This window comes from Mesorhizobium sp. M1004, assembly GCF_040318795.1.
GTDB lineage: Bacteria > Pseudomonadota > Alphaproteobacteria > Rhizobiales > Rhizobiaceae > Mesorhizobium.
Genome location: NZ_JAMYNB010000008.1, coordinates 1 through 226,156 on the forward strand (window position 1 = coordinate 1; position 226,156 = coordinate 226,156).

The window sequence follows — 226,156 nt, forward strand, 5'->3', positions numbered from 1 at the left end:
GCGGCCCTGCGCCAAAATCTCCATGCCTTGCGATATCGCTGGCGCGAACCACCACGAAAGCGCAAGTTTCAGTCCATGCCAAAGCTATCTTAGCGCCTATGCCGATAAGGCAGGGATCCCCCCTGAGGACGGCATGACATCGGCCCCGCCACCCGCGACCGGCGCCGAAAGTCCGCCGGAGGCGCAGGCGCCACCGAAACCAGCGCCGCCGCCCATCGACCAGGCGCAAAGCCCTCCTTCCGGCGGCGCCCTTCCACAACCCGAGACGGGCGCTGTCGAGGTGGTGCGCCATCCAACCATCGATGCGCCGGATGAGATTGTCGCCGGCGAGACGGTGACCGTTTCGATCGCCCTTACCGAAGAGCAATTCACGCCCGAAGTGAAGGTGAAGGCAGCGCCGGGCTCGTCGGTGACGGAAGATGGCGCCCTGGCCATGGCGATGCCGGCGGGAACCGAGCAATGGCCGATCGATATCGATCTGTTCGCCTCCGGCTTCGATCTCGCTGACGGCGGCAAATGGAGCCGACGGACGACGCTCTACCGCCAGGGCGACAGCGACTTCGTCCGCTTCGACGTCAAGGCGCGGCCGATCGCCAAGGACAGCAAGCCGGCCCAGTTCATCGCGCGCATCTACAGCGCCGGGAGGTTCCTGGGATCGGCATCGCGGTCGGTTATCATTCGCCGCACCGCGCCTGTCGAGGCAGCCGCTCTGAGCGCCACAGCCGAACGCTCCGCAGCACCTGCCATGCTGATGCTGGCCGCAGCGGCGCCGCAGCCGGCGGTAACTGGCAATGTGACGCTCGGCGGCGCAGCCGGCGATGACGTCCCCGATCTCGACGTGACCATCCTCTATGACGATCCGAGCGGGCTGGGTTCGGGGCAGATCATCATCCATTCGCCGCATCTGGCCGGTCCGGTGACCGATACGTTCTCGACGCCACCTGAGATGGCGGCATGGCTGGACTCCGAATACCGCCGCCTGCTGCAGCTCGGATTGAGCCTGCGCGGCGCCGTTTCGCTGCAGCAGCCTGCCGCAAGCAGCGATACGGGGGCGCAAAAGCGCTTTGTCACGCTCGCCGCCGAAGGTTTTGGCGATGCGCTCTACCGCGACTATGTGCCGAAACCGTTCAAGGACGTGTTCTGGTCGCTGCGCGGCAAAGGCGAACTCCATTCGATCCAGATCACCTCGAACAGCCCGACGCTGCCCTGGGAATTGATCCGCCCGCGCAGCGCCGACGGCGCCATCGCCGACGGTTTTCTCGGCATGGGCTACCGGCTGGCGCGCTGGGCTCCGCGCAGCAGTGCCTCACAAGTCGACAACCCGCTCGACCGCATGACCTTCACCGGCGTCGCGGCTGTCGCGCCCTCCTATGTCGACAAACGCTCGCTGCGCTTCCAACAGGACGAGATCGCGGCGCTGAGCAAGCTTTACGGCTACCGCCGCTTCGATGGCGATTTCACCTCTTTCGAGAAACTGGTCGGTGAAGTCTCGACCGGTTTCATTCATTTCTCCGGTCATGGCGAGGTCAACCAGCCGAGCAGTGGCCGGCCGGTCTTTGCCATCGATCTCGTCGACCAGTCGCTCGACCCGGATACATGGGCTGCGCTGGTCGCCACCGCGCATGGCAAGGGCAATCCGTTCTACTTCTTCAACGCCTGCGACACAGGCCGTTCCCAGATGCTCGGCGGCTTCGTGCAGGGCTGGGGTCCGGCGGTGCTGGCGGGCGGCGCTTCCGGCTTCATCGGCGGCATGTGGCCACTGACCGACCGCGCGGCAGCGGCCTTCTCGACCGATTTCTATGGCGGCATCAGCACGCGGATCAAGGACGGGCCGGTCTATCTGGCCGAGATCCTGCAGGATGTCCGCAGAGAATTCTACCGGACCGGCGATCCGACCTATCTCGCCTACACATTCTACGGCAACGCCAATCTGAGGATTGTCGGGCAGTAGGCGACGGATCGTCGTTGGCGGATTGGCTTCGCCTACAATGCGTTTTGCGGGCATGGCACGCCGGCGCCGCCGCAGCGTGAGGCCATCGGCCTGGAGCTCATGTCTTCGGACTGCCGCACAAGCTCCGCAAAGAGAAGGGCGAAACTTCCCATCACAAGGAAGACGATAATCAGGCGTGTCACCGGCAATAGACAGGTCTCGACTGGCTAGCCCCCCAGCCACCCATCCTCTGTCGGCTAACATGATCGATCAGGCTTTACGAGTGCTTAAGCTCGCACTTAACCATCACATTCGCCGTTCCGGCGACATGAAGCGCGAGCCGCCGATTTCGTTTCGCCGCGGCCGCAACTGCGCCGACGATGCCTCCCTTTGCAGATGCGCTTGCCCATGCTACCCCACGCAACCGCCGCCGACCGCCATCGGCCGACCGCCATCGGAATGTCATGAGCAAAGCCAATTTCGCCTTCGTCTCCTCCGACACTGCCGATGCCAAGGCGGCGATGGAGAGCCTGTCGGCCCGCTATGGCCAGGCATCCTTCGACGACGCCCAGGTGGTGGTGGCGCTGGGTGGCGACGGCTTCCTGCTGCAGACCTTGCGCGACACGATGAGCACGGGAAAGAAGGTCTACGGCATGAACCGTGGCACCATCGGCTTCCTGATGAACGAGTACCGCGTCGGCGGCCTCACCGAGCGCATTGCTGCCGCGGTCGCCGAAACGATCCGCCCGCTGGAAATGCTGGCGGTGACGCATGAGGGTGAGACGGTTTCGGCACTCGCCATCAACGAGGTGGCGCTGTGGCGTCAGTCCTACCAGACGGCAAAGATCCGCATCACCGTCGATGAGCAGGTCCGCATCGAGGAACTGAACTGCGACGGCGTGATGATCGCGACGCCGGCCGGCTCGACCGCCTACAATCTGTCGGCGCACGGTCCGATCCTGCCGCTGGATGCGCCGCTGCTCGCGCTGACCCCGGTAAGCCCGTTCCGGCCGCGCCGTTGGCGGGGTGCCCTGTTGTCCAACAAGGCGACCGTACGCTTCGATATTCTGGAGTCGGAAAAGCGCCCGGTGAACACCGCTGCCGACCATACCGAGGTCAAGGCGGTGGCTTCCGTGACGGTCCGGGAATCGCCGACTGCGACGGCGACGCTGCTGTTTGATCCCAACCATTCGTGGAACGAACGCATTCTCGCCGAGCAATTTCGCTATTGAGCCGGCGCAAAGAGTGACTACCTAATTAAGCATCGCGATTAAGCTTACGTTTTCACAATCGTGCCAATCCCGCCCGTTTCTGTTGACAAATCGCGGGCTTGCGCCTAATCGCAATACCAATCTTGCAGGCACGCTGTGCTTGCCGCGACGGATGCCGTTGCGCTTCCCCGAACCAGCCAAAGACAGCAACTCTTGTCCTCAGACACCACGACCGCTCCAGAAGCGTTGACCTTTTCAGACCTCGGCCTGTCGCCCAAGGTCCTTTCCGCAGTCACCGATGCGGGCTACACCGTGCCGACGCCGATCCAGGCTGGCGCCATCCCGCATGCCTTGCTCGGCAAGGATATTCTGGGCATAGCACAGACCGGCACCGGCAAGACGGCTTCCTTCGTGCTGCCGATGCTGACCCGCCTCGAAAAAGGCAGGGCCCGTGCCCGCATGCCGCGCACGCTGATCCTCGAGCCGACGCGCGAGCTCGCCGCGCAGGTCGAAGAGAATTTCATCAGATACGGCAAGAACCACAAGCTCAACATCGCGCTGCTGATCGGCGGCGTCTCCTTCGACGAGCAGGACAAGAAGCTGGAGCGCGGCGCCGACGTGCTGATCGCCACGCCCGGCCGTCTGCTCGATCACCGCGAGCGCGGCAAGCTGTTGCTCAACGGCGTCGAGATCCTCGTCATCGACGAGGCCGACCGCATGCTGGACATGGGCTTCATCCCCGACATCGAGCGCATCTGCGAGATGATCCCGTTCACCAGGCAGACGCTGTTCTTCTCAGCGACCATGCCGCCGGAGATCACCAAGCTCACCGAGAAATTCCTGCATGCGCCGGTGCGCGTCGAGGTGTCCAAGGCGGCATCCGCTGCCACCAACATCATCCAGCGCCTGGTCAAGTCCGGCTCCAAGCCGTGGGACAAGCGCGAGACGCTACGCAATCTGATAAAGGCCGAAGACGCCGAGCTGAAGAACGCTATCATTTTCTGCAACCGCAAGGTCGAGGTCGCGGAGCTGTTCCGCTCGCTGTTGAAGTATGACTTCGACGCCGGCGCCCTGCATGGCGACATGGACCAGCGCGCCCGCATGCAGATGCTGGCCAATTTCCGCGATGGCAAATTGCGCTATCTCGTGGCGTCCGACGTCGCCGCGCGGGGCCTCGACATTCCCGACGTCAGCCACGTCTTCAACTACGACGTGCCGATCCACGCCGAAGACTATGTCCACCGCATCGGCCGCACCGGCCGCGCCGGACGCTCGGGCAAATCCTTCACCATCGCCACCAAGTCCGACACCAAATACATCGACGCCATCGAGCGGCTGATCGGCAACAAGATCGAGTGGCATGACGGCGACCTGTCGACCGTGGTCGCCAGCGAAGGCGGCGAGGACGAAGCGCCCCGCCGTGGCCGTGGCGCTCCGCGCCGCGCCGGCCGCAAGGACGAGGACCGCAAGCCCCATGATCGCAAGGACGGTGGCGAGCGCAAGCCGCGCGAACGCCATGCCAAGCGCAGCGACGACGCGCCGGCGGCAGATGCCGCGCGCGAGGAACAGCCGGTGGTAGCCGAGGCCGCGGTCGCCGACATCGGCGAACGGCATCAGCGCAAGGAAGCGATCCGCTCCGAAAACAGCGACCGCAAGGTCTCCGATCGCAACAACGAGAACCGCGCCCCGGAACGCGGCGACACAAGGCCGCAGCGCGCCAGCAACAGCCGCCCTGCCCGCGGCAACAACCGCGGTGAAGACAATGACGGCACCGTCGGCTTCGGCGACGACATGCCGGCCTTCATGAAGATCGTCGCCAAGGTCTGATCCCATAAGCCGCGGCGTCCCGAGGACGCGCGGCTTGCCTGGACGCGACGGGGATGTGAGATCTGGAGCCCGCTCCAGGATCAGTCGGCGCCATGCGCGGTAATCGCAAGACAGGCTCGATCTACCCGATCGCTTCCGGCCTGGAGGGCTTAAATAGCCCGTCGATGCTACAGGCTTTTCAGTTCCAGGCGGGATGCCAATAAATCCAAAAATGCCCGAACCTTGGCCGAAGATGACCGGCCTTCCTGCCACAAGGCATGGATCGGCACCGGTGCCGGCTCGAATTCCGTCAAAACCAGTTCGACGAGACCGTCGTCGACCAAATGTCTTATCTGCCACAGAGGCGAGAAGCCCAAACCCAGTCCGTGGATTGCGGCGGCATAGACCGAGGTCATCAGATTGGAGCGAAAAGCGCCTGCGACCTTCACGGTCCGGGGTTTCCCGTCGATCTGAAACGTCCATTCACCTGGACGCTCGTTAGCGGTTCTGATGATGCAACTGTGCTCACTCAGCTGGAAGGGATGGGCCGGCCGGTCGCACCGCGCGAAATAGGAAGGCGCGCCGAACACAACGCGCCGCAACGCTCCCAGGCGTTTGGCTTTCAAGTTGGAATCCGGCAAATCGCCGATGCGTATTGCCAGGTCGAGACCTTCGGCGCCAAGATCGGCAAATCCATCGGAAAGTTGAAGATCGACCTCGACCCGGGGAAATGTCCGCATGTATTCCGCGATGACAGGCATCAGGACGTTCGGGCCAAACAGAACCGGCGCCCCGATGCGCAGGACGCCTGCCGGCTCCGATCGTTGATTGATCGCCTGAAGTCTTGCGTCGTTTATGTCGTCGACCGCGGGTTTGATCCGGTTGAAAAAGGCTGCTCCGACTTCACTCGGTGTCGAGCGACGCGTTGTCCTGTGGATCAGCTCGACGCCGACTGATTGCTCCAGTGCCGCCAGGGACCGGCTGACCGACTGCAGCGAGCGGTTCAGCCGATGTGCGGCAGTCGTCAGACTTCCATGCTCGACGATCGCGATGAAAGCCTCGAAATCGTCCATCCGGCTCATGCATTCTCCCGACATTCGACATAATATATCGCAAAAACGGGTAATTGTAACGACAATTGCGACGTCGTACCTCTCTGCAAGTTGTCCCGCGAGGACAGGCTTGATGGAAGGAAATCGTCATGCAAGTAGCCAATCCAACTGTTCTGGTTGTTGGTGCCACAGGCCGAGTTGCGGGACTTGTCGTGCCTGAACTTGTCCGCCGCAGTGCCAATGTTCGAGCGCTCGTTCGCGACCCTGCGAATGCCGAAAAGGCCCGGAAGCTGGGCATCCGAGGTTGCGACAGGAGATTTGCGAAATCGTCAGAGCCTCGAAAGGGCGGTCGCGGGCGTCGACGGCGTCTTTCACATTGGGCCGGCTTTTGCTCCCGATGAAGCAGCCATGGGCGTTGCCATGGTTGAGGCCGCCACGCGAGCAGGAGTTCGAAAGTTCGTCTTCTCGTCGGTGATCCAGCCTACCAATACGCGACTGAAGAACCATGCCAGCAAGGTGCCTGTCGAGGCTGCTCTCTACTCGACGACGATGGAATATACGATTCTGCACCCTGCCAATTTCATGCAGAACCTCGCAGCGGCCTGGCCGTCCGTCGTTGAACATGGTGTTTTCTCGGAACCGTTTCCAAAGACGGCGAAGCTGGCCCGCGTCGACTACCGCGATGTCGCTGAGGTGGCGGCGATCGCCCTAACCGAAGCGCGATTGTCCTACGCGACCCTCGATCTGTGCGCTGACGGCATGCACAGCCGGGAAGACATCGTTGCGATGATGAGTGAGGAACTTGGCCGACCCATCTCTTCTGGTGAGCCGACATTTGGCGAGTGGGCGGCCGAGGCACGCCTTCCCTACAATGACCGCCAAATGCAGGTGCTGGCCAAAATATACGCCCACTACGCCCGCTATGGCCTTGGTGGGAACAGTCTGACATTGCGCGCCGCCCTGGGCCGCGAACCGCGTTCGTTGCGCGGCTTTATTCGAAACCTGGCCCTGCAAATGGCGCAGGCCGCCTGACTGCGCCCAGCCGCGCATACTTCCACTTTTTGAGAAGGAGATATTTGATGCGACCGTCATCCCACAAGGTTTTGAAATCGAGGAAGCTACCGGCCTCTTACAATGTGCTGGTAATGCCATTCGTACTTTCCATCCTGATGTCGTGCATTGTTTCCGCGGTAGCGACGCTGATCAATGCGGGCTGGACAACCGGTTTCGTGGCGACCTGGCCGTATGCATGGGGAGCATCATGGCTAGTGGGCTTTCCAAGTCTGCTGCTGGTCTTGCCGATCATGCGCCGTATCGTGGCGGCAATTGTCGATCAGCCGACCTCGTAGGCCTTGATTACAGGGTCCGACATGCCAAACAAAACGGCCCTTGCGGGCCGCTTTTACCTTCGACTCACGGCTCGCAGCGCCATTGTCGGCTTCTGCGACCAGATACCTGTCTTCATGCGGGCAGCCTTCATGCGCGCCGGCCCTCATGCCGATCGTCGTCCGAGCCTGATCCCGAGCGCTCTCAAATGCAGCCGGCCAGCTTGCACTCTTGGCACGCTCCTATCCTGGCCCGTCCGTCACATCGGGCCGGGCATCATCTTGGTCGGTTTTTCCAGCATCGGAAACTCTGCCTTGCTGCATTTCACGTTCGGGTTGGTCGGACTGAACATGCCGTTCGGATTGTCTCTGAACAGCCAGGCATGAAGGTCGTAGTGGACGAACTCCCTCGGAATGAGCGGATAGTGCCCTTCCATCGGTCCCATGAAGGTCTGGCCAAATAGTTTTGGAGGTTCCTTGGTGTCTGGCGTCAGGGGCACCAGCCATTCCACGCCAACCAATTTCAAGCCTTTCTTGGTCGGCTCGTAGATCAGCACATTGGGGCGCATCGGATCGAGTTTCTGACCGACACTCGGGACGTTGACGAAATGGATGCCCATAGCGCCCTTCGGATAGTCCATTGCGCCCTCGATCCTGTCCCCGCTGTAATAGACGCACCCGACAGTCGACAGATAAAGGTCGCGGACGGCGACCGTGTAGTCTTCATATTTGGCGAGCGATTTCTTCAACGCTTCGATGTCGGCTTTGTTGGCGTCCTCGGCTCGAGCCGTGGCCGCTGCGCACCAAGCAGAGACCAGACCTGTCAAAATGAGGACGCCGCAACGCCCAAGACGAGCTGTTCTTGTCATGCATTCCTCCCAGATTTCCTATCTGGCCGTGCAGGACCGGGGCCGACTAAGTGACTGCGCGGCCGTTTGTATCGCCCCATCCCCTCTGGAACCGCACCAATGCTAATCCCTTCCAAGGCCTCCGGAAAGGAATTATTAGAAATCTCTAATGCGTTAGACCTTTTGACGGACCACAGGAGCCCAAAAAGAAAGCGGCCCCTTGCGGGGGCCGCCTTCGCATTTCGATGCCGAACAATTCAGGTCAGCGGCGAAAGCTGGATCTCGACGCGCCGGTTCTGCGCACGGCCGGCCGCCGTTCCGTTGGACGCGATCGGACGGGTCTTGCCGAATCCGGTGACGGCGAAGCGGCGCGAATCGACACCTTGGCCTGAGAGATAGTTGGCGACCGCCAATGCGCGGCGCTGCGACAGATCGAAATTGTGTTCGTCGCCACCGGTCGAATCGGTATGGCCGAACACGTCGACCGTGGTCTGCTTGAACTTCTTCAGCACCAGCGCAACCGAGTTCAGCACCTGGTAGAAGCCGGGCTTCACCGCATCCTGGTCGACGTTGAAAGTAATGTCGGACGGCATGTTGAGGATGATCTGGTCGCCGGTGCGGGTGACGCTGACGCCGGTGCCTTCGAGCTGGCGGCGCAGTTCAGCCTCGTTCTGGTCCATGGTCGCGCCGATGGCGCCGCCGGCCAGCGCGCCGATACCGGCGCCGATCAGCGCGTTGCGGCGGTCATTGCCGCCGGCAAGCAGGCCGAGGCCCGCACCCGCCAGGGCGCCAAGGCCGGCGCCGGCTGCGGTGTTCGAAACCTTCTGTTCGCCGGTGTACGGATCGGTCGTGGTGCAGGCGCTCACCAGCACAGCCGTCGCAACGGCGACGAGCACAGTCTTTTTCATAGAATCGTCCCTCTCCAAAGCGCGGCCTTTGCGGCTCGCGCATATAAGCCCTTCTCCGGTCTTGTAACATGAAATGCGGCGAAAAACCGAGCGGCGAAAGCGGCTTTTCCCCGCTCGCGCCACTCTTCCGCTTCGGTGGCTGGTGCTGGCCTACCAGAGGTTCTTGCCGTCAATGACGACCACCTCGACCTTGTCGAGGTCGAAATCGTCGAACAGCCGCGAATTGACTGATATCTTGGGATTGTCGAAGTCCGGTTTGCCGGTTGACCAGTCCGGCGTTTCGGTGAAGGTGCCGCAGCCGCAAATGGCGCAAAACCCGTGTTTGACGGTCTTCGATCCCCATTGATAGAAGGAAACGTTTTCCGGCGAGCTGGTGAGCTTGAATTGCGACGGAACGTAGTAAGCCCACAGCGAACCGCGCTTGGAGCAGAACGAGCAGGTGCATTGTGTTACCGTCTCGGGCGCCTGCGAAACCTCGAACGTCGTCGCCTTGCAATGACAGCTGGCCTTGATGGTCATGAAAAGCTTTCCTCTCCGTTGCCGCCACCCATGCGGCAAGGCACCATAAAGGAAGGCTCCTGACAACTGTCTGTCAGCAGGCTCCGATCGATCGAGCCGAGCGGCGCTCTGGCCGAAGCGGACCCGTCGTCACCTCCCAATCGTCGTCACCTGCCGATATAGGCGGCCAGTTCGTCCGGCGTCCCGTTTGGGAAAGCCTGTTTCAGAAAATCCAGGAACGCCGACACGCGCGCGCTGAGCAGCCGCCGCGACGGGTAGAGCGTCCATAGAGAAATTTCGGGGCCGTCAATATCCCCCCAATTCACCAGTGTGCCGTCAGCCAGGTCGTGGGCCACCAACGAAATGGGAAGCCGTCCTGCGCCTACGCCGGCTCGCACCGCATCGCGGACCATGATGAGTGTCGACAAGGCGAGGATCGGCTCGATTCTAAGTGTTGCCCAGCCACCTGGTGTCTTCACCTGCCATGTTTGCCGCTCGCCTGTCCCGCGCGCAACGCCAGGAGCGGCGAGCCCATCGGTCGGGCGAGGAAGGTCCGGGCTCGCCACAACGACCAGGCGGTCGCGGAGAAACGCCCGTCCGACCAGGCTTTCATCGGGATCCGGATTGACCCGGATTACCAGATCGTAGCCTTCCTCGATCATGTCGACATGCCGGTCTTCGGTGGTCACTTCAAGCCTCACCTCAGGATACCTCAGGGCAAATCCCGCAGCGATCCTCCCCATTGCAGTCTGCGAAAAATGCAAAGGCGCGCTGATCCGCAATCTGCCCTTGGGTCTCTGACCGCCCGAGGCAATCGCCGATGCCGTCTCGTCCAGCTCGGCAAGCAACGCCCCCGTCCGCTCGAAGAGCGCCCGTCCTTCTTCGGTCAGCTTCAGGTTACGCGCACCCCGTTCGAACAGACGCAGATCGAGACTGCTTTCCAATTCGCCAACGCGCCGGGACAACGTTGCCTTGGGCCGGCCGGTGGACCTTGCCGCTTTGCCGAAGCCGCCATGGCGAGCCACCAGGTTAAAATCGGCAAGGGCTAAAAGATCCATGACTGTCCCACCAGTGAGACGACGTGTCTAAAATTGCCGTCTACTGGGCTCTTTGTGAGCCACACATATTGGGGCTGTCAAGCAACCCAACAGGAGAAATTCCATGACCATTCTCGTTACCGGCGCCACCGGCAATATCGGCCGCCAAGTCGTCGAACAGCTCGCCAAGCGCGGCGCCGATGTGCGTGCTCTCGTGCGCGATCCGTCGAAAGCCAGTTTTCCGGCAGGCGTATCAGTCGTGCAAGGCGACTTTCTCGATGTCGATTCGCTGCGCAAAGCCATGTCTGGCGTTTCCACGCTGTTTCTCTTGAACGCCGTGGTGCCGGACGAATTCACCCAGGCTTTGATCGCCTTGAACGTCGCCCGATCGGCCGGCATCGAGCGGATCGTCTATCTCTCGGTGATCCACGCTGACGTCTATGTGAACGTGCCGCATTTCGCGGGTAAGTTCGGCGTCGAGCGAATGATCGAGCAGATGGACTTCAAAGCTACGATCTTGCGCCCGGCCTACTTCATCCAGAACGATCTGACGGTCGAAGACGTCATCACCGGCTACGGCACCTACCCAATGCCGATCGGCCCCAAGGGCCTCGCCATGATCGACGCCCGCGATATCGCCGAGATCGCCGCCCTTGAGCTGCTGCGTCGCGAACTGTCGAAGGAGCCGCTTGCGTTCGAGCGGATCAACCTCGTCGGTCCGCAGACACTGACCGGGACGGACATTGCCGCAATCTGGTCAGACGTACTCGCCCGCCCGATCAGCTACAGCGGCGACAATACGGAGGGTTTTGAGCAAAATCTCAAGCAGTTCCTGCCCGCCTGGATGGCCTACGACATGCGCCTGATGGGCGAGCGTTTCTTCACCGACGGGATGCTGCCCGAGGCCGGCGACGTCGAGCGCCTGACGGCACTTCTGGGTCGCCCACTGCGCCCGTATCGCGACTTCGCCTCGGCACTCGCTGCTTCCGTCTGACGCAAGCGCCTTCAGCACCACCAAGGCCGGCCTTCCGATGAGAACTGCCAACAGAACTCAGTAGGAACGCGGTGGCACGAACAGGCAGATCGTCTTGCCTGCGTCGAGGCCGGCCTGATGCGCGCACCAGTGGAAATCGCCGTCGGGTGAGTCCTTGACCCGCTTGTCGCTCATCGGAACGACCTCCCCCGTTCCGGCGATCACATAGCCCTCCGGCTTTTCCAGCACCTCGCCGGTATGGGTGGTGCGGCAGTCGTAGTTTGCGCAGCAGGCGAAGGGATAACTCCAGCCTTGCGGCTTCGCCGCCGTAGGCTTGGCGTCATGGGCGAAGGCGGGTCCGGTCAGCACCGCCGCAAGCATCGCGATTGCAAAGATCGGGGTGACGAACAAGGAAAACAGGAGTCGGCCAGCCGGTTGAACGGCTCTGGCCGATCGGAGAGTGGCAGCAGACATGGAAGCGTTCCTTTCAAACGAGCATCAAGCGTTTCGCTTGCCCGTTCCCGGAACGTGTCTTCCCAGTGGCCGGATCGTCAGGTCGCAGATATGCCGCGTCCGGCCATAAATGCTTTTTCTCTTCCAGCCCTCGGATGCTGGGCTGATTCCTTGGCTGGCGCAAGAAGTTGCTGCGCGAGGCCGCACATCTACGCCGCTATCTGCAACCGCTGACGAGATCCAAGGCCAGGCTCAACTCCCGGCAGACGGGCATCGAAACAACGGGATTGGCCGAATGTGGTTCCAGCCTATACTTCGCCTGGACCGGCGATCACATGCCCTTCATATTGCGGCAAGTCGTCGGCGATGGTGAACCATGGCGCTTTGGAGCCGACGAAGATGTGCGCGGTCGGCCGGATCGTCGGATCGTCGACCAGCGTGCCCATGGCGACATGGACATAGGCGCCGTCGCGGACCAGCGAATACAGCAACGAGCCGCAGCGGCTGCAATGCGCATCGTGGCCGCTGTCATCGCCGAAATGGATGAGCCCGTGATGCCCTTCGGCAAGGGCAAGTTTCTCGCGCTCGATGCCGGCGAAGGGCTTGAAGGCGGAACCTGTGGTGCGCCGGCAGTTCGAACAATGGCAGATCGCGGCATAGACGAACTCGTCCGCCACTTCATACTGAACCGTGCCGCAAAAGCATTTGCCGGTGAGCCTGCGAGTCATGGTTCCTCCTTCGCTCCCCCGCCAAGGGATGTTCTTATTCAAGTCAGCCGAGTCGAAAGTGGCGGAAGCGCAGGTATCATCCATTCGCAGGCCGGCCTCAGCTGAATATGAACATATCCTAGTCGAGGTCGGCCACGGCTTCACCGGCACCGCCCTCGATGCGCTGCGACAACGAGGCTTCCATGAAGTCGTCGAGGTCGCCGTCGAGCACGCTCGACGGGCTGGTGCTCTCGACGCCGGTGCGCAGGTCCTTCACCAACTGGTAGGGCTGCAGCACATAGGAACGAATCTGGTGACCCCAACCGATGTCGCTCTTCGACGCTTCTGTGGCATTGGCCACCGCTTCGCGCTTCTTCAGCTCTTCCTCGTAAAGGCGCGAGCGCAGCATTTCCCAGGCCTTCGCCTTGTTCTTGTGCTGCGAGCGTTCGGCCTGGCAGGCAACCGCGATGCCGGTGGCGATATGGGTGATGCGAACCGCCGAGTCCGTGGTGTTGACGTGCTGGCCGCCCGAACCGGATGAGCGGTAGGTGTCGATGCGTACATCGGATTCCGAGACGTCGATCTCGATCCTGTCATCGACGACCGGGTAGACCCAGACGCTGGAGAAGGACGTGTGGCGGCGCGCATTGCTGTCATAGGGTGAAATGCGGACCAGGCGATGAACGCCCGACTCGGTCTTCAGCCAGCCATAGGCATTGTGGCCCTTGATCAGGAGCGTGGCGGACTTGATGCCGGCCTCTTCGCCGTCATGGACTTCCAGCACTTCGACCTTGAAACGGCGACGCTCGGCCCAGCGCGTGTACATGCGCAGAAGCATCGAGGCCCAGTCCTGGCTCTCGGTGCCGCCGGCGCCGGCATGGACTTCGAGATAGGTGTCGTTGGCGTCGGCCTCGCCCGACAGCAGCGTCTCGACCTGGCGGGCCTTGGCCTCGCCCTGCATCGAGCGGAGGGCTGCTTCCGCCTCGGCGATCACGCTCTGGTCGCCCTCTTCCTCACCCAGTTCGATCAGGCCAATATTGTCTTCCAGCGCCTGCGTCAGGCTTTTGACGCCGGCGATCCCGTCTTCGAGGCCCTGGCGCTCTCGCATCAGCTTTTGCGCTTCCAGCGGATCATTCCAGAGGCTGGAATCCTCGGCGCGCACGTTCAGGTATTCAAGCCGCTTTATGGCCTGATCCCAGTCAAAGATGCCTCCTCAGCAGGGTGATCGCCTGCCTGATCTCGTCGACAATGTTCTGCGTTTCCGCGCGCATGGCTGGTTGTTCTGTCCTGTTTTTAAAGTGGCGCTTGGGTCGGCGCGATACATAGGCACGGCATTGCTGCCTGTAAAGCGAAATGGGCCGGCTCAACAAGCCAGCCCATTCGACGTAAAAATCAGGTCGTCAGTAGAGTCCGCCGCCGGGTGCCTGGATAGCTTCCGTAGCCTGCGGCGATAGCGGTCCGCCGGCGCCGTTGGACCCGTCGGCGCCCATGCCGATCACCCAATAGCTGTCGGCGGGGCCGGTGCCGGGCTTGAAGGCTTCGATTATGGTGCCGGGATCGCCCGACGCGGCACGCATGCCGGTCTTGCGGTTGATGGCGACCAGGTTCATGCCTTCCGGCACCTTGAAGTCGACATTGGGCGTGCCGTCCAGCGCAACGCGCATGAAGTCCTTGAAGATAGGCGCCGCCAGACCGCCGCCGGTGGCGCCATGGCCGAGACCGCGCGGCGTGTCGTAACCCATGTAAAGGCCGACGACGAGGTTCGGCGTATAGCCGATGAACCAGGCGTCCTTCTCGTCATTGGTCGTTCCGGTCTTGCCGGCGATGTGGCGGCCAAGCTCGGCGATGGTGGCGCCGGTGCCGCGCTGGACCACGCCTTCCATCATCGAGGTGATCTGGTAGGCGGTCATCGGATCGAGCACCTGCTCGGAATTGTCGACCAGTTCCGGTTCGGGCTGGTTGTTCCATTCGGGCGCATTGCAGCCTTCGCAGCCGCGCTCGTCCTGCTTGAACACGGTCTTGCCGTAGCGGTCCTGGATGCGGTCGATGAGCGAGGGTTTGATCGACTTGCCGCCATTGGCCATGATCGAATAGGCCGACACCATGCGCATCACCGTCGTCTCGCCGGAGCCCAGCGCCATAGGCAGATACGGCGCCAGATGGTCGTAGACGCCGAACCTCTCGGCATATTCCACCACCAGCTTCATGCCCATGTCGTTGGCGAGCCGCACCGTCATCAAATTGCGCGACTTTTCGATACCGGAGCGCAAGGTCGCGGGGCCGGCCACCGTGCCGTCATAGTTCTTCGGCGTCCAGGTCGTGGTGCCGCTCTGGATGGTGATCGGTCCGTCCATGATCACCGAGGCCGGCGTATAGCCATTGTCGAGCGCGGCCGAATAGACGATCGGCTTGAAGGACGATCCCGGCTGGCGCATCGCCTGCGTGGCACGGTTGAACTCCGACTGCGCATAGGAGAAGCCGCCGACCATGGCCAGCACGCGCCCGGTATGTGGATCCATGGCGATCAGGCCGCCCTCCACTTCCGGCACCTGGCGCAACGTGTAGGCGCCTTCCGACCCTTCGTTCTTCTGCACGAAGATGACGTCGCCGGGCTGCAGTACATCGGCCGGAGACTTGGCCTTGACCGTCTTGCCATCGACCACATGGCGCATGGCGAAGCTCATGTCTTCCTTGCTGACGGCGCCTTCGATGCGTTCCTTGACGATATCGCCCGAAATCTGCCGCGTCGGCTGCAGGCCGATGGAAAGGCCGGTCGCCGAGCTGTCGAGCACGACGGCAAGCGACCATTCCGGCACGTCTTCCAGCCCCTTGACGTTGCCCAGCGCCACGCCCCAGTCGCCGGAAGCATCGATATGCGTCACCGGTCCGCGATAGCCGCGCAGCGTGTCGTATTTGAGCAAGCCGTTCTGCATCGACTTGCGGGCGATGAGCTGGATCTTCGGATCGAGCGTCGTGCGCACCGAAAGGCCGCCCTCATAGAGCGCGTTCTCGCCATAGCGCGAGATGATCTGGCGGCGCACTTCCTCGGTGAAATATTCACCCGCAAACAGATAGGAGCCGTTACGACGCGGCGTCACGCCGAGCGGCTCGGCCTTGGCCTTGTCGCCTTCCTCGCGCGTCACGTAGCCGTTCTCGACCATCTGGTCGATGACCCAGTTGCGGCGCTCGATGGCGCGGTCGGCATGCTTGAAGGGATGGTAGTTGTTGGGCCCCTTCGGCAGCGACGCCAGATAGGCGGCTTCCGCGACCGTGAGTTCGTTGACCGACTTGTCGAAATAGGTCAGTGCCGCGCCCGCAACGCCATAGGCGCCGAAGCCGAAGAAGATTTCGTTGAGATAGAGCTCAAGGATGCGGTCCTTCGAATAAGCCTGCTCGATGCGGAAGGCCAGGATCATCTCCTTGATCTTGCGCTCGTAGGTCTGGTCCGAGGACAAGAGGAAGTTCTTCGCCACCTGCTGGGTGATGGTCGAGGCGCCGACCTGGCGCCTGCCCGAACCCAGATTCTGCAGGTTGACGTAGATGGCGCGGCCAAGCCCGGTGATGTCGATGCCGGGATGGTTGTAGAAATTCTTGTCCTCGGCCGACAGGAACGCCGCCTTGACCCGGTCCGGAACCGCCTGGATCGGCAGATAGAGCCGCCGTTCGCGCGCATATTCGGCCATCAGCGAGCCGTCGGAAGCATGGATGCGGGTCGTCACTGGCGGCTCGTACTTGGCCAGGACCTCGTAGTCGGGCAGGTCTTTCGAGAGATGGCTGATGTATATCGCCACGCCCGCGGCGACCATAAGCGCCAGCGTCGTGCCGATACCAAAGAAATAGCCGATAAGACGAATCATGCCCGCTCCAGTCCGAGGTTCGGGAATTTCCTAGACGAAGCCGCCTTTCGCGCAAGCCTTCGCAACTGTCCCGATCCGTGATGGAAAACCCATGTCGCCACCATGTGGGCAAAATACGGCAGTGCCCGGTTTAGGCATCCCCCACCTGAAATAAAAGCGCCTGGTGTTGTCGTCGTGCAACGCTGCCTCCGGTCGTGGGCGGCGGCGACCATCTCAGCCTCCGGTTCCCGTTCCCATCTTGGCGGAGGCAAACAGGGCGACGGCGTTGGTGATGCTCTGCGCCGCCTTGCCGCGCCAGTCGGCGTCGAGCAGTTGCGCTTCATCCTTGGCGTTGGAGAGATAGCCAAGTTCCACCAGCACCGACGGCACATCGGGCGCTTTCAGCACTTTGAAGCCGGCCGAACGCTGCGGATTATTGATCAGGCCGACGCTGGTGGACAACTGGCCGACCAGAGTGTGGGCAAAGCTCATCGAGAAATTATGCGTCTCGCGGCGGATCAGGTCGATCAGTATGTCGGTGACTTCCTTGTTGTCGTCCTTGATCACCATGCCGGCGAACTGGTCGGAGAGGTTTTCACGGTCGGCAAGCGCCTGCGCTTGCGGATCGGACGCCTTGTCGGAGACGGTATAGACGGTGGCGCCTCTGATACCCTTGACGCTGATCGTGTCGGCATGGATCGAGATCAAAAGGTCGGCCTCGTGCTGCCGGGCGATGCGCACGCGGTCATCGAGCCGCAGGAACTCGTCGGTATCGCGCGTCATGAACACGTCGTAGTTGGCGACGGCGGCGAGCTTGTCGCGCAATTCGGTGGCGAAGGCCAGCGTCACGTTCTTCTCGATGGTGCCGTTGAGGCCTTCGGCGCCACCGTCGATGCCGCCATGGCCGGGATCGATGACGATGGTGAAGCGATGCCCGGGATTGGAGATCGGCCCCGTGCCGACCCTGGAGCCCTTGTCAGTGGAGACGGTCGAGCCAGTGGTCAGCGCCTGGTTGGCAAGGGCTTCGTCGAACTCGCGGTCGGAGGCTGCCGACATGTCGATGGCGATGCGATAGCCTGCGCCGTCCTCGTTCTTGAGCACCTCGAGCTTGTCGACCGAGAACGGCCCCTTGCCGGTCAGGATCAGCCGCGATCCCTCGCCCTGATCGCCATAACGCACCGCTTTGACCAGGCCGCGGGCCTTGGCGTCCTTCGCGCCAATGGCGAATCGGGTGCGCGGCAGGTCCACGACCAGCCGGTTGGGGCCGCGCAGCAGGAACCATTTGATGTCGGGCTCGCGGTCGAAATCGATGACGATGCGCATCTTGGTTGCGTCGCCGGCCATCTTGTAGGCGGTGGCGCCGAGTGGCGCATCGGCGGCGCGTGAAACCGGCGCAAAAGCAAGGCAAAGCGCCAGCAGCAACAGCACACCGGCAGCGCGCAGGAAACGGCCTGCACGGCCATGGCCCTTGTCTGTGATGCCCGCCAGTCCCATTTCTTTGCAGTCGCTCCCGGTTTGGCGCTTGCGCCCGCGTGGTTGGTCGAAATGCCGGTCAGGCCGCAGACTCGATTAACGATTGGTATCCAGAGAAGGTTAACCAAGCCTTTTCATTGAGGATTAAGGCCTGTGCTTCCGTTACGGCACTGCTTTTTGCCGGCATCCGAAATCGGGGTTGCCTTCCACCCCGTCAAATCATAAAAGCGATGGTGGATCACTGCAATCCTGGAACCGCTTCTCCCGCAGCTTCCTGCTACAGGTCAGATGAAAGGCGGCTCCTTTCGCTCCAGCGAAAAGGCTTCAGGTGATCGCGACGAATTTCGCAGGTGTGCGCCCGTGGCGGGGGAATCGCCTGCGTGAGGAAAACGGCCGGGTTTGTTCCCGTGCCGGCTCTGTATGAGCAAACAAGCTGGTCCGGTTCGTCCGGGCTTTGGTTCAAAAGGTTCTGCTGGTGACGATGGCTTCAAGCGCAATCATGGAAAGGTCCGCATCAAACCGCGCCATTGTGGCTGCGGGCGGCACCGCCATGGCGCTCAAGCGGCGTCCGGCGGACATTCAGACATCCGGCACCCACATCCCAGACACGCAGCAGCGGGCTTTGCCTCGCAAGCTGCGGCTGACGGCTGCCGGGAGGAAACGAAATAATGCCCAACAAAATGCTGATAGACGCCTCCCACCCGGAGGAAACACGCGTTGTCGTTATCCGCGGTAACCGTATTGAAGAATTCGACTTTGAATCTCAGGACAAGAAGCAGCTCAAAGGAAACATCTATCTCGCCCGCGTAACGCGTGTCGAACCTTCCCTTCAGGCAGCCTTTGTCGAATATGGCGGCAACCGTCACGGTTTCCTCGCCTTCAGTGAAATTCACCCCGACTATTACCAGATCCCGGTCGCCGATCGTCAGGCTTTGCTGCGCGCTGAAGCGCAGGAAGCCGAGGACGAGGAGAACGAGGACAATGACGGCGACGACCGCCAGAGTCGCGATCGCGGCCGGCGCGGCCGCCGGCGCGGCGGCAAGGGTCGTGAGCGCGGCGAACACAAGCGCGACGCCGGCGCCGATGATGAGAACGGCGAACATGGCGATGCCGGCAGCGATGCCGTCTCCGAAGCGCCTGCTTCCGAGCATGCCGCGGCCAATACCGCCGGGCATGACGATCATGCCGGGCATGGCGACAGCGAAGCCTCCGACGCCGAGACATCCGGGACCGAACCGTCGGAAGGCGGCCCGACATCGATCGCGGCAAGCGTCGAAGCGGATGTGATCTCCGAAGCTGTCCCTGCGGCGGAGCCGGCTGACGAAAGGTCGTCCAGCGAGGCAAGTGGCGAAGCCACCTCCGAGGACAATGATCGCGGCATGCTGGAAGAGGTGCAGTCCTCGCATCCGGACGACCACGAGATCGAATCCGTAGGCGCCGAGGATGCGCTGGAAGAGGTGCGCAGCCGCCGCAAGCCGGTGCGCCGCCAGTACAAGATTCAGGAAGTCATCAAGCGCCGGCAGATCCTGCTGGTGCAGGTGGTCAAGGAAGAGCGCGGCAACAAGGGCGCTGCGCTCACCACCTATCTGTCGCTTGCCGGCCGCTATTCCGTGCTGATGCCCAACACCGCACGCGGCGGCGGCATTTCGCGCAAGATCACCAGTGCCGTCGACCGCAAGCGCCTCAAGGAGGTCGTTGCCGATCTCGAAGTGCCGCAGGGCATGGGCGTCATCCTGCGCACCGCCGGCGAAAGCCGCACCAAGGCGGAAATCAAGCGCGACTACGAATATCTGATGCGGCTTTGGGAAAACGTCCGCAATCTGACGCTGCAATCCACCGCCCCTGCCCTCGTCTATGAGGAAGGCAGCCTGATCAAGCGCTCGGTGCGCGACCTCTACAACAAGGATATTGACGAGATTCTTGTCTCCGGCGAGGAAGGCTACCGCGAGGCCAAGGATTTCATGCGCATGCTGATGCCGAGCCACGCCAAGGTGGTTCAGCCGTTCCGCGACACGACGCCGATCTTCGTGCGCAACGGGATCGAGGCGCAGCTCGACCGCATGCTGCAGCCCCAGGTGACGCTGAAGAGCGGCGGCTATATCATCATCAACCAGACCGAGGCGCTGGTCGCCATCGACGTCAATTCGGGCCGCTCCACCAAGGAGCACTCGATCGAGGACACCGCTCTCCACACCAACCTTGAAGCGGCGGAAGAAGTCGCCAGGCAATTAAGGCTGCGCGATCTCGCCGGCCTGATCGTCATCGACTTCATCGACATGGAGGAGAACCGCAACAACCGCTCCGTCGAGAAGCGGCTGAAGGATCACCTCAAGAACGACCGAGCCCGCATCCAAGTCGGCCGCATCTCGCATTTCGGTCTGATGGAGATGTCGCGCCAGCGCATCCGCGCCAGCGTGCTGGAATCAACCATGAAGCCCTGCCCGCATTGCGGCGGCACCGGCCATGTGCGCTCCGATTCGTCGGTGGCGCTTATGGTGGTGCGGGCGATCGAGGAATTCCTGCTCAAGGATTCGCGCAGCCACATCACGGTGCGGACCCCGGCGGCGACCGCTCTCTATGTGCTCAACCACAAGCGCGGCACGCTGGTGGAACTCGAAAGCCGCTTTGGCCTGACCATCACCGTCGAGGCCGATGATACGGTCGGTGTGCAGCACTACGCGATCTTCCGCGGCGCCATTGCCGAAAAGCCGGAAGGCTTTGTCGAAGCGCGAACCTTCCCGGCCTATGTCGAGCCGGAAGAGCCCGAGGACGAGATCGTCATCGAGGAGGAAGACGACGAGGTTGTGGTACAGGCCGAGCAGCCGCGCCAGGCGCAGCCGCAATCGCAGCAGCAGCAGCCGAGATCGGCTGAGGACGGCGAAGGCCGCGACCGCAAGCGTCGCAAGCGCCGCAGGCGGCGCGGCGGCAAGGATCGCGAACGCGAACATGGCGATCGCGAGCATGGCGCCGAAGGTGCTTCGGTTTCGGCGGCAAGCGACGACTTTGCCGCTGAACCAGGCGATGACGATGCAACACAGCAAGACGAAGCCCAGGTTGGCGCCGTCGAAACGGTGGAAGCATCAGATGACGCCCAGGGCAAGAAGCGCCGTCGCGGCAAGCGCGGCGGCAAGCGCAATCGTCGCGAAGACGGCACGGAGACCGAAGCCGGCGAAACCGCCTCGGTGGCCGAGGCCGCTGAAGTCGGAACGGCCGCAAGCGAGCCCGTAGCAGCCGTAGCGGTTGAAGAAGCAGCGGCTCCCGCCGCGGCGAACGACGACGCTCCAGCCGAAAAGCCGAAGAAGAAGCGCGCTTCAAGGGCAAAGAAGGCTGTGGTGGAAGTCGCCGATGAGACGGCGGCCGAGGCTGCACCGGAAGCTGCCGTCGAAGCTGCCGCCCCCGCTGCGGCCGATGCCGCCACGGAAACGACCGTCGACGACGAGCCCGCCAAGGCTCGCCCGTCACGGCGCAAAGCCGTGGCCGCGGATACCTCCGCGGTGCCGGTGGTTTCCTCCAGCGTTGCCGACGAGGCAAAGGCCGAGGAAAAGCCGAAGCGCGCCGGCTGGTGGCAGCGGAAGGGCTTTTTCTAAGCTATTCAGCCGATTAAGATAGGTTCCTGACAAAAATCCCGCGCCGTTCAAACCACGGCGCGGGATTTTTTCATGCGCGAATGATGGAAGGCGTCAGGGGGCGAAAATCGACCAGTTCATCATCCTGGCCAGTTTTTCCAAGGCGATCGACCCCAGCTTGGAATTGCCGTTGGCGTTCAAGCCCGGCGACCATACGGCGAGCGAAGCAACACCCGGCACGATCCCCAATATGCCACCGCCGACGCCGCTTTTGCCGGGAATGCCGACACGGAAGGCGAAATCGCCGGAACCGTCATAGTGGCCGCAGGTCAGCATCATGGCGCCGATGCGCCGCGCCCGCTCGGCAGACACCACGGAGTGCCCGGTTGCCGGGTTTCTGCCGCCATTGGCGAGGAAGCGGCCGGCCAGCGCCAATTGCCGGCAGCTCATGGCGATCGCGCAATGGTGGAAGTACACGCCCAGCGACAGCTCGGGTGCATGGTTGAGATTGCCGAAGGATTTCATGTAGTTGGCAAGCGCGAAGTTGCGATAGCCGGTGGCGCGTTCGGAAGCCGCGACCTCGCGGTCGATGATGATGGTTTCGTCATCGGCAAGGAACTGGATGAAGCGCAGGATTTCGCCGATCGCCTCGCGCGGCTGGTGGCCGGCAAGCAGTATGTCGGAGACGACGATGGCGCCGGCATTGATGAACGGATTGCGCGGAATGCCGTTCTCATGCTCGAGTTGCACGATCGAGTTGAACGGATTGCCCGACGGCTCGCGTCCGACACGCTGCCACAGCGCGTCGCCGACATTGCCGAGCGCCAACGTAAGCGTAAACACCTTGGAGATGGACTGGATCGAAAACGCCTGGTCGGCGTCGCCGGCGATCTAGCACGCGGCCGTCATTGGTTACGGCGGCAATGCCGAATTTGTTCGGATCGACCTTGCCGAGCTGCGGAATGTAGGTGGCGACCTCACCGCGATCGGTGCGCTCGGCCATCTCGCCGGCGACATCGGCCAGCGCTTGTTCAAGATCCGGCATGCTCGTCCCCGCTATTTCAGCCAGCGCTCGATGCGCGCCATCGCCTCGACCATGTCGTCATGGCTGCCGGCATAGGAAAAGCGCATCGTGCGGTGGCCCTGAAGTGGATCGAAATCGCGGCCGGGCGTCGCCGCCACATGCGCCTCGGCCAGCATCTTGCGCGCAAAGGCCATGCTGTCATTGGTATGCCGGGTAACATCGCAGAAAGCGTAGAAGGCGCCGTCCATCGGCGCCGCCAAGGGAAATCCGAGTTCCGGCAGGCACCGCATCAACAGCTCGCGGTTCCAGGCGTAGCGCGCCTTTACCGCTTCCAGCTCTTGCGTCGCCTTGAAGGCTTCGATCGCCGCGATCTGCGACAGTTCCGGCGGCGAGATGTAGAGGCTCTGGGCGATGCGCTCGATCGGCCTCACCAGAGCTTCCGGCAGCACCATCCAGCCAATGCGCCAGCCGGTCATGCAATAATATTTCGAGAAGGAATTGATCACCGTCACGCCTGAGCCATGGGCCAGCGCAGTGGTGTCGGGCGCGGCATAGGCCAGCCGATGATAGATTTCGTCCGATATCACCGCGATGCCGAGTTCTTCGGCTGTCCTCACCAGTGCGGACAACTCGTCGACGGGAATGACCGCACCTGTCGGATTGGCCGGGCTGGCGAACAACACGCCCTTCAGCGGTTTTTCCTGGTGCGCCGATTTCAAATGCTCGGCGTGCAGGTAGGCGTCCGTGCCGAGCTCGATCTCGACGATCTCGATGCCGAGCGCGGCCATGATGTTGCGGTAGGCCGGATAGCCGGGTGCTGCGATGGCGACGCGGTCGCCGGGATCGAACATCGCCAGGAATGCCAGATTGAAGGCGGCCGACGATCCCGTGGTCACGGCGATCCGGTTCGGCGCGACATCGATCCCGTAATGGTCGCCATAATGCGTGGCGATCGCCTTGCGCAGATCCGCCAGACCGAGCGTGTCGGTATAGCCGATGCGTCCGATCCTCAGCGCATTTGCGGCTGCTTCCCTCACGCCCACGGGCGCCGGATCGGATGGCTGGCCGACGGCCATGGAGACGACAGGCACGCCCGTCGCCTTCAGCCGGTTGGCTTCGGCCAGAATGTCCATGGCGTGAAACGGCTCGACTTCACCGCGGCGCGACAGCGAAACTACCAATTGACCTCCGTCCGGCCCGCCGCTCGAAGCCATGAACCGGCGGCAGCGCCGCACAAATGCCCGATTGATGTGAGGATCACAAGTTCGCCTAGTTTCGGTGCCGTGACTTTTCATCGTTCGCCCGCTCGTTTACCAGTGTACCTCATGCTGAGCCGACCCAAATCGACGATGTCCAAATCTTCCATCGGGAAGACAGCGCGCGGCTTCGCGACGCTTTTGCTTGCGGCCGCCATCGCTGTCACCGTCTCGGTGACGGCCTTCGCCCAGGCGGTGCCGGTCGTGCGCGATGCCGAGATCGAGGCGCTGGTGCGCGACTATGCGCGGCCGATCTTCAAGGCGGCCGGTCTTGCCAATGACGGTGTCGATATCGTTCTGGTCAACGATCAGAGCTTCAACGCCTTCGTTACCGGGCGCCGGCTGTTCATCAACACCGGCGCGCTGATGCAGGCCGAAACGCCCAACGAGATCATCGGCGTCATCGCCCATGAGGCCGGCCACATCGCAGGCGGCCATCAGCAGAAATTGCGCGACCAGCTCGAGCGCGCCAAGACCATGGCCATCATCGCCACGCTGCTTGGCGCCGGCGCCATCGTTGCCGGCGCCACCACCAACAGCCGCGGCCTTGCCGGCGCCGGCATGGGTGTCGCCGCGGGCGGCGGCGAGATGGCGCAGCGCAGCATTCTTGCCTACCAGCGCACCGAAGAGTCGACCGCCGACCGCTCTGCCATCACCTATCTCAATGCCACCGGCCAGTCCGGCATGGGCATGCTGAAGACCTTCGCCCGCTTCCAGAGCGCGCTGTCGCTTTCCGGCACGCAGGTCGATCCCTACCGCATCAGCCACCCGATGCCGCAGGAGCGCATCGCCAATCTCGAAGTGCTGGTCAAGCAGAGCCCTAACGTCGACAAGGTCGATCCGCCGGCACTGCAGCAGCGGCACGACATGATGCGCATCAAGATCGCCGCCTATATGGGCGGCCAGGCCGCGGCCACGCGGCTGATCCGCAAGGCCCCGGGCAGCCTCGCCTCGCGCTATGGCGAAGCGCAGATGGCCTATCTCTACGGCAATCTGGGTGCGGCGCTGACCAAGGCCAATGCACTGATCAAGGAACAGCCGAAGAACCCCTACTTCCAGGAAATGCGCGGCGACATACTGATGAAGGCCAACAAGCCCAAGGACGCCGCGGACGCCTATGCCAAGGCGGTCAGCCTCGATCCGGTGAGGTCGGGCCTGTTGCCCGTTTCTCTCGGCCAGGCGCTGATGGCCATCGGCACGCCCGATTCGCTGAAGAAGGCGGTGGTGCAGATCAACAACGGCCTCGGGCGCGACAAGGAAAACACGGTCGGATACCGCTATCTCGCCCAGGCCTATGGCGAGCTTGGCAACATTCCGGCGGCGGAACTCGCCACCGCCGAGGGCCATTTCTATTCCGGCGATTACAAGAATGCGAAAATTTTCGCCATGCGCGCGCAAAAGGACTTGAAGCGTGGCGAACCCGGCTGGATTCGGGCGCAGGACATCATAAACTACAACCCTTCAGGCAAACTCAAGAAATGAACCTTCCGGTCGCCCGCGGCGACTAGGATAGACCGGAACCGGTAAAGAGGATGAGACGATGAACAAGGCAATATTGCTCGGCACGACGGGAGTGGCGGCTGCTCTTGCCATGCTCGCTTTCGGGTTCGTCGCCGGCAGTCCGCAGGTGGCCAAGGCCGGCGCGGCGCAGACCGTGCAAACCGCCTCTGCCGACACCAAGATCGATCGCACTGAGGTCGAGGGCATTATCCGCGACTATCTCCTGAAGAACCCCGAAGTGCTGCTCGAAGTGCAGGAGGCGCTCGAGGCCAAGCAGAAGGAAGAGCAGCGCATAGCCAGCCTCGGCGTCATCGAGAAGGCCAAGTCCGAGATTTTCAACTCGACCTTCGACGGCGTCGTCGGCAATCCGAAGGGCAAGGTCACCATCGTCGAATTCTACGACTACAATTGCGGCTTCTGCAAACGCGCCATCGACGACATGCAGGCTCTGACAAAGGCCGATCCGGAGCTGCGCTTCGTGCTCAAGGAATTCCCGATCCTCGGGCCGGATTCGCAAAAGGCCAGCGTCGTCTCGATGGCTTTCCACCTGATGCATCCGGAGAAATACGGCGAGTTCCACAACGCCCTGCTCGGCGGCCAGGGCCGCGCCACCGAGGCGGCGGCCATCAAGGTTGCGCTGTCGCTAGGCGCCGATGAGGCGAAATTGCGCGAGAAGATGAAGGATCCGACCATCACCGAGGCTTTCTCCAAGACCTTCGACCTCGCCAACAAGCTGGCCATCACCGGAACGCCTTCCTACGTGGTCGGCAATGAGGTGGTGTTCGGGGCGCTCGGCCAGGAAGTGCTGGCTGAAAAGATCGAGGCGGCGAAAGCCGCGCTCTGATCTTGCACGCGAGCCTATTTCTCACGGGCACATTTCCGCCTGTTGTGGACAGTGAAAGATGGCACTTGTGCTCTTTCCGCGGGCGGCTATGCCCATTATAGAAGGCCCTGCGCGCCGGCTTGAGGCCGGCGTCGGAAAAGGTCGGCATTTTTGAAAACGATTTTCGTCCTGAACGGCCCCAACCTGAACGCGCTCGGCAAGCGCGAGCCGGGCATCTATGGCGGCAAGACGCTTGCCGCGATCGCCGACGACTGCAAGCAGGCGGGCGCCGCGCTTGGCCTCGAGATTGATTTTCGCCAGTCGAACCATGAGGGCGACCTCGTCGACTGGATCCAGGAAGCCGGCGACAAGGCAGCCGGCATCGTCATCAATCCGGGTGCCTACAGCCACACCTCGATTGCCATTCACGACGCCATCCGCGCTGTCGCGCCGCTGCCGGTCGCCGAAGTTCACCTCTCCAACATCCACGCGCGGGAACCATTCCGCCACGTCTCCATGGTCGCGCCGGTCGCTGTCGGCATGATCTGCGGGTTCGGGCCGCTTGGCTACTCGCTGGCGCTGCAGGCGCTGGCGGCACGCTTATGACCGGCCCACAAACAGAAGGCTCGAAAATGTCGATAAAGAAGACCGGTGTTGACCAGCAACTGATCCGCGATCTCGCGGGCATACTGAACGACACCAATCTCACCGAGATCGAAGTCGAGCTCGGCGACCTGAAGGTGCGCGTGTCGCGCCAGGCGCCGGCCGTCCACGCCATCGCCGCCCCGCAGGCCGGTTATGCTCCGGCAGCGCAGCAGCCCGCGGCGGGCGCGGCTGCCGCACCAGCAGTGGCCGACCCGTCCAAGAACGCGGTCCCCTCGCCGATGGTCGGCACCGCCTATCTCGCGCCCTCGCCCGACGCCAAGGCCTTCATCGAAGTCGGCCAGAAGGTCAAGGAAGGCCAGACGCTGCTGATCATCGAGGCGATGAAGACGATGAACCAGATCCCTTCGCCGCGCGCCGGCACGGTGACGGCGATCCTGTTCGAGGACGGCCAGCCGGTCGAGTACGGCATGCCGCTCGTCGTGATCGAGTAGAGCGGGCCGGATGTTCCAGAAGATCCTCATCGCCAACCGCGGCGAAATCGCGCTTCGGGTGCTGCGCGCCTGCAAGGAACTCGGCATCCAGACCGTGGTCGTGCATTCGACCGCCGACGCTGACGCCATGCATGTCAGGCTCGCCGACGAAAGCGTGTGCATCGGTCCGCCGCCGTCGCGCGACAGCTATCTCAACATCCACCAGATCGTCGCAGCCTGCGAGATCACAGGCGCCGATGCCGTGCATCCGGGCTATGGCTTCCTGTCGGAAAACGCCAAGTTCGCCGACATTCTCGCCGCCCACAACATCACCTTCATCGGCCCGTCGGGCGACCACATCCGCATCATGGGCGACAAGATCGAGGCCAAGCGCACCGCAAAGCGGCTCGGCATTCCGGTTGTGCCGGGCTCCGACGGCGCCGTCACCGATCAAAAGGAAGCCAGGCGCATTGCCGCCGAGATCGGCTACCCCGTGATCATCAAGGCATCGGCAGGCGGTGGCGGGCGCGGTATGAAGGTCGCCCTTACCGAGGCTGACCTTGAGATCGCCTTGCATACAGCGAGCACGGAAGCGGGAGCCGCCTTCGGCGACGATGCCGTCTACATCGAGAAATACTTGGAAAAGCCGCGCCACATCGAGGTGCAGGTATTCGGCGACGGCGCCGGCCGCGGCGTGCATTTCGGCGAGCGCGACTGTTCGCTGCAACGCCGCCACCAGAAAGTCTGGGAAGAGGCGCCCTCGCCGGCCCTCAACGCCGAGGAGCGCGCCCGCATCGGCAATATCTGTGCCAAGGCCATCGCCGACCTCGGCTACTCCGGCGCAGGCACCATCGAATTCCTGTACGAGAATGGCGAGTTCTACTTCATCGAGATGAACACGCGGCTGCAGGTCGAGCATCCGGTGACGGAGGCGATCACCGGCATCGATCTCGTCCACGAACAGATCCGCGTTGCCTCCGGCGGCGGGCTTTCGGTGCGCCAGGAGGACATCAAGTTCAACGGCCACGCCATAGAATGCCGCATCAATGCCGAGGACCCGCGCACCTTCACGCCTTCGCCCGGCACGATTACGCATTTCCACACGCCTGGCGGTCTGGGCATCCGCGTCGATTCCGGTGTCTATTCCGGCTACAAAATCCCGCCCTATTATGACAGCCTGATCGGCAAGCTGATCGTGCACGGCCGCAACCGCGTCGAATGCATGATGCGGCTGCGCCGGGCGCTCGACGAGTTCGTCGTCGATGGCATCAAGACGACGCTGCCGCTGTTTCGCGACCTGGTCGGCAATGCCGATATCGCCAATGGCGACTACGACATCCACTGGCTGGAAAAGTATCTGGCCAAAGAGGAATAGCGCCCGACTTGCCGCTATGATGCCGCGATGACCCGTCCTTACGCTCCCGGCTATCGCATTCCGACCGACCTGTTGCTCAAGGCCTATGCCTCGGGCGTCTTCCCGATGGCCGAGAGCGCTTCCGACCCGGAAGTGTTCTGGGTGCGGCCGGAGACGCGCGGCATCATACCGCTCGATGGCTTCCACACGCCGAAGAGCTTGCGGAAGACAATTCGCAAGCACCCGTTCGACATCCGCTTCGATTTCGATTTCGAGGCGACGATCGACGGCTGCGCCGAAAAGCGCGAGGAGCGCCGCTCGACCTGGATCAACGCGCCGATCCGCGAAGCCTATATCGAGCTGCACCGTCTGGGGCACTGCCATTCGGTCGAGGCATGGCGCGAGGAACGGCTGGTCGGCGGCCTCTATGGCGTCTCGCTCGGTCGCGTGTTCTTCGGCGAAAGCATGTTCGCCCGGGAAACCGACGCGTCCAAGACCTGCCTGTATCATCTGGTCGAGCGGCTGAAGGCGCGCGGCTTTGCCCTGCTCGACACGCAATTCACCACTGAGCATCTCAAACGCTTCGGCGCGGTCGACGTGCCGCGCGTCAAATACGAGAAGATGTTGGCCGAGGCGCTGAAGGGCGAAGCCGTTTTTTATCCCTGATCGGAGACCGAGCGGCCGAGCCGGCTCGACCGGTGAAAGGGGTCAGCCCTTCGCGGTTTCCATCGGCGTCTGCGAATGGAACATCATCTTCCAGCCGTTGACACGGTGGACATAGCCAGTGCTGACCAGCGCCGCGTAGGGCTCGCCGTTTTCCCGTGTCGCATGAGCCTCATAGGTCAGCATGATAATGTCGCTGCCGGGCTCGATGATACCCTTGAGGTCAATCTGAAGGTCGCGCCAGCGGTTGGGCTTGGTCGCGGTCTTGGCCAGATCGGCATTGTCCATTGCCTGTGCCATCTCAGGAAATGCCACCAGGCATTCTGTGTCGACATTGGCGGCGTAGTAAGCTTCGTCGCCCGTCCAGAACCCCTTTTCGAGTTCGAGCAGGTCGTCTTTGCTGGCCGTGATCCGTTTGCTGTCCGACATCAGAATATCCTCCAAGCGCGCAAATGCGCGGTCGTCCATGGCCCAACGCATGGTGGCCATGACGGTTCCGGAGGATCAGTTGGTGTTGGTCGCGTCAGGCTCCGTGGGGTCCGGCTGTTCGGCGGCCGGAGCAGCGGCGGGCTTTGGCTTGGACGTGTCGACCTTGGGCGTCTCGGCATTGGCCGCGTCGGGCGGCGGCACATCCGACTTCTGCTTGCAGCCCTTTAGCCAGACGTCATAGACGGCGTGCTCGACGGCGTTTAGGCCGGGGCTCTCGGCGAACATCCAGCCGGTGAAGATGCGGCGGATCTTGCGGTCGAGCGTGATTTCGTCGACTTCGACGAAGGAATCGGTCTTCGGCTCTTCATTCTCCGGCCGCGAATAGCAGATGCGCGGCGTCACCTGCAAAGCGCCGAACTGCACGGTTTCGTCGATGTAGACATCGAAGGTGATGATACGGCCGGTGATCTTGTCGATGCCGGCAAATTCGGCGACCGGATTGGTGATGCGATCGGAGATTGCGGGTGCTGCCGCAGGCGCCTGCGCCGCGGCAAACGCTGTCGGGAACATGGCGATAGCGCCAATTGCCGCCAGTCCGGCCATCGATGTCAGGCTGAAAATGTTCATGCGGAGATACCGGTGGTTTGGGCCCGGGTGATTCTGTCACGCCCAAGGCTATTCGCCGTTGTCATATCAGCAAGCAGCTAAACGCCAATTGTGGCGACAAAGGACCGGCCGGCGGTCAAGAACCAGGCGTCCACGCATCGTAGTCGCCCGTCACCTGCGGACGGTGCTGATTGGTGAGCACGGAACCCTTCGGGCGATAAGCCGCCGGTGTTCCCGTGAGGTTCGGCTCATGCGCCTTTTCCCATTCGCGCGGCCGATAGTCGTCGCTTGGCGGCGCCACATCGACGCGGTGATGCATCCAGCCGTGCCAGCCCGGAGGGATCGCCGACGCCTCCGAATAATTGGCGTAGATGACCCAGCGGCGGGTGCGGCCTTCCGAATCGACGCCGCCTTCGTAGTAGACGTTGCCGGCAGCGTCCTGGCCGACCTTGTTGCCGTGGCGCCAGGTGTGGAAACGGGTTCCCAGCGTCTGGCGGTTCCACCAGGTGAAAAACTGCAGAAGGAAAGTTTTCATTCAGATCCTCGCGGGGCGCACGGCGGTGCCTGCTTCCTGCTTATGGCGTCAGGACTCCGCGAAGGCAAGGGTTTTGCGGCGCCTGCGGCACTGACGGCATGCCGAAACGCTCGGTCATTGGCCGATCCATTTCGCACCTGCGAACCGACGCTTGCCAAGCCGGCTGCGTCTTCCTGAAGCTCTCATCGCCCGGCGCTGCCGCATGACCCCGAAAATCGAAATCGATTTTCGGGGTCATGCGCAACCAAAGTGATACAGCCTCCTTTGCGCGTCCACGGGACGCGCGGCGCTGTAGTCAACGCCGGCTGCGGGAGGTGAGGAATGGCCTTAGCTGTCGCCAGGATCAGTGCGGAGATAATACGCGCCCGCAAGGGCGGCGTGCCGGTCGTATGCCTTACCGCTTACACCTATCCCGTCGCCCGCCTGCTCGACGATCATGTCGACCTTCTCCTGGTCGGCGACAGCGTTGCCATGGTGCTGCATGGCCACAAGACCACGCTTGGCGCGTCACTGGAAATGATGATCGTCCATGGCCAGGCCGTGATGCGCGGCTCGGCAAAGGCCTGCGTGGTGGTCGACATGCCGGCCGGCAGCTACGAGACTTCGGCCGCGCAAGCCCTTGCCTCGGCGCGCCGCATCTCTGAGGAAACCGGCTGCCAGGCGGTGAAGCTGGAAGGCGGCGTCGAAGTCGCCCTCCAGATCGCGGCAATCGTCGCGGCCGGCATTCCTGTGATGGGCCATATCGGCTTGCAGCCGCAATCGGTGGAAAAGGACGGTGGCTACAAGATCAAGGGCCGCACCCCGGAGAATGTGGCCGCGCTCATGCGCGACGCCGACGCGGTCGCAAAGGCCGGCGCGTTTTCGCTGGTCATCGAAGGCACGGTCGAGGCCGTTGCCACCGACCTCACCCGGCGGATTGCCATTCCCACCATCGGCATCGGCGCCAGCCGCGATTGCGACGGCCAGATCCTGGTCATCGACGACATGGTCGGCCTGACGGTCGACCGGGTGCCGAAATTCGTCAAGGAATACGCCGATTTGCGCAGCGTGGTCGCCAATGCCGCCGCGCGCTACGCGGCGGAGGTGCGCAGCCGCACCTTCCCCGGGCCGGGCCACGTCTTTTCAGCCGCGAGCGACAAGGACAAGGCATGAACCGGCCCCCCATCAGCCAGCCGCTCGTCGTCGACACCGTGCCCGGCCTTCGCGCGCAGATCCGCGAATGGCGGCGCGAAGGCCTGAGCGTCGCCATGGTGCCGACCATGGGCGCTTTGCATGACGGCCATATCTCGCTGGTCGGGGCCGCGCTCGCAACGGCCGATCGCTGCGTCGTCTCCATCTTCGTCAACCCGGCCCAGTTCGCCCCCACTGAAGATCTCGACAAGTATCCGCGGCAGCTGGCCCGCGATCTCGACCGGCTGACCGAGGCCGGCGCACAGCTTGCCTTCACGCCTACGGTTTCCGAAATGTACCCGTCAGGCTTTGCCACAAAAATTTCGGTGGGCGGCCCGTCTTCTGGCCTGGAATCGGATTTCAGGCCGACCTTCTTCGAGGGCGTCGCCACGGTCGTGGCCAAGCTCTTTCTGCAAGCCCTGCCCGACTACGCCATCTTCGGCGAAAAAGACTACCAGCAGCTTTGCGTCGTCCGAAAGCTCTGCCGCGATCTCGACCTTCCGGTGAACATCGTCGGCGCGCCTACCGTGCGCGATGCGCACGGCCTCGCAATGTCGTCGCGCAACGCCTATCTCGACGCCGCCGAACTCGACGTCGCGCGACAGCTCAATGTCATCTTGCGCCAGACGGCGGCAGCGCTCGCGGCCGGTGCCGATGAAAACGGCGTGACCGGTAAAGCCACTGCCGCGCTTCTCGAGGCAGGCTTCGACAGCGTCGACTATGTCGCCGCGCGCGAGAGCCTGACGCTCACCTCGTGGCGGCGTGACGGCGATGGCCGCCTGCTTGCCGCGGCGTGGCTTGGCAGAACCAGGTTGATCGACAATGTGGAAGTTTCCTCATTTATTCCCTGAAAAATTCCAATTCGGTTCACTTTGATTTGTATCGCAGCCCGGCCCGAGCGCTCTTAGACAACGGCTCATTAGGCACGTTCTGGCAGCCCGTAAGCGCTCACAATACACCGAACGCCGCTGTGAGACGTTTCACAGACGTAACCAGGCCGACTATGTTGTGTGCGACCTAAGGCGGAGACAGTGTGTGACCTGCCACTATGCTGCAATCCTTACGAGGCTCTACGTGTCTGTCCAGGCCAACATATTCGGTCGCGCCCTGCCGCAGATCGTCGAAGCGATTTACGATTCGATTGCCGATGTCGGCCGTTGGCCATCGACGCTTGAATCAATCTGCAAATTGGCGCTCGGCCGGCTTGCCATGCTGGCGGTCGTCGATACGGCGAGAAACTCGGCCCGGTTTTCGACTTCCTGCGGCGATCCGGTCCTGCTTGAGCCGCTGCAGCGCGACTACGCCTGCGAGGTGCCCTTCTTCAAGGCGGTGCCGAAGATGGAAATCGACATGCCGTTCACCGTCGATAGCGTCTACGCCCTGCAAGGCCCTGACGCCCGCCAGAACTGGCTCGAAAGCCGCATCGTGCGCGAGTGGGTGGAACCCAACCGTCTCGACGATTTCTTCTGGGTGGCGCTGATGAAGCAGCCGGCGCGCACCGGCACGCTGATGGTGGTTACCGACAAGGACAGGCCCCAGATTTCAGCCAGGGATATCGACCTGATGTCCAGGCTCGCCCCCCATGTCCGGCGTGCGGTGACCATCGGCGACCTGTTCGAGGCCGAGCGGCGCAAGGCCGACATCTTTCGCTCGATCCTTGAGAGCCTCGACCATCCAGTGCTGATCGTCGCCGACGATATGCAGATCATTTTCGCCAATCCGGCAGCCGAAGCCCTGCTCACCGAAACCGCCTCAGTGTCCTCGGTGCGCGGCCAGCTGTCCTTCGCTTATGCCAACGCCAACACCGCCATCGGCCGCGCCGTCCAGCTCGGCACGCGCGACGAATTCGCGCTCGGACCGTCCGGCATCAACATTCCGCTGGTGAAGGCCATGTCTCCGGCGGTGGCGCATGTCATGCCTCTGGCGCGACGCGACATTTCGGCCCGCATATCGCCGCGCGCCGCCGCGGCCATCTTCATTGCCGCCGCCGGCGCCGCCTCAGTGCCGGCGCTGGAAGCGATCGCTGCGCTGTTCGGACTGACCGCAGCGGAAAAGCGTGTCGCCGGCCATGTCGCCGCCGGGCTGACACGGCGTGAAATCGCGGCTGCCAGCGGCGTCTCGGACGGCACCGTCAAATCACAGCTGGCGACGATCTTCGACAAGACCGCCACCGGCGATCAGCGAGAGCTGGAACTCCTGATGCGCGAATTGACGCCGCCGCTGCGCTCGGCCTGAAGCCATACTCGGAGCCAATCGTCAAATTTTTCAACTATTTGCCGGTACGCAGGCGTAATCCACAATACCAAGCCGGCATCGTTGCAATTCGGCCAAAATCATGGTGCGGTTCTGCTCCGGTCCGGAGACGGTGCATCGTGCACGACCGGACGTGGAAACCATTTCCTGGGCGGTCCCCGAACTTGATACCGACACGAATTGAACGGCTGCTGCCTTACCTCTTCCTGCTGGCCCTGCTTTGCATCGCGCTCGCTTTCCGTCCGCTACTGCCGGTCGATGAGACGCGCTATCTCAGCGTCGCCTGGGAGATGTATCTCGGTGGACATGTCTTCGTACCGACGATGAACTTTGCGCCCTATCTGCAGAAGCCGCCGCTGTTGTTCTGGCTCATCGATCTCTCTTGGAACATCTTCGGTGTGAGCCGCGCGGCGGCGATGCTCGTCATCTTCGCCGCCTCGTCGCTGGTCATCTGGCTGACGACGCTTCTGGCCAAAACCCTGTTTCCCGAGCGCCCGGACATCGCCAGTCGCATCCCCTGGCTGGTGGCCGGCAGCACCGTCTTTGTCATCTATTCGACCCTGATCCTGTTCGACATGCTTTTGACGGCCTGCGTGGTCGCCGCACTGCTGTCGTTGCTGGGCTTCGCCAGGACCGGCAACCGGTGGCAGGCGGTGCTGGCGGGTCTGTTCATCGGGCTCGGCGTGCTGGCCAAAGGCCCGGTCGTGCTCATTCACATCGGCGCGCCCGTCCTACTCTATCCCCTCTGGCGTGACCGGCGAGCCGGCCTTGCCCCTTTGCAGTTCTTTGCCGGAGCCGGCCTGGCAATTCTCGCCGCCCTTGTCCCGGTCGCCATATGGCTGGCGCCCGCGACCATCCTGACCAAGGGCAGTTTCGTCTACGACCTCGTCTGGAACCAGTCGGCGGGTCGGGTTACCGGAAGCCTGCACAATTCGCATAGCCGGCCGTTTTACTTTTACCTGATGCTGTTGCCGCTCATGTTCGTGCCCTGGGCCTTTATCCCCCCGGTGTGGCGGCTGAGGCCGGTTGCCCGGATACGCAGCCTGATCGACACCAAATCCCCGGATCTGCGTGCCCTGCGCCTGCTGTCGTTCTCGTTCATTGCGGTGCTGCTGGTCTTCAGCGCCATATCCGGCAAGCAGCCGCACTATGTCGTGCCGGCACTACCCTTCGCGACCATTCTGCTGGGCTACTTCATGGCTGAGATTTCAGTCGCCAGGCTGAGGGCGACGGCCTTTGTCATGCTTGCCCTTTTCGCCATCGGCCACGCCGCCGCCTCGGCGACCGTGTTCAAACGCTACGATCTCACGCCGCTGGCGAGCTTCATCGACGAACGAAAGGACGCCGACTGGGCCGTCGCTTACGACTATCAGGGCGAGGTCGGTTTCCTTGGGCGAATAGAGAAGCCATTCGAGAACGCCGACAAGCCTGAGGAATGGCTCAAGTCTCATCCCGGCGGCTACGTCATCGAAAAGCAATCGAAAGATCCGGGCACATCCGAACAGATCGCCTTCCGGCAGCCGGTGGAACGCGGCTATCTGGTCGTCCTGAAAGGACAGCACTGAACGTTTCGTCGGACGCCTATCCCAGCGGTTTCTCGAAGATCAGCGCCGGCAACCCCGAACCGCCGCCGCAATCGGCGGTGCTGCCGGCCGGCAAAAATCCCTTCGAACGGTAGAAGGCGATGGCCGGCACGTTGGCCTGTTCCACCTCGACCCGCAAAGTGTTTGCCTCGGGAAAGCTGGCTTCGACCTCGTCCAGCAAGGCCTGGCCGATGCCTTGCCGCTGGCAGGCCGGCAGTACATAGAGCTGGTTCAGCAACACGATCTTCGCATCCGCCGTTGCGGCGGCAAAAGCCATGCCGCCGATACGCTTGCCGTCATCGGCGACCAGGAATTCCGAGTTCGGCCTTGTCAGCCGCGCCTTGAGCGAGGCGATCGAATGCCAGTCGTCGGTAATTTCGATCACCCGCTGGGCGCCATAGATCGCGTCGTAGGTTGCGTGCCAGGTTTCGACCAGCAGCGCGCGGACGGCGGCAAGGTCACGTTCGCTGGCGGTGCGGACGAACATTGTTCTATTCGATACCGAGCTTGGCCTTGACCAGATCGTTGACCGCCTGCGGGTTGGCCTTGCCGCCGGTGGCTTTCATCACCTGGCCGACGAACCAGCCGGCCATGGTCGGCTTGGCGCGAGCCTGCTCGACCTTGTCGGGGTTGGCGGCTATGACTTCGTCGACCGCCTTCTCGATGGCGCCGGTGTCCGTGACCTGCTTCATGCCGCGGCTTTCGACCAGCTGGCGCGGATCGCCGCCCTCGTTCCAAACGATCTCGAACAGATCCTTGGCGATCTTGCCGGAGATGGTGCCTTCCTTGATCAGGTCGATCACGGCACCGAGCTGCTCCGGTGTTACAGGAGCATTTTCAATGTCCTTGCCGGCCTTGTTAAGCTGGCCGAGCAGGTCATTGATGACCCAGTTGGCGGCAAGCTTGCCGTCGCGGCCCGAGGCCACCTGCTCGAAATAGTCGGCGATCGGCTTTTCCGACACCAGGATCGAGGCGTCGTAGGTCGACAGGCCAAGTGAGGAGATCAGGCGCGCCTTCTTGTCGTCGGGCAGTTCCGGCAACTCCTTGGCCAGCGCGTCGACATAGGCCTGGTCGAATTCCAGCGGCAAAAGGTCGGGATCGGGGAAGTAGCGGTAGTCATGCGCCTCTTCCTTGCTGCGCATCGAGCGCGTCTCGCCTTTGACGGCGTCGAACAGCCTGGTTTCCTGGTCGATCTTGCCGCCATCCTCGAGGATGGCGATCTGGCGGCGCGCCTCGAACTCGATGGCCTGGCCGATGAAGCGGATCGAGTTGACGTTCTTGATCTCACAGCGCGTACCGAATTCGCCGCCGGGCCTGCGAACGGAGACGTTGACGTCGGCGCGCATCGAACCTTCGTCCATGTTGCCGTCGCAAGTGCCGAGATAGCGCACGATGGTGCGCAGCTTGGTGACATACGCCTTGGCCTCGTCGGCGGAGCGCATGTCGGGCTTGGAGACAATCTCCATCAGCGCCACGCCGGAGCGGTTGAGATCGACATAGGACATGGTGGGATGCTGATCGTGCATCGACTTGCCGGCGTCCTGCTCCAGGTGCAGGCGCTCGATGCCGATCTCGATGTCCTCGAACTCGCCCTGCCGGTCGGGACCGACCGAAATGACGATCGTGCCTTCGCCGACGATCGGCTGCTTGAACTGCGATATCTGGTAACCCTGCGGCAGGTCGGGATAGAAATAGTTTTTCCGGTCGAACACCGACTTGTGGTTGATCTGCGCCTTCAATCCGAGGCCGGTGCGGATCGCCTGCTTGACGCATTCCTCATTGATGACCGGCAGCATGCCGGGCATGGCCGCGTCGACGAGGCTGACATTGGCGTTGGGCGCCGCGCCGAAAGTCGTCGACGCCCCGGAAAACAGCTTTGCTTCCGAGGTCACCTGCGCATGAACCTCGAGGCCGATGATGATCTCCCAATCGCCGGTAGCGCCGGGAATAAAACGTTTGGCATCGGGCGTGCGGGTATCGATAAGGGTCATGGTGGCCTGCGCTTTTGGCTCGCGAAAACTGCGATTTTCGCGAATTTGGGTATCGGTCTTCGCTAGTGCAAACCGCTTCGCGAGACAAGCGCCCAAAGCAGCGCAGAGCAGCGGGCTGGTCTTTTCAGCCCCTTTCGGCCGCTCGGCAACCGATAGAATGAACGCCGCCGGCCGGTATTCGGTCGGCGGTTTCTTCGTCAGGTCAGGCCGTTGCGATATAGGCCCTGATTTCGTCGGCCTCGCGCTCGACATCCTCGATGCGGCGCTTGACCACGTCGCCGATCGACACGATGCCGTCGAGCAGCCCATCCTTTTCCACCGGCAGATGGCGGAAACGGCCTTTGGTCATGATCTCCATCACCTCGTTGACCGTGTGGTTCTCGTTGCAGATCTTCACTTTCGGCGTCATCGCCGAGCGTACCGTTATATCAAGTGCGGCAGCGCCTTCCCTGGCGACGACCCGCACGATGTCACGCTCGGAAAGGATGCCGACGATCTTGCGATCGCCATTGGTGATGACCAGTGCACCGATCTTGTGGTCGGCCAGGATTCGAATGGCTTCGCTGAGCTTTACATTCGGCCCGAGCGTGAACACGTCATGGCCTTTTCTCTCGAGAATTGCCTTAACCGTCATGGCGTCCTCCTCCTCCTGCTTGGCTAGCCAGCTCCCGCCCTGACCGGCTTCACATAAGAGTGAACATCGTGCGCCGTGATCGGTTGCTTTTCAAGTGTGCCAGTGGGGTGTGCCAGTGGGGTGTGCCAGTGGGCTGCCAATAGAGTGCGCTAGTCGGGGGTGCGCTGGTCGTCGGGGATCTCCCATTCAGGCGCCCGCCAGCGCCGGTCGAACCAGCGCAACCCGAAGAAGCCTGCGACGAGGCCGCCAATGTGCGCTTCCCAGGCGATCTGGCCGGGCTCTCCGAGCCCGAGACCGTAAAGGCCGGTGGCGAGATTGATGACCATCCAGGCGCCGAGAAAATTGACGACGCCGCGCATGCGCAAAACGATTGCGATCGGCAGCACGGGACCGGCAAAGGCCGCCCTGCCGGAGGAGCGGTCGGTACGGAACCCGAAGCGAGCCGCCGCACCCATCATGCCCGATATCGCCCCGGAAGCGCCGACCAGCGGTGCTTCGCCGTATGGATGGACCGCCCAGAACAGCACCACCGCGGCCAGCCCGGTGGCGGCGAAAAACAAGGCGAACCAGAACCAGCCGAGACGGTTGGCCAGCGGCGACCCGAAGGCGGCCAGCGCAACCATGTTGATGGCAATGTGGGCAACGCCGCCATGCATGAAGGCATAGGTGAAAGGACGGGTGAAGAGGAACCAGTCGAAACCGTATTGGCCGGTATAGAGGAACGGAATGAAGGCGCCGTCGGTGAGCAATGTTATCTGCTGCTCTTCGGTCAGCACATATTGCTGCAGCAGGAAGATGGCAACGCAGATGCCGATCACCGCCAGCACCACCGGTGGCAGGTTGAACACCGGCTCGCGGCGCGGCGGCGGCGCCTCCGCGGTCTGTTCGGTCTCCAAGGGGCCGGCCGGTTCGCTCATATGCTCTGATCCAGGGATTTGCGTGTCGTCGCGAGCATCTAGGCCATGCCCGGACAAATCACAAACTACGAATCACAACCGCGAATCACCAGGGGCGCGAATCAAAAAGAAGCCGTCCAAGGTTTCCCTTGAACGGCTGGTCGAGCCCCCTGCTCCCCTAAAACTATTGACCGAAGTGCTGTTGGTCGTCGCGAAACGACCGCTTCTGGAGTGGTTTTGGTGTGCCATGGCGAGCCTGTGCGCGCAACGTAAACCGTTTGTTAACCTTAACGTCCCCGACCCGTGAACAAGTCTTAACGACGCTGGCACGCATCCTGCTCCGGAACGCATGTAGGTCATCGGAGGGCGCCCTTTCTGTTCACCGATGGGACCATCAGACGGCAGAATGCGCGGAGTTTCATAGCATGAACCAGAACGGATCAATCGCGCTGTTCCATTATTGGAATCGCCTGCGTGGTGGACGTCCTGCCCCAAAGCGTTCGGAGGTCGAACCGGCCGACATCAAGGCGCTTTTGGCCGACACCTTCATCCTGGAAAGGGATACGCGCGGCGAAGCGGTGTTCCGGCTTGCCGGCACCAGGCTTTGCGCCGGCTACGGCCGCGAGCTCAAGGGGTTTTCGTTCCCCTCGCTATGGCGTGAGAAGGACCAGCGGCTGGTGTCGCGCCTTATTCACGGCGTTTTCGAGCAGAAATCCGTGGTGTCGATCACTTATGAGGGATTCAGCCGCAACGGCCGTTCCAACCACTTCGAACTGCTTGCGCTGCCGCTCGATGGCGGCGTCGAGAACCCGCGCTGCCTCGGCGTCATCAGCGCCGTGGAAAAGCCGTTCTGGCTGGGCGCCGACCCGATCACCGACGCGCTGATCGACGCCATCCGGGTCATCGATCCCGACAAGGAACCGATGTTCCTGAAAAACCGGCCGGAAATATCCGTTCCGTCGTTGGCTCCCGAACTCGAAGCGCCGGAGACCATCTCGGCGCTCGGTCGGTCGCGCCGTATCCGCCACCTCGTCGTGTTCGACGGCGGGCGCGAGCAATAGTCTCCAAGCCGGCGCTAATCTTAACTATCGGCGACCCACTTTTCTCCTTTGTTAACCTGCTTGGCTGTAGTTTTGGCCGAGATTCCACGCACGACGCGGGAATGCCAACGGGGTGTAGGCAGTCATGAGGTCAGCGGCGGTCGAATACGCACCGTCCCGCGCCGAAAGGCGTAACTTTCAGCGCGTCCGGGTCAAGATCTACGGGCGCTTCATGCTGGAGGACCGCACCGAACACCCTTGCCAGGTCGTCGATATGTCACCGGGCAATGTCGCGTTGCGCACCGAGCGCGTCGGCATGCCGGGCGAAAAAATCATTGCCTATATCGATCATATCGGCCGCATCGAGGGCGTGGTGACGCGCACTTCGCAGGACGGCTTTGCCATGACCGTCATTGCCTCGGATCGCAAGAAGGACAAACTGGCCGCGCAGTTGACCTGGCTCGCCAACAAGCATGAACTCGACCTGCCGGAAGACCGCCGCCACGAACGCGTGGCGCCGCGCAACCCGACAAGCGTGCTGCAGCTCACCGATGGGCGCCAGTATCAGTGCCGCATCATCGACCTGTCGCTGTCGGGCGCGGCGGTCGAGATCGACGTCAAGCCGGCGCTCGGCATCCAGGTCATGCTGGGCACCATGCGTGGCCAGGTGGTGCGTCATTTCGAGGATGGCGTTGCCATCGAATTCGCCGTCATCCAACGCCCGGAAACGCTCGATTCCGAGTTCAACGCCCCGCGCGCCTGAACGATCGGCAACAGGCAGCAAAAACGAACCGGCCCTGCGCGGCCGGTTTTTTGTTGCCGGCGTTCCGCCTGCCTCTCCAGCTTGTAGCGGCACGCAGCAAATCCACGGCTCCACCCGGAAATCCGCGCCCCGACACCGCGGGTTTACGCCGAGACCTGAACGATTTTATATTAAAATAGGTCAAATTTTACGCGTATTCTATTGAGCTTTTACTCAATGTCTACTTCGGGTTTTTGCGTCAAATAAATCCAACGCTGTCATTGTCTCCTCAAACGGGGAGACTGACGAATGGCAAAGACGTGGGGCAAGCTGTTGCTCTTCGCAATGGCGATGCAGCTTTCCGCTTGGGGAACGGCGCAAGCAGCAGGACCGGCCTACATGCACACTGGCGGCCGCACGACACAGCCGGTCGGTCACTACGAATTCTGCCAGAAGCTGCCGCAGGAGTGCGCTCAGCGCACGCCGAAGCAGGCACCGGTCGAACTGACCCGCAAGCTGTGGGCGGCGATCGTCGACGTCAACAATTCGGTCAACACCCGGATCGTGCCGCGCACCGATATGGAAATGTGGGGTAAGGAAGAGGTCTGGTCCTATCCCGACAGCGGCTTCGGCGACTGCGAGGACTATGCGCTGGAGAAGCGCCGCGAATTGATGGCGCTCGGCGTTCCCGCCGGCAATCTCTTGATGACCGTGGCGCGCCAACAAAATGGCGACGGCCACGCGGTGCTGACCGTGCGCACCAGCCTCGGCGAGTTCATCCTCGACAATCTGGACTCCAAGGTCCTGTCCTGGACCGACACCGACTACACCTACCTGAAGCGCCAGTCCGACCAGAATTCCGGCGTGTGGGTGACGATCAATGACGGTCGCGCCGACGCGGTTGCCAGCGTCCGCTAGGACGCCATCACAGAGGTCAAGCACATCGAATAATGCGACGTGCCTAACGAGAAAGCCCGGTCGAGTCCCCACCCTCCCCGTCCCCAACGACCGGGTTTTAAGGAGCCGGCCCCGTCCCCGGGCCGGCTCCACCATTTCTGGAGGATGGCTAGAAGATCAGCCAAGCTCCCGAAGCTGGCATAGGCCAGCTATTGAGCTGCTAGGGGCTTGTCCACGAGTTTCTCAACCAGCCGCTTGAGTTCGGAAGGTGTAGTGTGGCCACCGACGATCTCGTGATAACTGATACCCGCTATTCGCAAGGCTTCCTTCTTAACCGCATCACGCGCCGCAGCCGAACCCAGATGATGCGCGTGACCTTGGTATTCCAAGGCATGTCGAGGCAAACAATTCTCGTCCACGAGGAGGAGGTCAACGCGTTTCGAGTTGATGCAGCTGTAGGCGTCCGCGTCCTTGCTGCGCAGGATCTCCCCCAAAGACACTTGTGCCATAACCTGCCATGCTGGATTACAGCCAATAACCATACGGTCGAGTTCCTTGAAGACGCGCGCTTCACTCTTGTTGAGAAGCGGTTGAACGGTGAAGTTCGCATCCATGACAATTCGCAACTGGTCAGCTGGATCAATTGGTTTCGTTGGCGCGGAAACAGGCTTCGTGGCGGTCCACAGGCCGCTAAGGATGTCACCACCACTGCGCTCTCTCGCCCACCGCCAGCGGTTTCTCTTCCTCCATGCCTGCTTTCGAATTCTTGACACGAAACGCTCTAGGGCCATGCCAGCGAAAACGCCCACGAGGAAAATAGCGGTTGGCAGAAGAGGTTTCGCGATTAGCTCAACGTACTCCGGTGGCATGCAAGTAAGCTACCTCCACGACTAGATTATTCATTGACGGCCTAGTTCCAGTTGCAACAATAAGCGGCCAAGGGGCCAGCGATGTCAATTTTGGGTAGTGGGGTCAGTTTGAACTTGTCGCTGCGCTTTTTGCCGGGCACGGTTCTTTTGTAGGCCGCGATGTTGATTGCAATGGAAGCAAGCGGCTGCAAGGTTGCTCAGATCGTCAGAGCCGCCGTCCATTCGAGCTTTCTTGTGTTCAATGGTGAAACGGGTCGAGCCGCTCTTCGTGAACTGGCGCTTGCAATAGCAACATTTCCCGCCTTGGCTCTTAGCTAAATGTCGGCGCACCCAGGCACGATACTGAAGGTTTCTTAGATCCGTCATATCCCCCCGCAACAGGGAACTATGGCAGCGGCCAAACGTCAATCCGTCTCTTGTAAGGGACCGTGCACAGTCGACACCTCCCTATCGCCCCCGCCAAGCGCATCTAACGACCGCCTTTCCACGGGCAGGAGATCGAGGCACTATAGGCCGTTAGTTTCGCCTTCTGGATCGCGGCGATGTTGGAAATCCCCGAAGATCACTGCGAGCGCCATCGCCTGTTCGAGGCGATCGACGGTGCCTTCAAGACCGGCGATTTCGCGGGGCTCGGCGTGGCATTGCGGCACGCCCCGCTGGTTCGACGAGCACATGCCGTTCGAGATCGGCCTCGGGCACCCGCTGGAGTATGCGGTCTATTGAAGCCCCGTCGGGTTCATCTTGACCTTGCTCGATGCCGGCTCGAATCCGAATTATCCGGATCATGGCGGGTTTCCGGCAATCATTGCTGCTCTGTCCACCGACCGAACCGACAGACTGGAATCGCCCAGGTGCTGGTCAACGGTGGCGCCGACCCCGACATGCGGGGCGTGAACGACTGGACGCCGCTTCCCTATGCTGTGGCCATCCGCAGTGTCGATGCGATCCGCCTGCTTTTGGCGGTGGGCGCCGACCCGGCACTCGAAACCCGCATTGATGACTATACGACAGCCCTCAAGGAAGCCGACAATGCCGGCTTCGAGGACGGCGCTTCATTGCTGCGCGATGCGATGGCCGGGCGCAGCTCCGACGGACAGTGAGTTGGGCGCAATGAACCGTCGGGACAAGATTGGCCGGCTGGCCTTACGTCTCTTTCAGCCCCACCTTGAAGCGCTTGCCGTTGGCGACATAGTGCGCGGCCGAGGCGCGCAGCCTGGCGACCGCGGCGTCGTCCAGCGTCCTGATCACCCGCGCGGGCGAGCCGACGATCAGGCAATTGTCGGGGAACTCCTTGCCTTCGGTGACCAGCGCGCCGGCGCCGACCAGGCAATTCTTGCCGATCCTGGCGCCGTTGAGGACTATGACGCCCAGGCCGATCAGGCTGTTGTCGCCGATCGTGCAGCCATGCAGCAAGGCGCGGTGGCCGATCGTGCAGCCCTGCCCGATCGTCAGGGAAAAACCGGGATCGGTGTGCATCACCGTGTGTTCCTGGACATTGCTGTCGGCGCCGATGACGATCGCCTCGTTGTCGCCGCGGATGACCACGCCAAACCAGAAGCCGGCATTGCGGCCGACGCTGATGTCGCCGATCAACGTAGCGTCCGGCGCGATCCAGTTGCTGTCGGCATCCTCGAAACGGGGCGCTTTTCCGTCGATTGCGTAGGTCGGCATTTGCAGTCTCCGATTCGTCGCAGGCCAGGACAAACCCTAGAACAATCCGAGGAAAACCGCGTGCCGGTTTTCTCCCGCAATTGCCTCAAGGCAAATACCGCGCCAGCGATTCCACCAAAAGCTGAAGCGCACCAGGAGAGCTGATGCCCCAGGAGGCAATGGCGATCAGCACGATGCCCAGCACCAGCGCCCAGGCGATCACCGTGCAGCCGCAGGACATCAGCATGAGCGTGGAAATGCGGCCTTCGCGCCGTGCATCGAGCGCATCGTTGGCGAGCATGAACGGCCCGGCGCAAGCGGTCGTGGCCAGCGAGCGCAGGATGTACTCCGGCGACACATAAGGCTCGGCAAAGGCAAGCCGGCGGCCCGCCGCCAGTTCCATCACGGACCCGGTAAGCCCGCAGGCGGTGAGCCCGACGGCAAAAGCGAAGAGAACGGGTAGCAGCAGGCTCATCTTTACCTTCCGTTTACCATGGAATCGCACAGTCGCGTCCAGCGCAGCAAGAGCCATGCCGCGGCATGTGTGCCGCCCAGGGACAGAGGGCGGCGACTATGGGGATTGCGATGAAGCAGGCAGCGACCGCAGAAGAGTTCAACGTCGTCGATTCCGTGCTGATGAAGCGGGTGTTCTATGCTTTTGCCGCACTGGCGCTGCTGTCGCTGGCGATCAGCCTTGGCGGAAAATGGTTCGGCCGCTCGATCGCCATGGCCGGCTACACCGACGACATCACGGTCCACAGGGTAGTGATCGGCAACAATGTCATTGCCGTGCCGGCCAACGCCATCCGCTTCCTGCAGGCGCGCCGCGACGGCATCGCTTCGCGCCTCGACCTCTATCTGCGCTATCCCCAGATGGACGGTTACAGCGAAGCCGCCCGCGACGATTTCAACCACACGGGGGCCGCCAAAAACATCATCTTCCTGTCGTTTGAACCGCAGATGATGTCGCGCGACATGAGCGGCCGTTTCGCGCCGATCTATAGCGCGCTCATCAGCCAGCCCGGCGGGCCCGGCCCCGGCGGCACGACGATTTACGGTTTTACGGAAAAATCAGGCTATCTCAACGAGGTGCTTGCGGTCGCCGGCCGGCCCGGCAAGGACCCGTTCGTCGCCCGCTGCCTGAGCGGACCGAGCGCTGAGGAATCGCTGGCGCCCTGCGAGCGCGACATCCAGGTCGGCGACAGCCTCAGCCTGACCTACCGCTTTCCCCGGGAGTTGCTGGGCAACTGGCCGGCGCTTGACGCCGCTATCGTCGCCGAGGCCACGCGCGTCTTAAAGACCGCACGGTAGCGGCCCTCCGCTTTTGTCATACACGGGCGCGAAGCCGCGCGGACCCGAGGATCCGTTCCATGCCCTTAAGGCAGCGAAGCGGTGCAGAATTACTGTTGGGAAGCAGCAGAGGCAGTTCTGGACCGCCACATTCCTGAGCCGAGGCCCGGAATGTATCCCAGGGTCTCAGCGACGCCGCTGTGCGGCTGCTTCTCCCCGGGATGACGATGGCGCAGGTGGCTGCCGCCAATCGCCGAAGTCCGTAGCCCTCTGGGCTCAGGCCAGATCGATGTCGAGGATCGCCATCGAGAAATTATAGTCGCCGTCGTCCTCGTCCTTGAAGACGATGCCGAGGAACTCGTCGCCGACATAGACCTCGGCCGAATCTTCCTTGCGCGGCCGCGCCTTCACCTCGAGTTTGGGATTCTGGAAGACGCGCTTGAAATAGGCGTCCAGCTTTCTGATTTCGTCCGGCTTCAAAAGTCTTCTCCGATCGTCGGGCTTGCTCGTTGGAACGCGCTTCTGGCACGTCGACAATGGCGATGTAAAGGCAAGCCGGTTGGATAGAACGCGAACCCTGGAGCCGGATGATTTCAGGTCGAATCCAAATCCGCCTCTAAATCAAGGAGGTAGAGCATGATGTCGTCCGAAAACCGCTTCACACTTTTCGGCATCATGCTCCAGAGGCAACGGCGCCGGCAACCGGACTCAGTCCGGCACGCCGGGTGTTGCAAATCAGATGTCGAAGCTGACGACCTGGTCCATCGACTGCGACGGCAAAAGCTGGTCCATCTGTCGCGAAGGCTGGTCGCAGCCGGTCTCGCCGACGACGCGGGCCGGTACGCCGGCAACCGTCTTGTTGTGCGGCACCGGCGACAGCACGACCGAGCCTGCCGCGATCTTCGAGCAATGGCCGATCTCGATATTGCCGAGAATCTTGGCGCCGGCGCCGATCAGCACGCCGTAACGGATCTTGGGGTGACGGTCGCCGCCGGCTTTGCCGGTGCCGCCCAGCGTCACGCCGTGCAGGATCGACACATCGTCCTCGATCACCGCCGTCTCGCCGACGACGAGGCCGGTGGCGTGGTCGATGAAGATGCCCTTGCCGATGCGGGCGGCCGGGTTGATGTCGGTCTGGAACACCGAGGACGAGCGGCTCTGCAGATAGAGCGCGAAATCCTTGCGGCCCTGATTCCACAGCCAATGGGCCAGCCTGTGCGTCTGGATGGCATGGAAACCCTTGAAATAGAGCACTGGCATGATGAAGCGGTCGCAGGCCGGATCGCGGTCGTAATAGGCCTGGATGTCGACACGAACGATCGACGACCATTCCTTGTCGTCGGCCAGCATCGACTTGAACGTCTGGCGGATGAGGTCGGAGCCGATGTCCTGATGCGCGAGCCGCTCGGCGAGCCGATGGATGACAGCTTCCTCCAGGCTCTCCTGGTTGAGGATGGTCGAATAGAGGAACGCCGCCAGAAGCGGGTCGCGGTTGACCGCTTCCATCGCCTCGTCGCGGACCGAACGCCAGATCGGATCGACCGGCTGCACCTTTGTGGGGCGGGAAATGCTGATGCTGTTCATCGACGTCTTGTCCTGCGTCCTGGCCGCTTGCCTATTCTCCGGCGGCACATATAAGCCAGATCATAGCACGATTGAACTCAATTTTCCTTAGTGCTCGGTGAAATGGATTTGGTTCACGGAAATTCAAGCCGCCATGGAAAACGAACCCTTGATCGACGCCCCGCTGAAACGCGCGCTTTGCCGGCTCTATCAAGCTCCGGATCGCCACTATCACAACCTCGCCCATATAGAGGCGTTGCTGGCGCTGGCGGACGAATATCGAGCATCGCTGCATGATTCCGGCGCCGTCGAAGCCGCAATCTGGTTCCATGACGCCATCTATGACAGCCGCGCCAAGGACAACGAGGCCAGGAGTGCGGCACTTGCTCAGGACAAACTTGGCGCCCGCACCGATCCGGAGCGCCTCGGCCGCATAGCGGCGATGATCGTCGCCACCGCCACGCATGAGCTGCCCAGCCTTCAACCACGGGGCCTTGCCGATGAGAACGCCCTCCGCGACGCAGCGCTTTTCCTCGACATGGACCTGGCGATCCTGGGTGCGTCACCCGACGCTTTCGACGCCTACGAACAAGCGGTCCGCCGCGAATATGGCTGGGTCGAGGAGCCGATGTGGCGCGCCGGCCGCGGCGTGATTCTCAAGACTTTCCTCGCGCGCCAGCATATTTTTCACTCGCAGGAATTCCGCCAGAGGTTCGAGCCCCAAGCCAGGCAAAACATGGCGCGGTCGCTCGAAACGCTCAAACCCTAATCCGGAAAGGTCTCCATGCGCTGCGCATAGGCTTTGAAACCGGCGCGCCGGTAAACCGCTTGCGCGCCAGGGTGATCGAAGGTGTCGGTGTGAAGCCAGACCCTTTGCGGCGCATGCAACCAGACGGCGCGAAGCGGCTGGTCGAGCAGGAATGGCCCAAACCTGCGGCGGTGGAAGACGGGGATCAGCCCGAAATGAACCAGCTCGACCTCAGGCTGGCCGACGCCGTTGAATTCGCACAGGCCAGCGGCCACGCCCTCGACGCGCAGCACGTGGATATGTGTCGAGGGCAGCGCCAGCAGGCGCTCGAGGTCTTCCGCCGGCATGCGCAGCCGCTGGTCCCATTGCACGGGCTCGCCGACCGCGTGGTAGAGGCTGATATAGTCGGCCACATCAAGTGTTTCACGCGCCACCGTGGCGCCCGATAGCGGGCAGTCGAAAGCCGGCGCCGAATTCGGTTCGCGCATGTCCATATAGGTGACAAAAGCGGCACCGCCTCCGGCTGCAAGCCAGACGAAGATCGATCACCTGAAGGCGCCAACGGACTTGGTGGCCGCCCAAACAAAGAACAGGCCGATCACCAACGACAGCCCGTTGAGGATGATACCAACGATGCCGAGGACACGATTGTCGTTTGAACGTCCCAGTGCCATCAAGCCAAAAACCACGCCGGTGATGTGCGCCAGCGGCGCCGCAACGAGAAACACCACCAGAAAAACCCCGCCGAGGACGTTTTGAGCGGCCAGCGACGCCTCGCCTGGCATCAACGCCAGCGTGACCACCGCCGCAAAATCCATTGCGAACGCCAGCAGGGCCAGGATCACCGAGCGTTTGCCCAAGCTGCTCCGCCCCGCCACGCCGGGCATTGCTATCGTGCTTCTTCCCCATCCGGCCATTACTCGTCCCCGATCAGGTGAAAGCGCCGATCGTCGATGCCATTGCCACAAGCAGCAGGAAGCCAACCGCCAGGGAGCCGCCGTTGAGCAGGATGCCGACGACCCCAAGCACGCGGCTATCGTTCGAACGCACCAGCGCCATCAGCCCGAAAATCAATCCGGCAATATGCGCCAACGGCCCTGCCAGCAGGAAAACCGCCATGAAGAAAGCCGTGGCGATGTTCTGGGCACGCTCGGATGCGTGGGCCGGCAGCGCCACCATTGTGGTCAGCGCTATCACACCGGCACCGAAGGCGAGCAGCGCCAGGATGACGGAACGCTTGCCGAACATGCTTGTCACGACGGCGCCCGGCAGAGCGTCGGCGCTTCTTCCCCATTGAGCCATTGTTTGCCACCCCTCGCCGGCCGCCCAATCCATATCGCCCGAAAAATCGCTTACCGGTTAAAGCGGATTTTCGGCATAAAACTCCAAAACCCGCTGCTTGAAGGTCTTGTCGCCCACAGCCAGCATATGGTCGCGGCCGTCTATGTGAAACACCTTGGCGTTCGGCATCAGCGCGGCGAGCTCGTCGGGCGAGCCGCAGATATCGTCTGTCGTCCCGACCGCAATCAGCGTCGGTTGGGCGATGCGCGTCATGTCGTGTTCGCTGAGCAGTTCGCGCGACGTGGCGATGCAGGCGGCCAGCGCGCGGCGGTCGCTGCGCGTCTGATCGGCAAAGGCGCGAAACGAGCGGCCGCGCGGATGGCTGGTGGCGGCCGGATCGTCGGCCAACAGCGCCTCGGCGATCGGGTCCCAGTCGCCGACGCCGTCGACCATGCCGATGCCGAGCCCGCCGAAGACCAGAGTCGCCACCTTGCCGGGATCCGACAGCGCCAGGAACGCCGCGATGCGCGCGCCCATCGAATAGCCCATGACATGCGCGCGGCCGATGCCGAGATGGTCGAGCAGGGCCGCCGCGTCCGAAGCCATTTTGGCCGGGGTGTAGTCGGCCTCGTCATAGCTTTTCGACGACGAGCCGTGGCCGCGATTGTCGAAGGCGATGGCGCGATAGCCGGCATCGTTCAGCGTCTTGAACCAGCCGGGCGATACCCAGTTGACATAGTGGCTGGAGGCAAAGCCGTGGATCATCAGCACCGGATCGCCCGCCCCCGACGCGGGCTGGCGGTCGAGGAAGGCGAAGTCGAACCCGTCATGGGAGAAGAATTGCATCGGGAGCGGCTCAGCCGGCGCCGGGCGTGGGCGCGTTGCCCTTGTCCGATGGCGGCATGCCGGGGCCGGACACCGTGCCGACGGCCGGATGGCGCAGCAGATCGCCATAGTCGATGCCGTTTTTGGCGGCGGTGCCGGCCTTGAGCTCCAGCACGAAGCGCACTGGCACACCCGGCGAGATGACTGCATCGGACAATGGAGTGCCGTGCTTGACGGCCCGGACCTTGCCGTCCTGTCCAACAAAGATCAGGTCGAGCGGCATCGGCGTGTTGTGCATCCAGAAGCCGACCTGCTTCTGCATCTCGAAGACGAACAGCATGCCATGATTGTCGGCCATATCCTGGCGATACATCAGGCCGGCCTCGCGTTCCGAGTCGGTGTCGGCGACTTCGATCGAAAAGGATTTATCGCCGCCTTTCGTCGCCACGACCAAGGGTGTCGGATCGACGGGAAGGATCATCGCCTGACCGCCGGCGATCGTCTGCTGGGATGCGGTCGGCTGCCCGGAATAGAAGTATGCGCCTGCGGCTACCGCAACGATGACGCAGAGCGCGCCCGCTGTCAGCCAGTTCCTGTACGCCATTGGAAATCCTCGACCAAAGACCATGATCCCTAAAAGTGGTCTCAGGTATTCGGATAAGATCGTGGTGAAACCAAGAAAAAGAGCCGTCCTGAATTGGTCGGCTGGAGTTCATCGTAAGGGCTCGCGTCCTAATGCGCGACCGGCAAGGTGCCCATATCGGGGTGAATCTCGGCAGCCATGAGGCCCTTGTCACCGCGTCCGAAACGCACCAGCACGACCTGTCCGGGCCTGAGCTCGGTGATGCCATAGCGGCGCAGCGTCTCCATATGGACGAAGATATCCTCGGTGCCCTCGCCGCGCGTCAGAAAGCCGAAACCCTTGGTGCGGTTGAACCACTTAACCAGCGCCCGCTCGAGCCCGCTTTCCGGCGTCACCGCCACATGGGTGCGCTGTTCCTGCATCTCAGCCGGATGGACCGCGGTGGTGGTGTCCATGGATAGCACCTGGAAAGCCTGCAAACCACGGTCGCCATGCTTGACAAGGCACACGACACGCGCGCCCTCCAATGCCGTCTGAAAACCGTCCTTTCGAAGGCAGGTGACATGGAGGAGGATGTCGCCCGAAGAACCGTCATCGGGTAGTATGAAACCGTAGCCCTTGGCCACGTCGAACCATTTGATGGCGCCGGCGATTTCGACAAGGTCGGCGCTATCGCCGCCACTGTCGCGCTTCAGGGCGCCGTCAAGGTTCTCATCCCGCCTCGTGAAAGAGGCCTTATCCCCCATAAGAACGCCCCCTTTTTTCAAGAAAACCGCAAGTGATTCTTGACATTAGATTAACACCGCCGCTTCCGGGGTGTGCAAGACCTGCCGTGCCTTTTTTCACGGTTGAATACAGGAATAGCTGACTTGTTGTTTGCCGGCGTCGCTGCCGGCAGCAATGACGATCCATCAAGGCGGTCAACCGGTCGGCAATTTGCAAGGGATTTTGCCGAAATCGGCAACCACTTGTGTTCGATGCTTTTGTCAGAGCAATCTGATTTTTCCAAAACCGGTGACCACTTTCAGTCCGATGCTCGTTGCCCTTCGGCGGGGTGGACCTTATGTTGCCTCGCAACCCAAACATCCCCGAGGAAATCCCATGCGCTACCTCCACACAATGGTCCGTGTCGCCGACGTCGATGTCTCGCTCGATTTCTACTGCAACAAGCTCGGCCTTAAGGAAGTGCGCCGCTACGAAAATGAGCAGGGCCGCTTCACGCTGATCTTCCTCGCCGCCTCCGAGGATGTAGAAAGCGGCATCACTGAGAAGGCGCCGCTGGTCGAACTGACCTACAATTGGGATCCGGAGGAGTACAAGGGCGGCCGCAATTTCGGCCATCTCGCCTATGAGGTCGACGACATCTACGCCACATGTCAGCATCTGATGGACAATGGCGTCGTCATCAACCGGCCGCCGCGCGACGGCAACATGGCCTTCGTCAAGTCGCCGGACGGCATCTCCTTCGAACTGCTGCAGAAGGGCCCGGCCAAACCCAAGGCCGAGCCGTGGGCATCGATGCCGAACACCGGCACCTGGTAGCGATCACGCCATCTTGAGCGAGGCGGCCGCGCCGACAAGCCGGCCGCCTTTGCCATTTCGACCAACGGCACCTATTTACCTGCCTGTCGCGCCAGCCAAGCAAAGCCAGTGCCTCATCCAGGAGAATTCGTTCATGCCGACCAGCCGTGCCGATGTCACCACCGCATATGCCAGCCGCTATTTGCAGCAGCTGTGCAAGCACTGGGCGCACAAATTTCCCGTCGAGTTCGATCCGAACCACGGCACCATCGATCTGTCGCTCGGCCGCACGGTTCTCGATGCCGATGCGGCAGCGCTGCATATCACGGTGTCGACGGATGAAAGCGGATCGCTGGAGCGCATGGAGAGCGTCGTTGCCGATCACATCAAGCGCTTTGCCTTCCGCGAGGAACTGACTTTCGAGTGGAAGCAGGCTCCGGCGACCTGACCTCAGATCAGGCGCGACGGCGAACACCGGAAGCTAGCAGCCCCCAGATCCAAATAAAGCTATGGCGTCGCATGGTAGCGACGCCATCTGAACTTTCGGCGCGGCCGATCGATCAGAACTTGTAATTTAGGCCGATCTTGATCGTATGGGCGTCGATCTTCACTTTCGCCTTGTCGCCATCGTTGTCGGTCAGACCAACCTTGCCGAAATCGAAGTACTGATATTCCAGCTTGGTGGTCCATTTATCGGAAAAGGCCCATTCGACACCGCCGCCGATCGTGTACCCGACACGACCGCCGCTTTTCGATGCATTGCTGTCTGGGTCAATATCACCGCCGTCGAGGTCGCCGTAGCTCAATTTGTAGTGGGTCGCCGCGACACCGCCTTTGGCATAGATCAGCAGGCTGTCGGTCGCAAAGCCCAGGCGTGCGGTCAGATCGCCGTAGACGCCCAGTTTCGTCGATCCGAAGTTATCGGGGTCCTCAACGACAAAGTTGTCACCTTTGACCCCGAGATAGCCCAAATCCGCTTCAACGCCATAGACGAATGCACCGGACTGCCAGTTGTAACCAGCCTGGACGCCACCCAGAAACCCGTCAGTATCGACGTCCAACGTCTGGCCGGCATCTTCTTCGAAGAAATCGCCGGTCGGGTCGACGGCGTTCCCGCGTCCCCAGCCGTAGCCGGCGTTGATGCCGACATAGCCGCCGGACCAGACAAATCCCGCTGGTGCTGTCTCGATCACGTCGGCGGCGAAAGTCCCGCCGCAGGCTGCCGCCAGAAAAGTCGATGCAAGAAGCAGTCGTTTCATGAAATTTCCCCGAAATGCCCGTACCTGTCTTGAGCTACCAACGGGGCGAGAGATAGATCAATAGAAAATGTTGAAACCACCACAACCGGGCAGCCAAAAATCAGATCGTTGTTGCAAAACGGCGACATCCACCAGCACGGGGGATTAAAGATTAAGGGTTCTGCATCATCTCCAGCAACGCAAGCACCGAGCGCCAGTTGCGCGCGGTGCCGGGCACTTTCAGCACGCGCGGGATGAGATTGGCGAACACCGATTTGCCGATCCCGTCCGGCGCCTTGAGGTAGAGCACGTCGTCCCTGACCTCGAAGCTTTCCGGGCCGGTGCATTTTTCGGCAAGCCTGGCGATCTCGTCCGCCGTCGGCTGGCGCTCCAGCGTGTAGGCGTGAAGCTTGGTCGGATCGCCGGCGACTTCCGGATAAGGATTCTCCTTCACCAACCGTTCGAACCAGGAGAGATCGCGCACCATGATGCGCGAGTGAAAGCCCCATTTGTTCTCGAACGCCATTTCGATCTGTTTCGCCAGCGTGGCGGCGTCGCCCTTCTTGGTCCGGAACACGACATTGCCGCTCTGCACATAACTGGCGACATCGGTGAAGCCTAGCGCCTCGAATAACGCCCGCAACTCCGCCATCTGGACGATGCAGTTGCCGCCGACATTGATGCCGGAAAACAGTGCGACGAAGAAGACAGTGCCGATCATATGATGAACCCGGCCAGGGTCTCGTGGAGGATCAACAAGGGGCCGAATCATGGGGTTCTTCACTGAAATGTTTGCCCGTCCGCGTCCGCAGGAGCATCAGCGTTACCGCTCGGCACTGGCCTTGCTTCACTCGATGAGCAACGCCGACCGCGCCGACATCGGCATCAAACCGGCCGACTTCCCGCGCATCGCGCGCGAAATGTCACTGCGTTGATCAAGGCCTTGGCGCTGAACCAGCGTCATACGAGGTTTCCCGGCAGCGGCCGGGAAACCTCGCAACGCGCAATTCGTCAACGATTACCGAGATAGGCGCCCTTGGTCAGCGGCACGCCATTGTGGCGCAGGATGTCGTAGGCGGTGGTCACGTGGAAATAGAAGTTGGGCATGGCGACATGCAGCAGATACTGCATGCCTGGCATCGAGGCTTCGCGCTGGCCAAACTTCAGTTCGACCACCCTTTCATCCGAACCCTCGAATTCGGCGGCTGAGAATGACGCCAGCAGATCGAGCGTCTTGGTCAGGCGCGCCTGAAGCTCGGCGAAGGTCGCTTCATTGTCTTCGTATTTCGGCACCTCGCGGCGGGCCAGCCGTGATGGCGCGCCCTTGGCGTGGTCGGTGGCGACCTGCACCTGCCTGACCAGCGCGTACATGTCGGGCGCCAACCTCGCGGTCAAAAACACCTGCGGGTCGATCTTGCGCTCGGTTGCATTCTGTTCGGCCGCCGACAGCACGCCGGACAGCGCCTTCAGCCTGGCCGAAAACACCGGCACCGAGGCTTCATACATCGATAGTGTCACGTTCAAATCTCCATTGCGGCTGAAGCGCCGACGGCGGGACGTAGCGCCTTCCCGGAGGATTTTTCAAGCGTCACCACGTCGCCGCAATCGATGTGATAGAATCCTGTCGTGGTGGAGATCCCCGATGAGACTTGTCTTTCTGGCAGCGACCGCTTTTTTCTCCCTTGCTGTATCCAGCCAAGCTTTGTTGGCCGATGATGACCCGGCGACCGATGACCAGGCACCTTATGTCGACGACAGGTCGGATGCCGCAGCGGTGGTCCGTTCGCTCTACAGTGCCATCAACCGGCACGAATTCGCCCGCGCCTGGGCTTACTACGGCGATACCAAGCCGGCAAAGGATTTCGACACTTTCGTCAAGGGCTATGACGGCACCGACAAGGTCGACGTGGAAACCGGCGCCATTTCCGATGAAGGTGCCGCCGGCAGCATCTATTACAGCGTTCCGGTCGCCATCCGCGCCACCGACAAGAACGGCAATGAAGCGGTCTTCGCCGGCTGCTACACGCTGCGCCAGGTCAGCGCTCAGATCCAGGCCCCGCCATTCCGCCCGATCTTTATCGACAAGGGCGCGCTGAAGCCGTCCAAGGCCGATTTCGAGGAGGCGCTGCCGCCAAGCTGTGGTGACGGGCCGCCGCCGCCGAAGAAGGACACCGCACTCGAGCAGGTGAAGAAACTGTTCGCCGCCGATTATGGCGATCAGTGTGACAAGCAATTTCTCGGCGAGGAGCCGAACATCTTTTCGATCAAATACAAGGCAAAGGACGCGGCTGCCAGCGATCCCGACAAGGAAACGCGGCTTTTCGAGTTCTACTGCCAAGCGGCAGCCTATAACGCAAGTTCGGTCTACTACATGACCGACGAAGTATCGGGCGTGCGGCAGTTGCAGTTCACCGAGCCCGAAATGGATATCCGTTACGAGAACAATGACAGCGACGGCAAACTGCTGGGCATGGATATCATCGGCTTCCGCACATCCGGCTGGGCGGCCAATTCCGAATATGACGAAGACGCCAAGACGCTGACCACGTTCAACAAATGGCGCGGCATCGGCGACGCCTCGGACAAGGGGATATACCTGTTCCGTAACGGCGATTTTTCCCTCGTCCAATATGATGTGGACGCGTCTTACGATGGCGAGGAGAACCCGCAGACGGTGGTCGACTACAACACCGCGCCGTAGGGATCTTACCAGGAACCGCCGCGCTCAAGCAGTCCTTCACATTCGCCTTCTCGTTTCAGGCCGGGAACGCATCGGCCGGAAGAAGGCGCGAATGTCCTCGACCAGAAGACTCGGTTCCTCCAGCGCAGCGAAATGGCCGCCTCGCGGCATCGATGTCCATCGCTGAACGTCAAAGACCCGCGCCACCCAGGATCGAGGCGGCATCGGCAACTCGCGAGGGAAAAGCGCTACCCCAAATGGCGGCGAAACGCGTTCCAGCGTCTCGAACGCAAGAGGGAACAGTCGATTCTCCTTGTAGAGCCGCAAGGACGAGGTGAGCGCGTTGCTGAACCAATAGAGCGAAACATCCGTAAGGAGCGTGTCCATGCCGAAGGTGCGCTCCACGTCACCGTCGCAATCGCTCCAGCTACGGAACTTCTCGATCATCCAGGCTGCGAGACCGATCGGCGAGTCTGTCAGCGCATAAGCAAGCGTCTGAGGCTTCGTGCCCTGCAGATGGGCATAGGCGCCCTCCGTTGCCGTCCAGGCCGCGGCCTTGTCCAGGAAGGCCTGCTCCTCAACGGTGACAGGTGGCAGACCTGCACCCAAAGGTGGCCGATAGCTCCCGGGAATGTAATTGACGTGGACGCCAAGCACGCTTTCGGAATGGAGCCGTGCCATCCAGGCGGAAACGCCCGCGCCGATGTCGCCTCCTTGGGAAGCGAAGCGGTCGTAGCCGAGCCCGCGCATCAACTGTACCCATAACTCCGCGATGCGGCCGGAATGGAAGCCTGGTTCCGTCGGCGCCTGCGAAAAGCCGTATCCGGGCAAAGAGGGAACTACCACGTGGAAAGCGTCGGCCGGGTCACCACCATGGGCAGCTGGGTCTGCCAGCAATGGAATGACGTGTTCCATTTCGATGAAGGAGCCGGGCCAGCCATGCGTTATGATCAGCGGCAGCGGCGCCGGTCCGTTGCCTGGCTGGTGGACAAAGTGGACATCTAGGTTGTTCAGCCTCGTCAGATATTGCGGCAGCCGGTTCAGCCGCGCCTCTTGCACTCTCCAGTCGAAGCGGTCTCGCCAGTAATCCGCAAGACGCTTGATGAACGGCAGGTCGGCCCCATCGCTCCAGCCCGCTTCGCTTAGCGGAATTGGCCATCGTGTTGCGCTAAGCCGGCGCTGGAGATCTTCAAGTTGTTCGTTCGGAATTTGGATCTTGAAGGGGTGAGCGTCCATCGCTGTGCTTCCGATCTGTTGGATCATATCAGCCTACACCAGCAAGGATATCGGCCGAACCATGATCGCCAAAACCAACGGGCACCTCTGGGCGATATGCGTCAGGGCGCTTTCGACAGCATCCAGTTCAGCGTTTGGCGCCAGTCGACCATGCGGATCGGCGTGCCATGGGTGCCGGTCTCGAACCGGACGAACCGGGTCGGATAGGCTTTCGAGTTCGCAATGATGGAGCGGAAGAAGGCTTCCTGCTTCTCCACGGGAAAGACCGGGTCCTTGCTGCCCTGGCCGAAGAACACCGGCACATGGCGCCTGTAGGCGGGGCTCGACAGGAAACTGTCATCCCATAGCGAGCCGAGCAGCAGCAGCCCGTTTATGCGCCGTCCCGTATCGTTGCGGCCGGCCAGCTTCCAGCACAGCATGCCGCCCATCGAGCCGCAGGCGACGAAGATTTTCGCGTCCGGCGAAGCCTCGGCATAGTGGCCGATCAGCGCCGCGACCTGGGCCGCGCCCTTGTCGCCGAAATCGGTGAAATCCGGTGAGAGGTAGAGGCCGCCATTGCCGGCCATCAGGTTCTTGATGCGGTTGAAATTGCCGCCGAAGGTGAAGTCGTCGACGCCCTGCTTGCGGCTGCCGCCCTGCCCGTGCAGGTAAAGCACGATGATGCCGGCGCCTTCGGTCTTGCCGACGGCGACATGCCTGACATCGCCGGCATCGGTTTTCAGCATCAAATCCCGCTGCACCTTGCGCACGCCGGTGTCGGTATACTTAGCCTGCACGCGCTTTTCCGGCACCTCGTCGCGGTCGTTGATGTCGCGCATCTCGCGATAGTCGATGGCGGTGTAGGCGCCTTTGTCCGTGGACGAGAGCGTCGCCGGATAGGCGAAGAGGTCATCCTTGTAGGGTTTTAGTTCGAGCGCGTCCGCGTGGGCGGCGGAGAACAAGAAAAGAAGTGAAACCAGAAGGGTATGGAACGCGGCTACCCCCCTCTGGCCTGCCGGCCTGGCCGGCAGGCCAGAGGGGGGTAGAAGCGCTGAGGCAAGTAAAGAGAGAGCCATGCTAAAGGCATGCGTTTTTCGGCTTCGCTTTGTCAATCCTGCAGCACGCCGCCGGCGTCTTCGAGCGCCTCGCGGGTGTCGACGTCGACCGACGCGCCGTCGCCGATCTCGACGTCGATGACATCCAGTCCCTCGGCCTCGACCAGATGGCGGGCGCCGGTGTCGCCCTCGAGGTGAGCGATGCCTCCAAACAGCGCGCGTGGCAGCAGCACCGGATTGCCGCGGCGGCCGTCATGGGCGGCACGCACCACTGAGCGGCCGCCGTCCCTACGGAAGGCCTCGATCAACCGGTCGAGATCGGCCGATGAGATACCCGGCATGTCGCCGAGGACGATCATGGCGCCGGCCGCCTCGGCTCCAACGCGGGCAATGCCGGCTTTTAGAGACGAGGACAGGCCGTCGGCAAAATCCGAATTGTCGGCGAAGATCACGTCGAGGCCCGAGAGCGCGGCGTGCACCCGCTCGCGCTGATGGCCGGTGACGACAACGGTGGCAGAAGCCTTGGAATCGAGCGCCCGTTCAGCGGTGCGGCGCACCAGCGGCTTGCCGTCGAACAGCGCCAGAAGCTTGTTCGGCCCGCCCATGCGGCTGGAGCGACCGGCGGCCAGAAGCACGATCTCGACCTTCAGCCCGGCTCTCGCCGGCAGCGGCTCGCGCGGCTGCGGCCTGGTCGGGATTTCCATCAAGAGGCCGCCAACGCCCATGCCGGCGATGTCCTTGGCGGTGACGTCGAGACCGGCGATCAGCCTGTCGAGCACCCAATCGAAACCGTTCTCCTTGGGGCTGCGGGCGCAACCGGGCGCGCCGATGACGCGCTTGCCGTCCAGCGTGCCCAGCACCAGCAGATTGCCGGGATCGACCGGCATGCCCGCGCGGATCACCGTGCCACCTGCTGCCTCGATCGCCGCCGGAACGACATCGTTGAAATCGCTCATCGCCGAGGCGCCGAAGATCACCACCATGTCGTTGTCGCGCGCCAGCGCGGCCGCTGCCTCGGCTACAGGCGCGATCTCGTGCGGCGTGCGGCGCTCCGTCGTCAGCCGACCGCCGGAGCGTGCCAGCCGGGCCTCGGTGACGCGCAGCGTTTTGTCGAGCACGCTGGGCTTGATGCCGGGCAGCATCGTCTGAATGACGCCGATGCGCACCGGATGGTAGGCGTTGACGGCGAAGATCTCGCCGCCGGCGCAGATCTTTGTCACCGCATCGACAAGGGCCGAGGCAACGGCGAACGGGATGATCTTGACCGTCGCCACCATCTGGCCCTGCTCAACCGGCGCGTGCTGCGCCAGCGTGGCGATGGTGATGGTCGGGTCGACCGCATTGATGGCGTCGATCATGGCGGCATCGACGGTGAAGAGACCGGCGGCCTTGGCATGGAGGTTGACGCGGCCGGTCGCGGCCGGTTTTGCCTCGATGTTGCGGTGGGCCATGCTGGCAGCAATCTTTTCGGCCGCCGCATCCTCGCTGAGGTCATCGGCGGCAAGCACCGCCACGACGATCTCGGTAATGCCGGCCGCCTTCAGCACCGCCACGTCCTGCGTGCTCAGCCTGTGCGCCTTGCGGAAACGCCGCTCGCCCGCCGTCGTGGCATGCGCCAGCACCGCGCCTTGCGCCTGATCGATCGGGATCGGCCCGAACTTCACGCCGCCGCGCCTTTGGCTTCGAGACCGCGCGAGCGAAAGGCGTGGATCGTCTGCGCCAGGATGGCGACGGCGATCTCGGCCGGGCTCGCCGCGCCAATGTCGATACCGATCGGTGCGTGGATGCGGGCGATCTGGTCGGCGCTGGCGCCGAGCGCCAGCAGGCGCTCGACGCGCCTGGCGTGTGTTTTGCGGCTGCCGAGTGCGCCGACATAGAAACAGTTGGCGTCGAGCGCGGCCTTCAGTGCGAAATCGTCGATCTTCGGATCATGGGTGACGGCGGCCAGCGCCGTATAGCTGTCGAGCGGCTGGCGTTTTAGCACATCCTCCGGCCATTCGGCATGGAGTGCTACATCGGGAAAACGGTCCGGGGTGGCGAAGGCGGTGCGCGGATCGACGATCTCCAGGGGATAGCCGGCGATCCTGGCCATCGGCGCCAGCGCCTGACTGATATGGACGGCGCCGACTACCACCAGGCGCGGCTGCGGCAAATGCGCGTTGAGGAAGAAGGTGCGCCCTTCAGCCTCGACCGAACCCGAATTGCCGGTGCGGAAAGCCTTGGCGATCGCTTGGCCGAGATCGCCGGCAACCTGGTCGCCTTCTCGCACGATGCGGTCGCGGCCGTCGCCGAGATCGGTCACCAGGATCGCCGCACGGCGGGCACGGCGTTCGGCATTGAGGGCTTTGAGAGCGTAGGGATCCATGCCTAACCGAGCCGCTCCACATAGACCTTGATGCGGCCGCCGCAGGATAGGCCGACCTGCCAGGCGGTTTCGTCGGCAACGCCGAATTCCAGCATCTTGGCTTTCCCCGAGTCGATGACGTCGATCGCCTCGCTCACCACCGCGCCCTCGACGCAACCGCCCGAGACCGAGCCGTGGAAATTGCCTTCGGCGTCGATGATCAGATGGCTACCGACCGGCCTCGGCGCCGAACCCCAGGTCTCGACCACAGTGGCGATGGCGACATCCTTGCCGTCCTTCATCCAGCCTTCCGCGATGATCAAGGGCTCGCGGGCCTCATCGAGATAGATGCTGTTGTCCATGATCGCTTGCCTCAAAGTCTGTTTTCTCTGGGAGCCTGTTTTCGGAATCCAATATGGCTATGCGGCGCGCCTGACACCAGCGTCCTGCCAGCGACGCGGATCGACCGAAGCGGCGGATTTCTTGTCCAGCGAGGCGCAGAGGTCGGCCAGCGCATCGAGATTGTGTACCGAGCGGAACTCGTCGACATGAGGCAGCATCGCCTTGACGCCGCGGGCGCGGGCCTCGAAACCGTCAAAGCGCAGCAACGGGTTGAGCCAGATCAGCCGCCGGCAGGATTTGTGCAGGCGATCCATCTCCTCCGACAGGCCGGAAACATCGTCGCGCTCCAAACCGTCGGTGATCAAAAGCACCACCGCGCCCTGCCCGAGCACGCGGCGTGACCAGTGCTTGTTGAACTCCGCCAGCGTATCGCCGATGCGGGTGCCGCCCGACCAGTCCTTCACCGCCGCCGAGCAGTCGGCAAGGGCGGCATCGGGGTCGCGATGGCGCATCTGCCGCGTGAGATTGGTCAGTCGCGTGCCGAAGACGAAGGTGTGCACGCGCCGCCGTTTTTCGGTCAGCGCATGCAGAAAGTGCAGGAAGATGCGCGTGTACTGGCTCATCGAACCGGAGATATCGGCGAGAACCACCAGCGGCGGATGCACTTCGCGGGCTGAGCGGAATTTCGGCAGGATCAGTTCGCCGCCGGTGCGCGCGGCCGAGCGCATCATGGCGCGTGGATCGATACGGCGGCCATGCAGGTCTGCCTTGAAGCGTCGGGTACGGACCATGTCGAACGGCAGCCGCAGCCGGGCAATCGCCTTCTTGGCGTCTGCCATCTCGTCGGCATTCATCTGGGCAAAGTCCTTGCCGCGCAGCACTTCATTCCCGGAGAAGGTTAGCCGGGCGTCGACTTCGATCTCCGGGATTTCCCTGACCGGCCGATTCTTCTCGTGGCCTTCGAACATGGCCTGGCTGACGCGATTTTCTGCCGCGCGCGGCTTTTGCTTCCCCTTGGTGTCGGGCGCCACAGGCGAGAACATCGCCAGAAGTTTCTCGATCAGCTCGCGCGATTTCCAGAACAGCCGGAAGGCTTCGTCGAAAACAGGGTGATCCTCGTGCCGCGACACCAGCACGGCATGCAGCGTCCAGTAGAAATCGTCGCGCGAACCGATGCCGGCTGCCAGCACCGCCTCGATCCCATCCTTGACCGAAGCCGGCCCGACCCGCATGCCGGATTTGCGCAAGGTGCGGGCGAAATAGACGATGTTGTCGGCGATGCGCCCGTCTTCCGTCGCCTCTCTGGGGTCGGTCTCTTTGGGGTAAGCACCCGGCGCCTTCACTGCCCTACTCCGCAGCCGCCAGTTCGGCCTTGACCTCATCGAGGATGCGCCGGCCCTCGCCCGCGCCGATGCGGGCAATGTCGTCCTGGTATTTCAACAAAACGCCGATCGTGTCGGAGACGGTTTCGGGATCGAGCGCCACCTTGTCGAGTTCGGTCAGCGCGCCGGCCCAGTCGATGGTTTCGGCGACACCCGGCGCCTTGAACAGCTCGACCCGGCGCAGCTTCTGGATGAACGACACCACTTCCGCGGAAAGTCGGCTGTTGGCCTGCGGCACCTTGCGGCGCACGATCTCCAGCTCGCGCTCGGCATTGGGATAGTCGACCCAGTGATAGAGGCAGCGCCGCTTCAGCGCGTCGTGGATTTCGCGGGTGCGGTTGGTGGTGATGATGACGATCGGCGGCTCCTCCGCCTTGATGGTGCCGAGCTCAGGCACCGTCACCTGGAAGTCGGACAGGATTTCGAGCAGGAATGCTTCGAAAGCCTCGTCGGTGCGGTCGAGCTCATCGATCAGGAACACCGGGGCCGCACCCGCCATGCCGGTCAGCGCATCGAGCACCGGGCGGCGGATCAGGTATTTTTCGGAAAAGACATTGCGCTCCATGTCGGAGCGGTCGACCGAGCCTGCCGCCTCCTCCATGCGGATCTCTATCATCTGCGCGGCGTAATTCCACTCATAGACAGCGGACGAGACGTCGAGCCCTTCATAGCATTGCAGGCGGATCAGCCGGCGGCCGAGTGCCTGCGCCAGCACCTTGGCGATCTCGGTCTTGCCGACGCCGGCCTCCCCTTCAAGGAACAGCGGCCGCTGCATGCGCAGGGACAGGAACAGCACCGTTGCCAGCGAGCGGTCCGCGACGTAGTCCGCGCTGGTCAGGAGATCGAGCGTTTCGTCGATCGTCCGCGGCTCGGGGCGCGGTTTCAGCTCGGTCATTCTTTCTCCGTTGCCGCCTCTGCTCCGCTCTGCAGCACGTGGTAGTCGCGGGCGTGGTAGATCAGCGGCCGCAAATTATCGCCCATGCGCAGGCCTGTCACCTTGCCAAAAAGCACACGATGGGTGGCGAGATCCTTGGTGTCGATCAATTCGCAGTCGAAAACCGCAAGAGCGCCCTTCAGGGTAGGCGCGCCCGTCGATATGACATCCCACTCGCCAAGCGCGAAACGCTCATCGGCCGACAGCCCGGTCAGGCCTGAAAACGCCACCGATAGGGGCTGCTGGTGCGAAGCCAGCGTGTTCAGCGCAAACCGGCCGTTTTGCACGAACAGCTCGTTCTTGGCATTCTCGCGGTTGAGACAGACGAGAACCGTCGGCGGCGTGTCCGACACCGAACAGGCGGCAATCACCGTCGTGCCGCGTTTGCCGGCGGGCCCGTCGGTGGTAACCACATGGACGTGGCCGGCAAAATGCGCCATCGCGTCGCGATAGGCCTGAGGCCCTATGTCGTTCAACTTCAACACCGATGATTTTCCATAAGCGGGAATCCAAGCGTTATATATGGCGGCACACAATAGGCCACAAGCGAAGTGGTTGACGCCAATCCGCAAATTCCCGTGTTGCGCCTGGGGCGGGCAGCCTTTAGGTCTTGGCGGAAGAGACGCTGGAAGCATGCGACCGGCACGGAGGAATTCGTCGTCAGAATGCGACCCCCAACAGCTGTAATAGCGGCACTGCTCTGGCTGCTGCCGGCAAGCGCCGGCGCGCAGACTTTGCTTGTCGGCGTCGCCGCACCCCTGTCCGGTCCGTCGGCGATCCTGGGCAAGCAGATTGAGGCGGGTGCTGCCCTGGCAGCAGAAGCCAACGGCGCCGAGATCAGGACGGTCGACGATGCCTGCACAGCCGATGGCGGCGCCGCCGCCGCGAGGGAGTTCGCGGCGGCGAAGGTCAAGGTCGTCGTCGGCTTCCTCTGCACCGAGGCGATCCATGCGGCGCTGCCGATCCTCAAGGACGCTGACATACCGGTCATCACCGTTGGCGTGCGCACCGAAAGCCTGACCGATCGCCGCGCCAAAACCGGCTGGCCGGTCTATCGGCTGGGGCCGCGCGGCGATGACGAGCGCAATGCGGTGGCCGCCATCCTGACCCGGCTGTGGCAGAGCGAATTGTTCGCCATCGTCGATGACGGCACCATCTATGGCCGCGAAATCGCCGAGACGCTGCGCGCCGCAGCGGAGCAGGCAGCGCTGAAGCCGGTCTTCACAGACACGTTCCGGCCGCAGCTCGACAACCAGATCGGGCTGATCGGGCGGCTGAAGAAGGCGGGCGCCACGCATGTCTTTGCCGGTGGCGACGGCGACGACATCGCCATTATGGGCCGCGACGCCGGCCAGCTCGAGGCCGGCATTGTCTTTGCCGGCGGCGAGAATTTGCGCACGCCACCCGGCGATGTGCCTTACGCCGTCGGCACGCTGATGATCGCGCCGCCGGAATGGGCCGATGTCGCCGATCCCAAGGTGCTGGCGGCGTTTACGGCCAAAAACATCGCGCCGGATGGCTATGCCTTGCCGGCCTATGCGGCGGTGGAGATTGCCAAGGCGGCCTCGGCCGCGCCCGAGACCTCGGGCAAGGGGCTGGCCGACGCGCTAACCGGGAACGATTTCACCACCGCGATCGGCCCGCTGCGGTTCGACGACAAAGGCGATCTGAGCCAAAACCTCTATCGCGCCTTCCGCTTCGACGGGACGCGTTTCGTGCCGGCGGAGACGAACTGATGTTTCGCACCGGGCCGCGCAATCTGATCACCGATGTCGCCGGCCTGCGCGTCGGCAACGCGTCGGACGCCAGGCTGAAATCGGGCGTCACCACCGTATTGTGCGACGAACCGGCGGTCGGTGGCGTGCAGATCCTCGGCGGCGCGCCGGGCACGCGCGAGACCGACCTGCTCGAACCGCACAATTCCATCGAGGCGGTTCATGCCGTCGTGCTGTCGGGCGGCTCGGCCTTCGGCCTCGACGCCGCCTCCGGCGTTCAGGCAGCGCTGCGCGAAAAAGGCATTGGCGTCGATGTTGGCGGCTTTCGCGTGCCGATCGTGCCGGCGGCGATCCTGTTCGACCTGCGCAATGGCGGCGACAAGGATTGGGGCCGTTATCCTCCCTACCGCGACCTCGGCTACGAAGCCGCCCAGGCGGCAACAGTCGACTTTCCGCTCGGCACAATCGGCGCCGGCACCGGGGCGCTGAGTTCCGGGCTGAAGGGCGGCCTTGGCTCTGCCTCGACTGTGCTCGACAGCGGCGTCACCATCGGCGCACTCGCCGCCGCCAACCCGACCGGCTCGGTAACGATCGCGCGGACCCGCTATTTCTGGGCGGCGCCCTTCGAGATCGGCGATGAGTTCGGCGGGCTTGGCTATCCCTCGCCAATGCCGGACGATGCCAGGCGGATCCTGTTGAAATACCGCGACAAGCGTGTCGGTGGACAAGCCGAGGCCGGTGGCAACACCACCATCGCCGTCATCGCCACCGACGCCGTGCTGACCAAGGCGGCAGCCAAGCGGCTGGCCATTTCAGCGCATGACGGCTTCGTGCGCGCCATCTGGCCCGTGCACACGCCGGCTGACGGCGATCTGGTGTTCGCGCTGGCGACGGGGAAGAGCGGCATAGAACTCAGCGCCGACGATGCCGTCGATTTCTTTGCCGCCGCCGGCGCCACCATGGCGCGCGCCATCAGCCGCGGCATCCATGCCGCGACGCCGGCCGATGGCGATCTGTTTCCGGTGTGGTCGTCGCGCTGACTTTCAGTCAGGTCGGGTCGGACTCCTCTTCCTCGAAGCTGACCGCGACATCCGAATTCGCCGACAGCCAGACTTTCTGGCCCTCGACCTCGGCAAGCAGGCTCAAGGGAATGTAGTGGTGATGCCCCTGATGGGTGCCCTCGCCGCTGTCGGCCTTGGTCAACTTGATCCGCTCGCCATCGACCCTGTCGACGGTGCCGATGTGAACGCCGTCGGCGCCGACCACTTCCATATGCTCGCGAATCTTGCTGGCCTCAGTCATGGGGTGTTCTCCTTTTGAAAACGATCGACGATAACAAACAGAGGCGAAATTGGATGCATCGCCTTTCGAATAGCACGATGTTTTGACTGTCTCGTGATAGGGAACGATCGAACCACGGCAGGCGGAGCGGAACCCCGATGCGAAATCTCGTCCTGATTGGCGTTTGCCTGCTGGTCCATCTCGCATCCGCCATGGCCGCCCGAGCGGGCGATGTCGCCGAGCTTGAAATCCTCGGCTTCAGCAAGGATGGCAGCGTCTTCACCTTCGAGGAATATGGTGTGGCAGACGGTTCGGGCTTTCCCTATGCCAATCGCTACTACATCAACACCGCCGACGACACGTTCCTGAAGGGCACGCCAATCCGGGTCCGGCTGGAGGATGAGACCGCCTCGCTCGAGACGGCCCGTCAGCAAGCCAGGCAAAAAGGCGAAGCAATCATTGCCCAGGCCGAGCTTACCGCCAACCGCGGCATCACCGCCGGCTTCAACCCGGTGACCGAATTGTCGGCCGACCCGTTCCGCATGGTGGTCAACCCACGGCCGATCTTTTCGCCGGTCGACCCGCCGCTGGAATTCCGGCTGGACGAGATCGGCATGAATGACACCGAAAGCTGCCAGAGCCAGGGCGAGGTCAACGGTTTTCGCCTGCTGCGGATCGAGGCCAGGGATGGCGGCCGGACCCATCTGCTGCATGAGGATAAATCGATCCCGAAAAGCCGTGGCTGCCCCAACGGCTACAGGATCGGCGCGGTGCAGACGTTCTCGATGGACAGCATCAGCGCCTATGCGGTGCTGATCGCGGTGCGCCAATACGGCTTCGAAGGGCCGGATTTTCGCTGGATCGCCGTGACCGGACGCCTGTGACATCGCTCGATCAATCCAGTTGGCGCAAGCGCGCCGGAAATCGCGTCAGCCGCGCCGTACCATCGACGGGCACGGCGCTTGTCGGCGCCTTGCTGTGGGCGATGGCCATGGGCGCCAGCGCGCTGACCGGTCTTTGGCTCGACAATTGGGAGACCCCGGAAAAGATCCGCTTCGTCGCCCTGCTGTTTGCGACCGGCGCGGCATTGGCCTTTCCCGTCGGGTTGTTCGCGGCGCGGCTGGTCTCGCTCGACCGGCATTGGGAGGTGGCGTTCGCCGCCGCCTTCGTCTGCCTGCTTGCCACGACGCTCGCCTTCACCGGCGGGTTGTTTGCGCTGCAATACCGCTCCTACTATGCCGAATGGCACGCGGAGGCCTTCACCGCCCGGTGGGCGTTCGAACTGGTCTTCACCTCGCTGACGGCGCTCTACCAATTCGTGGTGCTGGGTATCAGGCTCTATTTTCCGCTCGGATTCATCGCGCTTGCCGCCGCCAGCGTGTGGTTTGCGCGCCAGCAGCGTTGAGCATTCGGTCCGCCTCTGTTAGGACGCGCACTTAACCACGGACACATCAGGACTGACGGATGATCCCTCGCTATTCCCGGCCGGAAATGGTCGCCATCTGGTCGCCGGAAACCCGCTTCCGCATCTGGTTCGAGATCGAGGCCCATGCCTGCGATGCGCTGGCCGAGCTCGGCGTCATTCCCAGGGAAGCCGCCAAAACCATCTGGGAAAAAGGCGGCGCCGCCCAATTCGACGTCGGCAAGATCGACGAGATCGAGGCCGTGACCAAGCACGACGTCATCGCCTTCCTCACCCATCTGGCCGAATTCGTCGGGCCGGATGCGCGTTTCATCCACCAGGGCATGACCTCATCGGATGTTCTCGACACCTGCCTTGCGGTGCAGCTCAGCCGCGCCAGCGATATCCTGCTGGCCGACCTCGACGGCCTGCTCGCCGCGCTGAAACGCCGGGCCTTCGAGCACAAGGACACCATCACCATCGGCCGCAGCCACGGCATTCATGCCGAGCCGACCACGTTCGGCGTCAAGCTGGCGCAGGCCTATGCCGAGTTCTCACGCTGCCGCGAGCGGCTGGTGCACGCGCGGGAGGATATTGCCACCTGCGCCATATCGGGCGCGATCGGCACCTTCGCCAACATCGATCCCTATGTCGAAGAACATGTGGCGAAAAAGCTTGGGCTGAAGCCGGAGCCGGTGTCGACGCAGGTCATCCCTCGCGACCGCCATGCCATGTTCTTTGCCACGCTCGGCGTCATCGCCTCGTCGGTCGAGCGGCTGGCGACTGAGATCCGCCATCTGCAGCGCACCGAGGTGCTGGAAGCGGAAGAGTATTTTTCGCCGGGCCAGAAGGGCTCGTCGGCAATGCCGCACAAGCGCAACCCGGTGCTGACCGAAAACCTCACCGGCCTTGCCCGCATGGTGCGCTCCATGGCGCTGCCGGCGATGGAGAATGTGGCGCTCTGGCACGAGCGCGACATTTCGCATTCCTCGGTCGAGCGCATGGTCGGCCCGGACGCCACGATAACACTCGATTTCGCGCTGTCGCGGTTGACCGGCGTCATCGACAAATTGCTGGTCTATCCCGACAACATGCTGAAGAACATGAACAAGTTCCGTGGCCTTGTGCATTCGCAGCGCGTGCTTTTGGCGCTGACGCAAGCCGGCGTCAGCCGCGAGGACGCCTACCGCCTGGTGCAGCGCAACGCCATGAAGGTATGGGAACATGGCGCTGATTTCCTTGAGGAATTGTTGGCCGACAAGGAAGTCACCGCAGCGCTGCCCGAAGCCGAGATCCGCGAGAAATTCGACCTGGGCTATCACACCAAGCATGTCGACACGATCTTCAAGCGGGTTTTCGGATAGGATCTTCCATGCGGCTGGCTGTCCTTTCCGACATCCATGGGAACCTGCGCGCGCTTGAGGCGGTTCATGCGCAGATCAAAGACGCTTCTCCCGACATAATCGTCAATCTGGGCGATTGTCTCTCCGGGCCGCTATGGCCTGAAGAAACCGCGCAATATCTGATTGCACAGAATTGGCCGACCGTGCGCGGCAATCACGACCGTGTGCTGGTCGAGCCGCCTGCTTCCGGGTTGGAAGACGTCGATGCTTTCACCCACCAATGCCTGTCCCAGGCGTCATTGACCTGGCTCTCGGCATTGCCGGTCACCCTGTCGCCTGCCCAGGACATCCTGCTTTGCCATGGCAGCCCCAGTGACGACGACGTGTTCCTGCTCGAGGAAGACGGAGGCAGCCACTTCCACCCGTCCAATGAAAAGCAGATCAGGCACAAGCTGGGCAGCGCCGGCGCCGGGCTGACCTTGTGCGGCCATACACATACGCCGCGCGTTGTGCGCTTGTCGGACAACCGGACAATCCTCAATCCCGGCAGCGTCGGCGTCCAGACATTCCCCGGCCTGACCGTGACCGGCAGTCCGCATGCCCGCTACGCCCTCGCTACGCGCAAGGACGGACAATGGTCGTTCAGCCATCACGTGGTCAATTATGACTGGACCGAAGCATCCGGCCGCGCCACGGCGACCGGATTCGACAACTGGGCGCACGGGCTGCTGACGGGCTACGCCGCCGGCTCGGTGTAGGACCCGAACCGCCGCTCAGCCGGCGGCGCCCGGCACGGTGCGGATAACCGTGCCCCACGGATCTTCCCGCGTGGTTTCAGCGGTTGTCTTGTCCGAGCGCATCTCGACCCAGGCCAGCCCTGAGCGGGACGGATCGCGGCGCCCGGCGCCGGCGCTGTGCCACGAATTGCCACCGATATGATGGTGGTAGCCTCCCGACGACAGGAACACCGCCTGCCCTCCATACTTAGCGACCGTGTCGAAGCCAAATTCGTCGTGCCACCAGGCCTCGGCATCTTCCGGCCGGCCGACGCGCAGATGGACATGGCCGATAATGCTGTTTTGCGGCGCGCCCTGCCAGCCGGCGTCACCGGCCGGCACGCTGCCAACCACGGCGGCCAGGTTCAGCCGCTCGGTCGCCATGGCGATCTTGTCGCCGTTCCACTTCCACTCCTGCGGCAGACGGTCCCTATAGATTTCAATGCCGTTGCCTTCGGGGTCGGTCAGGTAGAGAGCCTCGCTGACCAGATGGTCGGAGGCGCCCTCGATGCGGATTTTGTTGGCGGCGGCATGGTTTATCCAACGGCCGAGATCGGCGCGGCTGGGCAGAAGGAAAGCGGTGTGGAAAAGGCCGGCGCTGCGCGGATCGTCGGGCTTGGCCGCTGCGTCAGGCTCGATCACCAGCAGCGGGCGCTCGGCAGCGCCCAGCGTGATGGCGCCATCGGCGCGGCTCAATTCCTGCAGGCCGACAACAGCCCGGTAGTAATCGGCAAGTCCTTCGGCGTCGCGCGCCTTCAGGCCCACGCGTGACACGCTGACGGGGGTCGTCGCGGCAAAAGGCAGTTCGCTCATAAAACTCTCCGTTCAGCGCGTTATCCCTAGGGCGCGCACCAGCCTATTCTGTTGTCCATCTCTCCCCGCCTCAAATCGTCGATCCCGATCGTTCACACAAGATGGAAAGAATCGAACAGGTTGTTCACGATTGTGATGCACCGCATGCGTCAGCGCGGGTTGCACGAGACACGGTCGCTCGCTATCTCAGCGCCATGAAAGTCAAAGACGCAGATATTCTGATCGTGCCGGGCTACACCAATTCCGGCCCCGAACACTGGCAGACACGCTGGCAATCGAAACTGTCGACGGCGCGTCGGGTCGAACAGGCGGAGTGGTCGAAGCCGGTGCGCGAGGACTGGACGACGAGCGTGGCGAACGCTGTCAACGAGGCCGAGCGGCCGGTGGTGATCGTTGCCCATTCGCTCGGTGTGGCGGCCGCGGTGCAGGCCATTCCGCAGTTCAGGAAGCCGGTCGCCGGCGCGTTTTTTGTCGCACCGCCCGACGTCGCCAACCCGGAGATAAGGCCGCGTCACCTGATGACCTTTGGCCCCTATGCGCGCAAACCGCTGCCCTTCCCGTCCATCGTCATCGCCAGCCGCAACGATCCGTTCTGCGCCTTCGAGGTTGCCGAGGGCATTGCCGCTGCCTGGGGTTCGCTGTTCATCGATGCCGGCGAAACCGGTCACCTCAATGAGGATGCCGGCTTCGGCCCGTGGCCGGAAGGGTCGATGACCTTCGCCAAGTTCCTGACCGACCTCAAGGCCTGACCGGGCAAGGCACCACGCCTCAGCCCTTGATCGAATCGTTCATGCTTTTGATGAGTGTCTTTGCGCCGAGCGAAATCAGCGCATGGTCCGAGCCCATCGCCAGCAGCCGGTAGCCCATCGCCACGACGCGGCCGGCAATCGCCGGCTCAACGACGTAGATTGCCGCATGCTTGCCCGCCTTGCGCGTCCGCTCGGCGATGGAGGTGACGGTTTCCATCATGCTTTCCAGCGTCGAATTGACGGTGGCGCCATTCGACCAGGCGATGGAGAAATCCGATGGGCCGAGGAAGATGCCGTCAATGCCCGGCGTGTCGAGGATGCCGTCCAGCGCATCGAGTGCGGCGCGCGTTTCGACCATGGCAAAGGCCATGGTGCGTTGATTGGTGTCGCGCAGCCATTCGGCGTGGTCGCCTTTGCCATGGCGCGGAAAAGCATAGGTCGGGCCCCAGGAGCGCTCGCCCATCGGCGGATATTTCATCGCAGCGGCAAAGAGTTTTGCATCGGCCACCGAATTCACCATCGGTGCAATCACCGCCTCGGCACCGAAATCGAGGGCGCGGCTGGCCATGTCGAAGCGGCCGACCGGAATGCGCACCAGCGCCGGCTTGTTGGCGGCCAGCACCGGCACCAGGCCGCGCAAGACCGAGTCTTCGTGGTGTCCGCCATGCTGCATATCGAGGGTGACGGCGTCAAAACCCTGCTTGGCGATGATTTCGACCGTCAAAGCGTCCGGAACGCCGGACCAGGCGGTGAACAGCGTTTCATCCGCCGCCAAGCGTGACTTCAGGGACATGGGTACTTTCCTCGTTGGGTAGAGCCTTGTAACAGGCCTACGCACAGTTTCAGCCGGAAAAGGCTGAAAAGGCAAAGAAAAACCGCCCGGCTGAGCCGAGCGGTCGATTGGTCCAGTCATTCCAGGTTTGTCGCAGGTTCTGTCACAAACGCAGAACGCTTTTGCGGAACCTGTTTCGGTCCGATCAGGTGTTCTTGATCTGCTCGATCGCCTGCGCCATCAGTTCGTCCATGGTGCGGCGGATCTGGTGATCCGACTGGTCGACGCCGGCGGCGTCGAAATCCTTGCGGATCTTGCGGAATACGTCGTGATCGCCGGCTTCCTCGATGTCGGAAACCACAACTTCCTTGGCATAGGCGTCGGCGTCAGTGCCGGACTTGCCCAGCTTTTCGGCTGCCCACAGGCCAAGCGCCTTGTTGCGGCGTGCCGAAGCCTTGAAGCGAAGTTCTTCGTCGAAGGCGAATTTGCGCTCAAAACCCTCTTCGCGGTCTTTCATGCTGCTCATGGCTTCCCTCCGATGAAATCGATTCGCGTTGGTGATGGATATGTGTGCTGCCGCAGCACAAACCAAAAGGGCGCGGGCCGGTCAATATGCTACATCGCTTGCTGCGCTGCGGCATTTCATTCCTGAAAGCGGTCGATGGAAAGGATTTGCCGATTGAGCAAACGCTGTGATTGGGATAGACCCGGCATTGAACCCCAACCCGTCGCCGCACCAATTTAGGCAGACGGACAGGAACTGGTCGCTTGCCGCCTGCCCGCAAATCCAGAGAAAAATCAGATGAAAAATCGCCGCCGCATTTATGAAGGCAAGGCCAAGATCCTCTATGAGGGACCGGAACCGGGCACACTTATCCAGTTCTTCAAGGATGATGCGACCGCATTCAACAAGAAGAAACATGAGGTCATCGACGGCAAGGGTGTGCTCAACAACCGCATTTCCGAGTACATCTTCAACCATCTGAACCGCATGGGCATTCCGACCCACTTCATCCGCCGGCTCAACATGCGCGAGCAGTTGATCAAGGAAGTCGAGATCATTCCGCTCGAAGTGGTGGTGCGCAATGTCGCCGCCGGCTCGCTGTCCAAGCGCCTCGGCATCGAGGAAGGCACCGTTCTGCCGCGCTCGATCATCGAATTCTATTATAAGGCCGATGCGCTCGACGATCCGATGGTGTCGGAAGAGCACATCACCGCTTTCGGCTGGGCAAGCCCGCAGGAGATCGACGACGTCATGGCGCTGGCCATCCGCGTCAACGACTTCCTCTCCGGCCTGTTCATGGGTGTCGGCATCCAACTCGTGGATTTCAAGATCGAATGCGGCCGCCTGTTCGAGGGCGACATGATGCGCATCGTCGTTGCCGACGAGATCTCGCCGGATTCGTGCCGGCTGTGGGACGTGGCAACGCAGGACAAGCTCGACAAGGACCGTTTCCGCCGCGATATGGGCGGCCTCGTCGAAGCCTATCAGGAAGTTGCCCGCCGCCTTGGCATCATGAACGAGAACGAGCCGCCGCGCCCGACCGGCCCGGTGCTCGTCGCCTCGACCGATGGCCTCAAAGGCAAGCCGCACTAAGTCTTCATTTCTTGACCCAATTCCGGACGGAAAACCGCTTCACACTTTTCCTGGAATTGCTAAGTCTTCGAACAGGAACCTGTCCAGCATGATCAAGGCCCGCATCACCGTCACCCTCAAGAACGGCGTGCTCGACCCGCAGGGAAAAGCCATAGAGCACGCTCTGTCCGGACTGGGGTTCGGCGGCGTCGGCCAGGTGCGGCAGGGCAAGGTCTTCGACCTCGAGCTCTCAGAGACCGACAAGGCCAAGGCTGAAGCCGATCTGAAAGCCATGTGCGACAAGCTGCTGGCGAATACGGTGATCGAGAATTACGCGGTGGAGATCGCTTGATATGAAATCAGCTGTCGTTCTTCTCCCCGGCCTCAACCGCGACCGCGACATGATTGCGGCGCTGACCAAGATTTCCGGGCAGGCGCCGGCGACCGTCTGGCAGACCGACACCGAAATCCCCGATGTCGACCTGATCGCCATTCCCGGCGGCTTCTCCTTCGGCGATTATCTGCGCTGCGGCGCGATTGCCGCGCGGATGCCGGTGATGCGGGCAGTCGCTGAAAAGGCCGCCAAGGGCGTCATGGTCATTGGCGTCTGCAACGGGTTCCAGATTCTGGTCGAGGCCGGCCTGCTGCCCGGCGCGCTGATGCGCAATGCTTCGCTGAAATTCGTTTGCCGTGAGGTGAAGCTGCAGATCGCCAACGCCAACACCATGTTCACCCGCCGCTATCAGCCGGGCCAAATCATCCGCACGCCGGTTGCGCATCATGACGGCAATTATTTCGCCGATGCCGACACGCTTGCGCGCCTCGAGGGCGAAGGACAGGTTGTGTTCCGCTATGCCGAAGGCACCAATCCCAATGGCTCGATCAACGACATTGCCGGCATCATCAGCGAGAAGGGCAATGTGCTCGGCCTGATGCCGCATCCGGAAAACCTGATCGAGGCCGCGCATGGCGGCAGTGACGGCCGGGCGCTGTTCGAAGGCGCACTCGGCATCGCCGCCTGATATCTCTTCGAATTCCTTTCAAAACGCGGGGGCGGTTGACCATGAGACTGACGATTGTTCGCCTAGGTCCCCTGGCTGCTGCCGGCTTGGCGTTGGCGTCCTGCCAGTCCAGCTCGAAGAGCGCGCCGGTCCCCACGGGCAAGAGCGCTTCGCTGCTGGCCATGGAACAGGTAGCGATATCGGCCCACAAATGCTGGATCGCCAGCAACGATCCCGCCTTCAAATCCTATCAGATGGCCAATGAGCTGAATTCGTTCAGCGGCACGCCCCGCTTCCTGCTGGTGCCGGCCAAGCATTATGGCGGCAAGCCGCTGCTGGTCGTCCAGGCGCAAGGCAATTCCAGCCGCGTCGACGTGTTCGGTCCGCTGATGGACGATCCGCTCGGCGCGCGCATCGGATCCGACATTGCGCGCTGGCAAACGGGCAATCCGTCGTGTAACGCGGCCGCCTGACGCCAGTGGGCCGCTTCCTGCAGATTGCGGGATTGATCATCGGTCTGGCCGGGCTTGTCCTGCAAGCGTGCATCACCATCCCGACATCGATGGAAGCCGGCCGCAGTTTTCTCGGCTCCATCGTCTTTCTGTTCAGCTTCTTCACCATCCTGACCAACATCGGTGCAGTGCTGGTCCATGTCTCGCTGCTGTCGCCTTCGGGCTACGCCTGGCTGCCCGCCTTTGCCGGACCGCGGATGCGGGCCGGCGTCGCCGTGTCCATCGCGCTTGTCTTCATCGTCTATGCGACGGTTCTGGCGCAGCTCTGGCAGCCGCAGGGGCTGTTCCTGCTCTGCGACGTGCTGCTGCACTATGTGACGCCGGTTCTGTTCGTGCTGTGGTGGCTGATAGCAGGTGCCGACGGCAGAGCGAGATGGAGCGACATTTCCTGGTGGATGGCCTATCCGATCGCCTATCTGGCCTATGCGCTTGTACGCGCACCAATCGCAGGCGAAGTGCCCTACCCGTTCCTCGACGTTGCGAAAAACGGCACGACCAACGTCGCGCTTGCGGCGCTGGCCGTCACCGGGGTTTTCCTGGTGCTGTGCATCCTCGCTGTGCTTGCCGACAAGGGCGTCTCACGCATAAGAACATCCGGCACACGCCGCTGACCAGACTACAAGTTAGTCCCAGAATCGCCTGATGCCTTCGCGGTGAGCGTCGTCACGCGACACACCGATGTCCCTGAGCTGCTCGTCGGTCATTTCGAGCAAAGCCAGGCGGCCGCGACGGCGCTCGATCAGCACGTCGATCCATCGCGCCAGCGATCTGACCACGTGCACGATCCGGCCGACAAAGCCTCGCCGGCTGGCCGGCCCGACCAATTCAATGCCCGCGCAGCGGATTGTCTCGATTGTATCCATTGTCTTTCTGCCAACCTTGCAAATTGTACCCATCTTGGTACGGTTCTGATATGCATTGACACCCGATCTGGTGCAATATACAGAATTGTCACCATGACAAATTGGCTCCCTGACCTCACCATCGGTTCCGGTCCGCTTTACCAGCGCCTTGCCGACAGCATCGAGTCGGACATCGACAAGGGCGTCATCGATGCCGGGGCAAAATTGCCGCCGCAGCGCGATCTCGCCTATGATATCGGCACGACGGTCGGCACGATCGGCCGAGCCTATCAGCTGCTGCGCGAGCGCGGCCTGGTGAGCGGCGAAGTCGGTCGCGGGACCTATGTGCTGGCGCAGCAATCGGAAGCGTCACCCGAATTCGCCGAGCCTGCCGTGCAAGGCACGCGCTATGTCGATGCGCCGCCCGGCAAGCTGCGCTTCGACAGCACTGCCGCGCCCGACATCGGCCAGGGCGCCATTGTCGCTGACATGCTCTCGCGCACGGTGCAGGATCACCCGCACGAGATTTCGAGCTACACCAGGGATTTTCCGGAGCGCTGGTTCGAGGCTGGCGCCCGCTGGCTGTCGCGCAATTCGTTCCGTCCGGCGGCCGACACCATCGTTCCCACGCTTGGCACCCATGCCGCGGTGATGGCGGCGATTGCGGCACTGACCACACCGGGCGACTATGTCGCCTTTGAGCACCTCACCTATTCGCAGATCGCCCGCAGCGCCGGGCTGATCGGGCGGCGCATTGCACTTGTCGCATCGGACGAGGAAGGTCTCGATCCCGAGGATTTCGAACGCGTCTGCGCGCAAAAGCATCCGAAGATGATTTTCCTGATGCCGACGGTGCAGAACCCGACGCTGGCGGTCCTGTCGGTTTCGCGCCGCGAGGCGATCGCCCGCGTCGCGCGCGCGTACAATGTCATCGTCATCGAGGACGATCTCTATGGCGGCCTGACCGAAGATCCGACGCCGCTCATTGCCGAATATGCGCCCGAGCGCACCATTGTCGCCGGCGGTCTGTCGAAATCGGTCGCGGCAGGTGTTCGCGGCGGCTGGCTCTCCTGCCCGCCCGCCTATCGCCATCGCATCCGCGTCGCCCACAAGATGATGACCGGCGGGATGCCGTTCCTGCTAGCGGAGGTGAATGCGCGGCTGGTGCTGTCTGGGCAGGCTGGCGATATCCGCAAACGCAGCATTGCCGAAATTGCCGCCCGCATCGCCATCGTGCGCGAGACACTGGCGGGTTTCGCCTTCAAGTCACACGGCAGCGTGCCCTTCGTCTGGCTGACGCTGCCCGATCCCTGGCTGTCCGGCACGTTCAGGAGCGCATGCCTCGAAAATGGCGTGCTCCTCGACGACGAGGACGAGTTCAAGGCGGGGCGTTCCGAGCAGGTATTCCACGGCGTGCGTTTCGGCGTCTCGCAGCCAAGGCGGCGCGAGGACATCACCGGCGGCGTCGCGGTGATCCGGCGGCTGCTGGAGGAAGGCCGCGCCGGCTACGACAGTTCGTCCTGACTCGGTCCTCCTGTATCCCGATCTTCAGGTTCAGCCCTCTGCCTTGAAGTTTTTGGCTTCCTTCGCGCCCTTGTCCTTGCCGTGCTTCTCGGCCAGGTCCTTGGCCTGCTTGGGCGAAACGTCGGTGGTCTCGGCAATATGCATGGCCTCCTTGTCGGAGAGGCGATTGTCTTTCTTGCCTTGCTTGGTGGCCATGTTGAAATCTCCTGATTGGTTTGAGGCCTAACGGCCGGGATGCCATAGCGTTCCCCAGCGGCTCACCGCTACCATCGTCGCCCTGTGGTTTTCCGGCGTTTTTCGTCATCCAATGGGGTGTATCACGCCAAAGCTTGCGATATGAGGGGACTCAAATTCCCCTCTCCCATGGACATCAATCGCCGCCCATGACCATTTCCAATTCCGTGCCGATCACCCCGGAACTCATCGCCGCGCATGGGCTGAAGCCCGACGAATATCAGCGCATCCTCGACCTGGTCGGGCGCGAACCGAGCTTTACCGAACTCGGCATCTTCTCGGCGATGTGGAATGAGCACTGCTCCTACAAATCCTCGAAGAAATGGCTGCGCACGCTGCCGACCACCGGGCCTCAGGTCATCCAGGGTCCGGGCGAGAATGCCGGCGTGGTCGATATCGGCGATGGCGACTGCGTCGTCTTCAAGATGGAGAGCCACAACCATCCCTCCTACATTGAGCCCTACCAGGGTGCGGCGACCGGCGTCGGCGGCATATTGCGCGATGTCTTCACCATGGGCGCGCGGCCGATTGCGGCGATGAATGCGCTGCGCTTTGGCGCACCCGACCATCCCAAGACCAGGCACCTGGTCAGCGGCGTGGTTTCCGGCGTCGGCGGCTACGGCAATGCGTTCGGCGTGCCGACGGTCGGCGGCGAGGTCAATTTCGACGCCCGCTACAACGGCAATATCCTGGTCAACGCCTTTGCCGCCGGCCTCGCCAAGACCGATGCGATCTTCCTGTCGGAAGCCAAGGGCGTCGGCCTGCCGGTCGTCTATCTCGGCGCCAAGACCGGCCGCGACGGCGTCGGCGGCGCCACCATGGCCTCGGCGGAGTTCGACGACAAGATCGACGAGAAGCGCCCGACCGTGCAGGTCGGCGATCCCTTCACCGAAAAATGCCTGCTCGAAGCCTGCCTTGAGCTGATGGCGTCCGGCGCCGTCATCGCCATCCAGGACATGGGTGCGGCCGGCCTCACCTGTTCGGCGGTCGAGATGGGCGCCAAGGGCGACCTCGGCATCGAGCTTCACCTCGACCATGTGCCGGTGCGCGAAGAGCGCATGAGCGCCTATGAGATGATGCTGTCGGAAAGCCAGGAGCGCATGCTGATGGTGCTGCGCCCGGAGAAGGAAAAGGAAGCCGAGGCGATCTTCCACAAATGGGGCCTCGACTTCGCCATAGTCGGCAAGACCACCGACGATCTGCGCTTCCGCGTCATTCACCAGGGCGACGAGGTCGCCAACCTGCCGATCAAGGACCTTGGCGACAAGGCGCCGGAATATGACCGCCCCTGGGTCGAGCCGAAGAAACCTGCGGCGCTTGCCGCCGGCGATGCGCCGAAGGCCGATGTCGCCGACGCGCTGCTGAAACTGCTCGGCGGGCCGGACCTGTCGTCGCGGCGATGGGTATGGGAGCAATACGACACGCTGATCCAGGGCAATTCGCTGCAGCTTCCGGGCGGCGACGCCGGCGTGGTGCGCGTCGAAGGCCATCCGACCAAGGCGCTCGCCTTCTCCTCCGACGTGACGCCGCGCTATTGCGAGGCCGACCCGTATGAAGGCGGCAAGCAGGCGGTGGCCGAATGCTGGCGCAACCTTACCGCCACCGGCGCGCTGCCGCTGGCGGCGACGGACAACCTCAATTTCGGCAATCCGGAACGGCCCGAGATCATGGGCCAACTGGTCGGCGCGGTGAAAGGCATTGGCGATGCCTGCCGCGCGCTCGGCTTCCCGATCGTGTCGGGCAATGTCTCGCTCTACAATGAAACCAACGGCCAGGGCATCCTGCCGACGCCGACCATCGGCGGCGTCGGGCTGATCGCCGACTGGTCGAAGATGACCCGTATCGGCTTCGCCGCCGAGGGCCAGATGATCCTGCTGGTCGGCGCACCCGCAAGCTGGGGCAGCCATCTCGGCCAGTCCGCCTATTTCAGGGACATCCATGGCCGTACCGACGGGCCGCCGCCATCCGTCGACCTCGCGCACGAAAAGCGCGTCGGCGACCATGTCCGCGCGCTGATCGCGTCGGGCGTCGTGACCGCGGCCCATGACCTTTCCGATGGCGGCTTGGCGATAGCCCTGGCCGAAATGGCGATGGCGTCCGGCATCGGCGCCACAATTCCGGGGCTCGCCGGCACCGACCCGATCCCGGTCTGGTTCGGCGAAGACCAGGGCCGCTACCTGCTGACGCTGTCCGTCGATCCGCAGAGCAAGGAATGGGACGCCATCCGCGAGGAACAGAGCAAGCTCGGCATCTTTGCGCCATGGATCGGCTCGACCGGTGGAAACGAACTGAAGCTCGGCGATGCCAGGGCGATCCCGGTCAGCGAATTGACCGCCGCCCACGAAGGCTGGTTCCCGAACTTCATGGACAAGTCCAGTTGACCAGCCTGGCAGCCCGGACGCTGATCGCAGTCGTCTTCTGGCCGTCGCTGTTCTTCTTCTGGTTCCTCGGGCCGTTCGTCTTTTTCCTGCTGTCGACGACCTCGAGCGAGGTCTGTCCGCTGCTGGAAAGGCGTGACCAGTTCCTTGAGGCGGCCAATGGCACACTGCCGATGCTGGCCTTTCAAAGCCTGATCTATGCGATCCCCATCCTCTGCCTGGTGCTGTGGAGCCGCCTTTTGCCGAACCCGGCGCGCGCAAGGCATGTCGCCACCTGCATCAAGCTCTTTGCCGTTGCGGTCATTACCGGCGCGCTGTGGGAATACGGCTCATCGCTGATCTGCGACGGCTATGGCCAACCATTCTTTTCGCCCTTGTGGCAGATGACCAGCTATCTCCCGATCATCAACCTGGCGCTCAACATCCCGCTCTATGTCCTGGTGTTCAGCCTTGGCCGGGGGTTCTCGACCCGCGACGACATTACCGAAGATGGTGTGGTTCACCCGCGGCAGGATGGCCCTTAGACACTGCGTCGCCGACAGAACGGCTTCAACCCGGACCAGAAAGGCTTTAGGCTGCCGTCCGAGTCACTCGTGCCTAGCCGCCCAGAACAGGATTTTGCCATGGCAATGGATGCCCACGACATCGAAAAACTGATCAAGGACGGCATTCCGGACGCCAAGGTGACGATCCGCGACCTCGCCGGTGACGGCGATCACTATGCAGCCGAAGTGGTGGCCGAGAGCTTCCGCGGAAAGAGCCGCGTCCAGCAGCACCAGATGGTCTATGATGCGCTGAAGGGCAATATGGGCGGCGTGCTGCACGCGCTGGCCCTGCAGACCAGCGTGCCGGACTGATGCCAGACTGGCCTACTGTTTCTGCGGCTGCTTCGCCGACACTGACGTGATCGGCTTCGCCGGCACTGAGATGATCGGCCCTGCCGGATATCTTCCGCCGACAATCATCCTGTCGCCATCCGACAGCGCGGAGACCGCGCCGTCGAGGAACAGCGCGTTGCGGCATTGTAGCGCGTCGCGAAACAGCCGCGCAAAGCTGCCGAAACTGACCTCAGACCGCGAGATCGCCAGCAAAACGGTGTTTTCATCGCGCACGCCGACGCCGTTGCGGATGTAGCGCGAGGTTCCGTTCGGCTCGAAGCGTGGGTGAATCTTGCCATCGATCACCAGCATCGGGCCGGACTGCGTGGCGAAGGCAACATCGCGTTTAGTAACCGCATAGGCGTTGCTTTCCATGACAGCCGCCTTGCCGTCATTGCCCACCAGAAAGACGCCGTTCGGTTTCAGGAAGAAATTGCCTTCGCCGTCGGCAAGGTTGAGCGGCGACTTCTCGCTGCCGTTCTCGACCAGCAGGCCGACCGGCGACAAATCCTCGTGATACATGCCGCCATTCATGGCGAGCAGCACCGGCCTCCCCTCGCCCGCAACCGCCTTGCCGAAGGCCTCCAGCGAGCCGAAGGGCTTGCCGTCGGCACCGACGTGAAAGACAGCGAGGTTGTAGGTCCGCAGGTCGACCGTGCAGACGACATAGGTCACCGCCTCGAAGGCGACAATCCGGCAAGGCGCGGGCAGGTCACCGCCAATGACCAGCCGCGGCGGCTCCGGGCGTCTCGGCCACCAGACAACGGCAATCGCGGCCAGCAGGATGGCGATCAGAAGGGCGGCGCCATATCGTCTTTTCATCATGTCCCGGAGGCTGCAATCGGCAGGGATGCTTGGCCCAAGACAGGCGATCCTTTGCGCCATTTCCGCGACGGCGGCGCAAACATCTTGTTTCGGCCCATCTATGGGTTTATTTGATGGCTATGCTTCGAGCCTGACTCCCACAGGCGTGAAAGGATATCTCATGAGCGGCATCAACGACTACATCGACAGCGAAGTGAAGGGCAACGACGTCGTCCTTTTCATGAAGGGCACGCCCGGTTTTCCGCAGTGCGGCTTTTCCGGCCAGGTCGTCCAGATCCTCGATTACATCGGCGCCGACTACAAGGGCGTCGACGTGCTGACCTCGGCCGAACTGCGCCAAGGCATCAAGGAATATTCGAACTGGCCGACGATCCCGCAGCTTTACGTCAAGGGCGAATTCGTCGGCGGCTGCGACATCATCCGCGAAATGTTCCAGGCGGGCGAGCTGCAGACGTTGCTCGTCGACAAGGGCGTCAGCGTCAAAGCGACAGCCTGATTCTGAGTTGAGACGGGGCAGCCCCGCCCCGGCAAAATGTTACCTCCCCCTATCGGAGTGAGGACGAACTTATGCGCCGGCATGCCGGCGCATATTCGTTTTGAAGATCGGACCCGCCGTGGACCAGCCAGCAAAAGCGCCGCAACAGGCACGCAAATTGCCTATTCCGCGCTGGGAATTCATCGCGCTGTGCGCGGCACTGATGGCGTTGAACTCGCTGGCCATCGACATCATGCTGCCAGCACTGCAGCAAATCGGCGCCACGCTTGGCGTTGAGAATGAAAACCACCGCCAGTATGTGATCACCGCCTATATATTGGGCTTCGGTGGCGGACAGCTTTTCTTCGGACCGATCTCGGACCGGTTCGGGCGCCGCGCGCCGCTCGTTGCCGGGCTGGCGATCTATGTCGTGGCGGCGGCAGCTGCCGCCATCGCCCCGTCATTCGCCGTCCTGCTGCTGTGCCGGCTGGTGCAAGGCATCGGTGCGGCGGCGACCCGCGTCATCGCCGTCTCGATCGTGCGCGACACGTTCGACGGTCGGCGCATGGCCGAGGTGATGTCTCTGATCTTCATGGTGTTCATGGCCATCCCGGTGATCGCGCCTGGGATCGGCCAGGTCATCATGCTGTTCGCAACATGGCACTGGATCTTCGTCACCATGGCCGTCGGGGCGCTGATCGTGTCGGCGTGGTCGCTGCTGCGGCTGCCGGAGACGCTGCATCCGGAGTACCGCCGGCCGCTGACGGTCTCATCCGTCGTCGGTGGTTTCCGCATCGTGCTCACCAACCGCATGGCGCTTTGCTACGCCTTTGCCAGCACCTTCATTTTCGCCGCCATGTTCGGCTTCATCGCCTCCGCACAGCAGATCTATGTCGACATTTTTCATGTCGGCGAATTGTTTCCTGTCATCTTCGCGGGTGTCGCCGGCGTTCTCGCTTTTTCGAACTACCTCAACTCGCGGCTGGTCGGCCGCATCGGCATGCGCCGCCTGTCGCAGAGCGCACTGCTGTTGTTCCTGGTGATCAGCCTTGCCTGGCTCACCGTTTCGCTTCAAATGAAGATGCCACTCTGGCTGTTCATCACCTTCTTCGCCAGTGCGATGCTCCCGTTCGGCGCGCTCGGCGCCAATTTCAACGCGCTCGCGATGGAGCCGCTCGGCCAACTGGCGGGCACCGCGTCGTCCATCCTGGGCTTCATGCAGACTTTTCTCGGCGGCATCCTCGGCACGCTGATCGGCCAGGCCTTCAACGGCACGGTGACGCCGCTTGCCGCCGGCTTCTGCAGCGTCTCGGTCGCGGCCCTCCTGATGATCCTGATCGCCGAGCGCGGCAAGATGTTCCAGCCGCACAACCCACCCATTTCAGGGCACGTCACCGACCTGCATTGAGCGACGCGCCTTGAGATTGTTGGTCTCAAAACCGCATCCACCTTTATGCGACGCGTTTCAGGATGCGCCGCCAATCACTGCCGTGAAACGAGGGAACAGCGGGCGCCCTGCGATGGCGCCACCCATGCTGTCCGACAGCGGCATCGGCAGAGCCCTGTCGAGCGCTTCGAGCACGGATGACACAAAGACCCGGTTGAGCGAGGCATCATCTCCCATATGGGAGAAAGTGGCGCGCGGTTTGCCCATCAGCGTGCCGTTTTTGCGAATTGAGAAACTCAGCGTCAGGGTCATGCCAGCACTTCCAGGCGGCGGCTGCCAACAGGCAAAGATCGCGGAAAACATCTCGTCTATGGTATCGACGGGATCGCGACTGCCGCACGCGCGTTCCTGCGATCTTGCCTCAGTGGCGCCAGCGGCGGCCAAGGCAAGTGCAAGCGCCGTTGCAACAATTGCGGACCGATGTTTCATTTCGCAGCTTCCGACTTCGCGAGAGATTGGACACTATAACAGAGCCAATATACTTGACGAAAGCCTCTACCAGCAGTGGGGACCGATTATTGCGCCCAGAGTTCCCTGCGCAACTCCTGCCAGCTTTCCTTGTCCGGGGCGACAAGAATGCCGCCGTCGATATGCGAGGGCAGATAGGCGCTACCGTCGATCCGCGCGGTGTAGCCGCCGGCCTCGGCGTGGATCAGCACACCGACCAGATGGTCCCACGGCATCAGTTTGTTGTAGACGACGAAATGGGCATGGCCGCTGGCCAGAAGACGGTATTCATGTGCCGCGCAGCGATAGCCGAACTGCGACAGGGTCTTGGTCTGGTTGCGCGCCAGGAGCGAGCGTTGCGGTTCCGCCAGATATTGCCAGGAGACGGAGCCGGTCATCTGTGAGATCGGCACGGCATCGGCGACGTGCACCGTCTCCAGCGCGCCATGCGCATGGCGGATATGGCTGCCGGCGCCCTTGGCGCCGATCAGCCAGTCCCGGCCTACGGGGTCATGGATGATACCGGCGACGGTTTCGCCCTTGACGACGACGCTCAGCATGACGCCGAAGAGCGGCACGCCGGAGGCGAAGTTGAAGGTGCCGTCGACCGGGTCGACGACGAAGGCGAGGTCGGCATCACCGAGCCCCTGAAGCAGCGCCGGATTGTCGGAACAGGCTTCCTCGCCGACGATCATCGCCGTCGGATAGCGCTCGCGCAGCCTGGCCGTGATCAGCCGCTCGGCGTTGATGTCGGCCTCGGTCACCAGGTCGGCGGCCGAGGTCTTCTGCCTGATGTCGCCCTCACCCAGCCGGCGGAAGCGCGGCATGATTTCGGCCCTGGCTGCATCGGCGAGAAGCTCGGCCAGCCAGTCGATCGCTTGGTCGTCAAATATCATCGGAAATGTCTTGTCCTGTGCTGAGGCTGCCATTGAGGGCGGCAAAGTCGAACAGCTTTCTGTCGAGCAGATGCGAGGGCCTGGTGTTGGACAGCGCGCGCAGCATCGTATCCTTGCGGCCCGGTATGCGCTTTTCCATATCGTCCAGCATCGCCTTCATGGCGTTGCGCTGCAGGCCTTCCTGGCTGCCGCAGAGATCGCAGGGAATGATCGGGAATTTCATCGCGGCGGCGAATTTCTCCAGATCGACCTCGGCGCAGTAGCTCAGCGGCCGCAGCACCATGACGTCACCGTCGTCATTGAGCAGCTTTGGCGGCATGGCGGCAAGGCGGCCGCCATGGATTAGATTCATGAAGAAGGTTTCGAGAATGTCCTCGCGGTGGTGGCCGAGCACCAGCGCCGAACAGCCCTCCTCGCGCGCGATGCGATAGAGATGGCCGCGCCGCAGCCGCGAGCACAGCGAACAATAGGTGCTGCCCTGAGGCAGCTTGTCGGTGACCACCGAATAGGTGTCCTGATACTCGATGCGATGGGCGATGCCATGCGCATTGAGGTAATCGGGCAAAATGTGCTTCGGAAAGTTCGGCTGGCCCTGGTCGAGATTGCAGGCGAGCAGCTCGACCGGCAAAAGGCCGCGCCATTTGAGATCGAGCAGCACGGCGAGCAGGCCGTAGGAATCTTTGCCGCCGGACAAGGCCACCAGCCAGCGGTCGCCGGGCCTTGCCATGGCGAAATCCTCGACCGCCTGACGGGTTAACCGCAACAGCCGCTTACGCAGTTTGTTGAACTCGACCGATGACGGCACGTCGGCAAACAGCGGATGGAAGCCGCCTTCAGCAATCGGTTCAACTTTTTCGATGTCTGCCAGCATATTCATGGCTTGTCGCTTTCCATAGCCGAGAGTGCCGGATTAGCGGACATGGCCGACAAAGAAAAGGCCGCCTCGACGGGCGGCCCTTTCCGGTATCGCAGAAAAGCGATCGATCAGCGCGAATAGAATTCGACGACCAGGTTCGGCTCCATCTGCACGGCGAACGGAACGTCGGCCAGGCCGGGGATGCGCGAGAAGGTCGCGACCATCTTGTTGTGATCGACTTCGATATAGTCCGGCACGTCGCGCTCGGCGAGGCCGACCGCTTCCAGCACGATGACCAGCTGCTTCGACTTTTCGCGCACTTCGACGACGTCGCCCGGCTTGCAACGGTACGAGCCGATGTTGACGCGCTTGCCGTTGACGTTGACGTGGCCGTGGTTGACGAACTGGCGAGCCGCGAAAATGGTCGGCACGAACTTGGAGCGGTAGACGACCGCGTCGAGACGCGACTCGAGCAGGCCGATCAGGTTCTCGGAGGTGTCGCCCTTGCGGCGATCAGCCTCTTCATAGACTTTGCGGAACTGCTTTTCGGAGACATCACCATAGTGACCCTTCAGCTTCTGCTTGGCGCGCAGCTGCAGGCCGAAATCGGAAAGCTTGCCCTTGCGGCGCTGGCCGTGCTGGCCGGGGCCGTATTCACGCTTGTTGACCGGGGACTTCGGGCGGCCCCAGATGTTTTCGCCGAGACGGCGGTCGATCTTGTACTTCGCGGATTCGCGCTTGCTCATCGCATTCCCTTTCAAAACAAACCACCCGGAGCCTCATGGTCCGGGTGAAGGAAACGCGCCCTCCTCTGGCCTCCGTTTTCGAGGCCTGACAGGGTTTTCCCACGCAACGCGGCGGAAAACCCACGGGACACGTCAGTCTAGACAAAACCCAGGAAACGATAAACCTGCTTTCCCGGGCTTGCCATGCAAAAGAAACAACCGGGCATTGCGGCCCGGTGTTGGTGGGCTCGTTAAACGGAGATTTGAGCAGAGTCAAGCGCGTCGCTGGCGCTGGGCCCGGCAACCATATCACGTCTTTGGCGTTGAGTGCCGTGCCGGATGCGGCGGGAGGTTGTTGCGCCGACGGCATTTAGGAAGGGACTGGAGCCAAAGGAGCCCGAAGTCGCATGAAGAAGTTTTTCCTCTCGTTGGTCGGTGCAGCCGTCCTGGCCGGGACGATGTCGATCGCCGTGCCCGAGCCAGCGATGGCCAAGCATTGGCAGGGCCACAAGCATCGTCAGACCTGCCATGTCGTGGTGAAGAAGAAGGTCATCTGGCGGCATGGCCACAAGAAGGTCATCCGCTACAAGGTGAAGCGCTGCTGGTGACGTCAGGAGTTTCGGGCTTGGCCTGAATCGAAGAAGCCCGTGGTTTCGGCCACGGGCTTTGTTTATCAACTCGGTTCAAGGTTTCAGTCTGCCGATTTCTTCTCCGGCAGGCCTTTGCGCTTGGTCTCGGCGAATTCCTCGAGCTGTTTTTCGCTCATCGAATTGTACATCGACTTCGACGCGCCTTGAAGCTCGCTCTTCCTGGTCTCGCCGCGCTTGGCCGACAGGGCTGCTCCAGCGGCCTTTTGCTGTGCTTTTGAGGTTGCAGGCATATCGGCTCCTCCTTTGCTGCCAGAGGAAGAAACGTTGCGCTCCGGCGACGGTTCCAGCGCTGGCGGTCAACTTCCGTTCCGCGCTTATGCCTGCCCATGGTCGGCCGGCACTGCCGGCAAAACCACCTTCCCGTGCCCGCAACGCCGGTGTAGGACGGCGCCATGAAATCGTTGAACGATCCCTCGCAGGCACTCGCTACCGGCCTCGCGAAAATCCGCACCGAGTTCCATGTGCCGGAGGGATTTCCCCCTGATGTAATGGCCATGGCACAGACGGCGGCCAGGCGCGTGCCCGACCAGCATGCCGACCGCACGGCGATGCCCTTCGTGACGCTCGATCCCGCGGCTTCCACCGATCTTGACCAAGCGTTTTCGATCGAAGCGAGCGGTAGCGACCTTCTGTTGCACTATGCGATTGCCGACGTAGCCTGGTTCGTCGCGGACGGCGACGCGGTGGATCGCGAAGCCTGGGCGCGGGGCGAAACCCTGTATTTGCCGGACGGCAAGGCCGGGCTCTATCCCCGGGTCATTGCCGAGGGCGCCGCGAGCTTGCTGCCCGGCGGTCCGCGTCCGGCTGTCATCTTCACGGTCCGGATCGCCGACGACGGAGCGGTAAGGCTGGATGGCGCGGAGCGGGCAATCATTCAAAGCCGCGCCAAGCTCGCCTATGACAGCGTGCAGGCCGCCGACGTCCCAGTCGGCTTCGCCGAAATCGCGCGGCGCATGGCGGCGGCCGAAGACCGTCGCGGCGCTTCGCGCGTCGACCCGCCCGAGCAGGAGGTGGAACAGCTTGCCGATGGCACATTCCAGCTTGCGTTCAGACCGCTGCTGCAATCCGAGCAAGACAACGCAGCACTTTCGCTGGCCGCCAACATGGCGATTGCCGACGCCATGCTGGCACACCGGACCGGCTTGTTCCGGGTGATGGCGCCGCCCGATGCTTCCAAAGTACAAAGACTGCGCAGCGCGGCACGGGCCTTAGGCCTGTCCTGGCCTCCTTCGACCAGCCTGTCCGACTATCAGCGAACCCTCGATCCGACCAACATGCACCAGGCAGCGCTGATGCTGGAAATCCGCCGCGCCGGCTCCGGTGCGTCCTACCAACCCTATGAAGAAGGCGTTGTCCCCTGGCACGAGGCGATGGCCGCGACCTATGCCCACGCCACAGCGCCCCTGAGGCGGCTGGCCGATCGCTATGTCGTGCGCTGCGTGCTGGCCATCGCCAACGGCCAGCCGGTGCCGCAAGCCGTTACCGAGGCGTTTTCCAGACTGCCGAAGGTGATGGGCCGCGCAGGCGCCCGCGCCTCGCAGATCAACCACGCGGCCATCGACCTTGCCGAGGCGGTGATGCTGAGGGGGCGCATGGGTGAAACATTCAAGGCCGTCGTCACCGACGTCGGTGATCAGCGTGTGCGCGTTCAGCTCTCGGACATGCCTGTCGTTGCGAATGTGAAGGCCTCAGGGTTCAGGCAGGGCGATGGCCTGACGCTAAGGCTTGTTTCGGCCGATCCGGATCGACGCGTCATTGTCTTCGAACCTGTCTAAAGCGCGTCGGCGACGCGCCTTAGTTTTTTGTTTTTATGGATGTCGTTGTCCCAAAACCGCTGCGCACTTTTGGGCGACATGCATTAGCGCGCGCTCAATCCAAAACCCTGCATCAGCCGGCTGATGGCGAAATCCGCGTTTCCGGAGGTAAAGACGGCGATGTCGGGCTCGCTTTGCGGCAGTGGCCCGTCGACAGCCGGAAGCAGCGACAGAGCGCGCCGCGCAATCGCCTCGGCCGGGTCGATCCAGTCGACCGGCCAGGGCGCGGTCTTGCGCATGCGATTAGCCAGGAACGGATAGTGCGTGCAGGCGAGCACGACGATGTCCGTGCGCAAATCGTCATGCTGCACGAAACACGGTGCGATCTCGGCACGCACGGCCTCCTCGTCGACAAAGCCCTCGCGCATGTAGGCCTCGGCCAGTCCGGCCAGATTGTTGCTGCCGACCAGCCGGACATGGCATTTCTGCGCCCATTTGCCGATCAGGTCGCGCGTGTACTGGCGCTTCACCGTGCCCGGCGTCGCCAGCACCGAGACCAGCCCGGACCGGGTGCGCTCGGCAGCCGGCTTGATTGCCGGCACCGTGCCGACAAAGGGATGGCCAGGGAATTTTTCCCGCAACGCATCGATCGCCAGCGTCGAAGCGGTATTGCAGGCGACGACCGAAATTTCCGGATCAAAACGGTCGAGCAGCTTGGCGAAGAGCTCGACTATATGGGCCTGCAGCGCCGGCTCTTCCCAGGCGCCGTAGGGAAAGGCCTTGTCATCGGCGACGTAGACGAAGCGCCGGTCGGGCATCAGCACGCGCGCTTCGCGCAGCACGGTCAAACCGCCAACGCCGGAATCGAACATCAGTATCGGACGGTGGCTCATTGATATCGGACCATGAAAGAGGCTGGATCAGAAGGCTTGGCGGTCATTGGCCAATGCCGTTCTATCTGCAACCATCATGGCCTTGAAGTGGCGAATGTTAGCAACTTCCACGCAAAGCCGGCGAAGACGACCTTGCCTCGGTTGCTCTAGAGCCCGCGCTTGCCGAAGCCGGCGGGCCGCGGACGGCCCAGAGGCTGGGCGGACGGCACCGAGCGCGTGGCCGGTGTGGCGTTGCGCATGGAAGACTGTGTCGTGCTGCTGGCCGTCCGGCCGGATGCCGCAGGCATGGGCGTATCGCCATCGAAATCGAAAACCGATGTCAGTTCGTCGATATTGATGCCCGCCACCGGCTTAGCCACCAGAATCGTGCACCAAAGGCCAAAGATCGACAGCGCAAGCAGGTTCAAACCGCTGGACGTGCTTTCCGGATTGTTGAAATCGATGACCAGCAGCGTGCCTGCCTGCAGAAAGGCGTAGATGGCGCAGAACACGATGTAGGACCACAGGATCCAGGCTTTGCCGTTGGCGTCGCGGCTGCGTCGCCAGGCGATGTTGGCACGCATGACCACAGCCAGGAGGGAAACGATCAGAACCGCGCCTGCCATGCCTTGCCGCGATGGACCGGGCGCCGAGTTGACCAGCCCCTCAAAGCCGATCGTGCCAACGATGCACAGCACAGCAAGAACGGCCTCGAGCAGGGCTACGCCGAGCGAATAGAACAAGAAGCGCATACGGCCGATTTTGGACGTGAACATTTGCCACCCCACCGTTTTGACAACAATGGACGAGAGGCAAATAAAATTCGGTTACTTCAGCCGTTCGAAGCTTAGCGATTTCTAATCTTCTTTGTCTGCGTGGCGTTTTCGCGCAGCGGCCGGCAAACGCCTTGGATCGTCTCCCGGCGAGCCGTCACCGCGCGGCATGGCCGGCGAAAACCGGTCGAGCGACGAGATGATGCCACGCAGCACTTTCAGTTCCGGCTCGGCGAAACCGGCGCGCGTCAAGACGGCGCGCAGATTGTCGACCATCTTGGGTTTCTTGGGCGCCGGGCGGAAATAACCGCGCGCTTCGAGCGCGCCTTCGAGATAGGCAAACAGGCCGTGCAACTCTTCCTTGCTCGCCGGCTTCATTTCAGGACTGGAGAAATTAGTCGCCGTCTCGTCCTCCAGGCCGGATTTCATCCATTCATAGGACATCAACAGCACGGCCTGGGCGATGTTGAGCGACGAAAAGCCGGGATCGACCGGAAAGGTGACGATCTCGTCGGCCAGCCCGACCTCGTCATTGTAGAGCCCAAAACGCTCGCGGCCGAACAAGATGCCGGTGCGCAGGCCGGCCATCTGACGCGCCCTCAGCGCCCTGCCCGCCTCGACCGGACCACGCACGGGTTTGAAGCCGTCGCGCTCCCGCGCCGTGGTGGCGAAGACGAAGTTGAGGTCGGCGACGGCGGACGCCAGATCGCCGAACACTGTTACGGAATCGATGACATGGTCGGCGCGGCTGGCGGCGGCGCGCGCCTTCTCGCTCGGCCAGCCGTCACGCGGGTTGACCAGTCTCAGTTCGGCAAGGCCGAAATTGGCCATGGCGCGCGCAACCATGCCGATATTCTCGCCGAGCTGCGGCTCGACCAGGATGATCGCCGGCCCGGCGGCGGATGCGTTTTCAGGATGACCGACGGCGGACATGATCTCAATGAACTGCTGTTTGCGGCATTTCAGCGTTCCCTGCCACATCCGCTCGGCAAAATGAAGCTTTTGCAAAACACCGGTCGCGGCACAGACGACCCATTCTGCACGGATCGGCGTTTGCGCGGCCAAATAGGCTTTGATATACGCTCCGCATCCCCGGCCGAAGCCATGCGGGCAAGGCCGTTTAGTTCCCCAAAAGCGAGGCATTCTTTTCATGGCGAAGATCAAGGTGGCGAACCCGGTCGTCGAGCTCGACGGCGACGAGATGACCCGCATCATCTGGCAGTTCATCAAGGACAAGCTGATCCACCCTTATCTCGACCTGAAGCTCGAATATTACGACCTCGGCGTCGAGCACCGCGACGCCACCAACGACCAGGTGACCATCGATTCGGCCAATGCCATCAAGAAATGGGGCGTTGGCGTGAAATGCGCGACGATCACGCCCGACGAGCAGCGCGTCGAGGAATTCAAGCTGAAGAAGATGTGGAAGTCGCCGAACGGCACCATCCGTAACATTCTCGGCGGCACCATTTTCCGCGAACCGATCATCATGAAGAACGTGCCGCGTCTGGTGCCGGGATGGACCAAGCCCATCATCGTCGGCCGTCATGCTTTCGGCGACCAGTATCGCGCCACCGACTTCCGCTTCCCCGGCAAGGGCAAGCTGACCATCAAGTTCGTCGGCGAGGACGGCAAGGTGATCGAGCATGACGTGTACGACGCACCCGGCGCCGGCGTTGCCATGGCGATGTACAATCTCGACGACTCCATCCGGGAATTCGCCCGCGCCTCGCTGAATTACGGCCTGCTGCGCAACTATCCGGTTTATCTCTCGACCAAGAACACCATCCTCAAAGCCTATGATGGCCGCTTCAAGGACATTTTCCAGGAGGTCTACGAGGCTGAATTCGAGGCCGAGTTCAAGGCGAAGAAGCTGTGGTACGAGCACCGGCTGATCGACGACATGGTGGCCTCCGCCCTGAAATGGTCTGGCGGCTACGTCTGGGCCTGCAAGAATTATGACGGCGACGTCCAGTCCGACACGGTGGCGCAAGGTTTTGGCTCGCTTGGCCTGATGACCTCCGTGCTGATGACGCCGGACGGCAAGACGGTGGAAGCGGAGGCCGCGCACGGCACCGTGACGCGCCACTATCGCCAGCACCAGAAGGGCGAGGAAACCTCGACCAATTCGATCGCCTCGATCTTCGCCTGGACGCGCGGCCTCGCCCACCGCGCCAAGCTCGACGATAATGCCGAGTTGAAGCGATTTGCCGACACGCTGGAGAAGGTCTGCATCCAGACGGTTGAGAGCGGCTTCATGACCAAGGACCTGTCGCTCTTGATCGGTCCCGACCAACCATGGCTGTCGACCACCGGCTTCCTCGACAAGATCGACGAGAATTTGCAGAAGGCGATGGCGTAAGCCGGCAGCCATGGCCAAGCCGGTCGTCTACGGGGCGGACTACAGCGTCTATGTGCGCATCGTCCGCCTCGTGCTGGCGGAAAAAGGCATCGACTACGACCTTGTGCCGGTCGATGTCTTTGCCGCCGAGGGCACTCCCGCCTGGTACTTCGAGCATCACCCTTTCGGCCGCATTCCGGCCTTCGAGCACGGCGGGTTTCGCCTGTTCGAAACCAGCGCAATCGCCCGCTATGTCGACGAGGCGTTCGACGGCCCGGCACTGCAGCCAAAAGACGCCCGCACCCGCGCAACGATGAACCAGATCATCGGCATGCTCGACGCCTATGCCTACAGATCGATGGTCTGGGACGTCGCCGTCGAGCGGCTTGAGAAGGAAGCGCCAGACGAGGCACTGGTCGCTAACGGGCTGCGCCAGGCGGAAACGGTGCTGCGGGTGCTCACCGCACTCAAGCCTCCCGGGCCGTGGCTGCTCGGGGACCATCTGACGCTGGCCGACCTGCATGCGGCATCCATCATCGCCTATTTCGTCAAGGTCGCCGACGGGCAAAAGCTGCTTGCGGCGTTCGCCGACATCCAGGCCTGGTGGGAGGGCATCGCAAAACGTCCGAGCCTGGCGGCGGGCTGATATGGGTTCGGGCCATGGCTGACCCATCTCGCCAGGACGCGCTCACCGTCGCCAGAATTGTCAGGGTCAACCACGCCGGTGAGTTTGGTGCGATCAGGATATATTCGGCGCAGATTCTTGTCGCCAGGCGCTTATGGCCGGATTGCGTGCCATCCTTGTCGGAGATGCTTGGGCACGAGCGCACGCATTGCGCTGCGTTCCGCGCCGCCATGCCGGCGCGGCGGTCGCGACCGTGCCGGGTGATGCAGTTCTGGAGCTGGGGTGGCTGGGTGCTGGGTTTTGTCACCGCCCTGCTCGGTCCGCAAGGCACCTGGGCCTGCACGGCGGCGGTTGAAGCGGCGGTGCATCGCCATCTGGACGATCAGCTGTTTTTCCTCGCCAATCGCGACCACGACTTGCACGGCATCATCCTGGCGATCCGCGAGGAAGAGCTCGCCCATCTCCATCACGCCGAAGAGCAGCTGAAATCGCCCGGCCCGGCGCTGAACTTTTTACGGTCGCTGATTTCGATCGCCACGGACGTGCTGATCTGGCTGTCCACCTGGGGCGATTCCAGCAGAATGACGCGCGCCCTGAAGGCGGCGAAAAGAACTAGCTAGACGGACCGTCTAAGAGCTGATTGCCGGCTTGCCACTATCAGCCACAGAATGGCAAGCACGGCGGCGAAGGCCGGAAAGCCGCACACAAACCAGATACGACATAGGGTGGCTTTCAGGCTGCCTCCAGCGCCGCCCTCACCGCGGCGATCGCATCATTGGCCTTCGAGGCGTCCGGGCCGCCGGCTTGCGCCATGTCGGGCCGTCCGCCACCGCCCTGCCCGCCCAATGCGGCCGAGGCAACGCGCACAAGATCGACAGCGCTGAAGCGGCCGACGAGATCGTCCGTCACTGCGACCACGACGCTTGCCTTGTTGTCTTCGCCCGCACCGACGAAGACGACGACGCCTGAGCCGAGGGAAGTCTTGCCGGCATCGGCCAGCGGCTTCAAATCCTTCGGCGACACGCCGGAAACCGCTTTGCCGAGGAAGCCGATACCGGCGACGGTTTCGGTGGTGGCCGGAACATCGGCCGCGGCACCACCGCCCAGCGCGAGTTTCTTGCGGGCTTCGCTCAGTTCCTTCTCGAGCTTCTTGCGTTCCTCGAGCAGCGCCTCGACACGCGCCGGCACGTCGGCCGGCGAAATCTTCAACACAGCCGCCGTCGCCTTCAGGCGCCTGTCCTGCTCGTCGAGATATTTTCGTGCGGCTTCGCCGGTCAGCGCCTCGATGCGGCGCACGCCGGCGGCGACCGCGCTGTCGGAGACGACACGGACCAGACCAATATCGCCGGTCGCCCGGACATGGGTGCCACCGCAGAGCTCGACCGAATAGGGCCGGTTGGCCTTGGCGCCATGCACGCCGGTGCCCATCGAAACGACACGCACCTCGTCACCATATTTCTCGCCGAACAGCGCCATGGCGCCCTCGGCAATGGCGTCATCGACCGACATCAGCCGCGTCGTCACCGGGCTGTTCTGGACGACGATTTCGTTGGCCATGCGCTCGACCTCTTCGAGATCTTCGGCCGAGATCGGCTTGTTATGCGAGATGTCGAAGCGCAGGCGCTCGGGCGCGACCAGCGAGCCCTTCTGCGCGACATGGGTGCCCAGCACCTCGCGCAGCGCCTCGTGGATCAGATGCGTTGCCGAATGATTGGCACGCAGCCGGGTGCGGCGCGCATGGTCAACCTTCAGCTCGACGGCTGCACCTGGCTTGACCGTGCCGTTCGTCACCTTGCCCAGATGCACGAACAGGCCGTCGGCCTTTTTCTGCGTGTCGGAAACCTCGATCGAGAAACCTTCGCCGGAGATGATACCGGTGTCGCCCATCTGGCCGCCGGACTCGCCATAGAACGGCGTCTGGTTGACGACCACCGCCACCACGTCGCCCTTGCCGGCGCTATCGACGGTCTTGCCGTCCTTGACCAGTGCCTGGATGAGGCCTTCCGCCTGTTCGGTCTCGTAGCCGAGGAATTCGGTGGCGCCGGCCTTCTCGCGTACAGAAAACCAGATGGTCTCGGTGGCCGCGTCGCCGGAGCCAGCCCAATGCTTGCGCGCTTCGGCCTTCTGCTGCTCCATCGCATGGGTGAAGCCGGCAAGGTCGACTGAGATGCTGCGCTGGCGCAGCGCGTCCTGCGTCAGATCAAGCGGGAAGCCATAAGTGTCGTAGAGCTTGAAGGCGGTCTCGCCGTCCAGCATGTCACCGGCATGAAGCGTCTCCGTGGCCTCCGAGAGCAGGCCGAGGCCACGCAGCAGCGTCTTGCGGAAGCGTGTCTCCTCGAGCTTCAGCGTCTCGGTAATCAGCTGTTCGCCGCGCAGCAGTTCGGGATAGGCCTGGCCCATCTCACGCACCAGCGCCGGCACCAGCTTCCACATCAACGGCTCCTTGGCGCCGAGCAACTGCGCATGGCGCATGGCGCGGCGCATGATGCGGCGCAGCACATAGCCGCGGCCTTCGTTCGACGGCAGCACGCCATCGGCAACCAGGAAGGAGGACGAGCGCAGATGGTCGGCAATGACGCGGAAGGAGGCGACCGTCTCCTTGTCCGGGCGCTGCCCGAGCGCCGATGACGCCGCATCGATCAGGTGGCGGAACAGGTCGGTCTCGAAGACGCTCTCCACCCCTTGCAGGATGGACGCCATGCGCTCCAGGCCCATGCCGGTGTCGATCGACGGCCGCGGCAGGTCGATGCGCTCTTCCTTGGTGACCTGCTCATATTGCATGAACACCAGGTTCCAGAATTCAAGGAAGCGGTCGCCGTCCTCCTCCGGGCTGCCGGGAGGGCCGCCCCAGATGTGCTCGCCACGGTCGATGAAGATTTCCGAGCACGGCCCGCACGGTCCGGTGTCGCCCATCGCCCAGAAATTGTCGGAGGTCGGGATGCGGATGATGCGGTCGTCGGAGAAACCGGCGATCTTCTTCCAGAAGCCGGCCGCCTCGTCATCGGTGTGATAGACGGTGACCAGCAGCTTGTCCTTGTTCAGCCCGAACTCCTTGGTGATCAGGTTCCAGGCCAGCTCGATGGCGCGCTCCTTGAAATAGTCGCCGAAGGAGAAATTGCCGAGCATTTCGAAGAAGGTCAGATGGCGCGCGGTGTAGCCGACATTGTCGAGGTCGTTGTGCTTGCCGCCGGCGCGCACGCTTTTCTGCGCAGTGGTGGCGCGCGAATAGGACCGCTTCTCCAGGCCGGTGAAGACGTTCTTGAACTGCACCATGCCGGCATTGGTGAACATCAGCGTCGGGTCGTTGCGCGGCACCAGCGGGCTCGAGGCCACGACCTCGTGGCCCTCCTTGCGGAAATAGTCGAGGAATGTCGACCGGATCTCGTTCACGCCACTCATGACTGCTGCCTTTTCGCGAAAACCGCCGGCACGGCCGGCGGACACTGGTCTCTGCTTTTTAGAAGATTGACTTGGCCTTTTAGCGGGCACGCCCCACCCTGTCCAGAAACACGGAATTGGGCCATCCCGGCAACTGCCAAGCCGGCTTCACGCTGCCCAAAAACGAAAACCGCCGGCGCGAAGGCCGGCGGTTTGAAACGCAATACTAAAGAACTCGGTTACTTAAGCATCGGATAATAGACCGGATTTATGGCCGAACTCTGGCCGTACCCTACATGGCGCCGGATTCTTCCTCGAAGCCGTCGTCGCTTTCACCGCGCTCGGGGCCGCCATTTTCGAGAAACTTCTCGGCGATCAGCCCGGCATTCTGCCTGAGTGCCAGTTCGATCTCACGCGCCGTGTCGGGATTGTCGCGCAGGAACAGTTTGGCGTTTTCGCGACCTTGGCCGAGACGCTGCGAATTGTAGGAGAACCAGGCGCCCGACTTCTCGACCACGCCGGCCTTGACGCCGAGGTCGACCAGTTCGCCGGTCTTGGAGACGCCCTCGCCATACATGATGTCGAACTCGACCACCTTGAAGGGCGGCGCCAGCTTGTTCTTGACCACCTTGACCCGGGTCTGGTTGCCGACGACCTCGTCGCGGTCCTTGACCGAGCCGATGCGGCGGATGTCGAGGCGCACCGAAGCGTAGAATTTCAGCGCGTTGCCGCCGGTCGTGGTTTCGGGCGAACCGAACATGACGCCGATCTTCATGCGGATCTGGTTGATGAAGATGACCATGGTGTTGGAGCGCGAGATCGAGGCGGTCAGCTTGCGCAGCGCCTGGCTCATCAGACGCGCCTGGAGACCGGGCAGAGAATCGCCCATCTCGCCTTCGATTTCGGCGCGCGGCGTCAGCGCCGCCACCGAATCGACGACCAGCACGTCGATGGCGCCTGAACGCACCAGCGTGTCGCATATTTCCAGCGCCTGCTCGCCGGTGTCCGGCTGCGAGATCAAGAGGTTTTCCAGATCGACGCCGAGCTTGCGGGCATAGACCGGATCGAGTGCGTGCTCGGCATCGACGAAGGCGCAGATACCGCCTTTCTTCTGGGCTTCGGCAACTGTGTGCAGCGCCAGTGTCGTCTTGCCCGAGCTTTCCGGCCCGTAGATCTCGACGATGCGGCCGCGCGGCAGGCCGCCGACGCCAAGCGCGATGTCGAGGCCCAGCGATCCGGTCGGCACGGTTTCGATCTCGACGACCTGCTCGTTGGCGCCAAGCCGCATGATCGAGCCCTTGCCGAAGGCGCGCTCGATTTGCGACAGCGCCGCGTCCAGAGCCTTTGATTTGTCCACCGCTTTGTCCTCTACAAGCCGCAAAGAATTCTGAGCCATGATACATCACCCCTTGGTCGTCAATGAAGGCCGGACAATCCGTAATCCCTGCCCATTTTGTACTACTTTTGTTCTCGTTTGGCAAGAGGGGTCAAATATCTGAAAAGCAATCTTTATCCGGATTTGTTCTTTTTTTGTCTCATGGTTTCGTTTCCGGATGTATCCACCATTGGGCCAGACGCGCCGGCTGTTTCGATCGGCCGAATCGCCGGCTTGCCTGCGAAGCTCCGCCGCACAGCGTAGCGCTTGTGTGGCTCGAATAACAAAGGTCATATCGCCGGCATGGTGAAATCAGCAAAGATACTGGCGGTGGGCGGCGCCCATATCGATCGCCGCGGCCAGGTGTCGGGCACGTACGTGCCCGCGGCGTCCAACCCCGGCACGATGCGCGAGGATGTCGGCGGCGGCGTCTTCAACGCGCTGCGCAGCCTGGTGCGGCGCGGCGTCTCGGCCTCGCTTTTGTCGGTGCGCGGCGGCGATGCCTCGGCCGAGACGGTTGCGCGCGCCATCGCCGACTCCGGCATTGCCGACCTGTCGGCGGTTTTCCTCGACCGCACGACGCCGAGCTACACCGCGCTGATCGACAGGGATGGCGAGCTGATCACCGGCTTTGCCGACATGGCGCTCTACGATTTGGCGTTCCCCAAGCAGATCCGCCGCTCCAAGGTGCGCGAGGTGGTCGCCGAGGCGGATGCGGTGCTCTGCGACGCCAATCTGCCATCAACGGCGCTGGAGCGGCTGGTGGGGGTCGCCGCCGGCAAGCCGGTGTTCGCCATTGCCATTTCGCCGGCCAAGGTGGTGCGGCTGATACCGGTGCTGAAGGAACTCGCGCAGGTCTTCATGAACCGGCGCGAGGCCATGGTGCTGGCCGGCGTCGATGCCAATGCCACCGAGCGCGAGACCGTCGACGGACTGCGCTGCAGCGGCCTCACCAGTGGCGTGGTGACGGCGGGCGACGGGCCGGTGCTGGGATTCGACGAAGCCGGCGCCTTCTCTATCCTGCCGCCGGCGCCGAGAAAAGTCGCCGACGTCACCGGCGCCGGCGACGCGCTGGCCGGCGCCACCATCGCTGCCCTGCTGCGCGGCCTGGCATTGCGCCAGGCCCTCCGCGAAGGCGTTGCCGCGGCGACGCTCGCCATCGAAAGTTCGGATGCCGTGCCGGCCTTCACCGCCGCGACCTTCACCGAGGCACTGGCTCTTGTGCCCGACGCGCAGGAAATGGCATGAGGGCGGCCAATTGCCATTGCCGGAGCGCGACGTCCAAGCGGACGCGCGGATCTCCGGATCGGAGACCATCATGACACCGCAAAGCGCCCGCCCCTTGATCGACCTCCACGCGCCCGTGGCCGAGGCGCTCGCCGCTGGCCGCCCGGTCGTGGCGCTGGAGAGCACCATCATCACCCATGGCATGCCTTACCCCCACAATGGCGCCATGGCCGCCAATGTCGAAAAGATAATCCTGGACAATGGCGCGGTGCCGGCGACGATCGCCGTGGTCGCCGGCCGCATCAAGATCGGACTGTCCGACGGCGAGCGCGAGTCGCTGGCCATGACCGGCGATGCCATGAAGCTGTCGCGCGCCGATCTCGGCTTTGCGGTGGCGCAAGGCCGCACCGGCGGCACCACGGTCGCCGCCACCATGATCGCCGCTGACATGGTCGGGATAAAGGTTTTCGCCACCGGCGGCATTGGCGGCGTCCACAAGGGCGCGGAAAAGAGCTTCGACATCTCGGCCGATCTCGACGAGTTGGCGCGCACGCCGGTCATCGTCGTCTCGGCCGGCGCCAAGGCGATTCTCGACATCGAAAAGACGCTGGAAGTGCTGGAGACGCGCGGCGTGCCGGTGATTGGCCATGGCTGCGAGACGATGCCGGCCTTCTGGTCGCGGCATTCGCCGTTCCGCGCGCCGCTGACCCTGCACAGACCGGAAGAGATCGCGCATTTCTACAAGACCAGGGCGGCACTTGGCCTGGTCGGCGGCATGCTGATCGCCAACCCGGTGCCGCAGGACGATGAAATCCCGGCCGACGAGATGGCCGGCTATATCGAGGCCGCGCAGAAGGCGGCGGAAGTGCAGAATGTGACCGGTAAGGCGGTGACGCCGTTCCTGCTGGGCAAAATCCTCGAACTGACCGGCGGCCGGAGCTTGAAGACCAACATCGCGCTGGTCGAGAACAATGCGCGGCTGGCGGCGAGGATTGCGACGGCGCTGTAGGATCGCCTACGTCGGCGGGACAGCACCCCCCTCTGGCCTGCCGGCCATCTCCCCCGCAAGGAGGGAGATTAACAGCTTAGCCGCAGGCTCCCATTTTCAACGTTGGTGATTAGCGAAGGCCAATGTGACAACTGATCTCCCCCCTTGCGGGGGAGATGTCCGGCAGGACAGAGGGGGGTGGGAAGAAACGCGGCGGTCCCGGTTCACTTCCCCGCCCTTCGTCCCGCCTCATACGCCCGGCGCGCCCACACCCTCATCTCGTCAGGATCATCAAACGCGTCGTCGGGAATGCTCCAGTACGGCATCGCGACCAGCTTGCCGTGGCGGGTGCCGGTATAGGTCCATTGCTTGCAGCCGGCGGCTTCGAAGTCGGGCGCGCTTTGCTCGTCAGCCTTGAGCAGCAATTCGCCGCGCAGCACGATGGCGACGATGACGCCGTCGAAATAGATACCCTTGCCGCCGAACAGTTTTCGGATACTGACCGGGCCGAGGCCTTCGAACAGTTCTTCGATGCGTTCATTGTCCATGCCGCAATCATGTCACCGGGCTTGCCATGGCTGCAACCAAAAACCATGCTGGCAAGTTGAGAGCCATCCGTCGGAGTTCTGTCATGCCGCTGCTGCTCAAGGGATCCTGCCGCTGCGATGCCGTCCATTTCGAGGTGGAGAGCAACACGCCGGTGCCGTTCATGCTGTGCTACTGCTCGATCTGCCGCAAGCAGCAGGGCGGCGGCGGCTTCGCCATCAATCTCGGCGCCGATTACAAGACGCTGAAAATCAAGGGCAAGCGCAATCTCGGCGTCTACCAGGCCGAGATCGCGGACGACGAGCATCCAAAGTGCGAGATTTCGACGGGCGAGCGCAATTTCTGCAAGAAGTGCGGTTCGGCGCTCTGGCTCTACGATCCGACATGGCCGGACCTGGTCCACCCCTTCGCCTCGGCAATCGACAGCGAGTTGCCGAAACCGCCGGAGAAGGTGCATCTGATGTTGAAATACAAGGCGAGTTGGGTCGAGCCGGTGATCGGCAAAAAGGACAAGGTCTTCGACGTCTATCCCGAGGAATCGATCGCCGACTGGCACAAGCGGACGAAGATGTGGGTGAAGTAAGCAGGGAGGCGCGGAGCGCGACTTCCGATGGTCAGCGCTGCCCCTCATCCGGCCCTTCGGGCCGTTCGTCATTCGAAAAGCCAAGCAATTGGCTTTTCGCCCGCTGCGCGGACCATTCCTCACCTCCCCGTGAACGGGGAGAAGGAAGATCAGGCCGAAGCGCGCGCCTCAGCCAGCGCCTTCAGGTCGGCGGGCTTCAGTTCGACGGATTCGCCGCAGCCGCAGGCCGAACTCTGGTTCGGGTTGTGGAAGGTGAAGCCGGTGCGCAGCGTGGTCTGCTCGAAATCCATCTCGGTGCCGAACAGGAAAAGGGCAGCCTCGGGCGCGACATAGACATGCGCGCCGTCGCGTTCGATATGGTCGTCCTTGGTATTGGGCTCGGTCACCAGGTCGACCGTGTATTCCATGCCGGCGCAGCCGCCCTTCTTGATGCCGAGGCGAATGCCATGCGCATTGTCGCGCGTGGCGACGATCTCGCGCACCCGGTCGGCGGCCTTTTCGGTCATCGTGATGACGGCGAAGCGTCCCATTCTTTTTCCTCTTCCATTCCATGCAGGTTCAAGGCCTGCCGAATGATTCCTCACCTAAAATGGTGAAGTTTTACCACTGGTGCAAGTGCACCAACCTCAGTCAACCTAGTACCAGCCCACCGCCACCTGCGCCTCTTCCGACATGCGGTCGGGCGACCAGGGCGGGTCGAAGGTCATGTTGACCTCGACGCCGGAGACGCCTTCAACGGCGCCGACGGCGTTTTCCACCCAGCCGGGCATTTCGCCGGCCACCGGACAGCCGGGCGCGGTCAGCGTCATGTCGATCTTGACCGCGCGGTTGTCCTCGATGTCGATCTTGTAGATGAGGCCGAGCTCATAGATGTCGGCCGGTATTTCCGGGTCATAAACCGTCTTCAGCGCCGAGACGATGTCGTCGGTCAGCCGCGCCAGCTCGTCGGCGGGAATGGCCGAGGCGGAAACCAGCGGATTGACGGCCGCTTCCGGCGCGGTGGTGTGGCTCGCATCATCCATGGTCGTCATCCAAAGAACCTGTCACCCGAAGAACTTGCGCGCTTTTTCCAGCGCATCGGCCAAAGCGTCGACTTCGGCCCTGGTATTATACATGCCGAACGATGCCCTGCATGTGGAGGTTACGCCAAAGCGTTTCAACAGCGGCTGGGCGCAATGGGTGCCCGCGCGGACGGCAACACCTTGCCTGTCTATCACCATCGACACGTCATGGGCATGAATGCCCTGCAATTCGAAGGAAATGATGGCGCCCTTGTCCGGCGCGTCGCCGAAGATGCGCAGCGAGTTGATGGCGCGCAGCCGCTCGTGCGCGTAGGTCTTGAGGTCGGCCTCGTGCGCGGCGATGCGCTCGCGGCCGATCTTTTCCATGTATTCCAATGCTGCACCCAGCCCGATCGCCTGGACGATCGGCGGCGTGCCGGCCTCGAAGCGGTGCGGCGGCTCGTTGTAGGTGACGACGTCTTCCGTCACTTCCTCGATCATCTCGCCGCCGCCCATGAAAGGGCGCATGGCCGAGAGAATATCCTTCTTGCCGTAGAGCACGCCGATGCCGGAGGGCCCGTAGACCTTGTGGCCGGTGAAGACGAAGAAATCGCAATCGAGGTCCTGGACGTCGATCGGCATGTGCACGGCGCTCTGGCTGCCGTCGACAAGTACGGGAATTCCACGCGAATGCGCGATGCGCACGATCTCCTTGATCGGCGTCACCGTGCCCAGCGCGTTCGACATATGCGTGATGGCGACGAGCTTGGTCTTGTCGGTCAGGCGCTTTTCGAATTCCTCGATGCGGAAGATGCCGAGATCGTCGACCGGCACCCAGACCAGCTTGGCGCCCTGCCGCTCCCGGATGAAATGCCACGGCACGATGTTGGAGTGGTGCTCCATGATCGACAGAACGATCTCGTCGCCCGCGCCGATATTGGGCATGCCATAGCCGTAAGCGACGGTGTTGATCGCCGCGGTCGTGTTCGAGGTGAATACGATGTTGTCGGTGCTTGGCGCGTTGAGGAAGCGGCGCACCGTCTCGCGCGCCTTCTCGTAGGCGTCGGTCGCGGCATTGGACAGGAAATGCAGGCCGCGATGGACGTTGGCGTATTCCTGGGAATAGGCGTGCTGGATCGTATCCAGCACCACCTGCGGCTTCTGTGCCGAGGCGCCATTGTCGAGATAGACCAGCGGTTTGCCGTAGACTTCGCGCGACAGGATCGGGAAGTCGCGGCGGATCGCCTCGACGTCGTAGGGGGTGGTTTCGAGTTTCTGGTCCATTACAAGCTCTCTTGAGGCAACGCCTCACTCCGTCACTCGCCCCTCATCCGACCGAGCTTCGCTCGGCCACCGCCCGGGGCGAGTCACTTGCCTCGCCCGTCCTTCGGACCCCACAAGGGGAGAAGGGAAAGAGGTGCTTACCCATGGGCCACGAACCAGTCGTCCAGCCTTGTTTCCAGGGCCTCGACGATGGTTTCGTCGTCCAGTTCCTCGATCACTTCGGCGACGAACGCCTTGACCAGCAGGCCACGGGCGCTCTTCTCGTCGATGCCGCGCGCCATCAGGTAGAACAGATGGTTGTGGTCGATCTCGGTAACGGTCGCGCCGTGGCCGCAGATGACGTCGTCGGCGAAGATTTCCAGCTCCGGCTTGGTCGAGAACTCGCCATCATCCGACAAAAGCAGCGTGTTGCAGGCCATCTTAGCGTTGGTCTTCTGCGCGTATTGGTGGACGTTGATGCGGCCCTGGAAGACGCCGCGCGCCTTGCCGGTCACCACATTGCGGATCACTTCCGTCGATGTCGTATGCGGCACGGCATGGTCGAGCACCATGGTCACGTCGGTGTGGGTGTCGCCGGCCAGAAGGTTGATGCCGCGCAATTTGAAATCGGCGCCTTCGCCCGTGGTCTTCACCACGATCTCCTGGCGCACAAGCTTGCCGCCGGCATTCATGAAGAACAGCGTCAGCTTCGAATTCTTGCCGAGATGCGCCTTGAACTGCGCCAGATGGGTGGCCGTTTCCGGCTGTTCCTGGATGATCAGCCAGGTCACCTCGGCGCCCTCGCCCAACACCAGCTGGCTGACGGAGCTGGCCAGAGCCGCGCCCTCGCCCGCCTGACGCTCGACGATCGCAGCCTTGGCGCCGGCGCCGACACGCACGGGAAAGCGCACATGGGTCTGTCCGCCGGCTTGCAGGTTCTGCAATTCGATCGGCTTCTCCAGTGCTGCGCCATCGGCGATGTCGACGAAATAGCCGTCGGCGACGAAAGCAGTGTTCAGCGCGCCGATGGCGTCATCGCTGCCATAGGGGTCGAGGCCGGGCGCAATCGAGCCATCGGTCAGCTTTTCCGACAGGCGCTGAATCATCACGCCCTCGATCGCGGGGAATTTCGCACTCGAGACGCCGTTCAGAACCGCCAGCACGGCGGAACCTTCGACGATGGGCGCCAGCCCCTTGGCGGCGGCCGTCGGATCGAACGCCGGCACCGCAGTCAACAGCCGGCGCAGGTCAGTGTAATGCCAGGATTCGATGCGCCGCGTCGGCAGGCCGTGCTTGATCGCCTCGATGGCGTCGTCGCGCTTCAGCATCACCGCGCCGTCGCCCGGCAGCAGCGACAGCCGCTCGCCGAAAGCGTCGATCAACGCCGTTTCAGCCTGGGTGCGCTGGGGTGGCGAATGCATGTTCATAAGCTTGGCCCTGTCTTTTGGTACAAAATGACCTGGCATCTCACGCGGCTTCGCCGATCACGCCGGCATAGCCATTGGCTTCGAGATCGAGCGCCAGCGACTTGTCGCCGGACTTGATCACCTGGCCCTTGTATAGGACGTGCACGCTATCGGGCACGATGTGCTCGAGCAGGCGCTGGTAGTGGGTGATGACGATGATGGCACGGTCGGGCGAACGCAGCGCGTTGACGCCGTCAGAGACGATCTTCAGTGCGTCGATGTCGAGGCCGGAATCGGTCTCGTCGAGCACGCAAAGTTTTGGCTCCAGCAGCTTCATCTGCAGGATCTCGGCGCGCTTCTTCTCGCCGCCGGAAAAGCCGACATTGAGCGGCCGCTTCAGCATCGCCATCTCCATCGAGAGCGAGGCTGCCGCCTCTTTCACCCGCTTCAAAAATTCCGGAATTTTTAGCGGCTCCTCGCCGCGCGCCTTGCGCTGCTCGTTCATCGCCACCTTCAGGAATTCCATGGTCGCGACACCCGGTATCTCCATCGGATACTGGAAGGCGAGGAAGATGCCCGCGGTGGCGCGCTCGGCCGGGTCCATTTCGAGGATCGACTGGCCGTTATAGAGGATGTCGCCTTCGGTGACCTCATAGTCCTCGCGGCCGGCGAGGATGTAGGACAGCGTCGATTTGCCCGAGCCGTTCGGGCCCATGATGGCGGCGACCTCGCCGTTTTTCACCGTCAGGTTCAGGCCGCGGATGATCTCGGTGCCGTCATCGACGATGCGGGCATGCAGATTCTTGATCTCAAGCATTTTTTCTTTCCTGGATATATATTGTCCGGTCAGCCGACCGAGCCCTCGAGGCTGATGCCGATAAGCTTCTGCGCTTCGACCGCGAACTCCATCGGCAGCTGCTGGATAACATCCTTGACGAAGCCGTTGACGATCAGCGCGATCGCCTCTTCCTCGGGAATGCCGCGCTGCATGACGTAGAATTTCTGGTCCTCGGAAATCTTCGACGTCGTCGCTTCGTGCTCGAACTGCGCCGTCGAATTCTTGGCTTCCATGTAGGGCACGGTGTGGGCGCCGCACTGGTCGCCGATCAGGAGACTATCGCAATTGGTGAAGTTGCGGGCGTTGGTCGCCTTGCGATGCGCCGAGACCTGGCCGCGATAGGTGTTCTGCGAGAAGCCGGCGGCAATGCCCTTGGAGATGATGCGGCTCGACGTGTTCTTGCCGAGATGGATCATCTTGGTGCCGCTATCGACCTGCTGGTAGCCGTTCGACACGGCGATCGAATAGAACTCGCCGGAGGAATCGTCGCCGCGCAGGATGCAGCTCGGATATTTCCAGGTGATCGCCGAACCGGTCTCGACCTGTGTCCACGAGATCTTCGAACGGTGGCCGCGGCAGTCGCCGCGCTTGGTGACGAAATTGTAGATGCCGCCCTTGCCCTCGGCATCGCCGGGGTACCAGTTCTGCACCGTCGAATATTTGATCTCGGCATCGTCGAGCGCCACCAGTTCGACGACGGCGGCATGCAGCTGGTTCTCGTCGCGCTGCGGCGCCGTGCAGCCTTCGAGATAGGAGACGTAAGCCCCCTCCTCGGCGATGATCAGCGTGCGCTCGAACTGGCCGGTGTTCTTCTCGTTCATGCGGAAATAGGTCGACAGCTCCATCGGGCAGCGCACGCCCTTGGGCACGAAGACGAACGAGCCGTCGGTGAAGACAGCCGAATTCAGCGTGGCGTAGAAATTGTCGGATGTCGGCACGACCGAGCCGAGATATTTCTGCACCAGCTCCGGATGCTCGCGGATGGCTTCCGAGATCGAGCAGAAGATGACGCCGGCCTGCGCCAGTTCCTTCTTGAACGTGGTGACGACGGAAACGGAATCAAACACCGCGTCGACCGCGACACGGCCCGATTTGTAGACGTTGTCGCTGGGCTCCTCGAGATCGGAGACGTCGGTTTTCTGCACGCCGGCGAGGATTTCTTGTTCCCGCAGCGGAATGCCGAGCTTCTCGTAGACCTTCAACAGCTCGGGATCGACGTCGCTCAGCGAGGTCGGGCCGGGCGTGCTCTTGGGCGCCGCGTAGTAATAGAGGTCCTGAAAGTCGATCTTCGGATAATGGACGCGCGCCCAGGTCGGCTCTTCCAGCGTCAGCCAGCGCCGATAGGCTTCCAGACGCCATTCCAGCATCCAGGACGGTTCATCCTTCTTGGCCGAGATGAAGCGAATAATGTCTTCGCTCAGGCCCTTGGGGGCCTTGTCCATCGCGATCTCTGTCTGGAATCCGTATTTGTACTGGTCGACGTCGATCTTTCGGACCCGATCGATCGTGTCCTGCACAGCAGGCATAAGCGTTCTCCATCCACGCCGGGGTCAAGGCCCGACAGTTTTCAAACTATGGCATCGCCGAGGGCTGCCCATGAGGCGCCGAAGGCGGCGTAAGTTTCATATAGTGCGTCTCGGCCGGGAATTCACCCGGCCACTTGCAAACGCACGGCTCTACCAGGCCGCGAGGCCTGAATTCTTTGTCGCCGCCTCAGGCGGCTTGTTCCCTGCCCGCCCGGCGCTGGGCAATACCGGCCAGCGCAGCACGGAACAGTTCGATATCCCCGGCACTCGTTGCGTGGCCGATGGACACGCGCAAAGCGCCCAGGCTGTCGCCGTAACCCATGGCTTTCAGCACATGGCTCGGCCCGACCTTGCCCGACGAACAGGCCGATCCCGCCGACAGCGCAACGCCGGCCAGATCGAACGCGATCTGCGCCGTCTCGGCCTTCACGCCGGGAATAGCGAAGAATGTCGTGTTGGCAAGCCTTGGCGCGCCGGATCCGAAGATTTCTGCGTCCGGCACCAGTGTTTTGATGATGGTTTCGACTTCGTCGCGGCGGTGCGCAAGCGTATCGACATGGTTCAGTCCGGCCAAAGCCTGCCGCGCCGCAGCGCCAAAGCCGGCGATGGCCGCCAAGTTTTCGGTGCCGCCGCGATGGCCCCTTTCCTGGCCGCCGCCATTGATCAGCGGCTTCGGCATCATCAGATCGGCTGCCGCAACGATGGCACCGACGCCCTTGGGGCCGCCGATCTTGTGCGAAGACAGAATCAAATAGTCGGCGTAAGCCGCTGACATGTCGATGGGAACGCGGCCCGCAGCCTGCACCGCGTCGACCACCAGAATGCCGCCCGCCGCCTTGACGATTGCAGCGATTGCCTCGATCGGCTGGATGACGCCGGTCTCGTTGTTGGCGGCATGGATCGCGACCAACGGCAGGCCTTCGGCCTTGTCATGCGCGGCCAGAGCGGCTGTCAGCTGAGCGAGGTCGGCAATGCCATCGGCGTCGACGCCGATCCGCGAAACCTGTGTTGCCGGGAAGCGGCCGCCGTTCAACAGGCAAGGGTGGTCGGCCTCGCAGACATAGAGCCGGCTCATGCGCACCGTGACACGGCCCATCCGCCAATCCGGCGTCAGCAGCGTCGATGCGGCTTCCGTCGCGCCCGAGGTGAAGACGACATGCTCGGCCTTGGCGCCGACAAGTGCCGCCACATCGCGCCGGGCAGTGTCGATCAAGCGCCGCGCCGCGCGCCCCTCGGCATGCACCGACGACGGATTGGCGACGAGATCGAGCGCGGCAATCATCGCCTCGCGCGCCTCGGCAATGAGCGGCGCGCTGGCATTGTAGTCGAGATAGGCGCGTGCTGCGGCCATTTTCACCCAATCGATCCCGTCAAGACCCTTTCCGCAAGGATAGCGCGTTATTTCCTTGAAATTGCAAGGCAAGACGTCCTATTTACGCGGCTTGCGGCGAGGATGGCCGGGCCGTCACGGCTGGCTATCCAGTTTTGAACAATTCTAAACTAGCTTCTAAGAAGACGCTTGCCCTGCGTCAAGGCCCGGAAGGGCTGGGGCTGGAGTAAGAATTGTTCCGGGCGCCGCGCATTCGTATGCCATTTGGAGTATTTCATGCCTGAGGTCATTTTCACCGGTCCGGCCGGCCGCCTGGAGGGCCGCTACCAGCCTTCCAAGGAGAAGAGCGCGCCGATTGCCATCGTGTTGCATCCGCATCCGCAATTCGGCGGCACGATGAACAACAAGATCGTCTATGACCTCTTCTACATGTTCCAGAAGCGCGATTTCACCACGCTTCGCTTCAACTTCCGCGGCATCGGCCGCAGCCAGGGCGAATTCGACCACGGCACCGGCGAATTGTCGGATGCCGCCGCAGCGCTCGACTGGGTGCAGTCGCTGCATCCGGATTCCAAGAGCTGCTGGGTGGCCGGTTATTCCTTCGGCTCCTGGATCGGCATGCAGCTTCTGATGCGCCGGCCCGAGATCGAGGGCTTCATCTCGATCGCGCCGCAGCCCAACACCTATGATTTCTCGTTCCTGGCGCCCTGCCCGTCATCGGGTCTGATCATCCATGGCGATGCCGACAAGGTGGCGCCGCCCAAGGATGTGCAGGGCCTGGTCGACAAGCTGCACACGCAAAAGGGCATCACCATCACGCAGAAGACCTTGCCAGGCGCCAACCACTTCTTCGCCAACGACGCCGATCTGCTGCTCGAGGAATGCGCCGACTATCTCGACCGACGGCTGGCCGGCGAATTGTCCGATCCGCGGCCGAAGCGGCTGCGCTAAGAGCAATTCCAGGAAAAGTGTAAACGGGTTTTCCGTCCGGAATTGCGTCAAAACAAAAACTCCCGGTCCGATGCCGTCACAGTCGTGCCCATCCTGGGCGCGACAATGCCATTTCGGCTGGTCCAAACGGTGAAGCCAGCCTGACATGTGGCGCGGCTCGGCTGAACGGTGCACAATGCCGGTTCAGCCAGGGCAAGAAGGCATGACCGATCATGTACCAGCCTCCCCATTTCCAGGAAACGCGGCCGGACGTCCTGCACGGGCTGATCCGGACGCATCCGCTGGGGTTGCTGATCTCCAACGGCACCGATGGCCCGGTCGCCAATGCCATTCCTTTCCTGCTTGATGCAGAGGTTCGGCCGAATGGCCGGCTGCGCGCCCATCTGGCCAGGGCCAACCCGCAATGGCGTCAGCTGGCCGACAATCCGACATCGCCGGTGCTGGTCGTCTTCCAGGGCGCCGACGCCTATGTGACGCCGTCCTGGTACGAGACCAAGCGCGAGACGGGCAAGGTCGTGCCGACCTGGAACTACGCCATTGTCCAGGTGCGAGGAACCGTCAGAGTGATCGAGGATTCCGCCTGGATCGCACAGCAGATCACCGAGCTGACGCTGTCGCAGGAAGGCGCCCGCGAGGCACCCTGGGCGGTGACCGATGCGCCGCCGACCTTCATCCAGTCGCAAATCAAGGGCATTGTCGGGCTTGAGATCGAGATCGCCGAAATCAGCGGCAAGTGGAAAGTCAGCCAGAACCGGCCTGTCGCCGACCGCGTCGGTGTCGCCGAAGGGCTGGAGAAGGACGCCGCCAGCGCGCCCGACATGGCTCGGCTGGTGCGGAGCTGGGGTGGCATCGACAGCTAGCTGGGGTGGTCTTAGATGGTTCCAAAGGCGTCAGCAATTCAGTTGCTTGCCGGCGCTGCTCCAATGCGGAAATTCGTCTTGTCTCGGCGCATCGTTTTGGTTTGGTTTGCGAGCCCGACGGAATAGGCGGAACGTAGTTTTTGCCACCGGCAACCCCGACGCCGTGTAGCGGAAGATACATCCCAGCCGGCCAAGCACCATCGCGCAGACGATGGCAACAGCACAGCCAAGGCCGAATCCGGCGACAGTGTCGCTCGGATAGTGCGCGCCGATAAAGATCCGGGTCGATGCGACCGACAAGGTTGCAGCCAGCAGCACCCATCTACGCTGGGGCAACAACAGCAGCGCAATGCCGAAAATGACACCCATGGTCGTGGCATGGCCGGACGGGAAGCTGGCAAAGCGCGCCTCCATGGAAAAAGGATGCAGCGACAGATCGCCGAGCTTGTCGAAATTCATCGGCCTGGCTCTGCCCACGCCATATTTCAGCACGTTGACGACCATGGCCGAGAGTGCGATCGAACCCAGCACCATGAAGGCAAAGCAGGTCCAGTTGTAGAAGGTCATCCGCGCGCGCCGGGAAAGGCTGCGCCAATCCGCCAGATTCGCGGCAATCAGCACCAGTACCGACGGGACAAGATACCAGCCGCCGAGGCCGAAGAAGGTAAAAAACGCGGCGATGCGAAAGACATTGGTCGGGCCTGAAGCCCACTGCCTCGCCATGGTGCCCGCAAGATGGTCGAAACGGAGCGACACCGCGACCGTCAGCAAAAGCCAGGCCACGACCCAGACCGACCACAGGATTTTCGGGTAGCGCGCCGGGCGCGTCGCCAGGCGATGCCGTACAATCCCGAAAGTATCGCGGAAATTATCGACAGACTGCCGGAGCATGGCAGGCATAGCGGCACGCGCCGGTGATGGCGACTTCGTCAACATGCGGAGCTCGGCGCGATCATTGAAGAGGTATCAGTTCGCCACACGGTACAGGCCGAGCGACAGTTTATCACCTGACGAATAGTTGATGCCGTCGATCTCGGCGACGCGGCTGGCCTTCTTGCCTTGCCCTGCCAGCAGGTCATCCAGCCGTTTTTGATCGCCGACCGGCGCCAGGCCCAGCGCGCAGGCCGGATCGCCAAGCAGATGTTGCGCAACCCCGTCGACATCGGTCAGTACCGTCTTTGTGCCCACCAGAAATACCAGGCTCGGTTCGTGATATTGCGCGGAGGCGAGCACGCTCATCTCACACGGACGATCGGCGCGAACCGCAGCCTCGATTTCCCGGCTCATCCAAATCGGTTTCAGTGACGGCACGATGACACCGAACAGCAGGGCGTAGGTTATACCGGCGCAAACCGCAGCCCCGCCGATGCGGACCAGCGGCACCAGCGTCTGGCGCGAAACAGCGAGGTAGCCGGCGCCCAATGCTGCCGCGGCGGCCGGAACGCTCCACCATGAAAATGTCTTCATGAGATAGATCGGCGCACCGACGCAAAGCACGGCGAGACCGACTGTCACCAGAACGGTGCCGAATGCGGTCGCCCACCACAGCCATGTCTGCCAGCGCCTGAGCGGCGCATTTGCCTCTTGCGGTGTCAGCGTCAAAAGCCAGGCGATGAGCAGGGCCATGCCGGGATAGGCCGGCAGCACATAATGCGGCAGTTTCGTCGGGATCAATTCGAAGACGAGCCAGAACGGAACGTACCAGGCGAGGCAGAAACGCAGGCGCGGATCGTCGCGCAATCGGTTGAGCGCCTGCAGTCCGGCGCCGAGCGCCACAAGGCCGAACGGCCACATGAACAGGCAATAGGTCAGCACGTAGAAGCCCGGCGGAACGCCGTGCGACTCCTCGCCTTGCGCGACCTTGCTGAGCATATCCTCGCCGACGGCCTGCTGCAGGAAGGCGCCGTTGCTCTTCCAGGTGATGAGGGCGAGCCAGGGCAGCACGATCAACAGCACCAGAATCAGCCCACGCCCGGCTTTCAGCCTCGCCAGCCAGCGCCAGTCGCGCTCGAAGGCAACCAGCGTGAGCACCGTCAGCGCCGACAGCAGCGGTGCAATCGGCCCCTTGATGAGGATCGCCGCGCCCTGCGCAGCCCAGAAAATCCACGGCAGATGGCCGGCGACCGGCTCGTTGCGGCGCGATGCCAGATAAATCTGCGCCAGCGCGCCTTGCGCCAGAACGCAGCAGGCAAGCAGCATCGCGTCGGTTTTGGCGTCGCGGCCTTCGAAGGCGGTGGCGAAAATCGCCGCCATGACCAGGCCGGCAGCAAGACCGGCATTGGCGCCGAACAGATTGGCCCCGGTCCAGGCGATTGCGACGACGGCGATGGCGATGCCCAGCGCCGAGACCAGCCGGTAAATCCAGATCGGCGCCTGTGCCCCCTCGCCGCTCAGCGTCACCGCCGCCGATTGCAGCCAGTAGATGCCGATCGGCTTTTGGTAGCGCGACGCGTCCTGGAAGCGGATGTCGACATAGTCGCCGGTCTCCGTCATCTGCTTGGTCGCCTGGACGAAGCGCGGCTCGTCGCGGTCGAGCGGCGGCAAAGAGGCCAGTCCCGACGCCGTCATCATCAGGCTGAACAGGAAGAGAAAGATGTAGTTCCTGCTCATTTCGACACCGGACAGACTGAATTTGGCGGGACTGGTGGCTCAGTCGACCTTGGTCATCGCCGCCTTGCGCTCATTGGCGATGAGCCATAAATTTCTGACATAGATCACCATGCCCATGGCCTGGCCGGCGATGAACACCGGATCCTCACGCTGGATGGCGTAGACGAGCAGCAGCCCGCCGCCGAACAGCGAGAAGAACCAGAAAGCGATCGGCACGACGCTGCGCTTGGCCTTTTCCGAAGCGATCCACTGCACCAGGAAGCGCATGGTGAAGAAGAACTGGGCAACGAAGCCGAGCAGAACCCAGGCGTCGAACTGCTTGACGAAAACCTGGTGCAGCCAGGTCGCCAATTCCTGAAACACGTTAGCCATGCGTGATTTCCTCTACCTTTGGCATTCTGCGGCGCCGGCGCCGAAGCCACCAGACGCCGGCGAGATCGAGCGCGCCCTGCAGGCCGCGATCGAAGATGCCGTAATTCGACTTGCCGTGGCGGCGCGAGCGGTCGACGACGTCGCAATGGACGACGCGGTAGCCTTCCTGGATGACCAGGGCCGGAACGAAACGATGCGTGCCGTCGAAGAAGGGCAGTTTGCGCAGGATATCGGTGTGGATCGCCTTCAGGCCGCAGCCGGTGTCGCGGGTGTCGTCATGCAGGATCGCGCCGCGCAGCCAGTTGGCGAAACGCGATGCCAATTGCTTGATCTTGCTGTCGCGGCGCTTCAACCGCTGCCCCTGCGCGGCGCCGAAATCGGGCCCTGCCCGACGCAACGCATCGACCAGCACGGGGATATATTGCGGGTCGTTCTGGCCGTCGCCGTCGATAGTGGCGACGATCGAGCCGCGCGCCGCCCAAGCGCCCGAGCGCACCGAAAGCGACTGGCCGGCGGATTTTTCGTGCCGAAGCTGCCGAAGCGGAAACGGACGTTTGGCGGCTTCAGCGGCAAGCACCGAAGCGGTGTCGTCAGTCGAACCGTCATTGACGACGATGATTTCGAAGTCGCGCCCGGTCATCGCCGCCTCGATCTCGTCGATCAGCAGCGGCAGGTTCGCCGCCTCGTTGCGGCAGGGAATGACGATGGATATCAATGCGTCCGGCATATCGCGTCGGGCTCTGTCACAAGATATGGCATTCGGTGGATGCCGTGCGGTGCCGTTCCAGCGGATCGAACCCGTTGGCGCGGCGCCTCATTACGCCAGCCGACAGGATGAAGCAAGCATGCGCGGCAGTGCAGAATAGGCTGTCCATGCCGGCGCAAAACCGGAAACCACTTTTGCTTGACGCGCTTGGATGCTAAACGCCCGCGTTCAGGCCATGCCGGGCCGTTCGGACCCGGCGCTTTCAGGAAGAAACAATGCCCGCCTTCAAGTCCGATTTCCTGCGCGTCATGAGCGAGCGCGGCTTCATCCACCAGATTTCGGATGAGACCGGGCTGGATCAACTTTTCGCGAAGGAAACCGTGACCGCCTATGTCGGCTACGACGCCACGGCGACCAGCCTGCACATCGGCAATCTGATATCGGCGACCATGCTCTACTGGATGCAGGAGACCGGCCACCGGCCGATCGCACTGATGGGCGGCGGCACCTCGATGATCGGCGACCCGTCCTTCCGTGACGACCAGCGCAGCCTTTTGACGCCCGAGGCGATCGCCACCAACATCGAAGGCATCAAGCGAATTTTTGGCCGCATCCTGCGCTTCGGCGACACTGGCAACGACGCCATCATGGTCAACAATGCCGACTGGCTGATGAAGCTCAACTATGTCGAGTTCCTGCGCGATGTCGGCCGCCACTTTTCGGTCAACCGGATGCTGACCTTCGACAGCGTCAGGCTGCGGCTCGAGCGCGAACAGTCGCTGTCCTTCCTCGAATTCAACTACATGATCCTGCAAGGCTATGATTTCGTCGAGCTCAGCCGCCGCCACGACTGCCGGCTGCAGATGGGCGGTTCGGACCAGTGGGGCAACATCATCAACGGCGTCGATCTCGGCCACCGCATGGGCACGCCGCAGCTTTATGCGCTGACCACGCCGCTGCTGACGACATCGTCGGGCGCCAAGATGGGCAAATCGGCCAAGGGCGCGGTGTGGCTGAACGGCGACCTCTTCTCGCCCTATGATTTCTGGCAATACTGGCGCAACACCGAGGATGCCGACGTCGAGCGCTTCCTGAAGATCTTCACCCGGCTGCCGCTTTCGGAGATCGCGCGGTTGGCCGCCCTTGGCGGCTCGGAGATCAACGAGGCCAAGAAGGTGCTGGCCACCGAAACCACGGCCATCGTGCACGGCCGCGAGGCGGCGCAACAAGCCGAGGAGACCGCGCGCAAGACCTTCGAGGAAGGCGTGACAGCCGAAACGCTGCCGACCGTGGAAGTGGACGGCGCCGCGCTGGAAGCCGGCATCGGCATCCTGTCGCTGCTGGTCAGCGGGGGCCTTGCCGGGTCCAACGGCGAGGCAAGGCGTCACATACAGGGTGGCGCCGTGCGCCTCAACGACCAGCCGGTGGCGGACGACCGGCGGATGGTGACGCCTCAGGATTTGAGTCCGGAAAACGTCGCAAAGCTTTCAGTGGGCAAGAAAAAGCACGTGCTTGTGCGGCCTGCCTGAGCCGTGTTCTGGGATCCTCAGCGATACTCGAAGATCGACCGGAAAATGCCCGGCGCGATTACCGATAGCGGGTTGATGTCCAGCACCGGCTTGTTGGCGTTGCCCTTAAGCCGGTAGGTGACGCCGATCAGGCCTCGGTCGCGGCCGTTGCCGAGCAGAACGCCGACCAACGGCAACTCGCCGAAGATGCGGTTGAGGCCATAGGCCGGCATGAAGGTTCCGGTCATGTCCATATTGTTGTTCTGGTCGTAGAGCGTGCCTTGGAAGGTGGTGCCGATGCGCGGGCCGCGCAGCACGCCATTCGCCAATTTCAAATAGCCCGACCCCTTGTCGATCTCGGTAAAGCCGCGCTCGAACTTTACCCGCGAGGTGTCGATCTTGCCCTTGACCGCTTCGTTCAGGCTGCGGCTGTCGCCGGTTGGCGTGGTCGAGACGATGGAGGCGAGCTTGGGTTCATTGACGATGAAGAAGTTGCTCGAATCGACCTGTCCCCGCATCGGGCCGTCGGCTGTGCCGCTCAGCGCCAGCGTGATCGATCCGCCTTCCATGTGCTCGTAGATGTTGAGGAAGCGCAATATGGCGCCTGCGTCGGCCGACTTCATGGTGAGCGCGCGAGCACCATTGCCTGCCGTATTGCTGATGGTGATGGCGGCGCCGGAACTTGCCGCGGCGCTGACCTTGAGCCTGTTCACCCTGGAGCCGGCGGCACTGTAGTCGAGCTTCAAATTGGACAGGACCTCGTCATGGAACCCGGTTAGCGAATTGACGTCGGCGCTGACCGAAACCGCGTCCGTGCCGGTGGTTTTGGTGGCGGTATCGACATCGGAGGTGAACTGCTTGATCAGCGAGCGGGCATCGAGCGCGTTGCCGCTGACATCGACGGCAAAGCCCTTGCCCGACCGCTTCACCGTCACGGCGACATCGTCGCCACGGTTCAAGGCGACCTTGCTGAAGCGGGCCGAAGACAGCGCGCCCTTGACCAGGACGACATCGCCTTCGACCGAAAAGCTCTTTCCGTCGAGGTCGAAGTCGGACAGCGTCGTGGTATCGCCGGACTTGCTCATGGTAAAAGTGGCATTGGCGGGAATGCCCGGCCCCTTGCTCCAGCCTGCCCAGGGAATGTCCAGCCTGGCGCTCGTCAGGTCGACGTCGACGTTCTGGCTGCCGCCTTCGCCGCTCTTGTCGATTGCCACCTTGATGGTGCCGGAAATCAGCGGCGACAGGCCAGGCATGGCGATGGCGCGCGTCTTGTCGTCGAGCACAAGCGCCACCTTGCGGCTGCGCGGCGGGCCGCCATCCCTGAGCGGCTCGACCAGATCGAGCTCGGCTGGAATGCCGTTCAGCCGCGCCTTGGCAGAGATCACCGCCTTGTCAGGCCCGACTTCGATCGAACCGTCGGCATCGGTCACCATCTGGCCTTCGAATGGCTTGCCGAGCGACAGGTCCTTGTAGTCGAGCGATACCAGCCAATCGAGCTTCGACGTATCGACGCCGGATTGCAACGGAATGTCGGCCTTGACGTGGCCGGTCACCGTGCCCGACAGGTCGTCCGGCAAGATGCCGACATGGCGCATGGCGTTGATCGGTTCGTAGGAGGCAAGTTCGGCGATGGCCGGCGCCTCACCGGCGACGTCGATGTCGAGCGCGCCGATCACCGGCGGGTGGTTTGCCGCCTTTACCGACAGTGTGCCATTGCTTGCCGCCACGGTGCGGCCGCTTGGCATATAGACGCTGCCCGAGGACAGCGCGACGTCGACATCGTTGCCGTGGAAGGAAACGACGCCGACGGCATCGCGTATCGGCGGGATGCGGCCGGCGGTGTCGAAACGCGAGCCCTCGACCTGGAAGCGGCCGAACACCTCGTCGGCCGAAAGCGGCACGCCGTTGCCGAGACGTCCCGGCACGACCTGGAACTGCAGGCTGGCATCGACGACGCGGCCGCCAAACAGGTTCTGCAGCACCCACAGCCGCGCGTTCTTGGCGGAGAACCAAGGCCATAGCTGCTTGACGTGCGAGACCGCCATGTCGTGGACGTTGAGCGACACCGAGATACCCGGCGGTCCGTTGTCGATGAAGGAAACCGCAGCGGTTCCCAGCACTTCGCTCCCCGACCCCGACCTGATGCCGATCTGGTCGGCGACAAGCTTGCGGCTCTTGGTCTGATAGACGCCGGCGATGCGGGCGAAGAAATTCAGCGCCGGCTCGGGCGATTCCGAAGGCGCCAGCGTCGAGCCGTCGCTGGTCAGGTCGTAACGATAGGAAGGCTCCTCGCCGGCCGCGCCGGTCGACGGCTTTGGCCCGATCGAGCCGGCGAAATTGAACGCCGAGCGCCCGGTCTTCAGAACCAGCCTGCCGACATCGATCTTGTTGGAGCCGGAGACAAGGGCGGCGTCGACATCGACATCGGCCGGCAACAGCCCGCGTGTGCCGAGGTCGAGCACCGAGCCGGTTAGCGACAGCGAGCCCGTCAGCCGCGAATCGGTCTCGCCCGAGCCTTCGGATCCCGTGAGCTTCAAAGCCATCGCGCCGGTTCGCCCGCCGGCCGCCGGCGTGGTCTCCGCGACATCCGCCATGTCGATGGCGGCGTTCAAGGCGGTGACGCGCATCGAGCTCGTATCGCGGGTGGCGGTGGCCGTGACGGTGAGCGCGCGGCCATCGACATCCGCCTCGGACGAGAACTCCATGCTGCCGGGGCCCGACTGCAGCACCGTGGCGTTGGCGATCGTGACCAGCTTGACCGATCCGGCCTCGGGCAGCTCGAACGCGACATTTTTGAGATCGATGCGGCGCATCGAATCCTCGCGCACGGCATCGAGTGCACGATTGACGTCACTGAAGACGGCGGCGGCCAGTTTTTCCGGATCGATGAGACCGTCTTGATTGCGCAGGCGCGCTGTCCAGTCGCCACCCGACGGCATTGCCGCGGTGACGATATGGGCGTCGGAAATCCTGGCGCTGGTCAGCCGAACCTCGCCCGAAAGCAGCGGGATCAACCGGATGCCGAAGCGGACGCGCCCGGCATCGGCCATCGGCTTGCCGTCGGCCGTCTCGACGCTGACATCCTTGACCTGCAGCGCAATGAAGCTCGATCCGTCAAGTGTCAGGCTGGCAGGACCGACGGCGACTTTGACGTCGAAACCGGCCAGTTTCTCGATCGCCGTTTCGGCTTCCAACCGCAGCCGTTCGTTGCCGATGCCGGTGGCGCCGATGACGTAGACGGCGGCCGCTGCCAGCAGCACAAGGGCTCCAATGCCGGCAAACAGCCGGGCAAGGATGCGAAAGCCGCGGCCGATCCGTGCCTTACCGAGCGGCGGCACGCGGCAAGCGGACGGGAAAGCCCCCAGGTCGGTGATCTCGTCACGCCTGAACCGGATTTTCTCGTGCTGCGGTTCTTCCTGATCCACGCAATTTTCCGTTGTGCGAATTCGATCGTGGACGAATCCCCGCCCGACATTATAACGACGCAGGCTAGAGCATGATGCCGAAAAGTGTGAGGCGGTTTTCGGACGACATCATGCTCTATCTCTTTGATTTAGGGCCGCGTAACCTCAAACAAGGGCATCGATATGGCTGATCTCGACGTTGGCGACGTTGCGCCGCAATTCGATCTTCCGCGCGACGGCGGCGGCTCACTCAGCCTTGCCTCGATGCGGGGGAAGCCCGTTGTACTTTATTTCTATCCGCAGGACGACACCACAAGTTGTACCAATGAGGGGATCAGCTTTTCGCAGCTGAAGCCGGAGTTCGAAAAGGCCGGCGCCGTGGTGATCGGCCTGTCGCCGGACAGCGTGAAGAAGCACGACAAGTTCAAAACCAAATACGATCTCACCGTCGACTTGGTTGCCGACGAGGAGCGCAAGGTGATCGAGGCCTACAATCTGTGGGTCGAGAAGACGATGTATGGCCGCAACTATATGGGCGTCGAGCGGGCGACGTTCCTGATCGGCAAGGACGGGCGGATCGCCGGGATCTGGCGCAAGGTCCGGGTGAAAGGCCATGCCGAAGCAGTGCTGGAGGCGGTCCGCGCGCTCTGAGGCGCCACCGATCTGGCCAACGCCGCGCAGTGCATTAGGGGCAATAAGACATATATGCGGTTGGCTGACACCGTTGGTCACTAGCGCCCGCGACGGCAAAACTTTGTTAACCCTAATAATGTGTAATCGGGCTTCGTTGGTGTCGTAACGAAAGCTTGGTCCCGTGAACCTAACCGGTCAGTCAGCGGTCTTCGGCAGGCGCAAGGAGCCGCATACGGTCATCATTGCGCGGGGCAATGAAATACGGCATTTCACCATCCGGCCGTGGCTCGTCGCCTTTCTCGGCTCGGCACTGGCGGCGATCGCCATCGGCTATCTCTTGGCGACCTCCTATCTCGTACTGCGCGACGATCTGATCGGCGCCACCACGGCCCGGCAGGCGCGCATGCAGCAGGCCTATGAAGATCGCATTTCCGCATTGCGCGCGCAGGTCGACCGCATCACCAGCCGCCAGCTTCTCGACCAAAAACTGATGGAAACCAAGGTCAGCGAATTGATCGAGCGGCAGAGCCAGCTCAGCCAGCGCCATGGCCGCCTCGGCCCGATTCTCGAGCGGGCCGAAAACGAGGTCGGCACGCCGGCCGCCGCGGATGTGGCGGCAAAACCCGACGAGCATGCCGAACTGACTGGCGGCGAGCCACTCGCCTATTCGGTCGCCAGCCTCGGTTCGGGCGACACCAGGCCATTCTCGCTGTGGTCGACACGCTCCGACCCGCTGCCCAGCGAAACGGCTGCGGACCGCGCCGACAAATTGTTCGTCTCGATCAATGATTCACTGAAGGCTATCGAAAGCCAGCAACTCACCCGCATCGAGACCCTGGCCGACAATGCCTACAAGAACGCCGACGCCATCACCCAGGCGCTCCAGGCGGCCGGCCTGCCGGTCGACAGCGATTTCGGCAAGAACGAAAGCGATGTCGGCGGGCCGCTGATCCCGCTTGACAGCTCGATGATGTTCGACAGCAAGGTCAAGGAACTGGACGAGGCGCTGGATACGCTCGACCAGTTGAAGAAAGAGGCGCGGCGGCTGCCGCTCGCCAACCCGGCGCCGGGCCACTCCGTCACCAGCCCGTTCGGCGTGCGCACTGACCCCATCCTCGGCACCGCTGCCCTGCACTCGGGCATGGATTTCCGCGCGCCGGTCGGCATGGCAGCCAAGGTCACGGCGGCCGGAATCGTTACCAAGGCCGGCTGGAACGGCGGCTATGGCCGCATGGTCGAGGTCGATCACGGCAACGGCTTTGCCACGCGCTACGGCCATCTGAGCGAGATCGACGTTGCCGTCGGCCAAAAACTCGCAGCCGGCGACATCATTGGCAAAACCGGCAGCAGCGGCCGTTCGACCGGCCCGCACCTGCACTACGAAGTCCGCCACAATGGCGAGGCCATCGACCCGCTGCGCTTCCTGACCGTCGGCAAGAAGGTCGAGCAGTATCTGTAGGGTCAAGCCAGGCTGGTTGCTGCCCAACTTCGCCGCGCCCTGCCCGCTGGTTCGGCGATCCAGGGTCGCACCAAGCGCGGACCCGTGCCGACAAAACTGTCCCTGGGCTGAGGCAGATGCACGGCCACTGCGAAGCCCATCGAGCCATGGGCGTCATGGCCGCAGGCATGCATCACCTTATCGCCACATTGCGATTGACGGCCTCGCGGAGCCGACGATATCGACGGCCAGGCCGTAGCGGGCGACGTCGCGGATGTCTGATATCCCGTGCCCGGCCAGCATCGGCCTGAGATAAGCTCCCGTCCCAATCTTTCGGTTCGATAATTCCGGATGGCGGTGCAGATGACGGCGGATCTCGACCATCCGATCGAGAATTCCGGCATCGATGCGGGGGCGCGGCACCGCCCGGTGCTGCCGACCGGTCAGGATTTGACATGGATGTCTCGCGGGAATTTGGTCAGCGTCTCATGGCCGGTCTCGGTCACCAGAATGGTCTCGCTGATCTCGATGCCCCAGCCATCCATCCACATGCCAAGAATGGAGTGCAGGACGTTGCCGGGTTGCAGCGCGGTCTTGTCGCCGGGCCGCAGGCTGATCGTGTGCTCGCCCCAATCCGGGGGATAAGCGACGCCGATGGAGTAGCCGATGCGCGATTCCTTCTTCAGCCCGTAGCGCTGGATAACCTTGCGCCATGCGGCCTCGACCGCTTCGGCTGTGGTCCCCGGCCTGACCGCGTCGAGTACCGCATCCATGCCTTCGATCACCGCCTTTGCGGTGTCGGCGACACGGGCCGGCGTCTTGCTGAGCTGCATCGTTCGGGCGAGGCCTGCGGCATAGCGGCGGCAGACACCGGCAAGTTCGAGCGCAATCGTTTTGCCGAAGCGCCGGTCGCTCCACATGATGTGCGGAGCCGATGCATTCTCGCCGCCGAGGATGGTCGGCGGCAGTGCCGTGATGTCGCCGGCGAAGTCTGGACTGCCGGCAATCTGCGCCGCCTGGATCGCGGCAATCGCATCGCATTCGCGCACGCCTGGCGCGATGACTTCGAAGGCCCGCGAAACCGCCGATTCGGCAAGTGTCGACGCCTTGCGCAGATAAGCAATTTCGGGCGCGGATTTGACGGCGCGGATCCAGTTCACCAGCAGATCGGCGTCGTGCCATTTCGCATTGGGCAGGCCGGCGACGAGCCGGGCATGCGCCTTCGGCGAGAAATAATAGGCTTCGAGCTCGATGCCGATATGTCTCGCGCCCCAGCCCTTGGCGACGATGCAGGCCGCTATCCAGTCCATCGGATGGCGATCGGCGCGCTGCACGTGGTCCTCGGGGAAGCCGACCACATTCTCCGGCTTCATCCAGGCCGTCAGCAAGCCGCCTGCCGCATCCATGGCGCGGCCGATCCAGACCGGCTCGGCCTCGTTTTCGATCGGGACAAGCACGATCTGCGGCGTGTAGAACGACCAGCCGTCATAGCCGGTGATGTAATGCTGGTTGGCGACATCGTTGACGACCAGCAGTTCCAGCCCACGCGCCGCCATCTCGGCGCGGATCTTCTTGAGCCGCCGCTGGTACTCATCGCGCGCAAAAGGCAATTCGATCATCGGTTTTCCTGCTGGATCACTGGTCGGGCGAGCCCCGCGCCCGCCTGACGTCATTCACCATTGCGGTGGTTTCAGCCCGGCTGCAATCGGCCAGCGCGGCGCATGGGACAGGTCCTGCACCGCGTCTGGGAACCATTCCGAATTATTTTTGAATTCCATTTGACTGAATAAATTGCCTGTGCAAGTCTTAGCCTTCCTAAAGGGCGCGGGACATGGCACTGCGGGGAACCAATCAGGAGTTCGGGCGGCCTTACAACCGGCGCATCGTGCTGGAGTCCATCCGCCTCCACGGTCCCATAGCTCGCGGCGACATTGCCGGCCGCGTTGGCCTCACCGTCCAGACCGTATCGACCATCGTTCGCGAACTCGAAGAGCATGGCTATGTGCTGTCGCTGCGCGAAGAGCCGCGCGGACGCGGGTTGCCGCCGGCGACGCTCAGGATCAACCCCGAGGGCGGCTATGCCGTCGGCGTCCACCTCACCCCGCTGGGGATCGACGCGGCGCTCATCAATCTCAGCGGCGATGTCATCGAGAGCATGCATCGCGAGGCGCCGCATGCGACGCCCGACCATGCCTTCGAGCTGATCGGCGCGATGGTGCCCGAGCTGACCGCGCTGCGGCCCGGCGGACGCGTGCTCGGCATCGGCATGGCGCTGCCTGGACCGTTCGGCGTGGAGTCGATGAGCTTCGTCGGCCCGACGACCATGGCCGGCTGGAAGGATGTCGCGCTGCCGGAACGGCTGGCGGCGTCGACCGGGCTGCCGGCCTTCTTCGAAACCGACATGGCGGCGGCGGCCATGGGCGAACGGCTTTACGGTCTCGGCTCCGGTTATTCCGAATACTACTACCTCTATTTCGGCGTCGGCCTCGGCGGCGTCATCGTGCATGACGGCGCGGTGATGCGCGGCGCCTGGGGCAATGCCGGCGAAATCGGACACATCCCTGCCGTTCCGGGCGGCGAGCCTTGCCCATGCGGCAACAGCGGCTGCCTCGAACGGTATCTCTCGCTAGAAGCACGTCGCCGCCGCAACATCAGCGACGCCGCCTGGGTGGCCGAGATCGCGCCGATCTTCCGCAACGCCATCGTCACAATCGAGAATGTATTCGACCCCGAAACCGTCATCCTCGGCGGGCTTGCGCCCACCGACCTGCTCGAAAAGCTGGTCGGCGCGGCGGGACAGCTTCCCAATTCGGTCTCGGCGCGGCGCGACCGCAAGACACGGCGCGTGACGGTGGCGACCGGCGGCAAGCATTCGGTGCTGCGCGGCGCTGCCGCATTAGCCGTTTCGGGCGTGCTGTCGCCGCGCTTCGGCCAGATGTTCATTGCCGAGCGCGAGCGCCGGTCCGACCTCATGCACAGCAAGGGAGTGGCGGCATGACCGAACCGCTGCTGGTACTCGAAAACGTCACCAAGAATTACGGCGCCATTCATGCGCTGAGGGGCATCAGCTTCTCGATCGGCAAGGGCGAAGTCGTGGCGCTGCTCGGCGACAACGGCGCCGGCAAGTCGACACTGGTCAAGATCATCGCCGGCGGCCTCGAGCCGAGCTCCGGCCGCATGCTGTTCGAGGGCAAGGAATTCCTGGCGAAAACGCCGGCCGAGGCCAAGGCTGCCGGCATCGAGACCGTCTACCAGGACCTGTCGCTCTGCACCAATGTCGACGTCGTCGCCAATTTCTTCATGGGCCGCGAAATCACCCGCAAGGTTCTCGGTGTCCCCATCCTCGACGAGCGCGCCATGGAGGCCGTGGTCGGCAAGGCGCTGGCAAGTGCCGGCACCCGCATCCCGTCGCTGCGCACCAATGTCGAGCATCTCTCGGGCGGCCAACGCCAGGCCATCGAGCTCAACCGCTTCGTGCACTGGGGCGGCAAGCTGGTGCTGCTGGACGAGCCGTTCGCGGCACTCGGCGTCGAGCAGACCAGGCGCGGCCTCGAGATGATCCGCCAGGTGGCCAACCAGGGCATCGGCGTCGTCATCATCACCCACATCATGCAACAGGCCTTCCAGGTCGCCGACCGGATCGTGGTGATCCGGCAAGGCGTCGTGGCCGGCGATGTCGCGCGCAACAAAACAAGTCCCGATGCGGTGATCAACATGATCACCGGTGAGACGCTTGCCGGTGCCGGACCGGCAAGTTGAGGGACAAAAGAGGGGTCCGGTATAAAAGAGGAGCGAACGACATGAAGCGAATACTGGTTCTTGTCTTCGGTATCCTGGCACTGGCTCTTGCCTCGCTCACGCCGGCAATGTCCCAGACCAAGGGAACCGTCTATTATATGGTCCCGACCCTGCTCGATGAATTCCAGACCGGCTCGGTGAGCGCGCTGGAGCTGTTCCTCAAGCAGGTCGGCTATGAGGTGAAAACACTCAACGCCGACAACAAGACCGACGCGCAGCAATCGCAGATGAACGACGTCATTGCGCTGAAGCCGGCGGCGATCATCCTGGCCGCCGTCGATTTCAACGCGCTGAAGCCGTCCATCGAAGCGGCGCGTGCGGCCGGCATCCCGGTGGTCGAGTTCGACCGCCAGATCACCTCGACCCCGTCCGATTTCACCTCGGTGGCGGGCACGGTCGAGATCGGCTACGTCGCCGCCGAGCAGGCGCAAAAGCTTCTGACCGCCAAGAACGGTTCTGTGAAGGGCAAGATCCTGCAGGTGCTCGGCGATCCCGGCGATCCCTACACGCTCGACATCCAGAAGGGTTTCGAGGAGAAGTTGAAGGCGTTTCCTGACGTCAAGATCATCTCGCTGCCGGCCATGCAATGGGAAGCCAGCAACGCCGGCACGATCGTTGCCGACCAGATGCTCGCCAACCCCGACATCGACCTGATCTTCAGCCATGCCGCGCACCTGTCGGTCGCAGCCGTCGCCTCGCTCGAGGCCGCCGGCAAGAAGCCGGGCGACGTCATGCTGATGAGCTCGAACGGCGCTCCGGTCGGTCTCGACCTGATCCGCAAGGGCTGGCTCAATGTCGAAGTCGAGCAGCCGCTCTACGCGCAGGCCGCGGCCGTGGCGATGTTCATGGACAAGATCGCCGGCAAGCAGGAAATCAAGCCTGGCGAGTATGACGTGCTCGGCTTGAAGTCGACCGTGACCAAGGAGAGCTGGGGCCCCAACATCAAGATCCCGGGCGCCGCCATCACCAAGGAAAACGTCGACAATCCGGCCTTCTGGGGCAACCAGAAGCCGCCGACGGACACGATCAAGTCTGTCGAATAGTCGCCTAGCGAAGCGCTCCGGGCCATTGCGGCCCGGAGCCTGCCCATTCACGACGCCGCGTCCCAGGACACCGTGGCGAACCTAAACCCGCGCCTGAACCTTACGAAATCGAGTTGATTTCTCAGCCTGATTTTCTCGGGGGCGCCAACCGGATCAGCCCATGAACCCGCGCAGCCGCAAAGCCCTGGAGTTCGTCCTCGACAACCTCGTCTGGTTCATGCTGATCTTTGTGCTGGTTGTCTTTTCCGTCTTCGTCCCCAACTACTTCCAGCTCGGCATCTTCGCCAACATCATCGAGGCCTCGAGCGTTCTCGGCGTGATGTCGATCGGCCTGTCGCTGGTCATCATTGCCGGCCATATGGACCTGTCGGTGGAATCGGTGGCCGCACTCAGCGCCATGGCGGTCGGCATCCTGTTCTGCTCATCGGGCATCGGCATGGGCATACAGCTCAATCCGCAATGGCTGATGGTTCCGGTTTCGCTGCTGGTTGCGCTGGCCGTCGGCGGCCTCATCGGCGCCTTGAACGGCTATCTCGTGGTCAAGGTGAAGATGAGCGCCTTTATCATTACGCTGGCGTCCTACATCTGGGTGCGCGGCCTGGTGCTGGTGATTTCCGGCGGCCGCTCGGCACAGGATCTGGCGCCGGCCCTCCGCAGGGTCGGCATCCAGCCAATGGCCGGCCTGCCGCTGACCGCCTGGATCGCCGTCGCCTGTTTCGTCCTGTTCTCGCTGATCATGGCCAAGACGCCGTTCGGCCGCCACCTCGTGATGATCGGCGGCAACGAGACCGCGACCTTCCGCGCCGGCATCCGCGTCAACCGCAATCTGATCATCGCCTTCGTACTTGCCGGCGCCATTGCCGGCCTCGCCGGCTGGCTGCTCGCCATCCGCACCTCGGGCGCCACCGCCAATCTCGGCACCGGGCTGTTGTTCAACGCCTTTGCCGCCGTCGTCATCGGCGGCGTCAGCCTGAAAGGCGGCGTCGGCACCTTGCCCGGGGTCTATGCCGGCGTGCTGCTGCTCTCCTCCATCAACACGGCGATCAATCTGATGGGCCTGCCGGCGAATTTCACCCAGGTGATCCACGGCCTTTTGGTGCTCGCCGCCGTGCTGCTCGACGCCTTCAAGCAAACCATTCGCCAAAGACTGGCATGAGAGGACGGCTCGCATGACCGGACGGCTTGAGAACAAGGTCGCGCTTATCGTCGGCAGCGCGCGCGGCATCGGCAAGGGCATTGCGCTGCGCTTTGCCGAGGAAGGCGCAAGGCTGGTCCTGGCCGACAGCGAGGCCGAAGCCGGCCAGGCGACCGCGGACGAGCTCGGCGCGGATTTCATTCGCACCGACATCTCGCAAATGGCCGATGCAGAAGCTGCGGTGGCGCTGGCGCTGAGCCGCCATGGCCGCCTCGACATCGTCGTGCAGAATGCCGGCATCTATCCCTGGCAGCTGATCGAAAACACCAGCCCGGACGACTGGGACCGGGTGATGGCGGTCAATCTGCGCGGCACGTTCAACGCCACGCTGGCGGCGCTGGCGCCGATGAAGGTGCAAGGTTACGGGCGCATGCTCTACACCTCGTCGATCACCGGTCCGCACGTCACCAGCCCCGGCCACGGCCACTATGCCGCCAGCAAGGCCGGCATCAACGGCTTCATCCGCTCGGCGGCGCTGGAATTTTCGGGCTACGGCATCACCGTCAACGGCGTCGAGCCCGGCAACATCCTGACCGAAGCGATCGAGCTGCATCGCGGCGCCGCCTACATCAAGAACATGGAGGATTCGATCCCGCTCGGACGCCTCGGCAGTCCGCGCGACGTCGCCAACGCCTTCCTGTTCCTCGCCTCCGACGATGCCAGCTACATCACCGGCACCACCATCGTCGTCGACGGCGGCCAGTTGCTGCCCGAAGGCAAGGATTTCCGGCTGCTGCCGCCGTGATCAGCCGGATTTCTTGTACAGCAGCAACTCAGGCCGGTACTCGAAGTGCATGGTGTCGTAGTGATACCAGCGCCCGCCCCAGATGAAGCCGTTTTTCTCGAACAATTCCACGATTTCCAGCGGAATCCGGTTCTTGAAGGGAATGTGGGCCTTCGGGTTGGTTTTGTTCCTGTTGTTGTACCAATAGTCGGAGAAGCCGACATTGATATCGAAGGCCGCTCCGAACGAGTGAACGCTCAACCGGTCGGTGCCGGCGATCGGCCGCCAGACAAAGCCGCCGCCGGGCTTGAGCCCGTAACGGCTCAGCTCCGCGGGCATCGCCTCAAGCGCAGCGGAGACCTTGCCCAGCCGGTCGTTGATGCCGAAAATCCTGGTGACCTGCACGGTCTTCTTGCCGAGCTTCGGCAACCATTTGACGTTGGCGATGTGCTTGCCCACCTCGGCGGCACTTGCCCCGTAGAGCTTCTCGAAGAAAGGTTCATTGCGGATACGGCCGGGATCGAAATCCTCCGCCGGGACCAGCGCGCCCTCGGCTGCTCCGGGATAGACGTAGCGAAACATGTCTTCGATGTCGGGGCTCTCAAGCAGCGCGTCGGCGTCGCGCGCCTTGCCGTCGTTCCACACCATGGTGGTGCCGTCGGTCCAGGTCAGGACATTGCCCGAAATGGTGAAAAGGCCGGGATAGGCCTTGAGCAAGGCTGCCTTGGCGGCGGGCTGGTCGACGCCGTCGCCCACATTCCCCGCATAGGCGAAGCGCCCAATACCAGAGATTGCCAATGCCAATAGCAGCTGTAACATCAGCCGCCGTGGATGGTCGATCATTGTGCTGCCTCCGCGAGGGCTTTCATTCATCGTGCATTTAACAAGGCAGCTGTACCATGCTGGTCGAATCGAACGGGAGACAAAATCATGTCAAAAACCTTCACTGCTTTGATCCGGATGACGTTTACATTCATTTGCCTGGTCGGCCTGGCCTCGTCAGTTTCTATCCTTTTCCCCGCCACCGCGTCGGCCCAGCGCATGCAGAAATGCGCCGATGAAGGCGGCACGTGCCGCCTGCCCTACCCCTCGGAAGTGGTCTACGGCGCGCGCGGCCAGACCACCTCCCGCTTCTTCGATCGTCGTTCCGTGCCTTGCTCGAATCGCGTCTTCGGCGACCCGGCGCCCGGCCGCGACAAGGCCTGCTATATTGCGAGGCGCGATAGCGGTAATGATTATGGTGACAACGACGACGACAATTACGGCAATGATGACAATTACGGCGATAATGATTACGGCCAGGGCCGCGGCAGATGGGTGGCCTGCGCCTCGGAGGGGCGGTTCTGCGAGTTCCGTGGCCGCAAAGTGGTGAGATACGGGGCGCGTGGCCAGTACGTCCAGGGCGTATTCAGGAACGGCGTCACATGCAGCGTCGACGCCTTTGGCGAGGATCCCATCCGCCGCGTGAAGAAGAACTGCTACGTCAAGCGATAGACTAGCGCGCCAGGAAAGAACGGCGGGTGCGGCTCATTGCGGCCGCGCCCGGCATTCGGGATATGCGGGCCGGATATGGTGGGCGATGACGGGCTCGAACCGCCGACATCTTCGCTGAGAACGCTATCGTCAACTCGACCGCTGTGAACCCTTATCGCGGCACGGTGACACGGCACCTACGCCGATATCGAAGCCGTATGCGAACAACGTCGACAAGTACACGCTTGCCCGCATCTGCGAGCCGAAACAGGAAGAAGTGGCGGAGCCGATCGTCGCGGGCGTGGGTCGAACTTGCTCTGCAGCTGCCATCCAGACGGAAGACATTGTGTATATTCCGCTTTGGCGACGCGCCGTAATGGCCTCTTGTACTTAGTCCCGTGCGACGCGAAGGGCCGGTGCATGTGTCCTCTGGCGAGACATGAAACGGACTGCACCCGCAGTTGGCCAGTCTATCGCCAGACTAGCTGCGAGGTCACCGCTCATGCTATTTTGGGGCCTTCGCGTTGATGTGGGAAGAGGCAGGCCTTGCTTGGCGACGTATTCATCAACTACCGACGGCAGACCGATTCCGGCGTGGCGGGCCGCGTCTACGATAATCTGAACCGCGCGCTTCCTGATGCATCCATCTTCATGGACGTCGACAAGCTCAACCCCGGCGATGACTTTGAGGTGGCGCTTGCCCGCAGTTTGGCCAGCTGCAAAATCATGCTGGCGATCGTGGGGCCGCAGTGGGCCGCGCTTACCGATGAGCAGGGCCACGTTCGGCTGGAGTCCCCCGACGACTTCGTGCGCAAGGAGATCCGTACGGCACTCCAGGCTGGGGTGCGCGTCATCCCCGTGCTCGTCAACGGCGCCAGCATGCCAAAGAAAAGCGCCTTGCCACCCGATCTGCAGGACCTGGCCAAGCGTCAAGCCATGGAGGTCCGCCACGAGCGCTTCAACGACGATATGGCGGCGATTGCGTCGGCGATAGCGAAGCCAGCGGCGCGGCGGCCGAGGCTCTGGCTGCTGCACGGGCTGGTCGCGATGATCGCGCTCGGCATCGGCGGGACAACGGTGGCGTTGTGGCCGAGGCCCTCCCCTTTGCCGTCGCCTATCGAGCCCGCAGCGATCGAGGCCAAAGGGTGCAAGGAAGGATTCGTCTGGCGATCGGCGATCTTCGGCGACAGCGTGTGCGTGAGTCCTGCCGACTACGGCGAGGTGCAGGCGCAGAATGCCAATGCCCGCAACAATCGTTCGCCGACCGGCGGACCTTACGGCGACAGCACCTGCCGCGACGGCTACGTCTGGCGTGAAGCGTTCGAGAGCGACTTGGTCTGCGTCACCCCTTTCGAACGCGACAAGGCCAGGAAGCAGAATGCCGACAACGCATACAACCGGATATGAGACCGTAACTCCGGGCAAGCACCGATTTATCAGAAATTGAGTGGTGGGCGATGACGGGCTCGAACCGCCGACATCTTCGGTGTAAACGAAGCGCTCTACCAACTGAGCTAATCGCCCGCTCCGGCCGGACCTTTAAGCGGTCGCAACCGGCTTCGCAAGGCCAAATGAACAGCTGCGAGCTTAGCCGCACAGTGGTTTTCGCGGGCAAAGTGCCGCCCGTCAAAAAACCTTCTCCTGTTTGCGTTTATGCTGTCCAGCTGCGCTTGACACCCGGTGGCGAACCCCTTATCCACCGCCCCAACGACGAACACGGCTGACACGTGCTCGTCCAATGCGCGGGTGTAGCTCAGTTGGTTAGAGTGCCGGCCTGTCACGCCGGAGGTCGCGGGTTCGAGCCCCGTCACTCGCGCCATTCATTTCAAGGGGTTAGCTACCGCCCCTTGAAAAGTTTCAACTCTCATTCTCCGGAGAGTTTCAACTTTCTGTATTCATTCCGTTCCAGGCCAAGCAGCTTTCTGCCCTTGCGGCGGCTGGCATCGGCTGAGCGGACGGCGGCCAGATTGACTGGCATATAGGTCTTCTGCAGCGCCTTGTTCCCGTCGATCGAATTGCCCATCTTGGCCGAGATCGCCTCGACCGACGCGCCTCCGGCATTCGCCTCGACCGCGCCGGAACGCCGCATGTCCATCAGCCGCCGCTTCTCCGCTGTCCCGAACACCAGCGTGCGCAGATCGGCAAAGTCGTCGACCAGAGAATCCTTGGTGTAAGGTACGCCGGCGCGCGGCCGGCCGCCCTTCGGGCCCGGCGCGAAACCGCGCGAGCGAAAGATCGGCGCATCGTCAAGCAGGGTGACGCCTAGTGATTCGACATAGGCCAGCACCAGGCGCTGCGTGCGTGACGACAGCGTGCCGAAAGCCGCCTCGCCACTCTTGCTGCGTGCAATCAGAAAACCCCATTCCTGTGCTGTCTGCATTGCCTGCGCCGGTGTGAGCGTGCGCACGTCGACGGGTGAGAAGCTCGTGTCCCAGGCAACGGCGATGATGCAGGCCAGTCCGCGGTAGCCGGCGCGCCAGGCGCCCTTGACCATGCGCACCGCCTCGCCTGCCGTCCAGGTCTGGTGGCGCGGTGGTGGCGTCTGGCGGCGGATCGCCTGCGATGGGTCGGAGCCGGGCGGGCATAGCTTCATGCCGGCCATGACATTGTACAGCGAACGCCACGTCTTTACGGCACGGTAGGCGATGTCGACACCTTTGACCCGCAGCAGGCGGCCATACCAGTCGTCGAGCAGCTCGAGGGTGATGTCGGCTGGCGGCAGGTCGGCGAAGTACGGCTCGATGAAGGTCCAGCCGCGCTCCCAATCCTCGCGGGTGCGCGGTGGCTTGCGCTTCCATGCATCCATGCGGCGATAGCGTGCAAAGGCGTCTCCGATGGAATCCTTTGGCCATACATGCAGGCGCGACGGCTCCCTGCCCTTGCGGAGTTCCTGCCAGCGGTCTTCCCACTCCTTGGCGATCGTCCAGGCCTCAGGCCCGTCGACCCCACAGGAAATGCATCTGAAGCCAGCTTCGACCATCTTCGGCGTCGGCAGCCAGTAGCCGTATTTGCCCTTACGGATGACGTAGTGCTTCAACTTGATCTTACCCAAGGGTCGCCAGCCTCGCTCTTGCAATGTCAATGCTAGACTGCGCCGGATCCTGATCCTGCAAGACCCGAGCGTCGATCGAGCCAGGCGTCGATCGCAACCATGTCGTAGTTGCCGGTAATTGGGCAGGCCTTGGGAAAGCCTTGATCCTGCAACGCGGGCAGCAATTCCATGAATTCCCGCAGCGTCAGGTGGAGATAACGCGCCGCCTTGATCGCCGGCACGAGCCGCGGCTGTACCGGGAAGCGGATAGATGACGGTTGTAATGTGTGGGTTTGGCTCATGGCACCAAAACTCTATCCACCGTCCATCGGGACGGCGGATGGGCGCTTGTCGTTGAGCGGGTGTGAATTTCGCCCGTGTCAGCACCTCCGCCGCACAGCATGCGATTTTCCTACTCCGTGATCTCGTTATTCCTGCATCGAGGGTGAATGAGGCTTAGAATAACGGCCTTTTTCCCCCGTGCCTATTCGTCCAATCCTTAATTCGCAGAATCGGCGGCCACAGGGCGAGAATACTTATAATCGGCGGCTTCGAAGCCGCTACGCCCGGGCAACCCGGATACCCTCGGCGATGTTGACGCCATTACCCATCAGGTCGCCATCGTGCTCCTGCACGACGTCACCCAGGTGAATGCTAATCCGGAACTCAATGTGACGATCATCGGGCACCCCGGCATTGCGCTTAGCAATAGCGTTTTGACGCGCGCAGCGGACTACTTCCACAACGCTGCTGGACTCGACGAGGCTCCCATCACCGCGATAGACAGACGCGAGCGTTGCCTGCCGGTCGCCTGGACTGCCCCCCCGCGCTCCCGCCCCACACAGGATGCCGGCAAGCAGACGCTGAGCCAGGCGCCTCATCTCGGCTCGGGTGGAAATTGGCTACAGTGACGGACACAAGCCTGCTTTGCCACTTACTCGACGCTGCTGAGGAAGGCAGCTTTGCCGCTGTCGCACGAGACTGCGAAGTTGTTTCCCCTTCGTGGCCCGACGCGTCGCTGCTCTCACAATATCCGAATTCTTGAAGGGCCCCGATATTCCCGAACTGGAGCCGATGTTGCGGGCCAAAGAGCGTTAAAAACGAGGCGCCCGGACCAATCACATTGCCGAGACAGAATTTGCGCTGTCCGGGAATAAAACGCCGCTTGCCGTGGTCCTCCATGCATAAGCTGCTGATTGCCTTGAAGGAACACCACACTGCAAACCTACACTTTGACGAGCACGACGGGGTCGGTCGGCGCACTCCAGGACCTCTGGAAGACGAGAGGTCCGCCGCCTGCGGCCGGCTGCACCCAAGTACACTGCCTTGGAACGTCGCCTCAGGGCATACCTTTGTTATCAGCGATTGCCCGTCGGCCAAGGCACCGGTTTTGAAATTCGCTTGATGGCGTCCCTGCCCTTGCCGTTCGACTCCGTCGAGTCCTTGTGTGTCAATTTGTTGCGACGAGAGCTAGTCCCTGTCGTGCTGGTCCGTCTCGTCTCATCTCCTGGCTCTGCAAAAACCGTAGCAGCATGTTCGCAACCTGTTCACCCATCTTGATTTCACGAGTTTCCGACAGTCGGCATATAAGAGGGAGAGGTCCGATGGATTTCATGTTGATGGTGAACATTGCCGGCGGCATCCTTCTGGCCATCGCAATCCCCTCGGTGTGTCTCGTCGGATGGCTGTTTTACCGGTCGGGATCGGGACAATTGAGAGGCGAAAGCTGTGACAACGAAAAGCCCGCCACCGTGAGCCAGACCAGAAAACTCATATTTTAGCACCTGCGAAACAAAGCTCACTATTCCGCGTTGAGGCTCGTCGAACAACGGAGCTTCACGAATGGATCCGGCAACTGCAGCTGTGATGATTTTGCTTTCTTGCAGTCCCGCCCAGGGAGTCTGCAAGCCACTCGATACATCACCGTCCATGTTCGGATCCCTTGACACATGCCAGTTGGCGTTAGCCGTGAGGCTCGAGGGCGCTCCCAACGGGGAGATCGTGGGGCGATGCAGTTCGATCGACCCCTCCGCTACAGGTTCCGTTCCAGCCGGGTACAGCACGATTGTCGTCACGCGGGGCACAGGGGCGGGTGCGGTGAGCAGTCGCTACATCGTGCCACACAAAAACTGAAGCCAGCCACCGTGAGGCAGCGGGCTATTCATTCTCGACCGGACATTTATAGGCCTTGCCCTCCCTCCATGAAGCCATACTCGGCATCGTTGGCTTCGCGCTCGTCGTCCGCTTCGCCATAGTCGTCGCCGCCCCTGTCATCGATCCCGGTGACTTCGATGCCACCGGCCAGACAGGGTTCGAGATCCGGGTCGCTCTACGAAGTCGAGCAGCTACATCAGGCGTTCTTCATCTTCGATCGAGCGACGGACCGCCATGTCCGAAAGGCAGAGGCTCGTGGCTGGATAGCGAAGAATCGCACACGGCTTTCCTTCATTCGCATGGTTCGCAGAGATTAGCATTATCGCCTACTCTCATCTCGTCCGGCGTCGTCTCCCTCAAAGCAGCGCCGGTAAGGCTCGGCGCCCTTCTTGGTTTCTCCCGGTATGTCAAAGGAGGTCGCCGGGCCTTGCCAGGCCCCGCTGCTCATCGCTTGCGGGGTGTCCTGATGACTGAGCTTGGCCCCGTGGCCTAACGGCCCAAACCAAACGTTCCGAAAAGCTTTCCCAGGCTGGCGACAGCCGAAGGGCTGCAGAAGAGGGATCGTCAGACCGCTCCTGGCGCACCACAGCGACACCACCAAGCTGTAAGTCAGGTCCGTCGGCCCTGCTGATGAGTGCCCTTGGACAGATGGATTGCGTTTGCCACGAAAAAGGAATCGTACCGGCCCGTTCTCAGCACGTCAGCCGGAACGGGCCATGAGCAGAAGCAGCCGACTAGCTAAAATCGCAAGACGACCGAAGGACCACGTCGGCGATAGCACCGGACCCGACGGCGCCCGTGTCGCCAGTAACTACGGCAGACTCTTCTCCAGCCGCGCCGGCGGCGGCGGCGCCGGTGGTAGTAATCTGGGTCGTAGTCTGGGTCGTAATCTTGGTCGTAGTAGCGCCGATGGTTGACCGGCTCCACTTCCGCGTGAGTACCTTCGTTGTCGAAGGCGTCTGGCGCGTCGAGTTCTTCGAGAATGCCGCTTTTTGCCGCTGGAACACCGGCCAATGCGTTGATAGGCCGGACCGCGCTTGCAAAGGCTGCTGCCCCTGCAACGCCAAATATCGCTGTCAAAAAGGATCGCCGATCCATAGTAAACCTCCCAAGTTACATGAGCTGAACGAAGCGCCCCGCCTGCTGAAGGAGCAGGCCCAGCGCACGGTAAAATAGAGGATTCGCCAGCCGCTCAAGCAACTCGCGAATCCTATCAGCGCAGGAAGGGACCTGGCTGCGCCGATCCAAGACATGTCAGCTAAGGACGACCGCCATTACCAGAAAGGTAACGGCTGTTGCAAAAATCGGTGCGAGCAACCATCGCGCCTGGCCAACACTTTGATCCATTTGTTCTCTCCCGTTGTGGGGAACCAACAAGCTGAAGCCCTAATCCGTTCCGCCTAGTCCAAAGGTAAGACCATTGCGTTGTACGGTCGGACTTTAGACCAATCGGATTAGACAAAGGTGCGTAGGCGGGAACGTTTACCCCGGTTCAAAGTTGGTTGCCGGGCAGTGCGGGACGATGGTCGTCGTGTGCCGGTCCTTGCAGGAGAGAAGATATGAAGATGCACTTTGTGAACACCGCCGCAGCCATGTTGCTCTTGGCGGGGATCGGCTCCGCCGCCGCTGACGACATTATCATCCAGCCGGAACAGGACACGGTCATCCGTGAGTATGTTAAGAAGCAGCCCTTGGCTTCGGTGAACCTTCCCGGCGTGGAATTGAACGTCGGGACAGCTCTGCCGGAAACTGTGGAGATCCACGAGGTCCCGAACGTCAAATACCGTTACGTGGTGGTCGACAACCGCACGGTCCTGGTCGATCCGGGCACCCGCAAGATCGTGAAAGTTTACGACTGAGATTTCGAACGAACCCACGCTCGCCACCCTTGGGTGGCGAGTGTGTGCATCCAAACGCTACTCAGCCGGACAAATTCAAATTGCCACTCAGCTGGACAATGAACATGACGAACCCTGAACTCGAGAGAACGCAAGCCCTGGTTGCCCGCTTGGCTGATCTCCAAGCAAGAATGCAGGCAGCACGTCTTGTTGGAGCCGAGGTAACAACCGTCCGAAAGGTTGCAGCTACAATCGATGACGGCTTGCGACAGGCCGGCCTCACACCGTTAGAAATTGCAGAAGGTCAAGAGGAACAGTTTAGCGATACTAAATGTTCGACTGGCTATGGACAGCCGAACCCTCCTCTCAGCAGATCAAGTCAGAGCGGCACGAGCCCTACTGAACTGGCCGCGTGTGCGACTTGCCGCCAAGGCCAATCTTAGCGAGATGGTGATCAGCGATCTTGAGAACGGATACAGGAAACCGCGTCCCCACAACATGGCCGCCATCCGCAAAGCGTTTGAGGATGCCGGAATCGTTTTCACCGTCCAGGGCACTCCATCGCTAACCCGCTCAGAAGGTGATAGCGGCCTAGCCGCCGATAATAGACGGTGGCGCGGCCGGGAGAAAAAAGGATAAAGGGGAAAAGCCCGTGTACCCTCTGCACCCGATCTCTAAAGCGGCCGCTAACAAGGGCGGTTGTTCACTGACTTTGTGCTGGCGCTCACCTTTCTGAGGTGCCGCTCGAATATGGCCAGCTTCTCTTCGTAGCCGAGCCGCACTCTGGACCTGCAACTATCGCATTTGAAACCGGCAATCGTTTTCAGCCAGGATCCCCTTCTCACCATTGGGCACGAACAGGAGGGGCATTGGAATTCTATAGGTACGTCGCGCAGTTCATTTGATAGAGGCACTGTGCATGTTCTCCTCAGCGGCACGGCCACTGCAACAAAGTAGAAGGAGAAATGTTTCGCGGCTCGGCCATTTACGCGGAGCAATCAGACCTAAGTCCAAATGCTGAAGGGGGCAGGCAAGCTGTTCCTTGCCCTTCGGTCCGGTTCGTCGCCGTGGCCTCACCATACTCGGCCGTAGCTCAAAGGCTCGTATCACCGGCCAGAACGCGCAGTTCATCCAGTGGAATGGGATAGAAACGGCAAAGCCGCGCGACCGAACTTCTCGAGATTCAGACGGATCCGTTGGCCTTCCGCAGAGGCCATGGCATAGGATTCGAGCTCGATCGGCTGTCTTCCTTGCCATTCTCTATCACGCGGACCAGCCATTCTCAGCAGGCTTCGGCCACTCCACACTGTCTGAGTTTGTTTTCTGAACTGTGCCGCCCATCGTAGTTACCTCCACCTCCAACAGGCTAATTACGGATTATAAGACCTGGGGAATCGATCTTTCAAGGTGGAATTCCGCATTAGCGCTGGATGTTGCAGACTGACAGCGAGGCAAACGGTCCATGCATTCTCACAATATCGGACAATCCCGAAATCTCTGTTCTGATTTTTCGGTGGAGGGCGACCGAGTACTCATCAAGAGTTAGGCCTGTCGTCGCGAAGCTGTTGGCGCCGCCGGTGACATGAGCGTAGAGATAATCTGTGGGATGCTGCCAGGTGCCTTCGTCCGGATCGAGGCTGAGGGCCAGGTCCTTAAGTGATTGCAGCGTTGTGGGGACTGCAAGAGCGTTGATGGTATGGCCCATGGCCACCGCATTGTCGCGGGCCGTGTCCGGAGAAGGGCCATCGTTGTTCGGGCCGTTCGTTGAGATGTCGATGACGGAGCGGTCGGGAGTAGCGGGGCAGTGGGCGAGGCTATCGCTGGCGAAGGTGACCGCCCAACTAAGGCTAGTAAGACCGATGGGATGTTGGCCAGGGTTGTAGCCCCCGGCTCTGATCACGTCGGCCGCATCGCGCGCGTCGCGCGCATTCCCTATGATGCGCCAAGGTAGGACAGTGTAGGCGGTGCCATAACTAGACCACTCGATATAGGTGACGGCGATCCGCCCTGTGCGGGTGCGGGCAATCGCCGACAAGACATCGGACTGCGTCAGGGCTTGCGCGTGTCCCTCTCGTTGCATGCGGGCGGTTTGGGAGGAGATGCTTGCGGACATATCGGCCGCTAGGACGAGGCATAGGTCCACCCGGGGAGCGGCTGTCTGCGCTTGTGGGGATGTTGTGTGAACGAAGAAAGCGATGAAAACGAGGGTGGTGCGGATGATGCGCATGGCAGTGGTAGCAATGGGATGACCGACCCCTTCGGTATTGACGCTAACAGCATCATTCACGTCGACGGCAAATTTTCCGCTCGTTGCAACCGGAGGTGGCGAGCATGCCTCATTCGCTGCGGTCTCGCACGATCCGTTGTAGTGCCCCGTCATCGCAGCCATTGCTTGCGCGCCATTTCATCCTGGCCCGAAAAGAGCCGCTTGCCAGGGCACCATATTCCAGTTGCCGTCGCGCCTCGAAACCCCCGTTTGGGTGATATCGTCGTGTCACTTTCCGCTGCGGAACTCCCGCCATGACGAAGGGCGCCCGCGCCCGCGAGAGATCAAAAGACCCTCGACCAGTATCCGCGGCGAGCTGCTATAGACTTTTCGAGTGGCGCAGCATGTGTCCCGATTCTGGCCGAGGATGTGCTCGGCGAACAATATTGCGCGTCGCAGCCGGTGCCCGCGCCCACCGACATCATGATCAGTGGCGTGCGCTCCGAAATCGCCTTCCCCACCTCCATTCGCACGATCTCGATTTCCGCGCCGATCGCGCCGGCCGCCTCCAACTGCTTGCCCGCTTCGAAGGCTTGCACGGCGGCCTCAGCTGTCCTGCCGACGGCCTTGAGCCCGCCGGTCCAGGTCGCGCGGGAAGGAATGAGGCGAACATGGCCAATTACCCGATGGCGAGATCAGCCATGCGCTTCGTCGTGGCATAGCCGGCGCTGCAATAGACGGCGTCGGCGGCCAATGTGCTTCAAGGCATTCGATGACGTCGTCGATCACCAGCCCTTCGGCTAGATGCGCCTTCTCATGCGTCCAATATCCGTCGGTGGCTAACAACTCGTCATCGGGCGAGCGGCAAACCGCGAGGATCGAAGCAGATGACATCCTCTTTCGAGATGTCGTCCACCGCGCACGCTTCAATCCAGTCAGCCATCTCCGGCTCCGGCAAAATTCGCTATCGCTATTCAGCGGCCGCCGACATATCCACCTGGTGAAATTCGCCGCGATAGGGTCTGGCTGTCGGCGGCAATTTCCGCTTAAGATAGAAATCCTCATATTTCAGCTGTCGAAGCAGCACCGGCCAGACCTCGCGATAGGCATGCCACATCGACGGGTTCGCCACCGGCAGGTCGTGCTTGATCAGCTCGTGCAGTCTTGGCAGCGCATGATAGGGCACCATTGGGAACATATGGTGTTCGACGTGATAATTCATGTTCCAGTAGATGAAGCGGCTGACCGGGTTCATGTAGACGGTGCGCGTGTTCAGCCGGTGGTCGACGACATTGTCGGCCAGGCCGATATGCTGCAGCAACCCTGTCAGCACCATGTGCCAGCTGCCATAGAGGCGCGGCAGGCCGATCAGCACCAGCGGCAGCAGCGACCACGTGAACAACGCCAGCCCGACTGTCGCCGCATAGATGGCGACATGCCAGCGCGCAGCGATCACCGCCTTGTGCTGCTCCATCTCGGGGATATAGCTCTTCTCTTCATCGGACAGCTTGCCGAACCCCTGGCGCACCAGCGTCGGCAGCGAATAGCGGAAATCGAGAATACCGGTGAAGGCGAGCGCCGCCCGCAGCAGATCTGGGGGGCGCATGACGGCGATTTCGGCATCGCGGCCGACGATGATGGTATCGGTGTGATGGCGGGCATGGCTCCAGCGCCATTGCACTGGGTTGCGCATCAGCATGAAGCTTGAGATCTGGTAGACGACATCGTTCATCCAGCGCGTCCGGAACGCGGTGCCGTGGCCGCATTCGTGCCAGCGCGAGTCGCTCGACGAGCCGTAAAGCACGCCATAGACGAACAGGAACGGCACCACCCACCACGTGCCCCAGAACCATACGATGCCGGCGGCCGACACCAGGATCGCCGCGACCCAGATGATCGTGTCGCGGATCGCCGGCCCGTCGGAGCGTTGCATCAACTCCTTGATCGCCTTGCGCGGGACATCGGTGTGATACCATTCGGCCGAAGCCAATCCGGTCTCGATGGCGCGCTTGGTGCTTTCACCGACCAGGCTGTAGTCACGCTTCCTGCTTGCCGTCATCGTCATCTCCGCTTTCCCGCCTGCGCTCCGCAAGGGCCGCCTGGGGCCGGCCGGGCCGCGCCTGCTTCCGTATTCCGGCGCACTTCTCGCCCGCCGCGGCAACCGATCGTGCGTTTCAAGCCGGTCACGCCTGCAGTCTCGCAAAAGCGCCCGACAGCGCAGGGTAGTCCTGTTGCGGCTGCCGGGCGATCGACGCTATCCTCGCTTCCGCTTGGGCGATCTGGCCGGCACCGTCGAGCACCCGGAACACGGCGTCATAGGAGCGGCTTTCGCCATGGTCCAGCCAGATCATCTCGCCCCGTTCGCGCGCGGCGAGATTGCCGAGAACATGATGCGTCGAGGGTTCGATTCCCAACGCATATAGGCCTGCCTGGAAGTTCTGCCACTGATAGGTGCAGGGCAGCTGATCCTTGCGGGTAACGACCTCGAAGCCGAGGCCCAGGTGGTCATTGACGACGGCCACCGGCACCTCGCCCGCCGCATCGGCGCCAAGCTCGTGCTCCCAGACCTGCTCGCTGAATCCCAGCTGCGGCGCCGGCACGGTTCGGTAGCCGACTTTCTGCGCCTCGTAGCGTTCGCCGGCGTGCGCCGCCCAGACGACATCCCGGATCGGCGCCAGGTAACGCGAACCCTCGTCGAGCAGGGGATGGCTGACGTTGACGTGATAGAAATACATATGCGGCGTGCGGCTGAAACCATGATTGACGACGCGGTCCGACAGCCGGATCTCGGTGCCGCCGACATCGGCCTCGATGCGGCGCAGCAAATGGAGATCCTCGCCGAACACGGTTGCCTGCTGGACAATGCCTTCCGCCCACAGCACGCAGCGGTCGCCGTCCCAGGCCTCGCCGTAGCCGGTCAGCCGCGCCGGCACGGTGCCGATTCGGCCATGCAGCGAGTGCAATACCCGCTTGCGCCCCGGATAATTGTAGCTTTCGGCCGGCACGTCTTGCCGGCCCAGTATATGGTCGAGGCCGCAGGTGACGAGCAGCCCCGAGAACGACCGGCCAAAGGCGAAACCGTCCTCCCCTTCATGCTCGTGCAGTCCGGGGTGGCGAAAGCCGCTCGGCGAATGCCAGCCGATCGCCTGGCCCCGGAAGTCGCAATCGGCGATATCGAGCGCCCGGTCGACCAGCGCCGTGAAGCGCAGGCCGGAGCCGGTGCGGAACTCGAGCATCCGGATGCCGCGCTCCACGCCGTCGCCGAGCGTCATCAGCCGCACGCCGGCAAACTGCGACAGCATGCCGGACCGCTCGGCCACCTGCCTTCGCGACAGCGTCTTGCCGTAAAGCTCTACCATGCGACGTCCTTCACTTTGCCCTCGCCTCCTTGAGCAAGGCCGACATGTCGGCGCCGGTGATGATGCTTTCCACCGTCAACAGGTCGGTGTCGGCGACCGTCTGTTCCGCGACGATTTCGCCGCGGCGCATGACGATGATGCGGTCGGCGACCTGGAACACGTGGTGGATGTTGTGGGTGATGAGCAGCACCGAGTGGCCGGCGTCGCGCACCTCCTTGACGAAGCGCAGCACGCCGTGGGTTTCCTCGACGCCAAGATTGTTGGTCGGCTCGTCGAGTATGATCACCTTGGCGGCGAACTGCATGGCGCGCGAGATCGCGATCGATTGCCGCTCACCGCCCGAGAGGGTGCTCACCAGCGCATCTGCATCGAGCTTTTTCGAAATGCCGACCCGCTTCAGCAGCGCCGAGGCGGCGTTGCGAAGCTTGGCGAGATCGAGCGGCGCGAACACGCCGAGCCAACCGAAATTGACCGGCTCCCGGCCCAGGAAAAGATTGCGCGCGATGCTGAGGTCCGGCGCGAGCGATGTGTCCTGATGGATGGTCTCGATGCCGAGGTCCATCGCGTCGCGCGTCGAGCGGATCGATGCCTTCTCGCCGCGCACGAAGATGTCGCCGTGGTCGGCCGTGAAGACGCCGGAGATCGCTTTGATCAGCGTCGATTTCCCGGCGCCATTGTCGCCGAGCAGGGCAACCACCTCGCCTTCGTTGAGGGTGAACGAGGCGTTCTTCAGCGCACGCACGTTGCCGAAGGACTTTTGCAGGTCTTGCAGACGCAGCACTTCCATCGTCAGCTCCTTGCGGCGTTCTTCTGCAGCAAAGCGTGCAGGATGAGCATGGCGAGGATGATGACGCCGACGAAGATGTTGTATGCCAAGCCCGGCACGCCGATCAGCACGATGCCGTTGCGGATGGCGCGCAGCATCAGCGCGCCGACGATGGTGCCGAGGATGGTGCCGCGCCCGCCAGTGAGCGCCGTGCCGCCGACCACCACCATGGCGATCACTTCGAGTTCGTAGCCGGTGCCGGCCACCGGCGAGGCGGCCGAAATCCGGAACGCGCTGATCATGCCGGCCAGCCCGGCCACCACCGAGGTCAGGATGAACAGCCAGATCTTGACCGCGTCGGCCGGCACGCCGCGCGCCACCGCTGCGTTGCGGTTGCTGCCGATGGCGCTGATCCAGTTGCCGAGCTTCGCGTAGCGCAGGATGTAAATCGCCAGCAGCGACAGGCCGATGAACCACCAGAGCGAGGTGTAGAACCGGAACGAGCCTACATTGAAGCTGCCGGCAAGCAGCGTGACGAAGAAGCCGGGCTGGTCCCACGACTTCAGGGGGAATCCCTGCGTGATGTAGAGCGCCGCGCCGCGCACCACGAGCAGCATCGACAGCGTGACCAGGAACGAGGAAATGCCGATCTTGGTGACGATCAGCCCGTTGATGGCGCCGATCGCGATGCACAGCACAAGCCCGGCCAGGAGGGCGACGCCGATGTCGATACCGCCATTCTGCACCAGCAGCATCACCACGACGGGCGCAAGGCCGAACACGGCGCCGACCGACAGATCGAACTCGCCCGCCGTCAGCAGCAGCGTCATGCCGAGAGCGATGATGCCGAGCTCGGGCAGGAACGCCATCATGTTGGATATGTTGAGCGGCGACAGGAAGTTGCCGTCGGCGATGGCGAACACCACGAGCAGCACGATGAGGATGATGAGCGAGGAGAATTGCGGCGAACGCAGCAGCGCAGACCTGCCCTTCGCTCGCTGCGTGTCGTCGTCTGCTGTGATTGCCATATCTGTCAGGACCATGCGTTTCGTCCGGCGCCCGCCATTTCGGGGCGGGCGCCAATTGTCGTCACTTGTTGTAGAGTTTCAGGATCGGCTCGACGCTCGAGGCGTCGTAGAGGCTGAATGTGTGAATGTCGTAGCCGATCGGCTCGCCAGAGGCCGCAAGCCCGAGCAGCGCCACCGGCATGAAGCCCTGCGCCGACGGGTACTGCCAGGCCGCAGCATTGACGAAGCCGGACTTGACCGCCTCGGCCGTCTCCTTTGAGTTGCCCCAGCCGACGACCGGGACCTTGCCGGCCGACACACCGGCCCCGTCGAAGACGCGTTTGATGCTTGCTGCCACGGAATCGCCGAGTGCAATGATTGCCGGCGGATTGTTGGCGACCATGTAGTCGGTCATCTTGGCGATGATGCCGGCCGGGTCGGTGCCGCAATCGACCACGTCGTACTTGATGCCGAGCGGATCGAAGACGCTGGCGATGCCCTCGGTCTCCAGCTGCTGGTAGCTGGCGCCCGGCACTTCGACCGGCAGGAACACCTTGTCGCCCTGCTTCACCATCTTGTGGTCGACGAGATACTTGGCCCAGATGACGCCCGCTTCCCTGAGGTCGGCCCCGACATAGGCCTGACGCCCGGTCGCCGGATCGTCGGTGTTGAAGAACACGATCGGTATGCCGGCGGCCTTGGCGGCCTTCACCTCCTCCGTCCACAGGCCGGGCTGAGCCGAGGTGGTAGCGATGCCGTCCGGCTTGGCGGCGAGCGCCGAGTTGAAAGCCTCCTTCTGCGCCGCCATATCGCCGCCGCTGAACGAGATCTTGCAGGTCACCTTGAGCTGGTCGCAGGCCTTGGTCGCGCCGGCATTCCAGTCGATCCAGAACGCGTCCGAAGGGCCACCATGCGACAGCAGATAGAAGGTCTTCTGGCCGGCCTGGGCGAATGCCGGCAGGCTCAAGGAGACCCCGGCTACCAGCGTTGCCGCGGCAGCCACTTTCAATGCGAATTTCAACATTCATTCCTCCCTTGGTTGGAGTTGCGCCGCCATGCGCCGGCGGCGCAACCGGCGCTCACAGGCCGTTGGCGCGGAACTTCCCGTCGAGGAATTTCTTCGCGCGCGGCACGTCGTCTTCAGAGAGATGCTCGATGATGACCGGGATGTTTGGGTGCTTTTCCGCCAGCCGCTGCAGATAGAGATCGTAATTCAGCGATCCCAGCCCGGGCGCCGGCAGCTCGATCTCGCCGACGCCGCGGAACGTGTGGCTCTCCATCGCATCCTCGTCGCCGATGTCGGCATGCTTTTCCGACTTGTCGCTGCCCGAACGCTTGACGTCCTTGGCATGCGCGATCTTGATCTTGTCGGTCAGCGTGTCGAACACCTGGTTGAGGATCTGGTCCATTTTGTCGATGTTGTGGGTCTCGAAATAGTTGGTCGGATCCATCAACAGGCCGAGGCCGGGATGGTCGACCTGGGCGAACATCTTCACCGTCTCCTCGACCGAGCCCACGACGTTGTTGACGTAAGTCTCGAGGAGGAAGACCGCGCCGTGGTCGTAGGCGGTCTGGGCAAGCTCGGCGATCACCTTGCGGCATTCCTCGAAGCCTTCCTCGGTCTTGTTCTTCGGGTGATGCACCCAGTCGGATTCGGTGTTGTAGGTACCGGTCTCGGAGATCACGTAGGGCGAGCCGAAGCTGCGCGCATTGCGGATGATTTCCTTGAGATAGCCGACGCGCTTGTCGCGCTCGGCCTTGTCGGGATGGATGATGTTGGTGTAGCCCGACACGCAGCAGATCGGCAGGTTGTTGTCGCGGAAGACGTCGCGCACTGTCCTCGCCTTGTCCCCGGTGATCTGCCCAGCCGACAGATCGATATCCCTAAAATGCAGGTCGAGCTGCACCGTGTTGAAACCGAGCCCGCGGATCTTCTTCGCCGTCTCTTCGAGGCCGTACGGGAAATAGCCGGTGAAAATACCTGCCTGCATCATGATGTGAATTCCTCCCTGTAAGCGATTCAGTTGACTGAGTTTATCGATATCTCGGAAAGCTTGACCGTGCGGCCCTCGTCGATCGAGCGATAGCCGGCCTCGACCAGCGCCATCGTCTTGACGTTGTCGGCAACCGATAATGCCGGCGGCGCGCCTGTCTTTACCGCATGCTGCAATTGCTCCATCACGCCGACGAAGGCATGCGGGAACCACATCGTGTCCCAGCTCGGGCTGACCCATTCGCCGCCGGTCGTCTCGGTCGAGGCATAGGTCAGCGTCGAGGCCACGCCTTTCGGCCAGCCGATCGTGCCTTTGGCGACACCCTTGGTGCCGTCGACGCGCCAGTTGATGTGCTGGTCGTCCAGATAGCCCTCCTGGCGCGGTCCGGACCAGACATCCTCCAGCGACACGGCGAGCACGCCGGAGGGAAAGCGCAGCGTCGAGACGGTGATGCCGTCGCTATGCTCGAATGTAGTGCGCGGGTCCTTGCGTGTCAGCGTGGTGATTTCCGAGGGATCGCCGAACAGGAAGCGCAGCACGTCGAGATGATGCACGCTCATATTGGCGAGCGTCAGCCGGTCGTAGTCCTGAAGGAAGGTCTGCCAGTGCGGGATCGCATGCATGTCGATCTGCGCAAAGACGATGTCGCCCAGCGCGCCGCTGTCGATGATCTGCTTCAGGACGCGCATCGACTGGTCGTAGCGCATGTTCTGGTTGACCGAGAGGATCTTTCCGGACTTTGCGGCTTCGTCGCGCAGTTTCACGGCTTCATCGACCGACAGCGCCAGCGGCTTCTGCGCCAGGATCGCCTTGATGTGAGGCTGCTTCAGCGCATGGCGGATCAATGCCGGCTGCTGGTCGGGTGGAAAGGCAAGGTCGACGATCTCGACCTCGGAATCCTCGATCAGCTGTTCCGGCGTGTCGTGCACGGTCGGGATGTCCCAACGCTTGGCGACCTTCTGCGCATTAGAACGGGTCCGCGAGGCGATCGCCATCACGTTGAACCCCGCTTCGCGATAGGCTGCCAGATGGCACTCGGCCATGATCATGCCGGCTCCGATGCAGCCGATACGGTATTCTTTCGTGCGGACCTTCACGTCCGGCTCGAGGCCTTCGCTCGCCATGTCTTCCTCCCGCAATTCTGTTTTCGCAGCCGCGATCATCTCGCCAACGCGCCTCCGTCCTGCCCGAAATAATGCACCCGGGCCGGCTCGCAGGATATCGCTACCGCCGCATCCGGCCTGATGTCGGGCTGGCCGCGCAGCAGCGCCTTCAGCCGCGCCTCTCCGGCGGCGAGCGTTACCACCGTGTAGCCGCCAAGCGGCTCGACCTCGAACACGCGTGCCGGGCGGCCAACGCCCCCGTCGACCCAGGGCCGGACCTTGATGTCCTCCGGCCTCAGCCCGATTTCGATCGCGTCGGCCGGAGCAGCGCGATCGTCGATGCTGACCGCGCCTTCGGCGGCCTCGATGCCACCGTCGCCGCGCACGGATTTGAGGATGTTCATGACAGGCGAACCAAGCAGTCGCGCCACATAGGTGTTCGCCGGGCGGTCGTAGATCTCGGACGGGGCGCCGATCTGCCGGATCCTGCCATTCTCCAGAATGGCGATGCGGTCGGCGATCGACATCGCCTCTTCCTGGTCATGGGTGACGTAGATCAGCGTCTTGCCGAGTTCGCGCTGGATGCGCTTGAGCTCGACGCGCGTTTCCTCGCGCAGCCGCGCATCGAGCGCAGAGATCGGGTCGTCCATCAGATAGGCGTTCGGGTCGCGCACCAGGGCGCGGGCTATGGCCACGCGCTGCCGCTCGCCACCGGAAAGCTGCGCCGGCGGCTTGTGCAGGATATGGCCGATGTGGAGCTTGGCGGCCACGTGGGCGACACGCTTCTCGATCTGGGCCTCGGCGACCTTGCGCTCGACCAGCGGGAAACGCACATTGTCGCGCGCGCTCATATGGGGGAACAGCGCCAGGTTCTGGAACACCATGGCGACATTGCGCTCGGCCGGCGAGACGGTGTTGACCGGTTTGCCGCCGATCAGGATCTCTCCGGCATCAGGCGTCTCCAGCCCGAGCACGAGGCGCAGGATTGTCGATTTGCCCGCCAGCGGCGGCCCGAAGAAGCAGAAGAATTCGTTGTCATTGACGGTGAACGAGGCGTCGTCGACGGCGAGCGTCGTGCCGTAGCGCTTGCTGACATTGCGAAAGACGATATCGGCCATGTCAACCTGCCTTCATCGCAATGCCGCTGCGGGCATCGAAGACACGCACGGACGATGCCACGGGGGCGACGACGGCAAGCTCGCCGATCGACAGTCCGACAGCATTGTCGAACACCGCCTTCACGGCGGTCTCGCCATCGCCGAGATGGACGATGGTCCTCGCGCCGATCCGCTCGACGAAGCTCACCGGCATGGCGAGGCCCTGCCCGCTCTGCACCAGCGACACCTGTTCGGGCCGGAAGCCGTAAAGCACCTCGGAGCGCGATCCGCGCAAGGTGGCGGCCAGCGCATCCGGCAGCGTCGGCGTGACCCCCAGCTGCCCGAGATCGACCACCAGGCCCCGGTCGCTCTCCGCCGGCCTTCCCTTCAGCAGGTTCATGCCCGGAGCGCCGATGAAGCGGGCGACGAAGACATTGGCTGGATTGTTGTAGACTTCCAGCGGCGTTCCCACCTGCTGCAGCACGCCGTGATCCATGACGGCAATGCGGTCGGCCATGGTCATGGCCTCGAGCTGGTCATGGGTGACGTAGACCATCGTCTGACTGAACTGGCGCTGCAGCTGCTTGAGCTCGGTCCGCATTACCGCCCGGAAGGCGGCGTCTACATTGGACAGCGGCTCGTCGAGCAGGAAGATCGCCGGCTCCATGATCGCCGAGCGTCCGATTGCCACCCGCTGCAGGATGTTGACCGAGAGCCGGTCGGCCTTGCGGTCGAGCAGCGGCGTCAACTGCAGCAGCTCGGCGATGGCGCCGACGCGGCGGTCGATCTCGGCTGTCGCCGCACCGCGCATCCGCGGCCCGTAGGCAAGGTTCTGGCGCACCGTCATGTGGGTGAAGATGGCGTAGTTCTGGAAAACGAAGCCGACGCCGCGGCGGCCCATGGGCACGCCGGCCATGTCGCGCTCGCCAAACAGGATCTTGCCGCTGGTCGGCTCCTCCATGCCGGCGATCATGTTCATCGTCGTCGACTTGCCGCAGCCCGAAGGCCCGAGCAGCGCCATGAACTCGCCATCGGCGATGTCGAGGTCCATGGTCTTCAGCGCCGTGAACTCGCCAAAGGTCTTGACCAGGTTGCGCAGCTGGATCGCGCTCATGCCGGCACCAGCCTTGCGCGCGCCATGCGCTTCATGGCGAATACGGCAACGATCGAAAGCACGACCAGGATGGCCAGCGCGATCGCCGCCACATAGCCCCAGATCAGGTCCTGCGTCGTGACCTTGTAGATGTAGACGGAGATCGTCTCCGTGGCGACGCCGGGGCCGCCGCCGGTCATGATGTAGAGCGTGTCGAAGATCTTGAAGTTCTCGATGACGCGGATCGCCAGCGCGATGATGATGATCGTCTTCATCTTCGGCAGCACGATGGTGACGAAGCGCTGCCACGGGTTGGCGCCGAGCAGGGTCGCCGCCTTGATCTGGTCCTGCGGCACGCCGACCAGGCCGGCAAGCAGGATCAGGAACATCAGCGGCGTCCACTGCCAGATATCGGCGATGATCACCGCGATCAGCGCCAGTGTGGGGTCAGACAGCCAGGCGATGGTGACGCGGGAACCGCTGAGTGCCGACAGGATGTCGTTCAGCGGCCCGCCCGACTGGAACAGCATGAAGAACATGTAGCCGGCCACCGCCGGAACCACCATCATCGGCATCAGCAGGATCGAATAGAAGATCCGCTTGCCCGGAAAATCGTCCGCGAACAGCGTCGCCAATGCCAGGCCAAGCAGGAATTCGACGGGCACGCACACGACCATGACGATGGCCGTGCGCCTCAGCGCGCTCCAGAAGCGCGCATCGGCGGCAAGGTCGGTGTAGTTGGCGAAGCTGTTCCACATCTCCCATGCGTTCCACCAGCCGAGGCCGGAGAGCGGCGACCAGTCGGTGACGCTGATGTAGAGCTGCATCAGCAGCGGGAAGACGGAGATGAAGAGCACCAAAACCTGCGCCGGCAGCGTCAGCCGGAATCCCAGCCGCGCTCCCTCGTCCCGCAGCGCGGGCTTGCCAAGCGCGGCCTTTGCGTCCTTTGAGACAGTCACGGTCACAGCGCTCATTGCTTGAGCGCGCCGAACGTCAGCCCGCGCACCAGATGGCGCTGGATGGCAATGCCCATGATGACCGGCGGCACCGCGGCCATAAGACCGAGCGCGGCCTTGGCGCCATAGAGCTGCCCGGTCATCGAGGAGGACAGCGAGGCCATGTAGACCGGGATCGTGACCCATTCGCGCGTCGTCAGAAGCAGCGCGATCAGATAGTCCGACCAGTTGAGGATGAAGACGAAGAGGGCGGCGCTGGCCAGCGGTGCGCGCATCATCGGCAGCGTGATGCGTGTGAAGACGCGCAGCCGCGAACAACCTTCGACAAGCGCCGCTTCCTCGATCTCGCGCGGCATGTCGTCGAAGAAGGTCTTCATGAGCCAGAAAGCGAACGGCAGGGTGACGATGCCGTAGATCAGCGCCAGGCCAAACCAGCTGTCGGTGAAGTTGAGAAAGGCCCACATGATCATCACCGGGATCATCACCGCCATCGGCGGAAACAGCCTGAGCTGGATCAGCGCCAGCGGCAGGTTCTGGCCCGAGCCGAAACGCGACAGTCCGTAGGCCGCAGCCGTGCCCGCCGACATTGCGATCGCCGTGCCGAACACCGCCGACAGCAGCGACGACAGGATCGGCTTCAGCGCGGTGCGGTCGAGCGCCACGATCAGATTGTTGTTGGATTCACCGAAGACGAACTGGAAATTGCCGAGCGTCGGGTTCTTCGGCCACCATGTCAGGTCGGCGCCGGTCGCCGACCATTCGGCGATCGGCTTGAAAGCCATCGACACCATCCACAGGATCGGCACCAGCGTCACCGCCATCGCCGCGAAGATCGCGGCGTAGCGGAACATCTCGAAGGGGACGGTACGCTTCATCTGGCTGCTTTGCTGGTGGCGTTGACTGCGGCGGGGAGGAACAGATGCTCTTCCCCTCCAGCGCTGATCCAGGGAGACGGATCAGCTGATTGGATCGAGAACCGTCGGCCAGGCCTCCTTGTTGGTCCTGATGGCTTCGAGCAATTTGTCCTCGCCGATGCGGCGGGCGATCTTCTTCCACTCCGCTTCCGTGTCGGCCATCGCCTGTTCCGCTGTCTTGGCCTTGGTCAGCGACGCCATCAGGTTTTCGTCCAATGCGTTGTGGAAGGCGGTGGCGCCGGGATAGTTGATCGTCGGCACCGTGCGGGCGACGGTCTCGCGCACCACGTCGATGTGGTAGGCGTGGTAGGTCTGGCGCACCAGCGGATCGGAGAAATCCGAGAGCCGGAACGGATCGAGATAGCCGCCCGGATTGGCGCTCATCCAGGCATATATGCGGGCGGAGCCCAGCCACTGCAGCAAAAGGTAGGCGACCTCCTGGTTTTTCGACTGAGACGAGACCATGCCGGTCAGCGAGAACCACAGCACGGAACGGCTGATCAGCTTGCCGCCGACTTCGCGGCCGGGCGGCAGCATCGAGCCGATCTTGCCGGTGACGGCTGAATCCTTGTTGCCGGCATTGTCGAGGAATTTCGGCAGGTTCGAGAAGGCGCAGGTCATCGCCGCGCCGCCCTTGGCGAAATTTCCATACTGCTCCGGCCAGCCCCAGGAGATCGCGTCCGGCGAGTGATGAACGAGCGAGCCGACATATTCGTTGGTGGCGGCAATGCCGTGCTCGGAATTGATCAGCGGCTTGCCGTCGTCGCCGAACAGGAACTGGTTGGGCGATGCCATCGAGACATAGCGCTGATACCAGTTGGTGTAGCCCCAGCCCTGGTTGCGCAGGTCGGTGGAGCCGAACAGGCCCTTGTCGGGCCGCTGGAAGAAGCCCGCGATGTCACTGTGCTGCTTCCAGGTCTTCGGCGGCGCCAGATCGTAGCCGAATTTGTCCTTGAACGCCTTCTGCTCGGCGGCGTCGCCGAACAGGTCGGTGCGGTAGACCCAGGTCTGGAAGTCGCCGTCCAGCGACACGCCATAGTTGGACCCGCGATATTTGTTGAGCAGCGACACGCCCTTGGCGCCGTCGACATAGCCGGTCTTGGGATCGTCCCATTCGGGCTTGTACTGGGCGACGAAGTCGTCGAGCTTGGCGATGCCGCCGGTCTCGGCAAGGTCGCCGAGGCGGTTCCATTCCGTCGAGTAGATGTCATAGGCCCCACCCTTGGTGGAGATGTCCTGCATCGTCTTGGTGAATTCCTGGCCGTTCGGCAGGCCGACGATCTCGATCTGGATGCCGGTTTCCTTTTCCCACAGCTCCTTGATCGACGGCGCACCCGCAGGGAAAGGCTGTGTGAGTTGGCCAATCGAGCCATCCGACAGGCCAAGCACGATCTTGGCCGGTGCCTTGCCAGCTCCCTTCAAGGCCTTGGCCGCCTCAACGGCACGGGCTTCCGGCGTGTCGGCGCCATATTGATAGCGCTCGGCGCCCTCGAAACCGGTGGGACCGCCTACCATGCCTGGCGCCAGCGCGTCGGCCGCAACGGCACGGCCGGGACGGATGAATTGCGGTGCGATACCGGCCGCAGCCACGAACGCCACCGCCTTCCCTCCGGACGCCAGCAAGCCGCGTCGCGATATGCGGATCAGATCAGACATTGGAATTCCTCCCTCAGGGCCGATGTTTCCTCCACGAGCCCGTTGAGGGATATTGACGGCAGCACCGGAAGGCTGTCAACATCATAAATACTCAAAATACATCGTAACACCGCAACCGCGGAGAAAATACGTCATGCAAAGGTCGACACACGGGCTCAATGCCTCGATTTGATGGGAAATCTGCCTTTCTGGCACGCGACTATCACGCCGGGCGACGCGATTTAGCCCAACCTCCTTGCGCATCGGCTGAGGCTCGATACATCATTTCCCATCAGAATCGCTGATGCTGGCAGCTGTGGCCGTCGGACGGGCTAGCGGCATTGTGCGATCTGATGCATTGAGGAGATGAAGACGGTGCGTTCCACCTTGACTGACATAGCCCGGGAAGCCGGCGTTTCCGCCGCCACCGTCGACCGCGTGCTGAACAACAGGCCCGGTGTGCGGGCGCGCACGCGTGAGATCGTGCTCGAAATGGCGCATCGCCTCGGCTACATCGCGGAGGGCCCGAACGGAGCGCCGCCCAGGCCCTCACCTGGAGAGGTCATCCGTCTCGACTTCGCTCTGCCGGCCGGCACCAATTCCTTCATCAAGATGCTGCATCGACACATCGAGGCGCAGGCCTTGGCGCGCCCCGATCTCGACGTCCACATCGCCACCATAGAGGGCTTCAACCCCGACCGGCTCGCCCGCCTGCTGCAAGAATTGCGTGGACAGACACAAGGCGTCGGCGTGATCGCGCTCGATCATCCGACGGTGCGCGAGGCGATCCGCTCGCTGTCGGCCAATGACGTCAAGGTGGTGACCATCGCCTCCGACATCCTGCATGTTCCGAGAGTGGCCTATATCGGCATCGACAACCGCGCCGCGGGGCGGCTGGCCGGCTATCTGCTCAACCGCTTCATGGGATCGGAACGCCCAAGCAAGGTGGCGCTGTTCGCCGGCTCGCTGTCCTATCGCGGCCATGAGGAACGCGAGATGGGATTCCGGCACATCTTGACCGAGGAGTCGCCCAATCTCAAGATCGTCGAGATGCGCGAAATGCTGGATGACCGAGAGAAGGCTTATTCGGAAGCATCAGCGCTTCTGGACCGGCACCCCGATCTTGCCGCGATCTACAATGTCGGCGCCGGCAACACCGGCATCGCTCGGGCGCTCAAGGAGCGCGGACGCGCGAAAGACATTCTCTTTCTCGGCCACGAGGTGACAGACGGCACCAAGGAACTTTTGTTGGATGGGACGCTCGATGCGGTCATAGATCAAAATCCGCGCGTCGAGGCGCGGGAAGCGCTCAACATTTTAAGCCACTCTGTAAGGCACCTGAGCTATGAACCGCATCAACCACGACTTCAGGTGATCTTCAAAGAGAATATACCTGAAATCTGATCAATGGATCCGTGATCTTATCGCAAAGCACAGCGTTGGCGTCGCCACCGGTCCCAAATACGAACGAGAGCCCGAATGATCTCGTCAAAGCCGCCGATCTGGCACTATTCCGTGCGAAGTCGGAGGGCCGAGATCGGGTCGTGGTTGATGGTGCATGAGAAGGCCGTCGCCCGTTGCAACTCGGTCAGCCTTTCCGAACCTAAAAAGACCAAGTCCACTCATAGCACCGAAGTCGCGAACGATTGGGGCGAAGAGGGTTCTGGATGTCGGCACGAAGCCGACGAATGGCATACGCCCGTCCGTCCGCGACGATCACCTGAGGCATCGCCCCGGCCCCAGGCGCACGAGCAGATATGTCGCAGGCAACCTCGTGTGTTATACACGCACGCTGACTTTTTGGGTCGGACACGAGATCGATGGACCAGGAAACGCTTCTTGCCGCAGTCCTCTTAGCTGATGTCGTGGGCAGCACGCCACTCTATGAGCGGATCGGAGACGATGCCGCTCTACAGCAGGTCTCGGATTGCCTGGACACGATGCGCGAGATCGTCGCCAAGCACGGTGGTGATTTCATTTACTCGAAGGGCGATGACATACTCAGCCTCTTCGAGAGCCCGGAAATGGCGCTGAGGGCCGTCTGCCAAATCAGCCACCAACTGACTAAAGGTCCGTTAAGCGCCCGTATCGGATTGCATTTCGGGGCGGTCATTCGCGCGCGGGGCGCGATATTCGGTGACGTTGTCAATGTCACCGCAAGGTTGTCCACCACGGCGAACCCCGGAGAGGTGCTGATCAGCCAGAGCTTCTGCGAAGCCCTTTCCCCGAGAAGCCGCAAGGGCCTGCGGCTCCTCGACAAAATGGCCTTGAAAGGGAAGCAAGAGTTCTTCGATGTCTATACCCTGTGGAGCGACGATGGGGCCCCCGGTACGCAGATCACCAGCCATGGCGCCACTACAGATAGACGCTCGGTCCTGCCGCGGCAGATTCATCTGGTCATCCGCTACAGAGATCAGCTGCGATCCTGTCGAAACGGCGAATCCGTGACAATCGGCAGATCGGCGGAATGCGATATCATCGTCGAGCGGCCCTGGGTATCGAGGCGCCACGCCGCCCTCACCATATTGAATGGCAGAGCTCGGCTTCTCGAACGAAGCTCTTCGGGCACATTTGTGTCCATGGGACTGGGCCATGAAGTATTCGTACGCCGTGAAGATATTATCCTCTTCGGCTCCGGCGTCATCTCGCCTGGAGTGAAGTCGGCACTCGACGAAGCCCAGCTTCTTCACTACGAAATTGTCTCGGATTGACCCGGCCCGGCTACTAGCTCGACCGGTTTCGAGGTGGTTCGCTGCGCCCTCAATGTCGCGCCGTACTCTTTGACAGCCATTGGAATCGACCGTTCATAAATGTGCCAAGGCCAATCCAGGAACGTCTGACTTCCGTTTCCCTCGCTGAGTTCGACGGAGCCGCGGCCGGTGCATCTCCCTCGCAGGATGCGGAGTTCTACCTGCTCCTAGGCCACATTCTGCAGGTGGATGGCTTCGGCAGCAAGCTGGCCCGCTCGATCGATGACGCGCTAGGTCTTGCCGCGAAAGGCCGGTGCGTGGGAATTGTGCTGGACTGTCGGCCAGACAATGAGCTGGCGACGGGAGCTGCCGGCTGAAGCGGGATGCCCGGACCAATTCCCTGCCCTGTGTCGCCTTGATATCCCCAGGTGCTGAAGGTCAGCACAGGCTGTTGCAGCCCGTGGTCGACCAACGCTTCATCAGACCATTTGCGCCGCCATAGCTCCTCGGCCACCTGCGAAGGCTCGCGATTGGGCTACCGTCACGAAAATTGGCGCAGAAGCGCAGACCACTGACATATCGCGACGTCGAGATGGAGCTCGATACCACCGTATTTGCAGCACCGGGGAGATTCCTCTTGCGCCGATCGAGTTCAAGTTGGTGCGCCACATGCTCGAGAATCCGTGATCACCCGTGCTGAATTCATCGCAGCTGGCTGGTCGCAGAAAGCCAGTGTGAGCGCCCAGGCGGTCGACGTTCACATGAGCCAGTCGCGAAAGTTGTTGAAGCAGTCGTCGCAGAGTTGCCATTCGCACCCTGCGGCTTGCCGGCTATTCTCTCGAAGACACTGCGGGCTGACAATCTCGGCGGTTGGGTTCAGAAAGGTCGCTGCGTGACGCCGCAAGGGGACCAACGCGATGGGAAAGGTCTTGGCAGCTAGGGGACTTAACGCCACCGACATTGCAGCCGTGGCGCTGCTCTAATCGAGAGAAAGTCTGGGCGTATAGAACAAGCGACATGAGCATGTCGGATTGTTTGCATTCAAACGACCTTTGCGACGTTATCCGTGCCTCCTCCTTGCTGGTGCCGGAGGAAATCATGACGTCGCCCGACAATTCGGTCGAACTCGTTCGCGACAAGAAGTGGACGGTCCGCGTCACCGCCTACGGCGCCACCCTGACGTTTCCGTTCGAAGCAGAAAGCTATGCACGTTCTTATGCCGATGGTCAGGCATTCCGTCTCGGCGTTCATGTGGCGGAACTGAAGCGATGCGGCTGACACTTTGTCGACGCGTTGGCGGATAGCCTGCATCGCGATCGGAACGAATAGGTCGCTGATTGCAGCCTCGCGATTTTTCCATCAAATCCCGCCTGCAATCTTGACAGCAACTCGGCAAAATCCCTCGCCGACTAGTGTTGTCATATGAGCTGGAGCTTTCCTCGCCGCCGGTGGTAGGCGGGATACGCTGCCGGGAAAGCCCTCTTTTCGCATAGACGCGAACCTTGTGCTTTTCCATCTCAAGGCTGATTGGCGGCTGGATGCGCGCGCCGTCTTTCATATTCTGCCATCGGCCCGCGCGGAGCGTGGAATCAACGGCGGGGAAGCGGATGATGTTTCCTGTTTGCGCTCGCGTAGCGCAAGAAACGCTGCGAAGAACATGATAGCCATGCCGATGATGTCGATCAGGCTAACCTCCTCGCTGTAGGTGATGATGCCAAGCACGACGGCAATCACGGGTGAGACGAAGGCAAATGCTCCGGCGCGCGAGGCGCCGATTTCGTGCAGGAGCCGGATAAAGAGTGTGTAGCCTATGAACGAACCAAACAGCACGAGGAACAGCCACCCGACCCAGGCCGGCCAGCCCCAATCGCCTTTTAGAGCCGCGGCCGCGCCTGGCTCCACAACGAGTGAGATGAGAATTAGGAATGCGCCCCCGAAAAGGGTGGTGAAGCCGGCGATGAAGTCCGATGAATATACCTCAAGAAGCGGCCGCGCGAGCACCGAACCCCATGCATAGATTAAAGCTGCCGACGCCACCGCTGTCATCGCCAGCAGCCGGAGCCCCCTGCCCTGCTGGTCTGCGTGTGTCCAACCAGCATAGGCTTCGGGCCCGAACAGGACGCACAGACCGGCCGCACCGAGCAAAATCGCAAAGAGCCTGCGGCCGTCATAGCGTTCGTCTCCCAGAAGCAACGCAAACCCAAGCAGCGTGACGGGGGTCAGCGAAAGCTCAAGAACAGCCGCGGTGCCCGTATCGACGTAGAGCATGCCCCAAAAGAGTGGGCCATAGCAAAGCGGAATCATGAACAACGTAACAACGAAAAGGCGCGGCCAACTCCTTTTGGCCACCCGTGGTAGAGCAGCGCCCCTTAGGCGCGTCGCGCTGAGGATCAGCAAGCCGGCTACTGTAAAACGCGTGCCTGCGAACATAAGAGGCGGCACGGTGGCGATCCCTGCCTTGATACCGATCCACGTGGTGCCCCAGATCACACATAAAACCAGAAATGTCGCTGTGTTGCGGTTCATCGGAAGCAGCCTTCGCTGGGCGTTGTTGGCTCGTCGTAACGGCCAAAAGACGTTTATTTCGTTACAACGGCCTCTTGCCAATACGGTTCCGCCAACCGATGTTTCCGGGATGGATTTTGCGAAGACTATCGTCGACATGCGCATGGTTGGCGGTCACGCCTGCCTGGACTTCGTCAACACGGTCGACGCGCGACGCGATGTATGGGGCCCAGACCTCTTGCAGACCTATGCCGACCTGGTCGTCTGGGCTGGACGTGCCGATTTGATCGACGTCGATGAGGCACGAGCACTGCTCGCGGAGGCTTCCGCCCGCCCGCTCCTTGCGGAGGCGGCATTGGAAAAGGCCAAGATTTTGCGCGAGGCCGTTTACGCGGCTCTCCAGGCCGAGGCGGCAGGCGCCCGGGTGCCGGACGATGCCTTGCAAATCGTGCGCGATACAGTCGCCCTAGCCCTGCCGAAGCGCTCGCTTTTCCCGTCCGGCGACCGCCTCGCTTGGCAGTGGACCGACGCAGCCAGTCTGAACACTATCGGCCACCGCGTGGCCTTTGAGACAGCCGAGTTTTTGGTGTCCAGGAATGACCGCCGCCGCGTGCGCGAGTGCACCGGGCCGAACTGCGGTTGGCTTTTCATCGACACCTCGCGTGGCGGGCGCAGGCGGTGGTGCTCGGATGAGAGCTGCGGCACACGCAGCCGGGTAAGGCGCTTCAGGGCAAAAGCCGCAGGGAACATGGCTCCCGACAGAAAGAATTAGTATCTGACGCCAGGCTTGGATGACGAACGCAGCATAGTTGGCTTCACGCTATCCCTGTCGGTGTTTGTTCAACGAAGCTGGTCTCGCGAGCGACTGTGGCCAAAACTGTGGAGAACACAGCCGGCGCGGCAAGCCATCATCGCGTTCCAGAGCGGGTTGCTTCGGGGCCGCCTACCTCGCCACGCTTCGATCGGTCGATCTGCTCAAACTTGACGGGAACTCCGGTAGCGTTACGGCGTTTTTCTCAGTCCGAAACAAACAAGGATAGGTGCCATGGACTGGAACCGTGTCGAAGGCAATTGGAAGCAGGTAAAGGGCAAGGTCAAGGAACAGTGGGGCAAACTCACAGACGATGATCTGGACCGTATTGCCGGTAACCGCGATCAGTTGGAAGGCAAGATTCAGGAGCGCTACGGCATTGAGAAGGACCGCGCCCGGCGCGACATCGATGACTGGTATGGCCGGCAAGGCTGGTAGGTCGCCGGTTCCAAACTGAACTTGAAAAAGGGCTCCGAGAGGTACGGCGCCCTTTTTTGCCGCGTTTCTTGTCGCCTTTTCGTGAGTCTCACGACAAGGGCGCTCACCGAGAGACGTGGAACCGCGAAAGGTGCCCGTCGTTATCTGGTTCTCGAAATTACATTGGGGGATTAGTTGGACAGAGACGACGCCTCGGCGATCACAACTGGAGTTAGCGGCCTCGACTACATTCTTCGTGGCGGCTACGCCAGGAACCGCTCCCATCTCATCGAAGGGAAACCAGGTTCTGGAAAAACCACTCTTGGCCTCCAGTTTTTGATCGAGGGCGCCAAGAATGGCGAGACATGCCTTTACATCACTTTGTCAGAAAGCAAGCGCGAACTGCTCTCGGTTGCTGGCCGTCACGGCTGGGATCTGAAGGGGGTGCAAATTCTTGAACTTGTGCCGCCGGAGCTCAGTTTCGATCCTGCGCAGCTACAGACATTGATCCATTCCTCGGAATTGGAACTCGGCGAAACCGTGCAGTCTGCCATGGCCGAGATCGGACGCGTCAGACCCGATCGCGTGGTGTTCGATTCGCTCTCTGAAATTCGACTTTTATCGCAAGGGTCACTGCGGTATCGGCGCCAGGTGTTGGCATTGAAGAGCTTCTTCATGCTCAACAATGTGACGGTGCTTATGCTCGACGACCTGACCGCTGAGCAGGATGACCTCAATTTGCATTCGATCAGTCACGGCGTCATTCGGATGGAGCAGCTGTCGCCCGTCTATGGTGGAGAGCGTCGGCGGCTACGCGTGATCAAAATGCGCGGCGTGCAGATCCGGGGCGGCTTTCACGATTTCGTCATTCGCCCAGGCGGCGTTATCGCCTATCCGCGGCTCGTTGCAGCCGAGCATGAGGTGGCCGAGCATGATACGCCGGCCATGAGCAACAACCGGATCGACACCCTGCTTGGCGGCGGGCTGGCCCGCGGTACCAGCACGATGCTGATGGGGCCGTCTGGCGTTGGCAAGTCTACCATTGCCTGCACCTATTGCTATGCCGCACTCGAGCGTGGCGAGCGTGTGCTGGTGCTGTTGTTTGACGAGACAAAGCGCATCTTCTTGGCGCGCGCCGCCGGGCTCGGCATGGACCTGGAGCCGTTTGCCGAGGACGGCACGCTGATGCTTGAATCTGTCAATCCGGCTGAGCTTTCACCAGGCGAATTGTCTTCGCGCATCCAAGCGGCCGTCGAAGAATCCAATGTGCGGATCGTCGTGATCGACAGCCTAACTGGCTATCTCAATGCCATGTCCGAAGAACAACATCTGGTGCTTCAGATGCACGAGATCCTCACCTATCTCAATCAGAAGGCAGTGGCGACGATCCTGCTGTTGGCCAATCACGGGCTGTTTGGGCAAACGGCAGCGCCGGTCGACATGACCTATCTCTGCGATTCCATCATGCTTCTGCGCTTCTTCGAGAACGCAGGTCAGTTGAGACGCGCGATTTCCGTTGTCAAGAAACGTGTCGGCCCCCACGAAGAGACGATTCGTGAGTTTAAAATCGGCGGTAACGGCGTGGCCGTAGGTGAGCCACTGGAACAATTCCGCGGCATCCTGATGGGATCTCCGGAATTTGAAGGCAAGCCGACAGACCTTCTGAGGGACAAGGCGCTGTGATGTCGTCCAGCCCCGCCGTTCTCGTGCTGGCGCCGCTTGGCCGTGACGCGAGGATCGCGGCCTCCATCCTGGCTACAAACCAGATTGCCTCGCGTGTGTGCGGCAGCTTGGAAGAGGCAGTGCCGCTTCTCGACGAGGCTCAGTGCCTTGTCGTGGCCGAGGAGGCCCTGCTCAGTTCCGATCGAACGCAGTTTGCGGCCTGGCTTGAAGCCCAACCCGCATGGTCGGATTTTCCGATCGTGCTTCTGACGATGCGGGGGAACGAAGTCGACACGCGGATGGCATTTCTGGACCGCTATCTGATCGTGCTTGAACGGCCATTTCTGGCTTCGAGCCTCGCCAACTCGGTGCGCTCCGCCTTGCGTGCCCGCGCCCGCCAGCGTGAGGTCCAGTCCTACATCGAACAGAAGCGGGAGGTCGCCGATCGGCAGAAATTGCTCATCCGCGAGCTGCATCACCGCGTCAAGAACACGCTGGCCAACGTTCGCGCCATGATGGGCGCGACGGCCAGGTCGAGCGGCAACGTCGATGATTTCGTACGCGATTTTTCAGCCAGGCTCGTTTCCCTGGCCCAGACCCATTCGATGCTTACCGACGATTATTGGCAGACTGCCTCGCTGCACAAGCTGCTCGAAAGCGAGCTTGACCACTATGAGACGCGCGACAGGCCGCGCATCGTTATGGAAGGCCCGAACGTAGCGCTAGTCGCCGACATTGCGGTCCCTGTCGGGATGGCTTTCCACGAACTGGCCTCCAATTCGTCGAAGTTTGGCGCGCTTTCGCAAACGGGAGGCCGCCTTGACGTCCGCTGGTCGTTAGGCGGGTCCGGCGATACACAGATCGTCAATCTTGACTGGCGGGAACGAGATGGGCCGAAAGTCGAGCAGCCCAGTCGCCGGGGGTTTGGCACGACACTTCTGGAAAAAGTCGTGACCGTGCAATGCAACGCCAAGATCGAATTGAACTACCATCGTGACGGCTTGCAGTTCACCATGGCCTTGCCGTTGCGAAACACGCGCCTTGTGCCGGCTTACTGAGCGGCAACGGAAAGGCTGGCTGGGCGCCGCGATAGGGATAACTGAGCGTCACTCGGCAGGCTGGTCTAGCGCTTTAGCCAAAACATCAGTTCCGAAAAAGACCGCCTCTATATCTCCCATATGCCTCTGCAACGTTGCGAGAGCTCCGGCGTGGTCTATGCGGCCGACCTTGGTGATGAAGTCGAACTCGTGCCGCGGCGCTGTGACCCGGGTCATGCGTCCTAGACGAAACTTTGGGCTCCCGGAGCGCAGTTTTGTCGCCTTCGTGGTCACCCCCCGCCATTTTGCTCACGATCCTCGCTGATAGCCCGGATGCGCATCTGAATCATCTGCGACCCGTCTGGGTTCCGACTGGCGTCGTAAAAAACCAAGAGGCCCGCAGGCAGGCTCGATCGACGGTCAGCTATCCCGAACAGCAAACCGGCAGGCTTGCCGCGGCCTGAACAATCCTCTTGTAACGGTGGGACCAATCGTAGCCGCGACGCGTGAATGCTCGCGCCTTTCCGCCTTCAACGACCAGCTGCGTCCTGTAGCCGTCATATTTGATCTCGTGAAGCCAATCTCCGCCTTCGGGAGCTTTCTCGACCAGTGTGGGCGATTGGAACTCGATGAACGAAAGCCGGTCAATGGCACTGGTCATATGCTCGCGACTCCAGGAATCGCGACTCAAGCCCCAGCGCCCCTGTCGGTTCCGAGCCTTTTAGAAGAATTGCATCGCGACGATTGGTTATCCGCCTCACTTGTTGATGTGACGGCGCAGCAGAGTGATGTTGCGATTGTTCGCCTTAAAATAGACGTCGAAGATCGAGCCGAGAATTGGGACACTTCCTACGAGCGTATCCAGCAGCACGTTGCCTAGCATGCGGGCGACCAACCCATTTCCGGCACCGACGTTTCGAGCTCGCAAGACGATGTAGGCCGAGACAATGCCCGTCGCCGCATCTCCGAGTACGGGAACCAGACCTACGAGCGCATCCAGTCCAAAACGAATTGATGTGCCTGGAATGCGCCAGCGGGAATCGAGTAGCGCGGCCAATAGATCCAACTCGGCAAGTACGTTTGCTGTATGACCACCGTGACCGCCCTGCCCGATCATGCCAACTCGCGCGCCAGTACGATTTAGTATCTCTCCCTGATGGATAGCCGTCACCTTAGATATCGCTTTGACCGCCTGAATTCGCTTGCGTCCTGTGCGATGGCACGTCGTCGAGCAAGGTCGTCTCACCGGAGCTTTTCGGCGCCTCAACGGGCAATTCACCAGTAGGCGTCATCTTGCTGACGGCCTCAGGCAAATCTCGCGTGATCCGGCTTATGAGCTCCTCGCGCGATAGGCCGGTCTGCATCGAGAGGGAAGTCAGGGTGTCTTCGTCTATGGCTGCTTCCACCTCGCTTGGCTGGATCGGCTCGTTCGGCCCGGTGCCTACCCACGAATCGACCTTCGATCCGGCGCCTGCCCCTCTGAACCGGTCGAGAATATCGCCAAGCGCGGTCCCCGAAACGCCTTTTGAAAGCTGATCCAGAATCCCGCCTTGCGGATCATTTGGGTTGCGATCGCCCGCTCCACGGATGATCTCGCCGATCTTGTCGCGATTTTGGTATGCCAAGACGCCGAGCATCGCGATCGCCAATTTTCCCAGGTTAGCCATTGGTACCTCCACTGTTCAATGGACAAGGGCTCAACATCACAAACGTTCCGACTGGCGACGATCTAATTGAATAAGGGCTGGCGTATCGACACAGACGTGAGCGGTGCTGCCTAACCGGCTTGTTTCCGTTTGCGGTGCGGCTTCGGCCTCGCAGACGCTGATCGTGCAAAGCTCGTTGCCTGCCTGATCGCGCATGCGCACTAACCATCCGGTCATTTCGTCATCGCCCAGATCAGCCAACAGGCCGATTACGCAACGGATCGCTTCGGCGCGAGCGGCCTCAAAACTTGGCGTCTCGGCAGGCGGAACCTGGCGAGCCTGGTCGGCGTCGCGATAGTAGAACGTATAAGCGAGATGGATCCCACGCGCTGCCTTAGAGTATGGAACTACCACCCTCATCTTTGACGGGGGTTTGGCCAAACAGCGAACATCGGCTAGGCCTAAGACGATCGATCGAGGTCGACTCTCGCGACGGCGTAGGCGCCAAGCGAGATGCTTTGATCATCCAGCGGTCTTGCGGAACTTTCCATGAAGTCGGGATCGGTTGCCGCCCGCTCGAACTGCTCGGCGCCGAGAAGAGCAATGCGGGCGCTGCTCGGCGAATCCGAAAGCCTCACAGATTGCGTCTTGGCGGTAAGGTTAGCGACCCACAGGGTCACGCGGCGATCTTTTTCAGCCGCGATCGTCACGACGCCGTCACAGCCGGAAGTTCCTACGGACAGCAAGGTGGCTCCGCCGAGCTTTGAGAGACCAGCCAAGACATGGAAAGCGGGATAGACCGTTGGGCCATCCTGCTGGTCATACCATGGCTGCACGAAATCAGCCTTCCTATGGATTTGGCCAAAGGGGCCGGCGAAGTCACCGAACGCGACGGCCTCGATTCCTTCGCGAGCGCAGGCCGCGAAATATCCGACAGTCCAAGCCGCATTGAACAGCCCGCGCTGACGAGGATCAATGCGCGATAGACAGACGCGAGCGTTCGCTTCATTCGGCGTAGTGGATTTTCCGTATGGGTTCTCACGGCAGCCGAGCTGGATGGGACCGATACGCAGTGGCAAGCGTTCCCCCATGAAAGCATGCGCGGAGCGGATTAGATGGGGGATTGCCTGAAGTGTCTCCATCACCGAGACATCATCTGCGGGGTGCACGCTTGGACAGGTGGTGAAGGTCACGTAGTCGAGCGCTTCGGCTGGCGGACGCTTGCGGTTGAGTTCGGTGAAGTAAGCGGCCATGCCGCCGCCCAGCGCGATGCCCGGGAAAGCCCGGCGAGCGGCGGAGTAGCTTTCGTGGAAGCTGGGCATAGTCGGCCACGGTGCTCCCGGCTGTACGGATGTCATGTCCTGCGCCGGAAATACGGAGACAGCTTCTAGTTTGAGGCCGAGTGAGTGGACAGCATCCGCGACCGGCGCCAATTCGCCGAATGGATCGCGCGTGCCCTTGGTGACAATCTCGAGGACCACGCCAGCGCCGGTCAGCCGTGCGAGCGCGGCGTAGCTTTCTAGTTCGTCCTGGCCGTGTGCGATCCGGAGATCGACCTGGCAGACCATCCACTGCGGAGCCATTCGTCGTAGGAGCTCGGGGGTTTCGAGCGCGTGCTTTGCCTCGTCGGCGGCGACGCCGACGCCAGTGCGGGGCACTCGGCCGACTGGTCCGCCGATCGTCAGGTTGATGAGTGGATTGCGATTTTCAGACGTCCTGGCAGGGAGCGTTCCTGACACGTGAAGCTGGACGGCCTGCGTGAATTTCTGGCCCCTGGGCAGTCTGTAAGGCCACGGGCGACGCAGAGGGCGGACATATGTTTTATAGGAGGCGTCAGACCAATTGCGTTGGTCCTCCATCTCAAAGGCATCACCCTCCATGGTGCATGTCGCCCAGATCCCAGGCGCGATCTCGTGCGACAACGCCCGGATGTCGGTGAGCGGACATTTTGGATCGATGTGGTCCGGAAAGAACGATAGCTCGTCGTGACCATCCTCATGCAGCACCTTTATCGGCTTGCCGGCTAAGCCCTCGATCGGATGAAGGACGACGAAGCCGGTCCGATTCGTCAAAACGTCAGTCTCGGGCTCTGCCTCCGCCACAAACGACAGCGCACCATCGCCACTGCCTGAGACGCGCGCCCGGTAAATCAGGCGGCCGGATGTTGCGGCACATGTTGCACGGTATGCAATGGCGAACGCATCCGGCCTCTCGTCGATCCGGAGATCATCGAGAACGGTGGTACATGTTCCCCAGTTTTCGTCCCGTACAAGAAACGAGATTCCGCGCAAGATCTCGATCGTCCCGACGTGGATGTAACGCAACGCCCCATTGTCGAACGCGACCGACAAGGATCCGGCGCGCAGTGTGCGCAGCGGTGCCTCGAGCTCTTCGGTGCCACACAAGCGGACTGCCAGGGAAGCTGCCGAGGTCAAATTGCGAGCTCCGTCGTGGCGTCGAAGATCGAGGCCCGGTTCATGTTGATGTCGATCGCAAGCTTCTCGCCCGGACGGCTGACATCGTGCGCCTGCAGCTCAGCCATCACCGGCGCGCCGGCCAGTCGGAATGTCGCGTAACTGCGCGAGCCGGTCGGCTGCAGCAGGTCGATCGTTGCCTCATAGCGAAACGTGCCCTGCTCCGGCGTTGCAGTGTGCGCACGAGTGAGGTGTTCTGGCCTCAACCCGAGCAGCACCTGCTGTCCGTCCGCGACGCCCTTCAGCCCCCTGCCGCGCGCTAAAGGCAGCAGTGCATCCGCGAGCCGGATGGCAGCGGCGCCTGCGCACAAGGCAAGGGTACCTGGCAGGAAGCTCATCCGCGGCGAACCCAGGAACCCAGCGACGAACGTTGAGGCCGGGTGCTCGAACAACTCGAGTGGCGCGCCCTGCTGCTCTATCAACCCGTCGCGCATCAGCACGATGCGGTCAGCCAACGTCATCGCTTCGATCTGGTCATGGGTGACGTAGATCATCGTTGTCGCAATGTCCTGGTGAAGGCGTTTGATTTCGCCGCGCATTTCGTCGCGAAGCTGTGCGTCGAGGTTGGACAGCGGCTCGTCGAACAAAAAGATGCGGGGGTTGCGGACTATGGCGCGGCCGATGGCGACGCGCTGGCGCTGGCCGCCGGATAATTGGCGCGGAAAACGCCCCAGCAAGGGAGTGATGCCAAGCATGCGTGCCGCCTCGGCCACGCGCACCTCGACCTCTGGCTTCGGCATCTTGCGAGCCTTGAGGCCGAAGCCAATGTTCTTGGCCACGCTCATATGCGGATAGAGCGCATAATCTTGAAACACCATTGCCACGTCGCGATCGCGCGGCCGGAAATCATTGACCACCTCGCCGCCGATCTCGATCGTGCCTTCCGATATCTCCTCCAGGCCGGCGATGGTCCGGAGCAGCGTGGACTTGCCGCAGCCGGACGGTCCAACCAGAACGGTGAACTGGCCGTCGCGAATGTCCAGGTCGATGCCGCGCACGGCATGGAACGCGCCGTAGCGCTTGTGCAAGCCGGTAATTTTGACTTCGGCCATGCGGGAGCTTTCCTAACCGCGAACGGCGCCGAGCGTCAGCCCGCGCACCAGATGACGTTGAGCAAGGACCCCAAGGGCGATCGATGGCACAAGGGAAACGATGGCAAGGGCCGCGGCTTCGCCATATTGCGCGCCCTGGAAGCCGATGAAGGCGCGGAAGACGGTTGGCAGTGTAAAGGCAGTTCGGCTGGTCAAGATCAGAGCGAAGAAGAACTCCGTCCAGCATGCAATGAAGGCGAAGACAGCCGCCGCGACGATGCCCGGTGCTGCGAGCGGCACGGCAACGCGCCAGAACGCCTCCCATCTCGTGCAGCCATCGACGAGGGCCGCCTCCTCCATCGACTTCGGCATGCCGCGGAAATAGGCGAACATCATCCACACCGAAGGTGGTGTCGGGTCAGTTCTCTCTAGGCTCCAGAGCGCTCGTCACGTTGTGGTCATCCTCGTGCGGTTGGGCGGCCGCCGCTTGAGGATGCGCATTTGAAACGGGTTTTCTCAAGATCTTTTAGTTCTGAGGGGCCTCAGGCGGGGGCGCTTGCCATTTAGTTATCGTCACCTGCGAATGCCGAACCCGCACTCGACGCCAATCTACGCGCTGGCCAGTTTGCGACATCTGGTTTCGGCGATTCCGCTTTCAGTAGCGACGATCATGCTGGACGGCTGATATGAGGCGCGTTCCCGCCTGGCAGCTTAGGGGCAGCAAGCAGGACGTCGGCTTTCTTGCCTCGACCTGGCCTAAGCAGTCATTCAATTCGTGGCCTCAAGCAGCTCATCCACGCTCCTCCTGCCGCGGCGTGCCATCCAGCCGATCTCGGGCTGATGTGCGTGGACGGCAGTCGTCCTTTGACCACCGCTTCTGGCGGCGCCGATTGGCGAGCCGCCTCGCCATCATTAGCTATGGAACGGAAAAGAAACCATTCAGCATCAGACTACCGCTTTTCGACGCACCTTTTCGAATATGTCGGAACGAGCGCTTGTCGCGCAGCCCACGATGCCCCCCATTGGTGAACCGGTTCCATGAAGAGTCTGACAATACGCCACCGCATCCTCGTCAGTTTCGCAGCCGTTCTGGTGGTCATGTCCGTGATAGCCCTCATCGCGTACGCCTGGTTTCTTCAGGCGGGGGAGGAGGCGACTGAGGTCGAGAAGGGCATCCTTCCGGACCTTTATCACAGTACCGAGATCATGACGGGCCAGATGGCGGCCCATAGTCTGCTTCAGGAATATGCCCTTCAGGACAACCCGTCAGACAGAAGCACGGTTGAAAACGCGATCACAACCAATCGCAACCAGGTGCAGCGGTCGATGGACGACTATGAGGCAACGATCGTCTCCGATATCGACAAGCAGAATTATGCAGCCGTCAAACAACTCGCCAACCAATTCCGTCTGGCTGAAACTGCTGTGCTGGAAACAAGCCGGGCTGCCTTGTCGAAAGGTGAAACTCCCAATGAAAGCCCAGCTATCAAGAACGTAGTAGAGCCGATCTTTGTAAAATTGCAGTCCGCTCTGCAGGCCATGGTTGAGGATCACAGAGGCGAGGCAAACAGCGCGACGCAGCGGATCAGCTCGATCGTCAGAACGGCCGAAGTCGGTTTGAGCGTTGGCTTGTTGATAGCCCTCGGGCTAGCCCTTCTTTTGGGTTACCAGCTGTTTCGCGCCATTACAGGTCCGCTCACCCGTTTGGTCGACGCGGTTCAATTGATGCGGCAAGGCGACTTCAGCGAACGGCTCGATCTGAGGCGCCGAGACGAATTCAGCGTGCTTGCCGACGGCTTCAACGCAATGGCGGACGATCTCACAACCCTCATTGGTCAGGTTCAAAGGTCCAGCATACAGGTCGGCACGTCGATAACTGAGATCGCCGCCACCTCCAAGCAACAGCAGGCAACTGCGACTGAAATCGCAGCGACCACAACAGAAATCCGAGCGACAGCCAAGGAAATCTCCGCCACATCAAACGAACTGGTCCGCACGATGAACGAGGTCTCCACAGTTGCCGAACAAACCGCTGCCGTGGCTGGCGGGGGGCAAGCGGGGCTGACCCGTATGGAAGAAACCATGCAGCAGGTCATGGAAGCGGCTGGCGCGATCAATTCCAAACTGGCGATCCTGAGCGAGAAAGCCGGCAGCATCAATCAGGTGGTGACGACCATCACCAAAGTGGCCGATCAGACGAACCTGTTGTCGCTCAACGCTTCCATCGAGGCGGAGAAGGCAGGCCAATATGGCCGGGGTTTTGCAGTGGTGGCGACGGAAATCCGAAGGCTCGCGGACCAGACAGCTGTCTCCACCTACGATATCGAGCAAATGGTCAAGGACATCCAGTCGGCAGTCGCGGCCGGGGTGATGGGCATGGACAAGTTTTCCGAGCAGGTCCGTCGGGGTATGCAGGACATCCAGCAGGTCGGCGGGCAACTCTTCGAGATCATTCAGCAGGTTCAGGGGCTGGTGCCACGTTTCGAAGTCGCCAATGAAGGCATGCAAGCACAGGCGACCGGCGCGGGGCAGATCAGCGACACGCTAACCCAGCTAAGCGAGGCAGCTCAGCAAACAGTCGAGTCCCTTCAGCAATCGACGCTCGCGATCGACGAGCTCAATCAAGTCTCAGGCGGCATGCGAAGTAGCATATCGAGGTTCAAGCTACGAGCATAGCGAGCCGGCAGTAGGAGGTGACAATGCTATTCCTCGCCTTCAGCATGGGTCCGGATCGCTACTTGATCGATGTCCACAAAATTGAAGAGGTGCTGCCCTATATCGACGTGAAAGTTCTTCCGGGTGCGCCAACTGGTGTGGTGGGTTTGGTCAGCTATAACGGAATACCCATCCCCCTGATCGATGTCACCCTTCTTGCGCTTGGCCGACCATCGGAGCGCCTGTTGAGCACCCGGATCGTTGTGACGCGCTATCCAGCGGATGATGGCGAGCGACGCCTGCTGGGGCTGATCGCGGAACGGGTGACGGATACGATCGAGCGAGACCCGGCCGATTTCGCGCCGTTCGGACTGGAACCAGGAACCCCGCCCTATCTTGGGCCGGTGGCTTCCGATGGTTTGGAGATCATTCAGTGGGTCAAAGTGGAAGCGCTGCTTTCGGAAGAGATTCGTACCGCTTTGCTCCGCCAGGCGGCAATAGGTGATCAATGACCGGAGCAATAGAAAAGCTCCTGACGGAAACCATTGGACTGGACAGTGCCAGCGTTGGTCCGACAGTGGTTCGTCAGGCGGTCAGAGAACGGATGGAAGCATGCCGGATAACCAACCCTCAGGCCTATAGGCAATACTTGGCCGGTTCCTCGCAGGAGCTGCAGGAGCTGATCAATGCGGTGGTGATCCCAGAGACCTGGTTCTTTCGTGACCGAGAAGCGTTCACGATGCTGGCGCGGCATGCGCGCGCGCACAAGCCTGCTCAGCCGATAAGAATCCTGAGCCTGCCATGTTCAACCGGCGAAGAGGCTTACTCGGTCGCCATGGCCATGTTCGATGCCGGCTTTGAGGCGCATGAGTTCAAGATCGATGGCGTGGACGTCAGCAGCCGCAATATCGCGACGGCTGAACACGCCATCTATGGCCGCAATTCGTTTCGCGGCAGCCATTTAGAATTCAAGGATCGCTATTTCGAAGCGGCCGAGGGCGGGTTGCGGCCTGTTGCTGGGGTGCTGAAACAGGTTCGGTTCATGGTAGGAAACCTGTTCGGTTCTCACGCGCCTTTCGGGCAAGAGGTCTATGACATCCTGCTTTGCCGCAATTTGCTGATCTATTTCAATCGAGAGCTGCAGGATCGCGCATTGATCTGCCTGAAGGACTTGCTGGCCAAAGACGGACTTCTTCTGGTCGGTCCGGCGGAAGCAGCTCTTCCAAGGGTGCATGGCTTTCTTTCCGCTGAATGGCCACTGGCCTTCGCCTTTCTGAAATCGGAGCCCGTCAAGACCACGGCGCCAAAGGTTTCGGCCGCCGTCCCGGTGCGGACGCCAAGCCCTAAGGTCTACAAGAGCGAGCCTCTTCGTCCGTTCCGACCGACAATTGGCAATGAAGGCCGCGGGCAGGCTCCGGCCAAGCCGCTTGCACACGCCTCGGAAAGCCTCATCGCGGTTGAACGGATCGCCAATGCAGGACGCGTAAAGGAGGCACAGGAGGTCGCCCTGGCGCATCTCAGGGAGTTCGGTCCTTCCGCAGAAATCTTCTACCTGCTGGGCCTCGTCCAGGATGCGGATGGTTCTGCACCCGAAGCCGCGCAAAGTTATCGCAAGGCGCTCTATCTCGCGCCAAATCATCGAGAAGCTCTTGTCCATCTGGCCTTGCTGCTTAGCAAGCAAGGCGACCATAACGGCGCCGAGGCGCTGGCCGGCCGGCTGGGTCGGGTCCAGAAAAGGAGCGGCAGTTGATGGCGGCTTCGACAAGGATCGCCCAGCCGGTGGAGGAGATCGAAATCAACGACTGCTGGCGGCAAATAGGCGTACGGGGTGACAAGTCATGTCCGCTACTAGAGCAGCATCTCCACTGCCGCAATTGCCCGACCTACAAGAAGATCGCACGACGCCTCCTCGACCGTGCAGCTCCCTCGGCATCTCGCGACGAATGGCCTGACAACGCTGGTCGTGCAGGGATCGATTCGGCAGACAACGACGCGCTGCAGACGGCCGTTCTCTTCCGTTTGGGGGAGGAATGGCTGGCACTTCCAGTCGGTATTTTTCATGAAGTGGCTGAATCTCGTCGCGTTCATTCACTTCCACATCGCAGGAACAGTGCACTGCTCGGCATTGCGAATGTCCGTGGTGAATTGCTCATTTGCCTTTCCCTGGCCGAATTGCTCGGGATAGACGAGCGCAAGGAAGGGGAACAAGGCACACGAACCAAGGTATTTCGCCGCCTTGTCGTGGTAGGCGAGCGCGACAAGCGGGTTGCTTTTATGGTTGATGAGATCCACGGCTTACATCGGTACCAGGAACGCGACACTCTCGCTGTTCCGGCCATGATTGGGAAGGCACTGTCTGCCGCTACGGTTGCCGTGCTGCCATGGCAAGGACGAGCCGTTGGCTGTCTCGATCCACGACAACTGCTCACGATGCTGGATCGGAGCATCGCATGACAGATGAAGACTTCAGCCAGGTTTCGATGCTCAGCCTCTTCCAGGCCGAACTGGAGATGCAGTCACGGGCTCTGACCTCTGGACTTCTGGCACTCGAACGCGATCCTATCGCCGCCGACGCCCTGGAAGCATGCATGCGTGCCGCGCATTCTCTGAAAGGAGCTGCCCGCATCATCGACCTGATGCCCGCAGTCAAAGTTGCAAATGCGATGGAAGACTGCCTGGTCGCAGCGCAACGCGGGCATCTGAGGGTGCGACGGGAGCATATAGACGCGCTTCTGCAAGGTTCTGACCTTTTGAAATTGATCGCATCGGGATCATCGAGCGAGAGCGCCAACTCAGAAGTCGAAACCTTTCTCGCGAAGTTCGAGGGGTTGTCCCTCCCCCAGGCAAAGCCCGGGCCCCAAGATTCTGCAGCTGATTTCGCAACTCCAGATCATGCCCAGGAGCAACTGGCGACGACCTCTTCAGCGAACCTCCTCGTTGGGGCGGTGCCGCAAGCCCACGACAGCATCGGCTCTGATAGAATGGTTCGGGTGACGGCAGACAGCCTGAACCGATTGCTCGGGCTGGCTGGCGAGTCGCTGATGGAAGCTCGGCGGCTCAGGCCATTCGCTGACGGGCTGCTACGGCTGAAGCGACTTCAATCGGACCTCGCAAGTGCATTCGACAATCTTCATGCAGCGCTGCCGCCGGTTTCAAACGATGCGGCGGTGGTGGAGGCGCTGGCTGAAGCGCAGCGAAAGCTTCGGTTGAGCCAAGCGTTCCTGGCGGAGCGTTTCGATGAGTTGGATTCAGTGGATCGGAAAGCGACCGATCTTGCCAACAGATTGTACGACGAAACGTTGGCGAGCCGGATGCGGCCTTTTGAGGACGGCGTGCGACACTATGCGAGAATGATCCGCGACCTCGGTCGTACCCTTGGCAAGCGGGTGCGACTGGAGATCGTAGGCGGCTCGACCGGCATCGACCGCGATATCCTCGAGCAGCTCGATGCCCCTTTGGGGCACCTTCTGCGCAACGCTGTAGACCATGGGCTTGAACCGCCTGAGGAGCGCCTCGCGATGGGCAAACCCGAAGAGGGGCTCATCAGGCTCGAAGCGAGGCACAATGCCGGGCTGCTGCAGATAGCCGTGGTGGACGACGGCAGGGGGATAGAGCTCTCGAAGCTGCGCGAGACCGTCGTCGCCCGGCAACTTGCAACCAGGGAAAGTGCTGAAACACTCAGCGAAAGCGAATTGCTCGCATTTCTGTTTCTGCCAGGCTTTTCCATGAAAGCGGGCCTTACCGACGTCTCAGGTCGCGGTGTGGGGCTCGATGCAGTGCAAGCCATGACGAAGGAAGTCCGGGGAGTCGCAAGCGTCTCCTCAGAATTTGGCCACGGAACCCGATTTCAACTGCAATTGCCGCTGACATTGTCGGTCCTGCGCACGCTGCTCGTCGATGTCGATGGAGAGCCCTATGCTTTTCCACTCGCTGCCATTTCCAAGACTTTGAAACTGCAGCGGACGGAGATCAACGTCCTGCAGGGCCGGCCGCATTTTCGATTGAACGATCGACAGATCGGGCTGGTCACCGCTCGCGAGGTGCTCGATCGAGGTGAGCCCGGATCGGAACCGAACGAACTATCGGTCGTCGTCGTGGATGCGGGTCGGGGCGATGCGTACGGCCTGATCGTTGACCGTTTTCTCGGGGAACGCGAGTTAGTGATCAGACCTCTCGATCCACGGTTTGCCAAGATCAAGGACATCAGCGCAGCGGCCCTGATGGAAGACGGTTCGCCTGTTCTGATCTTCGACGTCGACGATCTGATCCGATCGGTGGAAAAGCTTGCATCGTCCAGCGGATTTCGAGCTCTTCGGCGCGCCGCGGGCGGTCCCGAAGCGAGCAGGCGCAAGCGCGTGCTCGTGATTGACGATTCACTGACGGTTCGCGAACTCCAGCGCAAGATGCTCGGCAATTACGGTTATGAGGTCGAAGTGGCGGTAGACGGCATGGACGGGTGGAATGCCGTCCGGTCTGGTCCTTTCGATCTCGTCGTCACCGACATCGACATGCCTCGCATGGATGGCATCGAGCTGGTGAGTTTGATCAGAAAGGACGCTGATCTCAAGAACACACCCATTATGATCGTTTCATACAAGGATCGGGAAGAAGATCGCGCGCGCGGGCTCGACGCAGGTGCGGACTATTATCTGACCAAGAGTAGTTTTCAGGACGAGGCGCTGATCCATGCCGTCGTGGACATGATTGGCGAGGCGGCTGAATGAGATCGAGATTGGAAGCCAGCGAATGAGAATCGGCGTAGTTAACGACATGCCGATGGCGGTTGAACTTCTGCGTCGACTGGTTCTGTTGACCGGCGAACATCAGGTCGCGTGGATCGCGACCAATGGGCGTGAGGCGGTCGAGGTCTGCAGACGTGATCTGCCGGATCTGATACTCATGGATCTAGCGATGCCAGAGATGGACGGCGTGGAAGCGACGCGCAGAATCATGGCGGAAACCCCGTGCTCAATCTTGCTGGTGACCGCCAGTATCGAAGCCAACCTCGCCGGCGTCTACGAAGCAATGGGTCATGGCGCGCTTGACGCAGTCGATATTCCGTCAGTGGGCATCGAAGGCAACGCGTCCTCGCAATCCGCCCGGCTTTTGACGAACAAGATACGAACGATAGGCAAGTTGATCGGCGATGCGCCTACCCAGGCAAAAAGGCGGATGTCACGTGCGGCTGAGCCGTCAACTCGACACGTGATAGCAATCGGCGCCTCTGCGGGCGGGCCGGCTGCCGTTGCCGCAGTCCTGAGCGCGTTTCCCGTTGATTTTCGCGGCGCGATTGTGCTTGTCCAGCATCTCGATGCTCAGTTCGTTCCAGGCCTTGTTGATTGGCTAGGGCAGCATACGCGTCTCCCGATCCGTCCGGCGGGGGAAAGGGATAGTCCACAAGCGGGCACCGTTCTCGTTGCCAGTTCTGCGGATCATCTGGTTTTCAAGTCAGCTCAGCAACTTGGCTATACGCCCAGCCCCAAGGACAATGTTTATCGGCCGTCGGTAGATGTGTTCTTCGAAAGTGCGGCGCAATGGTGGCCTGGCTCGGTGATTGGTGTTCTGCTCACAGGCATGGGCAGGGATGGTGCGCGCGGGCTGAGACAGCTCCGTGACAAGGGACATCTCACAATCGCGCAGGATAGAGCAACCAGTGCCGTCTATGGCATGCCGAAGGCCGCCGCCGACATCGGCGCGGCTGTTGATATTCTTCCTTTGGGTGCGATCGGCTCACGTATAATCGAAGCCTGCGAGCGCTCCACGTGAAAGGCCCCTTCCGATGACGCAAGAACCAGAGTTGGTCCCGCCACTCGCAGATAACTATTCATCCATGGTTCTGCTCATCGATGATCAGATCATGGTTTGCGAGGCGGTCAGGCGCGCCCTAGCCAACGAGCCCGATATTTCCTTACACTTCTGCACCGACCCGTTGAGAGCGATGACGGTCGCGGATGAGGTAAAGCCAACCGTCATCCTGCAGGATCTCGTCATGCCCGGGGTGGATGGGCTACATCTGGTGCGAGAATACAGGAAGCATGCGTCGACACGCGCGGTTCCAGTCATTGTGCTGTCGAGCAAGGAAGATCCAGCCACCAAGGGCGAAGCCTTCGCTGCGGGCGCGAACGACTATCTCGTCAAACTGCCGGATCGTATCGAGTTGATTGCACGCATTCGATATCACACGCGGGCCTATCTGGATCACGTCCAGCGAGACTCGGCACACCGAGCGCTGAGGGAAAGCCAGCGACAGCTGATCAGTGCAAATCTAGAGCTTGAACGTCTGACGCGGATCGATGGCCTGACAGGTCTCGGTAACAGGCGCTATTTTGACGAATATCTGGCGGCTGAATGGAAACGCGCTTTTCGCGCACAGTCCCCACTGTCGCTGTTGATGATCGATGCCGATAACTTCAAACGATACAACGATACCTATGGCCATATGGCCGGCGACGATGTGCTGAAGCAAATCGCCCGCGTAATCCAGAGCGGTTCCGGCCGCTCCACCGATCTCGCTGCGCGGTACGGAGGCGAAGAGTTCGTCATCGTGCTGGTCGACACCATACTGGAACAATCCAGTGCGATCGCCGAGCGGCTCGTCCAGAGCGTGCGAGAGTTGAACATACCCCACGGCCCGGATCGCGTGACCATCAGCGTCGGCGTCGCAACAGCGGTGCCCACCGAGAACGAGACGCCAAACGATTTCGTCAATGCCGCCGATTTGGCTCTGTTTCGTGCCAAATCGGAAGGACGAAATCGTGTTGCGCTTCATATGTCCCGCAGCTAGAGAAGCTCACATCTCAGTCAACGAAGCGCGCCCTGTTCGATTTGAGGACGACCTTGGCGAAGTCGGGCATCTCGAGACCTTGCCGCACCAGGCCATCAAGAGTTTTCTCAGCCGCCCTGATGGCGGAGAGCCGGGCCAGCACAGTCTCAGCCTCCAGGCGAGGCACCACGGCGACACCGTCGCGGTCGCCGACCAGTATGTCTCCCGGCGAGATAGTCACTCCTCCCAGCACCACCGGGAATCCGACCGTGCCTGGACCATTTCGCGCAGGCGAATTCGCAATGACCCCGGCACAGTAAACCGGCAACCCGACCGCCTCGATCCCGACAACGTCGCGCACCAGACCGTCAGTGATGAAGCCGGCGACCCCCTTGTTGCGCGCCATGCCGAGCACGAGATCGCCAGTTACCGCGGTACCGGCAAAGCTGTCGGTGGCCGCGACGATGACATCGCCACTTGCTGCGGCATCCAGTGCTCCAAACAGGGCGAGGTTGTCGGCGGGACCGCAGTGACAGGTCACGGCGACGCCGACCATCGTCGCAGTAGCTGGCGACAGTGGCTTGATCGCATAATGCAAGGCGCCGCGTCCCCCCATCGCGTCTACGACCTGGCTAACCGGCACGCCCGCAAAAGCACTGATGATTTCTGCTGCGGGCCGTTCGAAACGGCGCTTGATGGTGAGCAGTGGTGGGTCTTCAATCATGTAGCGGCCCCATTCCCTGAACGAACGAAATACAGTCCGGCCCGAGGTCGCGCAGGCTCCGCGCGCCCATCAGTCCCATGACGCGGTCGATCTCCTTGCGGTAGAGTTCGAGCACGTGGCGTACCCCCTCCTCGCCGGCGACCGTGAGCCCCCACAACTGCGGCCGCCCGATCAGACAGCACGAGGCGCCGAGCGCCAGGGCCTTGACGACGTCAGAGCCTCGCCTGATGCCGCCGTCGATAAGCACTGGTACGCGGCCGGCGACAGCCGCGACAACTGCCGTCAACGCGTCCAGGGATGCGGCGGCGCCGTCAAGCTGACGTCCCCCATGATTGGATACGATGATGCCGTCGATTCCTCGGGCTACAGCCTCGGCGGCTTCGCTGGGATGCAGGACGCCTTTCAGCAACAACGGTCCGGACCAGACAGTGCGCAGCCAGTCGACATCGGCCCAGGAGAGTCCGGGATCGAGCATTGCGGCCATTCGGCCCGCCAATGCACCGACCGTCGCCGTATCTCCGGGGCGCGCGTAGTTGCCGAAAGTCAGTTTCGGGAGTCGGGTGCGCATACGAAGAAGCCACGCCGCCTTGGTGGCGGCCGCGAGGGTTCCGGCCACACCGAAGCGCGGCGGGATGGCAAAACCGTTGCGGATGTCGCGTTCACGGTTGCCAAGCATCTGGTTATCAATGGTGAGCACCAGCGCGTCGTAGCTTGAGGCACGCGCCCGATCCACCATTTCTCGGGTGAAGCCGCGATCGGTATAGACGAACACCTGCATCCACCGTGGGCTACTTCCGGTGGCTGCTATATCCTCCAGCGTGCAGACCGATCCGTGGCTGGCGCAGTAGAATGTCCCTGCGGCCGCTGCGGCTCGGGCGGCTGCGCGCTCGCCGTCGGGCCAGAACAGCCCAGCCAGGCCGGTTGGCGCGATGCCCAGCGGGATGGCAAGTTTCGCGCCGAAGAGGTCAAGGGAAAGGTCTCGCGTCGTTGCACCGTTGAGTGGTCGCGGCAGAATGGCAACCTCGTTAAAAGCTTGCTCGTTCCGGCGCAGCGTTCGCTCATCCTCGGCACCGCCATCGGCGAAGTCGAACACCGGGCGTGGCAAAGTCCGCCGCGCGGCGACGCGGACCGCGGCCACGCTGTACAGGCACTTCAACGCCGCCATCGAAGCGGACGATGCCGCACCGCCGGCACCGCGGTCATCGCCTGTGTTTGAGGCGGACGAGGAGCTACTCACGGTTGCTTTCCGCCGATGCGACCATGATGCGTCGGTCCACCGCCTCCCGGAACACGCACGCAGGAGAGTGTTCCCTCAAAGGAGGGATCGCTGCCGGTCGCCAGCACGCCGGCATTTGTCACCCAAAGCATCTCGCCCGAGAAGACGCAGTTGGTCGTTGCCTTGCCGCAGACGAAGAAACCCTCCGCTGTGCCGTTGGGCTTCAGAACGTGAATGCCGTTGGCGGCAATATCCGTGACATAAAGGCGGCCATCGGCTCCGACCTTCAGCCCGTCCGGGATCGGATTGGCCCCAGGCAAGCGGCCCAGGTCTTCGACGGAACCATCCGGACGCTGCCGCTTGACGCGCCCCGTATAGGACTCCCCCCAAATGATCGAGCCGTCGGCTTCGATCGCCACACCATTGGGGAAGGTCGGCTTGTCGAAACCGAGAGCAAGGTAAGCACTGCCATCGGGGTTGACGGCAAAGATGTAGCTTGGGTCCGGATTCCCCGGGTTGTATGTGCCGGGATCGCTGAAGATGAGCCGGCCGTCAGCAGCAAATACAAGATCGTTTGGCCCATTGAGCCGAATGCCCGCGACTTCGCTCAGCAGGATTTCCGGCTTTCCGCCTTCGGCAACCCGCTGGATCGATGGCATCGTCATGTCCGCGGCTCGCCAAGGTCCGGTCGTGCCGCCGTTCTGGCAGACATAGAGCAGGTCATCCGATCCGAGAACGCAGGCGTTGGGCGCTCCGGCAACATACGCGAACTGGCGAGCACTTCCGTCGCGATCTATGGCCGTCAGCTGGCTGCGATAGCTTTCGACGATGACAATTCGGCCATCGGGCAGCACCGTCGGGCCCTCGGGCCAGCCAAGGCCGGTCGCGACAACCTCGACGGCCAGCTTTTCAACCTCGTTCATCGTGCGACCCCCAGAACGGCAGCCTATCAAGATTTGTCGGGTATAATCCAGCCTGGCGGTCTCCGGACCCGGCGACTCAAAGATAGCTTGGCTGACGTGCGCGTTGCTGGGCCCCCCCTAAGCCGCCCCCCCCGGCGCCGGTGAACCCCGACGGGCGGAGGCCTATGGCTACAGCGCGAGCCGATCGGTGTCTACATAGCTCGGTAGCACTGGCTTGCTCCTCCAGGTTGGGTGGCAGGATTAGGTGCTGCTGAGGCCAGCGTGCCAGGAACAAGTGCAGGTGGAGAAGGTTGAATCTCAGTTCCTCTCCCTCTAACACTCACAAAGTCCAATAATTCTCTGCTCCGCTGCCAGGCGCTCTGGAGCCCGAGCGTTTGCAGGGCGTGCGTGTGGCCAAAAGCTGGGGAGCGCCGCAGCGCCCAGGCGTGCAAATTGCTCTCTGAACGCCGATCCTTCTCCGAAGCTGGGGAGTAGCCCCAAAATCCAACAGCAATATCATGCCTCAACGGCGGTTTTGCCACTGCCAGTTTTGCGGTTCGCTCGCCTGTCAAAAGGGACAGTCTTTCGGGTCACGATCCGGAGTGGGTTTGCCAAGGCTCCCGGAATCGAGGTGGCCCACTTTTGCGTCGGGGCTCCGCCACTCTTCAGATCAACAGCAACCAGCACCAATACGCACCAATCACCATTTGCACAGCGAACGCGGTGAACCTGAGACTGACCGCGAGTTGGCTGGTTGAGACGAGGTGGATCACCGACTGCACTATACGTGCGCCTAACATCGTGGAGGCCAAGGGATCCGTGACATCTGTCTTTGAAATGATGATCGCGACTCCGAGCAGACCTCCGAAGATTGGAAGCCCTTCAATGCAGTTGGCGTGGGCACGGGCTAACCTCCGCATAAACGGGGAGAGGGCTCCGTTATCTGGCGTAAAGCCGTTTGCCGGGACTTGCCCAGAGATCACCAGGTAGCTCCGGATAACTTCCATCACGATCAGCAGGGCCAGCGCCCACGAGATGAATCCAGTCAATGCATAAGCACTCGCCGACATGTGCCGTCCCCGTTGCTAGCACTCTAGGTCGTTGTAGCCGATCAACTAGTCTAACGCTATTCGACGAGGAAGGGGCGGCGTGTAGGGGGCCGGGACCGTAAGTCCGCTTGTGGCCAGTTAAGAACGACAGAGGCCGATCTCGACCCACATCAGCCATGCGGCAGCATCCGGTTTCGCACAAGGCTAAGCCATGAGGGCAATGTCTTCAAAACGACGTGGTTGCATTATCGCTGTCCAGTAGGCCAAGCATGCTCGCATTCGAAACGTCAGTCGAATACGCTCAGCGAAGCTTTGAGCTAGGGAGGCAGGACAACCGCACATGGAGCGAAGGCTTACCGCGATCCTTGCTGCCGACGTGGTCGGCTACAGCCGCCTCATGGGCGAGGATGAGGTCGGCACGCTCGAACGACTGAAGGGTTGCCGTCGAGAACTGGTCGACCCCGCGATCAAGGAATTCCACGGTCGGATTATCAAGCTCATGGGAGACGGGGCGCTGGTAGAATTCGCCAGCGTCGTTGATGCCGTCCAGTGCGCTGCCTCGATTCAGCGCCGGATGGCTGTCCGAGACCAGGGCACCTCCGACCCCCGCCACATCCGGTTTCGCATCGGCGTCAATCTCGGTGATGTCATCGTTGAGGAAAATGACATCTACGGCGATGGCGTCAACATCGCCGCGCGCCTCGAGGCTATGGCCGAGCCGGGGGGTGTATGTATCTCCGGAACCGCATTTGATCATGCCGTTCACAAGGTTGATGTCGGCTTTGCCAGTCTTGGCGAGCAGCGCCTCAAGAACATCGCCGATCCGGTTCGCGCCTATCGACTGCTGCTGGATCCCGCAGCATCGGGAAAGGTCACGGCCGCGCCACACCGGCCGAGCTCGCGCGTCATCATCCTGGCGGGCGCCGCCGCCTTGGCGATCGCCGCGATTGCGGGGATTTTCGCATGGCAGAAGTTCTCAGTGCCATCGCGGCCATCGGTTGCCGTGCTGCCGTTTGCAAACCTCGGCGGCGATCCAGGCCAGGACTATTTCGCTGACGGCATCACCGAGGATCTGATCACCGACCTCACCAAGCTGTCCGGTCTGGACGTCATCGCGCGCAACTCGGTGTTCGCCTACAAGAACAAGCCTGCAGCGCTGGCGGACGTCGCGCGCGACCTTGGCGTCCGCTTCGTTGTCGAGGGGAGCGTCCGCCGCACCGGCGAGCAGATCCGCCTCAATGCCCAGCTCATCGATACGGCAACTGGTGACAATCTGTGGGCCAACCGGTTCGACCGTGGCATGGCCGGCGTGTTTGCCGTCCAGCACGAGATGAGCGGCGAGATCGCCAAGGCGCTTGGCATGCAACCTTCGGCAGCGGAAAGCGAGCGCATGGCGCGGCCGCCGACCGAAAACCTCGAAGCCTACGATTTCTACCTTCGGGCCGAGCAGACAGCACGGACCGGTCGGCGAGACGGGCTGCGTGAGGCACTCACGCTCTACGATAAGGCGGAGGAGCTCGACCCCGCTTTTGCCGAAGCCTTCGCGGCGGACGCAAGCATGACAGTCTATATCTGGCGCGAATCTTTCAACGACATCATGCAGAGCGCGCCCGCGCGCAAGCGCGCCTATGAGAAGGCAAGCCGTGCGCTGCAACTCGATCCGGACCTTTCGTCGCCTTATGCGATTCTTGGCATCATGCAGGTCGTGGATCGCCGCTACGAGGAAGCCATCGCTTCGGCCGAGCGAGCCGTCGCGCTCGGCCCCGGAGATGCCGAGACACAGATCGCGCGGGGATATGTCCAGCTGTTTGCCGGCAATCATGCCGAGGCAGCCGTTGCCGTCGAGACGGCGCTCAGGCTCGATCCCAACCTTTCCCCCATCAACCGGCAAATTGCCGGTCTGGTCTTTCTCATTCAAGGCAACACCGACAAGGCGATTGAGGCGCTCGAACGCGTCCGCGACGAGGCGCCGTCAGTTGGAGATTTCAGGATTGACCTCGCTGCGGCCTACGCCCGCGCCGGCCGTTTGCCCGATGCAAGAGCGGCGGTCGCCGAGGGACTACGTTCCACGTCGACAGCTGGGTCCGATTCATTGTCTGCATATCGGCTCAACGGTGCCCAATATCGTAACCCGCGCGATTTGGCTCTCATCATCGACGCGTTGCAGCAGGCCGGCTTGCCCGAATGGCCGTTCGGCTTCACCGGCGACGAGCACAACCGCTTGAAGGGCGAGGAGATCGCCTCGCTGGTGCTGGGCCATACGCTGCAGGGCCAGCTTGAACCAGGTCTCCAACAAGCCTTCCTCCAGATCGGGAGCGACGGCAAGGCAGCCTTCCGCTCCACCACGCGGCTGGTCACCGAGACCGTCCGTGTCGATGGCGACCTTTTGTGCGAGCTGAGCGAGAATATGTTCGGGCGCCCGGACTGCGGACCCGTCTATAAACGCCGCGACGATGGAGGCGGCGGCTATTCCTTCGTCAACTCAAGCAAGGTGTTCCACTTCGCGGTGGTTCAGTAGATGCACGCGTCTCGGTGAAAGCGGCTGCTTACGCTCGCGTCCGACGCGGGACTGGAATAGGCTGCAGCGAAGCCGCGTGATCGACCGGGAGGGCGCAGGCAGGTATGGAGCGACGGCTCACCGCAATCCTTGCTGCCGATGTGGTTGGCTACAGCCGCCTCATGGGCGAGGACGAGGTCGGCACGCTTGAGCGGTTGAAAAGTTGCCGTCGCGAACTGGTCGACCCAGCGATCAAGGAATTCCACGGGCGCATTATCAAGCTCATGGGCGACGGCGCGCTGGTCGAGTTCGCCAGCGTCGTCGATGCCGTCCAGTGCGCTGCCATGATCCAACGCCGGATGGCTGATCGCAACAATGGCACCGCCGATGCCCGGCAGATCCAGTTTCGCATCGGCGTCAATCTTGGCGACGTCATCGTCGAGGAAAATGACATCTACGGCGATGGCGTCAACATCGCCGCGCGCCTTGAGGCTATGGCCGAGCCGGGAGGTGTATGTATCTCCGGAACCGCATTTGATCATGCCGTTCATAAGGTTGATGTCGGCTTTGCCAGTCTTGGCGAGCAGCGCCTCAAGAACATCGCCGATCCGGTTCGCGCCTATCGATTGCTGCTGGATCCCGCAGCATCGGGCAAGGTCACGGCCGCGCCACACCGGCCGAGCTCGCGCGTCATCATCCTGGCGGGCGCCGCCGCCTTGGCGATTGCCGCGATTGCCGGCATTTTCGCATGGCAGAAGTTCTCAGTGCCATCGCGGCCATCGGTTGCCGTGCTGCCGTTTGCAAACCTCGGCGGCGATCCAGGCCAGGACTATTTCGCTGACGGCATCACCGAGGATCTGATCACCGACCTCACCAAGCTGTCCGGTCTGGACGTCATCGCGCGCAACTCGGTGTTCGCCTACAAGAACAAGCCTGCAGCGCTGGCGGACGTCGCGCGCGACCTTGGCGTCCGCTTCGTTGTCGAGGGGAGCGTCCGCCGCACCGGCGAGCAGATCCGCCTCAATGCCCAGCTCATCGATACGGCAACTGGTGACAATCTGTGGGCCAACCGGTTCGACCGTGGCATGGCCGGCGTGTTTGCCGTCCAGCACGAGATGAGCGGCGAGATCGCCAAGGCGCTTGGCATGCAACCTTCGGCAGCGGAAAGCGAGCGCATGGCGCGCACTCCGACGAGCAATCTCGAGGCCTATGATTACTATCTACAAGCCGAGACGGCGTCACGCAGCGTCCTGCAGGCCGGGCTGCGGGAGGCGCTTGCGCTCTACGACAAGGCGGAGGGGCTTGACCCCGCCTTTGCCGAAGCCTTCGCGGCCGACGCGCGCACCACAGTCTATATCTGGCGAGAGGCCTTCAACGACGTCATCCAGAGCGCGCCAGCACGAAAGAGAGCCTATGAGAAGGCGAGCCGAGCTTTGGAACTCGACCCTGACCTTTCGTCGCCCTATGCTATTCTCGGTATCATGCAGGTCGTGAATCGACGCTACGAAGATGCGATTGCCTCTGCCAAGAAGGCTGTTTCAATCGGTCCGGGCGATGCAGAGGCGCAAGCAGCCCTTGGATATGTTCAGTTATACGCCGGAAATCATGCCGAGGCAGCCACTGCGGTCGAGACGGCGCTCAGGCTCGACCCCGACCTCTCAGCGATCAACCGGGAAACTGCTGGGCTGGTTTTTCTGCTCCAGGGCAATGTCGAGAAAGCGATCGAGACACTCGAGCACACACGCGACGATGCGTCCACGGTTGGCAACTTTCGGTTTACGCTCGCTGCGGCGTATGTCCGCGGCGGCCGCCTACCGGATGCGAAAGCCGCAATCGCCGAGGGGCTCCGCCTCGTAGCAGGGTCCAGCTACGTGGACTCTTTGGCTGGGTGGGAGATGACTCATGCACATTTCCGGAATCCGCAGGATCTGGCGATACTCGTCGCCGTACTGCGCCAGGCGGGCCTACCCCAATGGCGCTTCGGCTTTACCCCGGGCGAACAGGACCAGTTGAAGGGTGCCGAGATCGCGTCCCTCGTCATTGGCCATACACTGCAAGGCCAGATCGAACCCGGTCTCCAACCAGCCTTCCTTCAGATCGGGAGCGACGGCAAGGCGGCCTTCCGCTCTACGACGCGGCTAATCACCGAGACCGTCTACGTCGATGGCGATCTGTTGTGCGAGCAGAGCGAGAACCTGTTCGGTCGCCCCGACTGTGGTCCCGTCTACAGACGCAACGACGCAGCAAGCAAAAGCTACTCCTATGCCAATACAAGCAAGGTGTTTCACTTCACCGTGGTTCGGTAGACGCACACGCGCGTCTCAATGATAGTGATCGAGCTCCAAATTGGCCGCGACCTTCGGCCAGTTGGCATCGGCTTTCGGGATATTTTCAGCTGCATGCGCGGCGAAATCATCCGCATTGTCGACGTCGTAGATCAGGTAGAGCTTGCCGTCGATAATCTTGAATGCCTCAGGATCGACGTTGACCGTGACCCCTCCGCCCACGACTTCGCCGGCGCAGTACCCGCCATATTGAGGAGCGTACTTGACCGGTTCGCTCATGAACATTTCCTGGTGTTTCTTGCTGGCGAAATGCCAAGGTGTCCCCAACCATTCATAAGTGAACTCTTCGGAGCCCTTCACGGCCTTGCCGTCAGTGAAGTAAGCGACCGTGTCGTAGCCCATGATCGCCACACCACCAAAATAGCCGGTGTTTACCGAATCGTCGGCACATGCCGATCCCGCGCCGGCGACCACAGCTACCGCGACCAGGGCAGCCGTCCCCAAACTCCGAACCAGTCGTGGCTTGATCATCGTGCTCATCTGTATCCTCCGTTAATCGTGGATCTCGGCGCACTTCGCCGCGTTCGCCTCGCCAAGAATTTTGGCTTGGCAGGTAGCACCATGGCGTTTGAAAAGTCGTATGATATCCGCGTTGCCCTTCCAGAATGCGCGCGTTATCGGCATGTAGCCATGCCCCTCGGCATGGTTCACATTGGCACCTTTCGCAATGAGGAACTCGGCCAGTTCGACGTGGTTTTCCTCACCGGCCACCAGCAACGGCGTAGCACCCGCCTTGTTGGCGGCATCGTCGAGCACCGCACCTTTTTCCAGCAGCAGCTTGGCGATCGGCAGGCTGCCCGAGAAGGCCGCCGCATGAAGCGGGGTAAAGCCGCCCGAGTTACGCGCCATGATGTCGGCACCTTTGGCCAGCAAGAATTCGGCGATTTCCGGCTGGTTATCGAGCGCTGCAGCGATGAGCAGCGTTGCCTGGTCGCGCGCCCGGCTGTCGACGTCGGCACCGCCTGCCAGGGCTTGCTCCACGGCACCCTTGTCGCCGGCGGCGATGGAGTCGAACAACTGCTCACCTGCGGCTGCTGTTGTAGCCGCCAAAACCAGCATTCCAAGTGCCAGCAGTCCGCGCATTGTGCAAGGTAGCATATTAGCTTGTGGTCATACAAGATGTCCTGGGCACATCAGGTGGATCCAAGGCGGACGGCGCGGCCAGACATTGCGAACGCGGCCCAGGGCGGGAAATGCGTTAGTGCTACTGGCTAAGTCAGTAGGGACACCGGTCCAGTCTGAATTTTGAAGAGCGTCGATTGCCGAGGCGCCGAGCGGCGTCGCGCGTAACCGCCTGTTGCTCCGTTGGGATAGCCGGTAAGCGCAAAGGTGGCCGTTGGCGGAGTGTCCGCTTTCGGATGCGACTATGGTTTGCTCAATGAGCGACATGAGGCGCTGGCCGGAATGCATTTTTCAGAAGAGTTCGAAAGTTTTTCGTGCCGTTATCGTCTGACTCCGCCGTAGGCCGATCGCTGCGCCCGTGGCGTGACCCTGACCTGAGGGCGCATAGACAAATCAGCTGCTTTTAGGACGAGGCGAAACAGCGCTAACGACCGGGATGAGGCGGTGGGTTCAACCGGTCATCGCAACACCTTCCGTAGCCTGTCGGCCGGCGTTTCGAAGTCCAGGGTTTTTCGGGGCGCTGATTGAGACGCAGAGCGATGGCGTCGAGCTGGTCCTGCGAGACTTGGGAGAAGTTGGTTGCCCTAGGGAAGTACTGCCTGAGCAGGCCGTTGGTGTTTTCGTTGCTGCCGCGGTGCCAGGGACTGCGCAGATCGCATAAGTAGACCTGTAGGTAGGTTGCAACGGTAAAGCTCCTGTGACGAGCCATCTCCTTGCCCTGGTCCCAAGTCAACGGCGTCGTAACGCTTCGGGCAATGTGCCGATCTTTTGGGCGAGAGCCGCGACGACGGTCGCCGAGTCCCTTCTGGTCAACTTCGCAAGCATCGTGAACCGGCTGTGTGGCTCGACGAGGGTGGCGATGTTGGTGTCGTTCGCACCGCCGAGCAAATCACCCTCCCAATGGCCTGGTATGGCACGATCCACCGCCTCGGCGGGGCGCTCACGGATGTAGACCATATCGAGGATTTGTCCTTGCCCCGTTTGGCTCTGTGCGCCCTGCATCTGTCGTCTGGTGCGCAAATGCGCCGTCAGTTCCTTCTTGAGCACCCCTCGCGACTGGATGAACAGGCTGCTATAGACCGCTTCATGAGATATCCGCATGATGGGATCGCCCGGGTACTCTCGCCTCAGCCAGCCTGCAATCTGCTCCGTCGACCACTGCAGCGCCAGCTTTTGCGCCACTCGCCACCTTAGCCGTCCAGAGCATGCCAGACGACACTGCTTCGGACGAAGCGCTCGCTCCCAAGCCTGTTTGTCTGCCCCAGTTGCGCGATACGTTTTTGCACCGCCATTGCGCGCGACATATCGTTGATGGGGATCGCCCCAGACTGCGTGCAATAGCGCGGATAGCAAGACCTGCCGCAATCCCCCGAGAGATATCTTCACGCTCCGCCAGTTCAAGCGCCGAAGCCGCTCTACGCCGTGCTGCCGGAGCAATGCCGCCGTGCAAGGATACGATCCGCGTAACACCGCCCTTGTTCCGGCGGTCCAGTGACCGCGAGATCGACGAAATGCTCTGACCTTACTTCCATCGTTCCCAAAGCTCGGCCTTCTGCGCTGACGTAAACCAGACCCGTGACGTCACCATGCGACACCTCCTCATCCTCTCAGATTAAAGGTGTTGCCACGATCAGTTGAACCCACCGGCGCAAAGCAGGTATTCAGTAGCTGAACGACCGCGCCTCGGTCGCCTCATCCCCTGCACTGTCACACGGAGCCTGCGTTTGTTGTAGACCTCGTCGATGAAGTGGGGAAGGTGTGCTGCGACTTCCTCGAAGGTTTCGAGCACCATCGGGTAGATCGCCTCGACCTTCAGCGTTTTCATGAAGCTCTCTGCCTTGGCATTGTCATAAGGGTTGCCCCTGCGGCCCATCGAGCCCGCCAGACCATGGCTGGCGAGAAGCTGCCGGTGGCCTCGGCGGCATACTGGGAGCCTCGATCGGAGTGATGAACGCAGCCTGGCGGCGGCATTCTGCGCTCGACTGCGGCGCTTAAGGCAGCCATCGTCAGGGGGGCGTCGATCGATCGGCCAATGGCGTAGCCGACGATCATGCGCGACCATGCGTCGAGAACGACGGCGACATAAACGAAGCGGGCGGGCAGCGCGACATAGGTGATGTCGGCCACCCAAAGCTGGTTCGGACCCGTCGGGACGAAGTCCTTCGCCAGGTTGGAGAAGATCGGACTGTCATGATTGCTGTCGGTAGTGGCGACGAATCGGCGCCTCATCCTGGGCACCAGATCATGCTCGACCATCAGGCGGCGGATTTTCTTGTGGTTCACGACCACGCCTTGCTGACGCAGCGCCGCACCCACGCGGCGATAGCCGTAGAACTCGAACTCGTCGCAGATCGAGACCATCGCCTCGACGATGGCGGTGTCGTCGGCTGGCCTTTCGGGACGGTCATAGAAGCTGGAACGCGCCATACCCATCAGCCGGCAGCCTTTGGCGACACTGAGACCACGGGGCCGGTGATAACGGACGTAATCCCGCTTTTCGGCCGCGGAGCGCTTTTCAGAGCCCCCTTTAGAAACTCCAGTTCCAGAGCCTGCTTGCCGACAAGTCGCTCAAGCGCGGCAATCCGCGCCTCCTATTCCGTGATCAGAGCTGCTGAGACCACATCTTCGTCCAAGCCGCCTGCTTCATACTTGCCAACCCAGATCCGGATCAGTGTGCGGGTGATGTCGTGCCGTTGCGCCAAGCTGTGAAACGTATCGCCCGACAGATATTCCTGAACAACCTGACGCTTGAACGTGATGCTGTAACTGCGGTGTCTTGCCATGGTTCTCTCTCCGAAAACCCGACAGCACTGGTAAATCCTTCAAACCCAATCTGTCCACCCGCAGGGCGCACTCCACTGCCACGATCAAAGCGTCTTCGATATCGACCCTTAAATACCGCCCCGCATGATTGGCCGAGAGGGGTGACTAAAAGGAGCTGACTGCGGCGGGGCCGCGTGCGGACTGGCCCTTCTGAGGTGTCGATATTAGCGGAGCAGACGTTAGCCTAGGCTGCCAAATGACCGCTATGGACCCGTCCCGCACTTTCCCAGGCCCACCCGCACTTCCCGAAGCCGCTGCTCAGCGGCCCAATTTGAGCGGCAATAAGCTTACAGTTTCGAGTGCGGCACCCCGAATGAAGTCCGCAACCGCTTTGAAAATCAGGCAGATAATCGTTCACAGCTGTGGATGCAAATCACGCCTTCCAGAACGGCTTTTGCAGTTCCGCCTCGACGGCAGCCAGGGTGAGACCGACGTCGTCGATCCGCTGAGGCCCATCTTCCGCCAGTCGCTTCAGTTCCTCGCGATAGTACTTGCGCTCGCGCCAGACCGCGACCAGGCCGCGCAGGGCGATGAGTCTCGCCCAGACCGATGCCGGTCCAGTCGTCCACGTCGGCTGTTCGCTCCAGAGAGACTGGTAGAATCTCGAGGTAAGTGAAAGCTGCGTGCTCATTTGGCTCGTCCTTTCTTGGTGCTGCTAAAATCGATAACGCTACTTTGGCGGATGAGCGGACCTGCGTACTAAAGCGCGGCCGAAACTGTTCCGAAAAGTTCCGAAACGTTTAATATGGCGGGATGCAACGGGTTCACTTCACCTTTGGTCCGTTCGTGCTCGACCCTGAGAAGGGGACGCTCCTGCGACAGGAGATACCGATCTCCATCGGGCATCGCGGCATCACGCTGCTCGCCACGCTTGCGGCCCGGCCCGGCGACATCCTGACCAAAGCCGAGCTGATGGAAGCTGCCTGGCCGGGCCTGGCGGTCGAGGAAAGCAATCTCACCGTCCAGATTGCGACGCTGAGGAAGGCGCTCGGCCCCACCGACCAAGGTGGCGACTGGATCGCCACCGTGCCTCGCGTCGGCTACCGCTTCACCGCGCCTGTCGAGCGCGTGGAAGGTTCAGTGCAGCGATCGATCGCGCCGTCCGGCAAACCCACCATTGCCGTGCTGCCCTTCGCCAATTTGAGCGGCGATCAGGACCAGCAATATCTGAGCGACGGCATCACCGAAGATATCATCACTGAACTGGCGCGATACCGGTCGCTCGTGGTCATCGCGCGCAATTCATCTTTTCAATTTCGTGGGCCAGCGCCCGATGCCGCGGAAGTCCATCGGCAACTCGGGGCGCGCTACCTTGTCGAGGGCAGCGTGCGACGGCTCGGGAGCCGTATCCGGATCACGGCGCAACTGATCGACGGCGCCAGCGGCTTCCATCTGTGGGCTCAACGCTACGACAGGGCGCTTGAGGACATCTTTTCGGTTCAGGAGGAGGTGGCGGCCCTCGTGGCTTCAACCGTCCAAGGCGCCGCCGAGGCAGATGCGACTAGCCGCTCGCAGCGAACGCCGCCGGCCGATTGGGCCGCCTACGACTACTACCTGCAGGGTCGCGCGCACTACCATCAGTATGAAATGGACATGGGCGAATCCATGTTTACCCGGAGCGCCGAACTCGATCCGGCTTTTGCTCAAGGTCATGCCTATCTAGCGCAGTGCCTGGTTGCGCGATTCTGGTACGACCGCGATCCTCGTACGCTGCAAAGTGCCTTCCGGTCTGCGCGCACTGCGCTCCTGCTCGACCGGAATGACGGCATCTGCAACCAGAGCATGGGTCTCGTGCTTGTACATATGCGCCAGCATGGGGATGCAGGACTGCGTTTCCAGCAGGCCCGTACGCTCAATCCGCACGACGTCAACATTGCCGGAGACTATGCAAGCTGGCTCAACTACGGCGGCCAGCCTCAGCAGTCCTTGGCGGTCCTCGAAAGGGCCATACTGCTCGACCCGTTGCCCCCGGTCTGGTTCTGGGAGGTGAAGGGCAGCGCGCTCTTCCTGCTCGGCCGATATGCCGACGCCATCGACGCTTATCGGAAGGCCGGCGACCAGTTCTTCATCCATGCCTTTCTCGCGGCGGCCTACGCACATCTAGGCGAGATGGAAAACGCGCATGTCGCAGTCGAAGCCACACTGAGGCTGCAACCGGACCTCTCGCTTGGCTACCTTGCTCACCTTCCCTTCGCAGACCCATCATCCTTCGAGCACTTCCTCTCCGGCTTCAGAAAGGCCGGCTTTTTATAGGGTCCAGCCGGTCCGAAAACTCATCGCTGCAGTTGCGTGCTGTGAGCAGTAAGAAGGACGACGGCGATGATCGACAGGACAACCTCCCATACTGTTGGAACCTGACATGCGGGGTCATTGCTGCATCAGGCCCGACCGTCCGCTTTCGGGCGAAGGTAAAGTTTGCCGAACGTCCGAGATGAGGCGCAAAGCCGCCGAAATGGTCCCTTTCGCGTTGCCTCAGATTTGCGTTCAGCCGTATCACTCCCGGCGGGTCCGCCATGTTCATGATATGGACAAAAGACCCTTTCTTCGGGCCTTGGTCACGCCTGCCAATTCGCTACTGAGAACACGGCCCAGCCTCCATAGACGCCGTCCGTTCTTCAGACGGGTAGTTCAACGCGGTTGCACCTGCGCGAGGAGCGCCTCAACCATAGGGAGCATGTTTCTAACGATGATCGCATCCCCCGCTGCATTTGGGTGGTTCTTGTCCGCTTGCAGCAACTCCGAATGCCCAGTCACGCCCTCCTTGAAGTCAGCGTAGAGCAAGTCTCCGTGCTTGGTCGCCAGCTCGGAGAACATCTTTGAAAACTGCTCGGGATAGTCGGCCTCGTGCCCAGCGGAGAGTATAGACGAGCATTCGTCAAGTGCCGCAGTTCCAACCACAAGCACTGGAATGCGTTTCTGGGCGAGGATACTCAGAACCTGGTCGAGGTTCGCTCGCGTGTGATCCAGGCCGATACGAGCGCAATCGTTCTGACCCAATTCAACGATGACAACGTGGTTTGCAGGGCTCGCCTGAAGGTCAAGGCCGTCCTTGTATTCCGCCAGCCAAGTGAGACCCCGTTTGCTGGTCGCCAAGTACCCCACCTCGACAATTGTCACGGGATGCCCGGCAGCGTTCAGCCCAGCCTTTAGCTTGGTCGCAAAGCTCTCACTGGCAACTACTCCAGCGCTATTGATGTAGCTGTCGCCGAGGGTGACGATTGTCGGAGGTGCATCCTCGGCATCCACGTTGCCGGCTAACCCCAACGTCGCGGAAAGTGCGGCAAGGGCCACAAACGAAACGCCACGCACTTTTGTCATGGTCTACCTCCCAGCGGACCATTCGTGGCTATCCTTACCTAAGCCTCAGAGCCCGCGATGTATCGTAACAGCAAATTCTCACGACTGCATCGGCGAAGGAAGGTGGCCACGCCGCGTTAGGACGTAGACTCATTACCGCGTAGCCAGATGCGGATTGCGACGAGTTTGAGGGCGGCAAGGTAATTTTCTGCCAGCTTGTCGTATCGAGTTGCGATCCGGCGGAATTGCTTGGCGTTGTTGAAGAAGCGCTCGACGAGATTGCGCGCCTTGTACAGGAAAGGGCTGAAGCAGATCGGGTCCTTGCGGTTGGCCTTGGGAGGGGTGTTGGCCCATGCCTTTCGCTCCGTGACCGCAGTGCGCAAGACGTTGGCATCGTAGCCCTTGTCGGCGAGCAGCATGGCACCCTCTGGCAAATCCGTGATCAAGTCCGCTGCGGAGGCGATGTCGCTCTTCTGGCCTGCCGTAAGCGTCAGCTTGATCGGCCTGCCTTTAGCGTCCACAAGAGCATGGATTTTGGTTGTTAGCCCGCCCCGGGAACGACCGAGACAATGATCTCGATCCCCCTTTTTGCTGTCGCGCCCTGCTGATGGACACGAACAACGGAGGTGTCAATCATTTGCACCCGGCTGTCATGGGCTTTAGTAATTTCGTCCATGAGGTAGTCCCACACACCAGCTTTCCTCCATCGGACGAAGCGGTTGTAGCAGGTGGTGCGTGGGCCGTATCGCCCGGGCAGGTCTCGCCACGGTGCACCGGAACGAAGCACCCAGAAGATGCCGTTCAACACGCGCCGATCATCGACACGCGGCACGCCTCGGGGCTTGTTGGGCAACAGTGGCTCGATCACGCGCCATTCGAAGTCCGTCAGGTCATATCGGCTCATGAACAGCCTGATCAGATTCCGCCGCAATATGAAAGCCTCAGTCGGAAAACGACCCATTGCGGACACACGCAAGCGACGACAATATCTACCTACAGTCTCAAATGGTGGATACGCATGTTTTGCCTACTGACCAACAAACGGTATCGACGTGTCTGTGACATTCATCGTTAAGTTCAACGAGCACTTGTCAGCTGAACAGGTCTCAAACCTCAAAGGCGTTCTGCTGCTTAGTGGGATTGCCAGAGAGGGGAAGGATGGCTTCACCTTCGATGTTCATCGGGAGCACCGCATCCAGCTGACGGGTCAGAACTTGAATAATTGGGTGGCATGCGGATGGGTGTCGTCATGGGTATCCGAACCGCCGCTGTTGAAGGGTTAGCCTAGTCAGCATTCCACTCATTTCGGTCCGCATTTATGGGTTCACGGCCTAACATTGTGGCTAATTAAACGGCGCGCGATTGTCGAGGCCCGGGAAGGCCGTTAAGAGCCGCGAGCGGACTGTCAGCGTTTAGGCCGAAGTCACGGCAAGCCGACACGCCGCTGGCGTGTGTCCGAAGCTTCGACCCAACGCCTTCAAGTGCCTATGTGTTTGCCCAGACCGAGAACATAAGCCCGACCGTCAGTGCCGTCGCTGCATATAGGGCGGGCAAAACCCGGCGGTTCACGCCCAGGCGGAGCAAGGTGTGACCAAGATGATCTGTGCCGCCGATCCAAGGTTTTCGCCCCTGCAGCAAGCGGCGACTGATTACGAAGACGGCGTCAATCAGCGGCACGGCAATCCACGCCAGGGAAGCGTCAAACCCTCTTTGCGACGCGAGTAGCACGATTGCCGCTCCGAGGAGAAGGCTGCCGCTATCGCCCATGAAAACGCGTGCCGGCGGATAGTTGAAGAATAGAAATCCCAGGCATGCTCCGACGCCCGCCATACCGAGAGCGCCGCCCAGCCCGAGGAAGGCGGCCGCGATTGCGCTCGCGGCAAGACCATCGGCATGGTCAAGCATATTGACGGCGTTGCAAGCGATCCAAATGATGATCGGAACCCACCACAGATGCGTAATGATACCGGCCAAAACAGCTGCGGCGGCCAACGCTGCTGCCTTGGCACCGGCAGAAAGAGATCGGAGGTCATCGAGCGCCCCGATCAAACAGAAGGCTGATAGCAGGAGAGTATGTTCAACGAGGAGCCATGGTGACATCGCGATCAGCATGGCGGGCCCCGCGAGCCGGGGAACCTCGCCTGATGTGTGCCATCGATCTTTCGTGACCTTGGAGACGGCTCCGATACGCCGCGCAAGACGCGCAAACAGCCAGACGCCGGGAACCGCGATGAGCAGGGCCCCGATGAACGGGACCAAGGAGCCAGACGTCAAGCAACCACTCGTTCGGTACGCATGTGCTCTATGCAGTCGAGGACCATCTGCCTCGTGCTTCGCACGGGTCGCCATCCGGTCATGGTTGTTAACAGGCTTGTGTCAGGTACTCGGTCGTATGTTACGGCGAACCGATCACCAAACACCGTGCTGGATGGTTTCATGATAATGGGCGCGGTCGTCGCGGTGGCCTCAATCACCATTCTTGCAAGATTTCCAATCTGAATCGCTTCGCTTCCGCCCAAGTTGACTGGCCGGCCACGCAATGACGGGCACTGCATTGCCAGCAGCAGACCTTCGGCGGCGTCGGCAACGTGCAGGAACGCCCGCCTTTGCTCTCCATCGTCATGGACTACGAGTGGTTCACCACGCAGCGCTGCATCGACGAACACCGGCAGGACGAGGCCGGTCGCCGAGCGCTGGCGCGGTCCGGCCATGTTGAATGGTCGAACGATCCAGGTCGGGATTCCGAATTCAAAAAACAGTCCGGCCACTAAATGTTCGATCGCGGCCTTGGCAGCTGCGTAGCCCCATCTCGGTCGCAGGTCCGTCGTCACCGGATCGGATTCCGTGATTGGCCTGTCCCGGCCGGAGCCGTAGACTTCTGAACTCGACGTGTAAAGCAGCGGACGTCGGTGTACTCTGCACGCCTCCACGATCGCACAGCCTGATTCGAGAATGCGGCTGGTGACGGCAAAACGCTCCATGTGGGCAAGCTGAACGCCGATCGGACTCGCCAGGTGGAAGACTGCATCGGCCAACCCGACCTCATTGTGGACCGCCGCGCCGTATGCCGGATCGCCAACCCTGAAAGTGCGGATCGTCAGCCGGGAATTGCCGGTGGGCAGATTGGGCAGCAGCCCGTTCGAGAGATCGTCGATGACGGTTACGGTGCAATGGCGGGCGAGCAAAAGATCGACAAGCGCCGACCCTACGAAGCCTGCTCCGCCAGTAACCAGCACATGTGTGTGCTGGCCAAATTCGACCAAGTCCGCGCTATGGTTGTCCAAGGTTGCCACGTCCTCCCACGGGAGCGTCATCTATACAGTCGAGGATGGGCAAACAACCACTTTCATATCAAGGCTGGCGAGTTTTCGTCGCCCTCGATATCATCAGCGAACAAACACCCACCCGAAATCCTGCCAGTTCTCCGTCCTTTGGTCACCAGACCATAGCTGATTCTGGCACATCCCCACCAATGTGGAGATTTCCGTCGTTCTGGCCGAAACAAATTGTGGGGGTATCTCCACGTTTCTCGCAATGCAACTTGAACCTCCAACAGCGAGTGCCGCCACTGCATAACTCAGGCCATCGACTCATATCGCGCAATTAGGCTAAGAGGCCAAGGGACTGTTCGGGGGGAGCTTTGAAGTCCGACTATCGCCCAGATATTGACGGGTTGCGCGCTATCGCAGTGGTCGCAGTGGTTTTTTTCCATTTTGACGTGCCCGGTTTTCGGGGCGGCTTTGCTGGCGTTGATGTCTTCCTTGTTATCTCCGGTTACCTGATCACGCGCCTTTTAATGGCTGAAGGCGGCGGACTGTCCCTTGTGGAATTCTACGGCAGACGCATGCGTCGAATATTGCCGGCGATGCTGGTGATGATCTGCTTCTCACTCGTTGCCGGCTGGTTTCTGTTGCTGCCGGGCGACTATGAAGGTCTGGGACGCAGTGCGGCATATTCCACGTTCGGATTGGGAAACTATTATTTCCTTTGGAATACCGGCTATTTCGATCGCGAGGCGGCGCTGCTGCCGCTGCTTCATCTTTGGTCGCTCGGCGTCGAAGAGCAGTTCTATCTCGTATGGCCGCTGTTGCTTCTGGTTGCCAACCGGCTGTCACGCGGCCGCCAGCTCCCCGTCGTCGCGCTGATCTGCATTGTTGCGCTGGTCAGCTTCTCGATCGCCCTCAATCTGGTGGAGGCCGATCCGAAGCAGGCGTTCTATGTTCCCTTCAGCCGAGCCTGGGAGTTGACTATCGGCGGCCTGCTCGTCTTTGCGCCACCGAAAGGCCGCGGGCGTACGTCCAAATGGTTTGAGCTGAGCGGCCTTGGTCTTGTAGTCGCAAGCATCCTTTTTCTCTCGCCGAGCCAACCGTTTCCAGGCGTTTTCGCGCTCGGTCCTGTGATCGGGGCTGCTCTGGTCGTCTGGCCGCGGTCGCAGTCGACGATTTCGGCCGTGCTTGCGAGCGCGCCGTTGCGATCGACGGGCAGAATCTCCTACAGCCTGTATCTCTGGCATTGGCCGATCCTCGTGTTCTTCCGCCATTATATTGGCACCGCAATGCCCTCGGCGGTTGAATCGTGCGTGCTTTTAGCGGTTGCCTGGCTGGTGGCGTATCTGTCCTGGCGGTTCATCGAGGAACCCGTTCGCCGCCTGCGGGCGCCGCCATCCAGCGTGCTTCTCGCTGGTGCCGCCGCGGTGGCAATGGTTTGCCTGAGTGCCAATGCCGTGTTCGAAGCCCGTGGTTTCACCAGCAGGATCTCGAAGCAAGTCGAGGCAATGCGCAGCCTCGATGTGATGTGGGACTGGTCATGCCCGCAGATGGTCAGCATCGCTGAGTTGGGCAGTACCTTTTGCGCGTTCGGTGCGCCTTGGGACAAAGCGGCGCGCCACGCCGTGCTCTGGGGCGACAGCCATGCCGAGCATCTTGCGCCGCTGTTAGACAGCGCAGGTAAAAGAGAAAACACGGCTTTCTTTCTTTACCGCGCCTGTCCGGCAGCCTTTGGAGAAGGTGTCCACCGCGACTTTCCGGATTTGGCCGGATATCGGGAAAGCTGCTCATCGTCGCGAAAGGCCGCGGTCGCCATGCTGAAACAACGCAATGACATCTACCTCGTGGTGCTCTCCGCAGCCTGGACAAGCCTTGCCGACACCAATGTCCTTGCTGACAATGGTGAGAGGCAGACCAGCAAAGTCCTGTTGTTGCGCGATGGCCTGCGTAGCCTCATCCAGGAAGTCGAAAGGGCGGATCGGCGCGTCGCAATCATTGGCCAAGTGCCTGGTCCCGGCCTGGACCTGACTTCATGCGCAGCGATGCTCGAAAGCGGTATGCTAAGGCGTTGTTCGACCGAGATGAATAGCGAGCAAGTCTTCCGGATCTGGTCGCCTATGGTGTCCGCGCTCGCATCGCTCGTTCATGACAATAACGTCGTCTTCGTCGATCCGCTCAAAGGGATGTGTCCAGACAGACACTGCGCAACCTACGTCAATGGCGAGTTCATCTACCGAGATGGTTCGCATATACGCAGAAACCTGAAGCCCGAGACAGACGAAGCCGTCGCGCGAATGATGGGTCTCTATCCGGCCCTGAAAGGCCAGGAGCAAAACCGGTTGTCGGCCGCCAACACCACGCCGTCTCAAACGGCTGGCAAGAGCAATTGAACGGGATGCGAAGCGGCCAGGCTCCGCTCTCGACCACGGCTGGAGTGGCCTGTTCGGAAGACAGCCGCGCGTTGCGGGTTGGAGGACAGTTCGGCAGCCCGTCATGTGCGGCAGCGGCTGGGGACGGTCACCGCACGGACATAGACGGGCTTAGAGCGGTCGCGGTGCTGGCTGTTTTGTTTTTCCACCTGAGATTCGCAGGTTTCTCCGGCGGCTTTGTCGGCGTCGATGTGTTTTTCGTAATCAGCGGCTTTTTGATCACCCGCATTGTGGCCACCGATGTGGAGGCAGGGCGTTTCAGTTTGGCGCATTTCTATTCGCGCCGGGCTCGCCGCCTGCTGCCGGCATTTTTCGCGACATTATCCCTGTCATGCATCGCCGCGTTTCTTCTGCTTACGCCTCAACATCTGGAGACCTTCGCGAAATCGCTGATGGCATCGAGTTACGGCGTTTCGAACATCTTTTTCTGGCGCCAGTCCGGCTACTTTGATCTCGCCGCGCGGATGAAACCGCTCCTTCATACATGGTCACTCAGTGTGGAGTGGCAGTTTTATCTCGTCTGGCCGATGCTGCTTTCAGTTTTGCTTGCCGCATTCCCAGGGCGAATGGTTTGGTCGATCATCACGATTGCCATTCTCAGTTTCTGGCTCATTGTCGCATTCCAGGACGGATCGTTTTGGCCGTTTGCAGGGACCCCGGCGGCGGACTGGATCGCCGAGGGCCGTGCAACCGTGTTTTACAACACGCCATTTCGCGTGTTCGAGTTCGCCTGTGGCGCGGCGCTGGTCTGGCTTCCCAAGCCGCGACCTGTCCTTGTCCACGAGCTGCTCGCCTGGCTGGGCTTGGCCCTCATAGCGTTTGCAGTGTTCTCTTTCGACAGCCGTTCGGGCGCGCCCGCCTGGAACGTGCTTGCCCCTGCCACCGGCGCCGCGATGGTGTTGTCTGCGAACCGTTCGCGATTGGGAGGTTTCGCCTTGCGCAATCGCGCAGTCGGCTATCTTGGTCGCATCAGCTACTCGCTCTACCTCGTTCATTGGCCCCTGATCGTGTTTTGCGAATACGGTTTGCTTCGCCCCCTGCTTCCGACCGAAGCGCTCTTCGTCGGGCTTCTGGCCCTCGTCATGGCCATGTCGATGTTTCATTTCGTCGAGCAGCCTTTTCGCGCTGGCCATGGCTTCCTCCCCTCTTTTGGACTTGCCTTGACTGGCCTGCTCTCATGTTCCGTGGTCAGTTACGCGATGTCGGGCGGAATGCCGTGGCGTCTTCATTCCGTCGCGGGGAACGAACTTGCCAACAGCGCAGCCCTGAAGGCGATCACCGGCTCGTTGGCCTGCTTGGATTTCTGCGAGTTCGGCAACCTTCAAAGTCCAAAGAAGATACTCGTGGTCGGCGATTCGCACATCGACCAATACACGCGGGCGCTTCAAGAACTCGGCGGTCAGGAATTCCACTTCCTGCTGGCCGATGCCGGCAATTGCTATTTCGGAGCAGAGTTCCAGACCAGAACAAACGGCGCGGTCACGCGGCACTGCCGGAATGCTACCGACCAGGCGGCTCGCTGGTTGAAGGCCGGTGACATTCTCGCCATTGTCCAAGCGCAGCGCTGGCCCGGATATCGCACTCTTCTCGAACGGAAAGTGGATGGTGCGCCTGTCGAGATGCCCGACCTGGCAAAACTGTATGCGACCATGCTTGGGGACTTAGCGAAACTCTATGCCGCTTTTCGCGGCCCGGTGATCCTGATCGGACACACGCCGGACGCCAATGTGGTCTGCCATTTGAGACCGACTTACCTTTCCTTGCCCTGCCCGGTTCCCACCCGGGTGGAGAACGTCGCCTTCGACCAGGCATTCATGGCTTTCGCCAGCCATTCCAGCTTTCACCTGCTTGATCCCGGCGAAACCATCTGTTCGGCAAATGGCTGTGATGTGACGGACGGCGCAGGGCATAGCCTCTACCTGGATGAGAACCACTTCTCCATCTACGGGGCACGCCTTGTTGTTCCGAAAGTCATAGAGAGGCTTCGCGACGACTTATCCGTGGCGTCAAGGCAGACGTCGACACAATCGACCAAGCGATGATTGTGCCCAGGAGAGCAAGGCACAGCGCGCTGACTGAGAGCGGAACGGCGACTGCGTAGGTTCGTCCGTTTTGGCGAGGGTCGCTCGAATCCGTGGCCGAAAACAGCACCGCGTCCCGCCGGCGAAAAGTATATTCGCCCGGGCCAACAGCCGGCCATGCGTTCGGCGCCCATTCAACTTGGTGGAGCGGGGTCCCTTCTTCACGCAGGTCTGAAGCCTTCAACAGGGGATCGAGGACAAGGTTGTCAAATTGGAAAAGGCCAGGAAATTGCGAGCGTGGTAGCAGCGTCTCGTACCCGCCTCTTGCGGTAAACATGGTCTCGTTCTCCAGCCGTCCGGTAACAAGCGACGGTGTGATGAGCAATATCGCAATGCAGCCAACCGCAAAGGCCATCACGCCTGCATTAGCTCCAAAAGCAAAGCTGCGATGCTCGCCTTTTTTTGCTGAGGAATGTGTTTCAGTAAATCCCCGCCGCTCGGCAAGCATCCCACCAATTCCCAGCGCGACCGGAAGAAAGAGAGAGGGTGTCAGCAAGAGGTCATGCGATGTCAGCATGACCCCCACGAGTGCGACACCAAGGGCCAGATCGCCGGCGCTGCGGACATACCAGAAAGCGGAAGCGACCAGGCCGATCGGGATCAACCAGCCGATGTGCCCAAAAGCAATTGCGAAAAGGACAAGGGTGTTGTGAGGCGCGAGAGCCTGCGCCACCTCAAGGCCGCGACCGAAGAAGCCGCCTTCTCTGTACGCCAGCAGGCCTCGCTCCAGAAAGAGTGCTCTTGCCGAGATCGAATTTCTCTTGCCCTCGTCCACGAGACGTTCGCCTAGCGCCTGGATCTTGGCAGCGTTTGTGGATTGGCCTGTCGCGGACGAAGGCAGGCCGCTGAACGGAGGCGCAGATGAGGCAGTGGCTCGCGCAGGATCGGCTTGCGGAGGGTCTGATCTGATCGAAGGTTCTGCCGTCGGCTGGTCAATCGTCGCAGCCGAACTTGATTCAGCCAGAGCTTGTTGAGACGACGGCGCAACCGGGTCTAAGGCGGACGACGCAACCTCATCATGTGACGAATCGACAGCATCCGCCGCCTCATCGAGCGCCTTTCCAACCGAGATCATCCCGGCGAAGGAGTTGCCGACGGAAACGCGAAAATAAACATTTGTGGCGAGCGCGACACCGATTGTCCCCAGCAGTATTAATGCGACGGCGAGCGGGCGACCCCAGCCCCTTGGATCGAGCCTTAAACGACGGTGACCCCGAAATTGCTGCCAAATATCAACGGCAAACGGCACCGCCACGGTGCCACAGGCTGCAAGAATGTTCGAGCGGGAAAGCGTGACGAGCAGAGCGGCGCTTACGAGAACAAGGAAAGTGGCACGCCAGTTTGGCGCGACGGCGCGATAGCTCGCCGCGGCGCCAAGAAGCAGGCCAGCGGCTGCCACATTCGGATTGATCGCCAGGCCGGCGGCTCTGCCAAGCGTACTGGTGAAGCCGTTGGCAAAAAGAATGTCGAGGAAGCAGACCACCGCATTGAGCGCCGTCACCGACGCACATAGACGCAGCACCATTGCGGGCGATGAGGCGAGCATGAGGACAATCGCCCCGCCGCCAAGGAAAAGGGTAATCAGGTAACACTTTGCGACGATGCCAAGTGGATGAAGCGCAACCGGGGCAACCGCCATCGCCCCGGCGATCGCGAGCAGGAGGATCGCGCCACGCACGTACCGACGGATTGCAAGAACGGCAATCGAAACAATCAACACGCTGCCGTAGAGGGCATGGAAAACCAGTCTGGCGAACTCGTCCCGGCCCGTAAAGAACGGCAGAAAATAGGGCATGAACCACGACTGATAGATAACTATGGCAAATGCACACAGCCCGGCGGCGACACATGGCAGGATGCTGCGCGGCGTAGGCGCCGAATTCACCGGGCCTTGGAAGTGAGCAATCCCGCTCATTCACTTGCCCGCGAGGTAGAGGGTTTCATAAGCGTCCACCATAGCCCTTAAGGAGTAGCGTTCGCGCATCGCCCGCTGACGAAATTTTCGGTCCACTGTCTGCTCGGGCAACCGCTCGAGAACGGCAAGCAGTCCGCGGGCCAGATCGGCAGGGTCACGAGGCTTCACCAGCACACAACCCGGCATGCCCGAAACTGCCTCCGGATTTCCACCGACATTGGTGGCCACCACTGGGAGGCCTGCGGTGAGTTTTTCCATCAGGGCGTTGCAAAAGCCTTCCTCGTGGGAGGCGATCACGCCGATGTCCATGCCGGCAAGCAGGCCTGGTACGTCGTCCTGAGCCCCGAGCAGCCGAACTGTCGATCCGACGCCAAGCCGCTGGGCTTGCTCCATCAGCGCCTGCCCAATGCCTCGATCTTGTCCGGCGATGAACAACCTCAGCTCCGGCCGACTTTGGCTTGCGCTTGCGAAAGCGTCGATAAGATCTTTGTGTCCCTTATAGGGAATAAGATTGGCGACGATGACGACCCCGACATCGTCAGGTTCAAGACCAAGGCTGCGCCTGATCTCATCACGGCGATGGCTGATACCATCGAAACGGCTCAGATCGAGACCATTGGCAATCACGCGCACGCGGGCGAGATCATAGCCATCCCGGGCCGCCATGTCGGCCGCGACCGCATGCGAGTTAGCGACCACCACATGTGAAAACCGATTGGCGACTCGATCCATGCGCTTCAGCCGCGGCCATCGCTCCTGGTGGTTGCCGAGACCGCGCCTGGAGGTGATGACGAGTGGGGCCAGCGCAAACCGACCTGCCAACGCGCCCAGAAAGTTGGTCAATGGCAAAAAGGCGTGAACCACGCGTGGCCGGGTCAAAATGATGCGACCAACGAGCAAAGTGATCGCGGCGCCGAGCACCAGCATTGCCTTGACGCTCGGCCGCGTCTTGGGGGCAACGCTCGATTTTTCTTCCGCCCCCGCCGCTGTCAGTGATGCGGGCAAGGGATTGGGGCGATGAAGCCCGTAGGATATTCGGATACCGGCACGATTCAGCGTTTCCGCAAGAACACCGCCCGACGAGAGGGCAAAGACCTCGACCTGCCAGCCCCGCGCCTTCAACTCCTTGGCAAGCAGCACCAGTTGGCTTTCCGTGCCTCCGAGATCGAGCGTCCCGATAATGAAGAGCACGTTGCGACGGGTCCTTCTCAGGCGCGCGGTGGAAGGCGCGGCAACGCGCTGTCGGCTTTCAGCACTAGTCAACGCAAGGTCTTCTCGCAGCGTCGCTCACCCCTCCGCCTGTTCTCGCCCGTTCCCGCTTCCACATAGCGTCCAGAGCCGGCAAGAAGAAGTCGTATTGCGCATACAATCCACAAAAGGTCACGAGCCGGCAAGATCAACTCCAGCCTGCCGCGCAGCAGACGGGCTGCGTCCTTCACGATGCCGCAGCATCATCCCGAACGTGGCAAGCACCATTCCGGTTGCCAGGAGGGCGAGTGGCGGTGCCCATTTGAGCCGCTCGAACTTTGCCTCGTATGCACGCACGCCGTCGAAGTCCTCTATGGTGCCAGCCGGTTGCCAAGCCCCACCATAAGCCGTCTTCAGCAGGGGCAACATCGGCGCGAATTGCGCGTAGTAGGTGTCGATGATTGACGGCTCCCTCTGCACGTCCTCAAGCGAGCGAGGAACAAAGACACCGTAGTCGGAATCCAGAATATTGCCGTTCGACACTACCACGGTGTGTTGGGGAACACTGTAGATCGTCGCCTCGATGCCTTGATCGGCAAGGATGGAATAGACGATTTTGGACACCTGGGAACAGAACCCATACCCCCGGGCAAGCCCTTTGCGGGGCGTTACAAACTCATAATTTTGCAGCGTTTCGCGATATTGCGGCCGGAAGCTGAGCATCCAGAGCAGGTAGTTGTCAAAAACGCTGATGCGCGTGTAGGACGTGTCGGTCGCCGCCCAGCTGTCGCCTTCCGTCCAATAATGCACCATTCCACCCGCGACAGCCTTTGTCAGGCGCTCGAGATAGGCCTGCATGGGTTCGTCCGTAGCGCGGTAGAGGTCATCGACATCCACCACCTTCTGCTGGAATCCCAGCGGCCCTTCGGTTGCCTCGGCAGGTGGTGCCGGGTAAGCGCTGATCAATCCGAGCGGATAGGCCGAGACAAACAGCAGGAAAGCCGCCCCAACCCCTGCCGAGAAGAAGCCGAATGAGCACAGCAATGCAGCAGTTAAGCTTGGCCGCAACTTTTGATACCGAATCTCAAAGGCATCATTCATGGTCGAAGACTATCACCTCGTCGCGGCCGTGGCTTCTAGTCCACTGCGAGGAAATTTGTGGACGGACCACCTTCGGCGCTTCTGTGATAAATTGCCAATCGACGTCGGTTGTGGCTTGTCGTGGCCCGCTGGACGTGTGCATTGGGCCCTCTGAATACGGACATCGATTTGGCGTTGAGCGGAAAACGAGACTCGGGCAGCACTTTCGACACAATGCGGCGCTTGTGGCGGCAGGTATCGCAGCGGCGGCAAAGGCAGTTTTTCGGCCTCCTTGTCCTGATGGTGTTCGGTGCTCTGGCGGAAGCGGCCACGCTTGGTGCCTTGCTGCCGTTTCTTGCGCGCATCGCCAATCCTGAGACGGTTGGCGGACAGTCGTTTCTGGCGCGTCAGCTTGCAGGCTTTCGGCTGACCGGCTCTTCTGACAGCCTGCTCGGGCTCACGGTTTTGTTTTCCGTAGTGGCCATCGTGGCCGGTGCCGTGCGTATACTCCTCACCTGGGCCACGAATTCATACGTCTTCTCGCTGGGACATGAGGTGGGCGTGACCGTCTATGACCGAGTGCTGCGCCAGCCCTACAACTACCACGTTTCGCGCAACTCCAGTTCGGTGTTGGCGGCGCTACGACAGGTACAAGCAATCACCGCTGGCGTGATGCTGCCACTGTTGCAATCAATCAGCGGCATAATCATCGGTGTCTTCGTCGTCGCAGCGCTTTTCATACTAAGTTCGATCATCACCTTCGTTATCTTCGCGGGCTTTGGTGCGGTGTATCTCGCCATGTCGCTTGTGATCCGAAAACACCTCAAGCAGAATGCGCGGATCATCGCTAGCGCGCAGGCCGAAGGCATTCGTTCTGTACAGGAGGGGCTGGGCGGTATCCGCGATGTCATTATCAACGACACACAGCCATATTTTCTTTCCCGCTACAGCGAACTCGACCTGCGCCTGCAACGCGCCAACGCAACGAACGCGCTTGCAGCCAGCGCTCCGCGTTTCGCGATTGAAGCCGCGGGTATGGTGATCATCGCGGCCCTCGCCTATTTCCTCATCATCCGATCCAACAATGCCGGCGAGGTACTGCCAATACTTGGAACATTCGTGCTGGGAGCCCAGCGTCTGCTGCCATCGATGCAGCTTGTATACGGCAATTGGGCGTTGATACTCAGCAATCTTGCCGGCGCCGAAGTTGTGCTCCAGGCGCTGGAAGCACCACTTGGCCCCGAATGGAACGAGCCTCCAGCCAGGCGCCTGCCATTCGAACAAGCGATCATACTCAAGGACGTGTCGTTTCGTTACGCCTCCGACCAGCCGCCGATACTCGAAGGCTTCAATCTCAAAATCCCGAAGGGGACCAAGGTCGGCTTCGTAGGCAAGACCGGCAGCGGCAAGAGCACGACGGTCGATCTGATCATGGGTTTGCTGGAACCGACCAGCGGAGCGATCGAGATCGACGGGCAGACGTTGGACGGCGCTACGCGACGTGCCTGGCAAAGACAGATCGCACATGTGCCACAAAGCATATTCCTGGCGGATGCGTCCATCGCAGACAATATCGCCTTCGGCATCGACCCTGCCAGGACCGACCACGAGCGCGTCCGCAGCGCGGCGCAGCAGGCCGCGTTGGCGGACTTCATAGAAAGCTTGCCGCAGGGCTACGAGACGCGTGTTGGCGAGCGCGGCGTCCGCCTGTCGGGAGGTCAACGCCAGCGAATAGGCATCGCGAGGGCTTTGTACAAACAGGCATCTGTGCTCGTCTTCGACGAGGCGACGAGCGCTCTCGACATGGAGACCGAGGCGGCAGTCATGGAGGCGATCCGAGAACTGCCCACCGATCTGACAATATTGATCATCGCACACCGTCTCACGACAGTTGAAAGTTGCGACGAGATCGTAACCCTTGAACACCGCCAGCCGCATATCTCGACGACAACCGGCGGACAGATCGCTTGAATGCATCGCGTGGACGGGTTCGGCAACGTGCCTGATCGGGCTGGCGCCGCCGGTGCAGCAAGGCCGCCACGTCAGTTCGGTTTGGATTGCACCTTGCCAGGGTTCTGGAAGAGAAATTCCGTGCAGGCTTCACCGGTGGATATCCTGACGATTTCGAAATCGAACCGTTGCTTCAAGAAGTCGATCACGGCCTGGTCGTCGGCGAACTCCATTGGCCACCCTCCCAGCCAGTCGCGGACGTCGGTCATGTAACTCATGCCGCGACCTTTTTTCTTCTCGCGAATCTGCTTCAGGAGCATTGGCAGCCGAAGTGGATTTCTGCCAAGGCCGAAACGCCAGATGTACCAGCATTCGATCCATCGCCTTTGACGAGGGTTGGCGGCATTGTACCGACGTTTTACATTGAGCCAGAATTGCGCGGAAGGCGTTACGACATTCGACGAATAGAGAGCGATGAAGAAAAGGCCGCCAGGCCCTACCCTTCGTGCAGCATTCTCAATTGCTTGCCACATGGCGCCAGTGTGATGGAGCACGCCCCATGAATAGACCAAGCTCCAAGTGCCCAGCGCCTCAAGATAGTCGGCATCGAGAACGTCACCTCGTTCGACGGCCCAGTTCGGCGGGTCCCCGGCCAATTTGCGAAGCCTGCCGGTGGTACTTACCGAAAGCGGATCAAAGTCGAAGGAATGTATCCGATCCGCCTTTGCGTCGAAGGCGGCAAGCGAGTGTAGCCCGCTGCCGCTGCCGATATCGAGAAAATCCATTCCTTCCAGGCTCTGCTTGCCGAGGAAGGACAGAAGCTTGTCGGCCGCCACCTGCCGACGTTCAGTCGAGTAGTGTTTGTCGACGAACGACGCCCAATTGGCTCCGAACTCGTACCGATTCGACGATGGGTTGCCTGTGAATGTCATCCTGCGGCTCGGTCTCCCCCTTCGATGATGCCCATCATGTCAGCTGTAACTTTCTGAATATCATAGCGCTGTTCGGCAATCGATCGGCTGTTCTTGCCCATGGATACGGCTTCGTCGGGGTTGTCTATCAAGCGGATCATGGCTTCAGCCAACGATGTGGTGGCACCAACCGGAACCAGCAGCCCGTTGACCCCGGGCACGATTGGCGCCCGGCAACCCGGCGCATCCGTTGTGATCACCGGGCGCCCCATCGCCATGGCCTCCAGAACCGATCGCGACGTCCCCTCGCGATACGACGGAAGCACGAAGATACGCGTATCCGCGATGATGTGACGGACGTCCTCGACCGGTCCGTGATAACGGATGGCTCCGCCGGCGACTGCCTCCTCAACCTCCGATAATGGAAACCCCGAGGGGTTTGGATCCATATCTCCGACGAGGTGGAAACGGGCGTCAGGTCTGACAGCCCTAACCAGCGTCGCCGCACCCAGATATTCGGCGAGGCCTTTGTCACGCAGCAGGCGTGCAATCATCAGAAATCGCGGCTGATCGGGTAGTGGCGCGACTTTGAATCGGTCTAGATCGACTCCCGAGCCGTTGACGACATTAGCTTGGGTCCGCCCGAGCAGCCCAAGGCGACGGAAGTCGTTGCGGTCATCGTCGTTCTGGAAGGTGACCGTGGTGGCAACCCGAAGGCTTGCGGCATAGAGGAGCCGAGCCACTGCGTTTACCATCCTCCAGCGTGGTGACTTGTGCCGGTCCGTGAAGGCGTAGCCGAGGCCGGTGACAAGTGCGTGCCGTCGCTGGATCCCGGCAAGCAACGCAGCCGGGATGCCGTAGACGATCGGCTTGATTGCACAGGTCAACACCACCTGAGGCTTGAGTTTTCTTAGCCGGTTGTGGAGACGAAAAGCCAACACCGTATCGCCGAACGGAGCAATCCCGGCTCGTTCCATTGGCAATGGATGAAAGTGGACGCCGTTCTCGGCCAGCCAACGGATGGTCATGGCGTCGACCGGCGCCATGGCATGAACTTCGTACCCGGAATCGCGCAGCGCAAGAAGCAAGTGTCCCCTGGTGCTTGCGAGGGACGTTGGTTCGCTGACGATGACGACGATTCGTTTCATGCAGTCATTTCTTGGGGTGATTGCTCGCGACCCATCCGACCCTTGTAGATTTTTGACACGCAAAACCCAATCATGGCGCATGTTATCCACAACATCGAGCAGATGCTTCGCCAAAAGTGTCTCAGAGTTGCTTTCGAGCGGAGACTTGCCCCTTGGCAACAGCGTGTCGTTGAATTGACGTAACGCCTACCATACAAGGACGTCGAACGCATTGCTGTTATCGGCCTGGGATGGCACGCCTCGGTGAACCATCTTGTCTATGCGTCATCGAGCTCGATCTACGGCCGCAGCACGCGCATGCCGTTTGCGTGGCCCGATTCGGCTGACCATTCGCTCAGCCTCTACGCCGCCATCAAGAAGGCAAACGAGCTGATGGCCTATACATACAGCCATCAGTTTGCACTGCCCACGACAGGATTACGCTTCTCCACCGTCTATGGTCCGTGGGGACGGCCAGACATGGCCCTGCTCATCTTCGCTGAGGCCATCGTCGCTGGCGAGCCGATCGACTTCTTCAACCATGGCAACATGCAGCGCGATTTCACTTATGTCGGCGATATTGTCGAAGGCATCGTCCGCGCCATGCGTCAGCCCGCGACACCCAACCCGCAGTGGGAAAGCGTCGCCGGATCCAGCGATCAGCAACGCGCCGTTCAGAATCCACAATATCGACGGCAGTTCGCCAGTTCAGCTGAACGGCTCATCGCGGTGCTGGAGAACGCGCTCCGACTAAAGGCGAACCGCAATCCCATGCCGCTGCAGCCGGGTGACGTGCCGGCAACTTTCGTCGATGTCAGTTCGCTCGAGGAGGCGACGGGATCCAGGCCGGATTCCAATAGAGGTCGGAGTTCTCCGCTTTGCGAATGGTATCGGGAGTACTATCGGGTATGATCCGCAGAGGCGGTGCCACGCAAAAAGGACGACAGGTGGGCGACAAATGAACGCGCGCTATGATTTCGGCCGCAACTGGTCCGAGCTTGCCGCGCGTTTCGAGGCCGAACATCTGGACCGGGCGTGTGAGGATCTTGGTCGACTGGCGGGTGACCTCAACGGCATGACTTTTCTGGACATCGGCTGCGGCTCGGGGCTGCATTCAGCGGCCGCACTCCGGCTCGGCGCGGCGAAAGTCACAGCACTCGATTATGACGCGGATTGCGTGGAGACGACCAGGGCCGTCCTGTCCCGGTTTGCACCCGATGCCGATTGGACCGTTGAGCGGGCCGATATCCTTGACAGATCCTCGCTGCCCACCGGCACGTTCGATGTCGTCTATTCATGGGGGGTCCTCCACCATACCGGAGATATGTGGACAGCGATCGCCAATGCGGCTGGCTTGGTCGGCCGCTCTGGGCGACTGGGTATTGCGATCTATCTTAAGACGCCGCTGTGCGGACTATGGACGGTCGAAAAGAGGTTCTACGCCTCGCATCGATGGGTACGGCCGCCGATCAAGGCGGTCTTTGTCTCGGCTTATATGGTCGCAAGGACCCTGCGCCACCGGGACCCGATATCGTTTGTAAGGAACTACCGCGCGCGCCGAGGCATGGAATTTCTGGCGGATGTCGACGACTGGCTTGGCGGCTATCCCTATCAATCCGCGTTAGCCAGCGAGTTGGAGCGGATTGTGGAAAATCTTGGGTTTCGCACGGATCGGCGTTTCAATGTGCTGCCGGGAGTTGGCCTTTTCGGCACCGGCTGTGGTGAATGGTGTTTCGAGCGGATAGATTTATAGCCACGGGCTTCTTCCCAGTCTGGTGACGCGCGGATAACTTGGGCAAGCCGATATGGAGCTGTAACGGCGGATGTGCGGTATCGTCGGCATTGTGGGTGGAGCGGCTGCGACGAGCGGCGGCGGCCATACTGTGCGTCGGATGGCCGACCACATCCGACATCGTGGACCCGACGGCGACGGGGTCTGGAGCGACGCCGAGGCGGGCGTCGCGCTCAGCCAGCGCCGCCTTGCCATCATCGACCTGTCCTCGGCTGGCGCCCAGCCAATGATCTCTCACACAGGCCGCTATGTCATTGTCTTCAATGGCGAGGTCTACAATCACGGCGAGATGCGGGCGCACCTTGACCAGCAATTTGGTGTACACGCGTGGCGTGGACATTCCGATACCGAGGTCCTCCTGGTCGCCATCGAAGAGCTAGGGACCAAAAAAGCACTCGAACTGGCCGCCGGTATGTTTGCTTTTGGCGTCTGGGACCGGCGTGAAAGAACTCTGGTTCTCGGTCGCGATCGCGTGGGTGAAAAGCCGCTCTACTACGGCCGTGTCGGCAAGGCCTTCGCGTTTGCCTCGGAACTCAGCGCCTTTCAACCTCTGCCGGACTGGCGCCCGGAGATAGACCGCAATGCGTTGGCGCTGATGATGCGCCACAACTACATCCCCGCGCCCTACAGCATCTATCAGAGCATACGGAAACTGAGACCCGGCCACTTACTCGTCCTCTCCGATCCTATGAATGAGCCGCGCGTCGAAAATTACTGGCGCGCCAGCGACGTCGCAGCGCAAGGCCGGCGCGAGCCTTTCCTGGGCAGCTCTGAAGAGGTGGTCGACGAGGTCGAGCGTCATCTGCGCCGCTCACTTGAAGGGCAGATGATCGCCGACGTGCCGCTTGGCGCCTTCCTATCTGGCGGCATCGATTCTTCCGCGGTCGTGGCAGTCATGCAGTCGATCAGTGCGCGGCCGGTGCGCACCTTCACAATCGGCTTCGAGGACGTCGGCTACAACGAGGCGCACCATGCCAAGCAAGTGGCGCGCCATCTCGGCACCGATCATACAGAGCTCTATCTCAACCAGCGCGACGCGCTCGACGTGGTGCCGCAACTGTCGGGCATCTATAGCGAGCCTTTCTCTGACTCCTCGCAAATCCCGACTTTCCTCGTCTCGAAACTGGCACGTGGCAGCGTTACCGTGGCGTTGTCGGGTGACGGCGGCGACGAGTTGTTCTCAGGCTACAACCGCTACGCGCTCGCCGATGCGTTCTGGAACAAGTTGTCCCGAATTCCGGTCGGTCTGCGCCGCGCGTCTGCTAGCCTGGCGACATTGCCGTCGGCCGGCCTCTACAACAACCTCGCGGGCGGGATCATGCCGCTCCTCCCGCAACGCCTGCGCCGCGAACGCGTCGGCGACATGATCCACAAAGCCGCGTCTGTGCTTTCGCTGCGGACCATGGACGATGTCTACCGTCGCCTGTGCTCGCACTGGGACCCGACCGAGATCATCTCGGATGCGGTCGAGCCGCCAACAATGCTGACCGGCCTGGAACCGTTGCCGGATTTGCCCGGTAGCGTCGAGCGGATGATGTACATCGATCTTATGAGCTATCTACCCGACGACATACTGGTGAAGGTCGATCGCGCCGCCATGGCCGTCAGTCTTGAAACACGTGTACCGTTTCTCGACCATCGACTCATAAGCTTCGTGCTGTCGCTACCGCTCTCAATTCTGCGCGCCGGCGGCCAGACCAAGTGGCCTCTGCGACAGCTGCTTTACAGGCATCTTCCAAAAGAGCTTGTCGAACGCCCCAAGATGGGCTTCGGCGTGCCCATTGATTCCTGGTTGCGCGGCGCTTTGCGCGAATGGGCCGAGGAGTTGCTCGACGAGCGCCGGCTGCGCGAAGACGGATTCTTCCGGCCTGAAGCGATCCGGCGTGCCTGGTTCGAACACCTCTCCGGGCACCAAAACAACCAATATCTACTCTGGGACGTGTTGATGTTCCAGTCCTGGCGGGGAGCGACCAAGGGATTTTCAAACGCGATCGCAGCGTGATGGGTGGTGAGCCCGGGCGGTTTAGTCTTTGCGGTGCCCTCTCATGCCGTCGGAAGGGACGAGACGTTCGGCACTATCAGACGCGAAAGCGAGCAGCTATACGGGAGGGAGAGGCGAACCGACGTGCGCCAGGGTCGTTCGAACCGACCCTCAGGCGACCTGGAAGCCAACGAAGCAAAGGCATTGAACCCTGTTTAAATCGCTCCGTCGCCATTTCACGACTGACCAGGTCAACCAGTATTTCTCGATCGCCTGCTTCTTTTCGCCGCCGGTATTCGGTTCGGTGGTGAGCTTCGTCTTCCATGGCGGCGCGCTCTGGTCATTGGCGCTGCTGGCGGCCGGCCGGCGGCGCCTTAACATTGATCGGCCTATGCTTGCCATGACCACTGCCATCTATGCCTATTGCGCCGCCCAGATCCTGGCGTCGATCGTAAACGGGACGCTGCGGGCCGATGCCACTCATTTCTTGCCCCTGATGACCTTGCTGTTGTTCCCGATTTCCTATTCGACGTGGAGCATCATGGACAAGGAGAGCCTCGCACGCACTGCCGTTCGTGCCAGCGCCGCAGCATGTGTTGGGGCACTGGTGCTGGCCATCGTCCAATACCACTGGATTGGGATGCTGAGACCCGAAGGTGGGGCCGGAAACCCCATCGTGTTTGCCACGGTCACCTGCCTGGCCGTGATGATGTGTCTTACAGGTGCTCTGTCTGGGGTCGAGAAAGCGTGGAAGCCGCTCACGGCCGCCGCGCTTGCCGGTGTGGTGGCGACACTCTACTCGGGCTCGCGCATGGTCTGGGTGGCCTTGCTCATCGCGCTGGTAGCGGTGCTTGTGACCCATCGCGAAAGGGTCTTCCGATCAGACATGAAGCAGTTGCTGGTGATTGCCGGAGCATCGACATTGATCATCACGGCAATTACGTCTCCGATTGTCGCCGATCGCACACATGTCCTGTTCGAGGACTGGAATGCCCTCGCCGTCAACGGCGATTATACCACGCCGCTCGGGTTGCGGGTCGGGTTGTGGGACGTCGGGCTCGATGCCTTTCGCCAAGCGCCCGTTTTTGGTCACGGAATGGCCGCCGGCCGGATGCTTTCAAGGCAGGGGTTCAAACAGCGCTTTGGCGCCACCGAAGGCTTCAACCACTTTCACAACGGCTTCCTTACGGCTTTGGTGCAGGCCGGACTCGCAGGTGCGCTGACATTGGCTGCAATATTCGTCGTGACGATCCGGAATGCGACAAGAGTCCTGCGCATCAGTGCTGATCCGCTGGAACGTTTTGGCGCCACCATAATGGTGGTCACCGTCATAATATACGTTGCTGGAGGGATGACAGGCATCCTTGTCGGCCATGATATTCTCGACTCGACGCTGATGGTCTTGTTGGTTTCCGGAACATACTTGGCTTGCGGACAGACAATTTCGCCCAAGGGTCAGTCAACGAATCAAGCGTCTGCTTTTAGGGGGCGCGAAAAGGGAGCGAATCTCCCGCCCCACCATTTTTGATCGACGGAGAAAAAAGGTGCATCACGCCCAACACCGAAATATCTCGTGCCTGCGAGTGGTGAGAGCAGAAGCGCTCTCCCGCTAAGGATCTGCAATTTGGGCGAGCAATGGGCGACGGTGGCACCAGACGCGTGACCGCGATTTCGGGGCGTATCGAATGCTGAACGGCAGCTAATAGGCCCCAGAGGTTCTCGAAGAGATCGGCAAGAAGCCACAGGCAAAGACCTGCGCGGCTATCGTCGGCATCACGGATGAAGGCGCCGAGATCATGGAAGAATACAAGGGCGCGCCTGCACTAGATGCCGGCCTTCTAGCTGTTGCCCAAGCCCTCGAGCATTACGAGATTTCGCGCTTTTGCACGATGAACACATGGGCTTCCGAACTTGGCCGCGACGAAGCTGTGTCGCTCCTCAATCTGGCACTTGGAAAAAGGCCACCGACGAGACTCTGACGCCGAGTCCACCGTTCTCTCAGGAGCCCTGGCGATCAATGCCGGGCTCCTTGCCCCAAGCTCTCGCTGCATTGGTGCGAAACCTTGCGCGGAGACGATATGGGAGTTCTCGAAAACACTTTTCGGGCTTGGTGAGAAAAAAGCCTGACGCGGCGCAGCGGCGACATGACGGAGGCGACCGGCGCCCGCCCGGCTATTGCCGTGCATTACAAAACGCCCAGACGTCCGGCTCTAAGGGGCTTAATCAAACGCTAGCGAAAAATTAATGATCCGAGGCAGTAACATGCCCGGCGGTTGTGTAGCTTCAGCCTGGCGGCTTGCTACAAATACGCGCGCGCAGTGCCCGTCGTCGTCAGAAGGATCGTGCACCCCCCGGACGCGTCGTCGATAAGCTGAGGATCGGAAGTTAATGACTCGCGGATTACGACGAGGAGTTCTGATAAGCATGTTTCAATTTCGCGCTTTTTCCCGCAAATTCGAGAGCGTAAGGAATTGAATCAGTCGTTGATTAATCAGGCGTTTTCGCCGGCCTGTCACGCCGGAGGTCGCGGGTTCGAGCCCCGTCACTCGCGCCATTTCTCCTCAGGAGAAATGTGACATAATCGTCTAGAATCATGGTCTTGCGAGGCAATTCAGATCCGGTCGGATCTGAACTCGATCTCTCCCGCAACGACCTCACCCCTCGGCCAGCAGCGCCTCGACCTCATGCAGCGTCGGCATGGATGGCGCCGTACCCGGCCGCGTCACCGAAATGCCGGCGACGGCGCAGGCGAAGCGGACGGCTTGCAGCGGCTCCACGCCTTTGGCGAGTGCGGCGGCCAGGCCGCCATTGAAGGCATCGCCCGCGCCGGTGGTTTCGACCACTGCGCCGGCATTGACCACCGGAACATGGTTGGACCGACCGGCCGTGTGCAGCAGCGCGCCTTTTTCGCCGAGCGTGATGATGACCGAGCCGACACCTTTTTTGAGCAGGCTGTCGGCGGCGCGGCGGGCGTCGTCGATCGAAGAAACTTTGATGCCGGTCAGTTCCTCGGCCTCGGTTTCGTTGGGGGTCACATAGTCGCACAGCGTGTAGATGCGGTCCGGCAACTTGGCAGCGGGCGCCGGATTGAGGATGGTGGTCACCCCTGCCCCGCGCGCGATCTCGAGTGCGCGCAGTGCCGCGTCGATCGGCTGTTCGAGCTGGGTGACGAAGACGCCGGCTCCACGGATCAGGCCGGCATTGGCCTCGATGTCTTCAGACGAGATCAGCATCGCCGCACCCGGGCTGACGATGATGGCGTTGTTGCCGGTCGTCTCCTCGATGAAGATGTAGGCCGCGCCGGTATAGCTTTGCGGCGTGTCGATGACGGCGGATTTCACGCCCGCCTCTGCCCAGGTCGCCTTGGCCATGTCGGCGAAAGCATCGACGCCAAGCCGGGTCAGGAAAGTGATGTCGGCGCCGAGCTTGCCTGCCGCCACTGCCTGGTTCGAGCCCTTGCCGCCAGGTCCCAGCTTGAAGGAATTACCAAGAATGGTCTCGCCCATGCGCGGCTGTCGATCGGCCCGGTAAGCGGTGTCGGCGACGAAAACGCCCAGAATGACGACAGGCTTGCCCGACGCCATGGCCCTACTCGGCGTCCGGCGGCACGACGCCCTTGCGAAAGGCGAAGCAGCCATAGAAGCGGCGCTCCCCGGTCTGGATGACGCAATAGGCTTTCTTGGCGCGCTCGTAGAAGGCATAGCGCTCGACCGAGATCATCGGCCATGCCTTGCCCTCGGCCTTGTCGATCTCCTTTTGCACCTCTTTTTGCACCGGCGGAATCTCGTCCGGCTTGCCGACAATCTCCATGCGCGCGGCCGCGTCGTCGACGAAAGTGTCGAGCGGATAGAGCGACAGCACCGCCTTGGCGACATCGGCCGCCGGCGCCTCGATGCGCAGCAGCTTGCCGAGCACGGTCTGCTTTGCCACCGAATCGGCGGGGAAATTGGTGTCGGCGATGATCAGATCGTCGCCGTGTCCCATTGCCCTGAGCGCTTGGAGCACATCGGCATTGAGCAATGGGTTGATCCCTTTGAGCATGGCAGTCCTCGTCAAACAGTTTGGTCAAAGTCGATTGGAAATCAGAGCCGGTTGCCGGTCTCGGCGTCGAAGAGATGGACCTGGTCGAGGCGCGGCTTGAGATTGAGCGTGTCGCCGGGCTTGAAGTCGTGGCGCTCGCGAAACAGCGCCACCATCTCGCCGCTGTCGCCGAAGCGCACGAAGACCAGCGTTTCGGAACCCGTGGGTTCGACCACCGAGATCTTTGCCGGCACGCCGTCGGGATGGATTTCGAGATGCTCGGGCCGCACGCCATAGACCACGGCCTGGCCCTCCTTGGCGGCGCTGCCGGCCGCGACCGGGAACAGCGTGCCTGCTATCTCGACCTTGTCGCCCTTGCGCACCACGCCTTTGAGCAGGTTCATCGACGGCGAGCCGATGAAGCCGGCGACAAACAGATTGGCCGGCCGGTCGAACAATTCCAATGGCGCGCCGACCTGCTCGATACGGCCATCGCGCATGACGACGATCTTGTCGGCCATGGTCATGGCCTCGATCTGGTCGTGGGTGACGTAGATGGTGGTGGTCTTCAGCCGCTGGTGCAGTTCCTTGATCTCGGTGCGCATTTGCACGCGCAGCTTGGCGTCGAGATTGGAGAGCGGCTCGTCGAACAGGAAGACTTGCGGATTGCGCACGATGGCGCGGCCCATGGCGACGCGCTGGCGCTGGCCGCCGGATAGCTGGCGCGGATAACGTTTCAGGTACGGATTGAGGTCGAGAATGTCGGCGGCGCGCTTGACCCGCTCGGCGACCACGGCTGGATCGGTCTTGCGCAGCTTCAGCGCAAACGCCATGTTCTGCTCCACCGTCTTGTGCGGATAGAGCGCGTAGTTCTGGAACACCATGGCGATGTCGCGCTTGGCCGGCGGCAGATTGTTGACGATGCGCTCGCCAATGGCGATCGTGCCGCCGGAGACGGTCTCCAGCCCGGCCACCATCCTGAGCAGCGTGGACTTGCCGCAGCCCGACGGGCCGACCAACACCACGAACTGGCCATCGGCGATATCGACGCTGACCTCGTGCAGGACCTTGACGGTTCCGAACGCCTTGGCCACATTGCTGATCGCGACTTGAGCCATCGTCCCCCCTTTTCTCGCGGTGAAGCTAGCCATTGCCAACGGCAAGGGCAAGTCGGTATGTTATCGATAAAAAGCCAATCGTGTTGACAAGGTAATCGATTACGCAAATATTAGCTGTTGCCAATCCGGCAGTCGGATTTTTATCCGAAAATCGGAGCTCCAGGCGACGCAGGGTGGGGTCCCACGTCCCCGTATGATAAAGGAGAACCGCCGACGTTTCGGCGTCGGAGGGATTGGCATTTTAATTCACGACTGTTGTTCTGGGAGGAATAGATGAGAGTCGGTCTGTACGAAAAACTCGTCCGCGCGGGTGCCACCCGGCGTGACATACTCAAAGGCGCGGCCTCGATGGCCGCGATCGCCGCCGCATCGGGCGCTGGGCTCGGCGCTTTCACCCGCCCGGCTGAAGCCGCCAGCGAGCTACGCTCCAAAATTCTGCAGATCCCCGGCGTCGGCAAGGGTCAGCCGACGGATGCCGATTTCCAGAAGGTCGGCGAACTCTGCCTGGAAGCCACCAAGGCCAACGTCAAGGAAGGCGAATTCGCCGGCGTCGAGCTCACCTTCATGGGCCTCAACAACCAGAACCTGCACAATGTGCTGTTCCGCGGCTTCCTGAAGCCGTGGGAGGCCTATACCGGCGCCAAGATCAGCTGGATCGACCTGGCGCAGGCCGACTACAATGCCCGCCTGCAGCAGTCGATCGCCACCGGCACCGTCGACTTCGACATCATCGAGATGGGCGCGCCCTTCGAAGGCGATGTCTGCGGCAAGGGCCTGACGTCCGAGATGCCCGACTGGGTCAAAGAGCAGATCGACATGAAGGATGTCGTGGCCTATCTGCAGCCGCCGGTCGGCACCTGGGACGGCAAGCAGTACCGGATCACCGTCGATGGCGATGCGCACAACTTCAATTACCGCACCGACGTTTTTGCCGATGCCGACCTCGCCAAGGCGTGGAAGGACGGCGGCGCGGCCACCGAATGGGGTGTGCCGAAGACCTGGCAGGAAGTCCAGGCCGTCACAAAATTCCTCAAGGGCAAGAAGTTCAAGGACCAGGACGTCTTCGGCTATCTCGATGCGCCCAAGGCCTGGGGCGGTTTCGGCTTCTACTTCCTCGGCAGCCGCGCCACCGCCTATGCCAAGCATCCCGACGACAAGGCCTGGCTGTTCGATGCCGACACGATGAAGCCGCGCATCAACAATCCGGCCTGGGTGCGCGCCATCCAGGACGTCATCGACGCGCTGCCGTCGGAGCCCGCCGACCAGATCAACGCCGACCCGAACACGACAGCCTTCCAGCAGTTCCTGGCCGGCACCGGTTCGATGGTCACCTGGTGGGGCGACGTCGGCTCCAACGTCAAGACCAACGATAGCTCGGTCATCGGCGACGTCACCGGCTTCTCGATCCTGCCGGGGTCCGACGACGTCTACAATGCCAAGACCGGCGCTTGGGACAAACTCGCCAGCGGCCCGAACTATGCGCCGAACTGCGCCTATCTCGGCTGGGGCGTCTACGTCATGGCCCGCGTCGATACGGACGAAAAGAAGAAAAAAGCGGCATGGTCGGCCGCCGCTCATCTCGGCGGCAAGGACCTGTCGATCTGGACGGCGATGTATCCGTCCGGCTTCCAGCCCTACCGCAACTCGCATTTCGACATTCCCGAATGGGTGGCGGCAGGCTACGACGAGGCGTTCATCACCTCGTATCTGAAGTCGGAAGCCGACAGCTACAACCATCCGAACGCGGCGATCGAGCCGCGCATCCCCGGCATCTTCCAGTACTATTCGGCTGCCGAGGACATTCTGGCCAACACATTCGCTGGCAAGATGAAGGCGCAGGAAGGCGCCGACGCCATTGCCGCGGCCTGGGAGAAGCTGACCGACCAGATCGGCCGCGAAAACCAGATCAAGCTCTACAAGGCCTCGCTCGGCGTGTAGGCTGATCCTATCGTGACAACAGGTTCGGCGGTGCAAGCCGCCGGACCTGACCGGCTCGGGCCGGTCGCAGGCTTGATTTTTAAACGGACGGGGACGCGTGGCTGACCAGACCACCAATGCATGGCCGGCCAACGCCGGCCCAGCCGATCTGATCTCGCCGGCCCGCAAGCGGGCGGGTTTTGCCCTGATGGCGGCCGCCACGCTTGGCCTGCTGGCGGTGATCGCGTTTGAGATCCTCTACAAGAACGAGATCACCACGCTCGGCTTCGAGACCTGGCGTCCGATCGTCTATGCCTATGTTCTGTGGGGCGTGGCGCTCGGCATCGGCCAGGTGCTGACGCGCGGCGAGGACGGCCAGCGCGCGCTGTTCCTGCTGCCGGCGCTGCTGTTCACCATCGCCATGGTGATCTTCCCGACGCTGTTTGGCTTCTACATCGCGCTGACCGACTGGAACCTGTCATCCTTTTCCGGCCGCAAGTTCAACGGGCTCGACAATTTCTGGCAGATGCTGGCCGATCCCTACTACCGCAATGCGCTGTTCAACATGGTGCTTTATGTGCTCGCCGTGCTGGTTGAGTATGTGATTGCCTTCGGCCTGGCGCTGCTGCTCAACGCGCAGATCCGGGCGCGCAAATTCTTCCGAGTCGTCTTCCTGATGCCGCTGATGCTGTCGCCGGTCGCGGTGTCGTGGATGATCGGCAAATCGCTGATGGAGTACCGTTTCGGGCCGGCGGCGACGCTGGCGCGCCATCTCGGCTGGGAAAACCCCGCCTTCTTCTCCAACCCGATCACCGCCCGCATCTCGATCATGGTGCTCGACGCCTGGACCTTCATCCCGTTCATGATGATAATGCTGCTGGCCGGCCTGCAGGCGATGTCGCGCGACGTGCTGGAAGCGGCGCGCGTCGATGGCGCCACGCCCTGGCAGACTTTCTGGCAGGTCACCTTCCCGCTGATGCTGCCGGTGTCGGTCACGGCGGTGATCCTGCGCATCATCTTCAAGTTGAAGCTCGCCGACATCATCATTACCGTCACCTCCGGCGGGCCTGGCGGCGCCACGGATTCGGTGTCGAGCTTCATCTACCGCGAATACCGCGACCGCTCGAATGTCGGCTACGGCACCATGCTGGCGATGGCCTATCTCGTCATCATCGTCGTGTTCGTGACCTGGCTGTTGAAATTCGCCAATCGCTTCGTGCGCAACGTGAACTGACGAGGCACAATGAGCGTCCAGACCACCGACTATGCTGCCTCGGAAATCCGCTCACCGCTGGGTTTTCTGGCCAATCGCATCTTCATCTATGGCGCGCTGGCGTTCTGGGCCTTCATCTGCCTGTTCCCGATCTACTGGACGATCACCACCTCGTTCAAGACCGCGGTCGACGTCACGCAAGGACACCTCATCCCGTTCGTCGACTTCCAGCCGGACTGGAAGGGCTGGCGCTCGCTCGGCCTGTCGCCGGATTCGATCTTCCAGACCTCGACGGTGCGCGAGGAGTTTTTCAAGCGCTTCATGAATTCGGTCATCACCTCGGTCGGCGCATCGAGCCTCGCCATCGTCATCGGCAGCCTCGCCGCCTATGGGCTGACCCGGTATCGCTATCAGTTCGCCTGGTTCAAGAACGAGGACATCTCCTTCTTCTTCCTGTCGCAGCTGATCCTGCCGCCGGTGGTGCTGGCCCTGCCCTTCCTGGTGCTTTACCGGGAAGTCGGCCTGCTCGACACCCGCATCGGCCTGATCCTGCTCTACACGCTGATGGTGCTGCCGATCGTCATCTGGATCATGCGCGACCAGTTCAACTCGATCCCCGTCGAGCTCGAGGAGGCAGCGCTGGTCGACGGCCTCTCGATCTGGGGCGCTTTTTTCCGCATCGTCATGCCGATTGCACTGCCGGGCATGGTCGCCGCTTTCATCCTGGCGATGGTGCTGTGCTGGAACGAGTACTTTTTTGCGGCACTCCTGACCTCGACCGACGCCAAGACCATCCCGGTGATGGTGGCGAGCCAGACCGGCTCGCAAGGCATCAACTGGTGGTCGATGGCGGCGCTTGCCACCGCCGCGATCGCACCGCTGGCGGTCATCGGGATTGCGCTTGAACGCTATCTGATCATGGGCATGACGGCGGGGGCGGTGAAGTAGGCGAGAGGCGGCGTGCCCTTCTACTGTTGACCTCGGCGGGACAGCACCCCCCTCTGGCCTGCCGGCCATCTCCCCCGCAAGGAGGGAGATCGGCAGCTTTGGCTGCATCGCTTTTCTTGCGACGTAGGTGATGACGAAAGCGGAAATGACATCTGATCTCCCCCCTTGCGGGGGAGATGTCCGGCAGGACAGAGGGGGGGTGTGAAGGATCGCTACAGAGCGACTTTGTCTGCTAGCGCCCCAATATCGCCCTCAGGTGATCCATGATCATCGCCACACCCTTTCGCCCCAGCTCCGCCGAGGCCTCCGGCGCACTCGCCGTATACCACGCGGTATTCTCGCCAAAACGCCCGGCATCGACCGCTTCCGGACACAGCGCCAGCATCAGCGACGTCTCGCCGATGCCGGCGTGATCGAACGGATATTTCCCGTTCATGGCAGCCGACATGAGCGGGTGCACCTGCACCCAGTTGAAGAAATTCTCGCCGGCGGCGTGCCCGGCATAATAATCGGCCATTTCGTCTGAGCCCCACCAGCCCTCGCCGCGCTGCTTCTCGAGGAAGCGGAAGATCGCCTGGCGGCCGGCGGCCTTGAAGGCGAGATCGGTCGGCATGCCGGCGGCAAAGTTCTCGGTCTGGTGGTGGATGATGGCGTTGATGTTGCGAAAGCCGATGCGCAGCAGGCTGTAGAACAATTCTTCGGCGAACGGCGCCAGCTGGTTGCCGCCGACCTGCACTGAGCCGTTGCCTTCGGGTGCTGCCACCACATAGCTCGCCGCACCGTAGTAGAAAGCCGGCAGGATGACGATGTCGGCCTCCCTCTCGTAGAGCTCCAGCGTCTTGATGACCGCCAGCGTGTCCATGCCGACGGCCATGTGCTCGCCGTGATATTCGAGCACGCCGAGCGGGAGAGCGACCGGCCAATTCTCGGCGATCGCCTTGCGGATCTGGTGCGGCAGCATCAGTTCGTAGCGCATGATCTATTCCATGTTGGTGTGGCGGGCGCGCATGGCCTCGGACGACTGGCCGGTCAGCGCCTTGAGCTTCAGCACCATGACCTCGAACAGCAGGAACAGCGCCCCTTCGAAGACCGATCCCATCGGCAGCAGCGATGTCTTTTGCGGCCCTTGGTCACGCGCCATGGTCTGCGCCGGGATCAGCAAGGTGAAGTCGGCAAGCGCGACCGCACTGCTGCCTGCCTCGGCGGTGAGCAAAAGCACGGTGGCGCCGGCCTGGCGGGCGACTTGCATCAAGGTAAGCACCGTCGTCGTCTCGCCCGGGCCGGAACTGACCAGGAAGACATCGGCTGGGCCAAGCGGTGGCGTGTTCATGTCGCCGACCACCGACACCTCAAGGCCAAGGTGATAGAGGCGCATGGCGAAACCCTTGAGCTGCAAGGCCTCGCGGCCGCAGCCATAGACGACGATCTTTTGCGCGCGGGCCAGGGTTTCGCAGGCGGTGTCGATGCCGGCTTCGTCGACGCGCGCCAGTACGGCGCCCAGCTCTTGCAGGGCCGTCGAAAACATATCCGAGCCGGCATTCGTCATGAGAGTCCCATCTGTCCGGCTGGGTTGTGGCCGGTGATTTCGGGTTGCGCGCTTTCGGAAAAGGCTTGTTTTTGTTCATGCTATCACCGCGAAAATGCCTGTCCAACGGCCATGGCGGCTTTTGCTGAGCCAGCGGCGTGATAGTGTCATGTCAGACAATCAATCCAGGAAATCAGCACGACATGAAGACACGGCATTTCGACCGCATCGGCAATGGCGGCCTCGACTTCACCGAGCTTGGCTTCGGCAGCGCGCCGCTCGGCAACCTTTACCGCGCCGTCCCCGACGCGGATGCCAACGCCACGCTGGAGGCAGCGTGGGCGACCGGCTGCCGTTACTACGACACCGCGCCGCTCTATGGCCTGGGCCTTGCCGAAACACGGCTCAATGCCTTCCTGCGCGGCAGGAAGCGCGACGACTATGTGCTGTCGAGCAAGGTCGGTCGCCTGTTGCGCGCCTGCCCGCCGGAGGAACGAACCGGCATCGGCAAGTTCTTCGACACACCGACGCGCAAGGAGGTCTACGACTACAGCTACGACGGCGTCATGCGCTCGTTCGAGGCGTCGCTGGAACGGCTTGGCGTCGACCGCATCGACATCCTTTTCGTCCATGACCTCGACATCTTCACCCATGGCAGCAAGGAGGCGTCAGACCAGCGCATCGAGGAATTCATGGCCTCGGGCTACAACGGACTGGTTGCGCTGCGCGACCAGGGCGTGATCAAGGCCTTCGGCGGCGGCATCAACGAGTGGGAGGTTTGCCAGACGCTGGCGGAGCGTGGCGACTTCGACCTGTTCCTGCTGGCCGGGCGCTACACGCTGCTGGAACAGGAAGCGCTTGCCACCTTCCTGCCGCTCTGTGAGCAACGCGGCATCGGCATCGTTCTCGGCGGTCCTTACAATTCCGGCATCCTGGCGACCGGGCCGAAGCCAGGCGCCTATTACAATTACTCCGAGGCGCCAAGTGACATCATGGAACGCGTCGGGCGCATCGAGGCCGTCTGCGAGCGCCATGGCGTCAGGCTGATCGAGGCGGCGCTGCAGTTTCCGCTGCTGCACCCTTCCGTGGTGTCGGTCATCCCCGGCGGCCAGCGGCCGAGTGAAGTCGAAAGCAACCGCGCCCTGCTCGATGCCAAGCTGCCCGCGGCGCTGTGGGCGGACCTCAAGCAGGAAGGCCTGATGCGCGCGGATGCGCCGGTGGGCTGAAGGCTCGCCTCAGCGGGCTGACGGCCTGCCGCCATCGAGGCAAAAGAAAAGCCGGGCGAACCCGGCTTTTCAACATTCTCTGAAAAAATTTTTAGTTGACCGCGTCCTTCAGGCCTTTGCCGGCCGAGAACTTCGGCACGGTACGCGCCGGAATCTTCACTTCCGCGCCAGTCTGCGGGTTGCGGCCAGTCGATGCCGCACGCTTGGAGACGGTGAAATTTCCGAAGCCGACGAGCCGTACATCGCCGCCCTTCTTCAGTTCGCCAGTGATGACGGAGAACACCGCCTCAACCGCCGACTGTGCGTCACCCTTCGAAATGCTCGCGGATTCAGCGACAGCGGAAACCAGTTCGTTCTTGTTCATAAAAATTCCCTTCCATGAGAAAACCGGAACTTTCGACTCATCCGGCAGGAGAGGGACTTTAGAAAGAAGCGCTCGCAAACCCAAGTCAAAAAGCCGGAAAAAGTTGGAAAAAGCCCGGAAAAGGTGGGTTTTTCACATGAAAAAGCCGGGCACAAGGCCCGGCTCTCTCTTTGTGCACTGCAACTTTAGTAGTTTCTAATGTGCAAGCGACTTTCCAGCATCGTCAACGGTATCGGTGGAAGCCGGCGGATTGACCGGCTCGACCCACTCGATCGGCTCCGGCATGCGCACCAGCGCGTGCCTCAGAACCTCGCCGACACGTGAGACCGGAATGATCTCCATACCGTTCTTCACATTGTCCGGTATCTCCGCCAGATCCTTGGCGTTGTCTTCCGGGATCAGCACCTTCTTGATGCCGCCGCGCAGTGCTGCGAGCAGCTTCTCCTTGAGGCCGCCGATCGGCAAGATGCGGCCGCGAAGCGTTATCTCGCCAGTCATCGCCACATCGGCCCGGACCGGAATCCCCGTCATGACCGACACGATGGCTGTCGCCATGGCAGCACCTGCAGACGGACCGTCCTTCGGCGTGGCGCCTTCGGGCAAGTGGACGTGGATGTCACGCTTGTCGAACAGCGGCGGCTCGATGCCGAAATCGATGGCCCGCGAGCGGACATAAGAGGCCGCCGCCGAGATCGATTCCTTCATCACGTCGCGCAGATTGCCGGTCACCGTCATGCGGCCCTTGCCGGGCATCATGACGCCTTCGACCGTCAGCAGCTCGCCGCCGACTTCCGTCCAGGCAAGACCGGTGACGACACCGACCTGGTCGTCAGCCTCGACCTGGCCGAAGCGGAAGCGCGGAACACCGAGGTAATCGGCGAGGTTCGCCGCCGTGATGCTCACCGTCTTCTTCTTCGTCTTCAGGATCTCGGTCACCGCCTTGCGCCCGAGCTTCATCAGCTCGCGCTCCAGGCTTCTGACGCCCGCTTCACGGGTGTAGGTCTGGATGATGC

General features: G+C 61.9%; 218 protein-coding genes, 2 tRNA genes and 6 pseudogenes (1 of these 226 cut by a window edge). 98 read left to right on the forward strand and 128 right to left on the reverse strand.

What is annotated here, in order from left to right; genetic code table 11:
- Positions 1-133: 133 nt before the first annotated feature.
- From NKH54_RS17440 to NKH54_RS17450, 3 genes are all read left to right on the forward strand, one after another.
- Positions 134-1,951, forward strand: a complete 1,818-nt coding sequence (locus NKH54_RS17440) for a CHAT domain-containing protein (RefSeq protein ID WP_353028609.1) — start codon at positions 134-136, stop codon at positions 1,949-1,951.
- Positions 1,952-2,394: 443 nt separating this feature from the next.
- A complete protein-coding gene (locus NKH54_RS17445; RefSeq protein ID WP_352459056.1) occupies positions 2,395-3,162 on the forward strand; it encodes an NAD kinase in 768 nt (255 codons plus the stop codon).
- A 192-nt stretch (positions 3,163-3,354) separates the two neighbouring features.
- Complete coding sequence (locus NKH54_RS17450; RefSeq protein WP_031243648.1) at positions 3,355-4,968, forward strand: DEAD/DEAH box helicase; 1,614 nt, start codon at positions 3,355-3,357, stop codon at positions 4,966-4,968.
- A gap of 167 nt (positions 4,969-5,135) precedes the next feature.
- Here NKH54_RS17450 and NKH54_RS17455 read toward each other — a convergent pair whose 3' ends face one another.
- Positions 5,136-6,029, reverse strand: coding sequence for a LysR family transcriptional regulator (locus tag NKH54_RS17455; protein WP_353028610.1), 894 nt, complete (start codon positions 6,027-6,029; stop codon positions 5,136-5,138).
- A 119-nt stretch (positions 6,030-6,148) separates the two neighbouring features.
- On the opposite strand from NKH54_RS17455, the pseudogene NKH54_RS17460 reads away from it, so the two are divergent.
- A pseudogene (locus tag NKH54_RS17460) lies at positions 6,149-7,031 on the forward strand (NmrA/HSCARG family protein).
- A gap of 47 nt (positions 7,032-7,078) precedes the next feature.
- Positions 7,079-7,348, forward strand: coding sequence for a DUF2798 domain-containing protein (locus tag NKH54_RS17465; RefSeq protein WP_353028611.1), 270 nt, complete (start codon positions 7,079-7,081; stop codon positions 7,346-7,348).
- A 236-nt stretch (positions 7,349-7,584) separates the two neighbouring features.
- Here the strand turns inward: NKH54_RS17465 and NKH54_RS17470 are convergent, their stop codons facing one another.
- From NKH54_RS17470 to NKH54_RS17485, 4 genes are all read right to left on the reverse strand, one after another.
- On the reverse strand, positions 7,585-8,193 hold the full coding sequence (locus NKH54_RS17470) for a hypothetical protein (protein WP_023681486.1): 609 nt from the start codon (positions 8,191-8,193) through the stop codon (positions 7,585-7,587).
- Between the two features lie 236 nt (positions 8,194-8,429).
- Positions 8,430-9,080, reverse strand: a complete 651-nt coding sequence (locus NKH54_RS17475; protein WP_023667470.1) for a YiaD family glycine zipper/OmpA-like lipoprotein — start codon at positions 9,078-9,080, stop codon at positions 8,430-8,432.
- Between the two features lie 150 nt (positions 9,081-9,230).
- Positions 9,231-9,599: a GFA family protein gene (locus NKH54_RS17480; RefSeq protein WP_023667471.1), complete on the reverse strand. Its 369-nt coding sequence runs from the start codon at positions 9,597-9,599 to the stop codon at positions 9,231-9,233.
- A 146-nt stretch (positions 9,600-9,745) separates the two neighbouring features.
- Positions 9,746-10,636, reverse strand: coding sequence for a LysR family transcriptional regulator (locus NKH54_RS17485; protein WP_023691230.1), 891 nt, complete (start codon positions 10,634-10,636; stop codon positions 9,746-9,748).
- Between the two features lie 103 nt (positions 10,637-10,739).
- Here NKH54_RS17485 and NKH54_RS17490 point away from each other — a divergent pair, with 103 nt between their 5' ends.
- The gene (locus NKH54_RS17490; RefSeq protein ID WP_023691229.1) at positions 10,740-11,609 is read left to right on the forward strand and encodes an NmrA/HSCARG family protein; all 870 of its coding nucleotides are present in this window, start codon (positions 10,740-10,742) and stop codon (positions 11,607-11,609) included.
- A gap of 57 nt (positions 11,610-11,666) precedes the next feature.
- Here NKH54_RS17490 and NKH54_RS17495 read toward each other — a convergent pair whose 3' ends face one another.
- The 5 genes from NKH54_RS17495 to NKH54_RS17515 all read right to left on the reverse strand — a co-directional run bounded on the left by NKH54_RS17495 (position 11,667) and on the right by NKH54_RS17515 (position 18,078).
- Positions 11,667-12,062 (reverse strand): hypothetical protein, encoded by a 396-nt coding sequence (locus NKH54_RS17495; RefSeq protein ID WP_023815344.1) that lies wholly within the window; start codon positions 12,060-12,062, stop codon positions 11,667-11,669.
- A gap of 287 nt (positions 12,063-12,349) precedes the next feature.
- On the reverse strand, positions 12,350-12,769 hold the full coding sequence (locus NKH54_RS17500; RefSeq protein WP_023833718.1) for a GFA family protein: 420 nt from the start codon (positions 12,767-12,769) through the stop codon (positions 12,350-12,352).
- Between the two features lie 118 nt (positions 12,770-12,887).
- Positions 12,888-14,019, reverse strand: a protein-coding gene (prfB, locus tag NKH54_RS17505) for a peptide chain release factor 2 (protein WP_155922402.1) whose coding sequence is annotated in 2 segments (ribosomal slippage) — positions 12,888-13,952 and positions 13,954-14,019 — 1,131 coding nt in all. Because the reading frame shifts where the segments join, the coding sequence is not laid out codon by codon here.
- A gap of 129 nt (positions 14,020-14,148) precedes the next feature.
- Positions 14,149-16,605, reverse strand: a complete 2,457-nt coding sequence (locus NKH54_RS17510) for a penicillin-binding protein 1A (RefSeq protein WP_023805260.1) — start codon at positions 16,603-16,605, stop codon at positions 14,149-14,151.
- Positions 16,606-16,818: 213 nt separating this feature from the next.
- Entirely contained in the window at positions 16,819-18,078 is a 1,260-nt protein-coding gene (locus tag NKH54_RS17515; protein ID WP_023738932.1) for an N-acetylmuramoyl-L-alanine amidase, read from the reverse strand.
- Between the two features lie 647 nt (positions 18,079-18,725).
- Between NKH54_RS17515 and NKH54_RS17520 the strand changes: the two genes are divergently transcribed.
- Positions 18,726-21,644: an Rne/Rng family ribonuclease gene (locus NKH54_RS17520; RefSeq protein WP_353028612.1), complete on the forward strand. Its 2,919-nt coding sequence runs from the start codon at positions 18,726-18,728 to the stop codon at positions 21,642-21,644.
- A 93-nt stretch (positions 21,645-21,737) separates the two neighbouring features.
- Here NKH54_RS17520 and NKH54_RS17525 read toward each other — a convergent pair.
- A pseudogene (locus NKH54_RS17525) lies at positions 21,738-22,668 on the reverse strand (glutaminase).
- 11 nt (positions 22,669-22,679) lie between these two features.
- On the reverse strand, positions 22,680-23,828 hold the full coding sequence (locus NKH54_RS17530) for a pyridoxal phosphate-dependent aminotransferase (protein WP_353028613.1): 1,149 nt from the start codon (positions 23,826-23,828) through the stop codon (positions 22,680-22,682).
- 144 nt (positions 23,829-23,972) lie between these two features.
- Between NKH54_RS17530 and NKH54_RS17535 the strand changes: the two genes are divergently transcribed.
- The 6 genes from NKH54_RS17535 (at position 23,973) to aat (ending at position 29,322) form a co-directional block, all read left to right on the forward strand.
- Positions 23,973-25,385 carry a M48 family metalloprotease gene (locus NKH54_RS17535; protein ID WP_353028614.1) on the forward strand — a complete coding sequence of 471 codons (1,413 nt, stop codon included), beginning with the start codon at positions 23,973-23,975 and terminating at the stop codon, positions 25,383-25,385.
- A gap of 58 nt (positions 25,386-25,443) precedes the next feature.
- Positions 25,444-26,247, forward strand: a complete 804-nt coding sequence (locus tag NKH54_RS17540; protein WP_353028615.1) for a DsbA family protein — start codon at positions 25,444-25,446, stop codon at positions 26,245-26,247.
- Positions 26,248-26,397: 150 nt separating this feature from the next.
- Positions 26,398-26,832 carry a type II 3-dehydroquinate dehydratase gene (gene aroQ, locus NKH54_RS17545; protein WP_023667485.1) on the forward strand — a complete coding sequence of 145 codons (435 nt, stop codon included), beginning with the start codon at positions 26,398-26,400 and terminating at the stop codon, positions 26,830-26,832.
- A gap of 26 nt (positions 26,833-26,858) precedes the next feature.
- Entirely contained in the window at positions 26,859-27,323 is a 465-nt protein-coding gene (gene accB, locus NKH54_RS17550; RefSeq protein WP_023681496.1) for an acetyl-CoA carboxylase biotin carboxyl carrier protein, read from the forward strand.
- Positions 27,324-27,333: 10 nt separating this feature from the next.
- Complete coding sequence (accC, locus tag NKH54_RS17555; protein WP_353028616.1) at positions 27,334-28,677, forward strand: acetyl-CoA carboxylase biotin carboxylase subunit; 1,344 nt, start codon at positions 27,334-27,336, stop codon at positions 28,675-28,677.
- Positions 28,678-28,704: 27 nt separating this feature from the next.
- Positions 28,705-29,322: a leucyl/phenylalanyl-tRNA--protein transferase gene (gene aat / locus NKH54_RS17560; RefSeq protein ID WP_023710574.1), complete on the forward strand. Its 618-nt coding sequence runs from the start codon at positions 28,705-28,707 to the stop codon at positions 29,320-29,322.
- Positions 29,323-29,364: 42 nt separating this feature from the next.
- Here aat and NKH54_RS17565 read toward each other — a convergent pair whose 3' ends face one another.
- The 3 genes from NKH54_RS17565 to NKH54_RS17575 all read right to left on the reverse strand — a co-directional run bounded on the left by NKH54_RS17565 (position 29,365) and on the right by NKH54_RS17575 (position 30,889).
- The gene (locus NKH54_RS17565; RefSeq protein WP_023667489.1) at positions 29,365-29,748 is read right to left on the reverse strand and encodes a hypothetical protein; all 384 of its coding nucleotides are present in this window, start codon (positions 29,746-29,748) and stop codon (positions 29,365-29,367) included.
- A 75-nt stretch (positions 29,749-29,823) separates the two neighbouring features.
- On the reverse strand, positions 29,824-30,375 hold the full coding sequence (locus tag NKH54_RS17570; RefSeq protein WP_023667490.1) for a DUF2155 domain-containing protein: 552 nt from the start codon (positions 30,373-30,375) through the stop codon (positions 29,824-29,826).
- A gap of 115 nt (positions 30,376-30,490) precedes the next feature.
- Positions 30,491-30,889, reverse strand: a complete 399-nt coding sequence (locus NKH54_RS17575; protein WP_352811347.1) for an NADH:ubiquinone oxidoreductase subunit NDUFA12 — start codon at positions 30,887-30,889, stop codon at positions 30,491-30,493.
- A 321-nt stretch (positions 30,890-31,210) separates the two neighbouring features.
- Here NKH54_RS17575 and panB point away from each other — a divergent pair, with 321 nt between their 5' ends.
- The 4 genes from panB to NKH54_RS17595 all read left to right on the forward strand — a co-directional run bounded on the left by panB (position 31,211) and on the right by NKH54_RS17595 (position 35,877).
- Entirely contained in the window at positions 31,211-32,041 is an 831-nt protein-coding gene (gene panB / locus NKH54_RS17580; protein ID WP_353028617.1) for a 3-methyl-2-oxobutanoate hydroxymethyltransferase, read from the forward strand.
- Between the two features lie 11 nt (positions 32,042-32,052).
- A complete protein-coding gene (panC, locus tag NKH54_RS17585; protein ID WP_353028726.1) occupies positions 32,053-32,910 on the forward strand; it encodes a pantoate--beta-alanine ligase in 858 nt (285 codons plus the stop codon).
- A gap of 223 nt (positions 32,911-33,133) precedes the next feature.
- Complete coding sequence (locus NKH54_RS17590) at positions 33,134-34,294, forward strand: helix-turn-helix transcriptional regulator (protein ID WP_353028618.1); 1,161 nt, start codon at positions 33,134-33,136, stop codon at positions 34,292-34,294.
- A 182-nt stretch (positions 34,295-34,476) separates the two neighbouring features.
- The gene (locus NKH54_RS17595) at positions 34,477-35,877 is read left to right on the forward strand and encodes an ArnT family glycosyltransferase (protein ID WP_353028619.1); all 1,401 of its coding nucleotides are present in this window, start codon (positions 34,477-34,479) and stop codon (positions 35,875-35,877) included.
- A gap of 16 nt (positions 35,878-35,893) precedes the next feature.
- Here the strand turns inward: NKH54_RS17595 and NKH54_RS17600 are convergent, their stop codons facing one another.
- The 4 genes from NKH54_RS17600 to NKH54_RS17615 all read right to left on the reverse strand — a co-directional run bounded on the left by NKH54_RS17600 (position 35,894) and on the right by NKH54_RS17615 (position 39,437).
- Positions 35,894-36,382, reverse strand: coding sequence for a GNAT family N-acetyltransferase (locus NKH54_RS17600; RefSeq protein WP_023828638.1), 489 nt, complete (start codon positions 36,380-36,382; stop codon positions 35,894-35,896).
- A gap of 4 nt (positions 36,383-36,386) precedes the next feature.
- Positions 36,387-37,886: an Asp-tRNA(Asn)/Glu-tRNA(Gln) amidotransferase subunit GatB gene (gatB, locus tag NKH54_RS17605; protein WP_023681506.1), complete on the reverse strand. Its 1,500-nt coding sequence runs from the start codon at positions 37,884-37,886 to the stop codon at positions 36,387-36,389.
- Positions 37,887-38,088: 202 nt separating this feature from the next.
- The gene (locus NKH54_RS17610) at positions 38,089-38,520 is read right to left on the reverse strand and encodes a CBS domain-containing protein (RefSeq protein ID WP_023667498.1); all 432 of its coding nucleotides are present in this window, start codon (positions 38,518-38,520) and stop codon (positions 38,089-38,091) included.
- Between the two features lie 149 nt (positions 38,521-38,669).
- Positions 38,670-39,437: a rhomboid family intramembrane serine protease gene (locus NKH54_RS17615; RefSeq protein ID WP_353028620.1), complete on the reverse strand. Its 768-nt coding sequence runs from the start codon at positions 39,435-39,437 to the stop codon at positions 38,670-38,672.
- Between the two features lie 404 nt (positions 39,438-39,841).
- Here NKH54_RS17615 and NKH54_RS17620 point away from each other — a divergent pair, with 404 nt between their 5' ends.
- The 3 genes from NKH54_RS17620 to NKH54_RS17630 all read left to right on the forward strand — a co-directional run bounded on the left by NKH54_RS17620 (position 39,842) and on the right by NKH54_RS17630 (position 42,116).
- Positions 39,842-40,477 carry a PAS domain-containing protein gene (locus NKH54_RS17620; RefSeq protein ID WP_023828641.1) on the forward strand — a complete coding sequence of 212 codons (636 nt, stop codon included), beginning with the start codon at positions 39,842-39,844 and terminating at the stop codon, positions 40,475-40,477.
- Positions 40,478-40,601: 124 nt separating this feature from the next.
- Positions 40,602-41,219, forward strand: a complete 618-nt coding sequence (locus NKH54_RS17625; protein WP_023667501.1) for a PilZ domain-containing protein — start codon at positions 40,602-40,604, stop codon at positions 41,217-41,219.
- A 288-nt stretch (positions 41,220-41,507) separates the two neighbouring features.
- Entirely contained in the window at positions 41,508-42,116 is a 609-nt protein-coding gene (locus NKH54_RS17630; protein ID WP_353028621.1) for a transglutaminase-like cysteine peptidase, read from the forward strand.
- Positions 42,117-42,304: 188 nt separating this feature from the next.
- Here the strand turns inward: NKH54_RS17630 and NKH54_RS17635 are convergent, their stop codons facing one another.
- On the reverse strand, positions 42,305-42,964 hold the full coding sequence (locus tag NKH54_RS17635; RefSeq protein WP_353028622.1) for a DUF2726 domain-containing protein: 660 nt from the start codon (positions 42,962-42,964) through the stop codon (positions 42,305-42,307).
- Between the two features lie 84 nt (positions 42,965-43,048).
- Complete coding sequence (locus NKH54_RS17640) at positions 43,049-43,330, reverse strand: HNH endonuclease (RefSeq protein ID WP_032905114.1); 282 nt, start codon at positions 43,328-43,330, stop codon at positions 43,049-43,051.
- A 176-nt stretch (positions 43,331-43,506) separates the two neighbouring features.
- Here NKH54_RS17640 and NKH54_RS17645 point away from each other — a divergent pair, with 176 nt between their 5' ends.
- Positions 43,507-44,064, forward strand: coding sequence for an ankyrin repeat domain-containing protein (locus tag NKH54_RS17645; RefSeq protein ID WP_353028623.1), 558 nt, complete (start codon positions 43,507-43,509; stop codon positions 44,062-44,064).
- Between the two features lie 43 nt (positions 44,065-44,107).
- On the opposite strand, the gene NKH54_RS17650 is transcribed toward NKH54_RS17645, so the two are convergent.
- Both NKH54_RS17650 and NKH54_RS17655 read right to left on the reverse strand, forming a co-directional pair.
- Entirely contained in the window at positions 44,108-44,635 is a 528-nt protein-coding gene (locus tag NKH54_RS17650) for a gamma carbonic anhydrase family protein (RefSeq protein WP_353028624.1), read from the reverse strand.
- A gap of 85 nt (positions 44,636-44,720) precedes the next feature.
- The gene (locus NKH54_RS17655; protein ID WP_352745695.1) at positions 44,721-45,089 is read right to left on the reverse strand and encodes a DUF6949 family protein; all 369 of its coding nucleotides are present in this window, start codon (positions 45,087-45,089) and stop codon (positions 44,721-44,723) included.
- 110 nt (positions 45,090-45,199) lie between these two features.
- On the opposite strand from NKH54_RS17655, the gene NKH54_RS17660 reads away from it, so the two are divergent.
- Positions 45,200-45,925 (forward strand): hypothetical protein, encoded by a 726-nt coding sequence (locus tag NKH54_RS17660; RefSeq protein ID WP_353028625.1) that lies wholly within the window; start codon positions 45,200-45,202, stop codon positions 45,923-45,925.
- Positions 45,926-46,180: 255 nt separating this feature from the next.
- On the opposite strand, the gene NKH54_RS17665 is transcribed toward NKH54_RS17660, so the two are convergent.
- A complete protein-coding gene (locus tag NKH54_RS17665) occupies positions 46,181-46,384 on the reverse strand; it encodes a DUF3126 family protein (RefSeq protein ID WP_006200852.1) in 204 nt (67 codons plus the stop codon).
- Positions 46,385-46,639: 255 nt separating this feature from the next.
- Entirely contained in the window at positions 46,640-47,488 is an 849-nt protein-coding gene (gene cysE / locus NKH54_RS17670; protein WP_023695384.1) for a serine O-acetyltransferase, read from the reverse strand.
- A 133-nt stretch (positions 47,489-47,621) separates the two neighbouring features.
- Here cysE and NKH54_RS17675 point away from each other — a divergent pair, with 133 nt between their 5' ends.
- On the forward strand, positions 47,622-48,236 hold the full coding sequence (locus NKH54_RS17675) for an HD domain-containing protein (protein WP_023695385.1): 615 nt from the start codon (positions 47,622-47,624) through the stop codon (positions 48,234-48,236).
- Here the strand turns inward: NKH54_RS17675 and NKH54_RS17680 are convergent.
- The 6 genes from NKH54_RS17680 to NKH54_RS17705 form a co-directional block, all read right to left on the reverse strand.
- Entirely contained in the window at positions 48,233-48,703 is a 471-nt protein-coding gene (locus NKH54_RS17680) for a GNAT family N-acetyltransferase (RefSeq protein WP_245263957.1), read from the reverse strand. The two genes, NKH54_RS17675 and NKH54_RS17680, sit on opposite strands and share 4 nt — an antisense overlap.
- Positions 48,704-48,760: 57 nt before the next feature.
- Complete coding sequence (locus tag NKH54_RS17685) at positions 48,761-49,075, reverse strand: hypothetical protein (protein WP_023710587.1); 315 nt, start codon at positions 49,073-49,075, stop codon at positions 48,761-48,763.
- Between the two features lie 70 nt (positions 49,076-49,145).
- A complete protein-coding gene (locus NKH54_RS17690; RefSeq protein WP_023695388.1) occupies positions 49,146-49,517 on the reverse strand; it encodes a hypothetical protein in 372 nt (123 codons plus the stop codon).
- Between the two features lie 57 nt (positions 49,518-49,574).
- On the reverse strand, positions 49,575-50,342 hold the full coding sequence (locus NKH54_RS17695; RefSeq protein WP_353028626.1) for an alpha/beta fold hydrolase: 768 nt from the start codon (positions 50,340-50,342) through the stop codon (positions 49,575-49,577).
- 10 nt (positions 50,343-50,352) lie between these two features.
- On the reverse strand, positions 50,353-50,925 hold the full coding sequence (locus NKH54_RS17700) for a DUF192 domain-containing protein (protein ID WP_023681518.1): 573 nt from the start codon (positions 50,923-50,925) through the stop codon (positions 50,353-50,355).
- 128 nt (positions 50,926-51,053) lie between these two features.
- Complete coding sequence (locus tag NKH54_RS17705) at positions 51,054-51,650, reverse strand: cold-shock protein (RefSeq protein WP_353028627.1); 597 nt, start codon at positions 51,648-51,650, stop codon at positions 51,054-51,056.
- 355 nt (positions 51,651-52,005) lie between these two features.
- Between NKH54_RS17705 and NKH54_RS17710 the strand changes: the two genes are divergently transcribed.
- Both NKH54_RS17710 and NKH54_RS17715 read left to right on the forward strand, forming a co-directional pair.
- Positions 52,006-52,446, forward strand: coding sequence for a VOC family protein (locus tag NKH54_RS17710; RefSeq protein ID WP_352518633.1), 441 nt, complete (start codon positions 52,006-52,008; stop codon positions 52,444-52,446).
- 133 nt (positions 52,447-52,579) lie between these two features.
- Positions 52,580-52,873 (forward strand): DUF2218 domain-containing protein, encoded by a 294-nt coding sequence (locus NKH54_RS17715; protein WP_023681521.1) that lies wholly within the window; start codon positions 52,580-52,582, stop codon positions 52,871-52,873.
- 112 nt (positions 52,874-52,985) lie between these two features.
- On the opposite strand, the gene NKH54_RS17720 is transcribed toward NKH54_RS17715, so the two are convergent.
- Both NKH54_RS17720 and NKH54_RS17725 read right to left on the reverse strand, forming a co-directional pair.
- Entirely contained in the window at positions 52,986-53,684 is a 699-nt protein-coding gene (locus NKH54_RS17720; RefSeq protein ID WP_023702486.1) for an outer membrane protein, read from the reverse strand.
- Between the two features lie 151 nt (positions 53,685-53,835).
- Positions 53,836-54,384, reverse strand: coding sequence for a DUF1697 domain-containing protein (locus tag NKH54_RS17725; RefSeq protein WP_353028628.1), 549 nt, complete (start codon positions 54,382-54,384; stop codon positions 53,836-53,838).
- A gap of 49 nt (positions 54,385-54,433) precedes the next feature.
- Between NKH54_RS17725 and NKH54_RS17730 the strand changes: the two genes are divergently transcribed.
- A complete protein-coding gene (locus NKH54_RS17730; RefSeq protein WP_353028629.1) occupies positions 54,434-54,598 on the forward strand; it encodes a hypothetical protein in 165 nt (54 codons plus the stop codon).
- A 76-nt stretch (positions 54,599-54,674) separates the two neighbouring features.
- On the opposite strand, the gene NKH54_RS17735 is transcribed toward NKH54_RS17730, so the two are convergent.
- Positions 54,675-55,181 (reverse strand): DUF1993 domain-containing protein, encoded by a 507-nt coding sequence (locus NKH54_RS17735; protein WP_023690171.1) that lies wholly within the window; start codon positions 55,179-55,181, stop codon positions 54,675-54,677.
- 124 nt (positions 55,182-55,305) lie between these two features.
- On the opposite strand from NKH54_RS17735, the gene NKH54_RS17740 reads away from it, so the two are divergent.
- On the forward strand, positions 55,306-56,364 hold the full coding sequence (locus NKH54_RS17740; protein WP_353028630.1) for a DUF1176 domain-containing protein: 1,059 nt from the start codon (positions 55,306-55,308) through the stop codon (positions 56,362-56,364).
- A 36-nt stretch (positions 56,365-56,400) separates the two neighbouring features.
- On the opposite strand, the gene NKH54_RS17745 is transcribed toward NKH54_RS17740, so the two are convergent.
- The 8 genes from NKH54_RS17745 to NKH54_RS17780 form a co-directional block, all read right to left on the reverse strand.
- Complete coding sequence (locus NKH54_RS17745) at positions 56,401-57,606, reverse strand: epoxide hydrolase family protein (RefSeq protein WP_352444716.1); 1,206 nt, start codon at positions 57,604-57,606, stop codon at positions 56,401-56,403.
- A gap of 74 nt (positions 57,607-57,680) precedes the next feature.
- The gene (locus NKH54_RS17750; RefSeq protein ID WP_502907544.1) at positions 57,681-58,520 is read right to left on the reverse strand and encodes an alpha/beta hydrolase; all 840 of its coding nucleotides are present in this window, start codon (positions 58,518-58,520) and stop codon (positions 57,681-57,683) included.
- A 146-nt stretch (positions 58,521-58,666) separates the two neighbouring features.
- Complete coding sequence (locus tag NKH54_RS17755; RefSeq protein WP_023694139.1) at positions 58,667-60,277, reverse strand: NTP transferase domain-containing protein; 1,611 nt, start codon at positions 60,275-60,277, stop codon at positions 58,667-58,669.
- Entirely contained in the window at positions 60,274-60,978 is a 705-nt protein-coding gene (locus NKH54_RS17760) for an XdhC family protein (RefSeq protein ID WP_023669076.1), read from the reverse strand. Before NKH54_RS17760 ends, NKH54_RS17755 begins: the two co-directional genes overlap by 4 nt.
- 2 nt (positions 60,979-60,980) lie before the next feature.
- Entirely contained in the window at positions 60,981-61,319 is a 339-nt protein-coding gene (locus tag NKH54_RS17765; RefSeq protein ID WP_353028632.1) for an XdhC family protein, read from the reverse strand.
- A gap of 57 nt (positions 61,320-61,376) precedes the next feature.
- Positions 61,377-62,642, reverse strand: a complete 1,266-nt coding sequence (locus tag NKH54_RS17770) for a vWA domain-containing protein (RefSeq protein ID WP_353028633.1) — start codon at positions 62,640-62,642, stop codon at positions 61,377-61,379.
- Positions 62,643-62,646: 4 nt separating this feature from the next.
- The gene (locus NKH54_RS17775; protein WP_023690178.1) at positions 62,647-63,576 is read right to left on the reverse strand and encodes an AAA family ATPase; all 930 of its coding nucleotides are present in this window, start codon (positions 63,574-63,576) and stop codon (positions 62,647-62,649) included.
- Positions 63,573-64,100 (reverse strand): flavin reductase, encoded by a 528-nt coding sequence (locus tag NKH54_RS17780; RefSeq protein WP_023690179.1) that lies wholly within the window; start codon positions 64,098-64,100, stop codon positions 63,573-63,575. Before NKH54_RS17780 ends, NKH54_RS17775 begins: the two co-directional genes overlap by 4 nt.
- Before the next feature lie 180 nt (positions 64,101-64,280).
- Between NKH54_RS17780 and NKH54_RS17785 the strand changes: the two genes are divergently transcribed.
- Together NKH54_RS17785 and NKH54_RS17790 are read left to right on the forward strand one after the other, a co-directional pair.
- On the forward strand, positions 64,281-65,351 hold the full coding sequence (locus NKH54_RS17785) for a branched-chain amino acid ABC transporter substrate-binding protein (RefSeq protein ID WP_023690180.1): 1,071 nt from the start codon (positions 64,281-64,283) through the stop codon (positions 65,349-65,351).
- The gene (locus tag NKH54_RS17790) at positions 65,351-66,370 is read left to right on the forward strand and encodes a P1 family peptidase (RefSeq protein WP_023694138.1); all 1,020 of its coding nucleotides are present in this window, start codon (positions 65,351-65,353) and stop codon (positions 66,368-66,370) included. Before NKH54_RS17785 ends, NKH54_RS17790 begins: the two co-directional genes overlap by 1 nt.
- Before the next feature lie 7 nt (positions 66,371-66,377).
- On the opposite strand, the gene NKH54_RS17795 is transcribed toward NKH54_RS17790, so the two are convergent.
- The gene (locus NKH54_RS17795; RefSeq protein ID WP_023690182.1) at positions 66,378-66,632 is read right to left on the reverse strand and encodes a DUF2171 domain-containing protein; all 255 of its coding nucleotides are present in this window, start codon (positions 66,630-66,632) and stop codon (positions 66,378-66,380) included.
- A 137-nt stretch (positions 66,633-66,769) separates the two neighbouring features.
- Here NKH54_RS17795 and NKH54_RS17800 point away from each other — a divergent pair, with 137 nt between their 5' ends.
- The 4 genes from NKH54_RS17800 (at position 66,770) to NKH54_RS17815 (ending at position 70,114) form a co-directional block, all read left to right on the forward strand.
- Positions 66,770-67,495: a DUF2259 domain-containing protein gene (locus NKH54_RS17800; protein ID WP_023690183.1), complete on the forward strand. Its 726-nt coding sequence runs from the start codon at positions 66,770-66,772 to the stop codon at positions 67,493-67,495.
- A 101-nt stretch (positions 67,496-67,596) separates the two neighbouring features.
- Entirely contained in the window at positions 67,597-68,016 is a 420-nt protein-coding gene (locus NKH54_RS17805; RefSeq protein ID WP_245261354.1) for a hypothetical protein, read from the forward strand.
- 59 nt (positions 68,017-68,075) lie between these two features.
- Positions 68,076-69,377, forward strand: coding sequence for an adenylosuccinate lyase (gene purB, locus NKH54_RS17810; protein ID WP_023690185.1), 1,302 nt, complete (start codon positions 68,076-68,078; stop codon positions 69,375-69,377).
- 8 nt (positions 69,378-69,385) lie between these two features.
- The gene (locus NKH54_RS17815) at positions 69,386-70,114 is read left to right on the forward strand and encodes a metallophosphoesterase family protein (protein ID WP_023690186.1); all 729 of its coding nucleotides are present in this window, start codon (positions 69,386-69,388) and stop codon (positions 70,112-70,114) included.
- Positions 70,115-70,129: 15 nt separating this feature from the next.
- Here NKH54_RS17815 and NKH54_RS17820 read toward each other — a convergent pair whose 3' ends face one another.
- Positions 70,130-70,945, reverse strand: coding sequence for a VOC family protein (locus tag NKH54_RS17820; RefSeq protein WP_023669088.1), 816 nt, complete (start codon positions 70,943-70,945; stop codon positions 70,130-70,132).
- A 194-nt stretch (positions 70,946-71,139) separates the two neighbouring features.
- Here NKH54_RS17820 and NKH54_RS17825 point away from each other — a divergent pair, with 194 nt between their 5' ends.
- Positions 71,140-71,694 carry an RBBP9/YdeN family alpha/beta hydrolase gene (locus NKH54_RS17825; RefSeq protein WP_352624593.1) on the forward strand — a complete coding sequence of 185 codons (555 nt, stop codon included), beginning with the start codon at positions 71,140-71,142 and terminating at the stop codon, positions 71,692-71,694.
- A 19-nt stretch (positions 71,695-71,713) separates the two neighbouring features.
- Here NKH54_RS17825 and NKH54_RS17830 read toward each other — a convergent pair whose 3' ends face one another.
- Positions 71,714-72,487, reverse strand: coding sequence for an HpcH/HpaI aldolase family protein (locus NKH54_RS17830; RefSeq protein ID WP_023690189.1), 774 nt, complete (start codon positions 72,485-72,487; stop codon positions 71,714-71,716).
- A 184-nt stretch (positions 72,488-72,671) separates the two neighbouring features.
- Entirely contained in the window at positions 72,672-72,992 is a 321-nt protein-coding gene (locus NKH54_RS17835) for a DUF1476 domain-containing protein (RefSeq protein ID WP_023669091.1), read from the reverse strand.
- Between the two features lie 276 nt (positions 72,993-73,268).
- Between NKH54_RS17835 and purC the strand changes: the two genes are divergently transcribed.
- The 5 genes from purC to NKH54_RS17860 all read left to right on the forward strand — a co-directional run bounded on the left by purC (position 73,269) and on the right by NKH54_RS17860 (position 76,166).
- Complete coding sequence (gene purC, locus NKH54_RS17840) at positions 73,269-74,063, forward strand: phosphoribosylaminoimidazolesuccinocarboxamide synthase (protein ID WP_013532127.1); 795 nt, start codon at positions 73,269-73,271, stop codon at positions 74,061-74,063.
- A gap of 88 nt (positions 74,064-74,151) precedes the next feature.
- On the forward strand, positions 74,152-74,394 hold the full coding sequence (purS, locus tag NKH54_RS17845) for a phosphoribosylformylglycinamidine synthase subunit PurS (protein WP_023669092.1): 243 nt from the start codon (positions 74,152-74,154) through the stop codon (positions 74,392-74,394).
- Between the two features lies 1 nt (position 74,395).
- Complete coding sequence (gene purQ / locus NKH54_RS17850; protein ID WP_023684888.1) at positions 74,396-75,064, forward strand: phosphoribosylformylglycinamidine synthase subunit PurQ; 669 nt, start codon at positions 74,396-74,398, stop codon at positions 75,062-75,064.
- 41 nt (positions 75,065-75,105) lie between these two features.
- Positions 75,106-75,516 (forward strand): hypothetical protein, encoded by a 411-nt coding sequence (locus tag NKH54_RS17855; protein ID WP_353028634.1) that lies wholly within the window; start codon positions 75,106-75,108, stop codon positions 75,514-75,516.
- A 5-nt stretch (positions 75,517-75,521) separates the two neighbouring features.
- Positions 75,522-76,166, forward strand: a complete 645-nt coding sequence (locus NKH54_RS17860) for a Pr6Pr family membrane protein (RefSeq protein ID WP_353028635.1) — start codon at positions 75,522-75,524, stop codon at positions 76,164-76,166.
- A gap of 12 nt (positions 76,167-76,178) precedes the next feature.
- On the opposite strand, the gene NKH54_RS17865 is transcribed toward NKH54_RS17860, so the two are convergent.
- On the reverse strand, positions 76,179-76,418 hold the full coding sequence (locus NKH54_RS17865; RefSeq protein WP_352536862.1) for a DUF1127 domain-containing protein: 240 nt from the start codon (positions 76,416-76,418) through the stop codon (positions 76,179-76,181).
- 93 nt (positions 76,419-76,511) lie between these two features.
- Here NKH54_RS17865 and NKH54_RS17870 point away from each other — a divergent pair, with 93 nt between their 5' ends.
- Positions 76,512-77,921, forward strand: coding sequence for an aminotransferase-like domain-containing protein (locus tag NKH54_RS17870; RefSeq protein WP_353028636.1), 1,410 nt, complete (start codon positions 76,512-76,514; stop codon positions 77,919-77,921).
- A 30-nt stretch (positions 77,922-77,951) separates the two neighbouring features.
- Here the strand turns inward: NKH54_RS17870 and NKH54_RS17875 are convergent, their stop codons facing one another.
- Complete coding sequence (locus NKH54_RS17875; protein ID WP_023669098.1) at positions 77,952-78,116, reverse strand: hypothetical protein; 165 nt, start codon at positions 78,114-78,116, stop codon at positions 77,952-77,954.
- 188 nt (positions 78,117-78,304) lie between these two features.
- On the opposite strand from NKH54_RS17875, the gene purL reads away from it, so the two are divergent.
- The 3 genes from purL to NKH54_RS17890 all read left to right on the forward strand — a co-directional run bounded on the left by purL (position 78,305) and on the right by NKH54_RS17890 (position 81,390).
- Positions 78,305-80,536 carry a phosphoribosylformylglycinamidine synthase subunit PurL gene (gene purL, locus NKH54_RS17880; RefSeq protein ID WP_352842288.1) on the forward strand — a complete coding sequence of 744 codons (2,232 nt, stop codon included), beginning with the start codon at positions 78,305-78,307 and terminating at the stop codon, positions 80,534-80,536.
- On the forward strand, positions 80,533-81,057 hold the full coding sequence (locus NKH54_RS17885) for a hypothetical protein (RefSeq protein WP_353028637.1): 525 nt from the start codon (positions 80,533-80,535) through the stop codon (positions 81,055-81,057). Before purL ends, NKH54_RS17885 begins: the two co-directional genes overlap by 4 nt.
- A 99-nt stretch (positions 81,058-81,156) precedes the next feature.
- Positions 81,157-81,390, forward strand: coding sequence for a BolA/IbaG family iron-sulfur metabolism protein (locus tag NKH54_RS17890; protein ID WP_010909092.1), 234 nt, complete (start codon positions 81,157-81,159; stop codon positions 81,388-81,390).
- Between the two features lie 12 nt (positions 81,391-81,402).
- Here the strand turns inward: NKH54_RS17890 and NKH54_RS17895 are convergent, their stop codons facing one another.
- Complete coding sequence (locus tag NKH54_RS17895; RefSeq protein WP_353028638.1) at positions 81,403-82,236, reverse strand: phosphodiester glycosidase family protein; 834 nt, start codon at positions 82,234-82,236, stop codon at positions 81,403-81,405.
- A 160-nt stretch (positions 82,237-82,396) separates the two neighbouring features.
- On the opposite strand from NKH54_RS17895, the gene grxD reads away from it, so the two are divergent.
- On the forward strand, positions 82,397-82,732 hold the full coding sequence (grxD, locus tag NKH54_RS17900; RefSeq protein WP_023669102.1) for a Grx4 family monothiol glutaredoxin: 336 nt from the start codon (positions 82,397-82,399) through the stop codon (positions 82,730-82,732).
- A gap of 118 nt (positions 82,733-82,850) precedes the next feature.
- Positions 82,851-84,119: a multidrug effflux MFS transporter gene (locus NKH54_RS17905; RefSeq protein ID WP_023697568.1), complete on the forward strand. Its 1,269-nt coding sequence runs from the start codon at positions 82,851-82,853 to the stop codon at positions 84,117-84,119.
- A 57-nt stretch (positions 84,120-84,176) separates the two neighbouring features.
- Here NKH54_RS17905 and NKH54_RS17910 read toward each other — a convergent pair whose 3' ends face one another.
- The 4 genes from NKH54_RS17910 to rpsD all read right to left on the reverse strand — a co-directional run bounded on the left by NKH54_RS17910 (position 84,177) and on the right by rpsD (position 87,103).
- Positions 84,177-84,587 (reverse strand): UCP034077 family protein, encoded by a 411-nt coding sequence (locus tag NKH54_RS17910; RefSeq protein WP_353028639.1) that lies wholly within the window; start codon positions 84,585-84,587, stop codon positions 84,177-84,179.
- 86 nt (positions 84,588-84,673) lie between these two features.
- Positions 84,674-85,501 (reverse strand): inositol monophosphatase family protein, encoded by an 828-nt coding sequence (locus NKH54_RS17915; protein WP_023684879.1) that lies wholly within the window; start codon positions 85,499-85,501, stop codon positions 84,674-84,676.
- Positions 85,491-86,378: a tRNA 2-thiocytidine(32) synthetase TtcA gene (gene ttcA, locus NKH54_RS17920; RefSeq protein ID WP_023731160.1), complete on the reverse strand. Its 888-nt coding sequence runs from the start codon at positions 86,376-86,378 to the stop codon at positions 85,491-85,493. Before ttcA ends, NKH54_RS17915 begins: the two co-directional genes overlap by 11 nt.
- Positions 86,379-86,485: 107 nt before the next feature.
- Entirely contained in the window at positions 86,486-87,103 is a 618-nt protein-coding gene (gene rpsD / locus NKH54_RS17925; protein WP_023669107.1) for a 30S ribosomal protein S4, read from the reverse strand.
- Positions 87,104-87,489: 386 nt separating this feature from the next.
- Between rpsD and NKH54_RS17930 the strand changes: the two genes are divergently transcribed.
- Positions 87,490-87,690: a hypothetical protein gene (locus NKH54_RS17930; RefSeq protein ID WP_023690200.1), complete on the forward strand. Its 201-nt coding sequence runs from the start codon at positions 87,490-87,492 to the stop codon at positions 87,688-87,690.
- An 83-nt stretch (positions 87,691-87,773) separates the two neighbouring features.
- Here the strand turns inward: NKH54_RS17930 and NKH54_RS17935 are convergent, their stop codons facing one another.
- Positions 87,774-87,962 (reverse strand): DUF3008 family protein, encoded by a 189-nt coding sequence (locus NKH54_RS17935; RefSeq protein ID WP_023684876.1) that lies wholly within the window; start codon positions 87,960-87,962, stop codon positions 87,774-87,776.
- Positions 87,963-88,124: 162 nt separating this feature from the next.
- Between NKH54_RS17935 and NKH54_RS17940 the strand changes: the two genes are divergently transcribed.
- On the forward strand, positions 88,125-89,507 hold the full coding sequence (locus NKH54_RS17940) for an RNB domain-containing ribonuclease (RefSeq protein WP_023825116.1): 1,383 nt from the start codon (positions 88,125-88,127) through the stop codon (positions 89,505-89,507).
- 83 nt (positions 89,508-89,590) lie between these two features.
- On the opposite strand, the gene murI is transcribed toward NKH54_RS17940, so the two are convergent.
- From murI to NKH54_RS17955, 3 genes are all read right to left on the reverse strand, one after another.
- On the reverse strand, positions 89,591-90,379 hold the full coding sequence (gene murI, locus NKH54_RS17945; protein WP_023825117.1) for a glutamate racemase: 789 nt from the start codon (positions 90,377-90,379) through the stop codon (positions 89,591-89,593).
- Between the two features lie 146 nt (positions 90,380-90,525).
- Positions 90,526-91,134, reverse strand: a complete 609-nt coding sequence (locus NKH54_RS17950) for a DUF805 domain-containing protein (protein WP_353028640.1) — start codon at positions 91,132-91,134, stop codon at positions 90,526-90,528.
- Between the two features lie 81 nt (positions 91,135-91,215).
- A complete protein-coding gene (locus tag NKH54_RS17955) occupies positions 91,216-92,064 on the reverse strand; it encodes an RNA methyltransferase (RefSeq protein WP_353028641.1) in 849 nt (282 codons plus the stop codon).
- Positions 92,065-92,281: 217 nt separating this feature from the next.
- Between NKH54_RS17955 and NKH54_RS17960 the strand changes: the two genes are divergently transcribed.
- From NKH54_RS17960 to NKH54_RS17970, 3 genes are read left to right on the forward strand one after another with little or no spacing between them, the layout of a single operon-like run.
- Positions 92,282-93,493, forward strand: a complete 1,212-nt coding sequence (locus NKH54_RS17960; RefSeq protein ID WP_023669114.1) for an NADP-dependent isocitrate dehydrogenase — start codon at positions 92,282-92,284, stop codon at positions 93,491-93,493.
- A gap of 10 nt (positions 93,494-93,503) precedes the next feature.
- Positions 93,504-94,118: a glutathione S-transferase family protein gene (locus NKH54_RS17965; RefSeq protein ID WP_353028642.1), complete on the forward strand. Its 615-nt coding sequence runs from the start codon at positions 93,504-93,506 to the stop codon at positions 94,116-94,118.
- A gap of 14 nt (positions 94,119-94,132) precedes the next feature.
- Positions 94,133-94,717 (forward strand): demethoxyubiquinone hydroxylase family protein, encoded by a 585-nt coding sequence (locus NKH54_RS17970; RefSeq protein WP_353028643.1) that lies wholly within the window; start codon positions 94,133-94,135, stop codon positions 94,715-94,717.
- Positions 94,718-94,829: 112 nt separating this feature from the next.
- Here the strand turns inward: NKH54_RS17970 and alaS are convergent, their stop codons facing one another.
- Positions 94,830-97,496: an alanine--tRNA ligase gene (gene alaS, locus NKH54_RS17975; protein WP_353028727.1), complete on the reverse strand. Its 2,667-nt coding sequence runs from the start codon at positions 97,494-97,496 to the stop codon at positions 94,830-94,832.
- A gap of 271 nt (positions 97,497-97,767) precedes the next feature.
- The gene (gene recA / locus NKH54_RS17980) at positions 97,768-98,871 is read right to left on the reverse strand and encodes a recombinase RecA (RefSeq protein WP_023669117.1); all 1,104 of its coding nucleotides are present in this window, start codon (positions 98,869-98,871) and stop codon (positions 97,768-97,770) included.
- A 282-nt stretch (positions 98,872-99,153) separates the two neighbouring features.
- Between recA and NKH54_RS17985 the strand changes: the two genes are divergently transcribed.
- The gene (locus NKH54_RS17985) at positions 99,154-100,098 is read left to right on the forward strand and encodes a carbohydrate kinase family protein (protein ID WP_023750770.1); all 945 of its coding nucleotides are present in this window, start codon (positions 99,154-99,156) and stop codon (positions 100,096-100,098) included.
- 70 nt (positions 100,099-100,168) lie between these two features.
- Positions 100,169-101,086, forward strand: a complete 918-nt coding sequence (locus NKH54_RS17990; RefSeq protein WP_353028644.1) for a pseudouridine-5'-phosphate glycosidase — start codon at positions 100,169-100,171, stop codon at positions 101,084-101,086.
- 203 nt (positions 101,087-101,289) lie between these two features.
- Here the strand turns inward: NKH54_RS17990 and NKH54_RS17995 are convergent, their stop codons facing one another.
- On the reverse strand, positions 101,290-101,613 hold the full coding sequence (locus NKH54_RS17995) for a TfoX/Sxy family protein (protein WP_023669120.1): 324 nt from the start codon (positions 101,611-101,613) through the stop codon (positions 101,290-101,292).
- 83 nt (positions 101,614-101,696) lie between these two features.
- Between NKH54_RS17995 and NKH54_RS18000 the strand changes: the two genes are divergently transcribed.
- Positions 101,697-102,194 carry a GFA family protein gene (locus tag NKH54_RS18000; RefSeq protein WP_023697559.1) on the forward strand — a complete coding sequence of 166 codons (498 nt, stop codon included), beginning with the start codon at positions 101,697-101,699 and terminating at the stop codon, positions 102,192-102,194.
- 149 nt (positions 102,195-102,343) lie between these two features.
- Here the strand turns inward: NKH54_RS18000 and sufA are convergent, their stop codons facing one another.
- The 7 genes from sufA to NKH54_RS18035 form a co-directional block, all read right to left on the reverse strand.
- Entirely contained in the window at positions 102,344-102,724 is a 381-nt protein-coding gene (gene sufA, locus NKH54_RS18005; protein WP_013532156.1) for a Fe-S cluster assembly scaffold SufA, read from the reverse strand.
- A gap of 105 nt (positions 102,725-102,829) precedes the next feature.
- On the reverse strand, positions 102,830-103,216 hold the full coding sequence (locus NKH54_RS18010) for an SUF system Fe-S cluster assembly protein (protein ID WP_023669122.1): 387 nt from the start codon (positions 103,214-103,216) through the stop codon (positions 102,830-102,832).
- A 21-nt stretch (positions 103,217-103,237) separates the two neighbouring features.
- On the reverse strand, positions 103,238-104,479 hold the full coding sequence (locus tag NKH54_RS18015; RefSeq protein WP_023748560.1) for a cysteine desulfurase: 1,242 nt from the start codon (positions 104,477-104,479) through the stop codon (positions 103,238-103,240).
- A 137-nt stretch (positions 104,480-104,616) separates the two neighbouring features.
- The gene (gene sufD, locus NKH54_RS18020; RefSeq protein WP_353028645.1) at positions 104,617-105,885 is read right to left on the reverse strand and encodes a Fe-S cluster assembly protein SufD; all 1,269 of its coding nucleotides are present in this window, start codon (positions 105,883-105,885) and stop codon (positions 104,617-104,619) included.
- A gap of 40 nt (positions 105,886-105,925) precedes the next feature.
- Positions 105,926-106,681 (reverse strand): Fe-S cluster assembly ATPase SufC, encoded by a 756-nt coding sequence (sufC, locus tag NKH54_RS18025; RefSeq protein WP_352500028.1) that lies wholly within the window; start codon positions 106,679-106,681, stop codon positions 105,926-105,928.
- Between the two features lie 29 nt (positions 106,682-106,710).
- Positions 106,711-108,228, reverse strand: coding sequence for a Fe-S cluster assembly protein SufB (gene sufB, locus NKH54_RS18030; RefSeq protein WP_023706434.1), 1,518 nt, complete (start codon positions 108,226-108,228; stop codon positions 106,711-106,713).
- 187 nt (positions 108,229-108,415) lie between these two features.
- On the reverse strand, positions 108,416-109,579 hold the full coding sequence (locus NKH54_RS18035) for a cysteine desulfurase family protein (protein ID WP_353028646.1): 1,164 nt from the start codon (positions 109,577-109,579) through the stop codon (positions 108,416-108,418).
- 255 nt (positions 109,580-109,834) lie between these two features.
- On the opposite strand from NKH54_RS18035, the gene NKH54_RS18040 reads away from it, so the two are divergent.
- On the forward strand, positions 109,835-110,509 hold the full coding sequence (locus NKH54_RS18040; protein WP_023669128.1) for an alpha/beta hydrolase: 675 nt from the start codon (positions 109,835-109,837) through the stop codon (positions 110,507-110,509).
- A gap of 212 nt (positions 110,510-110,721) precedes the next feature.
- On the forward strand, positions 110,722-111,369 hold the full coding sequence (locus NKH54_RS18045) for an FMN-binding negative transcriptional regulator (RefSeq protein WP_353028647.1): 648 nt from the start codon (positions 110,722-110,724) through the stop codon (positions 111,367-111,369).
- 30 nt (positions 111,370-111,399) lie between these two features.
- On the opposite strand, the gene NKH54_RS18050 is transcribed toward NKH54_RS18045, so the two are convergent.
- The 4 genes from NKH54_RS18050 to NKH54_RS18065 all read right to left on the reverse strand — a co-directional run bounded on the left by NKH54_RS18050 (position 111,400) and on the right by NKH54_RS18065 (position 115,078).
- Entirely contained in the window at positions 111,400-112,140 is a 741-nt protein-coding gene (locus NKH54_RS18050) for a phosphatase PAP2 family protein (protein WP_353028648.1), read from the reverse strand.
- Positions 112,141-112,335: 195 nt separating this feature from the next.
- Complete coding sequence (locus tag NKH54_RS18055; protein WP_353028649.1) at positions 112,336-113,979, reverse strand: ArnT family glycosyltransferase; 1,644 nt, start codon at positions 113,977-113,979, stop codon at positions 112,336-112,338.
- 39 nt (positions 113,980-114,018) lie between these two features.
- Positions 114,019-114,351: a lipid-A-disaccharide synthase N-terminal domain-containing protein gene (locus NKH54_RS18060; protein WP_023669132.1), complete on the reverse strand. Its 333-nt coding sequence runs from the start codon at positions 114,349-114,351 to the stop codon at positions 114,019-114,021.
- On the reverse strand, positions 114,344-115,078 hold the full coding sequence (locus NKH54_RS18065; protein WP_023739402.1) for a glycosyltransferase family 2 protein: 735 nt from the start codon (positions 115,076-115,078) through the stop codon (positions 114,344-114,346). Before NKH54_RS18065 ends, NKH54_RS18060 begins: the two co-directional genes overlap by 8 nt.
- A 254-nt stretch (positions 115,079-115,332) precedes the next feature.
- Here NKH54_RS18065 and tyrS point away from each other — a divergent pair, with 254 nt between their 5' ends.
- Entirely contained in the window at positions 115,333-116,586 is a 1,254-nt protein-coding gene (gene tyrS, locus NKH54_RS18070) for a tyrosine--tRNA ligase (RefSeq protein ID WP_023694103.1), read from the forward strand.
- Between the two features lie 17 nt (positions 116,587-116,603).
- Here tyrS and NKH54_RS18075 read toward each other — a convergent pair whose 3' ends face one another.
- Entirely contained in the window at positions 116,604-119,990 is a 3,387-nt protein-coding gene (locus NKH54_RS18075; RefSeq protein WP_353028650.1) for a YhdP family protein, read from the reverse strand.
- Between the two features lie 162 nt (positions 119,991-120,152).
- Here NKH54_RS18075 and NKH54_RS18080 point away from each other — a divergent pair, with 162 nt between their 5' ends.
- Both NKH54_RS18080 and NKH54_RS18085 read left to right on the forward strand, forming a co-directional pair.
- A complete protein-coding gene (locus NKH54_RS18080) occupies positions 120,153-120,620 on the forward strand; it encodes a peroxiredoxin (RefSeq protein WP_353028651.1) in 468 nt (155 codons plus the stop codon).
- Between the two features lie 163 nt (positions 120,621-120,783).
- Entirely contained in the window at positions 120,784-122,061 is a 1,278-nt protein-coding gene (locus tag NKH54_RS18085; protein WP_352760216.1) for a M23 family metallopeptidase, read from the forward strand.
- 422 nt (positions 122,062-122,483) lie between these two features.
- On the opposite strand, the gene NKH54_RS18090 is transcribed toward NKH54_RS18085, so the two are convergent.
- The gene (locus NKH54_RS18090) at positions 122,484-123,659 is read right to left on the reverse strand and encodes a M24 family metallopeptidase (protein ID WP_353028652.1); all 1,176 of its coding nucleotides are present in this window, start codon (positions 123,657-123,659) and stop codon (positions 122,484-122,486) included.
- A gap of 212 nt (positions 123,660-123,871) precedes the next feature.
- Between NKH54_RS18090 and NKH54_RS18095 the strand changes: the two genes are divergently transcribed.
- The 5 genes from NKH54_RS18095 (at position 123,872) to NKH54_RS18115 (ending at position 128,821) form a co-directional block, all read left to right on the forward strand.
- The gene (locus tag NKH54_RS18095) at positions 123,872-125,038 is read left to right on the forward strand and encodes an ROK family transcriptional regulator (RefSeq protein ID WP_353028653.1); all 1,167 of its coding nucleotides are present in this window, start codon (positions 123,872-123,874) and stop codon (positions 125,036-125,038) included.
- Positions 125,035-125,799, forward strand: a complete 765-nt coding sequence (locus tag NKH54_RS18100) for an ATP-binding cassette domain-containing protein (protein WP_352498172.1) — start codon at positions 125,035-125,037, stop codon at positions 125,797-125,799. The genes NKH54_RS18095 and NKH54_RS18100 overlap by 4 nt, the downstream gene beginning before the upstream one ends.
- A gap of 41 nt (positions 125,800-125,840) precedes the next feature.
- Positions 125,841-126,881, forward strand: coding sequence for a sugar ABC transporter substrate-binding protein (locus NKH54_RS18105; protein ID WP_023684845.1), 1,041 nt, complete (start codon positions 125,841-125,843; stop codon positions 126,879-126,881).
- Positions 126,882-127,041: 160 nt separating this feature from the next.
- Positions 127,042-128,037 carry an ABC transporter permease gene (locus tag NKH54_RS18110; protein ID WP_353028654.1) on the forward strand — a complete coding sequence of 332 codons (996 nt, stop codon included), beginning with the start codon at positions 127,042-127,044 and terminating at the stop codon, positions 128,035-128,037.
- 13 nt (positions 128,038-128,050) lie between these two features.
- Positions 128,051-128,821, forward strand: a complete 771-nt coding sequence (locus tag NKH54_RS18115; protein WP_023731526.1) for an SDR family oxidoreductase — start codon at positions 128,051-128,053, stop codon at positions 128,819-128,821.
- Here NKH54_RS18115 and NKH54_RS18120 read toward each other — a convergent pair whose 3' ends face one another.
- Positions 128,822-129,643, reverse strand: coding sequence for a M15 family metallopeptidase (locus tag NKH54_RS18120; RefSeq protein ID WP_353028655.1), 822 nt, complete (start codon positions 129,641-129,643; stop codon positions 128,822-128,824).
- 87 nt (positions 129,644-129,730) lie between these two features.
- Between NKH54_RS18120 and NKH54_RS18125 the strand changes: the two genes are divergently transcribed.
- Positions 129,731-130,294, forward strand: a complete 564-nt coding sequence (locus NKH54_RS18125; RefSeq protein ID WP_031203220.1) for a hypothetical protein — start codon at positions 129,731-129,733, stop codon at positions 130,292-130,294.
- A 525-nt stretch (positions 130,295-130,819) separates the two neighbouring features.
- Positions 130,820-131,680: a toll/interleukin-1 receptor domain-containing protein gene (locus tag NKH54_RS18130; protein WP_353028656.1), complete on the forward strand. Its 861-nt coding sequence runs from the start codon at positions 130,820-130,822 to the stop codon at positions 131,678-131,680.
- Between the two features lie 41 nt (positions 131,681-131,721).
- Here NKH54_RS18130 and NKH54_RS18135 read toward each other — a convergent pair.
- Positions 131,722-131,797: transfer RNA gene (locus NKH54_RS18135), tRNA-Val, on the reverse strand.
- Between the two features lie 218 nt (positions 131,798-132,015).
- Here NKH54_RS18135 and NKH54_RS18140 point away from each other — a divergent pair.
- Positions 132,016-132,092 (forward strand) — tRNA-Asp (locus NKH54_RS18140).
- 45 nt (positions 132,093-132,137) lie between these two features.
- Here the strand turns inward: NKH54_RS18140 and NKH54_RS18145 are convergent.
- The 3 genes and pseudogenes from NKH54_RS18145 to NKH54_RS18155 form a co-directional block, all read right to left on the reverse strand.
- Complete coding sequence (locus tag NKH54_RS18145; RefSeq protein WP_023716019.1) at positions 132,138-133,325, reverse strand: site-specific integrase; 1,188 nt, start codon at positions 133,323-133,325, stop codon at positions 132,138-132,140.
- A gap of 32 nt (positions 133,326-133,357) precedes the next feature.
- Entirely contained in the window at positions 133,358-133,606 is a 249-nt protein-coding gene (locus NKH54_RS18150; protein WP_353028657.1) for a hypothetical protein, read from the reverse strand.
- Between the two features lie 261 nt (positions 133,607-133,867).
- Positions 133,868-134,080 (reverse strand): annotated as a pseudogene (locus tag NKH54_RS18155) (adenylate/guanylate cyclase domain-containing protein); the annotation flags it as partial.
- A gap of 828 nt (positions 134,081-134,908) precedes the next feature.
- Here NKH54_RS18155 and NKH54_RS18160 point away from each other — a divergent pair.
- The 3 genes from NKH54_RS18160 to NKH54_RS18170 all read left to right on the forward strand — a co-directional run bounded on the left by NKH54_RS18160 (position 134,909) and on the right by NKH54_RS18170 (position 137,935).
- Positions 134,909-135,085 (forward strand): hypothetical protein, encoded by a 177-nt coding sequence (locus NKH54_RS18160; protein WP_353028658.1) that lies wholly within the window; start codon positions 134,909-134,911, stop codon positions 135,083-135,085.
- A gap of 1,932 nt (positions 135,086-137,017) precedes the next feature.
- A complete protein-coding gene (locus NKH54_RS18165) occupies positions 137,018-137,317 on the forward strand; it encodes a DUF1236 domain-containing protein (RefSeq protein ID WP_023669226.1) in 300 nt (99 codons plus the stop codon).
- A 324-nt stretch (positions 137,318-137,641) separates the two neighbouring features.
- Complete coding sequence (locus NKH54_RS18170; RefSeq protein WP_023716026.1) at positions 137,642-137,935, forward strand: helix-turn-helix domain-containing protein; 294 nt, start codon at positions 137,642-137,644, stop codon at positions 137,933-137,935.
- Positions 137,936-138,716: 781 nt separating this feature from the next.
- On the opposite strand, the gene NKH54_RS18175 is transcribed toward NKH54_RS18170, so the two are convergent.
- The 15 genes and pseudogenes from NKH54_RS18175 to NKH54_RS18245 all read right to left on the reverse strand — a co-directional run bounded on the left by NKH54_RS18175 (position 138,717) and on the right by NKH54_RS18245 (position 153,447).
- Entirely contained in the window at positions 138,717-139,685 is a 969-nt protein-coding gene (locus tag NKH54_RS18175) for a DUF1194 domain-containing protein (RefSeq protein ID WP_353028659.1), read from the reverse strand.
- Positions 139,686-139,846: 161 nt separating this feature from the next.
- Entirely contained in the window at positions 139,847-140,182 is a 336-nt protein-coding gene (locus NKH54_RS18180; RefSeq protein WP_353028728.1) for a 3-methyl-2-oxobutanoate hydroxymethyltransferase, read from the reverse strand.
- An 85-nt stretch (positions 140,183-140,267) separates the two neighbouring features.
- Positions 140,268-140,445, reverse strand: a pseudogene (locus tag NKH54_RS18185) (Rieske 2Fe-2S domain-containing protein); the annotation flags it as partial.
- 27 nt (positions 140,446-140,472) lie between these two features.
- Positions 140,473-141,567 carry a fatty acid desaturase family protein gene (locus tag NKH54_RS18190; protein WP_353028660.1) on the reverse strand — a complete coding sequence of 365 codons (1,095 nt, stop codon included), beginning with the start codon at positions 141,565-141,567 and terminating at the stop codon, positions 140,473-140,475.
- A gap of 118 nt (positions 141,568-141,685) precedes the next feature.
- Positions 141,686-142,861: an aldose 1-epimerase family protein gene (locus NKH54_RS18195; RefSeq protein WP_353028661.1), complete on the reverse strand. Its 1,176-nt coding sequence runs from the start codon at positions 142,859-142,861 to the stop codon at positions 141,686-141,688.
- Between the two features lie 10 nt (positions 142,862-142,871).
- Positions 142,872-143,654 (reverse strand): ATP-binding cassette domain-containing protein, encoded by a 783-nt coding sequence (locus NKH54_RS18200; RefSeq protein WP_352625416.1) that lies wholly within the window; start codon positions 143,652-143,654, stop codon positions 142,872-142,874.
- Positions 143,651-144,655 carry an ABC transporter permease gene (locus NKH54_RS18205; protein ID WP_050586906.1) on the reverse strand — a complete coding sequence of 335 codons (1,005 nt, stop codon included), beginning with the start codon at positions 144,653-144,655 and terminating at the stop codon, positions 143,651-143,653. Before NKH54_RS18205 ends, NKH54_RS18200 begins: the two co-directional genes overlap by 4 nt.
- 61 nt (positions 144,656-144,716) lie before the next feature.
- A complete protein-coding gene (locus tag NKH54_RS18210; RefSeq protein WP_023697393.1) occupies positions 144,717-145,658 on the reverse strand; it encodes a sugar ABC transporter substrate-binding protein in 942 nt (313 codons plus the stop codon).
- Between the two features lie 55 nt (positions 145,659-145,713).
- Positions 145,714-146,628, reverse strand: coding sequence for a sugar phosphate isomerase/epimerase family protein (locus NKH54_RS18215; RefSeq protein WP_353028662.1), 915 nt, complete (start codon positions 146,626-146,628; stop codon positions 145,714-145,716).
- A 26-nt stretch (positions 146,629-146,654) separates the two neighbouring features.
- Positions 146,655-147,752: a Gfo/Idh/MocA family protein gene (locus NKH54_RS18220; RefSeq protein WP_353028663.1), complete on the reverse strand. Its 1,098-nt coding sequence runs from the start codon at positions 147,750-147,752 to the stop codon at positions 146,655-146,657.
- Positions 147,753-147,787: 35 nt separating this feature from the next.
- Entirely contained in the window at positions 147,788-148,849 is a 1,062-nt protein-coding gene (locus tag NKH54_RS18225) for an ABC transporter ATP-binding protein (RefSeq protein ID WP_353028664.1), read from the reverse strand.
- Between the two features lies 1 nt (position 148,850).
- Complete coding sequence (locus NKH54_RS18230; RefSeq protein WP_353028665.1) at positions 148,851-149,942, reverse strand: ABC transporter ATP-binding protein; 1,092 nt, start codon at positions 149,940-149,942, stop codon at positions 148,851-148,853.
- On the reverse strand, positions 149,939-150,895 hold the full coding sequence (locus NKH54_RS18235) for a carbohydrate ABC transporter permease (RefSeq protein WP_023834197.1): 957 nt from the start codon (positions 150,893-150,895) through the stop codon (positions 149,939-149,941). The genes NKH54_RS18230 and NKH54_RS18235 overlap by 4 nt, the downstream gene beginning before the upstream one ends.
- A complete protein-coding gene (locus NKH54_RS18240) occupies positions 150,892-151,752 on the reverse strand; it encodes a carbohydrate ABC transporter permease (protein WP_353028666.1) in 861 nt (286 codons plus the stop codon). Before NKH54_RS18240 ends, NKH54_RS18235 begins: the two co-directional genes overlap by 4 nt.
- A gap of 81 nt (positions 151,753-151,833) precedes the next feature.
- Entirely contained in the window at positions 151,834-153,447 is a 1,614-nt protein-coding gene (locus tag NKH54_RS18245; RefSeq protein WP_353028667.1) for an extracellular solute-binding protein, read from the reverse strand.
- A 354-nt stretch (positions 153,448-153,801) separates the two neighbouring features.
- Here NKH54_RS18245 and NKH54_RS18250 point away from each other — a divergent pair, with 354 nt between their 5' ends.
- The 3 genes from NKH54_RS18250 to NKH54_RS18260 all read left to right on the forward strand — a co-directional run bounded on the left by NKH54_RS18250 (position 153,802) and on the right by NKH54_RS18260 (position 157,394).
- The gene (locus tag NKH54_RS18250) at positions 153,802-154,830 is read left to right on the forward strand and encodes a LacI family DNA-binding transcriptional regulator (protein ID WP_353028668.1); all 1,029 of its coding nucleotides are present in this window, start codon (positions 153,802-153,804) and stop codon (positions 154,828-154,830) included.
- Between the two features lie 416 nt (positions 154,831-155,246).
- Positions 155,247-156,137: an adenylate/guanylate cyclase domain-containing protein gene (locus NKH54_RS18255; protein ID WP_353028669.1), complete on the forward strand. Its 891-nt coding sequence runs from the start codon at positions 155,247-155,249 to the stop codon at positions 156,135-156,137.
- 996 nt (positions 156,138-157,133) lie between these two features.
- Positions 157,134-157,394: a hypothetical protein gene (locus NKH54_RS18260; RefSeq protein ID WP_353028670.1), complete on the forward strand. Its 261-nt coding sequence runs from the start codon at positions 157,134-157,136 to the stop codon at positions 157,392-157,394.
- Between the two features lie 276 nt (positions 157,395-157,670).
- Here the strand turns inward: NKH54_RS18260 and NKH54_RS18265 are convergent, their stop codons facing one another.
- Positions 157,671-158,642: a DMT family transporter gene (locus NKH54_RS18265; protein ID WP_353028671.1), complete on the reverse strand. Its 972-nt coding sequence runs from the start codon at positions 158,640-158,642 to the stop codon at positions 157,671-157,673.
- Between NKH54_RS18265 and NKH54_RS18270 the strand changes: the two genes are divergently transcribed.
- The 4 genes from NKH54_RS18270 to NKH54_RS18285 all read left to right on the forward strand — a co-directional run bounded on the left by NKH54_RS18270 (position 158,629) and on the right by NKH54_RS18285 (position 162,569).
- Positions 158,629-159,393 (forward strand): CGNR zinc finger domain-containing protein, encoded by a 765-nt coding sequence (locus NKH54_RS18270; protein ID WP_353028672.1) that lies wholly within the window; start codon positions 158,629-158,631, stop codon positions 159,391-159,393. The two genes, NKH54_RS18265 and NKH54_RS18270, sit on opposite strands and share 14 nt — an antisense overlap.
- Positions 159,394-159,666: 273 nt before the next feature.
- Positions 159,667-159,870, forward strand: coding sequence for a CsbD family protein (locus NKH54_RS18275; RefSeq protein WP_023669466.1), 204 nt, complete (start codon positions 159,667-159,669; stop codon positions 159,868-159,870).
- 174 nt (positions 159,871-160,044) lie between these two features.
- Positions 160,045-161,532 (forward strand): ATPase domain-containing protein, encoded by a 1,488-nt coding sequence (locus tag NKH54_RS18280; RefSeq protein ID WP_023669465.1) that lies wholly within the window; start codon positions 160,045-160,047, stop codon positions 161,530-161,532.
- A complete protein-coding gene (locus NKH54_RS18285) occupies positions 161,532-162,569 on the forward strand; it encodes a sensor histidine kinase (RefSeq protein WP_353028673.1) in 1,038 nt (345 codons plus the stop codon). The genes NKH54_RS18280 and NKH54_RS18285 overlap by 1 nt, the downstream gene beginning before the upstream one ends.
- 403 nt (positions 162,570-162,972) lie before the next feature.
- Here NKH54_RS18285 and NKH54_RS18290 read toward each other — a convergent pair whose 3' ends face one another.
- The 7 genes from NKH54_RS18290 to NKH54_RS18320 form a co-directional block, all read right to left on the reverse strand.
- Positions 162,973-163,209, reverse strand: a complete 237-nt coding sequence (locus NKH54_RS18290; RefSeq protein WP_353028674.1) for an ATP-dependent DNA ligase — start codon at positions 163,207-163,209, stop codon at positions 162,973-162,975.
- Between the two features lie 96 nt (positions 163,210-163,305).
- A complete protein-coding gene (locus NKH54_RS18295; protein WP_032998960.1) occupies positions 163,306-163,665 on the reverse strand; it encodes a DUF4112 domain-containing protein in 360 nt (119 codons plus the stop codon).
- Positions 163,666-163,720: 55 nt separating this feature from the next.
- Positions 163,721-164,215 carry a YidB family protein gene (locus NKH54_RS18300; protein ID WP_353028675.1) on the reverse strand — a complete coding sequence of 165 codons (495 nt, stop codon included), beginning with the start codon at positions 164,213-164,215 and terminating at the stop codon, positions 163,721-163,723.
- A 36-nt stretch (positions 164,216-164,251) separates the two neighbouring features.
- A complete protein-coding gene (locus NKH54_RS18305) occupies positions 164,252-164,608 on the reverse strand; it encodes a DUF6894 family protein (protein ID WP_353028676.1) in 357 nt (118 codons plus the stop codon).
- 47 nt (positions 164,609-164,655) lie between these two features.
- Positions 164,656-166,629, reverse strand: coding sequence for a D-apionate lactonase family protein (locus NKH54_RS18310; RefSeq protein WP_353028677.1), 1,974 nt, complete (start codon positions 166,627-166,629; stop codon positions 164,656-164,658).
- The gene (locus NKH54_RS18315) at positions 166,626-167,720 is read right to left on the reverse strand and encodes an ABC transporter ATP-binding protein (protein ID WP_353028678.1); all 1,095 of its coding nucleotides are present in this window, start codon (positions 167,718-167,720) and stop codon (positions 166,626-166,628) included. Before NKH54_RS18315 ends, NKH54_RS18310 begins: the two co-directional genes overlap by 4 nt.
- A 12-nt stretch (positions 167,721-167,732) precedes the next feature.
- A complete protein-coding gene (locus tag NKH54_RS18320) occupies positions 167,733-168,101 on the reverse strand; it encodes an ABC transporter permease subunit (protein ID WP_353028679.1) in 369 nt (122 codons plus the stop codon).
- A gap of 636 nt (positions 168,102-168,737) precedes the next feature.
- On the opposite strand from NKH54_RS18320, the gene NKH54_RS18325 reads away from it, so the two are divergent.
- The 7 genes from NKH54_RS18325 to NKH54_RS18355 all read left to right on the forward strand — a co-directional run bounded on the left by NKH54_RS18325 (position 168,738) and on the right by NKH54_RS18355 (position 177,138).
- On the forward strand, positions 168,738-170,375 hold the full coding sequence (locus NKH54_RS18325; RefSeq protein ID WP_353028680.1) for a methyl-accepting chemotaxis protein: 1,638 nt from the start codon (positions 168,738-168,740) through the stop codon (positions 170,373-170,375).
- A gap of 23 nt (positions 170,376-170,398) precedes the next feature.
- Positions 170,399-170,866: a chemotaxis protein CheW gene (locus NKH54_RS18330; RefSeq protein WP_023700505.1), complete on the forward strand. Its 468-nt coding sequence runs from the start codon at positions 170,399-170,401 to the stop codon at positions 170,864-170,866.
- The gene (locus NKH54_RS18335; RefSeq protein WP_353028681.1) at positions 170,863-172,104 is read left to right on the forward strand and encodes a CheR family methyltransferase; all 1,242 of its coding nucleotides are present in this window, start codon (positions 170,863-170,865) and stop codon (positions 172,102-172,104) included. Before NKH54_RS18330 ends, NKH54_RS18335 begins: the two co-directional genes overlap by 4 nt.
- Entirely contained in the window at positions 172,104-172,808 is a 705-nt protein-coding gene (locus tag NKH54_RS18340) for a chemotaxis protein CheW (RefSeq protein WP_023726879.1), read from the forward strand. Before NKH54_RS18335 ends, NKH54_RS18340 begins: the two co-directional genes overlap by 1 nt.
- On the forward strand, positions 172,805-175,078 hold the full coding sequence (locus NKH54_RS18345; protein WP_023700509.1) for a hybrid sensor histidine kinase/response regulator: 2,274 nt from the start codon (positions 172,805-172,807) through the stop codon (positions 175,076-175,078). Before NKH54_RS18340 ends, NKH54_RS18345 begins: the two co-directional genes overlap by 4 nt.
- A gap of 22 nt (positions 175,079-175,100) precedes the next feature.
- Positions 175,101-176,120: a chemotaxis response regulator protein-glutamate methylesterase gene (locus NKH54_RS18350; RefSeq protein ID WP_023682287.1), complete on the forward strand. Its 1,020-nt coding sequence runs from the start codon at positions 175,101-175,103 to the stop codon at positions 176,118-176,120.
- A gap of 64 nt (positions 176,121-176,184) precedes the next feature.
- The gene (locus NKH54_RS18355) at positions 176,185-177,138 is read left to right on the forward strand and encodes a response regulator (RefSeq protein ID WP_023669440.1); all 954 of its coding nucleotides are present in this window, start codon (positions 176,185-176,187) and stop codon (positions 177,136-177,138) included.
- A gap of 13 nt (positions 177,139-177,151) precedes the next feature.
- On the opposite strand, the gene NKH54_RS18360 is transcribed toward NKH54_RS18355, so the two are convergent.
- From NKH54_RS18360 to NKH54_RS18375, 4 genes are all read right to left on the reverse strand, one after another.
- On the reverse strand, positions 177,152-177,841 hold the full coding sequence (locus tag NKH54_RS18360; RefSeq protein ID WP_023682289.1) for an RraA family protein: 690 nt from the start codon (positions 177,839-177,841) through the stop codon (positions 177,152-177,154).
- Positions 177,834-179,006 carry an alpha-hydroxy acid oxidase gene (locus NKH54_RS18365; RefSeq protein WP_031246463.1) on the reverse strand — a complete coding sequence of 391 codons (1,173 nt, stop codon included), beginning with the start codon at positions 179,004-179,006 and terminating at the stop codon, positions 177,834-177,836. The genes NKH54_RS18360 and NKH54_RS18365 overlap by 8 nt, the downstream gene beginning before the upstream one ends.
- Positions 179,007-179,074: 68 nt before the next feature.
- Positions 179,075-179,980, reverse strand: a complete 906-nt coding sequence (locus NKH54_RS18370; protein ID WP_353028682.1) for an SMP-30/gluconolactonase/LRE family protein — start codon at positions 179,978-179,980, stop codon at positions 179,075-179,077.
- A 644-nt stretch (positions 179,981-180,624) separates the two neighbouring features.
- Positions 180,625-181,029: an MAPEG family protein gene (locus NKH54_RS18375; RefSeq protein ID WP_023682292.1), complete on the reverse strand. Its 405-nt coding sequence runs from the start codon at positions 181,027-181,029 to the stop codon at positions 180,625-180,627.
- 319 nt (positions 181,030-181,348) lie between these two features.
- Between NKH54_RS18375 and NKH54_RS18380 the strand changes: the two genes are divergently transcribed.
- Positions 181,349-183,526, forward strand: a complete 2,178-nt coding sequence (locus tag NKH54_RS18380) for a tetratricopeptide repeat protein (protein WP_353028683.1) — start codon at positions 181,349-181,351, stop codon at positions 183,524-183,526.
- Between the two features lie 104 nt (positions 183,527-183,630).
- Positions 183,631-185,811, forward strand: coding sequence for an adenylate/guanylate cyclase domain-containing protein (locus NKH54_RS18385; protein ID WP_353028684.1), 2,181 nt, complete (start codon positions 183,631-183,633; stop codon positions 185,809-185,811).
- 15 nt (positions 185,812-185,826) lie between these two features.
- Here the strand turns inward: NKH54_RS18385 and NKH54_RS18390 are convergent, their stop codons facing one another.
- From NKH54_RS18390 to NKH54_RS18420, 7 genes and pseudogenes are all read right to left on the reverse strand, one after another.
- Positions 185,827-186,330 (reverse strand): YHS domain-containing (seleno)protein, encoded by a 504-nt coding sequence (locus NKH54_RS18390; RefSeq protein ID WP_023707420.1) that lies wholly within the window; start codon positions 186,328-186,330, stop codon positions 185,827-185,829.
- Between the two features lie 12 nt (positions 186,331-186,342).
- Positions 186,343-186,933, reverse strand: coding sequence for an ankyrin repeat domain-containing protein (locus NKH54_RS18395; RefSeq protein ID WP_353028685.1), 591 nt, complete (start codon positions 186,931-186,933; stop codon positions 186,343-186,345).
- A 497-nt stretch (positions 186,934-187,430) separates the two neighbouring features.
- Positions 187,431-188,560 (reverse strand): annotated as a pseudogene (locus NKH54_RS18400) (IS30 family transposase).
- A gap of 42 nt (positions 188,561-188,602) precedes the next feature.
- Positions 188,603-188,797 (reverse strand): hypothetical protein, encoded by a 195-nt coding sequence (locus NKH54_RS18405; protein WP_353028686.1) that lies wholly within the window; start codon positions 188,795-188,797, stop codon positions 188,603-188,605.
- Positions 188,794-189,414: pseudogene (locus tag NKH54_RS18410) on the reverse strand (IS3 family transposase); the annotation flags it as partial. The pseudogene NKH54_RS18410 and the gene NKH54_RS18405, both read right to left, overlap by 4 nt.
- A 149-nt stretch (positions 189,415-189,563) precedes the next feature.
- Positions 189,564-189,755, reverse strand: a complete 192-nt coding sequence (locus NKH54_RS18415) for a transposase (RefSeq protein WP_353028687.1) — start codon at positions 189,753-189,755, stop codon at positions 189,564-189,566.
- 413 nt (positions 189,756-190,168) lie between these two features.
- The gene (locus tag NKH54_RS18420) at positions 190,169-190,426 is read right to left on the reverse strand and encodes a DUF1127 domain-containing protein (protein ID WP_353028688.1); all 258 of its coding nucleotides are present in this window, start codon (positions 190,424-190,426) and stop codon (positions 190,169-190,171) included.
- A gap of 122 nt (positions 190,427-190,548) precedes the next feature.
- Between NKH54_RS18420 and NKH54_RS18425 the strand changes: the two genes are divergently transcribed.
- On the forward strand, positions 190,549-192,048 hold the full coding sequence (locus NKH54_RS18425; protein WP_353028689.1) for a winged helix-turn-helix domain-containing tetratricopeptide repeat protein: 1,500 nt from the start codon (positions 190,549-190,551) through the stop codon (positions 192,046-192,048).
- 375 nt (positions 192,049-192,423) lie between these two features.
- Here NKH54_RS18425 and NKH54_RS18430 read toward each other — a convergent pair whose 3' ends face one another.
- The 4 genes from NKH54_RS18430 to NKH54_RS18445 all read right to left on the reverse strand — a co-directional run bounded on the left by NKH54_RS18430 (position 192,424) and on the right by NKH54_RS18445 (position 196,376).
- The gene (locus NKH54_RS18430; protein WP_352443378.1) at positions 192,424-193,113 is read right to left on the reverse strand and encodes a GDSL-type esterase/lipase family protein; all 690 of its coding nucleotides are present in this window, start codon (positions 193,111-193,113) and stop codon (positions 192,424-192,426) included.
- A 116-nt stretch (positions 193,114-193,229) separates the two neighbouring features.
- Positions 193,230-193,996 (reverse strand): IS5 family transposase gene (locus tag NKH54_RS18435; protein WP_502907546.1). Its coding sequence is split into 2 segments (ribosomal slippage): positions 193,230-193,684 and positions 193,684-193,996, totalling 768 coding nucleotides; the frame shifts between segments, so codons are not numbered across the junction.
- Positions 193,997-194,577: 581 nt separating this feature from the next.
- Entirely contained in the window at positions 194,578-195,204 is a 627-nt protein-coding gene (locus NKH54_RS18440) for an MraY family glycosyltransferase (RefSeq protein ID WP_353028690.1), read from the reverse strand.
- Between the two features lie 158 nt (positions 195,205-195,362).
- Entirely contained in the window at positions 195,363-196,376 is a 1,014-nt protein-coding gene (locus tag NKH54_RS18445; RefSeq protein WP_196813567.1) for an NAD-dependent epimerase/dehydratase family protein, read from the reverse strand.
- 356 nt (positions 196,377-196,732) lie between these two features.
- On the opposite strand from NKH54_RS18445, the gene NKH54_RS18450 reads away from it, so the two are divergent.
- Positions 196,733-198,748: an acyltransferase family protein gene (locus NKH54_RS18450; RefSeq protein WP_352758921.1), complete on the forward strand. Its 2,016-nt coding sequence runs from the start codon at positions 196,733-196,735 to the stop codon at positions 198,746-198,748.
- Positions 198,749-198,753: 5 nt separating this feature from the next.
- Positions 198,754-200,829, forward strand: coding sequence for an acyltransferase family protein (locus NKH54_RS18455; RefSeq protein WP_353028730.1), 2,076 nt, complete (start codon positions 198,754-198,756; stop codon positions 200,827-200,829).
- Here NKH54_RS18455 and NKH54_RS18460 read toward each other — a convergent pair.
- The 3 genes from NKH54_RS18460 to NKH54_RS18470 form a co-directional block, all read right to left on the reverse strand.
- On the reverse strand, positions 200,759-202,783 hold the full coding sequence (locus NKH54_RS18460; protein WP_353028691.1) for a hypothetical protein: 2,025 nt from the start codon (positions 202,781-202,783) through the stop codon (positions 200,759-200,761). The two genes, NKH54_RS18455 and NKH54_RS18460, sit on opposite strands and share 71 nt — an antisense overlap.
- The gene (locus NKH54_RS18465) at positions 202,784-203,974 is read right to left on the reverse strand and encodes a glycosyltransferase (protein ID WP_050590321.1); all 1,191 of its coding nucleotides are present in this window, start codon (positions 203,972-203,974) and stop codon (positions 202,784-202,786) included.
- 189 nt (positions 203,975-204,163) lie between these two features.
- Positions 204,164-205,072: a hypothetical protein gene (locus tag NKH54_RS18470; protein WP_353028692.1), complete on the reverse strand. Its 909-nt coding sequence runs from the start codon at positions 205,070-205,072 to the stop codon at positions 204,164-204,166.
- A gap of 141 nt (positions 205,073-205,213) precedes the next feature.
- Between NKH54_RS18470 and NKH54_RS18475 the strand changes: the two genes are divergently transcribed.
- Complete coding sequence (locus NKH54_RS18475) at positions 205,214-207,022, forward strand: ABC transporter ATP-binding protein (RefSeq protein WP_245264034.1); 1,809 nt, start codon at positions 205,214-205,216, stop codon at positions 207,020-207,022.
- A gap of 71 nt (positions 207,023-207,093) precedes the next feature.
- Here NKH54_RS18475 and NKH54_RS18480 read toward each other — a convergent pair whose 3' ends face one another.
- Both NKH54_RS18480 and NKH54_RS18485 read right to left on the reverse strand, forming a co-directional pair.
- The gene (locus NKH54_RS18480; RefSeq protein ID WP_023713500.1) at positions 207,094-207,933 is read right to left on the reverse strand and encodes a class I SAM-dependent methyltransferase; all 840 of its coding nucleotides are present in this window, start codon (positions 207,931-207,933) and stop codon (positions 207,094-207,096) included.
- On the reverse strand, positions 207,930-209,060 hold the full coding sequence (locus NKH54_RS18485; RefSeq protein ID WP_023713501.1) for a glycosyltransferase family 4 protein: 1,131 nt from the start codon (positions 209,058-209,060) through the stop codon (positions 207,930-207,932). Before NKH54_RS18485 ends, NKH54_RS18480 begins: the two co-directional genes overlap by 4 nt.
- A 243-nt stretch (positions 209,061-209,303) precedes the next feature.
- Between NKH54_RS18485 and NKH54_RS18490 the strand changes: the two genes are divergently transcribed.
- From NKH54_RS18490 to NKH54_RS18510, 5 genes are all read left to right on the forward strand, one after another.
- On the forward strand, positions 209,304-209,951 hold the full coding sequence (locus tag NKH54_RS18490; RefSeq protein WP_353028693.1) for an NAD-dependent epimerase/dehydratase family protein: 648 nt from the start codon (positions 209,304-209,306) through the stop codon (positions 209,949-209,951).
- A gap of 46 nt (positions 209,952-209,997) precedes the next feature.
- Positions 209,998-210,792: a class I SAM-dependent methyltransferase gene (locus NKH54_RS18495; RefSeq protein ID WP_023713502.1), complete on the forward strand. Its 795-nt coding sequence runs from the start codon at positions 209,998-210,000 to the stop codon at positions 210,790-210,792.
- 70 nt (positions 210,793-210,862) lie between these two features.
- Entirely contained in the window at positions 210,863-212,833 is a 1,971-nt protein-coding gene (gene asnB / locus NKH54_RS18500) for an asparagine synthase (glutamine-hydrolyzing) (protein WP_023713503.1), read from the forward strand.
- A gap of 286 nt (positions 212,834-213,119) precedes the next feature.
- Positions 213,120-214,340, forward strand: coding sequence for an O-antigen ligase family protein (locus NKH54_RS18505; protein ID WP_245260010.1), 1,221 nt, complete (start codon positions 213,120-213,122; stop codon positions 214,338-214,340).
- 244 nt (positions 214,341-214,584) lie between these two features.
- Complete coding sequence (locus NKH54_RS18510; protein WP_502882182.1) at positions 214,585-214,791, forward strand: DUF892 family protein; 207 nt, start codon at positions 214,585-214,587, stop codon at positions 214,789-214,791.
- A 675-nt stretch (positions 214,792-215,466) separates the two neighbouring features.
- Here NKH54_RS18510 and rbsK read toward each other — a convergent pair.
- From rbsK to NKH54_RS18525, 3 genes are read right to left on the reverse strand one after another with little or no spacing between them, the layout of a single operon-like run.
- Positions 215,467-216,396, reverse strand: coding sequence for a ribokinase (gene rbsK, locus NKH54_RS18515; RefSeq protein WP_353028694.1), 930 nt, complete (start codon positions 216,394-216,396; stop codon positions 215,467-215,469).
- Between the two features lie 4 nt (positions 216,397-216,400).
- A complete protein-coding gene (locus NKH54_RS18520; protein ID WP_353028695.1) occupies positions 216,401-216,853 on the reverse strand; it encodes an RbsD/FucU family protein in 453 nt (150 codons plus the stop codon).
- Positions 216,854-216,894: 41 nt separating this feature from the next.
- Complete coding sequence (locus NKH54_RS18525) at positions 216,895-217,950, reverse strand: ABC transporter ATP-binding protein (protein WP_023689461.1); 1,056 nt, start codon at positions 217,948-217,950, stop codon at positions 216,895-216,897.
- 273 nt (positions 217,951-218,223) lie between these two features.
- On the opposite strand from NKH54_RS18525, the gene NKH54_RS18530 reads away from it, so the two are divergent.
- From NKH54_RS18530 to NKH54_RS18540, 3 genes are all read left to right on the forward strand, one after another.
- Complete coding sequence (locus tag NKH54_RS18530; RefSeq protein WP_023669429.1) at positions 218,224-219,888, forward strand: ABC transporter substrate-binding protein; 1,665 nt, start codon at positions 218,224-218,226, stop codon at positions 219,886-219,888.
- A gap of 97 nt (positions 219,889-219,985) precedes the next feature.
- Positions 219,986-221,101, forward strand: coding sequence for a carbohydrate ABC transporter permease (locus NKH54_RS18535; protein WP_023689462.1), 1,116 nt, complete (start codon positions 219,986-219,988; stop codon positions 221,099-221,101).
- A gap of 9 nt (positions 221,102-221,110) precedes the next feature.
- Positions 221,111-222,028, forward strand: coding sequence for a carbohydrate ABC transporter permease (locus NKH54_RS18540; protein ID WP_023669427.1), 918 nt, complete (start codon positions 221,111-221,113; stop codon positions 222,026-222,028).
- A 232-nt stretch (positions 222,029-222,260) separates the two neighbouring features.
- Here NKH54_RS18540 and NKH54_RS18545 read toward each other — a convergent pair whose 3' ends face one another.
- Positions 222,261-223,004, reverse strand: coding sequence for a creatininase family protein (locus NKH54_RS18545; protein WP_353028696.1), 744 nt, complete (start codon positions 223,002-223,004; stop codon positions 222,261-222,263).
- A 3-nt stretch (positions 223,005-223,007) separates the two neighbouring features.
- The gene (locus tag NKH54_RS18550; RefSeq protein ID WP_353028697.1) at positions 223,008-223,574 is read right to left on the reverse strand and encodes an SIS domain-containing protein; all 567 of its coding nucleotides are present in this window, start codon (positions 223,572-223,574) and stop codon (positions 223,008-223,010) included.
- 182 nt (positions 223,575-223,756) lie between these two features.
- On the opposite strand from NKH54_RS18550, the gene NKH54_RS18555 reads away from it, so the two are divergent.
- A complete protein-coding gene (locus NKH54_RS18555) occupies positions 223,757-224,779 on the forward strand; it encodes an aldo/keto reductase (protein ID WP_023693298.1) in 1,023 nt (340 codons plus the stop codon).
- 91 nt (positions 224,780-224,870) lie between these two features.
- Here the strand turns inward: NKH54_RS18555 and NKH54_RS18560 are convergent, their stop codons facing one another.
- Both NKH54_RS18560 and lon read right to left on the reverse strand, forming a co-directional pair.
- The gene (locus NKH54_RS18560; RefSeq protein WP_023669423.1) at positions 224,871-225,143 is read right to left on the reverse strand and encodes an HU family DNA-binding protein; all 273 of its coding nucleotides are present in this window, start codon (positions 225,141-225,143) and stop codon (positions 224,871-224,873) included.
- Between the two features lie 195 nt (positions 225,144-225,338).
- Positions 225,339-226,156, reverse strand: the 3' portion of a protein-coding gene (lon, locus tag NKH54_RS18565) for an endopeptidase La (RefSeq protein ID WP_023682304.1). It continues 1,594 nt past the right edge of the window; the window shows 818 of its 2,412 coding nt (coding positions 1,595-2,412); its start codon lies off the right edge, out of view — the gene reads right to left on this strand; it ends in the stop codon at positions 225,339-225,341.

Excerpts from the sequence above, each read along its gene's own strand:
- NKH54_RS18245 (WP_353028667.1), bottom strand. The coding sequence starts at position 153,447 with ATGTCTGATCTGATCCGCATATCGCGACGCGGCTTGCTGGCGTCCGGA.
- NKH54_RS18225 (WP_353028664.1), bottom strand. The coding sequence starts at position 148,849 with ATGGCCGATATCGTCTTTCGCAATGTCAGCAAGCGCTACGGCACGACG.
- NKH54_RS17775 (WP_023690178.1), bottom strand. The coding sequence starts at position 63,576 with ATGACCGAGCTGAAACCGCGCCCCGAGCCGCGGACGATCGACGAAACG.
- NKH54_RS18175 (WP_353028659.1), bottom strand. The coding sequence starts at position 139,685 with ATGGCTGCGATGACGGGGCACTACAACGGATCGTGCGAGACCGCAGCG.
- NKH54_RS18540 (WP_023669427.1), top strand. The coding sequence starts at position 221,111 with ATGAGCGTCCAGACCACCGACTATGCTGCCTCGGAAATCCGCTCACCG.
- NKH54_RS18335 (WP_353028681.1), top strand. The coding sequence starts at position 170,863 with ATGACCGGAGCAATAGAAAAGCTCCTGACGGAAACCATTGGACTGGAC.
- NKH54_RS18265 (WP_353028671.1), bottom strand. The coding sequence starts at position 158,642 with ATGAACCGCAACACAGCGACATTTCTGGTTTTATGTGTGATCTGGGGC.
- NKH54_RS17955 (WP_353028641.1), bottom strand. The coding sequence starts at position 92,064 with ATGTCCGCCGTCGGTCATCCTGAAAACGCATCCGCCGCCGGGCCGGCG.
- NKH54_RS17800 (WP_023690183.1), top strand. The coding sequence starts at position 66,770 with ATGCGAAATCTCGTCCTGATTGGCGTTTGCCTGCTGGTCCATCTCGCA.
- NKH54_RS17795 (WP_023690182.1), bottom strand. The coding sequence starts at position 66,632 with ATGACTGAGGCCAGCAAGATTCGCGAGCATATGGAAGTGGTCGGCGCC.
- NKH54_RS18430 (WP_352443378.1), bottom strand. The coding sequence starts at position 193,113 with ATGACAAAAGTGCGTGGCGTTTCGTTTGTGGCCCTTGCCGCACTTTCC.
- NKH54_RS17830 (WP_023690189.1), bottom strand. The coding sequence starts at position 72,487 with ATGTCCCTGAAGTCACGCTTGGCGGCGGATGAAACGCTGTTCACCGCC.
- NKH54_RS18160 (WP_353028658.1), top strand. The coding sequence starts at position 134,909 with ATGGATTTCATGTTGATGGTGAACATTGCCGGCGGCATCCTTCTGGCC.
- NKH54_RS18350 (WP_023682287.1), top strand. The coding sequence starts at position 175,101 with ATGAGAATCGGCGTAGTTAACGACATGCCGATGGCGGTTGAACTTCTG.
- NKH54_RS17715 (WP_023681521.1), top strand. The coding sequence starts at position 52,580 with ATGCCGACCAGCCGTGCCGATGTCACCACCGCATATGCCAGCCGCTAT.
- NKH54_RS17535 (WP_353028614.1), top strand. The coding sequence starts at position 23,973 with ATGCTGAGCCGACCCAAATCGACGATGTCCAAATCTTCCATCGGGAAG.
- NKH54_RS18395 (WP_353028685.1), bottom strand. The coding sequence starts at position 186,933 with ATGCGCGGACTGCTGGCACTTGGAATGCTGGTTTTGGCGGCTACAACA.
- ttcA (WP_023731160.1), bottom strand. The coding sequence starts at position 86,378 with ATGAATATGCTGGCAGACATCGAAAAAGTTGAACCGATTGCTGAAGGC.
- NKH54_RS18480 (WP_023713500.1), bottom strand. The coding sequence starts at position 207,933 with ATGACATTCACAGGCAACCCATCGTCGAATCGGTACGAGTTCGGAGCC.
- NKH54_RS18285 (WP_353028673.1), top strand. The coding sequence starts at position 161,532 with ATGTCGTCCAGCCCCGCCGTTCTCGTGCTGGCGCCGCTTGGCCGTGAC.
- grxD (WP_023669102.1), top strand. The coding sequence starts at position 82,397 with ATGAGCGGCATCAACGACTACATCGACAGCGAAGTGAAGGGCAACGAC.
- NKH54_RS17650 (WP_353028624.1), bottom strand. The coding sequence starts at position 44,635 with ATGCCGACCTACGCAATCGACGGAAAAGCGCCCCGTTTCGAGGATGCC.
- NKH54_RS18495 (WP_023713502.1), top strand. The coding sequence starts at position 209,998 with ATGAACGCGCGCTATGATTTCGGCCGCAACTGGTCCGAGCTTGCCGCG.
- NKH54_RS17480 (WP_023667471.1), bottom strand. The coding sequence starts at position 9,599 with ATGACCATCAAGGCCAGCTGTCATTGCAAGGCGACGACGTTCGAGGTT.
- NKH54_RS18125 (WP_031203220.1), top strand. The coding sequence starts at position 129,731 with ATGTCAAAAACCTTCACTGCTTTGATCCGGATGACGTTTACATTCATT.
- NKH54_RS18095 (WP_353028653.1), top strand. The coding sequence starts at position 123,872 with ATGGCACTGCGGGGAACCAATCAGGAGTTCGGGCGGCCTTACAACCGG.
- NKH54_RS17640 (WP_032905114.1), bottom strand. The coding sequence starts at position 43,330 with ATGACGGATCTAAGAAACCTTCAGTATCGTGCCTGGGTGCGCCGACAT.
- NKH54_RS17675 (WP_023695385.1), top strand. The coding sequence starts at position 47,622 with ATGGAAAACGAACCCTTGATCGACGCCCCGCTGAAACGCGCGCTTTGC.
- NKH54_RS17700 (WP_023681518.1), bottom strand. The coding sequence starts at position 50,925 with ATGGCGTACAGGAACTGGCTGACAGCGGGCGCGCTCTGCGTCATCGTT.
- NKH54_RS18055 (WP_353028649.1), bottom strand. The coding sequence starts at position 113,979 with ATGAGCAGGAACTACATCTTTCTCTTCCTGTTCAGCCTGATGATGACG.
- recA (WP_023669117.1), bottom strand. The coding sequence starts at position 98,871 with ATGGCTCAGAATTCTTTGCGGCTTGTAGAGGACAAAGCGGTGGACAAA.
- NKH54_RS18440 (WP_353028690.1), bottom strand. The coding sequence starts at position 195,204 with ATGCTGATCGCGATGTCACCATGGCTCCTCGTTGAACATACTCTCCTG.
- NKH54_RS17760 (WP_023669076.1), bottom strand. The coding sequence starts at position 60,978 with ATGGATCCCTACGCTCTCAAAGCCCTCAATGCCGAACGCCGTGCCCGC.
- NKH54_RS17855 (WP_353028634.1), top strand. The coding sequence starts at position 75,106 with ATGAGACTGACGATTGTTCGCCTAGGTCCCCTGGCTGCTGCCGGCTTG.
- NKH54_RS18330 (WP_023700505.1), top strand. The coding sequence starts at position 170,399 with ATGCTATTCCTCGCCTTCAGCATGGGTCCGGATCGCTACTTGATCGAT.
- NKH54_RS18315 (WP_353028678.1), bottom strand. The coding sequence starts at position 167,720 with ATGGCCGAAGTCAAAATTACCGGCTTGCACAAGCGCTACGGCGCGTTC.
- NKH54_RS17790 (WP_023694138.1), top strand. The coding sequence starts at position 65,351 with ATGTTTCGCACCGGGCCGCGCAATCTGATCACCGATGTCGCCGGCCTG.
- NKH54_RS18375 (WP_023682292.1), bottom strand. The coding sequence starts at position 181,029 with ATGTCGGCGAGTGCTTATGCATTGACTGGATTCATCTCGTGGGCGCTG.
- NKH54_RS17870 (WP_353028636.1), top strand. The coding sequence starts at position 76,512 with ATGACAAATTGGCTCCCTGACCTCACCATCGGTTCCGGTCCGCTTTAC.
- NKH54_RS17680 (WP_245263957.1), bottom strand. The coding sequence starts at position 48,703 with ATGCGCGAACCGAATTCGGCGCCGGCTTTCGACTGCCCGCTATCGGGC.
- NKH54_RS18455 (WP_353028730.1), top strand. The coding sequence starts at position 198,754 with ATGCGAAGCGGCCAGGCTCCGCTCTCGACCACGGCTGGAGTGGCCTGT.
- NKH54_RS17455 (WP_353028610.1), bottom strand. The coding sequence starts at position 6,029 with ATGAGCCGGATGGACGATTTCGAGGCTTTCATCGCGATCGTCGAGCAT.
- NKH54_RS17785 (WP_023690180.1), top strand. The coding sequence starts at position 64,281 with ATGCGACCCCCAACAGCTGTAATAGCGGCACTGCTCTGGCTGCTGCCG.
- NKH54_RS17710 (WP_352518633.1), top strand. The coding sequence starts at position 52,006 with ATGCGCTACCTCCACACAATGGTCCGTGTCGCCGACGTCGATGTCTCG.
- NKH54_RS17655 (WP_352745695.1), bottom strand. The coding sequence starts at position 45,089 with ATGAGCCTGCTGCTACCCGTTCTCTTCGCTTTTGCCGTCGGGCTCACC.
- NKH54_RS17965 (WP_353028642.1), top strand. The coding sequence starts at position 93,504 with ATGGCCAAGCCGGTCGTCTACGGGGCGGACTACAGCGTCTATGTGCGC.
- NKH54_RS18015 (WP_023748560.1), bottom strand. The coding sequence starts at position 104,479 with ATGGACCAGAAACTCGAAACCACCCCCTACGACGTCGAGGCGATCCGC.
- NKH54_RS17910 (WP_353028639.1), bottom strand. The coding sequence starts at position 84,587 with ATGAAACATCGGTCCGCAATTGTTGCAACGGCGCTTGCACTTGCCTTG.
- NKH54_RS17570 (WP_023667490.1), bottom strand. The coding sequence starts at position 30,375 with ATGAACATTTTCAGCCTGACATCGATGGCCGGACTGGCGGCAATTGGC.
- NKH54_RS17470 (WP_023681486.1), bottom strand. The coding sequence starts at position 8,193 with ATGACAAGAACAGCTCGTCTTGGGCGTTGCGGCGTCCTCATTTTGACA.
- NKH54_RS17515 (WP_023738932.1), bottom strand. The coding sequence starts at position 18,078 with ATGGGACTGGCGGGCATCACAGACAAGGGCCATGGCCGTGCAGGCCGT.
- NKH54_RS18120 (WP_353028655.1), bottom strand. The coding sequence starts at position 129,643 with ATGATCGACCATCCACGGCGGCTGATGTTACAGCTGCTATTGGCATTG.
- purB (WP_023690185.1), top strand. The coding sequence starts at position 68,076 with ATGATCCCTCGCTATTCCCGGCCGGAAATGGTCGCCATCTGGTCGCCG.
- NKH54_RS18470 (WP_353028692.1), bottom strand. The coding sequence starts at position 205,072 with ATGAATGATGCCTTTGAGATTCGGTATCAAAAGTTGCGGCCAAGCTTA.
- NKH54_RS17725 (WP_353028628.1), bottom strand. The coding sequence starts at position 54,384 with ATGATCGGCACTGTCTTCTTCGTCGCACTGTTTTCCGGCATCAATGTC.
- NKH54_RS17485 (WP_023691230.1), bottom strand. The coding sequence starts at position 10,636 with ATGGATCTTTTAGCCCTTGCCGATTTTAACCTGGTGGCTCGCCATGGC.
- NKH54_RS17805 (WP_245261354.1), top strand. The coding sequence starts at position 67,597 with ATGGCCATGGGCGCCAGCGCGCTGACCGGTCTTTGGCTCGACAATTGG.
- NKH54_RS17690 (WP_023695388.1), bottom strand. The coding sequence starts at position 49,517 with ATGGCTCAATGGGGAAGAAGCGCCGACGCTCTGCCGGGCGCCGTCGTG.
- NKH54_RS17730 (WP_353028629.1), top strand. The coding sequence starts at position 54,434 with ATGGGGTTCTTCACTGAAATGTTTGCCCGTCCGCGTCCGCAGGAGCAT.
- NKH54_RS18425 (WP_353028689.1), top strand. The coding sequence starts at position 190,549 with ATGCAACGGGTTCACTTCACCTTTGGTCCGTTCGTGCTCGACCCTGAG.
- NKH54_RS17935 (WP_023684876.1), bottom strand. The coding sequence starts at position 87,962 with ATGCCTGCAACCTCAAAAGCACAGCAAAAGGCCGCTGGAGCAGCCCTG.
- NKH54_RS18255 (WP_353028669.1), top strand. The coding sequence starts at position 155,247 with ATGGACCAGGAAACGCTTCTTGCCGCAGTCCTCTTAGCTGATGTCGTG.
- NKH54_RS18100 (WP_352498172.1), top strand. The coding sequence starts at position 125,035 with ATGACCGAACCGCTGCTGGTACTCGAAAACGTCACCAAGAATTACGGC.
- NKH54_RS17895 (WP_353028638.1), bottom strand. The coding sequence starts at position 82,236 with ATGATGAAAAGACGATATGGCGCCGCCCTTCTGATCGCCATCCTGCTG.
- accC (WP_353028616.1), top strand. The coding sequence starts at position 27,334 with ATGTTCCAGAAGATCCTCATCGCCAACCGCGGCGAAATCGCGCTTCGG.
- NKH54_RS18460 (WP_353028691.1), bottom strand. The coding sequence starts at position 202,783 with ATGAGCGGGATTGCTCACTTCCAAGGCCCGGTGAATTCGGCGCCTACG.
- NKH54_RS17875 (WP_023669098.1), bottom strand. The coding sequence starts at position 78,116 with ATGGCCACCAAGCAAGGCAAGAAAGACAATCGCCTCTCCGACAAGGAG.
- NKH54_RS17815 (WP_023690186.1), top strand. The coding sequence starts at position 69,386 with ATGCGGCTGGCTGTCCTTTCCGACATCCATGGGAACCTGCGCGCGCTT.
- NKH54_RS17695 (WP_353028626.1), bottom strand. The coding sequence starts at position 50,342 with ATGCAATTCTTCTCCCATGACGGGTTCGACTTCGCCTTCCTCGACCGC.
- NKH54_RS18560 (WP_023669423.1), bottom strand. The coding sequence starts at position 225,143 with ATGAACAAGAACGAACTGGTTTCCGCTGTCGCTGAATCCGCGAGCATT.
- sufD (WP_353028645.1), bottom strand. The coding sequence starts at position 105,885 with ATGAACATGCATTCGCCACCCCAGCGCACCCAGGCTGAAACGGCGTTG.
- NKH54_RS18355 (WP_023669440.1), top strand. The coding sequence starts at position 176,185 with ATGGTTCTGCTCATCGATGATCAGATCATGGTTTGCGAGGCGGTCAGG.
- NKH54_RS17765 (WP_353028632.1), bottom strand. The coding sequence starts at position 61,319 with ATGGACAACAGCATCTATCTCGATGAGGCCCGCGAGCCCTTGATCATC.
- NKH54_RS18150 (WP_353028657.1), bottom strand. The coding sequence starts at position 133,606 with ATGAGCCAAACCCACACATTACAACCGTCATCTATCCGCTTCCCGGTA.
- NKH54_RS18370 (WP_353028682.1), bottom strand. The coding sequence starts at position 179,980 with ATGAACGAGGTTGAAAAGCTGGCCGTCGAGGTTGTCGCGACCGGCCTT.
- purS (WP_023669092.1), top strand. The coding sequence starts at position 74,152 with ATGATCAAGGCCCGCATCACCGTCACCCTCAAGAACGGCGTGCTCGAC.
- NKH54_RS18380 (WP_353028683.1), top strand. The coding sequence starts at position 181,349 with ATGGAGCGAAGGCTTACCGCGATCCTTGCTGCCGACGTGGTCGGCTAC.
- NKH54_RS18415 (WP_353028687.1), bottom strand. The coding sequence starts at position 189,755 with ATGGCAAGACACCGCAGTTACAGCATCACGTTCAAGCGTCAGGTTGTT.
- rbsK (WP_353028694.1), bottom strand. The coding sequence starts at position 216,396 with ATGGCGTCGGGCAAGCCTGTCGTCATTCTGGGCGTTTTCGTCGCCGAC.
- accB (WP_023681496.1), top strand. The coding sequence starts at position 26,859 with ATGTCGATAAAGAAGACCGGTGTTGACCAGCAACTGATCCGCGATCTC.
- NKH54_RS17520 (WP_353028612.1), top strand. The coding sequence starts at position 18,726 with ATGCCCAACAAAATGCTGATAGACGCCTCCCACCCGGAGGAAACACGC.
- sufB (WP_023706434.1), bottom strand. The coding sequence starts at position 108,228 with ATGCCTGCTGTGCAGGACACGATCGATCGGGTCCGAAAGATCGACGTC.
- NKH54_RS17970 (WP_353028643.1), top strand. The coding sequence starts at position 94,133 with ATGGCTGACCCATCTCGCCAGGACGCGCTCACCGTCGCCAGAATTGTC.
- NKH54_RS18295 (WP_032998960.1), bottom strand. The coding sequence starts at position 163,665 with ATGATCGGGCAGGGCGGTCACGGTGGTCATACAGCAAACGTACTTGCC.
- NKH54_RS18385 (WP_353028684.1), top strand. The coding sequence starts at position 183,631 with ATGGAGCGACGGCTCACCGCAATCCTTGCTGCCGATGTGGTTGGCTAC.
- NKH54_RS18090 (WP_353028652.1), bottom strand. The coding sequence starts at position 123,659 with ATGATCGAATTGCCTTTTGCGCGCGATGAGTACCAGCGGCGGCTCAAG.
- purQ (WP_023684888.1), top strand. The coding sequence starts at position 74,396 with ATGAAATCAGCTGTCGTTCTTCTCCCCGGCCTCAACCGCGACCGCGAC.
- NKH54_RS17890 (WP_010909092.1), top strand. The coding sequence starts at position 81,157 with ATGGCAATGGATGCCCACGACATCGAAAAACTGATCAAGGACGGCATT.
- NKH54_RS18325 (WP_353028680.1), top strand. The coding sequence starts at position 168,738 with ATGAAGAGTCTGACAATACGCCACCGCATCCTCGTCAGTTTCGCAGCC.
- NKH54_RS18190 (WP_353028660.1), bottom strand. The coding sequence starts at position 141,567 with ATGACGATGACGGCAAGCAGGAAGCGTGACTACAGCCTGGTCGGTGAA.
- NKH54_RS18080 (WP_353028651.1), top strand. The coding sequence starts at position 120,153 with ATGGCTGATCTCGACGTTGGCGACGTTGCGCCGCAATTCGATCTTCCG.
- NKH54_RS18210 (WP_023697393.1), bottom strand. The coding sequence starts at position 145,658 with ATGTTGAAATTCGCATTGAAAGTGGCTGCCGCGGCAACGCTGGTAGCC.
- NKH54_RS18300 (WP_353028675.1), bottom strand. The coding sequence starts at position 164,215 with ATGGCTAACCTGGGAAAATTGGCGATCGCGATGCTCGGCGTCTTGGCA.
- NKH54_RS18110 (WP_353028654.1), top strand. The coding sequence starts at position 127,042 with ATGAACCCGCGCAGCCGCAAAGCCCTGGAGTTCGTCCTCGACAACCTC.
- NKH54_RS18275 (WP_023669466.1), top strand. The coding sequence starts at position 159,667 with ATGGACTGGAACCGTGTCGAAGGCAATTGGAAGCAGGTAAAGGGCAAG.
- NKH54_RS18420 (WP_353028688.1), bottom strand. The coding sequence starts at position 190,426 with ATGAGCACGCAGCTTTCACTTACCTCGAGATTCTACCAGTCTCTCTGG.
- NKH54_RS18040 (WP_023669128.1), top strand. The coding sequence starts at position 109,835 with ATGCCTGAGGTCATTTTCACCGGTCCGGCCGGCCGCCTGGAGGGCCGC.
- NKH54_RS18010 (WP_023669122.1), bottom strand. The coding sequence starts at position 103,216 with ATGGATGATGCGAGCCACACCACCGCGCCGGAAGCGGCCGTCAATCCG.
- NKH54_RS18235 (WP_023834197.1), bottom strand. The coding sequence starts at position 150,895 with ATGAGCGCTGTGACCGTGACTGTCTCAAAGGACGCAAAGGCCGCGCTT.
- NKH54_RS17825 (WP_352624593.1), top strand. The coding sequence starts at position 71,140 with ATGAAAGTCAAAGACGCAGATATTCTGATCGTGCCGGGCTACACCAAT.
- NKH54_RS17510 (WP_023805260.1), bottom strand. The coding sequence starts at position 16,605 with ATGATTCGTCTTATCGGCTATTTCTTTGGTATCGGCACGACGCTGGCG.
- sufC (WP_352500028.1), bottom strand. The coding sequence starts at position 106,681 with ATGCTTGAGATCAAGAATCTGCATGCCCGCATCGTCGATGACGGCACC.
- NKH54_RS18520 (WP_353028695.1), bottom strand. The coding sequence starts at position 216,853 with ATGCTCAAAGGGATCAACCCATTGCTCAATGCCGATGTGCTCCAAGCG.
- NKH54_RS17915 (WP_023684879.1), bottom strand. The coding sequence starts at position 85,501 with ATGATATTTGACGACCAAGCGATCGACTGGCTGGCCGAGCTTCTCGCC.
- NKH54_RS18170 (WP_023716026.1), top strand. The coding sequence starts at position 137,642 with ATGGACAGCCGAACCCTCCTCTCAGCAGATCAAGTCAGAGCGGCACGA.
- NKH54_RS17660 (WP_353028625.1), top strand. The coding sequence starts at position 45,200 with ATGAAGCAGGCAGCGACCGCAGAAGAGTTCAACGTCGTCGATTCCGTG.
- NKH54_RS18260 (WP_353028670.1), top strand. The coding sequence starts at position 157,134 with ATGAGCATGTCGGATTGTTTGCATTCAAACGACCTTTGCGACGTTATC.
- NKH54_RS18205 (WP_050586906.1), bottom strand. The coding sequence starts at position 144,655 with ATGGCAATCACAGCAGACGACGACACGCAGCGAGCGAAGGGCAGGTCT.
- NKH54_RS17745 (WP_352444716.1), bottom strand. The coding sequence starts at position 57,606 with ATGATCCAACAGATCGGAAGCACAGCGATGGACGCTCACCCCTTCAAG.
- NKH54_RS18290 (WP_353028674.1), bottom strand. The coding sequence starts at position 163,209 with ATGACCAGTGCCATTGACCGGCTTTCGTTCATCGAGTTCCAATCGCCC.
- NKH54_RS17960 (WP_023669114.1), top strand. The coding sequence starts at position 92,282 with ATGGCGAAGATCAAGGTGGCGAACCCGGTCGTCGAGCTCGACGGCGAC.
- NKH54_RS18105 (WP_023684845.1), top strand. The coding sequence starts at position 125,841 with ATGAAGCGAATACTGGTTCTTGTCTTCGGTATCCTGGCACTGGCTCTT.
- NKH54_RS18195 (WP_353028661.1), bottom strand. The coding sequence starts at position 142,861 with ATGGTAGAGCTTTACGGCAAGACGCTGTCGCGAAGGCAGGTGGCCGAG.
- NKH54_RS17865 (WP_352536862.1), bottom strand. The coding sequence starts at position 76,418 with ATGGATACAATCGAGACAATCCGCTGCGCGGGCATTGAATTGGTCGGG.
- NKH54_RS18230 (WP_353028665.1), bottom strand. The coding sequence starts at position 149,942 with ATGAGCGCGATCCAGCTGCGCAACCTGGTCAAGACCTTTGGCGAGTTC.
- NKH54_RS18525 (WP_023689461.1), bottom strand. The coding sequence starts at position 217,950 with ATGGCTCAAGTCGCGATCAGCAATGTGGCCAAGGCGTTCGGAACCGTC.
- NKH54_RS17565 (WP_023667489.1), bottom strand. The coding sequence starts at position 29,748 with ATGTCGGACAGCAAACGGATCACGGCCAGCAAAGACGACCTGCTCGAA.
- NKH54_RS18215 (WP_353028662.1), bottom strand. The coding sequence starts at position 146,628 with ATGATGCAGGCAGGTATTTTCACCGGCTATTTCCCGTACGGCCTCGAA.
- aat (WP_023710574.1), top strand. The coding sequence starts at position 28,705 with ATGACCCGTCCTTACGCTCCCGGCTATCGCATTCCGACCGACCTGTTG.
- purC (WP_013532127.1), top strand. The coding sequence starts at position 73,269 with ATGAAAAATCGCCGCCGCATTTATGAAGGCAAGGCCAAGATCCTCTAT.
- NKH54_RS17500 (WP_023833718.1), bottom strand. The coding sequence starts at position 12,769 with ATGACTCGCAGGCTCACCGGCAAATGCTTTTGCGGCACGGTTCAGTAT.
- NKH54_RS18530 (WP_023669429.1), top strand. The coding sequence starts at position 218,224 with ATGAGAGTCGGTCTGTACGAAAAACTCGTCCGCGCGGGTGCCACCCGG.
- NKH54_RS17705 (WP_353028627.1), bottom strand. The coding sequence starts at position 51,650 with ATGGGGGATAAGGCCTCTTTCACGAGGCGGGATGAGAACCTTGACGGC.
- NKH54_RS18360 (WP_023682289.1), bottom strand. The coding sequence starts at position 177,841 with ATGATTGAAGACCCACCACTGCTCACCATCAAGCGCCGTTTCGAACGG.
- NKH54_RS17440 (WP_353028609.1), top strand. The coding sequence starts at position 134 with ATGACATCGGCCCCGCCACCCGCGACCGGCGCCGAAAGTCCGCCGGAG.
- tyrS (WP_023694103.1), top strand. The coding sequence starts at position 115,333 with ATGCCCGCCTTCAAGTCCGATTTCCTGCGCGTCATGAGCGAGCGCGGC.
- purL (WP_352842288.1), top strand. The coding sequence starts at position 78,305 with ATGACCATTTCCAATTCCGTGCCGATCACCCCGGAACTCATCGCCGCG.
- NKH54_RS18045 (WP_353028647.1), top strand. The coding sequence starts at position 110,722 with ATGTACCAGCCTCCCCATTTCCAGGAAACGCGGCCGGACGTCCTGCAC.
- NKH54_RS17575 (WP_352811347.1), bottom strand. The coding sequence starts at position 30,889 with ATGAAAACTTTCCTTCTGCAGTTTTTCACCTGGTGGAACCGCCAGACG.
- NKH54_RS18115 (WP_023731526.1), top strand. The coding sequence starts at position 128,051 with ATGACCGGACGGCTTGAGAACAAGGTCGCGCTTATCGTCGGCAGCGCG.
- NKH54_RS17625 (WP_023667501.1), top strand. The coding sequence starts at position 40,602 with ATGAGGTCAGCGGCGGTCGAATACGCACCGTCCCGCGCCGAAAGGCGT.
- NKH54_RS18000 (WP_023697559.1), top strand. The coding sequence starts at position 101,697 with ATGCCGCTGCTGCTCAAGGGATCCTGCCGCTGCGATGCCGTCCATTTC.
- NKH54_RS17620 (WP_023828641.1), top strand. The coding sequence starts at position 39,842 with ATGAACCAGAACGGATCAATCGCGCTGTTCCATTATTGGAATCGCCTG.
- murI (WP_023825117.1), bottom strand. The coding sequence starts at position 90,379 with ATGAGCCACCGTCCGATACTGATGTTCGATTCCGGCGTTGGCGGTTTG.
- NKH54_RS18035 (WP_353028646.1), bottom strand. The coding sequence starts at position 109,579 with ATGGCCGCAGCACGCGCCTATCTCGACTACAATGCCAGCGCGCCGCTC.
- NKH54_RS18165 (WP_023669226.1), top strand. The coding sequence starts at position 137,018 with ATGAAGATGCACTTTGTGAACACCGCCGCAGCCATGTTGCTCTTGGCG.
- rpsD (WP_023669107.1), bottom strand. The coding sequence starts at position 87,103 with ATGAGCAAGCGCGAATCCGCGAAGTACAAGATCGACCGCCGTCTCGGC.
- NKH54_RS18060 (WP_023669132.1), bottom strand. The coding sequence starts at position 114,351 with ATGGCTAACGTGTTTCAGGAATTGGCGACCTGGCTGCACCAGGTTTTC.
- NKH54_RS17475 (WP_023667470.1), bottom strand. The coding sequence starts at position 9,080 with ATGAAAAAGACTGTGCTCGTCGCCGTTGCGACGGCTGTGCTGGTGAGC.
- NKH54_RS18555 (WP_023693298.1), top strand. The coding sequence starts at position 223,757 with ATGAAGACACGGCATTTCGACCGCATCGGCAATGGCGGCCTCGACTTC.
- NKH54_RS17600 (WP_023828638.1), bottom strand. The coding sequence starts at position 36,382 with ATGTTCGTCCGCACCGCCAGCGAACGTGACCTTGCCGCCGTCCGCGCG.
- NKH54_RS17540 (WP_353028615.1), top strand. The coding sequence starts at position 25,444 with ATGAACAAGGCAATATTGCTCGGCACGACGGGAGTGGCGGCTGCTCTT.
- NKH54_RS17635 (WP_353028622.1), bottom strand. The coding sequence starts at position 42,964 with ATGCCACCGGAGTACGTTGAGCTAATCGCGAAACCTCTTCTGCCAACC.
- gatB (WP_023681506.1), bottom strand. The coding sequence starts at position 37,886 with ATGACCCTTATCGATACCCGCACGCCCGATGCCAAACGTTTTATTCCC.
- NKH54_RS18485 (WP_023713501.1), bottom strand. The coding sequence starts at position 209,060 with ATGAAACGAATCGTCGTCATCGTCAGCGAACCAACGTCCCTCGCAAGC.
- NKH54_RS18365 (WP_031246463.1), bottom strand. The coding sequence starts at position 179,006 with ATGGCGGCGTTGAAGTGCCTGTACAGCGTGGCCGCGGTCCGCGTCGCC.
- sufA (WP_013532156.1), bottom strand. The coding sequence starts at position 102,724 with ATGGGACGCTTCGCCGTCATCACGATGACCGAAAAGGCCGCCGACCGG.
- NKH54_RS17835 (WP_023669091.1), bottom strand. The coding sequence starts at position 72,992 with ATGAGCAGCATGAAAGACCGCGAAGAGGGTTTTGAGCGCAAATTCGCC.
- NKH54_RS17740 (WP_353028630.1), top strand. The coding sequence starts at position 55,306 with ATGAGACTTGTCTTTCTGGCAGCGACCGCTTTTTTCTCCCTTGCTGTA.
- NKH54_RS17490 (WP_023691229.1), top strand. The coding sequence starts at position 10,740 with ATGACCATTCTCGTTACCGGCGCCACCGGCAATATCGGCCGCCAAGTC.
- NKH54_RS18240 (WP_353028666.1), bottom strand. The coding sequence starts at position 151,752 with ATGAAGCGTACCGTCCCCTTCGAGATGTTCCGCTACGCCGCGATCTTC.
- asnB (WP_023713503.1), top strand. The coding sequence starts at position 210,863 with ATGTGCGGTATCGTCGGCATTGTGGGTGGAGCGGCTGCGACGAGCGGC.
- NKH54_RS18345 (WP_023700509.1), top strand. The coding sequence starts at position 172,805 with ATGACAGATGAAGACTTCAGCCAGGTTTCGATGCTCAGCCTCTTCCAG.
- NKH54_RS17610 (WP_023667498.1), bottom strand. The coding sequence starts at position 38,520 with ATGACGGTTAAGGCAATTCTCGAGAGAAAAGGCCATGACGTGTTCACG.
- NKH54_RS17615 (WP_353028620.1), bottom strand. The coding sequence starts at position 39,437 with ATGAGCGAACCGGCCGGCCCCTTGGAGACCGAACAGACCGCGGAGGCG.
- NKH54_RS17645 (WP_353028623.1), top strand. The coding sequence starts at position 43,507 with ATGTTGGAAATCCCCGAAGATCACTGCGAGCGCCATCGCCTGTTCGAG.
- NKH54_RS17630 (WP_353028621.1), top strand. The coding sequence starts at position 41,508 with ATGGCAAAGACGTGGGGCAAGCTGTTGCTCTTCGCAATGGCGATGCAG.
- NKH54_RS17950 (WP_353028640.1), bottom strand. The coding sequence starts at position 91,134 with ATGTTCACGTCCAAAATCGGCCGTATGCGCTTCTTGTTCTATTCGCTC.
- NKH54_RS18340 (WP_023726879.1), top strand. The coding sequence starts at position 172,104 with ATGGCGGCTTCGACAAGGATCGCCCAGCCGGTGGAGGAGATCGAAATC.
- NKH54_RS17465 (WP_353028611.1), top strand. The coding sequence starts at position 7,079 with ATGCGACCGTCATCCCACAAGGTTTTGAAATCGAGGAAGCTACCGGCC.
- NKH54_RS17495 (WP_023815344.1), bottom strand. The coding sequence starts at position 12,062 with ATGTCTGCTGCCACTCTCCGATCGGCCAGAGCCGTTCAACCGGCTGGC.
- cysE (WP_023695384.1), bottom strand. The coding sequence starts at position 47,488 with ATGAACAGCATCAGCATTTCCCGCCCCACAAAGGTGCAGCCGGTCGAT.
- NKH54_RS17985 (WP_023750770.1), top strand. The coding sequence starts at position 99,154 with ATGGTGAAATCAGCAAAGATACTGGCGGTGGGCGGCGCCCATATCGAT.
- panB (WP_353028617.1), top strand. The coding sequence starts at position 31,211 with ATGGCCTTAGCTGTCGCCAGGATCAGTGCGGAGATAATACGCGCCCGC.
- NKH54_RS17720 (WP_023702486.1), bottom strand. The coding sequence starts at position 53,684 with ATGAAACGACTGCTTCTTGCATCGACTTTTCTGGCGGCAGCCTGCGGC.
- NKH54_RS17940 (WP_023825116.1), top strand. The coding sequence starts at position 88,125 with ATGAAATCGTTGAACGATCCCTCGCAGGCACTCGCTACCGGCCTCGCG.
- NKH54_RS17930 (WP_023690200.1), top strand. The coding sequence starts at position 87,490 with ATGAAGAAGTTTTTCCTCTCGTTGGTCGGTGCAGCCGTCCTGGCCGGG.
- NKH54_RS18545 (WP_353028696.1), bottom strand. The coding sequence starts at position 223,004 with ATGCGCTACGAACTGATGCTGCCGCACCAGATCCGCAAGGCGATCGCC.
- alaS (WP_353028727.1), bottom strand. The coding sequence starts at position 97,496 with ATGAGTGGCGTGAACGAGATCCGGTCGACATTCCTCGACTATTTCCGC.
- NKH54_RS18390 (WP_023707420.1), bottom strand. The coding sequence starts at position 186,330 with ATGAGCACGATGATCAAGCCACGACTGGTTCGGAGTTTGGGGACGGCT.
- NKH54_RS17820 (WP_023669088.1), bottom strand. The coding sequence starts at position 70,945 with ATGAGCGAACTGCCTTTTGCCGCGACGACCCCCGTCAGCGTGTCACGC.
- NKH54_RS18065 (WP_023739402.1), bottom strand. The coding sequence starts at position 115,078 with ATGCCGGACGCATTGATATCCATCGTCATTCCCTGCCGCAACGAGGCG.
- NKH54_RS18405 (WP_353028686.1), bottom strand. The coding sequence starts at position 188,797 with ATGAAAACGCTGAAGGTCGAGGCGATCTACCCGATGGTGCTCGAAACC.
- NKH54_RS17995 (WP_023669120.1), bottom strand. The coding sequence starts at position 101,613 with ATGGACAATGAACGCATCGAAGAACTGTTCGAAGGCCTCGGCCCGGTC.
- NKH54_RS17445 (WP_352459056.1), top strand. The coding sequence starts at position 2,395 with ATGAGCAAAGCCAATTTCGCCTTCGTCTCCTCCGACACTGCCGATGCC.
- NKH54_RS17990 (WP_353028644.1), top strand. The coding sequence starts at position 100,169 with ATGACACCGCAAAGCGCCCGCCCCTTGATCGACCTCCACGCGCCCGTG.
- NKH54_RS18550 (WP_353028697.1), bottom strand. The coding sequence starts at position 223,574 with ATGACGAATGCCGGCTCGGATATGTTTTCGACGGCCCTGCAAGAGCTG.
- NKH54_RS18220 (WP_353028663.1), bottom strand. The coding sequence starts at position 147,752 with ATGGCGAGCGAAGGCCTCGAGCCGGACGTGAAGGTCCGCACGAAAGAA.